The sequence below is a fragment of the Streptomyces yangpuensis genome (assembly GCF_001005295.1).
Taxonomy (GTDB): Bacteria; Actinomycetota; Actinomycetes; order Streptomycetales; family Streptomycetaceae; genus Streptomyces; species Streptomyces yangpuensis.
Genome location: NZ_LBMK01000001.1, coordinates 178,976 through 375,225 on the forward strand (window position 1 = coordinate 178,976; position 196,250 = coordinate 375,225).

The following is a 196,250-nucleotide window of genomic DNA, read 5'->3' on the forward strand; positions in this document are numbered from 1 at the left end:
ACCGCCCCACCCCCTCGCACCACCGCCCAGCAGGAACGATCGCCACCCCGGCGGGAGCCGAACCCTGCACTCCCGGCCGGCAAAATCAGCCTCGCCGGCGTTTGAGGCGCGGGGTCTGGGGCGGAGCCCCAGCACACCCCCGGCGGGAGCCGAGCCGCGCAGCGAACCGGCAACTCCGGCCGGGCCGAGGCTAAGTGGCGGCGTGGCGGGTCAGGAACGTGCTCACCCGGGGCGACCGCTGGTGGGGGACAAGGGTCGCGGCCGTCTCCGCGAGCATCGACCGGACCCGCGTCGACTGAACCTCGGCCAGCAGGTCCAGCACCCGCCCACCCGCCCACGCCGCCTCGTCGGGCGCATCGGCCCGCGCCAGGTCACCGGCCAGCTCGGCGGTGTAGAGCGCCACGTTCCGCGCGAAGTGCGGGTCCTGGAGGTCGGCCGCCCGCCGTGCGTGCCGCGCGGCCCGGGCGTGCTCGCCGAGCGCCGACCAGCACCGCGCCTCCAGCGACTCCAGCTCGGCCTCACCGAAGAAGGACATCCACTCGGGGTCGGCCTCCGCGGGTCCCCGCGAGAACTCCCGGTGGGCCCGCGCCAGCGATTCCTCGCAGGCCTTGCGGTCGTCGAGCCCCGCCCACCCGCCGGCCTCCCGCAGCGCGAGCAGCGACAGCAGCCGCGGCGAGCCGAGGGAGGCGGCGGCGCGCCGGCCCGCCTGGGCCGCCCGTACGGCCTCGCGTGCGCGGCCGGTGTCCCGGGCCAGGAAGGACATGTTGCTGAAGGCATGGGCCTCCAGGCCGGCGTCCCGTGCCACCCGGGCCGTGGCCAACGCCTCCGCGTAGTGCGAGCGGGCGTCGTCGAAACGGCCGGAGTCGTGGGCCAGCCAGCCGACGGAGACGGCCAGTTCGCCGGCGCCCGAGTGCAGCCTGTCCTCGGTGGACTGCCGCGTCGCCCCGGCGTCGAGCAGGGCGTAGGCGGTGCGCAGGGGTTCGGAGGCCCTGCGGTAGAGGGCGTCCGCCCCGTGCCGGTCGTCGAGCAGCCGGATCCGGCGTACGGCGTCCTCGACGGCGGCTGCCTCGGACTCGCCGGCGCGCGCGGGCAGACGGCGGGTGTCGCCGAGCAGGGTGAGGCTGAGCGTCGCGGCCGCCACGGTCGCGGAGCCGCCCGCCATGAACGCGCGACGCAGCACGTCGCTCTCCTTGGCACTGGAAGGGGAACAGGGGACCGGGTGCGAGCCGCGCTGCGCCGAGCGGCCGCGGACGGCCTCGCGGGGGGAGAAGCCCAGGTCGGCCAGGGTGCGGCCGGGGAACATGTGGAGGAAGACCCGCTCGTAGGCGTAGTTGGGGCAGCGGATCTCGCCGGACTCGACCCGGCCGATGTAGCGCGCGTCGCAGGAAACCGTTTCTCCGATCTCCTTCGCCGACCTGCGTACCAGGGCCGCGAATTCGGCGGGGGAGAGCTGCCCGCGCAGCCGCCTGAACGTGGAGTTGGGTGAGTGGGGGAACGCCGCCATGGACGTGACCTCTCTGGCGAGGAGCGCAGCGCCGGTGCGGGGGATGGTGCGGTAGGGCCCGGCGCGCATGAACGTACCCCCAGCGACGGGGCGTTCACGCGATGTTTAGCTACAAAACGGATATCTCACCCGCGATCCGCCATGAACTGCCATCCTTTGCGGCGTCTTGGTGCCGCACCCGTTGACGTTCCTGTGCGTTGAACCCATGCGGAGACGGATCGAGGAGGGGTTCCCTGTGGTGGAGGCCGGCATGGAGAGCACTGGAACGAGCACCGCGCCCGAGGCCGGTGTCGCGGCCCCGGATCTGGACCTGGTGACCGTGCCCGCGCGGCAGGGCCTGGAGGCGGTGGACATCATCCGCCGGGCGGCCGGCCGGTCCGGCCCGGTGGGGCCCGTCCTGCACGACGGATCGGGTGGCACCCTCGGCTTCCTCGTACCGCCCGGCACCGCCGACGCCTGGGACCTCCCGGGCAGCGCGTGTACACAGACCAACGGGCGGGGGATGCGCTTCGGCGACGCCGTCTCGCCGACCGCGGGCGCCACGGGCTGGCTGCTCCCGCCGGAGGCCGTCGGGCCGGTCACCGATCCCGAGGTGCTGCGTGCGGCGCTCGGCGAGGCGGCCCGGCTGATCGAGGCCGCGGACAACTGCCGCTGACCGTTCCCCGGCCGGCCGCCCCGCACAATGGGGTGGTGGCAGGCAAGGACAGGAACAAGGGCAGGCAGCGCGGCCGGGGCGGCGCGGAGGCGGTCGTCGGGCAGGTGGGCGGCGGCCTGGCGGAGCTGGAGCCGGACCGGGAGCGCCCGGGCGCCTGGACCCTGTTGATCGACGGTGCCCCGCAGTCGCATGTGGACCTGGGCGATCCCGCGTACCTGGACTTCGCGTACCAGCGGCGGATCGGTCACCTCATCGATCTCGCCGCGCCGGCCCGCCGGCCGCTGAACGTGGTGCACCTGGGCGGCGGCGCCTTCACCCTCGCCCGCTACACCGCGGCGTCCCGCCCCCGTTCCGCCCAGCAGGTCGTGGAGATCGACGCCGCCCTGGTGGCCTTCGTACGGGAGCACCTGCCGCTGGATCCGCAGGCGCGGGTCCGGGTGCGGGCGGCCGACGCGCGGGCCGGTCTGGCGAAGGTGCCGGACGGCTGGGCGGACCTGGTGATCGCGGACGTGTTCAGCGGGGCGCGCACTCCGGCGCACCTGACGAGCACGGAGTTCCTGGACGACGTACGCCGGGCCCTGGCGCCCACCGGGTGGTACGTCGCGAACCTCGCGGACGGGCCGCCGCTGACCCATCTGCGCGGCCAGATCGCGACGGCGGCGTCCCGGTTCACGGAGCTGGCGCTGGCCGCCGACCCGGTGGTGTGGCGAGGGAAACGTTTCGGCAATGCGGTACTGGTGGCCGCCGACCACGAGCTGCCCGTCGCGGAGTTCACCCGCCGGGTCGCGAGCGACCCGCATCCGGGCCGCGTCGAGCACGGCCGGGCGCTGGCCGACTTCGCGGGCGGCGCGACCCCGGTCGCCGACGCCTCCGCGGTGGCCTCGCCCCAGCCGCCACCGTCGGTGTTCCGGTAGGCGCGGCCGCGGCCGGCGGGCCGGATCACCCCTGCCCGGCAGGGCTCCGCAGTCCCTGCGCCACCTCCGCGAAGGCGCGCCCGATCCCGCTCCGGTACGAGGCCGTGGACCACACCCGGGAGGGCCGGGACCCGCCTCGGACCCGCCTGGGAGCCGCCCCGGGCCCGCCTCGGCGGTCGCCTCAGGGGTCGACGATCTCCACCATCGGCGGGTGGTCGTGCCAGGTGCAGAACACCGACACCTCGCGCCCGTCCCGGGTGAAGGTGACCCGGATCCAGAAGTCCTGCTTCCACACCTGCATCCGCCAGCCCGCCGCCGGTGTCGCCGTGACCAGCTCGGCCGAGGAGGCGCCGAGGGAGAAGACGACCCGGCCGCCGGAGACCGGATAGGCCTGCACCTTCCCCGAGTCCTGGCCGTCCGGCTGCTGCGGCCCGCGCGGGGAGGCCGCAGGAGTCTGCGACGGCTTGCCGGCGGAGGCGTCCGGGGCCGGCGACGTGGTCGGGCCGGGCGACGGGGAGGCCGAGGCGGACGGGGACTGCGACGGCGAGCCCGAGGGCTGCGCGCTCCGGGTCGAGGAGGAGAGCGGCTGGCCGGCCAGGGGCACCGCGAGCGGCCGGTCGTAGGCCGTGCCCGACATGACGGTGTGGACGCCCCACCAGCACAGCGTCACCGCCGCCCCGGTCGCGAGCATCCACGCCATGGCATGCACAAGTCCTCTTCGCATCAAGGCACATACTGCACCACGCGCCACAAGAGTGGCCCGACACCCCGTTCAGTCGCCCGGATGGACTACGGTGCCGCCCATGGCAAGTGTGCTCGTGGTCGAGGACGACCAGTTCGTACGTTCCGCCCTCATCCGGCACCTGACGGAGGCCTCGCACACCGTGCGGAGCGTCGGAACGGCCCTGGAGGCACTGCGCGAGGTCGCGCACCACCGCTTCGACGTGGTCATCCTCGACCTCGGCCTGCCCGACCTGGACGGGTCGGAGGCGCTCAAGATGCTGCGCGGCATCACCGACGTGCCGGTGATCATCGCCACCGCGCGCGATGACGAGGCCGAGATCGTCCGGCTGCTCAACGACGGCGCCGACGACTACCTGACCAAACCTTTCTCCGTCGAACACCTCTCCGCCCGGATGGCCGCCGTCCTGCGCCGCGCCCGGGCCGCCGCCGGAGCCGAACCGCCCTCGCGCGTCCTGCGCGTCGGCGGCCTCGCCATCGACCCGCTGCGCCGCCAGGCCGAACTCGACGGGGCGGTACTGGACCTCACCCGCCGGGAGTTCGACCTGCTGGCCTTCCTCGCCGGGCGCCCCGGAGTCGTCGTGGCCCGGCGCGAACTGCTCGCCGAGGTCTGGCAGCAGTCGTACGGCGACGACCAGACCATCGACGTCCACCTGTCCTGGCTGCGCCGCAAACTCGGCGAGACCGCAGCCCGGCCGCGGTACCTGCACACCCTGCGCGGTGTCGGCGTGAAGCTGGAGCCACCGCAGTGAGCGCCGTGACCGCAGTGATGCAGCGATGAGATGGGCCCTGGTCAAGGTGTGCCTCGCGGTCACGGCCATGGTGGTCGTGGCCTTCGCCGTACCGCTCGGGCTCGTCGTCCAGGAGATGGCCAGCGACCGCGCCTTCTCCAACGCCGAACGGCAGGCCGCCACCATCGGGCCGACGCTGTCGATCACCACCGACCCGGGGCAGCTGAGCAAGGCCGTGGAGTCCACACAGATGGGCGCCGCGCAGCGGATGGCCGTCCACGTGCCCGCGGTCGGCGGCGGCGCGCCGGTGAGCATCGGGGAGGGCCGGGCCGGGGAACGCGCCGTCGCGGAGACCCGCCGGATGGGGCGCGCCACCACGGCCTCGCTGACGGGCGGCGGCTCGGCGCTGCTCCAGCCGATCGCGCTGGGATCCGGCGACATCGCCGTGGTGGAGATCTTCGTACCGGAGAGCGAGGTCAGCAACGGCGTCGCGACCGCCTGGCTGGTGCTCGCGGGCGTCGGACTGGCCCTGATCGTCGGCTCGGTCGCGGTCGCCGACCGGCTCGGTGCCCGGCTGGTCCGGCCTGCCGAACGGCTCGCGGACGCCGCACACCAGCTGGGCGAGGGGCGGCTCGGGGCCCGCGTACCGGAGGCCGGGCCCAAGGAGCTGCGCTCGGCGGCCGTCGCGTTCAACTCCATGGCCGACCAGGTGGTCGAGCTCCTCGCCAACGAGCGGGAACTGGCCGCCGACCTGTCGCACCGGCTGCGCACCCCGCTGACCGTGCTCCGGCTCAACACCGCCTCCCTCGGCGACGGCCCCGCCGCCGAGCAGACCCGGGCGGCGGTGGAGCAGCTGGAACGCGAGGTCGACACCATCATCCGCACGGCCCGGGAACAGCGCCCGGCCGCAGGCATGGCCGGGGCGGGAGCGGGGGCGGGCTGCGACGCCTCCGAGGTGATCCGCGACCGGATGGACTTCTGGTCGGCGCTCGCGGAGGACGAAGGCCGCGAGGTACGGCTCGCGGGCGTGGACCGCACCGTACGGATCCCCGTGGCGCGGCCCGAACTCGCCGCGGCCCTCGACGCCATGCTCGGCAACGTCTTCCGGCACACCCCCGAGGGCACCCCCTTCGCGGTGGACGTCCACGACGCGGGCGACGCGGTGATCGTGCTCGTCTCGGACGCCGGCCCCGGCATCTCCGACCCGGACGCGGCTCTGCGCCGCGGCAACGACGGCGGCCGGGACGGGTCCACGGGGCTCGGCCTGGACATCGTGCGCCGGGTCGCGGAGTCGACGGGCGGCGACGTCCGGCTGGGGCGCTCGGTGCTCGGCGGCACCGAGGTCCGCGTGTGGATCTGCCTGGACGGGCGGAGCGCGGGCGGCCCGGGCGCGGGGCGGCCGGGCCGCGGCCGACGCGGCAACCGACGTAACCGGGGGCGCGCCACGCCGTGAGCGGGGGCGCGCCTAGCAGGCAGGATGACCTCGTCTCGGTACGGTCCGCGGCATGGACACCCTCATCTTCGGCGGGCTCCTCGCCACGCTGATCGCCATGTACCGGGAGACGTCCCGGATGGTCGTGCTCGGGGCGTGGTGGGTCATGCTCATCGCCGTCACCCTGCTGATGGCACACCACATCACCGGCGGCCTGGCCCTGACGCTGAGCTGGTGACCATGGCCACGATCGAGAGCCTCCTGCCGGAGAGCACGCCCGAGGCCGCGCAGCCGGGCAAGGTCCAGTACTGGTTCGCGTGCCTCTTCACCGTCGGCTGGGCGGGCGTGGCGTCCGGCGGCCTCCTCCAGCAGTTCGCGCGGGGGGAGCACCCGTGCCCGCTGTGCGTCGTGCAGCGGATGTTCATGCTGCTGGCGGCGCTGGGCGCGGCGTACATCATCCGTACGGCGCTGCTGCGCGGCTCGGTGACGGGCCGCCACTACATGACGGGCTGGGGTCTGGTGCTGGTCGCGGCGACCGGGGGCTCCTTCGCGGCCTGGCGGCAGACGACGCTGCACATCCTGCCGGGTGCCAAGGGGTACGGGGGCGAGGTGTTCGGCCTGCACCTGTACGTGTGGGCGCTGATCCTCTTCCAGGTCTCGGTGGTCGTCGTCGGAATCCTTCTGGCCTGCTCGCACGCGACGGCGGACCGCGGGGTACCGGCGACCGGGCCGGGGCCGCTGCGGGCGGCGGGGCTGTTCGCGCTGTGGTTCCTGGGCCTGGTCATCGCCGTGAGCATGGTGGCGGTCTTCCTGGACGAGGGCTTCCACTGGTTCCTGCCGGACGCCCCGGACAAGTACCGCTTCTTCCATGACGCAGGGATCCTGGACTGAGGCACGACGAGGCGGGCCGGCCGACCTGCCCGGCCCGCGCCCCTTCGCACCGACCGTAAGGAAGCACGGATGCGCTACGCAGTCCTCGGCACCGGGATCGTCGGCCGTACGGTGGCCGCCCGGCTCGAGTCCCTGGGCCACCGGGTCGTCATCGGGACCCGGGACCCCGGCGCCACCCTGGGCCGGCCCGATTACGCGGACTGGCAGGAGGTCCACCCGGGTGTGTCCCTGGCGGGCTTCGCCGAGGCGGCCCGGGACGGCGAGGTCCTGGTCAACGCCACCGGCGGGCAGTTCAGCATCGCCGCGCTGACGGAGGCGGACGCCGCACACCTGGACGGCAAGGTCCTGATCGACATCGCGAACCCGCTGGACTTCTCGGCCGGCTTCCCGCCGGGCCTGGATCCGGTGGACGACGACAGCCTGGGCGAGCTGATCCAGCGGACGTTCCCGGGGCTGCGCGTGGTCAAGACGCTGAACACGATGAACTGCCAGATCATGGTCGACCCGGCGCGGGTCGCCGGCGCGCACCACGTCTTCGTCTCGGGCGAGGACGCGGAAGCGAAGAAGCTGGTGCGCGAGCTGCTGCACTCCTTCGGCTGGCCGCCGGAGAGCGTCCTCGACCTCGGCGGCATCGAGACGGCCCGGGGCACGGAGATGCTGCTCCCGCTCTGGCTCCGGCTGATGAGCGCCCTCGGACACACGGACTTCAACGTCCACATCCAGGGCGCCTGAACCCCGGCCCGGTCGGGCGCGCACATGGTGCCGCGCCCGCCTTCGGCTCGGCGTACCGAGCTGCACGGACGTCTCCTATGCCTGACCGGGCTTGTCAGGGCACGGTTCGATCACGTCGAGGGCGAGCCTTGGCCCGAGCCGGACGGGGCGTCGAGCCGCTTCCTGCCGCGTACGGACGGGGTGGAGGCCAGGGCGAGGGCGGTGGAGGCGGTGGCCGCGGTGCAGGAAACGGCGAAGACGGCCCGGTGGCCTGGGCGGCGGCCAGAGGGCCCGCGGTGGGTCAGCCGGGCTCGCCCGAGGTCAGCCGCTCGGCCTGGGCCCGCCCCACCTCGGCGGCGCGGTGCAGGTAGTCGGCGATGACGGCGAGTTCGGAGTCGGAGTAGCTCTCCAGTACCGCACCGAAGGCGCGGCCCGGGGTCTCCCATGCCGCACCGATGCGCTCGCGGGCCTCGGGAGAGAGGGAGACGAGGGAGCGGCGGCGGTCGTTGGGGTCGGTCTGCCGCGCGACGATGCCCGCTTTGACCAGCCGGTCGACGAGGCGGGTGGCCGAGCCGGAGGTCAGGCCGGTGAGGCGGGCGATGTCGCCGGTGCTGACGGGGCCGGACTCCATGTCCAGGAGTGCGACGCACTGCATGTCGGTGGGGTGCAGGCCGACCGAGTCGGCCATGGCCTGGTTGAAGAGGGAGTAGTCGGCGTAGTGCCGCTGGCTCTCGGTGACGATGCGCGCGAGGAGTTCGGCGCGGCTCCACTCATCACCCGTACGGGGGGAATCGGTTGACATCGGATTCTCCGTGCTCCAAATTTATCTGTGTGGCGCAGAGGATGTGTAGTGCAGAATCTGTGTCGCGTATTCATCCTAGCGTCAGTTCACACCATTCAAGAATGAGGACCAGTCATGTCCATTCTCGTGACCGGCGGTCGTGGCGCCGTCGCCCGCGGTCTCGCCGGCCTCCTTGAGGCCCGCGGTATCCCGTACCGCCTCGGCTCCCGTGAGCGGGGCACCCCCGATGCCGTCCACTGCGACCTCGGCGATCCGGCGACGCTTCCCGGCGCCCTCGCCGGCATCCGCTCCGTGTTCCTCTATGCGGAGGCGTCCGGCATCGAGGCCTTCACGAAGGAGGCCGTGGCCGCCGGAGTGGAGCACGTCGTGCTCCTGTCCTCCTCCTCCTCCTCGGTGCTCGCCCCGGACGCCGCCGACAACCCGCTGTCGGCCTCGCACCTCGTGGTCGAGCAGGCTCTGTCGGCCTCCCCGCTGCGCACCACCCTGCTGCGGCCGGGGTCCTTCGCGGGCAACGCCCGGAGCTGGGCCCGGCCGCTGAGGTCGGGCCGTCCGGTCCGCCTGCCCTACCCCGGCGCCTACTGCGACCCCGTGCACGAGACCGACCTCGCCGAGGCGGCCCTCGCCGTCCTCACCGAGCCGGCCCTGGCCGGCCGCGCGTACACGCTGACCGGCCCGCAGGCGCTGACCTTCGCGGCCCAGCTCTCGATACTGGGCGATGTCCTCGGCCGGTCCATACCCTTCGAGGCCGTCTCGGCCCAGGAGTGGAAGGCCGAGGCCGAGGCCGACGGCCACGTCCCCGGCCCCTACGCCGACGCGCTCCTGGAGTACTGGGCGTCCACCGACGGTCTCCCGGTCGAGATCACGGGCGCCGTCGAGCGGCTCACCGGCCACCCGGCCCGCACCTTCCGGACCTGGGCCGAGGAGCACGCCGACGTCTTCGCGTGAGCTCCCCGGCGGGCCGGCTGCATGACCCTTCTCCATGACCGCCTTCTACATGACCCCCTTCCGGGCCAGGCGGGCGTACCAGTGGGCGCTGGAACGCGGCGTGCGGACCTGGGTGTCGTAGTCGACGTGCACGATGCCGAAACGCTTGCTGTACCCGTAGGACCACTCGAAGTTGTCCAGCAGCGACCAGAGGAAGTAGCCCCCCACCGGGGCGCCGTCCGCCAGCGCGCGGTGGATGGTGGCGAGGTGGGCCTGCAGGTAGGCGATCCGCTGCGGGTCGTGCAGGTCCGGGGCGTAGGCCGCGCCGTTCTCGGTGACCATCAGCGGCAGGCCGGGCGCCTCGCGGGTGAAGCGCATCAGCAGGTCGTACAGGCCGGTGGGGTCGATCGACCAGCCCATGTCGGTCTGTTCCCCGGGGGGCTGGTGGAAGGCCACCGTGTCCGCGGCGGGCCACGGGGAGTGGGACGCGGCGCCGTGTCCGTCGGCGCGCGGGCCGTTCCCGTCCGGGGCCGCCGACACCACCGCCGGCGTGTAGTAGTTGACGCCGAGGAAGTCCAGCGGCTGGCGGATCAGCGCCTCGTCGCCGGTGCGGACGAACGACCAGTCCGTCAGGGACGCGGTGTCCGCGAGCAGGTCCTGCGGGTAGGCGCCGTTCAGCAGCGGCCCGGTGAAGATCCGGTTGGCCAGCGCGTCGATACGGCGGGCGGCGTCCAGGTCGGCCGCCGAGCCGGTCAGCGGGCGTACCGCGCTGGGGTTGAGGGCGATGCCCGCCCGGGTCCTGGCCGGGAGGGCCGCCGCGGCCAGGCCGTGGGCCAGGTTCAGGTGGTGGGCCGCGCGCAGCGAGTCGGCGGGGGAGGTGCGGCCGGGGGCGTGCACGCCGGAGGCGTAGCCGAGGAAGGCGCTGCACCAGGGCTCGTTGAGGGTGGTCCAGAGCTCCACGCGGTCGGCGAGCACGTCCGCGACCTGCTGGGCGTACTGGGCGAAGGCGTAGGCGGTCTCCCGCTCGGGCCAGCCGCCGGCGTCCTCCAGCTCCTGCGGGAGGTCCCAGTGGTAGAGGGTCACGCAGGGCCGGATGCCTTGCGCGAGCAGCTCGTCGACGAGCTCGTCGTAGAAGCCGATCCCGCCGGCCAGGACACGCGGCCAGGACACCGAGAACCGGTAGGCTCCGAGCCCCAGTTCGGACATGAGGCCGACGTCCTCGCGCCACAGCCGGTGGTGGTCGACCGCGACGTCGCCGGTGTGGCCGCCGTACACCCTGCCCGGGGTGCGGCAGAAGGTGTCCCAGATGGACGGCCCGCGCAGGGCGGCCGCGCCCTCGATCTGGAAGGCCGCCGTGGCCGTGCCCCACAGGAACCCGTCGGGGAAGCGGAGTTCCCCGCTTGGATCCGTCGCGTTCGACGGGTGAGTCGTGTGCGTCGGGGTGTCAGTCATCCCTTTACCGCTCCCTGCATGATGCCGCCGACGATCTGGCGGCCGAAGACGAGAAACACCAGCAGCAGCGGGAGCGTGCCCAGGAGCGCACCCGCCATGATCACCGACTGGTCGGGGATGTATCCCCGGCCCAGTCCGGTCAGGGCCACCTGGACCGTCGGGCTGCCGTTCTGGGTCAGCGCGACGATCGGCCAGAAGAAGTCGTTCCAGGACATGACGAAGGTCAGCATCCCCAGCACAGCCATCGCCGGCCGGGCCGCCGGGAAGACCACGTGCCACATGACCCGCAGGGAGCTCGCCCCGTCCGTGCGGGCGGCCTCCACCAGTTCCGTCGGCAGCGCGTGCACCAGGTACTGGCGCATGAAGAACACCCCGAAGGCGCACACCAGGGAGGGCAGGACCACCGCCTGGAGCCGGTCGGTCCACGACAGCTTCGCGATCAGCATGTACAGCGGCACCACGCTCAGCTGCGGCGGGATCAGCATCGTCCCCACCACCAGGGCCATCAGCATCCGGCGCCCGCGGAAGCGCAGTTTGGCGAAGGCGAAGCCCGCCAGGGTGGAGAAGAGGACCGTCCCGACGGTGACGGTGCCCGCCACGATCACCGTGTTCAGCAGGGCCGTGCCCATGTTGGCGTCGGTCCAGGCGATTTGAAGGTTGCGTCCCAGGTTCCCCCCGAACCAGAACGGCGGCGGGGTCTGGGCCAGGCGGGTATTGGTACGGGAGGCCGCGATCGCCGTCCACACCAGAGGGAAGAGCGACCCGGCCGTGAAGAGGCCGAGCGCCAGATAGGTGAGCCGGCCCGCGCGCAGTGATCTCATCGCGCATTCCCCCGTCCGCGCAGCAGCCGCGCCGCCCCGGCGATCAGCAGCAGGATCAGGAACATCGCCCAGGCGATCGCCGAGGCCCGCCCAAGGTGCAGGTTCACCCAGCCCTGCTCGTACAGGTACAGCCCGAGCGTCTGGAACTGGTGGTCCGAGCCGCCAGTGGCGCCCGCCCCGCCGTTGAACAGCAGCGGTTCACCGAACAGCTGGGTCGCCCCGATCGTCGACACCACGCACGTGAAGAGGATCGTCGGCCGCAGCGAGGGCACCGTGACGTGGAGGAACTGCTGCCAGCGCGAGGCCCCGTCCAGCGCGGCCGACTCGTACAGCTCGCCCGGTATGGCCTGCATGGCCGCCAGGTAGATCAGCGCGTTGTAGCCGGTCCACCGCCAGATCACGATGGTGGAGACCGCAAACTGGGAGGCGAAGGTGCCGTTCTGCCAGTCCACCGCCCCGAGGCCGACCGCCGAGAGCGCCCAGTTGATCATCCCGTAGTCCCGGCCGAAGAGCAGCACGAAGACGAGCGTGGCCGCCGCCACCGAGGTGGCGTACGGGGTGAGCACGGCGACCCGGAAGAACGCCGAGCCCCGCAGCCGGTAGTTGAGCAGGTGGGCCACGCCCAGCGCGATCGCCAGCTGCGGGACCGTCGAGAGCAGCCCGATGGTGACGGTGTTGCGCAGCGCGTTCCAGAAGAACTCGTCGTCCCACAGCCGGGTGAAGTTCCGCAGGCCCACCCACGTCATGCTGTCCGGATCGGTCAGCTCCACCTGGTGCAGCGCCGCCCATCCCGTGTAGAGCAGCGGGAACAGCCCGAAGGCGGCGAAGAACAGGAAGAAGGGGGCCACGAAGGCGTACGGGCTCCAGCGCAGGTCCCAGCGGTAGCGGCGCGAGCGCCACACCTGGCCCCGCCGGCCGCGGCCGCCCCCCTCCGCCGCCGGCCGCTCGGGGGCGGCGGCGGAGGGGGACAGGAGAGCCGTCTCGTCCGTCACCGGCGCCTCACTGGTCCAGGGCGTTGTCGATGGCCTTCACCGCGGCCTCCCAGCCCTCCTGCGGGCTCCGGCCCTTCTGGTCGACCTGGAGCATCCCGATGTCCGACAGGTTCTGGGAGATCACCAGGTCCTTCGGGCCGACCGCGGCCACCGGCACCCCCTGGGCCGCCTTGGAGAAGATCTCCCCGATCGGCGCCCCGCCGAAGTACTCGTGCTTCGCCCCCGACACCGTCGGCAGCTTGTAGGCGGCGCTCGCGCTCGGGAAGCTGCCCCGCTTCTCGAAGAGCTTCGCCTGCTGCTCCGGAGCCGTCAGCCAGGCCGCCAGCTTCGCCGCCTCCTCGGCGCGCTTGCCCGCCTTCGGGACCACCAGGAAGGAGCCGCCCCAGTTGCTGGGCTTCGGAGCCTGGGCCACGTCCCACTTGTCCTTGCCCGACGGACCCGCCTTGTCCTGGATGTAGCCGAGCATCCAGGCCGGGCAGGAGACCGTCGCGAAGGCGCCGTTGGCGAAGCCCTGGTCCCAGCCCGGGGTGAACTGCTGCAGCTTGGCGCTGAGCCCCTCGGTGGCGAAGGACGCGGCCAGGTCGAAGGCCCCGCGCACCGCCGGATTGGTCTTGTAGACGACCTTGCCCTGCTCGTCGTAGAACCGCTGCGCGCTGCTGCCCGTGACCGCCGCCATGACACCGGACGCCGAGTCCACGAAGGCCTTGCCGTCGCCGGCCTTCGCCTTGTAGGTCTTGCCCGTCTCCAGGTACTTGTTCCAGTCGCCCGCCCACAGCGCGCCGACGGCCTCCCGGTCGGTCGGCAGCCCGGCCGCCTCGAACAGGTCCTTGCGGTAGCAGATGCCCTGCGGGCCGATGTCGGTGCCGAGGCCCACCGTGGCCCCGCCCTTCGCGGCGGGCGCCGTGCCCTGGGCCCACTTCCACGGCAGGTACGCGGCCTTGTCCACGCCCGCCACCTTGCCCAGGTCCACCAGCTTGTCGGCCTGGGTCGCGGTGATCTCGGCGATGTTGTTGACCTCGACGGCCTGGATGTCGGCGAGCCCGCTGCCCGTCCCCAGGTGCGTGAGGAGCTGGGGGTAGTAGTTCTCGTTCCGCTCGATGGATGTCTGCTCGATGCGGATCGAGGGGTTCTTCGCCATGTACTCGTCGTAGAGCCCGGCCTCCTGGAGGCCGAAGGCTCCGAAGACGCCCACGGTCAGGGTGGTCCGGCCCTTTCCGTCGGCCGAGGAGGAACCCGGCTCCGGGGCCGCGTCGGGGTCCTGCGCGCACCCTCCGAGCAGCAGCGCGGCGGCGCCCACCGTGGCGACCGCCGTGGCGAGGGTTCTTCGGGCTCGTGCTCGGGCCGGGGACTGGGCTCGCATGGGTTCCTCCCTGAAGGGGTGGGCGACAACGTGGGGGTGTCGTGTGACACAGTGTGGGAGCGCTCCCACAGTAGTCAAGGGGTAGATTCACAACCGGGAGGAAGCCATGAACGGGCACGGGCGCAGTGGGGGACGGCCGACGCTGGAAGAGGTGGCGGCGCGCGCCGGAGTCGGACGCGGCACGGTGTCCCGGGTGATCAACGGGTCCTCCAAGGTCAGCGAGCAGACCAAGGCCGCGGTCGAGGCGGCCGTGACCGAGCTGGGGTACGTACCCAACCGCGCGGCGCGCGCCCTCGCGGCCAACCGCAACGACGCCATCGCGCTCGTGATCCCGGAGCCCGAGGCCCGGTTCTTCGCCGAGCCGTACTTCTCCGAAGTGGTCCGCGGGGTCGGGGCCGCCCTCGCGGAGACCGACATCCAGCTCGTCCTCACCCTGGCCGGCAGCGACCGCGAGCGCCGCCGCCTCGCGCACTACCTGTCCGGGCACCGGGTCGACGGCGTGCTGCTGGTCTCCGTCCATGCCGGGGACCCGCTCCCGGAACTGCTGGTCGAGCTCGGCATCCCGACCGTGATCAGCGGCCGCCGGTCCGCCGCCGAGACGCTGCCCTGTGTGGACTCCGACAACCTGGAGGGCGCCGCCGAGGCAGTACGTCACCTGCTCGACCGGGGCCGCCGGACGATCGCCACGATCACCGGCCCGCTGGACGTGTACGGAGCCCGCTGCCGGCTCGACGGCTACCGGCAGGCCCTGGCCGCCGCGGGCCGCCCCGTGGACGAGCGGCTCGTCGCGGTCGCCGACTTCACCGAGGAGGGCGGCCGCCGGGCCATGCGCGAGCTGCTGGAGCGCAGCCCCGCGCTCGACGCGGTCTTCGCCTCCTCGGACGTCATGGCGGCGGGCGCCCGGCTGGAGCTGCGCGCGGCCGGCCGCCGGATCCCGCACGACGTGGCGCTGGTCGGCTTCGACGACTCGGTGGTGGCCCGGCACATGGACCCGCCGCTGACCAGCGTCCGCCAGCCCATCGAGGAGATGGGCCGGACCATGGCGAGGATGCTGCTGGAGCGCGTCTCGGGAGGGCGGGGGAGCGCCACCGGCACGGGCGGCGGGCCCTCGGTGGTCCTGCAGAACAGACTGGTGGTCCGGGAGTCGTCCTGACCGCCCCGGAGCCCCCGAAAGCGCGGAGCCCCCGAAAGCGCGGGGCCACCCTGCGCGGGACCACCCTGTGCGGGGACACGCAGAAGGCCCCGGTCCGCTTCCGCGTACCGGGGCCTTCCCGCAGGGTGAGTGACGGGACTTGAACCCGCGGCCACCTGGACCACAACCAGGTGCTCTACCAACTGAGCTACACCCACCATGTCCGGTCGGAGAACCGACCGGCCGAAGAAAAGGGTACAGGGTTCAGGAGGGTGCTCGCTCCACCCTTTTCCCGCACCCCCTCCGGAGGGGTCGGGCAGGACGCCTACGCGCCCGGCGCCGTGTGCTTGGCCGCGATGCTGCGGGCCGTGTCCGAGTCGGGTCCGGGCTGCGGCACGAAGACGGCCTCCCGGTAGTAGCGCAGCTCGGTGATGGAGTCCTTGATGTCGGCCAGCGCCCGGTGGTTGCCGTTCTTCGGGGGGCTGTTGAAGTACGCCCGCGGGTACCAGCGGCGCGCCAGCTCCTTGACCGAGGACACGTCCACGATCCGGTAGTGCAGGTAGCTCTCCAGCGCGGCCATGTCGCGCAGCAGGAAGCCGCGGTCGGTGCCGACCGAGTTCCCGCAGAGCGGTGCCTTGCGCGGCTCCTTCACGTGCTCCCGTACGTACGCCAGGACCTGCGCCTCGGCGTCCGCGAGGGTGGTTCCGCCGGCCAGCTCGTCCAGCAGGCCGGAGGCGGTGTGCATCTCGCGGACCACGTCGGGCATGGTCTCCAGGGCACGGTCCGGCGGGCGGATCACGATGTCCACGCCCTCGCCGAGCACGTTGAGTTCCGAGTCGGTGACCAGCGCGGCCACCTCGATAAGTGCGTCGTCCGTCAACGAGAGCCCGGTCATCTCGCAGTCGATCCACACCATGCGATCGTTCATGTGTCCCACCTTATGCGGTCCCCCGCGGAGCCGACCGCATATGCGGAAGGTCCCCCATCGGGGGTGACCGATGGAGGACCTTCGCTGTCGTACCCGTTGTGAGGGTTACGCGTGTTCCCGCAGGACCCGGTTCGGGGCGTACAGCTCCGTCACCGTGGGGCCCGCCGCGGCCAGGGCCGCCGCCGCCCGGTGGGGCTGCGGAGTGCGCTGGTGCGGCACCGGTCCCGTGGAGATCTCCGCCACCTGTGCCACGTCGGCCTGCGGCCGGCGTGCCCGGTAGGCCGAGCGGTAGGCGGCCGGGGAGGACCCCAGCTGCCGCCGGAAGTGACCGCGCAGGGCGACCGGCGAGCGGAACCCGCAGCGTCCGGCGACCTCGTCGACCGAGTAGTCGGAGGTCTCCAGCAGCCGCTGGGCCTGGAGCACCCGCTGCGTGATCAGCCACTGGAGCGGCGCGCTGCCGGTGAGCGAGCGGAACCGCCGGTCGAAGGTGCGCCTGCTCATGTAGGCGCGGGCGGCCAGCGTCTCCACGTCGAACTGCTCGTGGAGGTGTTCCAGGGCCCAGGCGACGACCTCGGCCAGCGGGTCGGCGCCGATCTCCTCCGGCAGCGACCGGTCGAGGTAGCGCTCCTGGCCGCCGGTGCGGCGCGGCGGCACGACGAGCCTGCGGGCCAGGGCCCCGGCCGCCTCGCTGCCGTGGTCGGTGCGCACGATGTGCAGGCAGAGGTCGATTCCGGCAGCCGTGCCCGCAGACGTGAGCACGTCGCCGTCGTCGACGAACAGTTCGCGCGGATCGACGTGGACGGACGGGTAGCGCTTGGCCAGCGTCGGCGCGTACATCCAGTGCGTCGTCGCGGGCCGGCCGTCCAGCAGACCGGCGGCCGCGAGCACGAACGCCCCGGTGCACAGTCCGACGATCCGGGCCCCCTCCTCGTGCGCCAGACGCAGTGCGTCGAGCGCCTCCGGAGGCGGCGGTGAAGTGATGGAACGCCAGGCGGGCACGACGACCGTGCCTGCCCGGGCGATCGCCTCCAACCCGTACGGCGCGGTCAGTTCGAGTCCGCCGGTGGTCCTGAGCGGACCGTCCTCACCGGCGCACACGAGCAGTCGGTAGCGTGGAACTCCCGCGTCCTGCCGGTCAATGCCGAACACGGATAGTGGAATGGAGCTCTCGAAGATCGGTCCGCCGCTGAAGAGCAGCACCGCGACGATCTCCCTGCGGCGACGCCCCGCGAGCTTCCGGCCGGCGTCCGCGACGACGGCGGTGGAATCCTGGCTCATGGCGCTAAGCCCCCCTTGGGTGTCGCGACTCCTTGGTCTGGTCGCACCTGCACGTTTCCCCTCGGCCTTGCACGTGGATCCCCCGCCGTAAATACATGATCGAATCTACTGCGTCCCGTGGTGTCGGCGTGACAAGTTCAGCACGCAGCGCTATGTCGACTTCTCAACTTGGCGAAAAGCATTCGATCAGGAAGGGTTCCACTCCGCTACCCGGGTGGGAAGCGCCCAACGCGGCTGTGGCCAGTACCCATAGGGCCAAAACGCCCCCCGGCGAGTGTCGTCGCTGGTGGTGAGGGGGTCGGGGGGACATTCCGGCAAGGGGGGCGCCCTGCCGGGAAGTTGGCTGAAAACGTGCGGGTGTGGGTGTGCGAATGAGTCAGTCGCGCGGGGATGCGGAGTCGGAGGTGCGGCAGCCCCGGCGGCCCGCGGGGCCGCCGCGCGGGCGCCGGCGGTGGTGCGCCGAGGCGAGCCGCTCCTGCGCCGGGGTCCGGGCCGCGACCCGCTCCGAGTGCCGCAGCAGGACCAGGCAGGCGGCCGTCACGACGAACAGGCCGAGGGTGGCGACCGCCGCCCCGCCGAAGGACGTTCCGTAGACGACGAGGACCACCGGGACGAGCAGGCAGCTGAAGGCGGCCCAGCGCACGACATCACCCGCGGGGTCGTCGTGCGCGCGTCCGGAGGACCGCACGGACGGGTGAAGCGGCTGCCGCGGCGAGGCGGTGAAGTGCGGGCTCGGGTCGGGGAAGTGGACGGACCGGGCCGGCTGGGCCGGCTGGTCGGGGTGAACCGGATGGCCGGGCACGGCGTACTCCCTGCGGGCTCTTCCTGAACGGTCGGACGCATGTCCAACGCCGCCCGGCGGGGCTCGGTCACTGCGCGCACGGGTGGCAACTCCCCGTCTCGTCACTGGCTGTAGGGGACAGCGGCCATTGCCAAGGCGCCCGCGCTCCGGCATGCTCCCTGGGACGCTCTCCAAGTGCGGCAAGCCCTGGGCAGGACAGGAGTGTCGCCGTACCCTGGTGGGTATGGGCTTGGGAAGATGCTTCCCGGACAGAGCTCCGTCACACTGCGTCGCCGATTTCGCCCCTGTTGCTTCCTCCAAGGACCTCTTCGCCGAGACACCCATGGCCGGTCACGAATTCCCCGAACCCGCGGACCGCAAGCGCAAACGGCTCGCCGACCCCGCATCGGCCGCCGAGCTGCGCGCGGTGGAACAGACACACTCCCCCTGCGACCCGGCCTTCCGGCACGGCGTCGTTGTGGGATTCGACGGATCGACGTCCAGTGAGCGCGCGCTCGCGTACGCGATCGGTATGGCCCGCCGCTCCGGATCGGGTCTGATCATCGTCCATGTCGCCAACCGGCTTCCCACCACCGTGTGGGCCGGCTGCGAGCCGCCCGTCTTCGTGGACGTGCCCGACCACCGCACCGAGGTGCTCGGACTGGAGCTGGCCTGCGCCGACTATCTGGCCGAAGTGCCTTGGATCCTGGTCGAGCGCGGCGGTGACATCTGCCATGAGCTGGAGGAGGTCGGCCGGGAGTATTCGGCCGACGCCATCGTGGTGGGCTCCACGCACGGGATCGTCGGCCGGATCTTCGGCTCGGTGGCCGGGCGGCTCGCCAAGCGCGCACAGCGACCGGTTGTTGTCATTCCGTGACCGGGTGTTAAGCCGATTGTGCGGTTGTGCCCTCGTGTAAAGGGTAGATAAATGCTGCTGGGACGCAGCAAACAACTGCAGATCGAAGGGAGCCCGCCGTGGACAATGGTGTCTCTGCGGGAAGCACGGCCTCGACTTCGACCCTCGGGAACATCGCCCTGGGTCTCACCCTTCTCGCATTCGGTATCGGCCACACCGGTGTCATCGACGGCGTGTCCGCTGCCGGCTCCGTGTCGCTCGCGATGTACGTCGGCGGCGCCGCCCTCTTCCTCCTGGGTCTCCTGGAGTACCGAGGCGGCAACGGATTCAACGGCACCGCGTTCGCGGGCCTCGGCGTCTTCTGGTTCACGTGGGCCAAGGGCGCGGGCGGCTCTGCCTCGGACGAGGCCGCCGGAACGTTTCTTGTTCTTTTCGCGATGCTCGCGCTGACCCTCACGGTCGCCGCCGCGAGCGGTCTGTTCAGCCAGGGCGTCTACGCCCTCCTGACCCTCTCCCTCCTCCTGCTGGCCGTCGCCTCCTTCGTGGACAACGGCGCGCTGGCCAAGGCGGGCGGCTGGGTCGCCGCCGTCTCCGGACTGCTGGCCTGGTACGGGGCCACCGCGGCCCTGGCGCACTGGCCGATGGCCTTCGGCCGGGCGGGGCGCAGCGGCGCGGTCGCCGCGGGCTGAGCGCGGGACGCAGGAGCCCCCGTGCGCGTGGTGCGCACGGGGGCTCCCGTATGTCCGTGACAGCCGGGGCTGCTACTCGACGGTGACCGACTTCGCCAGGTTGCGCGGCTTGTCGATGTCCCGGCCCATGGCCAGGGCGGTGTGGTACGCCAGCAGCTGGAGCGGGATGCCCATGAGGATCGGGTCCAGCTCGTCCTCGTTCTTCGGGACCACGATGGTGTGGTCCGCCTTCTCCTGCTCGCGGTGGGCGACCGCGAGGATCCGGCCGCTGCGGGCCTTGATCTCCTCCAGCGCCGCGCGGTTCTTCTCCAGCAGGTCGTCGTCCGGGACGATGGCGACGGTCGGCAGCGAGGGCTCGATCAGGGCCAGCGGGCCGTGCTTGAGCTCGGAGGCGGGGTAGGCCTCGGCGTGGATGTAGGAGATCTCCTTCAGCTTGAGGGAGGCCTCCAGCGCCACCGGGTAGCCGCGCACCCGGCCGATGAACATCATCGACTTGGCCTCGGCGAACTCGGCCGCGAGCTTCTTGATGTCCTCTTCGCCGTCGAGGATCTCCTGGATCTGAGCGGGCAGCTTGCGCAGGCCGTCGATGATCCGCTTGCCGTCGGTGACCGAGAGGTCCCGGATACGGCCCAGGTGCACGGCGAGCAGCGCGAAGGCCACGACCGTGTTGGTGAAGCACTTGGTGGAGACGACGCAGACCTCGGGGCCGGCGTGGACGTAGACGCCGCCGTCGGCCTCGCGGGCGATGGCGGAGCCGACCACGTTGACCACGCCGAGGACGCGGGCGCCCTTGCGCTTGAGCTCCTGCACGGCCGCGAGCACGTCGTAGGTCTCACCCGACTGGGAGACCGCGATGTAGAGGGTGTCGGGGTCCACGACCGGGTTGCGGTAGCGGAACTCGGACGCCGGCTCGGCGTCGGCGGGGATGCGCGCCATGCCCTCGATGAGGCCGGCGCCGATCAGGCCCGCGTGGTACGAGGTGCCGCAGCCCAGGATCTTGACCCGGCGGATGCCGCGCGCCTCGCGCGGGTCCAGGTTCAGGCCGCCCAGGTGGACCGTGTTGAAGCGGTCGTCGATCCGGCCGCGCAGCACGCGGTCGACCGCGTCGGGCTGCTCGGAGATCTCCTTGTGCATGTAGGTGTCGTGGCCGCCCATGTCGTAGGAGGCGGCCTCCCACTCCACGGTCTCCGGGGTGGAGTTCGTCGTCGTGCCGCTCGTGGTGTACGTGCGGAAGTCGTCGGCCTTCAGGGTGGCCATCTCGCCGTCGTTCAGGGTGACGACCTGGCGGGTGTGGGCGATCAGCGCGGCGACGTCGGAGGCGACCAGCATCTCCTTCTCGCCGATGCCGAGGATGACCGGCGAGCCGTTGCGGGCGACGACGATGCGGTCGGTGAAGTCGGCGTGCATCACGGCGATGCCGTAGGTGCCGTCGATCGCCTTGACGGCCTCGCGGACCTTCTCCTCCAGGGTGTCGGCCTGGGAGCGGGCGATCAGGTGGGTGATGACCTCGGTGTCGGTCTCGGAGGCGAAGACGACGCCCTCGGCCTCCAGCTTGGCGCGGAGCTCGGCGGCGTTGTCGACGATGCCGTTGTGGACGACGGCGACCTTGTTCTCCGGGTCCAGGTGCGGGTGCGAGTTGACGTCGCTCGGGGCGCCGTGCGTGGCCCAGCGGGTGTGGGCGATGCCGGTGGTGCCGGCGAAGCGCTTCGGGACCCGGGCCTCCAGGTCGCGGACGCGGCCCTTGGCCTTGACCATCTTGAGCGCGCCGGCCTTCGGGCTGTTCACGACGATGCCCGCGGAGTCGTAGCCGCGGTACTCCAGCCGCGCCAGGCCCTCCAGCAGCAGCGGTGCCACGTCACGCTTTCCGATGTATCCGACGATTCCGCACATACGGTCCTGCCCCTCCTGAAGTTCGGTTCATGTACCCGTCACCCGCCCGCGGCCGCTCCGGCGGCGGCCGGTCAGCCGTAGACGATGCGGCGCAGCTGCCGGAGCGAGAGCTCCGGAGGCGCCACGGCGCGGTGCGGCAGTTCGGCCGCGATCCGCTCGAAGATCTCCGCGTTCACGGCTCCGCCGGCCTGCAGTTCGCGGTGGCGGCGGCGGACGAAGTCCTCCGTCGTCTCGTCGAAGTAGGCGAGCACGTCGAGGACCACCCGGGCCGCTTCGCCCCGCTGCAGCGAGGTGCTGCGCACCAGGTGTTCGACGAGATCGTCATAGGACGGGCGGCGGTCGAGCACCCGTAGATACTGACGTCTCAAGCCGCCCAACGCAAAGATCCTGCCCGATTCCGGGCAGGATCTCTCTGGCCTGGACCAGCGGAATGGATGCATCCGGTCAGAATCTGCGCAAAACGGACTGCTTCGCCGCGGCGAACTCGTCGGCCGTGAGGACTCCCGTCTGGTGCAGATCCCCCAGCTCCCGCAGCCGCCGCAGCAGGGCGTCGTGGTCCTCCGCGGCGCCGGCGGCCGACGCGGGGAGCTCCTTCGGCGGGGCGTCCTCGACCCGCTCCTGCGGCGGCGCGGCCGGGTGCGGCAGCCGCAGCGCCACCGCCGCGGCGACCAGCGCCATCAGCGGGTCCTTCTTGAAGCCGAACAGCTCCACCGTGTACGGGTCGTACTTGGGAGCGGCGGGCTGCACGGCACCGGTCAGGCTGAAGCGGAGCCAGCCGTTCTCCAGTCCCTTCGCCGGCGCCCACTCCACCGTCCGCAGGTCCGTGACCCGGAACTCGCGCGGCCCGCCGGAGCGCTTGGCCTCCTCGGTCGTCCAGTTCCACTCCAGGGCGACGCGGTCGCCGTCGAAGGTGACGGTCCCGTCGCCCGCGCCCACCGCTATCGGCACGGTCGGGCCGGGCAGCAGGTAGCTCTCCGAGGGACCCGGATCCACCTGCTCCAGCAGCAGGGCGTTGCGCACCGCGTCCACGAAGTACTCCGCGACCCCCGTGCGGTCCGGCTCCACGCTCAGCCGGTACGGGTCGGAGGCCTCCGGCAGCCGCCCGCCCGTCACCTGGGTCAGCGCGTCGGCCCCCTCGCGCATCCGCAGCCGCAGCCGCCCGGCCTTGCGGCCGGGCTCGTAGGAGATCCCCGCGAGCGCGCGCAACGGCACGACCACCTCACCCAGGGTCTGCCGCAGCAGCCCCACCCCCTTGTCGCGACCGGGCACGATGCGCACCGCGTCGCCGTCGAACGTCCAGGTTCCGTCCTTCTGGATGATTTCCGCCATTCGGCGATTCTCCCACCGCGCACGGCGGGCCAGTTGGCCTATACCTGGCACATGAGAGTCCTGCGACGCGCGCTCGGCACCCTCCTCGTCCTCGGTGCCGTCTCCTGCACCGCCGCCCACGGCGACGACGCGAGCGCCGGTGACGACCCGCCCGCGGCCCTCACCCCCTTCGAACGGCTCCTGCCGGCGCCGGTCTCCGCGCGCGCCGCCGGGCCCGGCTACTCCTTCGGGCCGGGCACGGTCATCCGTACGGGGCCGGGCGCGGGCGAGGAGGTCCGCCGGGTGGGCGAGCTCCTCGCGGAGCAGCTGCGCGGCCCGAGCGGGCTGCCGCTGCCGGTGATCGGCGGGGCGCGTGGGGACGGGATCCGGCTCAGGATCGACACGGCGGCCGACGGGGCCGGGGAGGAGGGGTACCGGCTGGTGTCCGGGCCGAGCGGGGTCGACCTCGTCGCGCGGACCCCGGCCGGACTGTTCCGCGCGGGCCAGACCCTGCGTCAGCTGGTGCCCGTGGCGGGGCCCGGGACGGTTCCGGGCGGCACGGTCACCGACCGGCCGCGCTTCGCCTACCGGGGAGCCATGGTGGACATCGCCCGGCACTTCTTCACGGTGGAGCAGGTGAAGCGGTACGTGGACCAGCTCGCCCAGTACAAGATCAACACGCTGCACGTGCACCTCACCGACGACCAGGGGTGGCGCCTCGCGATCGACTCCTGGCCGCGGCTCGCCCGGTACGGGGGCGCCGGCGAGGTCGGCGGCGGGCCGGGCGGCCACTGGACCAAGGACGAGTACCGCGAGCTGGTGGCGTACGCGGGCGAGCGGTACGTGGATGTGGTCCCGGAGATCGACATGCCGGGGCACACCAACGCGGCGCTGGCCTCCTACGCCGAGCTGAACTGCGACGGGAAGGCGCCGCCCCGGTACACCGGGACCAAGGTCGGCTTCAGCTCGCTGTGCGTGGCGAAGGAGCGGACGTACGAGTTCGTCGACGACGTGCTCGGCGAACTGGCGGAGCTGACGCCCGGCCGCTACCTGCACATCGGCGGCGACGAGGCGCACGCGACGCCGGCGGCGGACTACGCGGCCTTCATGGACCGGGCCCAGGAGGTGGTGGGCCGCCACGGCAAGACGGTGGTGGCCTGGCACCAGCTGGCGGCGGCGCGGCCGGCGGCCGGGGCGGTGCTCCAGTACTGGGGCCACGACAGGACCTCCGCCGCGGACCGGTCGGCCGTGGCGGAGGCCGCGAAGGCCGGGCACCCGCTGGTCCTGTCGCCCGCGGACCGGGTGTACCTGGACATGAAGTACGAGGCGGCGACGAAGCCGGGGCTGTCGTGGGCCGGCTACGTCCCGGTCGCCCGGTCGTACTCCTGGAACCCGGGGGCCTACCTGGCCGGGGTGCCGGAGTCCGCGGTGCTCGGGGTGGAGGCCCCGCTGTGGACGGAGAACGTCGCGACGCGGGCCGAGTGGGAACTGATGGCGTTCCCGAGGGTGCTGGGCCTGGCGGAGCTGGGCTGGTCCCCGGCGGCCGCCCTCGACTGGACGGCGTACAGCCGCCGCCTCGCGGCGCAGGCGCCCCGCCTGGACGCGCAGGGCATCGGCTACCACCGGGCCCCGGACGTCCCGTGGGCGCGCTGACCGCGCGGCCGTCGCCCGGGCACGGCGAAGGCGTGACCGCGACGAGGGCCTTTTCGACGTCGCGGTCACGCCGTCACACGGTCGGCGCGGGGGAGGTGCCGAGGGACCGTATCGGCCGCCTCCCCCGCCCCGTGTCTCACCGTCGGGCGAAGGCCGCGACGGGGTTCTTGAGGCTGCCGATCAGCTGGAGCGCGGCGGACGGGTCGGAGAGGTCGACCATCTGCTTGTTGTTGCGCAGCTGGAGGCGGTTGAGGCAGGACAGCTGGAACTCCTCGGCGAAGAAGTCGTAGCGTTCGAACTTCTCCGCCAGGGCCGGCATGGACTCCTGGTAGTCGTGGGCGCAGTCGGCCACGGCCCGCCAGAAGGTCTCCTCCGTGCAGATGCCCTCCGAGACGAGGATGGAGGACAGGAAGCGGAAGAAGCAGTCGAAGACGTCCGTGAAGATCGACAGCAGCTTCATGTCCTCCGGGACGTCCGCCCGGATCCGCTCGACCGCGGGCGGCAGCACCGCGTCCGCGTCCATGATGACGATCTCCTCGGCGATGTCCTTGAAGATCGCACGCTGGACGACGCCGTCCTTGATGACCAGGATGGTGTTCTCGCCGTGCGGCATGTACGCGAGGTCGTACTGGTAGAAGCAGTGCACCAGCGGCAGCAGGTACGCGCGCAGGTAGGGCTTCAGCCACTCGGCCGGGGTGAGGCCGGACTCCTCGATGAGGGCGCCGACAAAGGACCTGCCTTCGGCGTCCACGTGGAGGAGCGAGGCCATGGTGGCCAGGCGCTCGCCGTCCCCGAGGGAGTTCACGGGGGATTCGCGCCACAGGGCCGCCAGCATCTTGCGGTACGGCGAGTAGCGGTCGGTGGCCCGCTCGTACTGCAGGTGCCGGTAGCCGATCGCCGCCCGCTCGCGGATGATCGAGAAGTCGACGGACTGAAGAACCTCGTCGGACTCGATCAGCTGGTGCAGCCAGTCGTTGATGGCGGGGGTGGCCTCCATGTAGGCGGCCGACAGGCCCCGCATGAAGCCCATGTTCAGGACGGAGATGGCCGTCTTGACGTAGTGCTTGGTGGGGGTGGTGGTGTTGAAGAAGGTACGGATCGACTGCTGCGGGAGGTAGGCGTCCTCGCCCTCGCCGAGCAGCACCAGCCGGCGGCCCGCGATCTCCGCGGCGAAGGTGATCGTGGTCTTGTTCCACCACTGCCAGGGGTGGACCGGGAAGAGCAGGTAGTCGGCCGGGTCCAGGTCCAGCGAGCGCAGCTTCGCCGCGAACAGCTCGACCGCGGCGTCGCCGAGCTCGGCGCGCATGAAGCTGTCGTGCTCCAGGCCGGCGCCGGCGGTGAAGGTGGCGACGTCCTTGTGCGCGGCGGCCCAGATCAGGTGGACCGGGTTCGCGGCCTCCGGGGCGTACGCGTGGTACTCGTGCACGCCGAAGCCGAGCCGGCCGTTGTTGGCGACGAAGCAGGGGTGACCCTCGGTCATGCCGGTCTCGATGTCCTGGAAGGAGGACTTGGCCAGCACGTCGGCGGGGATCTGCGGCTTGGTGTACTTGAAGGCCGAGCCCGCCAGGGTGGAGGAGATCTCCTCCAGGTAGACCGGCATGACCTCCGCGCTCAGCCCCAGGGTCTGCTGGAACTCGATGTGGAAGTCGAGGGCGTCCAGCGGCAGGGACGCGCCGTCCCGCAGCCGGGTGATGCTGGCCTCGTCCACCGACCAGTGGTCCAGGACCTGCCGGGCGGCGTCGAAGTGGTACTCCACCGCGCCGTCGTCGGAGACGACCGAGTAGCGGTCGCCGCCGAGGGGGGCGGGGGCCAGCAGGCGCTCGTGTGCGAACTCGGCGAGGGCCTTGCGGACCAGGGCGCGGTTGGCGCGGGCCCACAGCTCGGGGGAGAGGTGGGAGACGGCGTCGGTGAGGCTCATATCGACACCTCCTGGGTGATGCCGGTGGCGGCCTCGAACTGCGCGCGGGTGCAGAAGCTCAGCAGGGCTTCCTTCTCCGGCTTGGTCACCTGGCCCTCCGGTACGAAGCCGACGACCGCGTTCAGGGCGTGCACGGCGGTGTTGGCGACGTCCGGCTCGACGACGACGCGCACGGTGGCCGGGTCGGCGAAGATCGCGGCCATGACGGTCGTGATGACCGCGCGGGTGAAGCCGTGCAGGGGCCGGTCGCTGGGCGCGACGAGGAAATGCATGCCGACGTCGCCGGGCTGGGCGTCGTACAGGCCGGCCAGTTCCATCCGGCTCGGGTCGTAGGTCTCCATCAGGAAGGCCGGGCGGCCCTCGTGCAGGCCGATGTAGGCCTGGTGGTGCTCGTGGGCCGTGATGCGCATGTACTCGCGCTCGACGTCCGGCAGCGAGGCGTCCTGCATCATCCAGAACGAGGCCTTGGGGTGCGTGACCCAGCCGTGGAGCAGCTCCGCGTCGGCGAAGGGGTCCAGCGGGCGGATCGCGAAGTCCCCCAGGACGGAGTCGGTCCGGGAGTAGAGGGTGTCGGTGGTGCTCATGCGTGGGTGCCTTCCGGGGCGGCGAACTGCTGGAACGCGATGGACTTCTCGACCTTGTAGTACTCGCGGCCGAGCAGCTCACCGACGATGTACGCGTTGCGGTACGCGGCCATGCCCAGGTCGGGGGAGGTCAGGGAGTGGTTGTGGGTGGTGCCGTTCTGGAGGTACACCTCGCGGCCCGTGGTGTCGACGCTGTAGTTGCGGGCGGCGTCGAGGCGGCCGCGGCCGTCGAAGTTCAGGCGGCCCTGCACCGGGTTCAGGAAGTCCGGCGTGCGGTACTTGTAGCCGGTGGCCAGGACCAGGCCCTCGGTGCTGAGGGAGAAGTCCCGCTCCTGCTCCTCCTGGCGCAGCCCCAGGGTGTAGCTGCCCGTGGTGGTGTCGTACGCCGCGCTGTTCAGCGAGGTGTTGGTCAGCAGGGTCGTGGGCACGGCGCCCGGCATGGTGATCTTCTTCTGGTAGAGCAGGTCGAAGATGGCGTTGATCAGGTCGCCGTCGATGCCCTTGAAGAGGTTCTTCTGCTGGGTCTCCAGCCGGTAGCGGGTGTCCTCGGGGAGGGCGTGGAAGTAGTCCACGTACTCGGGGGAGGTCATCTCCAGCGTCAGCTTGGTGTACTCCAGCGGGAAGAAGCGCGGGGAGCGCGTGACCCAGTTGAGCTGGTAGCCGTACACGTCGATCTCGGCGAGGAGGTCGTAGTAGATCTCCGCGGCGCTCTGGCCGGAGCCGATCAGGGTGATGGACTTCTTCTTCTGCAGCTCCGCCTTGTGGGGCATGTAGGCGGCGTTGTGCAGGAAGTCGCCGCCGAGGCCGGCGCAGGCCTCCGGGACGTACGGCGTGGTGCCGGTGCCCAGGACGAGGCGGCGGGCGCGGTGGGTCTCGCCCTGGTCGGTGCGGACCTCGTAGAGGGCGGCGGCCTCGTCGTAGGTGACCTCGGTGACGGAGGTGGAGTACAGGACGTTGTCGAGGCGGTCGGCGGCCCAGCGGCAGTAGTCGTTGTACTCGGCGCGCAGCGGGTAGAAGTTCTCCCGGATGTAGAAGGAGTACAGCCGGTCCTGGTCCTTGAGGTAGTTCAGGAAGGAGAAGGGCGACGTCGGGTCGGCGAGGGTGACCAGGTCCGACATGAAGGGCGTCTGGAGGTGCGCGCCGTCCAGGAACATCCCCGCGTGCCACTCGAAGTGCGGCTTCGACTCGATGAACAGGCCGTTCAGCTCGTCGATCGGCGCAGTCAGGCAGGCCAGTCCCAGGTTGAAGGGACCGAGGCCGATGCCGATGAAGTCGTGGGGCTCAGTGGTGGACGGCAAGGGATTCTCCCAGGAACTGCTCGGCGTGTGCGGCGAGGAGGTCGAGGACGGCGGTGATGTCGGCCGTCGTGGTCTGCGGGTTGAGGAGGGTGAACTTCAGGTACTGCTTCCCGTCCACCTTGGTGCCGGCGACGACGGCCTCGCCGGAGGCGAAGAGCGCCTTGCGGGCGTGGAGCTGGGCCTCGTCGAGGAGTTCCGCCGGAACGTCCTCGCCGGGCAGGAAGCGGAAGACGAGGGTGGAGATCTGCGGTGCGACGACGACCTCGAAGCGCGGATCGGCCGTGATGAGGTCGTAGCCGGCGGCGGCGAGGTCGATGACCTCGTCGAAGAGCGAGCCGATGCCGTCGGCGCCCATGATGCGCAGCGTCATCCAGAGCTTGAGGGCGTCGAAGCGGCGCGTGGTCTGGATGGACTTGTCGACCTGGTTGGGGATGCGCTCCTCGGCCATGCGCCGCGGGTTGAGGTAGTCCGCGTGGTACGTGGCGTGCTTGAGGGTGTCGCGGTCGCGGACCAGCATCGCGCTGGAGCTGACGGGCTGGAAGAACGACTTGTGGTAGTCGACCGTGACCGAGTCGGCGTGCTCGATGCCGTCGAGGAGGTGCCGGCGGGTGGGGGAGACCAGCAGTCCGCAGCCGTAGGCGGCGTCCACGTGCATCCACGCGGAGTGCTCGGCGGTCAGGCGGGCGATCTCGGGGAGCGGGTCGATGGACCCGAAGTCGGTGGTGCCGGCGGTGGCGACGACGGCCATGGGGAAGAGGCCCTCGGCGGCGCACTCCTCCAGCTCCAGCGCGAGGACGGAGGTGTCCATGCGGCGGTTGCGGTCGACGGGTACGGAGATGACGGCCTCGTAGCCCAGACCCAGCATGGCGGCGGACTTCTGCACGCTGAAGTGACTGGCCTCGGAGGTGAAGATGCGCAGCTTCGGCAGGAGTTCGGCCTTGGTCAGGCCGATCCCGGCGTCCATGGCACGCTTCATGACGGTGCGGCAGGCCTCGTCGCGGGCCAGCAGCAGGGCGTGGAAGTTGGACTGGCTGCCACCGGAGGTGAAGATGCCGTCCGCCTTCTCCCCGAGGCCGATGCGGCGGGTGGTCCAGTCGATGAGGCGGCGCTCGATGAGCGTGCCGCCGATGGACTGGTCCCAGGTGTCGAGGGAGGAGTTGACGGCGGCCATGACGGCCTCGCCGACCACCGCGGGGATGACGACCGGGCAGTTGAGGTGGCCCAGGTAGCGCGGGTGGTGGAAGTAGACGGCGTCGCGGAGGTAGACGTCCTCCAGCTCGGCGAGCGCGGCGGAGGAGTCGCCGAGCGGGGTGTCGAGGTCGATCCCGTCGATGACCGGAGCGAGTTCGTCGACGGATATGCCGGTGTGGGGCCGTTCCGTGGTGGCGAGCTTGGCGGCGACGCGGTCGACGCCCTCGGTGACAGAACGGCGGTAGATATCCGCGGTCGTCTCGTTCAGCAGATGCTGGCGCATCAACTTTCCTCCGGGCAGGGGGGAGAAGGGGAGGGTGGGGCGTGTGATGTTTAGGTTAGCCTAACCTAAGCGGAATGGCCAAATAGCGATGGGCCCCGGTTGTGGCCAGGGCCCATCTCGAACTGCTGTGGAGCGAAGCGGAGCTGACGGCAGGACACCCCTACAACTCGGAGGCGGGGTCCTCGCTGGGAGCCTTGCCCGCGTATGCCTCGGCGAGGAGCTGCTCCTCGCTCGCGCCGAGCCTCCAGTAGCCGGTGAAGCGCACCGAGCGGCGGTCGACGGATCGTTCCTGCACGAAGTGGCGGCGCACCGCGCGAACGGTGCCGGCCTCGCCGGCCAGCCACACGTAGGGGGCCTCGGCGTCCGACGGCGGCGCCGAGCGCAGCGCGTCCAGCACCTGCCCGGTCCGCTCCCGGCCGTCGCCCTCGCGCACGATCCAGGTGATGTCCGCGTCGGCGGGCGTGCCCGGTTCGAGGCGGTCGTCCTCGTGCGGGACCTCGAACCAGGCCCGTACCCGCATGCCCGCGGGCAGCCGCTCCAGGATCGCGGCCGCGGCCGGCAGGGCGGTCTCGTCCGCGTACATCCAGACGGCGTCGGCTTCGGCCGGGGCCTGGAAGCGTACGGACTTGTTCTCGGCGACGGCCGGGCCGATCGCGAGGATCCGGCGGCCGGCGCGCGCGCGACCGGCCCAGTGGGAGGCGGGGGAGGAGTCCCCGTGGAGGACGAAGTCGATGTCGACCTCGACCGCGCCCGCCTCGTCACGGCGCTGCTCGCGCACGGTGTAGGAGCGCATGACCGGCCGCTCCTCGTCCGGCATGCCGCGCCAGGCGGCGAACCAGGTGTCCTCGTCGGTGGACGGGAGCACGGTGTGCTCCACGCCGGACGGCGGCAGGAAGAGCGACAGGCTCTGGTCGAAGCCGCCCGAACGGAAGTCCGCGAGGGACTCCCCGCCGAACGTGACCCGCAGGAACGAGTGGCCCAGGCGGCGGGTGCGGAGCACTTCGAGCGCGAAGAAGCGGAAGTGTGCCACGGCCGGGCTGCCGGACTCGGTGACGGTCATGCGGAAGTCCCCCCTGGAAGTCGGTACGGCCTCACGTCGGTACGGCCTCACGTCGGTACGGCCTCAAGACGTGCCCAGGGCGTGTCCGTGCGGACACGCCCTGGCGGCGGGCGCCCGGGGTCACCGGGCGCCGCGCATGGGTCAGGCGACCTTCTTGGCGTTCTGCACGGCCTTGGCGAGGTCTTCGAGGATCTGGGCGCACTTGTCGTACGAGAAGATCGGCTCGGTGGTGCGCGGGGCGATCTGGCCGGCCTTCACGGCGGGCATCTCGGCCCAGGTGGCCTTGGCCTTCAGCTCCTCCGGCTGCAGGGTGCCGGTGCGGTTGTCGAGCAGGATCAGGTCGGCCTTGTACTTGCCGGCGTTCTCCCAGCTCAGGCTCTCGAAGAAGCCGCCCTCGTCGAGCTTCTCGGGGGTGATGAACTCGACGCCCAGGGACTTGAAGTACTTCAGGTCGGCCGAGGTGTCCGCGGTGGAGGCGTAGAACAGGTCGGCGGAGCCGGATCCGGCCAGGACCTTGATGCCCGGGTTGGCCTTGGTGGCCTCGCGGACCTTGGCGGCCGCGGCCTCGAAGCGGGCCTTGCCGTCGACGGCGGCCTTGGCGTTCATGTCGGCGCCCAGGGACTTGGCGAGGTCCGCCGTGCGCTCCAGGGCCTTGTCCATCGAGACGTTGCCGCCGACGCCGATCGCGGCGTGCGGGGCCAGCTTCAGGATCTTGTCCTTGGAGGCCTCGGGCACGTACCAGTACGAGCCGTCCCAGGTGTTGGTGACGAGCAGGTCGGGCTGGAGGGCCGCGTACTTCTCGACGTTGAACTCGTCGTAGACGTTGCCGAGGATCTCGACCTTGGAGATGTCCATCGAACCGGCCTGGACGTCGGGCTTGCCGTCGGCGGTCCTGGTCGGGCCGAAGACGCCCTTGACCGAGACGCCGTAGTCGTGCAGCGCGGCGGCGGTGCCGGTGAACGCGACGATGTTCTTCGGCGTGGACTTGGCGCTGACGTCCTTGCCGAGGTCGTCCTTGAAGGTCCAGGCACCGGAAGACGCGGCGGCGGTGCTGCCCTTGTCGCCGTCACCCTTCGCCGAGTCGGAGCCGCCGCACGCGGCGAGCGTGGCGACGAGGCCGAGGGCACCGCCCGCGGCGATGAAGCCGCGACGGGTGAAGGAGAAGCTGCGGGACTTGGGCATAATCGATGTCCGATTTCGTGCGTACCGGGGCGGCCACCAGCGTGCCGTTCGTGGGGAAGGTTAGCCTAACCTTGGCCGAAATCGGTAAGGGGGCCCTAAGTTTTTTTGGGCCTCCCTCACCTCATCCCGCGCACGCACGGGACCGTGCGTCAGCCGGGGAAGCCCAACTCGCGGGCGATCAGCATGCGCTGGACCTCGCTGGTGCCCTCGCCGATCTCCAGGATCTTGGAGTCCCGCCACATGCGGGCCACCGGGTACTCGTTCATGAAGCCGTAGCCGCCGTGGATCTGCGTCGCGTCACGGGCGTTGTCCACGGCCACCGTCGAGGAGTACAGCTTCGCGATCGCCGCCTCCTTCTTGAACGGCTCGCCGGCCACCAGCCGGGAGGCCGCGTCGCGCCAGCCGATGCGCGCCATGTGGGCGCGCATCTCCATGTCGGCCAGCTTGAACTGGATGGCCTGGTTGTCGCCGATCGCCTTGCCGAAGGCGTGCCGCTCCCTGGCGTACTTCACCGACTCGTCCACACAGCCCTGCGCGAGGCCCGTGGCGAGCGCGGAGATGGCGATCCGGCCCTCGTCGAGGATCCGCAGGAACTGCGCGTAGCCGCGGCCCTCCTCGCCCACCAGGTTGGCGAGCGGGACCCGCACGCCGTCGAAGGAGAGCTCACGGGTGTCGGAGGAGTTCCAGCCCACCTTGGAGTAGGGGGCGGCCACCGTGAAGCCAGGGGTGCCGGACGGGACGATGATCGAGGAGATCTCCGGGCGGCCGTCCGCCTTACGGCCCGTCACGGCCGTGACCGTGACCAGACCGGTGATGTCCGTACCGGAGTTGGTGATGAAGCACTTCGAGCCGTTGATGACCCACTCGTCGCCGTCCTTGACGGCGGTCGTGCGGGTGCCGCCGGCGTCCGAGCCCGCGCCGGGCTCCGTCAGACCGAAGGCGCCCAGCACCTCGCCGGAGCACAGCTTCGGCAGCCACTGGCGCTTCTGCTCCTCGGTGCCGAAGAGGTACAGGGGCATGGCGCCCAGGGAGACCCCGGCCTCCAGGGTGATGGCGACCGAGGAGTCGACGCGGGCAAGCTCCTCCAGGGCGATGCCCAGGGCGAGGTAGTCCCCGCCCATGCCGCCGTACTCCTCCGGGAAGGGCAGGCCGAACAGGCCCATACGGCCCATCTCGGCGACGATCTCGTAGGGGAACTCGTGCCGCTCGTACAGGTCGCCGATCTTCGGGGCGACGACGTCGTGGGCGAACGCCTCGACAGTGCGGCGGAGTTCCTCGTGCTCAGGGGTGAGCCGGTGGTCGAGGGACATGGTGTGACTACTCCTTGTGGGAGAGGGCGCGGACGGTACGGGAGGGGCTGGGGCGCCCCAGCTGTTCGGCCATCCACACGCTCGTGGCGGTGAGGGCGGCCAGATCGACCCCGGTCTCGATGCCGAGACCGTCGAGCATCCACACCAGGTCCTCGGTCGCGAGGTTGCCGGTGGCGCTCTTCGCGTACGGGCACCCGCCGAGGCCGCCCGCGGAGGCGTCGACGGTGGTCACGCCGTGCTGGAGCGCGGCGAGGGTGTTGGACAGGGCCTGGCCGTAGGTGTCGTGGAAGTGCACGCCGATGCGGTCGGTGGTCACACCGGCCTCGTTCAGCGCGGAGAGCAGTGCCTGGACATGGCCCGGGGTGGCCACGCCGATCGTGTCGCCGAGGCTCAGCTCGTCGCAGCCGAGGTCGAGCAGGGCCTTGGCCACGGAGACGACCTGGTGGACGGGGACGGCGCCCTCCCAGGGATCGCCGAAGCACATGGACAGGTAGCCGCGCACGTGCGCCCCGCCCTCCCTGGCGCGCGCCACGACCGGCTCGAACATCGCGAGGGACTCGGCGACGGTGCGGTTGAGGTTGCGGGAGGCGAAGGTCTCCGTGGCCGAGCCGAACACGGCGATACGGGTGGCCCCGAGGGCGAGCGCGCGGTCGAGGCCGCGCTCGTTGGGCACCAGGACGGGCAGGGCGGCGTCCACGTCGGCGAGCAGCGGGAAGAGCTGCTCGGCATCGGCCAGCTGGGGCACCCACTTGGGGTGCACGAAGCTGGTCGCCTCGATGGTGGTCAGTCCCGCGCCGGCCAGGCGGCGGACGAACTCCGCCTTGACCTCCGTGGGGACGGCCGACTTCTCGTTCTGCAGGCCGTCGCGGGCGCCGACCTCGTGGATGCGGACCCGGGCCGGCAGGCCGGGGGCCGGGACGGTCATGGGCAGGCCGATCACGCGCCCTCCTCCTCGTCCGCCGTGACGACGGCCAGGACCTGGTCCATGGCCACGGTGGTGCCGGGCGAGACGTCCAGCTCGGTGACCGTGCCGGCGTGCGGGGCGGAGATGACGTGCTCCATCTTCATCGCCTCGACGACCAGCAGGCTCTGACCGGCCGACACCTTGTCCCCGACGGCGACCTTGACGACGGTGACGGTGCCGGGCATGGGGGCGGCGAGGGTGTCCGCCCCTGCGCTCGCCGTGCCGTGGGCGGACACCGGATCGTGGCGCTGGACGTGCCAGGAGTCGGCGTCGCGCCCGAGCCAGGTCCCCTCCGGGGAGGCGGCGTGGGTGAAGCGGTGGGTGAGGCCGTCGAGTTCGAGGGTGACCGTGTCGGGGGTGCGGCTGACGATCCGGGCGCGCGCCGGTGCGGCGCCGCTGTCGACCGCGTCCAGCAGGATGTCCTGCTCGGCGCCCACCTGCCGGGTACGGACCTCCACCGGGTCCTGGCCCGGGAGGCGGAAGTGGTGGACCGTCCAGGCGGGGGTGCCGCCGAGGCGCCAGCCGTCGGCGGCGTCGAACGGGTCGACCCACCCCGTCGCGCGCGGCTCCGGGGCGGCGCCCTCCAGCAGCGCGGCAGCCGCGTACACCTCGCCCGGGACCCCCTCCGGCAGGAGGGACGGGAGGTCGCGCTCGACCAGGCCGGTGTCGAGGTCGCCCGACACCACGTCCGGGTGGGCCAGCAGCCGCCGCAGGAAGCCGGCGTTCGTCTGGACGCCCAGGATCACCGTGTCGGCCAGCGCCGCCCGCAGCATGCGCAGGGCGGCCGGGCGGTCCGGCCCGTGCACGATGACCTTCGACAGCATCGGGTCGTACGTCGACCCCACCGGCACGCCCGCGGTCAGGCCCGAGTCCGTGCGGACCGCACCGCCCGACGGCTCGGACAGGGCCAGGACCGTACCGCCGGACGGCAGGAAGCCGCGCGCCGGGTCCTCCGCGCAGACGCGGGCCTCGATGGCGTGCCCGGTCAGCCGGATGTCGTCCTGGGTGACGGGCAGGGCCTCGCCGGAGGCGACCCGCAGCTGGAGCTCCACCAGGTCCAGGCCGGTGATCAGCTCCGTCACCGGGTGCTCGACCTGGAGACGGGTGTTCATCTCCATGAAGTAATAGGAGGACGGGTCCCCGCCCGGGACGATGAACTCCACCGTGCCCGCGCCGACGTACCCGCAGGAGCGGGCCGCGTCGACGGCCGCCGCGCCCATCGCCGCCCGGGTCTTCTCGTCGAGCAGGACCGAGGGCGCCTCCTCGATGACCTTCTGGTGGCGGCGCTGCAGCGAGCACTCGCGCTCGCCCAGGTGGACCACGTTGCCGTGGGCGTCCGCCAGCACCTGGATCTCGATGTGCCGGGGCCGGTCCACCCACCGCTCGACCAGCAGCGTGTCATCGCCGAACGAGGAACGGGCCTCGCGGCGGGCTGCCGCGATCTCCTCGGCCAGCACCGCCTCGTCCCGTACGAGCCGCATGCCCTTGCCGCCGCCGCCCGCCGAGGGCTTCAGCAGCACCGGCATGCCGATCTCCGAGGCGGCCGCGACCAGTTCGGCGTCGGTCAGGCCGCTGCCGGAGGAGCCGGGGACGACGGGCACCCCCGCCGCCTTCACCGTCTCCTTGGCGCGGATCTTGTCGCCCATCAGCGAGATCGCGGAGGCGGGCGGCCCGATGAAGGCCAGCCCGGCCTCGGTGCAGGCCTGCGCGAAGGCGGCGTTCTCCGCCAGGAAGCCGTAGCCGGGGTGCACGGCCTCGGCGCCCGTCCGCTTCGCGGCATCGAGCAGCCGCTCCACCGACAGGTAGCTCTCCGCGGCCGCCGCCGGCCCGATCCGGACGGCCGTGTCGGCCTCCCGTACGTGGCGGGCGTCGGCGTCGGCGTCGCTGAAGACGGCCACGGAGCGGATACCGAGCTCCCGCAGGGTGCGGATGACCCGGACCGCGATCTCGCCGCGGTTCGCGACCAGAACAGTGCTGAACATCAGTGAGGTCCTCACGTCACATCACGTCACATACGGAAGATGCCGAAGCCCGAGTCGCCCAGCGGGGCGTTCGCGCACGCGGTCAGGGCCAGTCCCAGCACCTGCCGGGTCTCCATGGGGTCGATGACCCCGTCGTCCCACAGCCGCGCCGTGGCGTAGTAGGCGTTGCCCTGCTCCTCGTACTGGGCGCGGACCGGGGCCTTGAAGGCCTCCTCGTCCTCGGCCGGCCACTCCTGGCCGGCGCCCTCGATCTGGTCGCGCTTGACCGTCGCGAGGACCGAGGCCGCCTGCTCGCCGCCCATCACCGAGATCTTGGCGTTGGGCCACATCCACAGGAAGCGGGGCGAGTAGGCCCGGCCGCACATCGAGTAGTTGCCGGCGCCGTACGAGCCGCCGACCACCACCGTCAGCTTCGGCACCCGGGCGCAGGCCACGGCCGTCACCATCTTGGCGCCGTGCTTGGCGATGCCGCCGGCCTCGTAGTCGCGGCCGACCATGAAGCCCGAGATGTTCTGGAGGAAGAGCAGCGGGATGCCGCGCTGGTCGCACAGCTCGATGAAGTGCGCGCCCTTCTGGGCGGACTCGGCGAACAGGATGCCGTTGTTCGCGATGATCCCGACCGGGTGGCCGTGGATCCGGGCGAAACCGGTGACCAGCGTCTGGCCGAACTCGGACTTGAACTCCTGGAAGCGGGAGCCGTCCACGACCCGCGCGATGATCTCGCGGGCGTCGTAGGGGGTGCGGGAGTCGACGGGGACCGCGCCGTACAGCCCGGCCGGGTCCACCTTCGGCTCCTCCGGGGCCTCGACCGACCAGGGCAGGTCCCCGCGGTCGGGCAGGGTCGCCACGATGTTCCGTACGATCCGCAGCGCGTGCGCGTCGTCCTCCGCGAGGTGGTCGGTCACACCGGAGACGCGGGAGTGGACCTCGCCGCCGCCGAGCTCCTCGGCGGTGACGACCTCACCCGTGGCGGCCTTCACCAGCGGCGGGCCGCCGAGGAAGATCGTGCCCTGGTTGCGGACGATGACGGCCTCGTCGCTCATCGCCGGGACGTACGCCCCGCCCGCGGTGCAGGAGCCGAGGACGGCGGCGATCTGCGGGATGCCGGCGCCCGACATGCGGGCCTGGTTGTAGAAGATGCGGCCGAAGTGCTCCCGGTCGGGGAAGACCTCGTCCTGCATGGGCAGGAAGGCGCCGCCGGAGTCGACCAGGTAGAGGCAGGGGAGACGATTCTCCAGGGCCACTTCCTGGGCGCGCAGGTGCTTCTTGACGGTCATCGGGTAGTACGTGCCGCCCTTGACGGTGGCGTCGTTCGCGACGATCACGCACTCGCGGCCGCTGACCCGGCCGATGCCCGCGATGACCCCGGCGGCGGGCGCGGCGCCCCCGTACATCCCCTCGGCGGCCAGCGGGGCCAGCTCCAGGAACGGGGAGCCCGGGTCGAGGAGGGCGTCCACGCGGTCGCGCGGGAGGAGCTTCCCGCGGGCGGTGTGGCGGGCGCGGGCCTTCTCGCCGCCGCCGAGCCGGGCCGCGTCGAGCCGGGCGCGCAGGCCCTCGGTCAGCTCGCGGTGGGCGGCCTCGTTGGTCCGCCAGGCCTCGGACGCCGGGTCCGCGGCGCTCGTCAGCACTGGTGCCTGCTGCATCGGTCGAGCTCCCTTGCTCGTTCCAGGCGGTTAATGAGCGTTAACGCTCGTGAGCTCAGGTTAACGACCGCTAACGGCCCTGTCTAGAATGGTTTCCCATGAGCATCAGAGCGGCCGCCCCCACCCGACGCGAGCAGATCCTCAGCGAGGCCGCCCGCCTCTTCGCCGCGCGCGGGTTCCACGGCGTCGGCGTGGACGAGATAGGGGCCGCCGTGGGCATCAGCGGCCCCGGCCTGTACCGGCACTTCGCGGGCAAGGACGCCATGCTCGCCGAGCTGCTCGTCGGCATCAGCGAACGGCTGCTCACCGGCGGCCGCCACCGGGTCGCGGAGGCGGCGGGTGACCCGTGCCGGGTCCTGTCCTCCCTCATCGACGGCCACATCGACTTCGCCCTCGACGACCGGGCGCTGATCACCCTGCACGACCGCGAGCTCGACCGGCTGCGGGAGGCCGACCGCAAGCTCGTGCGGCAGCTTCAGCGGCAGTACGTGGAGCTGTGGGTGGAGGTCGTACGGGAGCTGCATCCCGAGGTCGGCGAGGCGGAGGTGCGGGTCGCCGTGCACGCGGTCTTCGGCCTGCTCAACTCCACCCCGCACCTGGGCGCCCTCGGCCGCGAGGCCACCGAATCGCTGCTGCGCAGGCTCGCGCACGGGGCCTTCGGGGCGCTGTCGGCGTGACCCGGGGCGTCCGCCGACCGGAATGGACGCGCCGCCTCCGCCCCGGCGGCGGCAGAATGGCCCGTATGCCGAAGCCGATAGAGACGTCCGACCGATCTGTTGAAGCGCCGAGCCGCGCCGAGCTCATCGACCATCTGGTCCGCACGCGGATCGCGGGGCAGGTCGCGACGCCGCGCGAGAACAACCTCTCCCACTACCGCAAGCTCGCCAACGGCGACCGGCACTACTGGCTCGGCCTGGAACTGGGCGACCGCTGGGCCGACGAGCAGGACGTGCTCGCCGTGATGGCGGAGCGCTGCGGCGTCGTGGACGACCCGGAGGTCCGCCACGGCCAGGACACCATCGACCCCGAGCTGACCGTGGCCGGCCTGGACCGGCTGGCGGCCCGGCTGCGCAAGGCGGCGGCCGACCGGCAGCGCGTGCTGTTCGCGACCGGCCACCCGGGCGGCCTGCTGGACGTCCACCGCGCGACGGCGGCGGCCCTGCGCGCCGCGGGCTGCGAGATCGTGGTGATCCCGCAGGGCCTGGTGGCGGACGAGGGCTCGGTGTGGCAGTTCGCGGACGTCGCGGTGCTGGAGCGGGGCGCGACCCTGTGGCACACGCATTCGCCGGCGCCGATGGCCGCGATCCTGGACGCGCTCGCGGCCGAGGGCCGCCCGCAGCCGGACCTGGTCGTCGCCGACCACGGCTGGGCGGGCTGCGCGGCCCAGCGCGGCCTGGACGCGGTCGGCTACGCGGACTGCAACGACCCGGCCCTCTTCCTCGGCGAGGCCGAGGGCACCCTCCAGGTCGCGGTCCCCCTGGACGACCACGTCCGCGACCCGCGCTTCTACGACCCGATGGTGGACTACCTGCTGCACGCGGCGGGCCTGCTCTGACGGCGCAGCCGCGCAGACGGCGGAAAGCCCCGGCCGTGTCCACCGGCCCGGGGTCCCGCCGGCCGTTCCCGCCGTCGCCTGCTACCGGCCCCTTCCCCGACCCTGACGCTCCATGCCAGACCGGCGGTCAGGCCCGGGAACCCCGAAGCGGGGTACGGCCGTCGGCGCGGACGGCCGCGTCCGCTGTCAGTGGACGCGGTTACCGTCGCCGCATGGCGAAGCCTCCGAAGCGGCGCGATCCGCTGTGCATACTGGCCGATGATCCCCAAGGGCGTTCCCTCGGGCTGGACTTGCCGCCTGGCGGAGTCGTCCCGAGATCGGGGCGCCGCCGGTGGGGGAAGGCCCCCGAGCCACTGGTGTGGGTGTCCGACGACGCGGTGGGCGTGGGCGTGCTCGCCGCACACCGCAGCCCGCAACTCGCGGACGCCGGGCTGCAGGCGGTGCTGTTGCAGGACCGCCCCGGGCTGGAACGCTGGTGGCAGGAGAGGGAGTTCGCGCCGGAGCGGATGTCCGACCCGGACGACCACCACGTCGAGCCCGTACTGCGCGAGTTCTGGAGCAGGGTGGTTCCCGACCCCGAGGAGGGGGAGGAAGGTGAGGAGATCATCGCGCCGTTCGGCAGGGACTGGCCCGGGCTCGCGGTGGCCGGCCAGTCGGCCGGTCCGGACGCCGTGGATCCGGACACCTCGGATCCGGACGCCCCGGATCCTGAGGTCGCGGCCTGCGAGCTGGCGGACGAGCTCATCGAGCGCGGATGGCTGCCGGCCCCCCGGCTCGCGCTGGTCCCCTCCCACCGCGGAGCCGATGTACCCACCGCGCTGGGCTGGGGCGGGCCGGCCAACTACGAGAACGACACCGCCCTGATCAGCGTGGTACTCCGGTCCTGGGAGGACCGCTTCGGCGCCCGGCTCGTCGCCCTCGGATTCGACGAGCTCCATCTGTCGGTGGCGCTCCCGCCGCCCACGACCGCCCTGGCCCTGCCCGTCGCGGCGGAGCACTTCGCCCTCTCGCCCGACAACATCTGGCAGGGCTCCGGCAGCATCCGGTCCTACGCCGAAGAGGCCGTCACCGGCAGCGGCCACTGGTCGTTCTGGTGGGACTGAGCGATCCGGCCCCGCGCGGTCAGGCGCGCGGGATGCGGACCACGCCCTCCTGGATGACCGTGATCGCCAGGCGGCCGTCCTGGGTGTAGATGCGGGCCTGGCCGAGGCCCCGGCCGCCGTGGGCCGAGGGGGACTCCTGGTCGTACAGCAGCCATTCGTCCGCCCGGAAGGGCCGGTGGAACCACATCGCGTGGTCCAGTGAGGCGCCGACCACGTCGCCGACCGCCCAGCCGCCGCGTCCGTGCGCGAGCAGGACCGCGTCGAGCAGGGTCATGTCGGAGACGTAGGTGGCCAGGCAGGTGTGCAGCAGCGGGTCGTCCGCGAGCTTGCCCTGCGTGCGGAACCAGACCTGCGAGCGCGGCTCCAGCGGTTCGCCGACCGTGCCCCAGGGCGGGGTGGTCGCGTACCGCAGGTCCACCGCGCCGCGTGCTTCCAGCAGCCGCTCGACGGTGCCGGGGTCGCGGAAGATCTCGCGGTACGGGGGCAGTGCCTGGAGGGCCGTCGGCAGGGACTCGGGGTCCGGGGCGGCCGGCATCGGGACCTGGTGCTCCAGCCCCTCCTCGTACGTCTGGAAGGACGCGGAGAGGTGGAAGATCGGCTGCCCGTGCTGGACGGCGACCACGCGCCGGGTGGTGAAGGAGCGCCCGTCGCGAATCCGGTCCACGGAGTAGACGATCGGCGCGCCGGAGTCGCCGGTCCGCAGGAAGTACGAGTGCAGCGAGTGCGGCAGACGGTCCGCGGGCACCGTGCGCCCGGCGGCGACCAGGGCCTGCGCGGCCACCTGGCCGCCGAACACGCGCGGCACCAGGGAGGTGCGGCTGGTCCCGCGGAAGATGTTCTCCTCGATCTGCTCCAGGTCGAGCAGATCGAGGAGATCCGTCAGTGCCTCGTTCAAGGGGACTTACAGACCCATCGACTTGGCGATGATCGACTTCATGATCTCGCTGGTGCCGCCGTAGATGCGGTTGACGCGGTTGTCGGCGTACAGGCGGGCGATCGGGTACTCGTTCATGTAGCCGTAGCCGCCGTGCAGCTGGAGGCAGCGGTCGATGACGCGGTGCGCGACCTCGGTGCAGAACAGCTTCGCGGAGGCGGCCTCGGCCGGGGTCAGCTCGCCCGCGTCCAGGGCCTCCAGGGCGCGGTCGGCGACGGCCTGGGCGGCGTCCACCTCGGCCTGGCAGGCGGCCAGCTCGAACTTGGTGTTCTGGAAGTGCGCGACGGGCTTGCCGAAGACGGTGCGCTCGGTCACGTAACTCTGGGCGAACCGGACGGCCGCGGCTGCCTGGGCGTACGCGCCGAAGGCGATGCCCCAGCGCTCGGACGCCAGGTTGTGGCCGAGGTAGTAGAAGCCCTTGCCCTCCTCGCCGAGCAGGTCCTCGACGGGGACCTTCACGTCGACGAACGCCAGCTCGGCGGTGTCGGAGGTCTTCAGGCCCAGCTTGTCGAGCTTGCGGCCGATGGAGTAGCCCTCGGACTTGGTGTCCACGGCGAAGAGGGAGATGCCGAAGCGGCGGTCGTCCGCGCTCGGGGCGGAGGTGCGGGCGCAGACGATCACGCGGTCGGCGTGGACGCCGCCGGTGATGAAGGTCTTGGAGCCGTTGAGGACGTAGTGGGTGCCGTCCTCGGAGAGCTTGGCGGTGGTCTTCATGCCCGCAACGTCGGAGCCGGTGCCCGGCTCGGTCATGGCGAGGGCCCACATCTCCTCACCGGAGACGAACTTCGGCAGGAAGCGCTTCTTCTGCTCGTCGTCGGCGAGCATCTTGATGTAGGGGAGGGCGAGCAGCACGTGCACGCCGGAGCCGCCGAAGTTCACGCCCGCGCGGGAGGTCTCCTCGTAGAGGACGGCCTCGAACTTGTGGGTGTCCAGGCCGGCGCCGCCGAACTCCTCGGGCACGTTGATGCCAAAGACGCCCAGCTCGCCGAGCTTGTAGTAGAAGTCGCGCGGCGCCTGGCCGGCGGCGAACCACTCGTCGTAGACGGGGACGACCTCGGCCTCGATGAAGGCGCGGATGGTCTCGCGGAACGCCTCGTGGTCCTCGTTGAACACCGTACGGCGCACGGCCGGCTCCCTTCGTCGCGGCGGTCCGCCGCCTAAATTAAGCGCTTGCTCAGACTAAGTTACCGACGGGTTGGCCAGGCTGTCCAGATGTGGTCGCACGCGCGTACGTCACACCGGCGCCCCGAGGGCGGCTGGCCGGATACCTCCTTCTGTCGCCCCGGCCGTGCCGGTTGACTCGGTACGCCCGGCCCTTCCCCCGACAGGACAGGAATCCCAGATGCTCAGGAGGCTGTTCAGCCTTGCGGTGGCGACGGTGGTGGCCTTTGCGCTCGGCGCGGGCACGGTCCACGCCGAGACGCAGGAGTCGCCGCAGGCCAAGCGGGTCCACAACGCGATGCAGATCGTTTTCAACGCCTCCACCCCGGACAGCTTCTGCACCATCGGGGCCGTCGGCAGCGACGGCTACGGGCGGAACATCGCCCTCTCGGCCGGGCACTGCATCTCGGCCCCCGAATATGCCGACCGTGAGATCCACGAGGACCTCATACCCGTCTTCCACCGGCAGGACATCGGCTTCGGGCCGATCGGGTACGTCCGGTACTTCAAGGACCCGGAGGGGTCCATGACAGGCCACCTCACCAAGGACTACATGGTGATCGAGCTGGTCGCGGCCGTGACGCCGTCCTCCCAGGGCCCGCACCTGAAGCAGACCGGGGTGCTGGAGGTGCCGGGCGGGACCCCCAGCCCCAATGCCCTCAGCCCCGCCCCGAACCGGGAGCGGCTGCTCGGCGCGGCGTGGTTCAACAACAACGAGCTGGTCGTCTCCGGCCAGCTCGGCGTCTGGTACGGCCGGATCACCAACAACGACAGGGGCGTCTACCAGGCCCACCCCCAGCACAAGGCCGGTGACTCGGGCGGTCCCGCCATCTGGCACGTGCCGGGGACGGCATACCCCTCCGAGGCCAACGGGTTCAAGGCCGAGGGGCCCTGGGCGGGCATCACCAAGGGGATGATCATCTCGTACCCCTGGTACGTGTACACCAGCTCGGCCAACATCCTGGCCGACCTGCGTGCCCGCGACACCGCCGACCCCGCCGACGTCTACGGCGCCGGCTTCCAGGTGACCGCCAATCCCTGACCCGGCGCGCGGGGCCGGTGGCCCGTGAGGGGCCGGCTACCGCTTCCCGGCCCCGGGAAGGCGGCGCAGGGCGAACCAGCTCCATCCGGGTGTCCGGGTCGTCCAGGTCGCGCCCCAGCAGCACCGCCGCCCGGGCGACGCGCTGGCGGACGGTGGTGCGGTGCACGGCCAGGGCGGCGGCCGTGCGGTCCCAGCTGCCGTGTGGTGCGCGCACCACACGGCAGCGTCTCGGTGGGCCGCCCCCAGCGGCGCCGGCAGGGTCTCGGCGAGGGCGTGGGCCTCCGCCGGGTCGAGGAGGTCCGCGGCCTGCAGTGGAGGGCTTGCACATAGTGAGTCACTGCAGAGATATCCGCCCAGTCCATAAGGCCGTCGGCACGCCCCGATGCCGCCCGACGCGAGCCGCTGTCTTAGATGACCATTACCCTGGCCGCGGAGAGGGGGCAGCATGCTGCTGAGGTTCCGCACCGCGAACGTACGGTCCCTGCGCGATGAGCAGGAGCTGTCGTTCGTCGTGTCCGGGGACGACGAGGGCGAGCCGAGCGAGGCCGCCCGGCCGGTGGAGCTCGCCGGTGGGCAGACCGTGGGGGTTCTCCCCCTGATCGGCATCTTCGGTGCCAACGCCTCCGGCAAGTCGAACGTGCTCGCCGCCATGACGGACATGCGTACCGCAGTCCTGCACTCCTACGGGAGGTGGGCCTCGCACGACACCGTCCCGCGCCGTCCCTTCGCGCTCGACGCCAAGGAGGGGGGCGAGCCGAGCTTCTTCGAGGCGGACATCGTCCTCGACGGTGTGCGCTGGACCTACGGCTTCGAGCTGGGCACTGCACGCGTCGAGGCCGAATGGCTGCACTGCTACCCGCGCGGTCACCGCCAGGTGTGGCTCGACCGGGACGCCTCCCGCGCCGAGGTCTACGACTGGCCCGGCGCCCGCGTGAAGGACCGCACCCAGCTGGCGCGGCGGACCCGTCCCAACGCCCTGCTCCTGTCCACGGCGGGTACGGACAACCACCCACAGCTGTCGGCGCTCTACCACTGGTTCCGCCGCAATATGTGGCTGATCGGCCCGGAGACCGAGCGGGTGGAGCGCGAGCAGTACACGACGCGTGAGCTGGCCGGCAGCCGTGCGCGTCGCATCAACGAGCTGCTCCAGGTCGCCGACCTCGGCATCACCGGCGCCGAGGTCGTCGACGAAGGACAAGGCAAGGGCCCTGCGACGGTCCGTCTCACCCACCGGTCGGGCGGCGCAGACGTCGCCCTCGACTGGCGGCACGAGTCCTTCGGCACCCGTTCCTGGTTCGCCCTCCTCGGACCCATGCTGCTCGCACTCGATGAAGGAGCCGTCCTCCTCGTCGACGAACTGGACTCCAGCCTCCACCCGCGTTTCGCCGCCGAGGTCGTCCGGCTCTTCCACGACCCGGACGCGAACCCCCGCGGAGCCCAGCTGGTCTTCACCTCGCACGCCCCCTCGGTGCTCAGCACCCCGAGCGGCGGGCGGCTGCTGGAGCCGGGCCAGGTGTGGCTGACCGAGAAGGACAAGGACGGAGCGACCGAGCTCTACCCGCTGACCGCCGCGTCCCCGGGGAAGGACGAGGACCTCATGCGGTCCTACCTGGCGGGAGCCTTCGGCGGAGTCCCAGCCCTCTTGGAGGGCCAGATCGCGCGGCGTCTGACGGCCGCGACCGCACAGGAACGGGAGCACGGGGTGGAGCGGAGCTGATGGCGCGTACGAGGGGGAAGGACTCGCTGACGTCCGCCAAGCCGAAGGGCGGGAAGCGGCGCCGGGTGGTGCATGTCTTCACGGAAGGCAAGGTCACCGAGCCCGAATACATCAGGATCGTCCAGGCCAGGGGCGTCCTGAAAGATCCGGGCGTGCAGGTCGACGTGCACATCGCCAACGACTCGGCGGCGGGCTCCCACCGCAAGCCGATCAAGCTGGTGGAGGACGCCGTCCGGCTGATGCGCGAGGAAGTCCGCGCCGCGAAGCGCAGCAAGCTGGACCCCGAGTCGGAGTTCTGGCCGCAGGTCTGGTGCCTGTTCGACCGGGACGAGCACGAGCAGATCGAGGCGGCGAGGAAGCAGGCCAAGGAAGCGGGCGTACAGATCGCCTTCTCCCACCCCTGCTTCGAGCTGTGGCGACTGCTGCACGTCAAGACCGTGGACGCGCAGTTCGGCGGGGCCTGCAACCAGGTGACCGCGCGCCTGCCGTTCGCCAAGAACACCGACAACATCAAGCACGTGGAGTCGGACCAGATCCCGAAGAACAGCTTCAAGCTGGCCAAACAGCGCGCCCAGAAGATCAACTCTGCGTACGGTGAGCACGTGTCCTGGCTCCATCGCGATCCTTACACGGACGTCTTCGAGTTCGTTGAGAAGGGGCTGGGGATCACCGCCTACTGACGGGCCCGGCCTCGGCCGGATACACGGTTTTCGCCGGTGTCCACTGTCGCCGTACTGTTTCCTACGTCGCATCGGGGTCGTAGGGAGTCGTATTCGTGGCCAAGCTCACGCTCGCGCAACTGGAGCGGCATCTGTTCGCCGCTGCGGACATCCTCCGCGGCACCATGGATGCTTCCGAGTACAAGGACTACATCTTCGGGCTGCTCTTCCTGAAGCGGGCCAACGACGAGTTCGAGGCCGCGCGGGACCAGATCCGCGAGTACGCCGCCAAGGAGCTCGGGCTCGACGGCGAGCTGCTGGAGGGCTACCTGGAGCAGGAGTCCGCGTACAGCGACCGTGACGTGCTCTTCGTTCCGGCAGAGGCCCGCTGGAAGGGCATCTCTGCGGCCACCCACAACATCAATGAGCAAACGCTGCGCCCCGCCCTCCAAGCCCTGGAAGGCCAGAACAGCAAGCTCAAGGGCCTCTTCGACCATCTCGACTTCAACCGCATCGGCGGCTCCGGCACCTCCGGCGGCGCGGCCAAGCTCGCCGACCAGCGCCTCAAGCTGCTGATCGCGCACTTCGGGCGGGTCCGGCTGCGGACCGACGACTTCGAGTTCCCCGACCTGATCGGCGCCGCGTACGAGTACCTGATCAAGGAGTTCGCGGACTCGGCCGGCCGCAAGGGCGGCGAGTTCTACACCCCGCGCGCCGTGGTCCGGATGATGGTCGAGCTGCTCGGCCCCAAGCAGGGCATGCGGATCTACGACCCGTGTGTCGGCTCGGGCGGCATGCTGATCCACGCCAAGGAGTACGTGGAGGAGCACGGCGGGGACACCTCGGACATGTTCTTCGCCGGCCAGGACGCCAACAGCGGCTCCTGGATCATGTCCACGATGAACATGGTGCTGCACGGCGTACGCCGCTTCGACCTCACCACCGGCGACACCCTGGCCGAACCGACCCACGTTCCGAAGTCCGACGCGGACCGCTTCGACGGGGTTCTCAGTAACCCGCCGTTCTCCATGGACTACGTGGCCGCCGACCTCCAGTACGCCGCCCAGCGCACGACGTACGGCATGACCAGCGAGCGCGGCAAGGCCGACCTGATGTTCCTCCAGCACATGCTGTGGGAGACCAAGCGGGAGGGGCGCGGCGGCATGGTCATCACGGTCATGCCGCACGGTGTGCTGTTCCGGGGCGGCGGCGAGCAGGAGATCCGCACCAAGCTGCTCGACGAGGACGCGATCGAGGCCGTCATCGGCCTGGCCCCCAACCTCTTCTACGGGACCGGCATTCCGGCCTGCATCCTCCTGCTGCGCCCGCCGGGCCGCAAGGACCCGGCGCGGGCGGGCAAGGTGCTGTTCATCAACGCGGACCGCGAATACCACTCGGAGCGCGCCCAGAACGTCCTGCTGCCGGAACATGCAGAGAAGATCGTCACCACCTTCCACGGCTACACCGAGGTGCCAGGCTTCTCGCGGATCGTGACCCGCGAGGAGCTGGCGGCCAACGACGACAACCTCAACATCCGCCGTTACGTGGACAACACCCCGCCGCCGGAGCCGCAGGACGTGCGGGCCCACCTGGTGGGCGGGGTGCCGCGCGCGGAGATCGAGGCGAAGAAGGAACTGCTGGACGCTTACGGGGTGAAGCTGACCGACCTCTTCGCGGAGCGCTCCCCGGCGGACCCCGACTACGTGGACTTCCTACCGGAGGGCAGCCGCCCGGACGCGGCCCGGCTGGCGGAGCTGGCCCGCCCGCGTGAGGAAGCCCTGCGGGCGGCGTTCGGACGGTGGTGGGAGAAGGAGGCCCGCCACCTGGAGGCGGTGGCCGCAACCCCGGAGCGTCTGGCCGACCTGACCGCGTCGGAGCGCAAGGCAGGGCTGATGGCGGTACGCGGCGAGCTGATCGAGTCGTTCGTCGAGCGGCTGGGAGAGGTAGACCTCCTCGACCGTTACGCCCTCGCGGGCGCGGTGGCCGGCTGGTGGTACGAGGCCAAGTACGACCTGCTCGCGCTGTCGGAGAACGGCTTCGCGGGCGTCCTGGACGGCTGGGTCGAGAACGTGGACACCCTGCTGGCCCCGGAACAAGACCCGAAGACACGCAAGCTCCGCAAGCGCACCGCCGCCGAACGCCGCCAGGCGTACGACCACAAGGTGGTCGCGGCGATCGCCCCGGACTTCCTGGAGAAGCTGGCGGCGGCGGACGCGCGTAAGGCGGAGCTGGACGCACGGTGGAAGGAACTCAACGCGGAGCCGGAGCCGTCGGAGGACGACGAGGCGGACGAAGCGGACACGCCGACGCGCGAGGCGGTCGCCCTGAGCGTGGAGCAGCTGGCGGAACTGGCGCACGTGAAGAGGGAACGCACCAAGGCCGCCGCCCTGATCAAGCGCCTGGAGGCGGACTTCTGGTTCCCCTGGCCGAGCGACCCGCCCAAGCTGGGCGAGGACCCGCCGGGCCTGTTCGCGGCGCGGCAGAAACTGGCGCTGGACCCGGACGCCGAGCGGCGGGTGGTGCTGGAGCTCCTCCGGGACGACCTCGCGGGCAAGCTGGAGGGGCATGTGGTCCGCAGGCGGCGGGAGTTGGCCGACGCATACGGGGTGTGGTCAGACAAGTATGTGGTGTCGCTCAAGGAGATCCGCGCGGAGCGCGAGCGAGCGGCGGCCACGCTGGACGGCTTCTTGAAGGAGCTGGGCTATGCCAACTGATGCTGAAGTGCGGTGGCTCCCTGTCCGCGAGGTCGGGGAGGTTCGCATGGGGAAGCAACTTTCTCCCGCGAGCCGTGAAGGGGTGGGGCAGTTCCCCTATCTCAGGGTTGCCAATGTGTATGAAGATCGAATTGACCTCGCTGATGTGAAGACTATGAGCTTCACGCGAGCCGAGCGCCGGGTGTATGAGCTTCATCCGGGCGACATTCTCTTGAACGAAGGTCAGGAGAATCTTCGAATGGTCGGGCGAAGTGCCCTATATTCAGGCCCTGCGGGATCCTATTGCTTCCAGAACACGCTTATCAGATTTCGGCCTGGATCCCACGTTATTCCCGAATATGCGCAAGCGGTTTTCGTTCGATGGCGACTGAATGGTGTGTTCGCTGGAATCGCGGAGAAGACCAGCATTTCCCATCTAGGTGGAAACCGGTTCGGGTCCCTACTTTTTCCCTGGCGACCGCTTCGGGACCAGCGGCGGATTGTCGGGGTGGTCGATGCTGTATCGGAGCAGGAGCGCGCTATCGAAGCCTCGATCGCGAAGCTCAAGGCTATGCACTCAAGGGCACTGGATGGGCTGCTCGACGGGCTGGAGTGGGATTCCGTGCTGGCGGAAGCTTCGATCGGTGCGATCCGTAACGGATTCTCTCCGATCGAAAGCGAGGCGTGGACCGGAGTGCAAATGCTGGGGCTCGGCTGCCTCACGCGTACAGGGTTTGAGCCTGTTCAGCTGAAGAATGCCCCGTCGTCCGTTACGGCTAAGCATCCCGCCGCTCTGTGCGATGGCGACCTGCTGATGAGTCGAGCTAATACGCGAGAATTGGTTGGATTGGCTGGGGTGTATCGGGATGTTGGTGTGCCATGCATTTACCCGGACCTCATGATGAGAATTCGAGCGTCCGCTCGCTGTTCAGCGGAGTTTCTGGACGCGGTTCTGAGGTCGACTCGCTCGCGTCGCTATGTACGGTCGATGGCGCAAGGTACTTCAGAAAGCATGGTGAAGATCTCGGCGAAGACGGTTCGGGAGCTGCCCGTCCCGCTGCCAAGCCTTGAAGAACAAGCGCGAGTGCTGGCAACCCTTGGTGATCTGTCTCGACAGGTGGATGCTGAGGGCGAAGAGTTGGCCAAGCTGCGAAGCCTCAAGCGCGGGCTTATGGACGGCCTGCTGAACATTGGGGGAGGGCCCGCCCTGTCCGGTTAGGACTTCGCGAAGAGCCGACCGGCGGCGTCTGGCTCAGGCCGGGAACTTCCCGGCCTTGAGGGCCGTGACGAACATTGACCAGATGGCCGTCGGGAAGACTAGGGCCGGGCCTCGCGGGGTCTTGGAGTCGCGGACCGGGATGCCTGACGGGTGGTCGTCCAGGACCTCGACGCAGCTGCCGCCGTCGCCGCTGCTGTAGGAGGACTTGCGCCAGCCGCTCAGTGCTGCCGCGTTCGAGATGCTGCGCTCAGTCATCGTGCCCGTATTCCTTCGCCGTCGCCCTCAGTAGGGCAATCGACTCCTTGCGTGGGAGTGCGTCGCCCAAGGCGAGAGTGTATGTGTGCCGCAGCGTCTCAACCAGGTCGGGAGAGTCGTGCAGTTTGCCCATCAGTACGCCTTCGCCGTACGCGACTGGAGGCTGGTCCTCGAACGTCATCAGCGACAGCATCCCTTGGAGTAGCGGGTGGTAGCCCACTCCAAAGGGGAGGATGTACGCGCGAACGCGCCCTTCGTCCGAGAGGCGAGCGATGTGGAGGAGCTGGTTCGCCATGACCTTCGCGCCACCAACGCGACGGCGTAGCACTGCCTCGTCCAACAGCGCGCAGAATAGCGGCGAGGCCGGGTTGGTGAGGACCTTTGCGCGCTCCAGCCGTGTGACAAGGAGCCTGTCACATTCCGCTTCACCCCGAGGAGGGAACCCAGGCCGCAGAACCGCCCGCGCGTATCCGTCAGTCTGCAAGACGCCGGGTACCAGGGACAGTGCGAACTCCTGGATCATCGTCGCCTGTTGTTCGAGCTGGCGAGCCGCCTCGAAGTAGTCGGCGACCGCCGCGTCCTCCTCCGGCAGGAAGCTGCTCAGCACGTTCCCCGTGTTCAGGACCCTGTCCAGGCGTCGCGCGTCCTCCTTCGACGGCACGCGGCGGCCCGCCTCGATGTGGGAGATGTGCGAGCGGGTCATGATCGCCGCGTCGGCCAGTTGCTGCTGGGTGAGCCCGGCCGTCTCGCGCTGCGCCTTCAACCAGTCCCCATAGATGTTGCTCACGGTCAACTCCCATGTGACAGAGGCGTTGTCACACGCCACCCACTGGCGAGGCTACTCCGCTTCGTCTCACCCTGTGAGGGGATCGCTACTCAGCGATGTCCCGTGATGTCCCTGCGCCCGGCCGTTCCTGGCCGTGCACGCAAGGACCCCCGCGACCGCTCTGAACGGTCCGGGGGCGTGGACGCCAACCAACTGGAGTTGACGACGTGTTGCACTGTATCGCCCGCCTCTTCGAGGCGTTGCTGTACCTGCTCTGGGCCGACCCGGGTTCCCGGGTGGTGCCCGCCCGGCCCGGCACCCCGTACCGTCCCGCCCGCGCACGCCGCGCCCGCGCCCGCCGGCAGCGGGCCAGGCGGGTGGCGTTGTGGCTGGCCCTGCACGGGGTCGATATCGGGCCACGTGTCATCCACGGCCGGGTGGTGGCCGCGTGATGGGCCGGTGTGCCGACGAGGGGCGGTTGCTGCCCTGGGCCAGTCCGGACGGGAAGCCCTGCTACCTGATGGGCGACGGGAGCGGATACCTCTCCCGCGTCGCCGACAACGTCGAGAGCGTGCAGCTCGGCATGGCCGTCGAACTGCTCGACCACGCCCACGACATGCTCTCCGACTGCCGTGCCACCTCCGCTCAGCTGCACTACCTCGCCGCCCGCATGGCCGAGGCGCTGCGTGACGTCCACCGCATCGCCCGCAGCCGGGGTGCCCGGCTGCCCGTCCCGGTCCATGACGGGGACGAGCCGGCTCCCGGAATGTAGAGGGCGCCCCGCATGTCCTGGTACGTGACCGTCTCCACCCGCTCCCGTACGGCCTGATCCCTCCCGCTCACCCCCGCTGCCCCGCACAATGGATCACCTGAGCGGGCGGTGGGCGGAGGGCGCGGGGGCATGGTGGTTCAAATCGAGCGGGACGAGGTCGAGCGGCCCATCGTCGACCAGCTGGTGGCGATGGGCTGGACCCACATCCCCGGCAAGCAGGTCGGCGCGCTGAATGCAGGCATGCCGCTGCTCGCCGACAAGCTGAGTGACGCCCTGCGCCACATCAACGTCCGGGCCGCCGACGGCAAGCCGTGGATGAGTGACTCCGACGCGGCCCGCGCCATCGCCGAGCTCGCCGCAGGCACCGGCGGCAAGAGCGTCGCGCACGCCAACTTCGCCGCCACCGACCTGCTGCTCAGCGGGGCCGTCCTCAGCAATCCCTCCGCCGGGCACGGCGGGGCCTCCGCCACCGTGCAGTACATCGAGTGGCATGAGGAACGCGTCGACCTCAACACGTTCACGGTCGTCGACCAGTTGCGTGTCACGAACAGCTCTGGGGAGCTGTCGATACTCGACATCGTCCTCTTCGTGAACGGCATCCCGCTCGTCGCCGTCGAGTGCAAGAGCCCCGAGCTGTCCGACCCCATCCGCAGCGCCGTCCTCGACCTGCGGCACTACGCGGGGGACCCGCTCGCCGACGACGAGCGCGACGGCACCGACCTGCCGCCGCCCGCCGGCGTGCCCGAGCTGTTCCGGACCGTCCAGCTGCTGGTCGCCGCGACCGATCAGACCGCGTACCTGGGCACCATCACCTCCACCCCCGACCACTTCCACCCCTGGCGCAGCATCGAGCCGCAGACCGAGGCCACGCTCAGGGCCGGGCTGCCCAAGGGCACTGGCAAGCTCAACGAACGGCACAAGCTCGTCGGCGTCGTGCTGCGGCCCGCCGCGCTGCTCAACCTCGTACGCCACTACGTCATCCCGCTCCCCGTCGAGAGCGAGTCCGGCGGCACCCGAACCGTCAAGGCCGTCGCCCGTCACCAGCAGTACCGGGCGGCCGAGAAGGCGGTGCACAAGCTGCGGAACGGGCGCTGCCGCGGCCCCCTCGTACCGGACGACGAGCGCGGCGGGATCATCTGGCACACCCAGGGCTCCGGCAAGAGCCTGACCATGGCGTTCCTGGTGCGCCGGATCCATCTGCACCACGATCTCAGCGAGTTCACGGTGGTCGTGGTCACCGACCGGACGCAGCTCCAGACCCAGCTCTCCAAGACGCTCAGGCTCAGCGAGTCGGACGTGCAGACCGCCGAGACCCGCACCCAGATGGAGGGCCTGCTGAGGGACGGCGGGCGGCGGGTCGTCTTCGCGATGATCCAGAAGTACGGCACCGGACTCAACTTCGCTGGAGACGGGGACGGCGACGGCTCGGGTGACGGGGACGGCCGGGACCTCGCGGGGGAGTACGCGGACGCCGAGCGGGCCAGGAAGCAGCCCAAGCCGAAGTCCGAGGCTGCGCCGCCCGTGGTGGACTTCCCCGAGTGCAACAGGTCCTCCGACATCCTCGTCCTGGTCGACGAGGCCCACCGCTCGCACACCAGCGTGCTCCACGCCGCCCTGCGCAAGGCGATCCCGAACGCGGCGAAGATCGGATTCACCGGTACGCCGATCATGACCGAACGGGCGGACGACACCCGCCGGATCTTCGGCGCGTTCCTCGACACCTACCGGATGGCCGAGGCCGAACGCGACGGTGTCGTCGTCCGCATCCGCTACGAGGGCCGTACCGGCAAGGGCAAGGTCTTCGACAAGGAAGGCCTGGACCGGAACTTCGCCGACCTGGTCCGCGACCGAACGGCCCAGGAGACCCGGACACTGCTCAACCGCACGCCCTCCGAGCGCGACGTGGCCGAGTCCCAGCCGATGATCCGGGCCAAGGCCGAGGACATGCTGGAGCACTGGGTGACGTGGGTGCTGCCCGGCGGCGGCTTCAAGGCCCAGGTCGCCGCCGTCAGCCGCAGGGCGGCCGTGGAGTACCACCACGCCCTCCGGCTCGCGCGCGACACCCTGCTGGCCGACCTCGCCGCTTTTGACCCGGAGTCGCTGGCCGGGACCCCGCTGGACAAGCTGCCTCGGCGCGAGCGCTACCTCTACCAGGCCCACCAGTACCGCGCGCTGCTGCGCCGGATCGACTTCGTGCCGGTCGTCTCCCCCGGAGAGGAGAAGAAGCGGCGCCAGTGGCTTCACTGGACGGAGAAGACCCGGCAGGACGCGTACATCGAACGCTTCCACCAGGCCTTCCCGCTCCTGGAAGCGGAAGCGGACTGGCTCACCGCCGTGCCGTTCGACCCGCCCGCACAGGACCTCACGGGCCCGGACGGCGGCGTCGGCGACCACCCCTGGTCCCAGGACGCCGCCGAGGCACAGCCGACGGCCGTGCCCGACCCCGTGCACCCCGACAGCCCCATCGCCTTCCTCATCGTGAAGTCCATGCTGCTCACCGGATTCGATGCCCCTCGCGAGCAGGCGCTCTACCTGGACCGGCCGATCCGGGACGCCGAGCTGCTCCAGGCGGTGGCCCGGGTCAACCGGCCCGCGCCGGGCAAGGAGGTCGGATACGTCGTCGACTACTACGGCGTCTTCGAGCACCTGACGGGCGCGCTCGCCGCGTACGACCAGGCGGACGTCGACGACACGATGCGTGGCCTGTCCGCGGAGCTCGACGGTCTGAAGCCGGCGGCTGACGCGGTGCGCGATCTCCTGCTCGCCTATGGGCTCAGCGATGCGGACCTCGCCGACCCGGCCACGCTGGGCGGCAAGCTGGAGGCCTTCGACCCCGAGCCTGCCCGGTTCGCGTTCGACACCGCGCTGCACGAGTTCCTCGCCGTGCTGGAACGCGTACTCCCGCACGAGGACGGTCTGGAGTACGTGGCCCACGCCCGGCTCTGGGGCATGCTGCAAAAGCGCGTCCGCAGGCTCTACCGGGACGCGCCGGGCGGGACGTTCACCCTGCGCCGCTACGGCCGCAAGGTACGCGCGATGATCGCCGACCATCTGGAGGGGCCGGAGATCGACCAGGTCATCGCCCCCGTGTCGCTGGGCGCTCCCGCCTTCGACGACCACGTCCGCACGCTCCCCGCGCGCGAGGCCGCCGCGGAGATGGGGCACGCGCTCCGCTTCCACCTGGAGGAGCGGGTCAAGCGGGAGGACCCGGGGAAGTACAAGGAGCTCTCGGAGCGCCTGGAGGAGATCCTGCGGGATCTCCCCGGACGTTTCGAGGATCAGGTCCGGGAGTTCGGCGACCTGATCGACAAGGCTCGTGGGCAGGATGCGGAGGACCCTGCCACGGAGGGGCTCAGCCCACTGGAGCAGAAGGTGTACCGGCTGCTGGACAAGCTCCTGGACGAGAACCCCGGCGTCGCGCGGGGTCAGGCCGCCGCCGATGCCCGCCCGCTGGTGGAAGCGGTGTGCGATACGGCCGGGCAAGCCATGGCCAAGGCTTCCTACCAGGGCCAGCATCAGGACGTCACGGCGCTGGCGAGCAGCATTCAGAACCGGCTGCTGGGCGGCGGGCTGAAGCCGGCCGGCGGCGACTGGGCCCCCTTGCGTGCCGTCGCGGAAGGCCTCGCGGCGTACGCGGCGGCGCACAAGCAGCAGTTCCTGGCCAGAGCCCGGGGAGAATAGGGCGCGTGAGCGCCCTTGCCGAAGACAGCCGGTCCCCCTCCATGGCCGAGGGGAGCCTTCTGGCCGTCGACGGCCTGGAGCTGCGGGTGCGGGTCAGCGCGCGCCGTAGGCGCTTCGCGCTCACGGTGGAGCCGGACGCCGGTCTGACCCTCCACGCACCCGAGGGCCGGCCGGTCGCCGACGCGGAGGACTTCGTCCGTGCCCACCGCTCCTGGCTGGTGGGCAAGATCGGGCTACGCGAGGCGACCCGCCCGCTGAACCCGACGAAACGACTCGCAGAGGGGGAGGTCTTCCGCTATCTGGGCCGGACCTACCGGCTCACCCTGGCCGGGGACCAGCCCACCGGGAGAAGGGTCCGGCTGATCGCCGGCCGTCTCGTCATGGGCGAGGGGACGGCAGCCGATCCGGACCGGGGGAGAGCGGCTCTCGTCGACTGGTACTGCCGGGCGGGGCAGAAGTGGGCGTCCGGGCGGCTGCAGCCATGGGCGGCACGCATGGCCGTCGCCGAGCCGGAACTCGACGTGCGCGACCTCGGAAGCAGGTGGGGAAGCTTTCGTCACGACGGTGAGCGAGCCGGATGCGGACGGATGAGCCTCGGCTGGCCGCTCTTCCAGCTTCCGATGCACCTCGTGGACTACGTCGTCGCCCACGAACTGGCCCACGTGCGCGTGTCCGGACACCGGGCCGACTTCTGGCGGCTGCTGGGGCAGGCGCTGCCCGAGTACCAGGAGCGCAAGAACGAGCTCGACGAACTGGGCCGCCGCATGTGGATGGGCGAGATCGCCTAGTCCACCGTGCGCAGCGCGAACCACAGCTCCATCCGGACGTCCGGGTCGTCCAGGTCCCGGTCCAGCAGGGCCGCGCAGCGCGCCACCCGCTGGCGCACGGTGTTGCGGTGCACGTCCAGGGCGGCCGCCGTGCGGTCCCAGCCGCCGTGGTGCGCCAGCCAGGCCCGCAGGGTCTCGCGCAGCGCGGGGGAGAGCGGCCCGAGCAGGGCCTCGGAGTGGGCGCGGGCCTCGGCCTCCCCGACCAGGCCCGCGAAGCCGGCGTCGGCGTGCCGGGCCAGCGGGGTACGGGCCGCCTCCGCGCGCTGGAGCGCCCGTCCGGCCTGGGCGTCGGCCGCGGCCAGGGCGTCCGGCTCCGCGCCCGGCTCCGCGGGGGCGCTCACCCCCAGCCGCCAGCCGGGCTGCGCGCCGGGCTCCCGGTCGGTCAGCAGCCGTACGACCGGCCCGCCCGGGTCCAGCAGTACGGTGCCCAGCGCGTCGGCGAGGGCCCGCGGGTCGCCGCCGCCGCGGGCGTGGACGGCGTACCAGGGCCCGGCCGTCAGGGCCGCGGCGGGATCCCCGTCGAGCAGCAGCCGGGTCAGGGCCGCGGCCTCGGTCCCGGCGGGCCGCTCGGCGGTGAGCAGGGTCAGCAGTACCGCGGCCACCGAGGCCACGGTGTGGTCGCCGGGCGCGCGGGCCGGGGTCGCGGTGCCCAGCGCGGCCCGCCCGGCCAGGGCGTAGGCGGCCAGGTGGTGTCCGCCCGCCCGGTCCGTGGCCGTGGCGGGCCCGCCCTCGCGGCCGACCCGGGCCAGCAGCGCGGCCAGCGCCTCCCGGGCCGGGGCGGGCAGTTCCGGGCCCGCCGTCCGGCCGCCCGGCCACAGGGCGGCCGACCCGCCCAGGCTCGCGGCGAGCCGGGCCAGCACCGCCGGGACCGGATCGGGCCGGGCCGCGGCCGAGGCCAGGGCCTGCTGGGCCTCCGTGGTCCGGCGCAGCTCCCGGGTCCGGGCCTCCGCCGTCAGCCGCCCCACCGCGCGGGCGACCGCCGAGAACGGGGTCCGCGGCGGAACCTCCAGCAGCGGCAGCCCGTGCCGGGCGCAGGCCTGCGCCAGCGCTGCCGGGACCTCCTCGTGCACCGGGGCCACGCCGAAGCCGAGGGCGGCCGCCCCCGCCCCGGCCAGCCGGGCCACGTACCCGTCGGGGTCCTCTGCCGGGCCCGCCCCGGCGGTCAGCAGCAGCTCGCCGCCGAGCAGGTAGGGGGAGGGGTCCGGCATCTCGGAGGCGTGCACGCCGTGCACCCCGGCGGCGGCCGGCCCGGCGAGGTGGCGCAGGCCGAGCTCCCGGTCGGCGAGCAGCGAGGCGAGGAGCACCGGCGGGGTCAGCGGCTCCCCGGCCGGGCCGTTGCCGTACTCCGGATCACGGGGAGCGGCGGACATGGATACTCCATACACATCAGTGGGACCAGATGGATGAAACGTACACTCCCCACCCCCGTGCGGCCCGCTTACGCTCGAAGTACCGCACACGTCAGGCCAGAGAAAGAGGCACAGCCATGAGCACGCAGCCGCGCGGACCCGTCGACTCCTCCCGCATCCCGCGCTACGCGGGCCCGGCGACCTTCGCCCGGCTGCCCCGCCTCGACGAGGTCGGCTCCGCCGACGTCGCCGTCGTCGGCGTGCCCTTCGACTCCGGCGTCTCCTACCGCCCCGGCGCCCGCTTCGGCGGCAACGCCATCCGCGAGGCCTCCCGCCTGCTGCGCCCGTACAACCCGGCGCAGGACGCCTCCCCCTTCGCCCTCGCGCAGGTCGCGGACGCCGGTGACATCGCGGTGAACCCCTTCAACATCAACGAGGCCGTCGAGACGGTCGAGGCCGCCGCGGACGAGCTCCTCGCGGGCGGCTCCCGCCTGATGACCCTCGGCGGCGACCACACCATCGCCCTGCCGCTGCTGCGCTCCGTCGCCAAGAAGCACGGCCCGGTCGCGCTGCTGCACTTCGACGCGCACCTGGACACCTGGGACACCTACTTCGGTGCCGAGTACACCCACGGCACCCCGTTCCGCCGTGCCGTGGAGGAGGGCATCCTCGACACCGAGGCCCTCTCCCACGTCGGCACCCGCGGCCCGCTGTACGGCAAGCAGGACCTCGACGACGACGCCAAGATGGGCTTCGGCATCGTCACCTCGGCGGACGTCTACCGCCGCGGCGCCGACGAGGTCGCCGACCAGCTGCGCCAGCGCATCGGCGACCGCCCGCTCTACATCTCCATCGACATCGACGTCCTGGACCCGGCGCACGCGCCCGGCACCGGCACCCCCGAGGCGGGCGGCATGACCTCCCGCGAGCTCCTGGAGATCATCCGCGGTCTGTCCTCCTGCAACCTCGTTTCCGCCGACGTGGTCGAGGTGGCCCCGGCGTACGATCACGCGGAGATCACCTCGGTCGCGGCCTCGCACACCGCGTACGAGCTCACCACGATCATGAGCCGCCAGATCGCGGCGGCGAAGGCGAAGTAGGAAGGGCACCGTACCCCCGTGACGCACGACCACGACCTGGTACTCCGTCCCACCGAGGCCCAGACGGCCGCCGCCCTGGCCGCGCCGCCGGGGCGGACGGGCGGGGACCTGGTCGTGGAGACGCTGCGTTCGCTGGGCGCCACCACCGTGTTCGGCCTGCCGGGGCAGCACGCCCTCGGCCTCTTCGACGCGGTGGGGCGCTCCGACCTGCGGCTGGTCACCCTCCGGGTGGAGAACAACGCGGGCTTCGCGGCGGACGCGTACGGCCGCGTCACCGGTGAGGCCGCGCCCCTGCTGCTGTCCACCGGCCCCGGCGCACTCACCGCCCTGCCGGCCCTGGCCGAGGCGGCGGCGGCCTCGGCCCCCGTCCTCGCCATCTCCTCCCAGGTCCCCGTCGCGGGCCTCGGCGGCGGGCGGCGCGGCCACCTGCACGAGCTGCGCGACCAGGCCGCGTCCTTCCGGGACGTGGTCAAGTCGGTCCACGAGGCCCGCACCCCCTCCCAGATCCCCTCGGTGATCGCCGAGGCCTGGGAATCGGCGCTCACGGCCCCGCACGGCCCGGTCTGGGTGGAGATCCCGGAGGACGTCCTGCGGTCGGAGACGATCGTCCCGCAGGTCACCGGCATGGACGCGACCCCGCACGAGCTCGCCCCCCGACCCGAGCTGACGGCGGTGGCGGCCCACTGGCTGTCACGGGCCTCCCGGCCGGTGATCATCGCCGGCGGCGGGGTCGTCCGCGCGGACGCGTCCGGCAAGCTCAGGCAGCTGGCGGAGCGCCTGAACGCCCCCGTGGTCACCACCTTCGGCGGCAAGGGCGCCTTCCCCTGGACGCACCCGCTGTCCCTGCAGTCCTGGCTGGAGGACCGTCACATGACGGACTTCCTGGAGGACGCCGACGTGCTCCTCGTGGTCGGCTCGGGCCTCGGGGAACTCTCCTCGAACTACCACACGTTCTTCCCCACGGGCCGGGTCGTCCAGATCGACGCCGACCTCGGCAAGCTGGAGTCCAACCACCCCGCCCTGGGCATCCACGCGGACGCCCGCCTCGCCCTCCAGGCCCTGCTGGAGACGGTGACCGAGCGGCAGGACGACCATGCCCCCGAGCGCGTCCGCATGGTCCTGGAGGACATCGCAGCCCGCCTCGCCGACCAGGACCTGGCCCTGGAGCAGTCCCTCCTGGCCTCGATCCGGTCCGCGCTGCCGGCCCGCTCCCCGTCCTTCTGGGACATGACGATCCTGTCCTACTGGGCGTGGTCGGCCTTCGACGCCAAGCACCCCAACACCATGCACTCGGCCCAGGGCGCCGGCGGCCTCGGCTACGCCTTCCCGGCGGCCCTCGGCGCCTGCGTCGCGGAGCCGGGCACCCCCGTCCTCGCCGTCTCCGGGGACGGCGGCGCGATGTACTCGCTCGCGGAGCTGGCCACCGCCCGGCAGCACGACCTCGACGTCACCTGGCTGATCGTGGACGACGGCGGCTACGGCATCCTGCGGGAGTACATGACCGACGCCTTCGAGGGCCGCACCACGGGCACCGAGCTCACCCGCCCCGACTTCGTCGCCCTCGCGGAATCCTTCGGCGTCCCGGCCGCCACGACCACCCCGGACTCCCTGACGGCCGACCTCAAGAAGGCCCTCGCCACCCCGGGCCCCTCGGTCCTCGTCCTCCCGGCCACCCTCAGGATGTTCGCCCCGACCCACCTCTGAGCCCCGCCGCGCGCCGCCGGCCCGCGCCCCCGCCGGAGTCGCGGGCGGGGCGCGGACGACCCGGACGGCGCACAGTGCGGGGCTCCCCGCGTGCGCCGGAGGCCACCGGCGTACACGTTCGAATGGTTGCGGCGGGATGAAATCCGCCGGTCGGGGCGTTCCCGCTTCCGGCAGGACAGGACCGAACGGGGAGGCCTACGTGGCGGCGGCACAGACAGCGGCGGGGGAGAAACAGGGCTGGGCCAGGAGGCTCGCCGCCTACACCTGGCGGTACAAGGCCAACGTGCTGCTCGCGCTCGGCTCCTCGCTGGCGGGCATGGCCGTCATGGCACTCGTACCCCTGGTCACCAAGGTGATCATCGACGACGTCATCGGGGACCACAGCAGGCCCATGGGCCCCTGGGCCGGGCTGCTCATAGCCGCCGCCCTGCTCGTGTACGTCCTCACCTACATACGCCGCTACTACGGCGGACGCCTCGCCCTCGACGTGCAGCACGACCTGCGCACCGACATGTACGACACCATCTCCCGCCTCGACGGGCGCCGCCAGGACGAGCTGTCCACCGGCCAGGTCGTCGGACGCGCCACCACCGACCTCCAGCTCATCCAGGGCCTGCTCTTCATGCTCCCGATGACGATCGGGAACTTCCTGCTCTTCGGGATATCCCTGGGGATCATGCTGTGGCTCTCGCCGCTGCTGACCGTCGTCGCCCTGCTGATGGCCCCCGCGCTCTGGTTCATCGCCAAGCGCAGCCGCAAGAAGCTCTTCCCCGCCACCTGGTACGCGCAGAGCCGGGCCGCCGCCGTCGCGGGCGTCGTCGACGGGGCCGTGACCGGCGTACGCGTCGTCAAGGGCTTCGGCCAGGAGGAGCAGGAGACCGCCAAGCTCCGCGACGCCGGACGCGGGCTGTTCGCCGGACGGATGCGGGCCATCCGGCTCAACTCCCGCTACACCCCCGCCCTGCAGGCCGTGCCCGCGCTCGCCCAGGTCGCCATGCTGGCGCTCGGCGGCTGGCTGGCCACCGAGGGGCGGGTCACGCTCGGCACCTTCGTCGCCTTCTCCACCTACCTCGCCCAGCTCGTCGGGCCCGTCCGCATGCTCGCCATGGTCCTCACGGTCGCCCAGCAGGCCCGCGCCGGCGGGGAGCGGGTCTTCGAGCTCATCGACACCGAGCCCGCGATCCGCGAGGGCGCGCACGAACTGCCCGCCGACGCACCCGCCACGGTCGAGTTCGAGGACGTCCGCTTCGGCTACGACCCCGAGCGGCCCGTCCTCGACGGGTTCTCGCTGTCCGTGGCGGAGGGCGAGACCGTCGCCGTCGTCGGCGCCTCCGGCAGCGGGAAGTCCACCGTCTCGCTCCTCATGCCGCGCTTCTACGACGCCGACGGCGGCACCGTCCGCATCGGCGGCCACGACGTCCGCGAGCTGACCTACTCGTCCCTGCGTGGTGCGATCGGACTCGTCCCCGAGGACTCCTTCCTCTTCTCCGACACCATCCGCGCCAACATCGCCTACGGCCACCCCGGCGCCACCGACGAGCAGATCGAGGCCGCCGCCCGCGCCGCCCAGGCCGACGGGTTCGTCCGGGCCCTGCCCGCCGGGTACGACACCAAGGTGGGAGAGCAGGGCCTGACCCTCTCCGGCGGCCAGCGCCAGCGCATCGCCCTGGCCCGCGCGATCCTGACCGACCCCCGGCTGCTGCTCCTCGACGACGCCACCTCCGCCGTCGACGCCCGCGTCGAGCACGAGATCCACGAGGCCCTGCGCGCCGTCATGGCCGGCCGGACCACCGTGCTGATCGCCCACCGCCGCTCCACGCTCGCGCTGGCCGACCGGATCGCCGTACTCGACCGCGGGCGGCTCGCCGAGATCGGGACGCACGAGGAGCTGGAGCAGCGCTCGCCGCTCTACCGCAGGCTGCTGACCGACCCCGACGCGCTCGGCGCCGGCTCGCCGCGGACCCCGGACGCCCTCGCGATGGCCGAGTTCGAGAGCGAGCTCGACCGAGACCTCGAACGCGACATCGAGCTGGAAGCCGAGATCGACTCCGAGCCCGTCAACGCCAAGCGCAGGGTCCCCGCCGGGATCACCCCCGAGCTGTGGCGCCGCCGCGAGGAGCCCGACGGGGCCCCCGCGACGGCTCCCGCCGCCGGCGCGGGGGCCCCCGGCGCCGGCCACTCCATGGCCGGCGCGGTGGCCGGGACGCCCGCCACCCCCGAACTCCTCGCGCAGGTGGCCGCGCTGCCGCCCGCCGACGACCGGCCCGACGTGGACGAGGCGCGCGCCGCGGCCGCCGAGGACAGCTACGGGCTGCGCCGCCTCCTCAAGGGGTTCTGGGCGCCGCTCGCCATCAGCCTCGCCCTCGTCGCCGTGGACGCGGGCGCCGGACTGCTGCTGCCGGTCCTGATCCGCCACGGCATCGACCAGGGTGTGGAGCAGGCCGTGCTCGGCGCCGTCTGGGCGGCTGCCGGGCTCGCCCTCGCCGTGGTCGTCGCCCAGTGGGCCGCGCAGTTCGCCGAGACCCGGATGACGGGCCGCACCGGCGAGCGCGTCCTGTACTCCCTCCGCGTCAAGATCTTCGCCCAGCTCCAGCGGCTCGGCCTCGACTACTACGAGCGCGAACTCACCGGCAAGATCATGACCCGGATGACCACGGACGTGGACTCGCTGTCCACGTTCCTGCAGACCGGGCTGGTCACGGCCGTCGTCTCCGTCTTCACCTTCTTCGGGATCCTCGTCGCCCTGCTCGTCCTCGACGTCGAGCTCGCGCTGATCGTCTTCGCGACCCTCCCCGTCCTGGTCATCGGGACGATCGTGTTCCGCCGCAGGTCCGTCGCCGCCTACGAGCTCGCCCGCGACCGGGTCAGCCTGGTCAACGCCGACCTCCAGGAGTCCGTCTCCGGTCTGCGCATCGTCCAGGCCTTCCGACGCGAGGGCTCCGGCGCCACCCGCTTCGCCGAACGCAGCGACTCCTACCGCGAGGCCCGGGTCCGCGGCCAGTGGCTGATATCGGTCTACTTCCCGTTCGTCCAGCTGCTGTCCTCGGCGGCCGCGGCCGCCGTGCTGATCGTCGGCGCGGGCCGGGTGGAGGCCGGGACGCTCACCACCGGCGCGCTGGTCGCGTACCTGCTGTACATCGACCTGTTCTTCGCCCCGGTCCAGCAGCTCTCCCAGGTCTTCGACGGCTACCAGCAGGCCACCGTCTCCCTCGGCCGCATCCAGGACCTGCTGCGCGAGCCCACCACCACCCCGCGGCCCGAGACCCCGCGCGAGCTGCCGGAGCTGCGCGGCGAGATCGCCTTCGAGGACGTCCGCTTCCAGTACGGGACGGCCGCCGAACGCGGTGAGAAGGGCGAGGCCCTGGCGGGCATCAGCCTGCGCATACCCGCCGGTCAGACCGTCGCCTTCGTCGGCGAGACCGGAGCCGGGAAGTCCACCCTGGTCAAGATGGTGGCGCGGTTCTACGACCCGACCTCCGGCCGGATCACCGCCGACGGCACCGACCTGCGGGAGCTCGACCTGACGGCGTACCGCCACCGGCTGGGCGTGGTCCCCCAGGAGTCGTACCTCTTCCCGGGGACCGTCCGGGACGCCATCGCCTACGGGCGGCCGGAGGCGAGCGACGCCGAGGTGGAGGCCGCCGCCCGCGCGGTTGGCGCCCACGCCATGATCGCCACCCTGGACGGCGGCTACCTGCACACCGTCGCCGAGCGCGGCCGCAACCTCTCCGCGGGCCAGCGCCAGCTGATCGCGCTGGCCCGCGCCGAGCTCGTCGACCCGGACGTGCTGCTCCTCGACGAGGCCACCGCCGCCCTGGACCTGGCCACCGAGGCCCAGGTCAACCAGGCGACGGACCGGCTCTCGGGCAAGCGCACCACGCTGGTGGTGGCGCACCGGCTGACCACCGCCGCGCGCGCCGACCGGGTCGTGGTCATGGACCGGGGCCGCGTCGTCGAGGACGGCTCCCACGCCGAACTCCTGGCGCGCGGCGGCCGGTACGCCGAGCTGTGGCGCACCTTCGTCGGGGAGGACGAGCGCGCTGCGGCCTGAGCGGGAGGAGCCGCCGCCACCCGGGCCCCGGGGGTCAGAACTCGCCGAACAGCAGGTTCCCCGGGGCGTCCTCGTCGGTACCGGTGTAGTACTCGCGTACCGCGCCGAGGAGTTCGTCCACCGTCAGTGAGCCGTCCCCGTCCGCGTCGATCCGCCGGAACAGCGCCTCGGTGTGGGCGGGGCTCAGGTTCGTGTCGAAGGCCTCCTGCGCCCGGTGGAACTCCTCCGGGCTGATGAGCCCGTCGCCGTCGGTGTCCACGATCGTGAGGATCGCCCGCATCATCGGGCGGAACGAACGGTCGTAGGCCGGCCCGCCCTGCGCGTACAGCCGGGTCATGCCCTGCTTGTACTCCTCGGGGGTGACCTTGCCGTCCCGGTCCAGGTCCAGCTCGGTGAAGAGGTCCTGCCAGAAGTCGGCCAGCCCGCCCATCACCGAAGTGGCCTTGGGCGAGTCGGCCGGTTCCGCGAGGGCGGACAGCAGCCGGGAGCCGAGCGCGATGATGTCGTCGGCGTCGATCACCCCGCTCCGGTCGGCGTCCAGGTGCGTGAAGGCGCGCTCCAGCTTGCGGTCGAGCAGGTCGTTCGTCATATGAGTGCCTTTCACGGCTGCGTCTGCGGCTGCATCCGCGGCTACGTCGTGCGGACTTTGGGTCACCCAGCGTAATCTTCCGGCCGGCCGTGAACTTCCTTACTCCCGCCGGGGAGTTGTGGATGCACCCGTACGAGGGAGGCGGGTTCGCGGCGGGGGCGGCCGGGTGCTTGGCGACGGCAACCTTTCAGGGCGTCCGGGCGTCGTACGTGCGTGCGTACATCGTCCGTGCGCACGATCGATCGGGGGACTGGATGGTGAAAGGGCGGGGCGGGCCGGGCCGCCGGGCCGCAACTCTGGGAGCGCTTACAGCGGCCCTGTGGCTCTGTGTCGGCGGCCTGTTCGCCGGGCCGCCCGTCCAGGCCGCGGGCGGGAGCGGGGGCTGCACGGGCCGGCTGGCGCGGACGGTGGCGTTCGACGCGGGTGAGCTGCGCGTCTACAAGAGCCGCACCCGGGCCTGTGCCATGGCTGTGGCCCGGACCGCGGGCGAGCGGCGGCGGATGGCGGTGAGCATCCAGCCGCGCGGCGGTGCTCCGGTGCTCGATGCCGGGCGATTCACCCGGTATGCCGGGCCCGTCACCGTCGGGGCGATCAGCCGCTGTGTGTATGTAAAGGGGAGCGTGGGAGGCGGTTCGGCCGACTCCGGCTGGATCCTTTGCTGAGGGACAGTCCCAACTGGGTCTGTTCAGTGGCGTGTTGCCCCGGCTAGGTTCACGGCGACCGAAGTGAACTCAAGGGGAGGGCGAATGCGCAAGACGCTTCGATGGCTGCTGTCGCTCGTGGTGCTCATCGGCACCATGGGTGCGGCCGGCTCCACGGCACAAGCGGCCACCGCCGCGGAGCCGGCGGCGGCCGCGGACATCAAGGACCAGATCCTCGGCATTCCCGGGATGAGCCTGATCGAGGAGAAGCCGTACCCCGGCTACCGATTCTTCGTGCTGAACTACGAGCAGCCGGTCGACCACCGGCAGCCGTGGAAGGGCACCTTCAAGCAGCGCCTGACCTTGTTGCACAAGGACGTCTCGCGGCCGTCGGTGTTCTTCACCTCCGGCTACAACGTCAACACCAACCCGCGCCGCAGTGAGCCGACGACCATCATCGACGGCAACCAGGTCTCCATGGAGTATCGATTCTTCACGCCCTCCCGGCCCGACCCGGCCAACTGGGCCCACCTGGACATCTGGCAGGCGGCCAGTGACCAGCACCGCATCTTCACCGCCCTGAAGAAGATCTACAAGAAGAACTGGCTGGCCACGGGCGGCAGCAAGGGCGGCATGACGGCGACGTACTACGAGCGCTTCTACCCGCGCGACATGGACGGTGTCGTCGCGTACGTCGCGCCCAACGACGTCGCCGACAAGGAGGACTCGGCCTACGACCGCTTCTTCGCCAAGGTCGGCACCAAGGAGTGCCGCGACAGGCTGAACGCCGTGCAGCGCGAGGCGCTGGTGCGCCGCGAGCCGCTGGAGGCCAAGTACGCGGCGGCCGCCGCCGAGAACGGCTGGACCTTCACCACCGTCGGCAGCCTCGACAAGGCCTACGAGGCCGTCGTCCTCGACTACGTCTGGGCCTTCTGGCAGTACAGCCTGCTGGCCGACTGCGCCTCGATCCCGGCCGCCGCCACCGCCACCGACCAGGAGATCTGGGACTCGATCGACGCGATCTCCGGCTTCTCCGCCTACGCCGACCAGGGCCTGCAGACGTACACGCCGTACTACTACCAGGCGGGCACCCAGCTCGGCTCCCCGGACATCAAGCAGCCGCACCTGGGCAACCTGAGCCGCTACGGCTACCAGCCGCCGCGCAACTTCGTGCCCCGCGACATCCCCATGACCTTCCAGCCCGGAGCCATGGCGGACATCGACCGGTGGGTGCGCGACAACGCGAACCAGATGCTGTTCGTGTACGGCCAGAACGACCCGTGGGGCGCCGAGCCGTTCCGCATCGGGTACACGGCGCGCGACAGCTACGTGATGACCGCGCCGGGCGCCAACCACGGGGCGAACGTCGCCAAGCTCCTCGACGGCGAGAAGGCCCTCGCGACCGCCAAGATCCTCCAGTGGGCCGGCGTTGCCCCGGCGGCCACCCTCGCCGACACCGGCCGGGCGGCGCCGCTGGCGGCCCCGGACGCCGAGCTCGACCGGCGCGACCTGGAGCGTGAGCCGCAGCTGCGCCCGTAAGGCCGTAACCCCCTCGGGGTGAGGGCGTGTCCGCGTTCGGTGCGGGCACGCCCTCGGTCGTACCGGCGGCCGGTCTCAGGAGCCGTACGAGAGCCCGTGGCCCAGCGGGTAGCGGCCCGGGACCGGCACGGGCAGCCGGCCCGAGGGCCGCGCCGCCCCCGTCAGGACGCGGGCCGCCGCCCGCATCTCCGCGTCCCCCCAGGAGTACGTCGCCAGCTCCGCCGCGCAGGCCGGCAGCCTGGCCGGGTCGTAGGGGTTGCGGAGCGCCACCAGGACCACCGGGACACCGGTGGCGATCAGCTCCGTCACCAGGGTGCGCTGGGGGCCGTCCCCCTCCGGGACGTTGTACGTGCACACCAGCACCGCCGCGTGCCCGGGCGCCGCGGCCACCGCGCGCGAGGGCGGCACCGCCGTGGCCCGGCAGCCCAGTGCGGTCAGCTCCCGGGCCAGTACGACGGTGGGCGGGCCGGTCGTCCCGCTGGGGGAGACCGGGTCCGTCCCGGTGACCAGCAGCCGGGGCGCGGCCTTGGCGTCGACCGGCAGCAGCTTGCCGGGATCGGCCAGCAGGGTCGTGGTCGCGGCGGCGATCCGGTCGGCGGCGTCCAGGTGGTCGCGTGCGCCGACGACCGCGCCCACCGTCGCGGCGGAGGGGTACGCCTCGTCGAACAGGCCCCGGCGGGACTTCAGTTCCAGGATCCGCAGCACCGACTCCCCGACGCGCTCCTCGGTCAGCTCGCCCGACGCGACGGCCGCCAGCACGCTGCGGTGGGCCAGGGGCAGGTCCGGCGGGTTCAGCAGCTGGTCGCAGCCCGCCAGGAGGGCCAGTACGGGCACGCGGTCGTCCCCGTACTTCTGGCGGACCCCGGCCATGTCCAGGGCGTCGGTGACCACCACCCCCTGGAAGCCGAGGCGTTCGCGCAGGATGCCGGTGACGATCGGCCGGGAGAGGGTCGCCGGGTCGCCCGAGGGGTCGAGTGCGGGGAAGACGATGTGCGCCGTCATGATCGCGTCCACCCCGGCCTCCACCGCGGCCCGGAAGGGCGGCTCGTCGAGCTCCTCCCAGGCGGCGCGGGTGTGCCGCATGACCGGCAGGCCCACATGGCTGTCGGTCTCGGTGTCCCCGTGGCCGGGGAAGTGCTTGGCCGTGGCGGCCACCCCGGCGCCCTGGTAGCCGCGTACCTGGGCGGCGACCAGCTCCGCTGCGGCGCGCGGGTCGGAGCCGAAGGAGCGGACGCCGATGACCGGGTTGGCCGGGTTGACGTTGACGTCGGCCACCGGTGCGTAGTCCTGGCGGATGCCCATGGCCGCGAGTTCCGTGCCCGCGATGCGGGCGGCGCGCCGGGCGTCGGTGGCGGAACCGGAGGCGCCGAGGGCCATGGCCCCCGGGAACAGGGTCGCGGGCCTGCCGATCCTGGCGACGGCGCCGTGCTCCTGGTCGGTGGAGAGCAGCAGCGGGATCCGGGCGCCGGTGGTGAGGGCGGTCTGCTGCAGGCCGGCCGAGAGCGCCGCGATCTGCTGCGGGGTGCGGGTGTTGTGGGCCCAGGCGAAGTACACGATCCCGCCGAGGTGGTAGCGGGAGACCAGTTCGGCTGCGGTGCGCACGCCGAACGCCGCGTGGTTCTGCTCGGCGTCCGCCGGGTCGGGGTCGGTCGCGGAATGCCCGTACGCCCGGGAGACGAAGAGCTGTCCGACCTTCTCGGCGAGGCTCATGCGGTCGACGGCGCGGCGCAGTCGGGCCCGGTCGGGGTGGCGGCCGGGGGGACCGTCCGGGTTGAGGGCGTCGTCGGTGGTGTGTGCGGGGCCCGAGGCGGTGGCGGCCGCACCCGCGGCCGTGGCGGCGACCGCGACGGCCGCGGCGAGCAGGTTCCGGCGGGAGGCGTGGTTCGGCACGCGCCGGACCCTACCGGTGGTGTCCGGGCGGGGCCGGGCGTGTCGCTGCGTGTCGCTCGGTGGGGGTGGTGCGGGGCTCGGCCCGGCGGCCGGGTTACTGCGGGGGCCAGTGGGTCTGGAGGGTGCGGACCGTTTCGGTGATGGCCGGGCGGCGGGCGGCTCCGGTGCGCCAGAGGGCGTACAGCCGGCGGACGGGGCCCGGTTCCAGCGGTACGGCAACGGCTCCCGGCGGGAGGGTGCCGGTGCCCAGCCGGGGGACGACCGCCACCCCGAGTCCGGCCGCGACGAGGGCGACGATGGTGTGGTTCTCCTCGGCGACGTGCGCGATGTCCGGCTCGAAGCCCGCGGTGCGCAGCGTCCGCATCAGCCAGTCGTGGCAGACCCGCCCGGGCGGCTGGCACACCCAGCGCTCACCGCCGAGGTCGCAGCGCCGGACGGCGGCGCGGGTGGTGAAGGGGTGGCCGGCGGGGACCACCAGGTCGCAGAGGTCGTCCCCGATCAGGGCCTGTTCCACCCCCTCGGGCGCGGGCAGCGGGGCGATGTCCCAGTCGTGGGCCACGGCCAGGTCGGTGACGCCCCGGGCCACCAGGTCCACGGACAGGTGCGGGTCGACCTCGGTGAGGCGTACGTCCAGGGCCGGGTGGCGGTGGGCCAGGTCGGCCAGTACCCCCGGCAGCAGGCCGCGTGCGGCCGAGGCGAACGCGGCGACCGTGAGCAGCCCGCTCGGCTGCCCGCGGCGCTCCTCCAGGGTGGTCTCGGCGCGTTCGACGATCGCCAGCAACTCCTGTGCGGTGTCCGCCAGATGGCGGGCCTCCTCGGTGAGGGCGACGCCGCGCCCGCGCCGTTCCAGCAGGGTGGTACGGGTCTCCCGCTCCAGCTTGGCGATCTGCTGCGAGACCGCGGAGGGGGTGTAGCCGAGCGCGGCCGCCGCGCCCGCGACCGAGCCGTGGACGGATACGGCGTGCAGGGCGCGCAGCCGGGCGAGATCGAGCATGTCCTCATCCTATTCGGTAGCAGTGCTTCATCCATGGGTGAAGACATCCGCGCTGGTGCTACATCGTCGGGCGGCCGATGCTCGGTCCATGCGTCCCGTACACACCGCACTCGCCGTGCTCGTCGCCGCAGTGTGGGGCTTCAACTTCGTGGTCATCGAGATCGGCCTCGACCACTTCCCGCCCCTGCTGCTGTCCGCCCTGCGCTTCCTCGTCGCCGCCCTGCCCGCCGTGTTCTTCGTCGGGCGGCCCAAGGTCGCCTGGAAGTGGGTCCTCGGGGTCGGCGCCGCCCTCGGCATCGCCAAGTTCGGACTGCTCTTCACCGGCATGGACGCGGGGATGCCCGCCGGGCTGTCCTCGCTCGTCCTGCAGATCCAGGCGGTCTTCACCGCCGTTCTCGCCTCCGCCGTGCTCCGCGAGCGGCCGGGCCGGGTGCGGGTGACCGGGATGGCGGTGGCGCTGGCCGGGATCGCCGTCGCCGCCGTGGACGGGGGGACCTCCGGGCCGGTGCTCGGCTTCACCCTGGTCGTGGCGGCCGCCGCCTGCTGGGGCGTCTCCAACGTGCTGACCCGTAAGGCCGCCCCGCCCGACGCGCTGAACTTCATGGTGTGGGTGTGCACCGTGCCCGTGCTGCCGCTGCTCGGGCTGTCGCTGCTGCTGGAGGGGCCCGAGCGGGACCTGGCCGCGCTGCGGGCCCTGGACTGGTCCGGGGTGGGCGTCATCGCGTACGTCGCGTGGATCTCGACCGTGTTCGGCTTCGGTGCGTGGGGATATCTGCTGCGCCGCTACCCGGCCTCGTCGGTGGCTCCGTTCAGCCTGCTGGTGCCGGTCTTCGGGATGTCCTCGGCGGCGCTGGTGCTGGGGGAGCAGGTGTCGGGCCTGCGCTGGGTGGCGGCGGTGCTGCTGGTGGGCGGGGTGGCGCTGACGTCGCTGGCGCCCGCGCGCGCGGCCGTCAGCGCGCAGAGCCGTCCTGCAGCGGCAGGCGCCAGTCCTGCCCGATGAGGGAGACCCCGTACGAGCGGTGCGGGCGCTCGGCGACCAGGGTGAACCCGGCCCGCAGGTAGAGCTCGCGGGCGTCGGTCAGTACGTCGTTGGTCCACAGCACCAGTTCGCGGTAGCCGACCGAGCGGGCGAAGGCGACGACCGTGTCGACCAGCAGCCCGCCGACGCCGCGGCCGCGCCCCTCGGGGTCGACCAGGAGCAGCCGCAGGCGGGCGGTGCCGGGTGCGCCGTCCTCCCGTACGCACATCACCGAGCCCACCGGGCGGCCGTCCAGCTCGGCGATCCAGACCCGTTCCAGGTACGGGTCGTGGTCCTCGGCGAAGTCGGCGACGATCCGGGCCACCAGGCCCTCGAACTCGGTGTTCCAGCCGTACTCGGCGGCGTACAGCGCGCCGTGCCGCTGCACGATCCAGCCCAGGTCGCCGGGGGCCGGGTCGCGCAGGCGGACCCTCTTCGCCCCGGGGTCCGCAGGTGTCCGGGATGCCGCGGGCGTGTCCATGGCGCCCGAGGATAGCGCGCGGGCCGGGCCGGGGGGATGCCGGTCTTCTTCGAGACGGCGGCGGCCACCGGCTTGCTCGGCCCGGCTGCTGATTCGCCGGCACCTCGGGCAGGCGTTGGGTAACGGAAACGTAAATCTGCGACTCCGGATGCAACCCTCCGGGGGGACCACGGGTCGTATGGTGCGTCGGCACTTCCGGGGAGGGATCCGGGGGGATCGGGAAGTCCGGCGAGGGAGGGGTAACCGTGAGGGGGTCCGGCCGTGAGGCGGGACCCCCTTCGCGCTGTCCACAGGGCTGACGGGATGTCGGCGCCGCCCGGTAGCTTCGGGTCATGGCAACGGACGGGGTACGGGCGGCGGTGCAACTGGCGGTGGTCGAGGGCGTGCTCGAACGCATCACCTACGCCAACGAGGAGAGCGGCTACACGGTCGCCCGCGTCGACACCGGCCGCGGCAGCGGCGACCTGCTCACGGTGGTCGGCTCGCTGCTGGGGGCCCAGCCCGGCGAATCTCTGCGCATGGAGGGCCGTTGGGGCTCCCACCCGCAGTACGGCAAGCAGTTCACCGTGGAGAACTACCGCACCGTCCTGCCCGCGACCATCCAGGGCATCCGGCGGTACCTCGGCTCCGGCCTGATCAAGGGCATCGGGCCGAGGATCGCCGACCGGATCGTGGAGCACTTCGGCACCGACACCCTCGACGTGATCGAGGCCGAGCCGAAGCGGCTGGTCGAGGTGCCGGGGCTCGGCCCCAAGCGGACGAAGCTGATCGGGGCCGCCTGGGAGGAGCAGAAGGCCATCAAGGAGGTCATGGTCTTCCTCCAGGGCGTCGGCGTCTCCACCTCCATCGCGGTGCGCATCTACAAGAAGTACGGCGACGCCTCCATCTCCGTCGTCAACAACCAGCCCTACCGGCTCGCGGCCGACGTGTGGGGCATCGGCTTCCTGACCGCCGACCGCATCGCCCAGGCCGTCGGGATCCCGCACGACAGCCCCGAGCGGGTCAAGGCCGGACTGCAGTACGCCCTGTCCCAGTCCACCGACCAGGGCCACTGCTTCCTGCCCGAGGAGAAGCTCATCGCCGACGGGGTCAAACTGCTGCAGGTGGACACCGGGCTGGTGATCGAGTGCCTGGCCGAGCTCGCCGCAGACCCGGAGGGTGTCGTACGGGAGCCCGTGCCGGACCCGCAGGGCGGGCCCGATCCGCTGACCGCCGTGTACCTGGTGCCCTTCCACCGGGCCGAGCTGTCGCTGGTCGGGCAGGTGCGCCGGCTCCTGAACGCCGAGGACGACCGGATGCCCGCCTTCCAGGACGTGGACTGGGACCGGGCGCTGGGCTGGCTCGCGGGGCGTACGGGGGCCAAGCTCGCCCCCGAGCAGCGGGACGCGGTCAGGCTGGCGCTGACCCGCAAGGTCGCCGTCCTCACGGGCGGCCCGGGCTGCGGCAAGTCCTTCACCGTGCGCTCCATCGTCGAGCTGGCCCGGGCCAAGAAGGCCAAGGTGGTGCTGGCCGCGCCGACCGGCCGGGCGGCGAAGCGGCTCTCGGAGCTCACCGGGGCCGAGGCCTCCACGGTGCACCGGCTGCTGGAGCTCAAGCCGGGCGGGGACGCCGCGTACGACCGGGACCGGCCGCTGGACGCCGACCTGGTCGTGGTCGACGAGGCCTCGATGCTGGACCTGCTGCTGGCCAACAAGCTGGTCAAGGCGGTGGCGCCCGGAGCCCACCTGCTGCTCGTGGGGGATGTGGACCAGCTGCCCTCGGTCGGCGCCGGAGAGGTGCTGCGGGACCTGCTGGCGGAGGGCGGCCCGGTGCCCGCGGTGCGCCTGACCCGGATCTTCCGGCAGGCCCAGCAGTCCGGCGTGGTCACCAACGCGCACCGGATCAACACCGGGCTGCCGCCGATCACCGACGGACTGCCGGACTTCTTCCTCTTCCCCGAGGAGGACACCGAGGCGGCGGGCGTGCTGGCCGTGGACGTGGCGGCCCGCAGGATCCCGGCCCGGTTCGGCCTCGACCCGCGGCGGGACGTCCAGGTGCTCGCCCCCATGCACCGCGGTCCGGCGGGCGCCGGGAACCTCAACGGGCTGCTCCAGCAGGCGATGACGCCGGCCCGGCCGGACCTGCCGGAGAAGAGGTTCGGCGGCCGGGTCTTCCGGGTGGGCGACAAGGTCACCCAGATCCGCAACAACTACGAGAAGGGGGCGAGCGGCGTCTTCAACGGCACGGTCGGCGTCGTCATCGGCCTGGACGCGGACGAACAGCGCCTGACGGTGCGGACGGAGGAGGACGAGGAGATCGTGTACGAATTCGGTGAACTCGACGAGCTGGCCCACGCCTACGCCGTCACCATCCACCGCTCCCAGGGGAGTGAATATCCCGCTGTGGTGATCCCGGTCACCACCGGCGCTTGGATGATGCTCCAGCGAAATCTGCTCTACACGGCCGTGACCAGGGCGAAGAAACTGGTCGTGCTCGTCGGGTCCCGGAAGGCCCTCGGCCAGGCGGTGCGTACCGTTTCCGCAGGCAGAAGGTACACGGCGGTCGCGCCGAGACTCTCCGGACGGATACCGGTGGGAAACATCACCTAGATGATCGATCATTTGGGGTTCCCGCACCGGTGCGGAGGGGGCAGGATGAGCAGGTTGGCGGCACTCAGTGCCGTCGGACAGACCGAAGGCCGACCCCGAGTGCACTTTCCTGCGCCAAATGGGGGAAGGTAGAGGCAGTCAGGGCACCTCGAAGAAGAGGCACTACGTCGGTGAGGGATGACGTGAGCGACAACTCTGTAGTACTCCGGTACGCGGACGGTGAATACACCTACCCGGTGGTCGAAAGCACCGTCGGCGACCAGGGCTTCGACATCTCGAAGCTGCGGGCCCAGACCGGGCTCGTGACGTTGGACAGTGGCTACGGCAACACCGCCGCCTACAAGTCCGCGATCACCTACCTCGACGGTGAGCAGGGCATCCTGCGTTACCGCGGCTACCCGATCGAGCAGTTGGCCGAGCGTTCGTCCTTCATCGAGGTGGCCTACCTGCTCATCAACGGTGAGCTGCCGACCGTCGACGAGCTCGCGTCCTTCCGCAACGAGATCACCCAGCACACGCTGCTGCACGAGGACGTCAAGCGCTTCTACGACGGCTTCCCCCGCGACGCCCACCCGATGGCCATGCTGTCGTCCGTGGTCAGCGCGCTGTCCACGTTCTACCAGGACAGCCACAACCCGTTCGACGAGAAGCAGCGCAACCTCTCGACGATCCGCCTGCTGGCCAAGCTCCCGACGATCGCGGCCTACGCGTACAAGAAGTCGGTCGGCCACCCGGTGGTCTACCCGCGCAACGACCTCAGCTACGTCGAGAACTTCCTGCGCATGACCTTCTCGGTGCCGGCCCAGGAGTACGACCTGGACCCGGTCGTGGTCTCCGCGCTCGACAAGCTGCTGATCCTGCACGCGGACCACGAGCAGAACTGCTCCACCTCCACCGTGCGCCTGGTCGGCTCCTCGCAGGCGAACATGTTCGCCTCGATCTCCGCCGGCATCTCGGCCCTGTGGGGTCCGCTGCACGGTGGCGCCAACCAGTCCGTCCTGGAGATGCTGGAAGGCATCAAGAACGACGGCGGCGACGTCGACGCCTTCATCCGCAAGGTGAAGAACAAGGAGGACGGCGTCCGCCTGATGGGCTTCGGGCACCGCGTCTACAAGAGCTTCGACCCCCGGGCGAAGATCATCAAGGCGGCGGCGCACGACGTCCTCTCGGCGCTCGGCAAGAGCGACGAGCTGCTCGACATCGCGCTCAAGCTGGAGGAGCACGCGCTCGCCGACGAGTACTTCGTCTCGCGCAACCTCTACCCGAACGTGGACTTCTACACCGGTCTGATCTACCGGGCCATGGGCTTCCCGACCGAGATGTTCACCGTGCTCTTCGCGCTCGGCCGGCTCCCCGGCTGGATCGCCCAGTGGCAGGAAATGATCAAGGAGCCGGGTTCCCGCATCGGCCGCCCGCGCCAGATCTACACGGGCGAGGTCCTGCGCGACTTCGTCCCCGTCGAGGCCCGCTGACCCGAGGCCGCCCGGCGCCGCGTACCTGTGCGCGGCGCCGCCCCAGGCATACGAGAAGCGCCCCGCCGTCGATCCCCCCACGGGTCGACGGTCGGGGCGCTTCCCTTTTCCCCCCGAAACGGATTCCCCCCACGGGACCCGGATCGGGGCGTCCTTGAGCCGGGACCCGTTCGGGTCGGGAGGGCCGCTCAAAGCCTCCCGCGGGCACGTGTCCCGGCCGGCGGATGCCACGGAAAACCCCCAAGGTTTCCGTGGAACGTCCCCCAAGACGTTCCTGGCATCGTCCCATTAGACCTGTCGTGACCCCGGATGGTTACGTTGGGATCACTGTGATCTGCGTCTCCCGTGAAGGAAGTGTGGGAACGATGCGAAGGCGATCCGCTAGCGGAAGGACCTCAACCGCAGGCTGTTGGTCACTACGAAGACAGAGGAGAAGGCCATCGCGGCCCCCGCGATCATCGGGTTGAGCAGACCGGCCGCCGCCAGCGGGAGCGCCGCGACGTTGTAACCGAAGGCCCAGAAGAGGTTGCCCTTGATGGTGGCCAGGGTCCGGCGGGAGAGCCGGATCGCGTCCGCGGCCACCCGCAGGTCGCCCCGTACGAGGGTCAGGTCGCCGGCCTCGATGGCCGCGTCGGTGCCGGTGCCCATGGCGAGCCCCAGGTCGGCCTGGGCCAGCGCGGCCGCGTCGTTGACCCCGTCGCCGACCATGGCGACCGTACGGCCCTGCGCCTGGAGCCGGCGCACGACGTCCACCTTGTCCTGCGGGAGCACCTCGGCGATCACCTCGTCGATGCCCACCTCGCGGGCCACCGTCTCGGCGACGGCCCGGTTGTCGCCGGTCAGCAGGACCGGGGTCAGCCCCAGCTCCCGCAGCCGGCCGACCGCCTCGGCGCTGGTCTCCTTGACCGCGTCGGCCACGGTCAGGACCCCGCGCGCGGCGCCGTCCCAGGCCACCAGCACGGCGGTGCTCCCTTCGGCCTCGGCGGCGGCCTTCGCCCGCGCGAGCCTGTCGGGCAGGGTGATCGACCAGTCGGCCAGCAGCTGCTCGCGGCCCACCAGGACGGCGTGCCCGTCGACCACGCCCTGGACGCCGAGACCGGCGAGGTTCTCGAAACCCTCGGGCACCGGCAGGGCGCCCGCCCGCTCGGCGGCGGCGGTGGCGACGGCCCGGGCGATCGGGTGCTCGGAGGCGTGCTCCAGGGATCCGGCCAGGCGCAGCAGTTCCGCCTCGTCCACGCCCTCGGCGGTGACGACCCCGGCGAGGGTCATCCGGCCCGTGGTGACCGTGCCGGTCTTGTCCAGGACGACGGTGTCCACGCGGCGGGTGGACTCCAGCACCTCGGGGCCCTTGATCAGGATGCCGAGCTGCGCGCCCCGCCCGGTGCCGACCATCAGCGCGGTCGGGGTCGCCAGGCCCAGGGCGCACGGGCAGGCGATGATCAGGACGGCCACGGCGGCGGTGAAGGCGGCCGTCGCGTCGTCGGTCGCGAGCAGCCAGCCGGTCCAGGTGGCGAGCGCGAGGACCAGGACGACGGGCACGAAGATCCCGGAGATCCGGTCGGCGAGGCGCTGCACCTCGGCCTTGCCGTTCTGCGCGTCCTCCACCAGCTTGGCCATCCGGGCGAGCTGGGTGTCCGCCCCGACCCGGGAGGCCTCGACGAGCAGGCGCCCGGAGGTGTTGACGGTGGCGCCGGTGACACAGTCGCCGACGGCCACCTCGACCGGGACGGATTCGCCGGTCAGCATGGAGGCGTCCACGGCGGAGCTGCCCTCGACGACCGTGCCGTCGGTCGCGATCTTCTCGCCGGGGCGGACGACGAAGCGGTCCCCGGCCGTGAGCGCGGCCACCGGGATGCGCACCTCCTTGCCCGCGCGCAGGACGACGACGTCCTTGGCGCCCAGCTCCAGCAGGGCCTTGAGGGCGGCGCCCGCCTTGCGCTTGGAGCGGGCCTCCAGATAGCGGCCGAGGAGGATGAAGGTGACGACTCCGGCGGCGACCTCCAGATAGATGGCGGAGGAGCCGTCGGTGCGGGAAATGGTCAGGTCGAAGGCGTGGCGCATGCCGGGCATGCCCGCGTGGCCGAAGAACAGGGCCCACAGCGACCAGGCGAAGGCGGCGAGCGTACCGACCGAGACCAGGGTGTCCATGGTCGCGGCGCCGTGCCGGGCGTTGGTCCAGGCGGCGCGGTGGAAGGGAAGGCCGCCCCAGACCACGACGGGTGCGGCCAGGGTCAGCGAGAGCCACTGCCAGTTGTCGAACTGCAGGGCGGGGATCATCGCGAGCAGGACGACGGGCAGGGCGAGCGCGGCGGACACCAGCAGCCGCTGCCGCAGCGCGGAGAGCACCGGGTCGGGAGCGGCGGCGGGCTGCTCCTCGTCGGGTGCCGGGGCGGGCGGGGCGGGCTCCTCGGCGGTGTAGCCGGTCTTCACGACGGTCGCGATCAGGTCCTCGACCCGGACGCCGTCGCCGTAGGAGACGTGGGCCTTCTCGGTGGCGTAGTTCACCGTGGCCTCGACGCCATCCATCCGGTTGAGCTTCTTCTCGATGCGGGCCGCGCAGGAGGCGCAGGTCATCCCGCCGATCGAGAGTTCGACCGCCGTTATCGGTCCGTCGTGCACTGTGCTGGTCATGTTCCGGCTCCAGGAAGATGGCCGGGCCGTACGGGTCCAGTATGAGCTGGCCGGTACGGCCCGGCGTGGTGCTGCGAAGTGCCGCGGGTGCTGCCGAAGGGGGTGCGGGTGCCGCTCAGACCCGTCCGGCCAGCTCGTAGCCCGCCTCGTCGACGGCGGCGCGGACGTCCTCGTCGGCGAGCGGGGCGGCGGAGACCACGGTGACCTCGCCGGACGCGGCGACGGCCTTGACCGAGGTGACGCCCGGCAGGGCGGCGATCTCGCTGGTCACCGCGCCCTCGCAGTGGCCGCAGGTCATGCCGGTCACCCGGTAGACGGTGGTGGTCTGGGTGTCCGTCTCGGCGGTCATGTCGTTCTCCTCTTCAGGGGCGTGTGCGGTCACCGGGAGGGCGGCCTGTGACTCCACCGTCCTCCCGATGAATCGAGACTATACCCCTGGGGGGTATAAAGCGAGCATCGGCATCCGGTCTTCTTCCGCCGTCGTGGGGGTCAGTCGTCACGGCGCCCCCGGTTTCCGGGCCGCCGCGCCACCCAGGCGCGGACCGTGTCGACGTACCAGTAGGGCCTGCCGCCCTCCACATGGTCGGGCGGCGGGAGAAGTCCGTGCTTGCGGTAGGAGCGCACGGTGTCCGGCTGGACCCGGATGTGTGCAGCGATCTCCTTGTACGACCACAGCTGTCGGTCGCTCATCTGGGACACCTCCTGGTCCACGGCGCGGGGCCGGCCGGGAGGCCGTACGGGGAGCCGGCGCGTGGACGCTGACGATCACTCGGGTTGTGCCCGGGGAACGACGCGGGACCGGGGTCGGGGAGGTGCTGTGCACTCCCTGTGACGGAAGACCCGCGTAACGCGGACAAGCGTGACAAGAGAGCGACCCCTGTGACCGGAGAGTCACAGGGGTCGGATGAGGAGAGCGCCGCCAGAGGCGCCGCAGGAGCGCGGCGTAAGGGGGCGATCAGCGGTACAGGGCCGGCCGGTCCGCGAGCTCCACCACGGTCCGTACGCCGCTGCGCGCGGCTGCGAGGCCCGCCTGCGAGACGGCGGCCGCCGCGTAGCCGTCCCAGGCGTCGGGCCCCGCCACCCCGCCGCGCGCGGCCGCGGCCACCCAGCGCCGCAGCTGCCGGTCGTAGGCGTCGGCGAAGCGCACCGTGAAGTCCTGGTCGATCGCGCCGCCCCAGCGGCCCGCCGCCTGCACCACCATCGCGTGGCCGTCGCCGATCCGGGCACTGCCGGCCTCACCGACCGCCTCGCACTGCACCTGGTAGCCGAAACCGCAGTTCACGAAGATCTCCACGTCGACGACGGCCCCGCCGGAGGTCTCCAGCAGCACCATCCGGGGATCGGCCAGCCCCTCGGGCGCGGCCGACGACGGGCGCGGCGAGAGCACCGTGACCGCGGTGATCTCATGCCCCAGCAACCAGCGGGCCGCGTCCACCTCGTGCACCACGGAGTCGCTGATCAGCATGTCGCTGGTGAAGAAGGACGGCGAGGAGGCGTTGCGGTGCCGGCAGTGCAGGAAGAGCGGACGGCCGATCCCGCCCGCGTCCAGCAGCTCCTTCAGCCGCTCGTACTCCGCGTCGTGCCGCCGCATGAACCCCACCTGCACCAGGCGCCGCCCCAGCCGCTGCTCGGCCTCCATGACGCGCAGCGCGCCCGCCGGCTCCGGCGTCAGCGGCTTCTCGCACAGCACCGGCAGCTCCCGCTCCAGGGCCTGCAGGATCGCCTCCTCGTGGGCTGGTCCGGGCGACGCGACCAGCACCGCCCCGACCCCGGGCGCGGCTATCGCCGCCGCCGGATCGGTGTGCGCACTCGCGCCGTCGAGGGCGGCCGCGACCTCCTTGACCCGGTCCCCGTCCGGGTCGGCCACGGCCACCACCCGGGCCCCGCCCACGGTCCGCCCGAACCGGCGCACATGGTCCGCGCCCATCTTCCCGGTGCCGATGACGGCGATGCCGAGCGTGCTGGTCATCTCGTGTTCCCTCCTCAGTGTCAGCGGGCGCCGCAGGAGCGCAGGTAGTCACGGGTACGGCGGGCGATCGGCAGCGGCCGGTCGGGCGGGCAGGGGTACATGTCCTGCTCCACGATGGCGAAGAGATCCACCCCCAGGCGCTGCGCCGCGGCCAGTACGGGCTCCAGCGCGGGCACCCCCGACGGCGGTTCGCACATCACCCCGCGGCCCACGGCCGGCCCGAAGGGCAGCTCCTCGGCGACGACTTCGGCGAGGATCCGCGGGTCCACCTGCTTCAGGTGGAGGTAGCCGATCCGCTCGGCGAACGTCTCGACGGCCCGCACGCTGTCGCCGCCGCAGTACGCGTAGTGGCCGGTGTCCAGGCAGAGGGACACCAGGCCCGGATCGGTGGCGTCCAGGAAACGGGCCACGTTCTCCGGCGTGTCGATGTGGGTGTCGGCGTGCGGATGGACGACGATCCGCAGCCCGTACCGGTCCTGCACCTCACGGCCGAGGCGCTCGGTCTGCGAGGCCAGTTCGCGCCACTGCGCCGGGGTGAGGGTGCGGTCCTCCAGCACCTTCCCGGTCTTGTCGTCCCGCCAGAAGGAGGGGATGACGACGAGATGGGCGGCGCCCATGGCCTGCGTCAGCGCCGCGATCCGCGACACGTGCTCCCAGGTCTCCTCCCACACGGCGGGCCCGTGATGGAGTCCGGTGAAGACCGTTCCGGCCGAGACCCGCAGGCCGCGCGCCGCCGTCTCCTCGGCGAGCCGGACGGGATCCGTGGGCAGGTAGCCGTACGGGCCGAGCTCGATCCACTCGTACCCGGCGTCGGCCACCTCGTCGAGGAAACGCCCCCAGGGGGTCTGCTGCGGGTCGTCGGGAAACCAGACACCCCAGGAGTCCGGGGCCGAACCGATGCGGATACGGGTCAACGCGGGCGGGGAGGACGTCATAACGGCCACCTTAGGGTGGAGGACGAGTGGGAGGACTGACTGTGACCGGCACCGGCGATCCGTATCCGTTCGACCTGATCACGATGGGCCGGATCGGGGTGGATCTCTACCCGTTGGCGACCGGCGTACCACTGGCCGAGGCGGAGACCTTCGGCAGGTTCCTGGGCGGCTCCGCGGCCAACGTGGCCGTCGCCGCGGCCCGCCTGGGCCGGCGGGTGGCGCTGGTCAGCCGGACCGGGGCGGACCCCTTCGGCGCGTATCTGCGCACCGAGCTGCGGAGTTTCCGGGTGGACGAGCGCTGGGTGACCGAGGTCGCCGGGCTCCCCACCCCGGTCACCTTCTGCGAGATGTTCCCGCCCGACCGTTTCCCGCTGTACTTCTACCGGCTGCCGAAGGCCCCGGACCTGGAGATCGCGCAGGACGAGGTGGACCTGGAGGCGGTACGGGCGGCCCGCGTGTTCTGGATGACCGGCACGGGCCTGAGCGAGGAGCCCTCACGGGCGGCGACGCTGGCGGCGCTGGAGGCCCGCGACCGGTCGGGGACGACGGTGTTCGACCTCGACTGGCGGCCGATGCTGTGGCGGGAGAAACCGCAGCCGTACTACGAGCGGGCGCTCGCGCACGCGACGGTGGCCGTCGGCAACCCGGAGGAGTGCGAGATCGCCACGGGCGAGTCCGAGCCGTACGCGGCGGCCCGCGCGCTGCTCGCCACCGGGGTGGAACTGGCGGTGGTCAAACGGGGCCCGGAGGGAGTGCTGGCGGTCCACCGCGACGGGACGGTCGCCGAGGCGGCACCGGTCGAGGTGGACGTGGTCAACGGGCTGGGCGCGGGGGACGCGTTCGGCGGGGCGCTGTGCCACGGGCTGCTGGCGGGGTGGGAGTTGGGGCGTGTCGTGCAGTACGCGAACGCGGCGGGGGCGATCGTGGCCTCGCGGCTGGCGTGCTCCAGCGCGATGCCGTTCTCTCACGAGGTGGAGGAGGTGCTGGGGCATGCCGGTGGTGTCTGAGTGGGGGATGGAGTGGACGCGGCTGCGGGTGCTGACGCTTGAGCCGGGCGAGACGTACGGGTTCGCCTGCGGCGACGCGGAATGGATCGTGCTCCCGCTGTCGGGCGGCTGCGAGGTCCGCTGCCAGGGCTCCGCCCCGGACCCCGTGGCAGGTCAAGACGACGGGCGAGGTCGGCCACATCCAGCCCCGCCGGCGTTTGAGGCGCGGGGGTTCGGGGGCGGCGCCCCCGCAGCGGAGCCGCACGTCTTCGCACTGCGGGGGCGCAAGGGGGTCTTCGGCGGGCCCACCGACTTCGCGTACGTGCCCCGGGACTCATCCGTGGAGGTGACCTCCGCCGGCGGGGGCCGGTTCGCCCTGGCCGGTGCGCAGTGTGCGACAAGGCTGCCCGCGCGCTACGGCCCGGCCGAAGCCGTTCCCGTCGAGCTGCGCGGCGCGGGCCACTGCTCGCGCCAGGTCAACAACTTCGCCGCCGCGGGTCCCGCCGGGTTCGCATGCGACCGGCTGATCGCCGTCGAGGTCCTCACCCCCGGCGGCAACTGGTCCTCCTACCCCCCGCACAAGCACGACGAGCACCACCCCGGCGAGGAGTCCCGCCTGGAGGAGATCTACTACTACGAGATCGCCCCGCACGGGGACACCCCCGGCTACGGCTACCAGCGCGTCACGCCCTCCCCGGCCGGGAAGACCGACATCCTGGCCGAGGTGCGGACGGGCGACGCCGTCCTGATCCCGGACGGCTGGCACGGGCCGTCCATGGCCGCCCCCGGGCACGACATGTACTACCTGAACGTGATGGCCGGACCGGGCGGCGCCGGGCCGAGGGAGTGGCTGATCCGCGACCACCCCGACCACGGCTGGATCCGCGGCAGCTGGGAGGGGCAGGACGTCGATCCCCGGCTGCCCTTCCCCCGGGCAGAAGCGGAGGACCACCGATGAGGCTCACCGTCGCGCAGGCGCTCGTACGCTTCCTCGCCGCCCAGTACACCGAGCGCGACGGCCGCCGTCACCGGCTGGTCGCCGCCACCTGGGGGATCTTCGGGCACGGGAACGTGGCCGGCATCGGGCAGGCCCTGCTGGAGACCGGCGGCGCCGGACCGGACGGCATGCCCTTCCTCCAGGGCCGCAACGAGCAGGCCATGGTGCACGCCGCCGTCGGCTACGCCCGCCAGAGCGGCCGGCTCTCCACCCACGCCGTCACCACCTCGATCGGGCCCGGCGCCACCAACCTCGTCACCGGCGCCGCCCTCGCCACGATCAACCGGATCCCGGTGCTCCTGCTGCCCGGAGACACCTTCGCGACCCGGCCCGCCGACCCCGTCCTGCAGCAGCTGGAGGTCCCGTACGCCGGGGACGTCTCCGTCAACGACGCGCTGCGGCCCGTCTCCCGCCACTTCGACCGGGTCACCCGGCCCGAGGCCCTGATCCCGGCCGCCCTCCAGGCCGTACGCGTCCTCACCGACCCGGTGCAGACCGGCGCCGTCACCCTCGCGCTGCCGCAGGACGTGCAGGCGGAGGCGTACGACTGGCCCGGGGAGTTCTTCGCCGAGCGGGTCTGGCGCGTACGGCGCCCGCGGCCCGACCGCGCCGAGCTCGCCGCGGCCGCCGAGGCACTGCGGGGCTCAGCGCGCCCCCTGATCGTCGCCGGCGGCGGCATCCGGCACAGCGCGGCCCAGGCCTCACTCGCCGCCCTCGCCGAGGCCACCGGCATCCCGGTGGCCGTCACCCAGGCGGGCAAGGGCGTCCTCCCTTACGGGCATCCCGCCGACGTCGGCGGGATCGGCCACACCGGGACGGCCACCGCCGCCGGCCTCGCCCGGGAGGCCGACCTGGTCCTCGCCGCCGGGACCCGGCTCAGCGATTTCACCACCGCCTCGGCGACCCTGTTCCGGCATCCCGCCGTCCGGTTCGTCGGCCTCAACCTGGACCCGTACGACGCCCACAAGCTCGCCGCCCGCCCCCTGGTCGCCGACGCCCGCGAGGCCCTCGACGAGCTCCGCCAGGCGCTGGCCGGCCACCGCGTGGACACCGCCTACGAGACGGCGTACCGGCGGGAGGCCGCCCGCTGGGAGGCCCGCGTCGACACCGCCCACGCCGTGTCCGCGGCCGACGAAGAGCTCCCGCCCACCCAGGCCCAGGTCCTCGGGCTCCTCGACGCCCTCGTCGACGGCACCGACATCCTGGTCAACGCGGCCGGCTCCCTCCCCGGCGACCTGCACAAGCTGTGGCGCGCCCGGTCCGCGGACCAGTACCACGTGGAGTACGGCTACTCCTGCATGGGCTACGAGATCCCCGCCGCCATCGGGGTCGCGCTCGCCGCACCCGGCCGGCCCGTGTGGGCGCTGGTCGGCGACGGGACGTACCTGATGAACCCGACCGAGATCGTCACGGCCGTCCAGGAGGGCGTCCCGATCAGGGTGGTCGTCCTCGACAACCACGGCTACGCCTCCATCGGCGGCCTCTCGGGCACGGTCGGCGGCGAGGGCTTCGGCACCGCCTACCGCTTCCGGGCGCCCGACGGCTCGTACACCGGGGACCCCCTTCCGGTGGACCTCGCGGCCAACGCGGCCTCCCTCGGCATGGCCGTGATCCGCACCCGCACCGTACGTGACCTGCGGGAAGCCCTCGCCGAGGCCCGCTCGGCGACGCGTCCCACATGTGTCTACGTACGGACCCGAACGCCCGACACTGTGTCGGGCCCACCCCCGGCACAGGCGTGGTGGGATGTTCCTGTGGCCGAGACCGCGACCCGTAAGGCGGCGGCCCAGGCCCGTGAAGAGTACGACCGGCAAGCCGCGCAGCGACGTCGCCATCTGTGAAGGAGCAATAGGCATGAAGACCGTCAACCACTGGATCGGTGGCAAGACCGTCGAGGGCGCGTCGGGCAACTACGGCCCGGTCACCGACCCGGCCACCGGCGAGGTCACCACGCAGGTCGCGCTCGCGTCGGCCGAGGAGGTCGACGCCGCGGTACAGGTCGCCAAGGAGGCCTTCCTGTCCTGGGGCCAGTCCTCGCTGGCCGCCCGCACCAAGGTGCTCTTCGCCTACCGGGCGCTGCTCGACGCCAACCGCGACGCGGTCGCCGAGCTGATCACCGCCGAGCACGGCAAGGTCCACTCCGACGCGCTGGGCGAGGTCGCGCGCGGCCTGGAGATCGTCGAGCTGGCCTGCGGGATCACCACGCAGCTCAAGGGCGAGCTGTCGACGTCGGTGTCCAACCGGGTCGACGTGTCCGCGATCCGCCAGCCGCTGGGCGTCGTCGCGGGCATCACGCCCTTCAACTTCCCGGCGATGGTCCCGATGTGGATGTTCCCGCTGGCCATCGCCTGCGGCAACACCTTCGTCCTCAAGCCGAGCGAGAAGGACCCGTCGGCGTCCAACAAGCTGGCCGAGCTGATGGCCGAGGCCGGCCTGCCGGCGGGCGTGCTGAACGTGGTCCACGGCGACAAGGTGGCCGTCGACGCGCTGCTCGCCCACCCCGACATCGCGGCCGTCTCCTTCGTCGGCTCCACCCCGATCGCCCGCCACATCCACACCACCGCCTCCGCCAACGGCAAGCGCGTGCAGGCGCTCGGTGGCGCCAAGAACCACATGCTGGTGCTGCCCGACGCCGACCTGGACGCGGCCGCCGACGCCGCGGTCTCCGCCGCCTACGGCTCGGCCGGCGAGCGCTGCATGGCGATCTCCGCCGTCGTCGCCGTCGGCTCCATCGGCGACGAGCTGGTCGACAAGATCCGCGAGCGCGCCGAGAAGATCAAGATCGGCCCCGGCGACGATCCGACCTCCGAGATGGGCCCGCTGATCACGGCAGCCCACCGCGACAAGGTCGCCTCGTACGTCAAGGGCGCGGCCGCCCAGGGCGCCGACGTGGTCCTGGACGGTACCGGCTACACCGTCGAGGGCAACGAGAACGGCCACTGGATCGGCCTGTCGCTGCTCGACAACGTACGGACCGACTCCGATGCCTACCGCGACGAGATCTTCGGCCCGGTGCTGTGCGTCCTGCGCACCGAGACCTACGAGGAGGGCGTGGCCCTCATCAACGCCTCGCCGTTCGGCAACGGCACCGCGATCTTCACCCGGGACGGCGGCGCCGCCCGCCGCTTCCAGCTGGAGATCCAGGCGGGCATGGTCGGCGTCAACGTCCCGATCCCGGTGCCGGTGGGTTACCACTCCTTCGGCGGCTGGAAGGACTCCCTCTTCGGCGACCACCACATCTACGGCAACGACGGCATCCACTTCTACACCCGCGGCAAGGTCGTCACGACCCGCTGGCCGGACCCGTCGGACGCCCCCGCCGGTGTGGACCTGGGCTTCCCCCGCAACCACTGACCGGCGGCCGCCCGGTCGCCCAGCAGGCCTCGTAGGACCGGCCCGCCCCCCGCACCTCACCGCGGGGGGCGGGTTCCGTTTTCCCGGAAGGGTCACAAGCGCGACCAGACGTCAGACGCGGCCGTCCCGGCCCACACGATGTCGCCGTGGCCGTAGCCCGGGACCACGGTGAAGGAGACGCGCTCGTTGCCGCCCGCGCGGATCAGCTCCGCACCGCGCGGGTGGTCGCCGCGGCCCAGCTCGGTGTTGACCCACACCACCTCGGCGGTGATGCGGTCCCAGGCGATCCGGTACGTGTCGTCGTCACCCGCCCAGACCGCGGCGAGGTCCCGCATCAGGGCCGTCGGCAGGAGGCCGCTGCCGAGGGCCGCGGCCGCCGCGTGCCAGGTGGCCAGCGGGGTCAGGGTCAGAGCGAAGCGGTCCTCGGCGGGGGTCGCCCCGAAGCCGTAGCTTCCGGCGCTGTGCCCCTGTGCGTAGATCCAGTTGGCCGGTCCCGGGAGGGCGGCCGTGCGGACCAGCGCGAAGTGGGCGAGCCCGGCGTGGGTGAAGCGCAGCGCCCGGTCCGGCGGCCACGGCGCCGGTGAGACGCCGTCCGGATCGGCCACCGCCTTGGCGATCACGGCCGCGAGCCCCGGATCGACGACGGGGAAGCCCTGCGCGAGCCGGGTGGCGTACGCGTCCCGGGTGTCGGCCGCCCGCACCGCGAGGTCGCCCGTGTACGGACCGGTCGTGTCCAGGGCCACGACCCGGCGCAGCCGCGGCGAGGTGTCGTGCGAGGCCGCGTCCAGCCCGAGGGCGGCCCCGGCCGAGTGCCCGACGTACTGGTACGGCAGCCCCAGTACGGAGTCCAGCGCGCCCACGACCCCGGCCAGGTCCCGACGGTGGGTCTCCAGCCCCCACTCGGCGGTGATCGCGGCCGCCGTGGCGGCGTCCTCGCGCGGGGTGACCCCGACGACGAGCAGGCCCCGGCGGCGCAGCGCGTGGGCGAGGCAGTGGCCGCCCCGGCCGCCCGGAGTGAGGAACTCCGCCGCGAAGTTCAGCCCGCCGCCGGGCAGCAGGTACGCGATCCCCTCCGGCGCCCGCGCCGCGTCCGCGATCACGTCCACGGTCACGGGGGCCGGACCGCCGTCGTCGAGCGGGAGCGTGAGGCGGATCCAGCCGTCGCCGGGCAGGTAGGCGGCGGTGCCGGTGCCCAGGGCGCGCTCGATGCGGGTCAGCAGTCCGATGCCCCCGGCTGCGTCGCCGTGCTGTCGTTCCCTCACAGGTGTCCCCCCTTGAGCCGGTGATGGCCGAATACCGCCACCGGGGACACCTTTGCCGGTCAGCGCGTTCCAGCCAAGTCCATGAGGGGTTCCTCCTGTTCGCTCTCGGCGCGACGGCGCCGCCGCAGCACCCACAGGGTGACGCCCGTGCCCGTCAGCACCAGCAGCAGACCCACGGCGGGCCAGGGCACGGCGAGGAAGTCGGTCCCGGACCGGGAGACGAGATCGGGATGGGCCGCGGCGCCCGCCGTGATCCTGACGGTGACCCGGTCCGACTGGGGCGCGTCCGGCCACGGCTCGGTCAGCTCGATCCGCTGGCCCGGCAGCAGCGCCAGCTTCAGCTCACGCTCCGGCCGGTCCAGCACCCGGCGCCCGAACAGTCCCTGCGCGGAGACCGCCACCTTCGGCTCGACCACCACGTTGCCCCGGTTGACCAGCGTGTACGAGACGGTGGCGCGGGCTTCCCTGACCCAGGGCAGCAGCGGCGCGGACCGGCTGACCCGCACGTCCTCCACGCTCAGCCCCGGCGTGACGGGCCCCGGCACCCGGAAGTACAGCCGGGCGCCCACCGAACGCTTCACCCCGACCTGCACCTTGCCGTCCTGCTGCACGCCCTCCACCGCGGTGCCCAGGGCCACGATCCCGCCCACGTGGTCACCGGGCGTCGCATCCGGCGGAACCGTCACGGTGAAGGGGATGTCCTTGCGGCCCTTGGCGGGCACGGTGACGGTGCTCGCGGTCTGCGGCGCCAGGGTGATCCACGCGCCGACGTCCTTCGGCTTCGTCTCCACCGGGAGCAGGGCGAACGCGCCGCCGGCCGGGGTGTTCACGGCGTCGGTGGCGAAGACCTGGAAGGTCAGCTCCCGGTCCGAGGAGTTCAGGACCGTCACGCTGTCGGAGAGCGTGCTCCCGGCCGCGCCCTGGTGGAAGAAGTACGCGCGATCGGTCATGGCCGCACCGGCCGCGGGCGTCGGGAACACCCCCCACGTGCCGTTGTCCGCGGCCCTCGCCGGGCCGGCCGGGAGCAGGCCCGCGCCCATGAGCAGCAGGCCGAGGAGCAGACCGTACAGGGCGGTGCGGATGCGGCCGGGCGGGCTGCTGCGGATGCGCATGGGCGGTCTCCAGTCGGCGGGGCAAGGGGAAGGGGTGGTGCGGCGCCGGAGCGCCGCACCACCCTGGTGGAGCGTGCCGTGCGGGTGCGGGTGCGGATGCGGATGCGGATCAGGCGATCGAGAAGGTCACGACCGTCTGGTAGGTGTCGGCGAACATGAACGGCGGGAGCTGGATCATTCCGGCGCCGCCGACGGCGAACTCGCCACCGGTCAGCTCGTCACCCCCGGCGGCCTGGGAGGCCACCTTCATCGGGACGTCGGAGATCGCGCCGGGTGTGCCCGCGGTGCAGGTGCTCGGGCTGTCCGGGTTGGTCACCGTGCAGGACGGCTGGATGCCGATCTGCGCCTTCGGCATCGAGTGGCCGGTGGTCTGGTTCAGGAACGGCGTACGCGTCGCCGTCACGTCCCAGCCGAGCGAGCCGCCGCGGAAGTCCTGGACGGTCGCGGCGTTGAAGACGCCGACCACCGACTGGGCCTTGCCGTTGATGGTGACCGCGCCGAAGCTGACGGCCGGCTGGCCGTCCTTCGGTCCCAGGGCCAGCGGCCCGGGGAGGACCTCGACGTCGACCGGGTTCTTCACGCCCGGCTGGTCCTCCATGAACACGAAAGCCTTGTACGGGGTGATCGAGCCGTCGATCCGGATCGCGTCGGCCTTCTTGCTGACCGTGATGCTGCAGGTGGCGGCGCCGGACGCGTCCGCCGTGCCGGTACCGGTGTCACCGGTCGCCGCGCCCGCGAGCAGGGCGGAACAGGTGACGGGACCGGCCGGGAAGTTGGCGCCGTTCACGACCACGGCGGTGCCCGCCGGGCCGCTGTTGGGCGTCAGCCTCGTGGTGACCGGGTCCTTGGGCAGCGCCTCGACCGCGACCGATCCGAGCGAGGCGCTCGGGCGGGGCGCCGGGGTGCAGGTGGTGGTGAAGACCGAACCGGAGAGGTCGGCGTCGGTCACCGCCAGATCGAGGGCGACCTGGACGGTCGTGCCCTCGGTGCCGTCCGGGATCCTGACGGTTCCGGAGAACGCCTTGGGATCGAGCGGCTGCCCCGCGACGACGGACACGGTCTCCGGCGGGCTGGTGACCACCTGGGTGGTCGCGCCGACCTTGAGGGTGATCTTGGACGTGTTCACCGTGGTGACGGAGAACGAGGGGATCAGCGGGCTCGCACCCGGGTCGATCGTGATCGGGACGACGTCGCCGGCCTTGGCGCCGTCGGGCAGCGTGACCGTCCAGTTCTGGTTGCCCGAACCGTCCGGCTGCGGCGCCGGGGCGTCGCAGTTCTCGAAGACGGCCGTGGTCTTGGTCGCGGCCTGCGCGGAGCCCGCCAGGCCCGCCACCGCGCCGGTCAGGGCCAGCGACAGGGCCCCCGCCCCTGCCAGCACCTTTCGAAGATGCGTTCTCGTTCTCACTGGGTCGCGACTCCTTCGTCATGACGAACCCTCCCCCCCACCCGCTGTGTGGGGGAGGCCGAGCCGGTGCGGTGGCCGATATTGACGCGTCATGGTGATGAGAAGTCAATGACTTGCTTTCGCCCGAAGCACACAGAAATTGATGGGCCATCAGGGAGGGGCTGATGGTCCACCGGGTACCGACCGGTCGGGGTGCGCGGGACCCGGCGGCCGGTCCGGCCGTCGGTCAAGGCCATGTTTCGGCCTTGTTCTGCCCTGTTCGGGCTCGTGGGCGGCGGGCGGCGGGCCGGCGAGCGGTGGGCGGCCGGCAGCCGGTGGTCAGCGGGTGGTGGCGGGGACGTGCAGCAGCAGGTTCGGGGTGCCGGCCGGCAGACCGGTGATCCGGTCGGGTACGGCGCCGCGCACCAGCGCCTCGGACACCTGCGCCGGGGTGCGCCCCGCACCGCCGGCCAGGAGCAGCGCGGCGGCCCCCGCCACGTGCGGGGCGGCCATCGAGGTGCCGGAGGAGCGGGCCGTGGCGGTCGCCGAGTCCTTCCAGGCGGAGGTGACGGCCACGCCCGGCGCGAACAGGTCGACGCAGGCGCCGTGACCGGAGAACGGCGCCCGGCGGTCCGCGGCGTCGGTCGCGCCGACGGTGAGGGCCTGCGGGACGGAGGCGGGGGAGCCGCCGCAGGCGTCCTTGCCCCCGTTTCCGGCTGCCGCGACGAAGGTGACACCCGAGGACACGGTCCGCAGGACGGCGGCGTCGAGGGCGCGGCTGCGGCTGCCGCCCATGCTCATGTTGGCCACGGCCGGGGTTCCCGGGGCGCGGGTGGCGTCCTTCACCACCCAGTCGATCCCCTTGATCATGGCCGACAGCCTCCCGTCGCCGCGGCAGTCGGCCACCTTCACCGAGACGAGGGAGACGCCCTTGGCGACCCCGTAGGTCTGCCCGCCCACCGTCCCCGCGACGTGCGTGCCGTGTCCGTTGCAGTCGCGGGAGCTCTCCATGAACACCGCGTTGTGCCCGGCGCGGGCGCGGCCGCCGAACTCCTGGTGACGGGTGTTGATCCCGGTGTCGAGGACGTAGACGGTGACGCCCTCGGCCTTGGTGGCGTACGTGTACGAGCCGTCGAGCGGGAGTTCGCGCTGGTCGATCCGGTCCAGGGACCAGGGGGCGGGCGCCTGCGGCGCGGCCTGGGGCGTGTCGGCGGTGCCGGTGATGTGGGCGGTGTCGGTGGTGCCGGGGGTGTGGGCGGTGCCGGTGATGTGGAAGACGGTGTCCGGTTCCACGGAGGCCACCCGGGGGTCGGCGGCCAGGGCGGCGGCCCGTGCGGCCGTGGTGCGGACGGCGAAGCCGTTCAGGGCGGCCTCGTAGACGTGCCCGACCTCGTCCCCGGCGACCGCGGCCTCGGCGGCCAGGGCGCGGGTCGGGGCGCGGGAGGTGGTGTCCTTGAGGACGACGACATAAGGGGCGGTGGACCCGGAGCCGTTGCCGTTGCCGTGGCCGGGAGCCTGCGGTGGGCCCGTGACGGCGGCCGCGAGCAGGGCGGCCGCAGGGATGAGCGTGGCGAATGCGGTTGCGGTCATGCGGCCGATGCTCTGCGAGGGGCGGTGCGGGCGCGCGGAGGGTGCGCCGAGTGGGCGCACGACACGCCGCCGCCCGGGCTACGGCGCGAGGGGCCAGCCGCGCATCGCGAACACGCCCTCGTCGCGGGCGCCTGCGGCATCGTAGGTGGCCAGCGCCGCCTCGTTGTCGGTGTCGACGCCCACCCACATGCCGTAGCAGCCGCGTCCCTTCGCCTCTTCCGCGAGGGCCAGGGTCAGGGCGCGGCCGATGCCGCGGCGCCGGTAGCCCTCGTCCACGGAGAGCTCGTACAGGCACATCTCGGTGCCCTTGTCGGGGTGGACCATCTCGATGCCGGAGACCATTCCGGCGGGCACGCCGTCGACGTAGGCGATGAGCATCAGGTGCCCGGGGGTGGTGAGGAAGCGCTCGGACCATTCCTGGCGGGCGGGCCCGTCGAAGAGGGATTCGGCGGCCGAGAGCTCGGCGGGTGTGAAGGCCCGGCGGATGTCCATGGCGGTCACGATAATGCGCGCGGAGCCGGTCGCGGGGCGTAGCCGGGCACGGCGTGGCGGGCGGCCCGGAAACTCCCGGCCAGGCGGACGCGATGCCGACTAACCTGTCCGGTTCGTCGAGGACTTGAGGCCGAGGGGGAGAGCCGTGAGGAATGCCGTGGTCACGCCGGGGGGCGACCGGATCCGCTGGGTGGAGCTGCCGGGCGAGGGCCCCGCCCGCGTGTACGTGCACGGCCTGGGGGCCACCTCGCCCGCCTACTTCGCGGCGAGCGCCACGCACCCGCTGCTGGCGGGCCGGCGTTCCCTGCTGGTCGACCTGCTGGGCCACGGGCACAGCGACCGGCCCGAGGGCTTCGGCTACACCCTCGAAGAGCACGCCGACGCGCTGGCGGCCGCCCTCACCGAGGCCGGTGCGGAGGGCGCCGAGCTGATCGCCCACAGCATGGGCGGAGCCGTGGCCATCGTGCTGGCCGACCGCCACCCCCGCCTGGTGTCCCGGCTGGTGCTCGTCGACGCCAACCTCGATCCCGTGCGGCCCCGCCCCGTCGCCCCCGGGAGCAGCGGGATCGCCTCCTACACCGAGGAGGAGTTCCTCGCCGGCGGATGGGCCGAGGTGCGCGACAGGGCCGGCGCGCACTGGTGGTCCACGATGCGGCTGGCGGGCCGTACCGCCCTGTACCGCAGCGCCGTCCACCTCGCGGCGGGCACCACCCCCACCATGCGCGAGCTGCTGCTGGAGCTGAGGATCCCGCGCACCTTCCTGCTGCCCGAGGCGGACGCCCCGCTCCCGGGCGCCGACGCCCTCCGGGCCGCGGGCGTCGCCGTGGTTTCCGTCCCCGACTGCGGGCACAACATCATGCTGGACAACCCGGAAGCCTTCGCCCGGGCCGCCGCCACGGCCCTGGTCGCGGGCCACTAGGCATCGCCCTTCAGGCGTCGCCTCTAGGGCACGGCTTCCAGTAGTTCCATGTCCCCGGGCGACAGCCGCAGCGCGCCGGCGGCGATGTTCTGCGCCAGGTGACCGGGGTTCGACGTACCGGGGATGGCCAGGACGTTCGGCCCGCGGTGCAGCGTCCAGGCCAGCCGGATCTGCGCGGGTGTCACCCCGTGCGCGCGGGCGACCGCGCGCAGCGCTTCGTCGTGGGCGTCGTCCGCGGGTGCCTCGCGCCGGTGCCCCGAGATCGCGAAGAACGGCACGAAGGCGATGCCCTGCCGGCGGCAGCTGTCCATCAGGCCGGTGGCGTCGGCGCGCCGCTGTCCCAGGCCGTACGGATTCTGCACGCAGACCACGGGCGCGATGTCCTGCGCCTCGGCGAGCTGCTCGGGAGTGACGCACGACAGGCCCAGATGGCGGATGAGCCCGGCCTGCCGGAGTTCGGCCAGCGCACCGAAGTGCTCCGCGAGCGACACGACCCCGTTCAGGCGCAGGTTGACGACATCGAGGTGGTCCCGGCCGAGCTGACGCAGATTCTCCTCGACCTGTCCGCGCAGCTGCCCGGGCTCGGCCATCCCCAGCCATGCACCCGAGGGATCCCGGCCCGGTCCGACCTTCGTGACGATGACCAGGTCGTCGGGGTACGGCGCCAGGGCCCGGTTGACGAGCTCGTTGGCGGAGCGCAGCGGCGAGAAGTAGAACGAGGCGGTGTCGATGTGGTTCACCCCGTGGTCGACCGCGCTCCGCAGGATCCCGACGGCCACCCCCCGGTCGATCGGAGCGCCGTCGGAGTTGCCGCTCATCCCGTTGCCGGTCAGCCTCATCGTGCCGAACCCGAGGCGGTTCACCTCCAGGTCTCCGAGCCTCCAGGTGCCCGCCGTCGCCGCCGTGAGCGTCACTGATCCCATGGTGTCCCGCTTCCGTGCCCGTGGTCGTCGTACCGGCAGCCGCGACCGGTCGGGGCCGCCGCCGCGCTCCGGGAGTATGGGACGGGGACCGACGTGGTGAGAAGGCGTACCGGGGTAGCGAAAGATCACACCCGGGACGGGAACTCGGCTCCGGTGAAAACCCGTTGGACCTTGTGCAAGGGCTCGCGGGTGAACCGGCCGCGCGGCCCGCAGCCCGCTAGCCCTGGGCGTGCGGGGAAGGGGTGCCGTCGGTCCAGGCGTAGACACGCTTGCCGCGCACGACGACCTGGTACTGGCGGAAGTCCCGGCACTCGGAGCGGACTTCGGCCCGCAGCTCGTTCGGCCACCACCTGGCGTGCAGCTCCGGGGCGCCCTGCTGCTTCGGCGTGCCCGCCGTGCACTGCGGGCCGTCCAGCGGGGTTTTGCCCAGGTCGAACCGTATGAGCCGGGCCTCCCCGGTGGTGCGCACGCGTATACGGACGTCGGTGGCGTCCTTGGGTATCCAGGACGGCAGGGCGAAGGGTGCTTTCGCGCGCGTCGGGGCGTCGGCGGCGGTCGCGAAACGCTTGCCCTTCTCCTTGTGCACCTTGTGGTCGATGGTGTCCGTCACGGGGTTCGGCGGCAGGTTGGGCAGGGCGAAGGCGGCGGTGGCGAGCACTCCCACGGTGGCGGCGGCGATGACGAGCGGGCGGCGTTTCATGCCTTCCAGTCTCGGCGAGGAGATGCCGTTCGCGCGTCCCTCGTCAGAACGAACCGTGGCCCGGCCGAAGGTCTCACACGGCGTCATACATGGGAGGGTTGCCGGTGACGACCGCGTCACACGCAGTGACCGGGGGCCGTGCAGGAGCCGCGGGCCGCACAGTAACCGGGCGGCGCCCGGCCCCGTTGGCCGGTTGACCGTCCGCCCGGCCCCCCTCCCGAGGACCCCCCATGCGCCGTCGCCGCCTCCTGCCCGCCCTCGCGACCGCCACGGCCACCGCCGTGCTCGCCCTCTCGCCCGCTGCCTGGGCCGCACCCGAGGTCCCGGCCGACAAACCGCAGGTGCTGAGCCGCTGGACGCAGCCCAGCGCCGCCAGTTACGAGGCCTGGGCCGACGCGCGCGAGCACCGCGCCGCCTGGGCCGCGTACGGCTTCGACTGGTCGACCGACCAGTGCACGACCTCCCCGGACAACCCCTTCGGCTTCCCCTTCGCGGCGGCCTGCGCCCGCCACGACTTCGGCTACCGCAACCACCGGGCGGCCGGGCTGTTCCCGGCCGCCAAGGCCCGGCTCGACGACGCGTTCCACGCGGACATGAAGCGGGTGTGCGCCCGTTACACGGGCAGCCTCAAGCGTTCGTGCGACGGCACCGCCTGGACGTACTACCAGGCGGTCAGGCTCCTCGGTATTTCCTAGTGCTGTGACCCGGTGAACCTTTCCGGTCGCAGCACTAGCGACCGCAGGCGTTCACACACAGAGCGCGTTCGCACGCAGAGCGCGTTTACACACAGAGTGAGTTCACACCCAGAGCACGTTCACACGCAGAGCACGGGGACCCGCTGGACCAGGTTGTTGGCGAAACCGCCGCGGTTCCACGGCTGTTCGAGTGGCTGGGTGCGTCCCTGGGTGTCCGTGGCGCGGACGGTGAGCGTGTGGCGGCCCGGTACGGCCGTCCACACGCAGCTCCACGCCTGCCACGCCCACGGATGCGCCCCTGGCGCCGCGACCTCGGCCGCCGCCCAGTTCAGGCCGTCGTCGGCGCTCACCTCCACCCGGGCCACGGCCCCGTGGCCGGACCACGCCCGCCCCGCGAGACGCACCGGGCCGGGGTGCACGACACGGGTGCGCGACATGAAGTCGGGGAAGCCCGGCGGGGCCATCAGGGCACGCGGCGCGATACGGGTCACCGGTTCCCCGGGGTCGTCCGGATCGTCGGCGGACCGCCGCAAGCGGTAGGCCACGGACTGCTGGAACCCGGTGAACGGCGTGTCGACGAGGGTGATGTCCCGCAGCCACTTGACGTGCGCCATGCCGTACCAGCCCGGTACGACCAGCCGCAGCGGATACCCGTGCTGCGGCGGCAGGAGCCGGCCGTTCATGGCGTAGGCGATCAGCACACCCGAGTCCTCCCCGGTGGCGTACGGCAGCGGCAGGCTGCGCCGGTAGTCCTGCTCGACACCGCGCTCCACACCGTGGTCGGCCCCGGTGAACACCGCTTCGACGGCATCGGGCCGCACCCCCGCCCCCTCCAGTACGAGACCCAGCGGGACCCCGGTCCAGTCGGCCGTGCCCACCGCCTCGACCAGCCACGGCTGGCTGACCGGCCGGGGGGACAGGAGCGCCCGGCCGTTGCCCGCGCACTCCATCGTGACGCGGCGGGTGACGGGGGGGAACGCCCGCAGCAGGCCGAGATCCAGCGACAGCGGCGTGTCGACCAGGCCGCCCACGGTCAGCCGCCAGCCGTCCGCGTCGGCGGCGGGGATGTCGTAGTGGACCAGGACGTAGTGCAGCCCGGGCGGCGTGACCTCGTAGCGCAGGGCCTCCAGCGGCAGGCCGTGGTTGCGGGCCGCGAGCGCCAGCTCCTCCTGGCCGATGCCCTCACCGGCGGGGGCGATGCGCGCCGGGGCGCTGATGTCGCGCACGGACGCCTCTTCCATCTCCCCATGGTCGCGCGCCCCGCCCCGCAGGGCATGTCGTCGCCCGCGGGCCACCCGTCACAGGTGCCGGATGAACCAGTCGCGGGCCAGGGCGGCCACCTCGTCCAGGGCGCCCGGCTCCTCGAAGAGGTGCGTGGCTCCCGGGACGACCTCCAGCCGGGTCTCGCAGAGCAGCTCCCGCTGCGCGGCGCGGTTGAGTTCCAGCACGGTGGTGTCGCGGCCGCCGACGACGAGCAGGGTGGGCGCCCGTACGGAGGCCAGCCGGGGCCCGGCGAGGTCGGGCCGGCCGCCGCGCGAGACCACGGCGCCGATGTCGGCGTCGGCGGCGGACGCGGCCCACAGCGCGGCCGCGGCCCCGGTGCTCGCGCCGAAGTAGCCGACCGGGAGGGGCGCGCGCCGGCGGAGCCAGGCGGTGGCGGCCGCGAGCCGTCCGGCCAGCGGCTCGATGTCGAAGACGTTGGCCCGGTCGGCCTCCTCGGCGGGCGTCAGCAGGTCGAAGAGCAGGGTGCCCAGGCCCGCCCGGTTCAGGTCCGCCGCGACCGTCCGGTTGCGCGGGCTGCGACGGCTGCTGCCGGAACCGTGGGCGAACACCACGACCGCCCCGGCCCCCTCCGGCAGGGCCAGGTCCCCGGCCAGAGCGAGACCGCCGGCGTCCACCTCGACCTCGACGGCCCGGGCGGCCTCGACGGCGCCGACGCTCCCGACGGCCCGCGCGGGCCGTGGGCCGGCCGCCGCCTGCGCCAGCAGGGAGACGACCTCCTCGTCGGAGGTCTGGGAGAAGTCCCGGTACCACTCGCCGACGGCCCGGAAGGCGCGCGGCGCGGAGAGGCACACCACCTCGTCGGTCTCCTCGCGCAGCCGGGCGACCGCGTCGGGCGGGGCCACCGGGACGGCCAGCACCACACGGGCCGCGCCCTGCGCCCGTACGACCTGGCAGGCGGCGGCCGCCGTGGCTCCGGTGGCGATCCCGTCGTCGACCACGATCACCGTCCGCCCGTCGAGGGCCACCCGGGGCCGGTCGCCGCGGAACCTGCGGGCCCGCCGGGCGAGCTCCGCCTCCTCGGCGCGCTCGACCGCCTCCAGGTCCTCGCGCGTGACGCGGCTGCTGCGGACGATGTCCTCGCTGATGACCCGTACGCCGCCCTCGCCGATCGCCCCGAAGCCGAGCTCGCGGTGGTGCGGGACACCGAGCTTGCGGACCACGATCACGTCGAGCGGGGCGCCGAGGGCCCGGGCCACGGGGAAGGCCACCGGGACGCCGCCGCGGGGCAGGCCCAGTACGACGGGACGTTCCTCGTGCAGATGGCGGAGGGCTGCGGCGAGCCGCTCCCCGGCGTCCGCGCGGTCGGTGAAGAGCACGGGGGTTCACCCCCAACCCGAGGGGAGACGGGACCACGCACCCCCCTCCTTCCGACGCAACCCCACGCGGGGGATTCCCGCAAGTCGGGGAGGGCGGCGGACCGCGCCACGGACCCCCGGCGGCCTCCGGGGTCCGCCGGGCCCCGGAGGCTCCCCGGAGGCGGAGCGGCCTCTTCCGTCGACGGGTCCGCCGTGTACGGCCGGCGGGTCTTCTTCGGCCGATCTGCGTTCCGGTGCGGGCGAGTTCGGCCCGCGCGGCGGTGAAGGAAGCCGCCGCGAGCGCCCTCCCGGCGCCTCCGGAGCGGGGCCCGGCGCCCCGCCCGACCGGCCCGGCCACCCCCCGGCCGACCGCTGCGACCTGCGCGAAAGCCCTCCACGGAGGGAGGGCTTCGGGTGGTGCGGGTGATGAAGAATGTGTGCCCCCGGCAGGACTCGAACCTGCGGCCAAGTGCTTAGAAGGCACCTGCTCTATCCACTGAGCTACGGGGGCCGGAAGGTGGCCTTGGTGGGCCTGGAGCCCCTGGTGGGGGCGGGACTTCGGTCCGTTCCGGGTCAAGGATAGGGCTCCGGCCGCCTTGTCCCGGTTGCTTCACTCGCGGGCCACGATGTGGAGGTTCCGTGAAGCGGTCCCGATAATCGCAGGCAGGTGCGATTCTCGCATCGCTTTTGCGCCGCGGCGCCCTGGGTGTTGTGCACTCGTTATGCCTGCGCCCCACTCGTCCGTCGTGCCCGGAATGTCCCACTGAAGTCGCGGTCGGCGCGCAGGGGGCGTATAAGCTTCAAAAATGGTCCTAAATTGGGCATTCTTCGCATGTGGTGACCTTGGATGTTCGGCCTCAGCTGCTCGATGCCCTGTCCGCCCTGCGCGACCGGGTCGCGTCCGTACGTCTGCCGTTGCCCCTGCCCGGCACCCCACGGGCCCGCCAGACCAGATCCGAGCTGCTCGCGCAGCTCGACGACTACCTCCTACCGCGCCTGAAGGCGCCCGAGGCGCCCCTGCTCGCCGTGGTCGGCGGGTCCACCGGGGCCGGTAAGTCCACCCTCGTCAACTCCCTCGTCGGACGACAGGTCAGCGAAGCCGGCGTGCTCCGCCCGACCACCCGCACACCGGTGCTCGTCTGCCACCCCGACGACCACCACTGGTTCGCCGGCATGCGCGTGCTCCCCGACCTGATGAGGGTCTGGGTGCCCCACGAGGACGACGACACGCCCCCCAAGGCCGCCTCCCGCGGCCCGGGCCGCGGCCGCACCGGCACCGGCAGCGGCAGCGGCAGCGGTGCCCAAGGCGGCCACGAGACCCGCGAGATGCGGATCGAGACCGTCTCCAGCCTGCCGCGCGGACTCGCCATCCTCGACGCCCCCGACATCGACTCCCTCGTGGTCGAGAACCGGACACTCGCCGCCGAACTCATCTGCGCCGCCGACGTCTGGGTGATGGTCACCACCGCCTCGCGGTACGCCGACGCCGTCCCCTGGCACCTCCTGCGCACCGCCAAGCAGTACCGGGCCACCCTGATCACCGTCCTGGACCGGGTGCCGCACCAGGTCCTCGCCGAGGTCTCCCGCCAGTACGGGGCCCTGCTCACCAAGGCCGGGCTGGGCGACGTACCGCGCTTCACCGTCCCCGAACTCCCCGAGTCGACCGGCGGCGGCGGACTGCTCCCGGCCAGCGCCGTCGCCCCGCTCTTCGCCTGGCTCGCCCACCACGCGCAGGACCCCGCCGCCCGGCAGTACGCCGTCGGCCGCACCGCCCTCGGCGCCCTGGACTCCCTGCGCAGCCGGATGCCCGAACTCGCCTCCGCCGTGGCCGCCCAGCACGCCGCCGCCGTACGGCTGACCTCGGCCGTCGAGGACGCGTACCGGCGCGAGGGCAAGCGGGTCCGGGGCCGCCTCGACGGGGGCGCCGTACTGGCCGGCGACGCGCTGACCCGCTGGCGCGGCTACCCCCTCGACACCAGCGCCGGCGAACTGCTCGACTCGCTCGCCGAGTCGCTCGCCGCCCTGCTCCAGTGCGCCGTCGCCGCCGCCGACGAACGGATCGCCGAGGCCTGGCGCCGTGAACCGGCCTCCGGCGCGCTGGTCCTGCCCACGCCCGACCGGGAGGCGGGGGAACGTATCGGCTTGGCCGTACGCCGCTGGCGGCGCGTGCTGGAGGAACTCGTCGAGGAGGAGGTGGCCGGACTCGACCGGCAGCCCGCACCCGACGCCGACGGCGTCGCGGCCCTGCTCGTCGCCGCCCTGCTCGGCGGCAAACGGGCCCGGCCCGCCGGGGAGAAGCTCGCCGAGCGGATCGGCGCCCAGGCCGCCCTGCGACTGCGCGACAAGGGCGGGGAACTCGTCGGCGACCACCTCGACGAGGTGCTGCGCGGCGAACGCGACCGCCGCCTCGCCCCGTTGGAAGCACTCGAAGTGAGCCCGGAACCGCAGGCCGAACTGATCGCCGCGCTGTCCGTACTGCAGAAGGAGAGGTGACGCGGTGACCGCCCTGGCCGACCGCACCGACGACCGCTGGGACGACGGATTCATCGCGCGCTCCCGCCCCCGCCCCGCCGAAGCGGACGAGGAGGACGCCGCCGACGGGAGGGACGAGGGCGACGAGGCGCTCGTACGGGCCGTCTCCGGCGCCGGCAGCGACGGCGGCAAGTCGTCCGCTCCCCCGCTCAGCCCCGAGGCACAGGCGCTGCGCCAGCGTCTCGACGCGCTGCGGCAGTTGGTCGGGCTCTCCCGGACCCGGCTCGACGGCAAGACCCTCGCCGAGGCCGGACGGGTACTGGACGAAGCCGCCGCACGCCGAGGGCTCTCGCCCCAGCACACGGTCGTCGCGATCGCCGGAGCCACCGGAAGCGGCAAGTCCACGCTCTTCAATTCACTCGCCGGGGTGCAGATCTCCGAGACCGGGCTGCGCCGCCCGACCACCGCCGCGCCCATCGCGTGCAGCTGGTCGGACGGGGCCGCCGGGCTCCTGGACCGGCTGGAGATCCCGGGACGGCTGCGGCGCCGGCCCCGCGAGACCTCCGAGGCGGAGACCCTGCGCGGCATGGTCCTCGTCGACCTGCCGGACCTCGACTCGGCGGTCGGCGCGCACCGCGAGCACGTGGACCGCGTACTGGCGCTGGTCGACGCCGTGGTGTGGGTCGTGGACCCGGAGAAGTACGCCGACGCGGTGCTGCACGAGCGGTACCTGCGGCCGCTGGCCGGACACGCCGAGGTGACCTTCGTCGTGCTCAACCAGGTGGACCGGCTGCCCGGCGAGGCCGCCGACCTCGTACTGGACGACCTGCGCCGGCTGCTCGACGAGGACGGCATCGCGCTCGGCGAGCACGGCGAGCCCGGTGCCACGGTCCTCGGGCTGTCCGCCCTGACCGGAGACGGCGTCGGGGAGCTGCGCGAACTCCTCGGCCAGTTCACGCAGGAGAAGGGCGCCGCGACCCGGCGGATTTCGGCGGACGTGGACCGCGCGGCGATCCGCCTGCGGCCGCTCTACGTCGCCGACGGACACGCCGGCCCGGAGATCGGGGAAGCGGCCCGCACCGAGTTCGAGGACCGGCTCGCCGAGGCGGTCGGCGCCTGCGCGGCCGGACTCGCCGCCGAACGGGCCTGGCGGCGCAACGCGGGCAAGGCGTGCGGGACCCCGTGGCTGCGGCTGTGGCGCTGGTACGAGAACCGGCGTGCGCCGCGCACCCTGGCGGGCCTGGCCGCCCTGGCGGCGATCGGCGGCCGGGGCCAGACCGTCGCGCAGGCGCCGGTCGAGGAGGAGGTGACCGCCCGTCAGCGGGTGGAGCAGGCCGTACGGGTCGTCGCCGACGAAGCGGTCGCGGGCCTGCCCGACCCGTGGGCGCAGGCGGTCCGGGAGACGGCGGTGCGCGGCGCCGACCGGCTGCCGGAGGCGCTGGACGAGATCGCGGTGACGCTCGGGGCGGCGGTCGCCGTGCCGGACGCCAAGCCGCCGCGGCCCGCCTGGTGGCCGGCGGCGGTGCTGACGCAGGCCGCCATGACGCTGCTCCAGATCTTCGGCGGACTGTGGCTCGTCGGGCAGATCGTCGGGGTCCTGGAGCCCGAACTGATGCCGCCGGTGCTGCTGATGGTGGCGGGCATCATCGGCGGGCCGCTCGTGGAATGGGCCTGCTCGATCGCGGCCCGGGGCCCGGCCCGGCGGTACGGGCAGGACGCGGAGCGCAGGCTGCGGCAGGCCGCTGCCGGGTGCGGACGGGCCCGGGTGCTGGAACCGGTGGCTGCGGAGCTGCTGCGCTACCGGGAGGTGCGGGAGCAGTACGCCGCGGTCGCCGCAGGGGGGAGCCGGTTGTCCACAACCCGCCAGTAATCCACAGGCCGGAGCGGGGGACCGGCCGCCGGACGCAGCATGGTCCGTAGCCCGTACGGATGGTCCGTGCGGGCCGGACGACGGGGGAGGGTGACCGGGATGTACGACACCCAGGTGACGCTGGTGGGCCATGTGGCGACACAGGTCGACTACAAGGAGACGGTGAACGGTCCGTTGGCACGGTTCCGTTTCGCAGTGACGCCGCGGTATTACGACCGGCGCAAGGACGCCTGGACGGACGGGACCACCAGCTTCTACACGGTGTGGGCGCGGCGCACCCTCGCGGTGAACCTCGCCGGTTCCGTATCGGTGGGCGAGCCACTGGTGGTGCACGGGCGGCTGCGCGTGCGGGACGACCCGCCGGCCGGGGAGGGGGGAAACCGGTGGGTCGGTGCGGAGATCGAGGCGACCGCCATCGGGCACGACCTGAACCGGGGGACGGCGGCCTTCCGGCGAGTGGTGAGAACCGATCATCCGCTGATGGACACTCAGAAGGCGTCGGTGGGTTGAGTGTTCGAGGCGGTTAGGATTCCCCGGTACTCACGGGCACCTGGGTCTTTGGCCCGAAGGGGAAGACTGTGTCGATTGCCGTTCCCGCATCCTCCGCTCCTGATCCCGCTCCTGTTCACGCTCCAGCTCCCGCTCCTGTTCACGCTCCAGCTCCTGTTCCTGCTGCTTCGGTACCCGCTGCTGTTCCTGCTGTCCCTGCTGCTCCCGCCCCCGATTCCGGCGCGGTACGGGGGTCCGCGCGCCGGCCGCTCGCGGCCGCCCTGCTGGCCGCGGCCCTCGCAGCCGCGCCCGGTGCCCGGGCCGCCGCGGACTCCGGGCCGGGGGCGCCCCGGGTACCGGAGGGCGCGAGCGCCGTGCTGGACGGGCTGAAGACCTTCGGGCAGGCGGTCCTCCACGCCGGGGACGGATCGGTGCGGCAGATCCCCGCCGGTCTGTACGAGATGCGGGTCGACGGCGGCGGGATGCTCCAGACGTACGGGGTCGGGGTGGCGGGCAACGGTCAGCCGCAGGCCCGGTACACGGAGAGCGGCTGGAGCGGCAGCCCGCTGGCGGGCAACGGACAGGCCGGACGGATCCGCTGGGTGCTGGAGCACTCCTACCCACAGCTGAACGACCTGGCCGGGCTCGCCAAGGCGGCCGGGGCCGTGTCGCTGACCGCCGAGAGCGCGGCGGCCGGGACGCAGGTGGCGATCTGGCGGCTCGCGGACGGGGTGCGCGTCGAGGCGGCGGACCCGTCCGCGGAGAAGCTGGCCGACTACCTCCAGCGGGCGGCGGGACAGATGCCGGAGCCGCCCGCCTCGCTGGGACTCGACCCCGGCGACGTGTCGGGGCCGGTCGGCAGCCGGCTCGGCCCGGTGACCGTGCGCACCGGCGCGCGGAGCGTGTCGGTCATCCCGGACGCGGCGGCCGTCGCCATGGGGGTGCGCGTGGTGGACGCCGAGGGGAAGCCGCTGGCCACGGCGGCCAACGGTAGCCGGATCTACTTCGAGGTGCCGGCGGGCACTCCCGACGGGACGGCGTCGGTCACCGTCCAGGGGGCGACCAAGGTGCCGGTCGGGCGGGTCTTCACCAGCGGCGTCCCCGCCCAGGCGCAGATCGTGGCCGGCTCCAGCGAGTCCGCTGCGACGGCCACGGCGCGGGCGGCCTGGCCGCCGCCCGCGCCGCCCGAGGCCAGTGCGACCCCGGCCGAGGCCCCGGACCCGGGCGCCGGTTCGGGGGCGGTCGCGCTGGGCGCGCAGTCCGCGTCCCTCGCGACGGCCTCCCCGGACGAGGAGCGGCTCGCGACCAGCGGCAGCTCGGCCGCGACACCCGTCATCGCCTCCCTGGCGGTGGGCCTTGTCGTGCTGGGCGGCCTCGTCGTCCTGGTGCTGCGCAAGCGCCCCCTCGACGAGGAGGAGTAGGAAGGGAAGCGGAGCCAGGGGACGAGGGAAGCGGAACAGGAGAAGGAAGAGGGAAGCGGCCGGCGCCGAGCGCCGCGCCGGTTCCGGTACGGGATCCGGGGTAGAGGCAGAAAATGGTTGATCAAGAACTGACCTGGACCGGCGGCTTCGCGCGGTGGGACCGCCGGCTGTTCGACGCCGTGGCCCGCAGGCACTGGCCCGGCGCCGACCGCGTGCTGCCCCGCCTCGGGCGGGCCGCGAACCACGGCGTGCTGTGGGGCGGGGCCGCCGCGGCCATCGCCGTCTTCGGATCGGCCGGGGCGCGCAAGGCGGCCCTGCGCGGGGCGGCCTCCCTCGCACTGGCCTCCTCCACCATCAACACCATCGGCAAGTGGTCCGTACGCCGCCCCCGGCCGCTGCTGGAAGGCGTGCCCGCGGTACGGCAGCTGGCCGTGCAGCCGCAGACCACCTCCTTCCCGTCCGGGCACTCGGCGTCCGCCTTCGCCTTCACCGCCGGGCTGGCGCTGGAGGCCCCCGCCCTGGGCGCCGCGCTCGCCCCGGTGGCCGCTTCGGTGGCGTTCTCCCGGGTCTACACCGGCGTGCACTACCCCTCCGACGTGGTCGCGGGTGCCGCCCTGGGCGTGGCCGCCGCCTTCGTCGTACGCCGGCTCGCGCGGGACGTGCAGGAGGCCCGGGCCGTGCCGGGCGACGAGCCGAAGGCCATCGGGGTCCCGGCGCTGCCCGACGGGGCCGGGCTGACGGTGGTGGTCAACACCGGATCGGGCACGGCCGCGACCGTGCCCGACATCGTGCGCGCCAGGCTCCCCAAGGCCGAGGTGATCGAGTGCCGGGGCGCGGACCTGCTCCCCGCGCTGGCGGAGGCGGCCGCGCGCTCCACCGTCCTCGGGGTCTGCGGCGGCGACGGCACCGTCAACGCGGCCGCCACCACCGCCCTGAAGGCCGGGGTTCCCCTGGCCGTGTTCCCCGGCGGCACCCTCAACCACTTCTCGCTCGACCTCGGCCTCCTCGGACCCGAGTCCACCTGCGAAGCCCTGGAGCACGGGGAGGCCGTCCGCATCGGCGTGGGCCGCTTCTCCCCGGGCCCCGGCCCCGACGGAGCCCCCGGCTACTTCCTGAACAACTTCAGCATCGGCGCCTACCCGGAGCTGCTGCGCCACCGGCTGCGCTGGGGCCCGCGCATCGGCGGCGGCCCGGCCGCCCTGCTGGCGGCCTGGAAGGTCCTGCGCGCCGAGCGGCCCGTACGGCTGAAACTGGCCGGGCGGCCCCGGAGCGTCTGGCTGCTCTTCGCCGGCAACGGCACCTATCACGGCACCGGCCCCACCCCGGGCCGCCGCGACAGCGTCGGCGAGGGCCTGCTCGACCTGCGGGTCGTCTACGGCGGCGGGCGGCCCGGCCCCCGGCTGCTGGCCGCCGCCTTCGCCGGACCCCTGAGCCGCTCCCCGGTCCACGCGGCCACCCACCTGCGCAGCCTGCGCGTCGGTTCCGTCCCGCAGGGCACCGCCCTCGCCTACGACGGCGAATACGCCAAGGCCCCGAGCGAACTCGTCCTCGACACCCTCCCGGCCGCCCTCACGGTCTACCGCCCCCTCTGACCACCCCGCCGCGCACCCCCTGGCCCCGCAGACCGCCCACCGCCGCCCGGCCCGGGCGGCCTGCGGCCCACTGCTACACGGCCCCGGCGCCCCGCCCCGGCGCACCGGGCTCCGACCTACCCATTCGCCCGCGGGTATGGACGTACGGCAAGATGGGGTGTATCTGCCCACCATCGATCTGCCGGACGGTTTCTCTTGGCTGAGTTCATCTACACCATGCGCAAGACGCGCAAGGCACACGGCGACAAGGTCATCCTTGACGACGTCTTCCTGAACTTCCTGCCCGGCGCGAAGATCGGTGTGGTCGGCCCGAACGGCGCCGGTAAGTCCACCGTTCTGAAGATCATGGCGGGGATCGAGCAGCCGTCCAACGGTGACGCCTTCCTGTCGCCCGGCTACACCGTCGGCATCCTCATGCAGGAGCCGAAGCTCGACGAGTCCAAGACCGTCCTGGAGAACGTCGAGGACGGCGTCGGCCCGATCAAGCAGAAGCTCAACCGGTTCAACGCGATCGCCGAGGAAATGGCGACGAACTACACCGACGAGCTGATGGAGGAGATGGGCAAGCTCCAGGACGACCTGGACCACGCCAACGCGTGGGACCTCGACGCCCAGCTGGAGCAGGCCATGGACGCCCTGGGCTGCCCGCCCGGCGACTGGCCGGTCACCAACCTCTCCGGTGGTGAGAAGCGCCGCGTGGCCCTCTGCAAGCTGCTGCTGGAGGCCCCCGACCTGCTGCTCCTCGACGAGCCCACCAACCACCTCGACGCCGAGTCCGTGAACTGGCTGGAGCAGCACCTGGCCCAGTACAAGGGCGCCGTCGTGGCCGTCACCCACGACCGCTACTTCCTCGACAACGTCGCCGAGTGGATCCTCGAGCTCGACCGCGGCCGCGCCCACCCCTACGAGGGCAACTACTCCACCTACCTGGAGAAGAAGGCCGAGCGCCTCAAGGTCGAGGGCAAGAAGGACGAGAAGCGCGCCAAGCGCCTCAAGGAAGAGCTGGAGTGGGTCCGCTCCAACGCCAAGGGCCGCCAGGCCAAGTCCAAGGCCCGTCTCGCTCGCTACGAGGAGATGGCGGCCGAGGCCGACAAGATGCGCAAGCTCGACTTCGAGGAGATCCAGATCCCGCCGGGCCCGCGTCTGGGCTCGATCGTGGTCGAGGTCAACAACCTCTCCAAGGCGTTCGGCGACAAGGTCCTCATCGACGACCTGTCCTTCACGCTGCCGCGCAACGGCATCGTCGGCATCATCGGCCCGAACGGCGCCGGCAAGACCACGCTCTTCAAGATGATCCAGGGCCTGGAGAAGCCGGACTCCGGCGAGATCAAGGTCGGCGAGACCGTCAAGATCAGCTATGTGGACCAGGGCCGCGCCAACATCGACCCCAAGAAGACCCTCTGGGCGGTCGTGTCGGACGAGCTGGACTACATCAACGTCGGCAACGTCGAGATGCCGTCCCGCGCGTACGTCAGCGCCTTCGGCTTCAAGGGCCCGGACCAGCAGAAGCCGGCCGGCGTGCTCTCCGGCGGTGAGCGCAACCGCCTGAACCTCGCGCTCACCCTCAAGCAGGGCGGCAACCTGCTGCTCCTCGACGAGCCCACCAACGACCTCGACGTCGAGACCCTGGGCTCGCTGGAGAACGCGCTGCTGGAGTTCCCCGGTGCGGCCGTGGTCGTCTCCCACGACCGCTGGTTCCTGGACCGGGTGGCCACCCACATCCTCGCCTATGAGGGTGAATCCAAGTGGTTCTGGTTCGAGGGCAACTTCGAGTCCTACGAGAAGAACAAGATCGAGCGGCTCGGCCCGGACGCGACCCGTCCGCACCGCGCCACCTACAAGAAGCTCACCCGAGGCTGAGGGGAGAGCTGAGGTCACGGCCATGGCCAGACACCAATACCGTTGCCCCCTGCGCTGGGCGGACATGGATGCCTTCGGGCACGTCAACAACGTCGTCTTCCTCCGCTATCTGGAGGAGGCGCGGATCGACTTCATGTTCCGCCTCGCGCCGGGGGAGGGCAGCGAGTCCTTCACGGGCGGATCCGTCGTGGCCCGCCACGAGATCGACTACAAGCTGCCCCTCGTACACCGGCACGAGCCGGTCCTCATCGAGTCCTGGGTGACCCGGATAGGCGCCGCTTCCCTGACCATCCGCTACGAGGTCAAGGACGAGGCGACCGAGGACCGGCCCGAGACCGTCTACGTGCGCGCGGAGACCGTGGTCGTGCCCTACAACCTCGCCGCGGGGCGGCCCCGCCGCATCACGGCCGAGGAGAGGCACTTCCTGGAGGAGTACCTCGACGAGCCGCGCGCCGAGGCCATAGCGGCATGAGTGAGCAGCTGCGCTTCGCCGACTCCGGGGAGGCGGCGGACCTCGCCGCCTTCCTGGGCCGGCTGGTGCACTACGACCGGGCCGCCGCCGTCCGCCTCCAGGCGCTCGGCGGCGCGCTCGGCGTGTTCGGGCGCCCGCCCTCCTTCGAGGTCCTTGCCATCCGCACCGTGCGGCTCGCCGTACCCGTGACGACGCCGCTGGACGTCACCGTGTCCGCCGGTGAGCTGCTGGAGTCCGTGGACGAGGCCTCGGCCGGGGCCACCGTGCCCGGGCCGGTCACCGGGCCGCCCTGGACCGGGGTGCTCCCGCCCCGCGGCGGCTGGCAGCAGCTGCCCGGGCTGCCCGGCCCCGAAGCGATCGCGCAGGCCCTGGCGGCCTCCGTCGCCGAGTTCCGGGCCCGTGACGAGGCCCTGCCCGCGCAGCACCGGACCCGGTCCGAGCGCGACCGCATCGGCCGCGAGATCTGGTCCCGCACCCTGGGTGACACCGAGCTGCCGCTGCGCGTCGCGCACGCCGCGCACTCCCTGGGCTTCCTGCGGCCGGTGCGGGCCACGGTGCCCGCCACCGCGTCCGGCGCGGCCCCCGACCCGGTGGCGCTGCTGGCCTCCGGGAGCTGGCTGCGGCTGCGCACCCCGTACGGCTCCGTCGCCACCCGCCGCCCCGGCGCCACCGGCGGCCTCGGCGCCTTCCGGGTCAGCCCCGTCTGACCCGCGCCCTGAGGCCGACCGGCCCGAGGCCGACCGCCCTGAGGCCGACCGGCCCGAGGCCGACCGCCCCGAGGGCGCCTCCTCAGGAGGCCCTAGCCCGCCGTGTTGATCATCGACGCGGCGGCGTACGTGAGATACTTCCACAACTGCGCCTCGTGCTCCGGCGCCAGGCCCAGCTCGTCCAGCGCCACCCGCATGTGCTTCAGCCAGGCGTCGTGGGCCGCCGCGTCCACCTGGAACGGCGCGTGCCGCATCCGCAGCCGCGGGTGGCCGCGGTGCTGGCTGTACGTGGTCGGACCGCCCCAGTACTGCATCAGGAACAGCGCGAAACGTTCCTCGGCCGGACCGAGGTCCTCCTCCGGGTACATCGGGCGCAGCAGGGGGTCCTCCGCGACCCCTTGGTAGAAGCGCCGCACGAGGCGACGGAAGGTGTCCTCGCCGCCCACCTGCTCGTAGAAGGTCTGCTCCTGAAGGCCGCCCGGCTGAATCTCATTCACCCGACCATCGTCTCAGACGCCCGGTACCGTCCGGGGGTGCCTTCGCGCTCGCACCTGAGGGCCCGCCGCAGGACAGTGGAGGCATGGCCGCACACAGCGCACACAGCGCACGCAGCCCACGCAGCCCACGCACCGGGACGCGGGACCTGCGGGAGACCGCGCACGCCGCCCAGGTGCGGGAGCTGACCGCGGCCGGCGTACTGGAGGACCCGCGCTGGCGGGCGGCTTTCGCGGCCGTGCCCCGGCACGCCTTCGTTCCCTACTTCTGGGCCGACCGCGGCGCCGGCCACGAACGGCTCTGGGCCGAGGACCCCGACCCCGGGCAGCGCGCCCGCTGGCTGCGCGGGGTGTACGTGGATGCCCCCCTCGCCACCCGGCTGCGCGACGGCCGCCTGGTGTCCTCCAGCAGCCAGCCCTCCCTGATGGCGAAGATGCTGACCGCCCTCGACGTGCGCGACGGCGACGACGTCCTGGAGATCGGCGCGGGCACCGGCTACAACGCGGCCCTGCTCTGCCACCGCCTCGGCGACGAGCACGTCACCACCGTGGACCTGGACGAGGAGATCACCGAGTCCGCCCGGGCGCACCTGGCCCGGCTCGGCTACCACCCCACGGTGGTCACCGGTGACGGCGCCCGCGGCTGCCCCGCCCGGGCGCCGTTCGACCGGATCCTGGTGACCTGCATGCTCCCGCTGGTCCCGCACACCTGGCTCGGCCAGTGCCGGCCCGGGGCCCGCATCCTGGCCCCGCTGTCGACCGGGCTGATCGCGCTCACGGTCCGGGACGCCGACTTCGCCGAGGGCCGCTTCCTGCACACCGCGGCCTACTTCGTCCCGCTGCGCGGGGCCACGGCCGTACCGCCGCGCGACCGGACGGCGATGGTGCGCGGGCTCCCGTACGAGCTGGTGGAGAACGAGCGCTTCCAGTTCATGCTCGTGCTGACCGCCGGGGTACTGCACCCCCGCGAGGCCCTGGACCTGTGGCGCAGCGAAGGCCGCCCAGGCCGCGAACGCTTCGGCGTCTCGGTCGGCCCGGAAGGCCAGTGGTCATGGCTGGACGACCCCCAGGGCCCCTACGTCTGGCCCCTGGGGGAAGCCTGATCAGCCGCGGCGGATGGCGTGTCCCATGGCCGGACGGTCCGAGCATGTCCGTGTTGACGCCCTTTCGAACTCCGGCGCAAAGCCGATCAGTTGGCGCTAGAGTTCCCGGGGAGACAAGATCGCGTCACATCCGGGGGCATCGTTGAATATCGGTTCAGAGCCGTCCGAGCACGGGATCGCGCTCGTCCTCGTCGCCGGCTATGCCGGATCCGGGAAGTCCGAAGCCGGAAAGATGATGTCGCAGGCGACCGGCTGGCCGCTCCTGGACAAGGACACTTTGACGAGGCCGCTGACCGAGTCGCTGCTGACCCACCTCAACGGTGACCCCGACGACCGGCAGAGCAGCGTCTACACCGGAACCGTGCGCCCGCTGGAGTACGAGTCCCTCATGAAGGCCTGCTGGGAGAACCTGGAGTGCGGGGTGCCGGTCGTCGCCGTGGCGCCCTTCCTCGCCGAGGTCGTGGACGAGCAGTGGGACGCCCGTACGCGTCGCCATTGCGCACGGCTGGGTGCGGGGCTGGAAGTGGTGTGGGTGGACAGCGACGCGTCATCGATGCGCGAGCGGCTGACCTCGCGCAACGCCGCCCGGGACACGTGGAAGCTCGCGAACTGGAGGCAGTACCTCGGCGCGATCTCCCTTGAACGGCGTCCGGTCGGGGCCTTCCATCTCGTCGACAACCGGATTACGGCGATGACCCCGCTGGCGGAACAGGTCGAAACGGTGGCCGCCGCCCTGTCCGTTCGATACAGCGAGAGCTTGGGATGAGCATGCAGGAACGAGGCGCCGACGGCTTCGGCGGTGTGGTTCTCTTCGGTCCTCCGGCAGCGGGCAAGGACACCGTCAGTGCTGCGCTGACACGTCTGGACGACCGGTACGGCCAACTGACCAAGATCAAGGTCGGCTCCGGGCGGACCGCCGGCTATCGCATGGCCGATCACGCGGAGCTGGACGCTCTGCGCGCCGCTGGCCGTGTCGTCCTGGAGACCACCAGATACGGGAACACTTACGCGATCGACCGTGGCGACCTGGATGCGATGACCGAAGCGGGCCGTGTCCCGCTCGTTCATCTGGGAAGTGTCGACCACCTGCGGACTTTCAACGCCGCCGTACGGGAGCCGTGGTTGTGCGTGCTCCTGTGGGTGCCCCGTGACGTGTGTGAGCAGAGGTCGAAGGAGAGGGGCGACCGGGACACCGCGGACCGGCTCGCCGCCTGGGACGAGGCACTGGCCGATCTGAGGGCTGTGCCGGAGGGCGAGGAGCCGTTTCACCTCTCGATGCGTACCGATCACAGCGACCCGTCGGGGAGCGCCGCCCTCGTGGCGAAGGCGTATGCGGAAAACGCTCGCCGCCCCGCTCTGTCCAGCTTGGCTGCCCTGCTGCGAGGCGCGGCCTCCGACTGAGGGTGAGCCGGACGGCGCGCCTCCGGGCATCGTTCCGTAGGACTTGGTGGGGGAGGGAAGTACGTGGGGACGGTCAGGACGCTCGAAGCGCTGGCGCGTATGACGGACCTTGAATCTTCGGCAGGCCGTGACCGCGACCTCACCCTGCGGCAGAGCGACATCGACGAGCCTTTGGTCCTGGATTCCCTGACCGCCGGTCGTTTGGCGCTGCACCGGGTGAACGTTGCGGGTGCCCTCACCGTGCGGTCGTGCGTCGTCGAGGAGCTCATCGTCGACCACTGCACCGCCGATGCGGTCCTGGTCAGCAACTCCCGGATCGGGCGGCTGATCATCCGCAACACTCCGCGCAACACAGGGGTCGACGTCAGCGAATCCACCCTGGAGAGCCTGGACGTCCATTCCTGTGGGCCGACACGCTTCGAGGGCGTACGTGTCTCCGACTCGGTGCAGATCGCGGCGATGCGGGGTCCGGTCCAGCTCAGGCGTCTGCGGGCGGCGACCCTGGCCCTCCGCAGCCAGGCTGCCGTCGGCCGGCAGCGCAGGCCCGAGGTGTCCTTGGAGAGCGTGAACGTCAGCGAGATCATCACCCTAGACGACCTCTGGCTGGCTTCGCTCAGTCTCGACGAGGTGGACGTCGCCGCGTTGCTCCTGCGCCGGGTCCGTGTGGATGCCCCCTTCCGGGGCACGGGGGTGCGCTGCCGGGACGGTCTTCGCATCAACGGAATGGTCGTCCCCGGCGAGGCGAGTGCGCTGCTCGACAGTGAGGTGCGAGGCCCCGTGGAGGTACGGGGTCTGCGCCATGAGGCGACGGTGCCGGCGCAGCGCCGGCCGGTCGAGGCAGGGGCCGCGCCCGCCACGGCCACCGCCACCGGTACAGGTACAGGTACTGCGGAGCTGGTCTTCCGTTCCTCCGTCATCTCCAGCCTCACCGCCAGCGCCGACGATGTCTCTCCGGTGGTGGTGGAGCTTGCCGACACGGCCGTGCGGGCCCTCGCCGTGCCCTCCGGCCCGGCCCGGTTCCGGCTCGCGGGAACGAGCAGCGTGCAGGAGGTCGATCTCGGCGATGTGGTCTTCCGGAACGACGAACAGGTCACCGGATTCATGGATCGCGTCTTCACCCGGGTCAGTCCGGGTGCCCTGGAGGCGGTGCGCTCCACGCTGACCCGACGCCGGCGCATGTCGGAGGGCGACCAGTTGTACTACTTCACCCGCCAGCGGGAGGCGGCCGAGCGCCCACTGCTGCGACGCCTGGTGGGGCGCGCTCTGTTCGGCGGTGTCCTGGGATGGGGAGTGCGGGCACGGAATCCGGCACGAACCCTGGGCGTTGCCATGCTCTCCACAGCGACCCTCCTGCATCTCTCCGGAGCCGCACGCGGCCCACAGGGGGGTGGTCTTCTCGACGTGGTGGCTGCGGGGAAGGCGCTCGTACTGGCCTGCGCACTATGGCTGAACGTCGGTATGGGTGCTCCTTCGGAGCTGAAGACCCATGCCTGGACCGCCCTCGCGGTGTGCTGCGCCGGTGGCGGGCTGCTCTTCACGACCCTGACCGTGGGTATCGTCATCCGCAAACTGGTGCGCTGAGGCGCGAATACCACTCCGGCAAGGGGTCCTGAGGGCTCACCCGTCGTCCGGGTCGCGGCGCAGCAGCGCCAAGGCCTCCTCGACACTGAGCGGGGTGTCGCGCGCCGTGGCCCAGCGTTCCAGCGTCGCTGCCGCAGCGAGCATCAGCTCGTCGGGGAGCCCGGCGTCGCTCAGCAGAGAAGCGGCGTCGGAGAGCTCGGGACCCCAGCGCCAGGCACGGGCAGCCGTCTTGGTGATGTATCCGGTCTCGGTGAGATAGCTGCTCGTTCGCTTCCCGGCGATGGCCAGCAGCTCCTCTCCGACACCGTGTGCCTGGGCGGCGCCGTAGGCGAGGGCGGCCAGCACCCGGGACGTTTTCTGGTAGCTGGAATAGGCGAGCTTGAGCGCGGATGCCGCGCCCACTTCGGTGCCCAGGGTGCGCGTACGGATGTCCGTGCCTGTGAAGAGGCTCTCGACGGTTTCCGAGTGGGTCTGCTTTCCTGCCAGGTAGAGCGTCGCCGTCTTGCCTCCCACGGGGGGTGAGCCGACCACCGAGGCATCGATCGTCTCGGTGCCGGGGAGGAGCGCGGCGATACGTTTGACCCGCTCGGGGGAGATCGCGTTCGCCTCGACGTAGGTTCGCTCCGCGAAGCCGTGCGAGGCCACCAGGGTGGCAATCTCCGTGGCTGCGGCCGGTGGGCAGAGGGACAGCAGGATGTCCGCATGATCGAGCAGACTCGGCAGGCTGGCGGGCTTCAGGCCGGCGTGTTCGGCGCGCTTGCGGGAGGCTTCGCTGCGGCCGTCCGGACACCACAGGACCGTGATCCCGCGGGCGGTCAACTGGCTGCCGAAGGCGGCACCCATGCTGCCGGGGTGCAGTAGGCCCACAGTGGTGCCTTGCCGTGTCATCGAGGCCTCCTCAGGCAGTCATGTTCAGGAGCAGCCGGATGGCCTGGAGCGCGGTGGGGGCCGTCCGGTCGGGGGCGGGCAGGTCTGCCGGCCAGCGGAGGGGGTCGCCGATCCACAAGGTGGCGAGTCCGGCGGCGCGGCCGCCCAAGATGTCCTTGGCGGGATCGTTGCCCACCATCCAGCCCCCGTTTCCCGGCACGGCGCCGCACAGCTCGGCAGCGGCGACGAACAGCCGGGGGTCGGGTTTGCGGACTCCTACCTCGGCGGAGACACAGACCGAGTGGACGTGGAGGGCGATTCCGGTGGAGCTGAGCTTGGCCCGCTGGATGTCGGCGGAGCCGTTTGTTGCGATGCCGATCCGCCAGCCGCGCCCCTCCAGCTCGTCCATGCCCTCCAGTAAGCCTGCCGGGCAGGAGGCGAGGGCAGCCATGTCCGACCGGTAGTCCTGCCACAGCTCCTGCGCCGGGGCGGTCAGTCCGTGAAGCCTGCGGATCGCCGAGAAGTCGGAGACGGTGGCCCGTTCCTCGAGTCGCGCGAGTACGTCCGCACGTCCGTCCGGGGTGAGGCCGTGACGTGATGAGAAGCGGGCCACGCTCGCTTCGAGCGCCCGTCGCCGATCGATGAGAGTGTCGTCGAGGTCGAAAAGGACAAGGCGCTGCACGCGTTCAGACTAGTACCCGCACTTCGCCGGTCCGCCTGCCGAGATGGCGGTGGATCGCCGGACCCCGGAGGGCCCGGCGGCCGTGCACCGGGAGAGCTGATCAGCCGCGGCGGATGGTGATCGTGGTCCAGGCTCCGACGTGGACGCGGTCGCCGTCGGAGAGGGGGACCGGGACGTAGGGCTGGATCGGGTCCTCGCCGCCGTTGATGGTGGTGCCGTTGGTGGAGTTCTGGTCGACCACCGCCCAGCTCATGTCGGGCTGCTGCACCAGCACCGCGTGCTGGTGGGAGACGCCAGGGTCCTCCGGGGGCACCGACAGGTCGATGTCCGGGGACTCGCCCGTGGAGGCGCGGCGGCGTCCGATGGTGATCTGGCCGCCGGACAGCGGGAGGTGCTGCTCCGGGGAGTACGCGGGCAGGTTGAGCCCGGTCGCCTCGGGGCCGCTGCGCTGCATCATCGCCATGAAGTACGAGCGGTCGGGGCCGATCGTCGCGCTCCAGGACCCGCCCTGGGGCGGGAGGGGCTGGTACGACTGCGCCTGAGGCTGCGGCCGGCCGTAGTCCTGCTGGTACTCCTGGTACTGGGGCTGCTGCGGGGCCTGCTGGTACGCCGGCGGCGGCTCGTGCGCGGGCGGCGGCAGCAGCCAGTCGTCCTCGCGCTGGAGCGGCTCCGCCGGACGGTTGACCCGGGACGGCCGAGAGCCCTGGTACTCGAAGTGGTCCTGGCCGTACGTCCCAGGGCCCGGCACGGGCGGCGGGGGCGGGCTGCCCGGACGGGGCCCGGCAGCGGTACCGGCGACGCCGGGCGCCGGCGGCACCGGGTCCGAGACCGGAGGCGGGGTGTACGGGGTCGCCGAACGGGTCAGGAAGTTGTACCGGCACTCCTCGCAGAACGGGGCCATGGCCTCGCGAGGGGTCCGGCACTGCGGGCAGAGCTCTGCCTGGGCGGTCGGTTCACCGGCGGTCGGGGGGAAGCCGTAGCCGTAGGAAGGCACGGCGGGGGGACCCTCAGGGGTACCCATGCGGTGGCCGCAGACCTCGCACCAGTCGTCGGAGGCGGACTGGTGCCCGTTCGGGCAGGTCGGCATGGCGGCTCTTCCCCCTTCTGCTCCCTGCGTCATCGCGGGAGGCTCTCAGAACTTCTTCACTCGGACGGTCTGCGTCGAACGTGTTTCGAGAGTCATCTCGTCGGCGTCGGCAACCTTCGCTTTCAGCCGCACAGTACCCGCCACCGCGTCCACCACATCCACCACCTTCGACAGAAGTCGTGCTGTGTCGGCGTTCCCGGAGACGCTCGCCAGTTGTACGGCCCGTCCGAGTTTGGCGGTAGCGCCATCGACATCGCCCAGTTTGCGGGCTTCGAGGCCCTGCTGGATAGCCTGCGCCAGCTCCGCCTGCCCGGTGTAGTGGGCGACCTGCGGGTTGATGGCGGTGGACGCGGCCACGTCGTTGGTCCACACCGCGCGCACCAGGCCCTGGGCCAGGACGGCCTCCGGCTCGCCGCCCGTCGCCGGCCGCACCAGCGTGGCGCGGGAGGCGAGCATCTCCTGGCCGACGGCCGCGCCGGGGACCCGGACGCACACGTGGTACTCGCGGGACTCGTCGCCCCACGACCCGGTCGGATAGTCGCCCGCGCGCGGGCCCGTGTCGGTACGGCGGTCGGTCAGGTCCTGCACGGTGGGCGCGACCTGCTTGACGTACTGGATCTCCACGCCGACCGGGGTCCACAGGCGCAGCGAGACGTCCGCGACCTCCTTGCCCATGACCTGTTCCATCATGCGCGTGAAGTCCTCGGTGAGGTGGGCCGGGTCGGCCACGATGTCGGCGGAGCCGAGCAGGGCGCTCGCGATGCCGGTGACCTCCTTCACCTCCCAGTCGGTGCCCACGCCGCGGGCGTCGCAGGTGAAGCGGCCCGCGCAGGCGTCCAGGGTGGCGCGCAGGACGGCCGGTTCCTCGTGCTCGTTGCGTCCGTCGGTGAGCAGGATGCCGTGCCGGATCGCCGCGGTGGTGCCGCGCAGCAGGCCGTCGGCCAGGCGCAGCCAGGTGCCGATGGCGGTGCCGCCGCCGGCGCTGAGGCCGCGCAGGGCCTCCTTCGCCTCGGCCCGGGTGGCGGGACCGGCGACGGCGAGGCGGCCCAGGCCCGGGTAGACCTCCTTGGCCACGTGCGTGCCGGCGATCACCGCGAAGGCCGTGCCGTCGCGCAGGGTGTCGACGGCCGCGGCCGTGGCCTCGCGGGCGCCCCGCATCTTCTCCGCCGGGTACTCCATGGAGCCCGAGCAGTCGACCATGATCACGACGGCGGCCGTGCCGTCGGCGGGGGTCCCGCGGGTGACGCTGCCCCCGCCGGTGGCGGTGACGGTGACGATGGCGTGGACGTCCCGCCCGCCTTCGGGAAGGAACTCGTTCTGGTACACGTCCACGCTGAAGCGCGGTGCGCTCGGCTTGGCGAAATTCGCCATCGGCTGGACTCCTAGAGGGCTCGGGCAGGCGGGTCAGACCTGCGGGCGCGCTTCCACTTCCGGTTCCGCTGGTGCTGCCGTGCCGGTCTCCTGGGCCGCTCCCGGTTCCCGTTCCCCTTCGGGCTGCGTGGCGAACGGCACGACGGCCACGGTGATGTTGTCGTGGCCGCCGCCGTCGAGGGCGTGCCCCACGAGCACCTGTGCGCTGTGCAGCGGGCGTACCGCGGCGTCGACGGGCAGGACCTGCGCCATCTCCCGCGCGGACTCCGCGTAGTTCCACAGCCCGTCGGTGCAGACCACGACCACGCCCGGGTGGTCCGGCTTGAAGATCGCGGTGTGCGGTTCGAGCTCGTACGCGTCGGCACCCAGCCAGCCGGTGATGGCGTGCGCGCGGACGTCCGCGTAGGCCTCGGCCTCGCCCATCAGGCCGGCGGCGACCATCTGGGCGGCCCACGAGTCGTCCTCGGTGAGCCGGCGGGGCAGCGCGGCGCGGTCGTCGGGCACCCAGTAGGCGCGGCTGTCGCCCACCCAGCCGATGGTCAGCAGGCCGCCGCTGACGACGGCGCCGACCAGGGTGCAGGCGGGCGCGTTCTGCGCGCCGGCGACCTCGGGGGCCAGCGCGTCGACCGCCGCGGCGGCGGCCAGGATCGCCTCGTGCATGGCCTCCTGGGGGTGCGCCCCGCGGGGGAGGGCCTCCAGCAGGGCCTCGTTCGCGGCGGCGGCCGCGGCGGCCGACGCGTCGTCGGGGCGGCTCGCGGAGGACACCCCGTCGCAGACGACGGCCACGGTGGCGGCAGAGCCGTCGGGCAGGGCGGTGGCCGACACGGCGAACGCGTCCTCGTTGCGGTGGTGGCGCAGCCCGCGGTCGCTGACGGCGGCGACGCTGCCCAGCTCCTCCTCCACGTGGTCCCGCTCCCGGGGCTGGGCGTGCCCGCAGTGCTCGCAGTACCCGTCGGTGTCGACGTGCCCGGCCCGGCAGGCCACGCAGGTCTTCCCGCCGGGTGCCGCTGCGGCGGCCGTGCTGTCGTACGGGCTGTCGTACGGGCTCTCGTGCGGGGCCTCGCCCGGGCCCCAGGACGTTGCCCCGGCGGGCGTGCCCGGGTCGCCGCCGGGCCGGTCGTGGCGGGTATCGGAGCCGTCCGCCGGGCCCTGCGGGGCCGGGGGCGTGGGCTCGGCGCCATCCCAGGAGGTCCCCTCGGGGGGCGTGCCGGTGCCGTACGGCTTCTCGTGGCCCGGACCCGGGTACGAGACGCCGGCCGGGCTCGGCCAGGGCTCCGGTTCCGGCTCCGGCCGGTGCGGCGCCGGGGTGGCCGCCCAGTCGGCCGGGTCCCCGACGAGGGTCGGCGCGGCCGCGGCCACGCTGCCCCAGCCGGGGGCGGGTTCACCGGCGCCGGAGGCGGCGCGCGAGGCGGCCGGGGCCGGGGCCGGGATCGCGTACCCGCCCGAGGGCGGTGCCGGTCGGGCCGACGGCGCAGGTGGGGCCGCCGGCGCGGGCGGCGCGGGTGGTGCCGGTGGGATGGGAAGGGTCGGGTGGTCCGTGGACACGGCCGCGGAAGAAGGGGTCAGGGCATAGCCGCAGAGACCGCAGAAACGGTCACCCTCTTCGAGGGGTTCCGCGCAGCTGGGGCAGCCCGACAGCCGATGCATCGACATCAATCACACCCACGTCCGGGGACGGAAACGGTTGGCCCGTTCCACCAGTTTGATCCTCTCCTCGCCACGCCGTGCCAGCCGTGCGAGGACGCGGTACGAGCGCTCCAGTCCGAAGCGCAGGCCCCGCTCGTCCAGTTGACTGCCGAGCAGCGAGGTCCGGCCGGGGTCGGCACCCCGACCACCCGACAGTACCCAGTCCAGGGCCGTGCCCAGAACCTCCGTCGCCAGCAACTCCTGCCGCTCCGGGTCCAGCCCGAACCTCCGCAGGGCCTCCACCTGGTCGGCGGCGGCCGAGAGATCGGCCAGCAGAGGCTCGTCCGGTGACCGGTCGCGCAGACGTGCGCGTACGGCCGCCACCCGCGCGGCGGTGTAGTGGATGGACGCCTCCGGTACGGATTCCAGCGTGTGCACGGCTCCGGCCCGGTCACCGGTGGCCAGTTGGACCCGCGCCAGCCCGAAGGCCGCGCTGACGAATCCCGGGTCGGTGATCCAGACCAGGCGGTAGTACTCGGCGGCGTTGTCCAGTTGGCCCAGCACCTCCGCGCACAGCCCGAGGGCCAGCTTCGGTGCGGGCTCGCCCGGGAAGGCGTCGTAAATCGCGTCGAAGGACACGGCCGCCGTCTCGTCGTCACCGGTGGCCAGCGAGGCGATGCCGCGGGCCCACACCACGCGCCAGTCGTCCGGGTGACGGGCCTCCAGCTCGGCCAGGGCGTCCCCGGCCGCGGCCGGTTCGCCGAGCTCCAGCCGGGCCCGCAGCTCGCGCAGCCGCAACTCCGCCGATTCGGCGGGTGCCGAGGCCAGCGCGCCGAGCAGGTCCGCGGGCGCGGAGGCCAGCAGACCCGCCAGGAAACCGGCGTTGGGGTCGCCGGCGTCCACCAGCGGTACGGGCAGCGCGAGTGCGCTGTCGCGGGCGTCGAGCGTGGGGGCACTGCTGGTGCCGGCGCCTCCGGCGGGGGGCGCGGTCAGGGGTGCGGGCGGGGGGCCCGCCGCGGTCGCCGGAGCCTGCCGTGCCCGCGGCACGGCCGCCCCCGCCACACGCGTGGCAGTGGTCAACCCGGCCCCGCCGGACCCCGTCGCAGCGGCTGCGCCGCCGGGCCGGCCGGCGGCTGCGCCGCCGCGCGCGGCGTGCCGCGGCCCCGCCGAAGCGGCTGCCCCGGGCAGGCCGGCGCCGCCCGGCGCGGTGACCGGGCCGAAGGCGGCCGGGTTCGCCGTGCCCGGCGAGGTGCCCGCGCCCTTGGCGTGCACGCCTGCGCCGCTCGGCGGCTGAGCCGTTCCGGGCCGGCCCGGCGGCGCAGGTGTCGGGCGGGTGCGGCTCCACAGGCTGCGCAGGCCGGTGCCGCCGCGGGGGGTGATCTCGCGGCGGCCCAGACGGGAGACGACCGTGTCCGAGGTGTCCGTGCCGGTGAACAGCCGGGTGTCCGGGACCCGCAGTTCCGGGCCGAAGAGGGTGGACAGCTGCGGCCGCGGCTGCCCCGTCTGCAGCGCGACGACCTCCCGCAGCACACCCGTCAGCTGGTCGGCCATCTCCTGCGCCGAGGCGAAGCGCCGCCCCGGGTCCGGGTCGGTCGCCCGTACGAGCAACCGGTAGAAGGACTCGTACCGCCGGAACACCTCGATGTGCTCCGGATCCGGCAGCGAATCCACGAACACGTTGGTGTAGCCCTGGAAGTCGAAGGTCAGGACGGCCAGCGTCCGCGCCACCGTGTACAGGTCGGAGGCGACCGACGGCCCCAGCTCCGCGACCTCCGGGGCCTGGTAGCCCACCGTGCCGTAGATGGCCGACTCGTCGTCGTCCATCCGCCGCACCGCGCCCATGTCGATCAGCTTCAGCTGGTCCTGCTGCTGGATCGCGTTGTCGACCTTGAAGTCGCAGTACAGCAGGTTCCGGCTGTGCAGGTGGCCCAGCGCCTCCAGCGCCTCGATGCCGTACGCGCACGCCTGCTCCACCGGCAGCGGGTCGCGCCGCCCGTCCGGCCGGCGGCGTTCGTTCGCGATCTCCTTCAGCGACTTGCCGCCGACGTACTCCATGACGATGTACCCGTCCAGCGAACCGGTCCGCTGGTCCAGGTGCTCCACGAAGTTGTAGATCCGCACGATGTTGGAGTGCTCGATCTCCGCGAGGAAGCGCCGCTCCGAGATCGCGGCCTCCATCGCGTCCTGGTCGCCGGTGTCCAGCAGACCTTTGAGGACCACCCACCGGTCCGCGACGGCCCGGTCCACCGCCAGGTACACCCAGCCGAGACCGCCGTGCGCGAGGCAGCCCGCCACCTCGTACTGGCCGCGCACCACCTCACCGGCGCGCAGCTTGGGAACGAAGGAGTACGGGTGCCCGCACTTGGTGCAGAACCCTTCCGTCCGGCCCGGCCGGTCCCCACGGGCCCGGCCCACCGGGGCGCCGCAGTCCGAACGCGAGCAGAAGCGCTTGCGCTCCGGCACCTCCGGATTCTCCAGGACCGCAGCCGAGGGGTCCGGACGCGGCACCTCCGGCACGTTGACCAGTCCGGCACCGAGCCGGCTGCGGCCCGAGGACGCGGCCGAGCCCGAACTGCGCACCGACACCGACCGGGTGGACGCCTGCCCCGTCAGGGACCGCGAGAGCCGGCCCGACACCGAACGGCGCGACGAGGAGGACCGGGAGGACCGGGCCGACGCCGAGGAACGCGCCGAACCGTGGGACCCCTGGGACCCCTGCGATCCGTGGGACCCGCCCGACCCCAGGGAGCCGCGGGCCGCGCTCGTCATCCCCGTCGGCGGCGACACCAGATCCTCCGCGCCCGCCGCGATCGAGCCGAACGGGGCCAGGCCGCACGTGTCGCAGTACAGCCCGCCGCCACCCATGTCCTCGTACGTTCCCGGGCAGCCGGGGCGAACGCACGCCGCTCCGGTCATGCTCATGCGTCCTCCGTCCCCGGCTCGTCCGGCCGGATCGTCTGCTCGGGCCGGTGCCGCGGCGCCAGCGACTCCGCGGTCGCCTGCTGGTAGCGCAGCACGGCCTGCTCCGCGGCCCGCAGGTCGCAGGGCGCGCTCCACAGCATCCGCCGGGCCACGTCGTACCTCTCGATCAGCAGGGGGTCCTCCGCCAGGCCGTGCCGGGCCGCCTTCGCCTTGTAGGCGTCGAGCCGGCCGCGCAGCTCGGCCCGCACGGCCAGCGGCGCCGTCACCGCGGTCAACGACTCACGGGCCCGGCGCAGTTCCTCCTCGGCCCGCTCCTCCAGGGATTCCAGCAGCGGTGAGAGCCGGTGCCAGCGCGCATGGCGCCGGTGGTCGGCCGCCGCCGCGAGCTGCTCCTGCAGCACCGTCGGCGGACCGCTGACCACGGGCACCTCGGACGCGGCGATCTTCGCCAGCACCTCGCCGCGCGCCGTCCGTGCCTCCGCCAGGGTCCGGTCGGCCCGCGAGAGCACGTCGCGCAGGCTGATCAGCCGCTGCTCGGCGTCCTGGCGCACGTCCAGTACCGCCTCGACCTCCCGGCGTACGTCCTCCAGCGCGAGCGCGGCCCGGTCGTAGCGCGCGGTGTCCGGACGGCCGCCGCCCGGCGCGGAACTTCCCGCGGCGGGACGCCAGAAGGCCAGCGGATCCGCGATCACCAGGGCGCGCAGCTCCGTGAGCTCGGCGGTGATGTACTCCAGGTCGTCGCCCGAGGGGTGCTCACCCGGCCGCACGCCCACCGAGTGGGCCAGCGAACGGGTGCGGTGCAGCTCGGCGGCGAGCAGGTCGATCCGGGCGGGCAGCGCCGACCACACGGCGTCGGCCGCGACCACCACGTCCAGCGAACGCGCGTAGAGGTCGTTCATCCGGGACACGAGCTCGGCGAGCGAGAGCCGTTCCGCCAGCGCGGCGCCCTCCGTGGCGGCCCCGGCGATCAGGACCCCGGGCCCGCGCAGCCGCTCGGTCAGCTCGATCAAATCCTCGCGGTTCGGCCAGCGCCGCCGCTCACGGATCTCCCGGGCGGCGGTCAGCGCCCCGCTGTAGGCGTCGAAGTACGTCCACAGCCGGGTGATGTCCGCGTCGGCGCCCGCCCAGCGCTCCTTGGTGATCCCGGTCAGCTCGGCGCCCTCCAGCAGCCGGCGCCCGGCGTGGTCCTGGAGCGCGAGCAGCGAGGTCTCGACGGCCTCGTGTTCCGCGCCCAGCCGGGTCAGGGCGCGGTCGACGCCGTCCCGGTCCATCACTGCAGACCCCGTCTCCACCGGCTGTGCCTCCGCTTCCGCCGCCTCCGTGTTCGCTTCCGTGGTCCCCTCCGCGTCCGACCTCGTGCCCGGTCCCGTGCCCGAAATCGCCACCGGCCTCAGCCGTCCCGGTACTTGGGCGCGGGCGGGGCGGTCACGCCGGGCAGCACGGGCTGGAGGTGCTTGAGGTACGCCCTCATCCACGGGCTGTCATTGCCGCCCGCGCGGTAGCTCTCCAGCACCTTGTTGACCCGGCGGACCAGGTCTGAGGCGTCCTTGTTCATCGCGACACCGTAGAACTCCCGGGTGAAGGGCGAGCCCACCAGCCGCACCGACGGGTCCTGCGCGGCCTGGCCGGCGGCGAGGGCGTTGTCGGTGATGATGCCGTCGACCTCGTGCAGCTGGAGCCGGACCAGGCAGTCCAGCTGGTTCGCCACGGTGACCGGTACCGATCCGTACGACTGGCCCTTGAGCGCGCTCTCCGCCGTGGAACCGGCCGCGACGCAGATCCGCTTGCCCTTCAGCGAGGCGTCGTAGCCGGTGATCGGCGAGCCCTTGGGGGCCAGCACCTGCTGGCCGGCCTCGAAGTAGGCCGTCGAGAAGGCGACGTCCTCCAGCCGCTTGCAGTTGATGGTCATGGTCCGCACGACGATGTCGACGCGCCCCTCCTGCAGGGCGGGGACGCGCTGGCTGGTCGGGATGGCCCGGTAGATGACCGCGTTCTCGTCGCCCAGGATGTCCTTGGCGATGGCCTTGACCAGGTCGATGTCGAAGCCGTCGAGGCGGCCGCCCTCCGCGGTCTGGTTGCGGTACCCCCAGCGGAAGCTGTTCTGGTCCACGCCCGCGACGAGCTTGCCCGCCGCCTTGATCCGCGCGATGGCCGCCCCGTCCACATCGGACGGGCGCAGGCTGGCCTCGGGGTCCTGACAGGTGTCCGCGAGAACCCAGGGCGCCGCCGGAGCCGCCGCCGCGGCCTGGGCGGGCCCGCGGGCGGGGACGCCGGGTGCGGTGTCCGGTGTCGCGTGGGCGAGCGGCAGCAGCACCAGCGCGGCCGTCACGGCGCAGGCGGCGGCCATGGCGCTCACGCCGCCCCAGCCGCGCAGCCGGCCCGCGGCCCGCCGGGCCCCGGACGCCGCGCCCGGGGCCCGCCTGCGGCCCGTGCGCCTCTCGTGCCCCTCGTGCTCCGTGTACCCCTCGTGGCCCTCGGCGGCCCGCCTCGCCCGTATCCGCATCGCTCTCACCTGTACTCCGAAAGCCTGCGCCCGATACCGAGCAGGGCCGCTGCCGCGCCGATGACCACCAGGACCGCCGAGCCCGTCACCAGGCCCCCCAGCGCGCCGAGCCCGTCCCGGGCCGCCCGGGTGAACTCCTGCTGCTCGTGGGCGACGGCCTGCTCCAGGGAGGCGTCCACCGTGTCGAAGGCGGCGCCGCTGCTCTGCTTGTGCTGTTCGTCCCCGACGACCTGGGACAGCGCGGCTTCGTAGTCGCCCTTCAAGTCCGCCTCCCGGGCCGCCTGGTGCCGCTGCTTCCACTGCTCCACGCCGCCGGCGGCGCGGCTCACGGGCTCCCGGCCGGCGTCGTCGTCGGCCAGTCGCAGTGCGGTCGCGAGCCCCGCGTCCAGCTGCTTCATGTTGTGGGTGAAGTCCACGTCGTACTTGTCGGACTTGTTGTCCTCGGCCAGTACGGCGCCCCGCGCGATCAGTGTCAGGTTCTCACTCGCCCGGGCCTGGAGGGAGGCGATCCGCGCGTCGTTGAGCACCTTCATCGACTCCTGCCCGTCCGAGCGGGCTTCACTCAGTGAGGAACGCGCCACGGTATGGCCGACGGACAGCCAGAGCAGCACCACCACGGAGGCCGCGGTCGCGGCCACCAGCCCGTGGTTGAAGACCCGGTTCGTGTGCCGGTAGTTGCGCCGCTGCGCCCACACCAGGGCGGTGACGGCGAGCACGCCCAGGCCCAGCGAGCCCAGCGGCCAGGAGCGGGCGTCGTCGTCGTCGGTGTGCAGCCGCCGGGTCTCCGCCTCGTACAGCCGCTGGGCGGCGGGCAGCAGCTGGGTGGTCATCTGTTCGTTGGCGTAACGGAGGTAGGCGCCGCCCAGCGGCAGGCCCTGCCGGTTGGTGGCCCGCGCCTGCTCGATCAGGCCGGTGTAGCGCGGCAGCTGTTCACTCAACAGGGTGATCTGCTCACGGGACTCCTCGCTGCCGCCGGTGTTCGCGGCGGCGCTCACCAGCAGGCGCGAGGCGTTGGCGATGTCCTTCTCGTAGCGCCTGCGGACCTCGCGCGGCTCCTGAGCGCCGAGGAGGAACCCGCTGGAGGAGGTGGTGTCGGCGTCGGCGAGGGAACGGTAGATGCTGGCCGCGTCCGCGCTCAGCGGCTGGCTGCGGCCCACGACGTCGTCGGCGGCGGTGGCCCGGTCGGAGATCTCCCACACGCTCACCGCGCCGAACAGCATGATCAGGGCGGCCAGAACCGCCCCGATGATCCGCAGCCGGCCCGGTTCGGTGGTGGCGGCCTCACGCAGCCGCTGTACCCCCTCGGACCAGGCGGTGCGCCGGCCCGGTGGGCCCTCGGGCGGCGACGCCGGCGCGCCGGCGGGCGTCACGGGGACACCACCCCCGGGCGCGGGCGCGCGTGATGTGATCGCCACCGTGACCTCCCCCTCGGTCCTGTCGTCCCCCCAGCAGCCGCAGGGGGGTCCCCCTGCGCAGCAGCAGTATGGCCGTAGTGCCGGTGGACCACAGCACCCGGTGCTGGATCCGGGGCGATCCGCCCCCGCGGGTGCCTTTCGTCACCCCTTCACCGTCAATACGTCCTTACGGCCGTAACGGTTCCAGACCGGGCGCTTTCCGGGGCCGGTTCACCCGAAATGGGCACGGAGTTTTCCGTGGACCGGAGCCGGGGCCCCGACCGCGTCCAGGCCGAGCAGCGCGGCGCCCAGCACCGGGGGCGCCGTGACCACCGTGATCCGGGCGTGCGGGGCCCGTTCGGCGAGGCCGGACGCGATCCGCTCGTCGAGCCGGGAGTGCCGGGCCGTCAGCACCCCGCCGCCCAGCACCACCGGCACCTCCTCGTCCAGCAGACCCAGGCGGTCCAGTGCCACCACGGCCATGGCCACGACCTCGTCCGCCTGACGGTGCACCAGCGAGAGCGCCACCGGGTCCCCGGCGGCGGCCACCTCGAACAGCACCGGGGTCAGCTCGTGCCGCCGGCCGGCCGGTACCTCCCCCAGGTGCAGGGCCTCGATCAGCGAGGCCATCGAGGCGTGGCCGAGCCGTGCGGGCAGCGCCCGGGCCAGCTCCGTGTCCGCACCCCGCCCGTCCTCCGCCCGGGCGGCGCACCACAGGGCCTCCTCGGCCAGTCCGCCCCCGCCGCCCCAGTCGCCGGAGATCCGCCCGACCGCGGGGAAGCGCGCGGTCCGCCCGTCCGGGGTCATCCCGACGCAGTTGATGCCGGCCCCGCACACCACCGCCACGCCGCGCGGTGCGGCGCCCGTGGGCAGCCCGGCGCGCAGCAGCGCGAAGGTGTCGTTGTGCACCGCGGTCGCGCGCCCCCAGCCGCGCCGCCCGATCTCGTCCGCCAGCAGTCTCTCCTCGACGGGGAAGTCGGCGTTGGCGAGGCAGGCCGACACGTGCTCCGCGACGGGCCCGGCCCCGCCGCCGGCGCGCACGCCCGCCGAGGCCAGCGCCTCGGCCAGTACGTCCACGGCCGCGGCCACCCCGGTCCGGGGCGGCTGGAAGCCCCCGGCCCGCCCGGTGGCCAGTACCGACCCGTCCGGGGCGAGGAGCGCGACGTCCGTCTTGCTGTTGCCCGCGTCGATCGCGAGGACCGCAGGGAGGGTCACGCCCATGGCAGGTGCTCCTTGTTGTGCGCGAGGAGCCGGTCGGTGAGCCCTTCGGCCAGGTCGTGCTGACCGACCAGCGGGTGCGCCAGCAGCGCCCTGAACACCCGCTCGCGGCCCCCGCGCAGGGCTGCGTCCAGCGCGAGGTCCTCGTACGCCGTCACGTGCGAGATCAGCCCGGCGAACAGCGGGTCCGGGCGCGGCACCGGGAGCGGCACCGGGCCGGAGCCGTCGGCGGCGCGGACGCGCGCCTGGACCTCGACGACGGCGTCGTCGGGCAGGAAGGGCAGCGTGCCGTTGTTGTACGTGTTGACCACCTGGAACTCCGGTCCGCCGCCGCCCAGCAGCGCGGCCGCCAGGTCCACGGCCGCCTCCGAGTAGAAGGCGCCGCCCCGCTTCGCCAGCAGCGCGGGCTTCTCGTCGAGGGCCGGATCCGCGTACAGGCCGAGCAGTTCGCGCTCCATCGCGGCGACCTCGGCGGCCCGCGAGGGCCTGGCGCCCAGCTCCCGTACGACCTCGTCGTGGGAGTAGAAGTAGCGCAGGTAGTACGAGGGGACGACGCCGAGCCGGTCCAGGACCGCCCGCGGCAGCCGCAGGTCCGCGGCGAGGGTCTCCCCGTGCCCGGCGAGCAGCCCGGGCAGCAGGTCCTCGCCGTCCGGGCCGCCCCGGTGCACCCCGAGCTCCCAGGTGAGGTGGTTGAGGCCCACGTGGTCGAGGTGGACGTCGGCGGGGGCCAGGTCCAGCAGGGCCGCGAACTTCCGCTGGAGGCCGATGGCGACGTTGCACAGCCCGACGGCCCTGTGCCCGGCGCGCAGGAGGGCCCGGGTGACGATACCGACCGGATTGGTGAAGTCGATGATCCAGGCGTCGGGGCTGGCCCGCCGGACCCGCTCGGCGATGTCGAGGACCACCGGGACGGTGCGCAGGGCCTTGGCGAGCCCGCCCGCGCCGGTGGTCTCCTGCCCGACGCAGCCGCACTCCAGCGGCCAGGTCTCGTCCTGGAGCCGGGCGGCCTGTCCGCCGACGCGCAGCTGGAGGAGGACCGCGTCGGCCCCGGCGACGCCCGCGTCGAGGTCGGTGGTCGTGGTGACCAGGCCGGAGTGGTCCTGCCGGGCGAAGATCCGGCGGGCCAGGGCGCCGATCAGCTCCAGCCGTTCGGTGGCCGGGTCGATCAGCACCAGTTCCTCGACCGGCAGGGTGTCGCGCAGCCGCGCGAAGCCGTCGACGAGTTCGGGGGTGTAGGTGGAACCGCCGCCCACCACTGCGAGTTTCAACGTCGTCAGCCTTTCACGCCGGTCAGGGTGACTGCCTCGACGAACGCCTTCTGGGCGAGGAAGAAGAGGACGATCACCGGGGCCGTGACCAGCACGGTCGCGGCCATGGTCAGGTTCCAGTTGGTGTGGTGCGCCCCGTGGGGGGTCAGCGGGAGGTGTCGAAGACCTCGTCCCGGGTGGCGGCGAGCGCGCTCTCCAGCGCACCGTGCAGGACGGGCTGCTGAAGGACCTCGCCCGGGACCAGCCGGGGGCGCGAGGGGGCCAGGTCGGCGAGCTCGGCCCCCAGCAGCTCGCGCAGCGGTTCGCCGCCCGCGCCGATCGCGGCCCCGGCCAGGACCACGATCTCCGGGTCCAGGACGGCGACCAGTGAGGCGAGACCGGTGGCCAGGGCGGTGGCGTAGGCCTGGAGGAACCGCAGGTGCGCGCCCTCGGGCGCGGCGGCGGCCCGCGCGAGCAGTGCGACGGCGGCGGCGACCTCCGGGCCGTGCGGCCCGGCGTCCGGGCCGTCCGGTGAGCCGGAGACGGGCTCGACGCCCAGGTCCGCGGCGAGCCGGGGAAGTCCCTCCACGCCGGCCAGCTCCTGGTAGCCGCCGGAGTTCGCCCGGGTGACCTGCCGGACCAGGGGGCGGCCGGGCACGGGCAGGAAGCCCACCTCGCCCGCGCCGCCGGTCCAGCCGCGGTGCAGCCTGCCGCCGAACACCAGGGCGGCGCCGAGCCCCTCCTCGTTCCACAGCAGGACGAAGTCCTCGTGCCCGCGGGCGGCGCCGAGGCGCTGCTCGGCGACGGCGGCGAGGTTGACGTCGTTCTCGTACTCGACGGGCATCGGCAGGGCCGCCGCAAGGTCGTCGAGGAGGGTGGGGGAGTGCCAGCCGGGGAGATGGCTGGCGTAGCGCAGCCGGCCGGACTGCGGGTCGAAGGCGCCGGGCGTGCCGATGACCACCCGGTGCAGGTCGCCGCGGTGCAGTCCGGCGGCCTCGACCGCCCCGCCGAGCGCCTCGGTCACCTGGCCGACGGCCTGCGCGCCCTCCGTGTACGGGACCTCGTGGGAGGCGATCACGGTGCCGGTCAGGTCCGCGACGGCGGCGAGGACGCGCCCCGGGGTGACGTCGAGGCCGCCGACGTAGGCGGCCCGCGGGTTGATCGCGTACAGCTGGGCACTGGGGCCGGGGCGGCCGCCGTCGGTGCCGGTGACCACGACGAGTCCGGCGGCCTCCAGACGGGCCAGCAACTGGGAGGCGGTGGGCTTGGAGAGCCCGGTGAGGTGTCCGATGCGGGTCCGGGACAGCGGGCCGTGCGTCAGCAGGAGGTCGAGTGCGGCCCGGTCGTTCATGGCGCGCAACAGGCTGGGCGTTCCGGGCGTGGCGGCGGGCATGCGGCGGCTCTCCCTCACCGGGGTCATCTGTTAGGTAAGTTTCCTATCACCGTTCGAGCCGTGTCAATGCCGCTGCCCCGCAGGTCGTGACGGCACGGCCTGCGGGGCAGCGGGAGCGGGACGGAAGGGGCCGCTACTTGGTGATCCGCGGGCCGGCGGGCGGCGGGATCGGGGCGGTGGCCAGGGACTGCGGGGAGGCGGGGTTCGCCAGCGCGGACGGCGCGGCGACGGAGGCCGACGGGTCCGCCGGGGCCTCGCCCTCCTCGTCCGCGCCCGGCACGCCGCCGATGATGCGGATGCCCGCGGCGTCGAAGGCCTCCTTGATCCGCCAGCGCAGCTCCCGCTCCACGGCGAACTGCTGACCCGGCATCGTCTTCGCGGAGACCTTCACCGTCATCGAGGTGAGCAGCACCTCGTCCAGGCCCAGTACCTCCACCGGGCCCCACAGGCGCTCGTCCCAGGGGGACTCCTTCGCCATCGAGTCGGCGACCTGCTGGACCACCTCACGGATCCGCGACAGGCTCTCCGACGGCTTGACCTGCACGTCCACGCCCGCGGTTGCCCAGCCCTGGCTGAGGTTGCCGATCCGCTTGATCTCGCCGTTGCGCACGTACCAGATCTCGCCGTTGTCGCCGCGCAGCTTGGTCACGCGCAGGCCGACCTCGATGACCTCGCCCGAGGCCACCCCGGCGTCGATCTTGTCGCCGACGCCGTACTGGTCCTCCATGATCATGAAGACGCCGGAGAGGAAGTCCGTCACCAGGTTGCGGGCGCCGAAACCGATGGCCACACCGGCCACACCGGCACTGGCCAGCAGCGGCGCCAGGTCGATCTTCAGGGCGGCCAGGACCATCAGCGCGGCCGTGCCGAGGATCAGGAAGGACGCCACCGACCGCAGGACGGAACCGATCGCCTCCGACCGCTGGCGCCGCCGCTCGGCGTTGACGAGCAGTCCGCCGAGCGCGGTGCCCTCGACCGCCTCGGCGCTGGTGTTCATCCGGTTTATGAGCTTGGTCAGCGCCTTGCGGACCACCGAGCGGATCACGGCCGCGATCACCACGATCAGCAGGATCCGCAGACCGATGCCCAGCCAGGTGGCCCAGTTCTGCTCGATGAAGCTCGCGGCCTCGGTGACGCTCTCCTGCGCCTCCTTGACCGAAGCGGGCGCGTCCGGGACATCGGCTGCCAGCGGCAGCAGAGCGGCGGGCCAGGGCACGACAGGAACCTCCAGATGTAGCGGTCTGCCCGCCGGGGGTCCCGCCGGACGACGGCCGGGGGCGGATGCACGGGCAGACCAACCACACTAACGGGGCAATCCCTTCACTTCGGCGCCTTGTTCGAGGGAGAGACCAGACTCACCCGGGGATGACCGACTGTGGTCGAAAACACCTCGGACCCGTTACGGGCGAGTGGTGGCGCTTCGACCAGCCGTAAGGAGAGACTGGAGAACAGATCGTCCCGGCGCGAGCCACGCGCCGCCGGCGTACAAGGAGGCAGTCCGTGCCGCACGTCCTGGTCCTCAACGCGTCGTACGAGCCCCTCGGCGTCGTACCGCTCCGCCGCGCGCTCGTCCTCGTCCTGGAGAACAAAGCGGTCTCCCTGGAGGAATCCGGCGCCTATCTGCACAGCGCGACAAGGGTCGTCCCCGCGCCCAGCGTGGTACGGCTCAAGCGCTTCGTGCGGGTCCCCTACCGGGGGCCCGTTCCACTCACCCGGCGCGCCCTGTTCGCGCGGGACGGCGGCCGCTGCATGTACTGCGGTGCCGTCGCCACCAGCGTCGACCACGTCATTCCGCGCAGCCGGGGCGGACAGCACGTCTGGGACAACGTCGTCGCGGCGTGCCGGCGCTGCAACCACGTCAAGGCCGACCGGCACCTGCTGGAACTGGGCTGGCGCCTGCGTCACCAGCCTGCCCCTCCCTCGGGTCTGGCCTGGCGCATCATCGGCACCGGACACCGGGACCCGCGCTGGATGCCCTACCTCCAGCCGTTCGGGGCCGAGGACGCGCTGGAGCGGATCGGGATCGGGGTGGCCGCCTCCTGACGGCCTCCGCCGCGGCTCCGCCGGATGCACCGGGACGCAGGTCGTCGGACCTGCGTCCCGGCCTCCCGGGGGTCGGCTCACCTGATCGGCAGGACACCCTCTACGGCTTGACCGCGTAGGCCTCCACCGACCAGAGCGAGCAGCCGTAGCGCGTCGCGCGGCGCTCGCACGTCACCCGCACGAAGCGGGTGTCCGGCGCGTCCAGCCGCACCGACTCGCGCCCGCCGCGGGAGCCGGTGACGGCCGCGGCAGGCCGCCACGTCACGCCGTCGGCGGAGGTCTCCACCCGGTAGGCCGACGGGTAGGCGTCCTGCCAGTGCAGGTCCACCCGGCCGACCCGGGCCGGGGCGGGCAGCTCCGCCTGCCACCACGCGCCGTCCACCGCGGGCGACGACCAGCGGGTGCTGGGGGAGCCGTCCACGGCCGCCGAGGCCGGGAAGGAGGCGGTCTCGTTCGCCGAGGAGCTCGCCCGCGCGGTGCGCAGCAGGTCCGGTCCGCCGGTCCGGGGCACCGCACGGACCGTCAGGGTGCGGGTCTCCCCGCCGAAGGCCACCGGGATCCGGTAGCTGCCCGTCGGGGTGTTCGGCGCGACCACGACCTCCAGCGGGATCGACGCCTGACCGCCGCGCGGGACCACCGCGGTCTGCGGGAGGCGGACTTCTATGCCGGCCGGCGGCTGCGCCGACAGCGGTCCGCGGACCTCGCCGGGCCCCAGGGCGGACAGCTGGGCCGTGACCCGCTGCGGGGCGCCGCCGATCTCGGCGTCGGTGCGGCCCCCGTCCGCCAGCTCGAAGCGGGCCGTGGGGCCGTCCCCGAACCACGGCACCACCCGGTGCACCACGGGCGCGGCCCCGGCCCAGGCCAGGCGCACCGCGTCGGCACGCACCCCGGCCGTGTCGACCTGGGTCCAGCCCGACGGCGCCGCGTCGCCGACCTTGCGCCAGCCCTCGCCCGGTACGTGGACCTCCACCACGGCGCCCCGCGAGCCCGCCGGGAGCGGGTCCGTCATCACGGTCACCGCCGACACCGGGCGTGCGGAGTCCAGCCGCACCGTCCAGGCCTGTGCGTCCTTCGTGACCGTGCCGGCCGTGCGGGCGACGCCGGTCCAGGCGTCCGCCTCCGCCGCCGCCTTCTTCAGGAAGGGGTCCAGAACGGCCTTGTCCACCTGGGCGGGTCCCGGCTCGGCCAGTGCCTCGCGCGCCTCGGCGAGGGCCTGTGAGGCCTGCCACGCGGCGGCCCCGTCCCCGCGGGCCTGGGCCTGCAGGACGTCCACGGCCAGTTCGCCGGCGGTTCCGTAGCGCGAGAGGCGCTCCAGCCAGGGGCCCGCCTCGTCCGACAGGGCGGTCAGCCGCTCGGGGGCCTCGCGCAGCACCGTGAACGCCTTGCGCAGCTCGGACCCGGCAGCCGGATCACCCGCGGCCCGGGCCTTCCAGAACTGCTCGACCAGCGGCTTCAGATACGCCGACTCCTCCTGCTTGAGGCCGGACGAGGTCGTGTTCCCGGCCAGCGCCGCGATCGCCTCGCGCTCCTTCGGGTCGGAGCCCGCCAGGTCGCGCACCGCCGCCTGCCAGGACTCGCCGGCCCGGTAGTCGCGGGGGTTCCAGGCGAAGTCCGCCGCGGTGAAGAGCGGGATGCGCGACAGGATGGGCTGCTGCATCGCGTTGGCCAGCAGCGCCGCGGAGCCGCCTGCCACCGCCGGTTCGCGGCCCGCGTACGGGCCGAGGAAGATCCGGCCCGGGTCCCAGTCGTTCACCGGGTAGTTGTCCATGGTGATCAGGGGCTGCTGCCCCATGGCGGAGCGCGCCCCGGCCAGTTCCCGGCCCGTGATCGTGCGCGGCACCACGCCGACGCCCGTCCAGGCGACCTCCACCCGCGCGTCCAGCGCGCGGGCCAGGGCCGTCCGGTAGGTGGTGGCGCCCTCCTGGTAGTACTCGGTGGGCAGCAGCGACAGCGCGGGCGCCCCCGGATACCGGGCGGCCAGGTGCGCGGCCAGCTCGTTCGCGACCTCCGCGTGCGCCTTCGCTGCCGCCGCCGGGCCCCGGCCGTACTGCTGCCGGTCCGCGCGGCAGCCCCATTCGGTGTAGCTGACATCCTGGAACTGCACCTGGAAGGCGCGGAAGCCCAGGTCCCACATCGCGTCCACCTTGCGCGCGAGCGCCGCCCGGTCGGCCGCCGACGACAGGCACATGGACTGTCCCGGGGTGACCGCCCAGGCCAGTACGACCCGGTTGGCACGGGCCCGTTCGGCCAGCGCGCGGAACTCCTCCTGCCGCTCCCGCGGGTAGGCCTCGCGCCAGCCCGTCGTGCGGAAGGTGTCGTCGCCGGACGCGATCAGCAGCCTGTTCTGCTTGGTGCGGCCCATGAAGTCCAGCTGGGCCAGGCGCTGCTCCTGGGTCCACGGCTGTCCGTAGAACCCCTCGGTGATCCCGCGCACCGGCGCGGCCGGCCAGTCCCGCACCAGGACGCCGGGCACCTTTCCGCGGCCCGCGGCGAGCAGCTGACGCAGCGTCTGCGCCGCGTGGAAGAGCCCTTCCCCGCCGACCCCGGCCAGCGCGACCGTGTCCCGGCCGCCGGGCCGGCCCACGGCCAGCCGGTAGCCGCCGGCCGGCAGGTCCGTGGCAGCGGTCGCGCCCATCGCCAGCAGGGCCTCCTGCGCGCCCGCGTCCTGGAGCCGTACGAGTGTGCCCCGCTCGGGCAGCGGCTCCCCGGGGGCCGGCTCGTGCAGGGTCTTCACGCCCGCCTTGCGCAGGGCCTCGCGCACGACCCGGAGGGCGTACGGATCGGCGTCCGCCGGGGCCACCAGCACGGCCTCCCGGCCCAGCGGGACCTCGCGCGCGGGATCGGCGGCCATCGACTGCGGCCGGGGCCACACGGCCGGGCCCTCGGAGGCGCTCCGGGGGGTGTCGGCACCCGGGTCGAGCACGGGGCCGACGGCGCCGTTGGCGCCGACGCCCGAGGCGCCGGCTGCGCCCGGCGCGGTGGTCGGCCCGTCCGGCAGGGAGGGGCTGGCGAGGAACCCGAGCGGCGCGGAGGCCACGGCGCCGCCGAGCAGCGACCCGATCACCGCGATGGCGGCCGCCGTCGACCGTTTCCTGCCTCTGAGCTGCACAGAGCCTCCTCGTCGCGAGACGTCCCCCACTCGTACGAATGAGCCCGAGCCCACCACCCGTGCGGCTGGAGTGTCAATGCGGGTGGGTGATCTGCCCCGGATGCGACAGGAATGCGACCCCTCCCAGTGGGTATGGCTGCGGTGTTCCCCGGCGGCGTCCCGCTTTTGTGCTCCACGCTTCTGACCCACCCTCACCTCCGCCTGCCCGCACGCACGAAGGAGCGCCCGTCCATGGACGACCTGGCCCGACTCGCCGCCCTGCACGGCATCGCCACCTCCTACCGGCCCGCCCCCGACGTCACCGTCGAGGTCCCCGAGGCCACCATCACAACGATCCTCGGGCTGCTCGGCGTCGTGACCGACGATGCCGAGAGCATTCGGGTGTCCGCCCGGTCGGCCGCCGAGTCGGCCGCCGGCCGGCTGCTGCCGCCCACGGTGGTGCTCTGGCAGGGGGAGCCCGTTCCGCCACTCCCGGCCGGGCTCCCGCCGGGCAGCCGGGTCGTGGTGGTGGCGGAGGAGTCGGGCGAGGAGCTCGCCTGGGGTCCCGGACTCCCCCTCGGGGTCCACCGGATCACCGCCGAGGCCCCCGACGGGCGGACCGCCGGGGCGACCCTGGTCGTGGCCCCCGAACGGGCCCCCGCCGCGCCGGAGCGGGCCCACGGGCTGCTCGTCCAGCTCTACTCCCTGCTCTCCGAGCGCTCCTGGGGCATGGGCGACCTCGGGGACCTCGCCGAACTCGCCCGCTGGGCGGCCCGGACCCACGGCGCGGACTTCATCCAGGTCAACCCGCTGCACGCGGCCCTGCCGGGAACCCCGACCGACCCCTCGCCGTACCGCCCGTCCTCGCGCCGCTTCCCCGACCCCGTCCACCTGCGGATCGAGGACGTCCCCGAGTACGCCGACTGCCCCGAGCGTCAGGCCCTGGCCGAACTGGCCTCCCGGGGCGCCGCGCTGCGTCACGAGGTGCTGGAGAAGGGCGCCCTGATCGACCGGGACGCCGTCTGGGCGCTCAAGCGACAGGCCCTGGAGCTGCTGTACGCCGTCCCGCGGACCCCCGAACGGGAAGCGGACTACCGGGCGTTCTGCGCACAGGGAGGCGCCTCGCTGGACCTCCACGCGGGCCGGCAGGCCTCCCGCACGGGCGAGGACCCGAAGGCGCGCACCGACTTCCACCGCTGGCTGGTCTGGCTGACGGACGGCCAGCTTGTCGCCGCCCAGTGCGCCGCCCTCGGAGCCGGCATGACCGTCGGCATCGTGCATGATCTGGCGGTCGGGGTGCACCCGGACGGTTCGGACGCCGCCGAGCCCGCCCTCCACGCCCGCCACATCTCGGTGGGGGCCCCGCCGGACGCCTTCAACGCGCGCGGGCAGGACTGGGGGCTGCCGCCCTGGCGCCCGGACGTGCTGGCCGGCACCGGCTACGCCGCCTTCCGGGCGCTGCTGCGCGGGGTGTTCCGGTATGCCGGCGCCCTGCGCATCGACCATGTCATGGGCCTCTTCCGGCTCTGGTGGATCCCCGAGGGGACCCCGCCCGCCGAGGGCACCTACGTCTGCCACGACGGCGAGGCGATGCTGGCGGTCCTGGTCCTGGAGGCGCACCGGGCCGGGGCCCCGGTCATCGGCGAGGACCTCGGGACGGTGGAGCCGCGCGTGCGCCGGGAGCTGGCCCGCCGCGGGGTGCTCGGCACCTCGGTGCTGTGGTTCGAACGGGACTGGGCGGGCGACGGCGGCCCGCTCGCCCCGGAGGCCTGGCGGGCGGACTGCCTGGCCACCGTCACCACCCACGACCTGCCGCCCACGGCCGCCAAGCTCGCCGGCGGCCATGTGGAACTGCGTGACCGGCTCGGCCTGCTGACCCGTCCGGCCGACCTGGAGCGGGCCGAGGACGCCGCCGACACCGCCGAATGGCTGGCCCTGCTGGACGGGCTGGGGCTCGACACCAAGGGTGAGGAGGCCGCCGTACAGGCCCTGTACGCCTTCCTGCTGCGCACCCCCGCGCGCCTGGTCGGCGTATGGCTCCCGGACGCGGTGGGGGACCGGCGGCCGCAGAACCTGCCGGGCACCTGGGACCAGTACCCCAACTGGCGGCTGCCGGTCGCCGATGCCTCGGGCCGGCCTCTGACGCTTGAGGAGCTGATGGCCTCGCCCCGGGCGAACGCGCTGCTCAGCGCGGTGCGGGAGGGAGCGGTTCCCCGTACGGCACCCCCGGGCGCGCGCGGCGTTTAGGTGTTCGCTACGTTTGCACCGTGGACAAGAAGAACGCTCTGCGCGCCGGCGCCGTCTCGGCCGGAACGACGCTGATGATGCTGCTGATGACGTCTCCTGCTCTCGCGCTGACCCGCGACGACGGCGACGACCCGGGCCCGGGCCTGAGCATCGGTGAGACGCTCGGTCTGTACGTGGTCCTGCCGATCGTCATCTTCCTCGTCATCGTGGGCCTCGTGATGGTCCTCGACAAGTCGGACAGGCCGCAGAAGAAGCAGGCCTGACCCGCTGCGGCCCCGTGCGGGCCGCGGCCGTATGACCTTCCCGGGCGCCGGGGGTCCGCACCGCCGATCCGTTTCGGCCGTGCGTCGACCCCCGGCGCCTCGGCGTGTCCTCAGATGCCGGCCAGCAGCTTGCGGAGCAGGCCGGTGAGCTGGGCCACCTCCTCGTCGGACAGCCCGGTGAGCGCGGCGCGCTGCACCTCCAGACCGGCGGTGACGGCCTCGTCGACGAGTTCGAGGCCGCGGTCGGTGATCGTCACCTGGAGCCCCCGCCGGTCGTGCGGATCGGGCTTGCGGCACAGCAGTCCGGCCTTCTCCAGCTTGTCCAGCCGCCCGGTCATGCCGCCCGTGGTGAGCATGAGGGTCGCCGAGAGCTGACGGGGCGAGAGCGTGTACGGGGCGCCCGAACGGCGCAGCGTGGCGACGACGTCGAACTCCCCGCGCGAGATGCCGAAGCGCTGGTAGCGCTCCTCCATCGCGTCGCCCATGGCCTTGGCGATCCGGTAGATGCGTCCGAAGACGGCCATGGGGGCCGTGTCCAGCTCGGGGCGCACGGCGAACCACTGGGCCGTTATCGCGTCGACCGCGTCCTTTTCCTCACTCATGAGCGCAGTATTCCGGTTCCCTCGGATCGTTCGCAAGAAAGTTGCTTGACCATAAGTAGCTTAGCGGTAAGCTATTTATCGGCAACCGAATCGGGGGAGGGGCCGTCATGGCAGTGTTCAGGAGCGGGACGTCGAAGGCCGGGGAGGCGAAGGTCGCGGGGGAGCGGTCGCTGCTCCTCGGCATCGGAGTCAGCGCGATCGGGATCGGCATGTACATCCCCTTCTCGCTCGTCTTCTTCCACCACGTCACCGGCCTCTCCTTCACCCTCGTCGGCCTGGTCATGACGGTCACCGGGGTGGCCGGGCTGGCCTTCATGCCGCTGGCGGGCTCGGCCGTCGACCGGTTCGGCGCCAAGCGGGTCAACCTGGTGCTCTACGGGATCAGGGCGCTCGGCTTCGCCCTCTATCCCCTCGCGAGCTCCCTGCCCGCCTTCGCGGCCGTCGCCCTCGTCACCGCGCTCGCCGACCGCTCCTTCTCCGTCGTGCAGCAGTCCCTGATCGGGGAAGTGGCGCGGGGCGCCGCCCGCGACCGGCTCCAGGCGTCCACCCGGGCCCTGCAGAACGCCGGGATGGGCGCGGGCGCCCTCCTCGTCTCCGGCGTACTGGCGCTGTGGGGCACCGGCGGCTTCACCCACACCGCCTGGGCCAACTCCCTCGCCTTCGCTCTCGCCGGACTGCTCGTCAGCAGGGTCCGCCCGGTCCCGGCCGAGCCGGACGCCGCCGGCGCCGGGCGGCCGGCCGCCGGCTACCGGATGGTCCTGCGCGACCGCCCCTTCCTCGGGCTCACCGCCGCCAACTTCCTCACCGCGCTGGGCTACGCCGCCCTCTCCGTCCTCTTCCCGCTCTACCTCTCCACCTGGCTGACGGCGCCCGACTCCCTCACCGGAGCGGCCTTCACCCTCAACACCGCCCTGTGCGCCGGGGTCGGCGTGCTGGTCGCGGGCCGTGTCCGCCGCTCCGGCGCCCGCCGCACCCGCTCCGCCGCCCTCGGCGCCCTGCTCTTCGCCGCCGCCTTCGCCGGGCAGATCGTCCTCGGCACCCTGCGTCCCGGCCAGGGCGCGACCCTGGCCGCCCTGCTCGTCATCGTCGTCGTCTACACCCTCGGCGAACTGGTGCACAGCCCCTCCGGCGGCGCCCTGTCCGTCTCCGCGGCCCCCGAGCCGGTGCGCGGCCGCTACCTGGCCACCTACCAGCTGTCCTACTCGCTGGCCACCGCCCTCGCCCCCTCCCTCTTCACCGCCCTGCTCGCCGTGGACGGCCGGCTGCCCTGGGCCGTCCTGACCGCCGCCGCGCTCGGCGCCGCCCTGGCGCTGCTGCGGCTGGAGCGGCACCTGCCGGCCGAGGCCGTGCACGCCGAGCCCCCGGCCGCGGTCGCCGGCGCCGCTGCCACCACGGCCGCGTCCGACCGCCGTCCGGCCTCCGCGGCCGCCTGAACCGCACCCCCCGGTCCCGCCTTCCTCTTATCCGCACGAGGAGCCACCCGCCATGAAGCGTCTCGCCACCGTCGCCCTGACCGCCCTCGCCCCCATCTCCTGGGGCTCGACCTACGCCGTCGCGTCCGAACTGCTGCCGCCCGACCGGCCGCTGTTCACCGGCGTCATGCGGGCCCTGCCCGCGGGCCTGCTGCTGACCGCGCTGGCCCGCACCCTGCCCCAGGGCGCGTGGTGGTGGAAGTCCGCCGTCCTCGGCACCCTCAACATCGGCGCTTTCTTCCCGCTGCTGTTCCTCTCCGCCTACCGGCTGCCCGGCGGGGTCGCGGCCGTGCTCGGCTCCGCCGGCCCGCTGTTCGTCGTGGGCCTGGCCGCACTCGTCCTCGGGGAGCGCGCGAGCCTGCGTACGGTGCTGGCCGCCGTCGCGGGGGCGCTCGGCGTGAGCATGGTCGTCCTCAGGGCCGAGGCGGCACTCGACCTGACCGGTGTCGTCGCCGGTGTGGTGTCCTCCGCCTCCATGGCGGCGGGCACCGTGATGACCAAGCGCTGGGGCCGGCCCGAGGGCGTCGGACCGCTGGCCATGACCGGCTGGCAGCTGACCGCCGGCGGGCTGGTCCTCATCCCGGTGGCCGCCTTCGTCGAGGGCGCACCGCCCGCCCTCGACGGCAAGGCCCTCCTCGGTTACGGCTACATGATGCTGATCAACACCGGCATTGCCTACTGGCTCTGGTTCCGCGGCATCGGGCAGCTCGGCGCCACCTCGGTCACCCTCCTCGGACCGCTCTCCCCGCTGACCGCGGCCGCCATCGGCTGGGCGGCCCTCGGGCAGGCGCTCACCCCCGTGCAGCTCGTGGGCATGGCCATCGCCTTCGGGGCCACCGTCGCCGGACAGCCGGCTGCCGCCCGCACCCCCCAACCGTTCAGTTCTGCTGAAAAGAACGATCGGAACTTTTCGATGGACCTGACTGATGGGCGGGTGCGACGGTAGGTCCCTCGACATCCGACCGACCCGAGGGGGAGACGCACAGTGGCCGTCATGGACCGCGTCCGCACCGTTTCGCACGCCGAACCCGGCAGCACGGGCAGGAAGGGTGCCGCCGGGCTCGGCGTACTCCTCGCCCTGCTCGCGACGGTCGTCTGGTCCGGCAGCTTCGTCGCCACCCGGGGCATGGCCGAGACCGTCCCGCCCGTCCAGGCGGTCTTCTGGCGCTGGATCATCGCCCTGCTGGCCGTCGCCCCCTTCGCCGCCCGCCAGGCCTGGCAGCAGCGGGCCCTGATCCGGCGCCACCTCGGCTTCATCGCCCTCGCGTCGCTGTTCGGCGTCGCCCTCTACAACACGCTCGTGCACCAGGCCGGACTGACCACCTCGGCCTCCAACATGGGCATGATCATGGCCGCCTCGCCCGTCGTCATGGCGCTGTACGCCCGCCTCGGCGGCGAACGGCTCGGCGCCCGCCGCACCTTCGGCATGCTGCTCGCCGCCTTCGGAGTACTGCTGCTCGTCGGCGACGGCTCGATCGGCTTCGACTTCGGCGCGGGCGACCTGTGGATGTTCGCCGCGGCCCTCTCCTTCGCCACGTACAGCGCCCTGCTCAAGCGCAAGCCCGCCGAACTCGGCGGACTCGCCTTCCTGATCACCACCTTCGTCCTCGGCGCGCTGATGCTGGCCCCGGCCTACGCCGTCTCCCTCCACGTCCAGGGCGGCTTCGAGACGACGGCCGACACGGTCGGACCGCTGCTCTACGTCGGCGTGTTCTCCTCAGCCGTCGCCTTCTTCGCCTGGAACAAGGCCGTCTCGGTCATCGGAGCGGCCCGCGCGGGAGTCGTCTACTACCTCCAGCCGGTGTGCGCGGCGGGGCTCGGCCTGCTGCTCCTGGGCGAGCCGACCGGACCGGCCCAGCTGCTCTGCATGGCGCTGATCCTCGGCGGGGTCGGGCTGGGAAGTGCCCGGCGGTAGGTTCGGGCCCATGACCGAGTGGGACATCAAGAAGCTGCGGATCCTGCGGACCCTCGCCGAACAGGGCACCGTGACCCGGGCGGCCGAGGCGCTCCACATGACGCCCTCGGCCGTGTCGCAGCAGCTGACGAACCTCGCCCGGCAGCTGGGGGTGGTGCTGCTGGAGGCGCAGGGCCGCCGGGTCCGCCTCACCGACGCCGCCCACCTCGTGCTCCGGCACGCGGAGGCGGTGTTCGCGCAGCTGGAGCAGGCCGACGCGGAACTGGCCGGCTACCTCGCCGGGGACGCGGGAGAGGTACGGCTCGGCGCGTTCTCCACCGCCGTGCCCGCTCTGGTGGTCCCGGCGGTGGCGGAACTGCGCAGGGCCCACCCGGGCGTGGAGGTACGGGTCCGGGAGACCGAGGCCGCGGAGTCCTACGAGCTCCTGTCGGCCGGAGGTGTGGACCTGGCGCTGTCGCTGGCCGCCCACGCACCGACCGCCCGGGACCGGAGGTTCACCCGGGTCACGCTGATGGAGGACCCGCTGGACGTGGCCCTCCCGCCCGGGCACCCCCTGCGGGACGCGGCGGACCTGCGGCTGGCGGACCTGTCCGGGGACCCGTGGATCTACGGGGGCAGCGGGCCGTGGTCGGAGATCGCCCGCGGCGCGTGCGAGGCCGCGGGCTTCGTGCCCGAACAGGCCCACTCGGCTTCGGGCTGGACGGCCATCCTGGCCATGGTCGAGGCGGGCATGGGCGTCGCCCTGGTCCCCCGGATGGTGTCGAGCCGGGCCTCGGGGGTGGCGGTCCGGGTGCTGTCGCGGGACCGGCCGACGCGGCACGTGATCGCGGCGGTGCGGCGCGGAGCCGAATCCGCTCCCGCGGTGGCGCACGTCCTCACGGCCCTGCGGACCGTCGCCGCCGGGCCCTGACGGTACGCTCCCGGGGCTCCGCCCCGGACCCCGTACGTGCGCTCCGCGCCCGTGCCCTCAAACGCCGGGCGGGCTGAAATTCAGCTCTGCCGGCGTTTGAGGGCACGGGGTCCGGGGCGGAGCCCCGGCTACGGCGCGAGCCGTCAGGCCTGAGCGGCAGCGGCAGCCGCGTCGGCCGCCTGGGCCTTCAGGGCGCGCTCGACGCCCGCCCGGGACTCCGACACCAGCCGCCGCAGCGCGGCGTTCGGCTCGGCCGAGGCCAGCCAGGCGTCCGTCGCGTCCAGGGTCTCCTGCGAGACCTGGAGCGCCGGGTACAGGCCCACCGCGATCTGCTGGGCGATCTCGTGGCTGCGGGTGTCCCAGACCTCCTTGACGGAGGCGAAGAACTTCGCGGTGTACGGGGCCAGCAGCTCGCGCTGGTCGGTCTGGACGAAGCCGCCGATCACCGCCTCCTGCACCGCGTTCGGCAGATCGCCGGACTCCACCACCGAGGCCCACGCCGCGGCCTTGGCCTCCGCCGTCGGGCGGGCCGCCCGCGCCGTCGCCGCGTGCCGCTCGCCGGCCGCCGTCGCGTCCCGCTCCAGCTCCGCCGCGATGGCTGCCTCGTCGGCCACGCCCGTCGCGGCGAGCCGCTCCAGGAACGCCCACCGCAGCTCGGTGTCGACGGCCAGGCCCTCGATCTGCGCCGAGCCGTCCAGCAGCGCCGACAGGTACGCCAGCTGCTCCTCGGTGCGGGCGGTGGCCGCGAAGGCCCGCGCCCACGCCAGCTGGTGGTCGCCGGCCGGCTCCGCCGCACGCAGGTGCTCCAGGGTGGCCTCGGTCCAGGCCGCCAGGCCCTCCTCCCGCCACGCCGGGTCGGCGTACAGGTCGACGGCCAGCTTCACCTGGCGGTGCAGCGACTGGACGACGCCGATGTCGGACTCCTTGCCGATGCCCGAGAGCACCAGCGAGAGGTAGTCGCGGGTGGCGAGCTCGCCGTCACGCGTCATGTCCCACGCCGAGGCCCAGCACAGGGCACGCGGCAGGGACTCCGCGAAGTCGCCGATGTGCGAGGTGACCGCGGCGAGGGAGGCCTCGTCCAGGCGGACCTTCGCGTACGACAGGTCGTCGTCGTTCAGCAGGACCACCGCCGGGCGGGTGCGGCCCACCAGCTCCGGCACCGTGGTCAGCGCGCCGTCGATGTCCAGTTCGATCCGGTCGGTGCGCACGAGCGCGCCGTCCTGGAGCTCGTACAGGCCCACCGCGATGCGGTGCGGGCGCAGGGTGGACTCGCCCTGGGCGCCGGCGGGCAGCGCGGGCGCCTCCTGGCGGATGCCGAAGGCGGTGATCACGCCGTCGGCGTCGGTGCTGATCTCGGGGCGCAGGACGTTGATGCCGGCCGTCTCCAGCCACGCCTTCGACCAGGCGGTCAGGTCGCGGCCCGAGGTCTCCTCCAGGGCGCCCAGCAGGTCCGACAGGCGGGTGTTGCCGAAGGCGTGCGTCTTGAAGTAGGCCTGCACGCCCTTGAAGAAGGCGTCCGTGCCGACGTAGGCGACGAGCTGCTTGAGCACCGAGGCGCCCTTGGCGTACGTGATGCCGTCGAAGTTGACCATGACGTCGTCGAGGTCACGGATGTCGGCCATGATCGGGTGCGTGGACGGCAGCTGGTCCTGCCGGTACGCCCACGTCTTCATGGAGTTGGCGAAGGTGGTCCACGCGTGCGGCCACTTCGAGCCCTCCGCGTACGCCTGGCACGCGATCGAGGTGTAGGTGGCGAACGACTCGTTCAGCCACAGGTCGTTCCACCACTCCATGGTGACGAGGTCGCCGAACCACATGTGGGCGAGCTCGTGGAGGATGGTCTCCGCGCGGACCTCGTACGCCGCGTCCGTCACCTTCGAGCGGAAGACGTACTGGTCGCGGATGGTGACCGCGCCCGCGTTCTCCATCGCGCCCGCGTTGAACTCCGGCACGAAGAGCTGGTCGTACTTGGCGAACGGGTAGTCGTAGGCGAACTTCTCCTGGAACCAGTCGAAGCCCTGCCGGGTCACGTCGAAGATCTCGTCCGCGTCGAGGAACTCGGCGAGCGAGGGCCGGCAGTAGATGCCGAGCGGTACGGACTGGCCGTCCGGGCCCTCGTAGGAGCTGTGCACCGAGTGGTACGGGCCGACGATCAGCGCCGTGATGTACGAGGAGATGCGCGGGGTCGGCTCGAAGCGCCAGACGTTGTCCTTGACGTCGGCGGGCGCCGGCGTCGGGGAGTTCGAGATGACCGTCCAGCCCTCGGGGGCCGTCACGGTGAACTGGAACGTGGCCTTCAGGTCGGGCTGCTCGAAGCTGGCGAAGACCCGCCGCGCGTCCGGCACCTCGAACTGGGTGTAGAGGTAGGCCTGCTGGTCGACCGGGTCGACGAAACGGTGGAGGCCCTCACCGGTGTTGGTGTACGCGCAGTCCGCGACGACCCGCAGCTCGTTGGCCCCGGCCGCGAGGTGCGCCAGGGCGATCCGGGAGTCGCGGAAGACGGCGGCGACGTCGAGCGACTTCCCGTTGAGGACGACCTCGTGGACCGCCGGGGCGACCAGGTCGATGAAGGTCTCCGCCCCGGCCTCGGCCGACTGGAAGCGCACGGTGGTCACGGACGGGTAGGTGCCGCCCTCCTGCGCACCGCTGAGATCGAGTTCGATCTCGTAGGAGTCGACGGTGAGCAGCTTCGCACGCTGCTGAGCCTCTTCACGGGTGAGGTTCGTGCCTGGCACGCGGTCATCTCCTTCGATGGTGACGTTGCCCGGACATCCTTCCACGGGGTGAGGGTGTCCTGCTCTCGGATTACTTTCGACCGACCTGCCCGAACTGTCACCCGGTGGGGTGAGGTTTCAGCCGCACCCACCTGTGGGTATAAGTTCAGCCTTAAGTTCGCGGAATGTGGGACATCATCCTGTTGTAGCCCGTGGAGGCATGGTTGCTGCGTCTCTGCGAGGACGGGCCGGAAACGGCGAACCGGATCGTGGACGCTCTGGACCACCTGGCCGCGGAAGGGCCCGGCCTGGGCAGGCCCATGGTGGACCGGATCCACCGGAGTGCGCTGCACAACCTCAAGGAGCTGAGGCCGGGCTCGGCCGGCCGGTCCGAAGTGCGCATGCTCCTCGTCTTCGACGCGGACCGCGAAGCGGTCATCCTGGTGGCGGGTGACAAGGCGGGTCGCTGGAGTCGCTGGTACGAGGAGAACATCCCGGCCGCCGAGCGGCGCTACGAGCAGTACGTGGCCGACAAGGAAAGAGGAGGCACAGGGTGAAGGGACGTTCGTGGCGGGAGGTGCGCGCCGAGGCGCTGCAACGGCAGCCGCTCCTCGGGACCGCCGACGCCGAAGAGCAGAGGGCTCAGGTGAGGGCCGAGAACACCGCGCGGATCCGGGGGTACGAGCTCGCCGGGCTCCGGCGCTCCGCCGGGCTCACCCAGGCCGACGTCGCGGCCGCTCTGGGCCTCAGTCAGGCGCGCGTCTCGCAGATCGAGCACGGCCAGGTGGACAGCCTCGACGTCCTGCGGGCGTACGCGGCTGTACTCGGCGGTGAGGTGTCCGTCACCGTCCAACGCGGCGACGTCACCGTGAAGGTCGCCTGACCCCGGGAAACGCCGGAGGGCGGACGCCGTGCGGCGCCCGCCCTCCCTTCGTGCCCGCGGCGGGGTCAGCCGCGGAGTTCCTCGGCGACCAGCTCCGCGATCTGGACCGCGTTCAGCGCGGCGCCCTTGCGGAGGTTGTCGTTCGACACGAACAGCGCCAGGCCGTTGTCCACCGTCTCGTCGACGCGGATGCGGCCCACGTACGAGGCGTCCTTGCCGGCCGCCTGGAGCGGGGTCGGGATCTCGGAGAGCTCCACGCCGTCCGCGTCCTTCAGCAGCTCGTAGGCGCGCTCGACGCTGATCGGGCGGTCGAAGCGGGCGTTGATCTGCAGGGAGTGGCCGGAGAAGACCGGCACGCGCACGCAGGTGCCCGAGACCTTCAGCTCCGGGATCTCCAGGATCTTGCGGGACTCGTTGCGGAGCTTCTGCTCCTCGTCGGTCTCGAAGGAGCCGTCGTCGACGATCGAGCCCGCGAGCGGGAGGACGTTGAAGGCGATCGGACGCTTGTAGACGCCCGGCTCGGGGAAGTCGACGGCACCGCCGTCGTGGACCAGCCCGGTCGCGCCCTCGGAGACGGCCTTGACCTGGCCGTCGAGCTCGGCCACACCGGCCAGGCCGGAGCCGGAGACGGCCTGGTAGGTGGTGGCGACCAGCGCGGTCAGGCCGGCCTCGTCGTGCAGCGGGCGCAGCACCGGCATGGCCGCCATGGTGGTGCAGTTCGGGTTCGCGATGATGCCCTTGGGGCGGTTCCTGATCGCGTGCGGGTTGACCTCGGAGACGACGAGGGGGACCTCGGGGTCCTTGCGCCAGGCGGAGGAGTTGTCGATGACGACGGCGCCCTGCGAGGCGACCTTCTCGGCCAGGGCCTTCGAGGTGGCGCCGCCCGCGGAGAAGAGCACGATGTCCAGGCCGGAGTAGTCGGCCGCAGAGGCGTCCTCGATCGTGATCTCGCGGCCCTCCCACTCGATCGTCGAGCCGGCGGACCGGGCCGAGGCGAACAGGCGCAGCTCGTCCACCGGGAACTTGCGCTCGGCGAGGATGCTGCGCATGACTGCGCCGACCTGACCGGTGGCTCCGACGATTCCGACCCTCACGGTGACTCCTTCTGGTCCGTACGACGCGGGCGCGCGTGAGGCCATCATGCGTTCGACCCCACGCGCCTTGTCCAATCCATTGTCCGAGGACCGGACGGTGTCCTGCATGTGAACACCCGTGGTGGGTGCGTGGCGGCCGTGTTTCATGCCCTCCGAACGGCCGTTTTGCCTGATCGGGACCGGTTGGCGTCCGGTCCGCCGTGCCCGCTGTCCGGACGTGATCGGCTCCAGGGCGAACCGTGGACCCGGGGAGATCCACCGTGCCCGCCGTCCGCAGCCACCGGGAACGGCCCGAGGGGGCGGCGCTCGTCGGAGCGCCGCCCCCTCGGGTTTCACGCGGGAGGAACGGAAGGTGCTACGGGAGGACCTTCTCGATCTGCACGCTGCCGGTGCCGGCGGCGGTGCCGCGGGCGTTGAGCAGCTCGACCTGGCCGAAGAACTGACGGCCCTCGGGGGCCGCACTGGTGACCAGGACGTTCGCCGAGACCTGCGCGGTGGCACCGGTGGCGAGGTTCACCGTGGCGGCCTCGTCGACCTGGACGGAGCCCAGGGCGGCCGAGAAGAACACGTCGCGGTAGTCGTACGTGGTGGAACCGGACGGGACGGCGTATCCGATCACCTTGACGGTGTAGGTGCCCGCGGCCGGGTTCTTCAGGCTCACGGCCTCCTCGGAGTCGCCGTCGGCGGCGGAGCCGACCTTGACGCCGTCCTTGTAGACCTCGAGGTCGAGGTCGGCGCCGGTGTCGGACACCTTGCCGATCGCGACGTCGAGGCGGGAGGTGCCGGCGGGGACGGCGATCTCGGTGGTGTGGGTCTCACCGTTCGCGATGGTCGGCTTGGCGACCTTCGCGGAGCCGAGCGGGCCGCCCTTGAGCTTGCCGTCGCCGATGGCCGCGCCGGCGTTCTTGACGCTCCACTGGACCGGGGCGGGGGTGCCCTGCTTCACCTCGGGCAGGACCTTGACCGCGGGGTCGAAGGCCGCGCCGAGCACGGAGACATCCAGCTTGAACGGGTTGTCGAGCACCGGCGACGTACGACGGGCCTCGACCTCGATCTCCCAGACGCCCGGCGTCGGCTCGGGGTACGAGCGCACGTCGGGGCGGCAGGTGTTCGCCGGGTTGTCGTAGTTCGGGTAGCAGTTGGTCGTGGCCGTCGGGTCGACCGGCACGCCGTACGGGTGGATCGCGATGAAGCGCGTCTGGGCTCCGGCCGCGAGACCGCTGAGGGCGACCTCCAGGCTCTTGGCGCCCGGCGGCACGGTCACGAAGTACGACTTGTGCGTGTTGCGCTGCACGGTGGAGGACTCGGACAGGGAGAACGCCGGCGCGGCCAGGGGGGCGGAAGCCACGACGGTGGTCAGGATCTGCTTGTCGATGCCCTCGGTGGTCTCGTCGTCCAGCTGCAGGATGCCGCTGTGGACGCCGGCCGTCTTGGCGTTGGCCTCGACCTTGATGGTGACGGGCTTGTTCAGCGGCAGCGTGACGTAGTCGTAGCCGCCGATGATCTTGAAGGTGCCGTCGTTGTTGCGCCAGCTCAGGTCGTGCCGGGTGCCGTACTTGACGCCCGTGGTGCGGGTGACGACGACGTTGTAGACCTTCTTCTGGCCGACCTTGAGGCCGCCCTCGCGGTCGTACAGGCCGGTGCCGAAGCCCGGGGTCTTCAGGAACTGGTCGATCGCGGTGTCGACCGGGGCCTTGACCGTGAACTCGTTGGCCTTGGCGTCGCGCTGGACGGACTCCCACGCGCCCTCGACGTCGATCAGACCGGAGCCCTGCGCGTGCGCCGGGACACCGTCGATCTTCTTCGCGGAGCTGGTGAGCGCGACCCGCAGGGAGGCCGGGGTCAGCTTGATGCCCTGCTGCTTCGCGGCCGAGATCAGCAGCGCGCTCGCGCCCGCCGCCTGCGGCGAGGCCATCGAGGTGCCCTGGAGCATGCCGTAACCGGCCGGCAGGCTGTAGCCGGCCTCCTTCACCGGCGCGCCGGGCAGCCAGGTCTGGATGGTGTTGATGGCCGCGCCGGGGGCGCTGATGGTCGGCGTGAAGCCGCCGTCCTCACGCGGACCGCGCGAGGAGAAGGGGAACATGTTGTACTTCGTGCTCACGCCGGAGCCGTAGTTGGCGGCCCACGTCTCCTTGGAGACCGAGGCGCCCACGGAGATGACCTTGTCCGCGAGGGCCGGGTCGCCGATGGTGTTCACACCCGGACCGGAGTTGCCGGCCGAGATGACCAGCTGGACGCCGTAGGTGTCGACGAGGTTGCGGTAGAGCTCGGCGCGCGCGTTGTTGCCGTCGTTCAGCGCAGGCAGGCCGCCGATCGACATGTTGACGATGTCCACGCCGCGGTTGACGACGAGGTCGATCATGCCCTCGGTCAGCGCGATGTTGGTGCAGCCGCCGGACCAGGAGCAGGCGCGCGAGGAGACGAGCTTGGCGCCGGGCGCCTCACCGTTCATCTTGCCGCCGAAGAGGCTGTTGGCGGCGGTGATGCCGGCGACGTGCGTGCCGTGCTCGGACTCGATGATGCCGATGTTGACGAAGTCGGCCTTCTTGCCGACCCAGTCCCCGCCCAGCGGGTCCATCGGGACGTCCTTGCGGATCTCGATCACGAACGGGATCCGCTCGGCGACCTCGGTCGCCGGGTTGTCCGTGCCGAAGTAGCCGATCTGGTAGCCGTCCTTGTACGGCTTCATCGGCTCGTTGTTCGTGAAGTCGCCGTCCTGGTCGGTGTCGACGCGGACGGTGCCGGCGGCGGCGTCGTAGAGCATGCCGAACCGGTCGGTGGTGTCCCCGTCGCGGTTGACGTCGCCCGCCATGTCACCGGTGGCGGTGATCGACTCGCTGAAGCGGCTCCACTGGAAGCTGCCCTCGGGCGCCTTCCAGCTCTGGCCGCCCGCGGTGAAGGTGCCGCCGGCCGCGGTCACCGGGGTGATCTGGGCGCGCCAGGTGCCGTCGTTGTCGGTGATCGGGTCGGTGGCCGTCACCCAGTCGACGATCTTGCGCTCGCCGGTGGTGGTCTTCTGCAGGGCCGGGTGGCCGAGGTCGACACCCGAGTCCATGATGCCGATGGTCACGCCGCGGCCGTCGGCCTGCGGGTTCTTCTCGACGAACTCGACCGCGCCGGTCTCGAAGGACGGGTTGTACGGGTTCTTCGCCGGCGTGTTCTTGTCCGGCGCCGCGTACGTCTCGGCCGCGGTCTTCTTGACCGCGCCGCTCTCCCGGCCGGCGTCGGGGCGCGGGTCCGGCAGCTGGATCTCGTGACGCAGGTCGATGCCGTGCACCGAGGACAGCTTGGCGGCCGCCTTCAGCGCGGCCTCGGCCTGGCCCGTCGGCAGGGTGGCGCGCACGTAGCCGAGGTTGTCGTACGTCCGGCCGACCGAGGCGCCCTGGACGGCGTCCAGCTGGTCGGCGACCTGCTTGGTCTGGCCGGGGGCGGTCGCGACCATGACGGTGACGTTCGCGTCACCCTTGGCCTTGGCCTCCTGGAGCAGTTCGACGTCGGCCGAACCGAGCTTCTGGTCGGCGGACTTGACCGCGGGCGAGGTGCCCGGGGTGTCCGCGCCGGTCGCCGCGAACACGGGCCCGGCGCCGGTCGCCGCGAGGGCGGCGACCAGGCCGGCCGCGGCCGCGACGCGTGCGACGCGTCTTGCCCCGGGTATGGAGCTGGGGGATTCGAGGGTCATCAGCATCCCTGGTAAGTGAAAGATACGGTCCGGATTTCGGTGCCGGATGACCGGTCAGCTTTCCTCAACCGACAGGTCTTTGGGGAGGGATGTCATCGACCGAGATCTGTCGTGGCGGACATCCGCCAGCGCGGCACTTCCGCCAGTGGGGCCGTATCCGGGCACAGTGGTGCGAACCACAGGGGCTGAAGAGTTGATTTATCGACTTAGTGGCTCCAAGTCGGCACCGGGGCACAGTCGTTCCCCGGCGCGGGTGTGACAGATTTCGAGCGGTCAGCGCTCGCGCGTGCGCGCGTAATGACGCGAGGCCTTCGCCCGGTTTCCGCAGGCGGACATGGAGCACCAGCGCCGGGTTCCGTTGCGCGAGGTGTCGTGGAAGTGCAGGACGCAGGTCTCGGAGGCGCACTTGCGGATCCGGTCGGGCGCGGAGCCCAGCAGTTCCAGGTAGTTACGGGCGGCCGTCCAGGCCGGACCCCAGGTGCGGTCGTCGAACTCGGCGCGCTCGCCAGGGCCTTCGGCGGTCAGCGTGGCGCGGATGCGCCCGTGCTCCAGTACCGCGTCCACCAGGGCGCGCGCGCTCTCGTCGGCGGGGTCCGCGACCGCCCGGGCGAGTGCCTCGCGGGCGGTCATCAGGTGGACGAGGGTCGAGGCGTCGGCCCGGAAGCGGCCGGCCAGCCCGGCGGACTCCAGCCAGACCGAGAGCCCTTCGACCCGGCTCAGTCCGAAGGCCCCGGCGAAGAGGTCGACGGGCTCGCCCTCCTGCATCCAGCGGGTGTTCAGCAGGTCGAGGGCGATCGGCTCCCCGGTCAGGGGCCGCGGGTCCGCCGTCGTCATGTCCGTCTCCTTGTTCGCTAACCCCTCAAGAGTACGTGAGTGGTTGACACCCTTCCATCTAACCTTTAAATTGAATTTAGAAGGTTAGAACTCGTCGCACGGCCTCTGGGGAAGGACCCGTCATGACCACCGCCATCAGCAAGCTCCGCACCGGACACGTCGGCCTGAACGTCACCGACCTGGAGCGCTCGCTCGCCTTCTACCGGGACGCCCTCGACTTCCAGGTGCTGGGGGAGGGCAAGGAGGAGGACCGCCGCTACGCCTTCCTCGGCCGGGACGGCGAGCTCGTCCTCACGCTCTGGCAGCAGGCCGACAGCGCCTTCGCACCTGCCGCGGCCGGACTGCACCACCTGGCCTTCTCGGCCGGAGCCATCGAGGAGGTGCGTGCGTACGAGGAGCGGCTGCGCGTCCTCGGCGTCGACTTCGCCCACGAGGGCGTCGTCGCGCACGGCGAGGGCGCGGCCTCCGGCGGCATCTTCTTCCACGACCCCGACGGCACCCGGCTGGAGATCTCCGTACCGACCGGCGCCGAGGATGCCCCCGCTCCCACCGCGGGGGCGCCGACCTGCGGGTTCTTCTAATGGGCGGCGTCTACCACTGGGGGTCGCTGGCGGTGCAGGAGCGGGTCGGCGTACGCGGGCCGGCCGAGCACGTCGGCCGCTCGATCGGTACGGGCATCCGCGACGTCGCCGCGGCCTTCCTGGGGCTCCAGCCGCACCTGGTCGTCGGGGCCGCCGACGACGCCGGCCGGATGTGGGCCTCCCTGCTCACCGGGCCGCCCGGCTTCGTCCGGGCCACCGGGGCGCACCGGGTCGCCGTCACGGGCGGTCCGCCCGCCGGCGACCCGCTCGCCGGGGCGCTGGCCACGGCCGGCACCCGGGTCGGGACCATCGCGCTCGACCCGCGCACCCGGCGCCGGATGCGGCTGAACGGAACCCTCACGGCCACCACGCGGGGCTTCGCCGTCGAGGCCGAGCAGGTCTTCGCCAACTGCCCGAAGTACCTGCAGCAGCGGCAGCCGCTGGAGCTGGTCGAGGACGGGGCCGGCGTGGTGCACCGCGGGGACGCGCTCACCCCCGGCCAGGTGCGGACCGTCGGGGACGCCGACACCTTCTTCGTCGCCACCACGGCGGAGGCGGACGGTGTCGACGCCAGCCATCGCGGCGGCCTGCCGGGCTTCGTGGAGGTCCTCTCCCCGGTCGAGCTGGCCTGGCCGGACTACGCCGGGAACGCGATGTTCCTGACCCTGGGGAACCTGATGACCGACCCGCGGGCCGGGCTGCTCTTCCCGGACTGGGAGAGCGGGGCCGTCCTCCAGCTCAGCGGCCGGGCACGGACGGAGTTCGCGCCCGACGGCGGCCGCCGCACCCGCTTCCGCGTGGAGTCGGTGGTGGAGGCCGTCCATCCGGGGCGGCTGCTGTGGAGCACCCCGGAGTACTCCCCTCACCTGGGGAGCACCACCAGGTAGGCGGCGGGCTCATGGTCGTCCGAAGCCGCCAGCGCGGTCCGGATGACCGCGGCCTGCTGCTCGGGCCAGTCGCGGAGCTTGCGCGGGGTGATGTGGAGGACGGTCACCCCGAGCCGCTCCAGCGTCTCGCGCTTGCGCACGCACTCGGACCACGCCTCGTCCTCGCCCTGGCGCGGGGCGCGGGTGTCGATCTCCACGGCCACCGAGTGCTCGGGCCAGTACGCGTCGACCCCGCCCAGGTGCGGACCGCCGGGGATCCGCAGGTCCACGTTCCAGACAGGGTCGGGGAGTTCGCAGCCGCGCACGAGGTGGTACAGCCGGTCCTCGGCGATGGCCCGGCCCTCCGCCAGGAGGGACTCGACGGCGTCGACCACGTGCGGCCGGTTCAGCAGCCGGGCCACCGTCAGCTCGCGTACGACGGCACTCGGTTCGCAGTGCCCGCTGCGGACGGCCTCGCTCAGCAGCCGGCGTACGGTGCCCGCGTCGGACAGCTGTGCGACGGCGTCGGCGACCGCCCGGGCGGCGGGAGCGACGGGCAGCCCGGTGACCTCCTGGGACCGGGGCGCGGTGTGCGCGCGCACGATCCGTACGTCACCGGTGGACCGGAGCCGCCGGATGCCCGGCACCAGCACGTCGATGTGCGGGACGGCGGTCAGCGGGGGCGCGGAGGCGAAGCGGTACAGGGCCAGCGCCGCCAGCCCGGTGATCATGGCCTCGCCCCCGCCGCGCCGGCCCGCGTACAGCAGCGCGGCGTGCAGCCGTTCCTCGCTCGTCGCCGGCCCGGAGTGGAGCAGGAACACGCCGGGCAGGATCTGCTGCCAGGGCCGCTCGGCGGCCTCGGAGGCACTCACGCCGTGCTCACGCAGCTGTGCGAGGGTCAGCACGCGGGGGCGGTTGCCGGTGAGGTGGGCGAGGGGGAGGGGTGCGTTGTGGTTCATGACGCGGTGATTCCCTCAGGCCATGGCCTTGCTAACCCCTGTTACACGCCCGTCGACAAATCCGGACAAGCCGGGGCTAAAGTACGGGCGTTCGACTGCCGATGGGGTGCGCCCGTCCGGGGGACCGGTTTCCCGGCCTCCGCCCCGGACCCCGGTCCTCACACTCCCCGGGCTACCGCTGGGAGGTGCCCCCTGGACCGGCTGGAGAATCCAGCCTCGCCGGCGGGTGAGGTGCAAGGTCCGGGGCGGAGCCCCGGCAGCGGCGCCGCTGCCTGGTGCTGTGACCGGCAAGGTTCACCGGGTCGCGACGCCCGGCACGGCACCTCGCCGCGTTGTCAGACCGCGCACGTACGTCCGGTACGAGCCGCGGCCCTCCGCCTTGCGATGCACCGCACCGGACGCCGCGCCCCGGCAAACCTTTCCGGCCACAGCACTAGGCGCCCGCCGCCGCGTCACACCGCTGCGCGGCAAGGGCCCTGGCCAGGTCGTCGCGGGACTCCAGCACCAGGCGGCGCAGCGCCGGGGCGGCGTCCTCGTGCCCGGCCAGCCACGCGTCCGTGGCGTCCAGCGTGGCGGCGTCACCCTGCAGCGAGGGGTAGAGCCCCTTCACGATGTGCATCGCGATCTGGATCGACCGGTCCGCCCACACCCGCTCGATCACCTCGAAGTAGCGCCCCGCGTGCGCGGCCAGCAGGCCCCGCTGCGAGGGCTGCTGCATGCCCGCGATCGTCGACTCCACCAGCGCGTTGGACAGCGCGTCCGACTCGACCACCGCCGCCCACGCCTGGTCCTTGACCGCCTGCGAGGGGCGCGCCGCCAGGCACCGGACCTGGTGCCGCTTGCCCGACGCGGTGTCGTCCCGGGCCAGTTCGGCGGCGATGACGGCCTCGTCCACCACCCCGTGCGCGGCCAGCGTCAGCAGGAAGTCCCAGCGCAGCTCCTGGTCCACGTCGAGCCCGTCGATCCGCGCCGACCCCTCCAGCAGCCCCAGCAGCAGCTGGAAGTCGCCCTCCGTCGCCGCGCTCGCCGCGAAGAAGCGCGCCCAGGTCAGCTGGCCCTCCGACCCCGGCTCGGCCACCCGCAGCTCGTGCAGCGCGCCCGCCGCCAGGTCCCGGCCGCCCTGCTCGCGCCGGTCCGGCGCCGTGTAGTGGGTGACCGCGGTCTGCGCCTGTGCGTGCAGCTGCTGCAGGACGCCGACGTCCGTCTCCCGGCCCGCGTGCGCCAGGACCAGCGAGACGAAGTCGCGCGCCGGCATCAGGCCGTCCCGGGTCAGGTTCCACAGCGCCGACCAGCCGAGTGCCCGCGCCAGCGGATCCGTCAGATCGCCCAGGTGCGCCCGCAGCGTGGCCAGCGAACCCTCGTCCAGCCGGATCTTGCAGTACGTGAGGTCCTCGTCGTTGACCAGGACCAGGTCGGGCCGGTCCTGCCCGGCCAGCTCCGCGATCACCGAACGGGCGCCGGAGACGTCCGCCTCGGCCCGCGCGTAGCGGACCAGCGCACCGTCCGACCCCAGGCGGTACAGGCCGACGCCGACCCGGTGCGGCCGCAGCTCGTCGCCCTCCTGGACGACCGCGAGCTCGGTGATCCGCCCCTCCGCGTCGTAGCTCACCACCGGGGTCAGCGCGTTCACGCCCGCCGTCTGGAGCCAGGCCCGCGACCACTCGGTCATGTCCCGCCCGGACACCTCGCCGAGCACCGACAGCAGGTCGTCCAGCGTGGTGTTCCCGTACGCGTTGGCCTTGAAGTAGCGGCGCGCGCCCTCCAGGAACGCGTCCCGGCCGACGTAGGCGACCAGCTGCTTGAGCACCGCCGCGCCCTTGGCGTAGGTGATGCCGTCGAAGTTCAGCTTCGCGGCCTCCAGGTCACGGATGTCGGCCGTGATCGGGTGCGTGGACGGCAGCTGGTCGGCGCGGTAGGCCCACGCCTTGCGGTTGTTGGCGAAGGTCACCCACGCCTGGTCGAAGCGGGTGGCCTCGACGAGTCCGAAGGAGCCCATGAAGTCCGCGAAGGACTCCTTCAGCCACAGGTCGTCCCACCACTTCATGGTGACCAGGTCACCGAACCACATGTGTGCCATCTCGTGCAGGATCGTGTTCGAGCGCCGCTCGTACGAGGCCTGCGTGACCTTGCCGCGGAAGATGTACTCCTCCCGGAAGGTCACCATCCCCGGGTTCTCCATGGCGCCCAGGTTGTACTCCGGCACGAAGGCCTGGTCGTACTTCCCGAAGGGGTAGGGGTAGTCGAAGATCTCGTGGAAGAGGTCGAAGCCCTGCTTGGTGACGAGGAAGATGTCGTCCGCGTCGAAGTGCCTGGCCAGCCCCTTACGGCACATCGCGCCCAGCGGGATGGTCAGGTCCCCGCGGGTGTAGGTGTCCGTCACGTAGTGGTAGGGGCCCGCCACCACGCAGGTGATGTACGTGGAGATCGGCGCGGTCTCGGCGAACCGCCACACCGAGCCCTCGCGGGACTCCTCGGCGCCGTTGCTCCACACCCGCCAGCCCTCGGGCGCGGTCACCTCGAAGCGGTAGGGCGCCTTCAGGTCCGGCTGCTCGAAGTTCGCGTACACGCGCCGGGCGTCGGCCGGCTCGTACTGCGTGTACAGGTAGACCTCGCCGTCCTCCGGGTCCACGAAGCGGTGCAGGCCCTCACCCGTCCGGCTGTACGCGCAGTTCGCGTCGACCACCAGGATGTTCTCGGAGGCCAGGCCGGCCAGGGCGATCCGCGAACCGTCGAAGACGGCGGCCACGTCCAGCGCCCGCCCGTTGAGGGTGACGGAGTTGACCGAAGGGGCGATCAGGTCCGCGAAGGTGGCGCCGCCGGGGACCGCGGCCCGGAAGCGGACCGTCGTCACCGAGCGGAAGGTCCGCGGGCCCTCTGCCGGCTCGGCCTCGTCGACCGCCGACCGGATGTCGAGGACGACCTCGTACCCGTCGACGGACAGCAGCCCGGCCCGCTCGCGGGCCTCCTCGCGGGACAGATTCTCTCCGGGCACCTGCACTCCTTCGTGCGTGATCGCGTTCTTGGGTCGAATCCTCGCACGAGGGGAATGCGCGCGACGGCCACCTGGTTGGCGACGGAGGACATGCGCCGCTGATGCCTTTTTCCCGCCTGAGACCGACACCGAGGAGAGACATGACCGAGACCCAGGTGCGCGAGAAGACCCCGGTCGACTTCTGGTTCGACCCGCTCTGCCCTTGGGCCTGGATGACGTCCCGTTGGATGCTGGAGGTCGAGAAGGTCCGCGACGTCGAGGTGCGCTGGCACGTGATGAGCCTCGCCGTCCTCAACGAGAACAAGCTCGACGAACTGCCCGAGGTCTACCGCGAGCTGCTCGGCCCCAAGGGCTGGGCGCCCGTGCGCGTCGTCATAGCGGCCCAGCAGAAGCACGGCGACGAGATCACCGGCAAGCTCTACACCGCGCTCGGCACCCGCATCCACAACGAGGACAAGGGCCCGACCCGCGAGGTGATCGCCGAGGCGCTGGCCGAGGTCGGCCTGCCGGCCGAGCTGCTCGCGTACGCCGACTCCGACGAGTACGACGAGGTGCTGCGGGCCTCGCACAACAACGGCATCGACCGCGTGGGCCAGGAGGTCGGCACCCCGGTGATCTCCGTTCCGGGCGCCGACGGCGAGGGCGACGTCGCCTTCTTCGGTCCGGTGGTCACCCCGACCCCGCGCGGCGAGGCCGCGGCCCGGCTGTGGGACGGCACCCTGCTCGTCGCCTCCACGCCCGGCTTCTACGAGATCAAGCGCACCCGTACCAAGGGCCCGATCTTCGAGTAGCCCACACGGCGAAGACACGGAAACACGCAGACACAGAGACACAGAAGACCCCCGTGAGTCACGTCCTCACGGGGGTCTTCTGCTGGACACGCCCGCCGGTGAAGGTTGAGAAGACGATCACGAGGCGGGCGGGCTCGGGGGTGCGATCAGCCCTTGACGGGGATCAGCAGCGGGGTGTTGGCCTTGGCGTCGGCGTAGCGCCGGGAGACGTCCTGCCAGTTGACGACATTCCACATCGCTTCGATGAAGTCCACCTTCTGGTTCTTGTACTGCAGGTAGAAGGCGTGCTCCCAGGCGTCGAAGACCAGGATCGGGGTGCTGGCGACACCCACGTTGCCCTGGTGGTCGTAGACCTGCTCGACGACCAGGCGGCCGCTGACGGGCTCGTAGGCGAGCACGCCCCAGCCGGAGCCCTGGGTCGCGGAGGACGCGAAGGTCAGCTGCTTCTTGAACTTCGCGAAGGATCCGAAGGACTCGGTGATCGCGTCGGCCAGGTCGCCCAGGCCGTCGGCGGCGGTGGGCTCGCCGCCGCCCTCGCCGGTCTTCGGGCTGGCCATGTTGTGCCAGTAGATGCTGTGCAGGATGTGGCCGGAGAGGTGGAACGCGAGGTTCTTCTCGAGGCCGTTGAGCGCGCCCCAGTTCTCCTTGTCGCGCGCCTCCGCCAGCTGCTCCAGCGTGTTGTTGGCGCCCGTGACGTAGGCCGCGTGGTGCTTGTCGTGGTGCAGCTCGATGATCTGCGGGTTGATCACCGGCTCCAGCGCCGCGTAGTCGTACGGAAGCTCAGGAAGCGTGTAGATGGCCATGCGTGTTATCCGGTCCCCTCGGCGTGCCAATCGCTTATTGCAATCAATGCGCAACTGCACGCTAGCAGCATCTATTCCGCCCCACACGTAAGGGTCACCTCTGTAAACGCAGGTGGGCCCCGTGCGTTCGCACGGGGCCCACCTGCGGTAGAGGGGTGTCAGCGGGCGGCGGGCGCCCGGCGCTGCAGCAGATATCCGGTCACGGCGAGGGCGACGGTGAGCCCGCCCGTGAAGATCACCTGGACCCGGGTGTCCTCGCCCAGCGCCATCAGCACCAGGACCCCGGCCACCCCGGCCAGCGCAACCCAGGTCAGGTACGGGAAGCCCCACATTCGCACGACGAGCTTCCCGGGGGCCTCGCGCTCCAGCCGGCGCCGCAGCACGAACTGCGAGACGGCGATGAAGCCCCAGACGACGAGGATGACCCCGCCGACCATGTTCAGCAGCCAGGCGAACAGGGTGTCCGGGTACCAGTAGGACAGCAGCACGGTGACGAAGCCGAAGCCGGAGGAGGCGAGCACCGCCCGGCGCGGCACGCTGCCGGTGACCTTGCCCAGCGCCTTGGGGCCCTGGCCGCGGGAGACGAGGGAGTAGGCCATGCGGGAGGCGCCGTAGATGTTGGCGTTCATCGCGGACAGCAGGGCGATCAGGATGACCACGTTCATGATCTCCCCGGCCGCCGGGATGCCCAGGTGGTCCAGGGTGGCCGCGTAGGGGCCCTGCTCGGTGACCTTCGGGTCGTTCCACGGCAGCAGGGTCACGATGACCAGCATCGAGCCGACGTAGACGACGGCGATGCGCCACATGGTGGTCCGCACGGCCTTGGCCACGCCCTGGACCGGGTCCTCCGACTCGGCGGCGGCGATGGTGACCGTCTCCAGTCCGCCGTAGGCGACGACCGAGGCCAGCAGGCCGACCAGCAGGCCGCCGACCCCGTTGGGCAGGAAGCCGCCGTCGTGCAGCAGGTTGGCCGTGCCGGGGGCGGAGGTGCCGGGCAGCAGACCGAGGACCGCCAGCACGCCGAGGCCGAGGAAGAGGCCGATGGCGCCGATCTTGAGGGCGGAGAACCAGAACTCGAACTCGCCGAAGTTCGAGACGGCGGCCAGGTTGGAGCCGCAGAACAGCGCCATGAAGACCAGCACCCACATCCACGACGGGGTGCCCGGGAACCAGCCCGTCATGATGTGCGCCGCGCCGATGGCCTCGATGGCCACGCCCACGCACAGCAGCGTCCAGAACATCCAGCCGGCGGTGAACCCGGCCCACGGACCGATCGCCCGCTCCGCGTGCACCGAGAAGGAGCCGGAGGCGGGGTTGGCGGCGGACATCTCGCCGAGCATCCGCATCACGAACATGACGAGCAGTCCGGACGCGGCGTAGGCGAGCACGATCGAGGGGCCCGCCGCGGCGATGCCGGCTCCGGAGCCGACGAAGAGTCCGGCGCCGATGACACCGCCGAGGGCGATCATCGAGAGGTGGCGCTGCTTGAGTCCGTTGCCGAGCGGGGATCCGGAGTCGGTCCGCGGCGGCTCGGGAGGTGCGACGGTGCTGCTGTGGCTCATGGGGTGCGTGCCTGTCCGGTGCGGGGGTGGAGCGCGCCCAGTGTGCCGAGTGTCCGATCACCGGACGCTTCGCGTCCGATATCCGGACGATCGCTTCACGGATCGTGATCATGTCCGTACGGCCCGGGAAAGGCAGGACCCCCGTGCCGCGGCACGGGGGTCCTGTGGTGCGTCGGGTGCGTCGGGTGCGCAGCGGGTCAGCCGGCCCGCCGCTCCCGCAGCTCACGGACGCCCGCCACGGCGAGGACCAGCAGGGCGGCGCCCGTCGACCACAGCAACTGCGGGCGCGCGGAGTCGTCGAACAGCATCAGCACCAGGACCGCCGCCATCCCGGCCAGCGCGGCCCAGGTCGCGTACGGGAACAGCCACATCGGCAGGATCAGCCGCTCGGGCATGTCCCGCTCGATCCGGCGGCGCAGCTTCAGCTGCGAGACCGCGATCAGCGCCCACACGAACAGCAGGACGGCGCCGACCGCGTTGAGCATGTAGAGGAAGATCGTGTCTGGCCACAGCAGGTTGAGGACCACCGAGACGAAGCCGAAGGCCACCGACGCGAACACGGCCCGGCGCGGCACGCCGCCGCCCGAGACCTGCAGCAGCGACTTCGGCGCCTCCTCGCGCTCGGCCAGCGAGAAGATCATGCGCGAGGACCCGTACAGGTTCGCGTTCAGCGCCGACAGCAGGGCCACGAACACCACGATGTTCATGATCTGGCCGGCGCCGGGGATGCCGATGGAGTCGAGGACGGCGACGTACGGACTCTGCCCCGGCTCCAGCGAGTCCCACGGCAGCAGGGTCACGATGACGACCATCGAGCCGACGTAGAAGAAGAGGATGCGCCACACCGCGCTGCGCACCGCGCGGGAGACGGAGCGGGCCGGGTCGTCGGACTCGGCGGCCGCGATGGTGACGACCTCCAGGCCGCCGAAGGCGAAGATGACGGCCAGCATGCCCGCGACCACGCCGCCGAAGCCCTGGGGGAAGAAGCCGCCGTGGCCGGTCAGGTTGGTCATGCCGACCGGATCCGTGTCCGGGAGCACGCCGAAGATCGCCAGGGTGCCGAGGATCAGGAAGAGCACGATCGCGCCGACCTTGAGGGCGGCGAACCAGAACTCGAACTCGCCGAAGTTCTTCACCGCGGCCAGGTTGCTCACGGTGAAGACCACCATGAAGAGCAGCACCCAGACCCACTGGTCGACCGAGGGCACCCAGCCGTTCGCGATCTTCGCGGCGCCGGTGGCCTCCACGGCCAGCACCACGACCAGCAGGAACCAGTACAGCCAGCCCGCCGAGAAACCGGCCCAGCGGCCGAGCGCCCGCTCCGCGTAGACGGAGAACGAGCCGGAGGCCGGCATCGCGGCCGACATCTCGCCCAGCGCGCGCATCACCAGCATCGCGAGGACGCCGGCGAGGAGGTAGGAGCAGATGATCGCGGGGCCGGCGATGCCGATGCCGGCGCCGGAGCCGACGAAGAGGCCGGCGCCGATCACGCCGCCGAGCCCCAGCATGGTCAGGTGGCGCTGCTTGAGGCTGTGGCTGAGGGGTTCCGGGGGCAGGTCGCCCGTCGTGGGAGGTGCGTCTGGCAAACGCTCACGCATGAGGAGTGCTCGTACTCTCGTTCGGCCCAGCGGTGGTGGGGACTCCGCCATTGGCTTGGCAGGATCCAACAGTCTCGCTGAGCGGCGGTCGTCCGTGCAAAACGGACGTGTTGTCGGATGTTGCTCGTGACGAGGATCACGCCGCGCTGATCAGGGGGGTGGGCTTTGTCCGGTCCCCACCAACGGGGGGAGCGGGGCTTTGTCCCGGGCGGCGGTGGGGCGGCTCCGGACCCCGCACTAACGTCGGTGATCGTCCCGACCCCCACCACTGTGCGGAGCCCCTCATGAGCACTGCTTCCGTCTCCCTCCGGCCCGGCGCCGTCCTCGCCGACCTGCTGCCCGCGAGCCGCGTGCGCGACATCGCGCTCGTCGTCGGCGGCGCCGCCCTGACCGGTATCGCCGCGCAGATCGCGGTGCCGGTCCCCGGCTCCCCGGTGCCCGTCACGGGCCAGACCTTCGCCGCGCTGCTCGTCGGCACCGCCTTCGGCGCCCGCCGCGGCTTCCTCTCGCTGGCGCTGTACGCCCTCGTCGGCATGGCGGGCGTGCCGTGGTTCGCGGGCGGGACCTCCGGGGCCGGCGGCGCCTCCTTCGGCTACGTGCTCGGCATGATGCTCGCCGCCACCGTCGTCGGAGCCCTCGCGCGGCGCGGCGCCGACCGCTCGGTCCTGCGGACGGCGGGCACGATGGCGCTCGGCTCCGCGGTGATCTACGCGGTCGGCGTGCCGTACCTGATGGCCGCCACCGGGATGTCCCTGGGCGCGGCCGTCGCGGCGGGCCTGACCCCGTTCCTGATCGGCGACGCCCTCAAGGCCGCCCTCGCGATGGGCGCCCTGCCGGCCGCCTGGAAGCTGGCCGGCCGCCGCGGCTGACGAGGATCCCTGCTACGGCCGGAGCCCGGCCCGCCTGACGAGGCGGGCCGGGCTCCGGCGTGTGTACGGGACGCGACCGGGCGGTCAGCCCTGGACGGCGGCGCGCTTGCGGCGCAGGTCCAGGACCACACCGACGGCCACGACCAGGCCGGCGACGAGGGTGGACAGGGTGACCACCTCGCGGTTGGCGTCGTCCACGAACATGTAGCCGATCACGAACATGATCAGTGCGGCGGTGGCCCAGGTCAGCCACGGGAAGAGCCACATCTTCACGGTCAGCTTCTCCGGGGCCTCGCGGACCAGGATCCCGCGCATCTTCAGCTGGGTGAAGCAGATCACCAGCCACACGAAGAGCGCGATGGCACCCGAGGAGTTCAGGAGGAAGTTGAAGACCGTGTCCTTGAAGGCGTAGTTGAAGTAGACGGCGACGAAGCCGAAGACCGTGGAGCCCAGGATCGCGGCGACCGGGACACCGTTCTTGTTGACCTTGGCGAACGCCTTGGGGGCGTCGCCGCGCTCACCGAGCGAGAAGGCCATGCGGGAGGCGGTGTAGAGGCCGGAGTTCAGGCAGGACAGCACGGCGGTCAGGACGATGACCTCCATGATCGTGCCGGCGTTCGCGATGCCGATCGAGTCGAGGGCGGCGACGTACGAGCCCTTCTCGGTGATCGACTTGTCGTTCCAGGGGAGCAGCGTCAGCACGACGAAGATCGAGCCGAGGTAGAAGACGCCGATACGCCAGATGACGGAGTTGGTGGCCTGCGTGACCGCCTTGCGGGGGTTCTCCGACTCGCCGGCGGCGAGCGTGACGATCTCGCTGCCCATGAAGGAGAAGACGACCATCAGCACACCGGTCAGGACGGCGCCGTACCCGTTGGGGAAGAAACCGCCGGTGTCGGTCAGGTGCGCGAAGCCCGCGCCGGGGTTCTCGGAGCCGGGCAGGATGCCGAAGACGGCCAGCATGCCGATGACCACGAAGGCGCCGATGGCGACGACCTTGATGCCCGCGAACCAGAACTCGAACTCACCGTAGGAGGCGACCGAGCCGAGGTTGGTGACGGTCAGCACCGCCATCACGATCAGGGCCCAGGCCCACTGCGGGACGGCCGGGATCCAGTTCTCCAGGATGGCGGCACCGGCGGTGGCCTCCACCGCGAGGACGACGACCCAGAAGAACCAGTAGAGCCAGCCGATGGAGAAGCCGGCCCAGCGGCCGAGCGCCCGGTCGGCGTAGGCGGAGAAGGAGCCCGAGTTCGGGCTGGCAGCGGCCATCTCGCCGAGCATCCGCATCACGAAGACCACCATGGCGCCGACGAGGGCGTAGGAGATCAGGATGGCGGGACCGGCCTTGGCGATGCCGCCACCGGAGCCGACGAAGAGACCGGCGCCGATGACGCCGCCGATGGCGATCATGGACAGGTGGCGGTTCTTGAGACCGGCCTTCAGACCGTCGGAGGACAGGCCGCCGTCACCGGGGTTTCCGGTGGGGTCGCCTGCCTTCTGAAGGGTCGTCGTGGAGCTCATGGACGAATCCTTAGGTTCTCGGGTTGCGAGCCCCGGCATTCAAACCTGAGATGAAGCAGGACGGAAGACCTCAATCCGGATCGTTGCGTGGGGGCGGACGTCCGGGACCGGCGTCCTGCCGTGTCCCATCTGCGTCCTTTGGGTTTACTTGAGCTTTAGAAGTGACTTACGCGACACCCGCTGCGGGCCGTCGGGGCTCCTCGTGCCACACTCGACCCATGCGCGTGTACCTCGGATCCGACCATGCCGGCTTTGAGCTCAAGAACCACCTCGTGGACTGGCTCAAGAACAACGGCCACGAGCCCGTCGACTGTGGCCCCCACATCTACGACGCCGTGGACGACTACCCGCCCTTCTGCCTCCGCGCCGCGGAGAAGACCGCCGCCGACGAGGGCAGCCTGGGCATCGTGATCGGCGGCTCCGGCAACGGGGAGCAGATCGCCGCGAACAAGGTCAAGGGCGTCCGCGCCATCCTGGCCTGGAGCGTCCAGACCGCCCAGCTCGGCCGCGAGCACAACAACGCCAACGTCATCTCCGTCGGCGGCCGCATGCACACGCAGGACGAGGCCGTCAGCTTCATCGAGGCCTTCCTGGCGACCCCGTACTCCGGCGAGGAGCGCCACACCCGCCGCATCGAGATGCTCTCCGCCTACGAGCAGACCGGCGAGCTTCCCCCGATCCCGGCCCACCACCCGCAGGGCTGATCCCGCTTCCGGCCGTGCCGCTCCCGCCGGGGGTGGCACGGCCGTTCCATTCCTCCGATCCTCCGAGGAGCCCGCCGTGCCCGAGGGGCATACGATCCACCGCCTCGCTCAGGACCACGACGAGAGGTTCGCCGGACGGCCGGTCGCGGTCAGCAGTCCACAGGGACGCTTCGCCGAGAGCGCGGCCCTGCTCGACGGACGGACGCTGGACGGTGCCGACGCCCACGGCAAGCACCTCTTCCTCGGGTTCGAGGGTGACGAGTGGATCCATGTCCACCTCGGCCTCTTCGGCAAGCTCGGCTTCGGCCCGGCCCCCGCCCCGCCCGCGACCGACACGGTCCGGCTGCGCCTGCTGAACGCGGACCACTACGCCGACCTGCGCGGCCCGACGGCCTGCGCGCTGATCGGCGAGGGCGAGAAGAAGGCGATACACGACCGGCTCGGCCCGGACCCGCTGCGGCCGGGCGACGACCCCGACCGCGCCTGGGCCCGCATCTCCCGCTCCCGCACCACCATCGCCGCGCTGCTCATGGACCAGAAGGTGGTCGCGGGCGTCGGCAACGTCTACCGCGCCGAGGTCCTCTTCCGGCACGGCATCGACCCGTACCGGCTGGGCAGGGACCTGCGGCGCCCGGAGTGGGACGCGATGTGGGCGGACCTGGTCGCCCTGATGCGCGAGGGCGTGCGCAACAACCGGATCGACACCGTGCGCGACGAGCACCTGCCCGAGGCGATGGGACGTCCGCCGCGCGTGGACGACCACGGCGGGGAGGTGTACGTGTACCGCAGGGCGAACATGGCCTGCCACATCTGCACCACCGAGATCCGCACGGCGGACCTGGCGGCCCGCAACCTCTTCTGGTGCCCGGGCTGCCAGGGGGCCTGAGGCGGGGGAGTGGCGGCAGGGCGTCGCGGGGGTCGTAGGACCGACGCGGTGGATCCCAGGGCGGGCGTACGGGGCATCCCGCCCATCGGCTGGCAAGGGGCGCGTCTCCAGAGCCATGCGCCCATCCCTACCAGGGCATTCCGCATCACCGGGTAGGTTTTCGGGCACCCCTCGGCTTCCTGTCCGGGGGTACCCCTGCGCATTCACAGCCAGGATGGATAGGGTCCCGAAGCAATGGCCGGAGCACGCGTGGAGTCCCTTCTGGCCCGGATGCGCATGCGGTCGCACCGGGGCCGCACCGCCCTGCGCAAATCCGCCGTCGACTACTTCCGCGGCGACGCCTCCGACTGGCTCGCCTTCGGCGGACTGCTGCTCACCGTCCCCGCCATAGCCTGCGGCACGCTGATGCTGCCCGTCTGGTTCTCGCCGGCGGCGCTCGTCCTGCCGATCGTGGCCGGGGGGCTGCTGCTGCGCCCCGCCAGCCTCCTCGCCCTGTACGCGGCCTCCGCGGCCGCACTGATCGTCGAGGCCCTCGTGCTCGGCCCCTACACCCAGGGCCCGGCACGGGTCACCCCCGGCACCGTCCTGGTCGTCGCGGCCTGCGGGTTCTTCGGACTGGTCATCGCGCAGTTCCGCAGCCGCGTCGGCGTGCCCTGGCGGCGCGGCGGCACCATGCTCTTCGACCTGCGCGAACGCATCCGCGTACAGAGCAAGCTGCCCGCCCTGCCCCGCGGCTGGCACCGCGAGATGGCCCTGCGCCCCGCCGGCGGCCAGTCCTTCTCCGGCGACTTCGTGGTCGCGGCCCGCACCAACGGCGGCCGGACCCTGGAGATCGTCCTGACCGACGTCTCCGGCAAGGGCATGGAGGCGGGCTCCCGGGCCCTGCTGCTGTCCGGCGCCTTCGGCGGACTGCTCGGCGCGCTGCCGCCCCACGGCTTCCTGCCCGCCGCCAACGGCTACCTGCTGCGCCAGGACTGGGACGAGGGCTTCGCCACCTCCATCCACCTCGTCCTGGACCTCGACACCGGCGACTACGAACTCCTCTCGGCCGGCCACCTCCCCGCCCTCCAGCTCTGCGCGGGCACCGGCCGCTGGCAGGAGAAGACCGGCGAGGGCCCGCTGCTCGGCGTCTACGACGGCGCCGAGTTCACCCCCGTCCGCGGCAACCTCCGCCGCGGCGACGTCCTGATGCTCTTCACCGACGGCCTCGTCGAAACCGCAGACCGAGAGATCAGCGAGGGCATCGACCGCCTCACCGGCGAAGCCGACCGCTACGTCTCCGCCGGCTGGGAGGGCGCGGCCTGGCACCTGATCGAGAAGGTCGCCAAGGACGTCAACGACGACCGGGCCCTGCTGCTCATCCGCCGCTCCCCCTGAGCGGTGCGGGGGCCACTCGCCCGGGATTGGCCCGCCTGCGCGGGCCCGCGCAGGCCCTACCGTGCCCCCATGGACCGCACGCTCGCCGCCGACCTCGCCCGGCTCCCCGACCTCCTCGACGCCACCCGCCGCGCCGCCGCCGAAGCGCTCGCCACCCTGGACGAGCGCGCCGTCGTACCCGCCGCCCCCAAGCCGGCCGACCCCGAACCGCTCCCGGAGCAGGGGGACGGCACCGAGACCGCCCTCGCGGCCTTCCGCGCCCGCTGGGAGCCGCGGCTCTCGGCCTCCGCCGGCCCCCGCTACCTCGGCTTCGTCACCGGCGGCGCCACCCCCGCGGCGCTCGCCGGGGACTGGCTCACCGCCGCCCACGACCAGAACTCCAACTCCTCCATGGACGGCGCCGGCCAGGACCTCGAACGCGAGACCGTGGGCTGGCTGCGCGAACTCTTCGGCCTCTCCGACGCCCACACCGGCACCTTCGTCAGCGGCGCCACCATGTCCAACACCACCGGCCTCGCCATCGCCCGCGAATGGCTCGGCGAACGCCTCGGCGTCTCCCCGGCCGAGGACGGCGCCGCGGCCCTCGGCCCGGTCCGCGTCCTCTCCGGCGCCCCCCACTCCTCCATCGCCAAGGCCCTCTCCTTCCTCGGCCTCGGCCGCAGCTCCCTCGTCCGCGTCCCGACCCTGCCCGGCCGCGAGGCCGTGGACCCCGCCGCCCTGGCCCGGGCGCTGGCCGACACCCCCGGACCGGCGGTCGTCGTCGCCAACGCGGGCACCGTCAACACCGTCGACTTCGACGACCTCCCCGCCATCGCCGCCCTCCGCGCACGGCACGACTTCTGGCTCCACACCGACGCCGCCTTCGGCGCCTTCGCCGCGCTCTCCCCGGACCACGCACACCTCACCGAAGGCCTCGACGCCGCCGACTCCGTCTGCGTCGACCTGCACAAGTGGCTCAACGTCCCCTACGACAGCGCCGTCCAGTTCACCCGCCGCCGCGACCTCCAGGCCCGCGTCTTCCAGAACGCCGCCGCCTACCTCGGCCCCCTCGGCGAACACCCCGACCTCGTCCACCTCACCCCGGAGAACTCCCACCGGCTGCGCGCCCTCGCCGCCTGGTTCACGCTGCGCGCCTACGGCCGCCAGGGGCACCGGGAGATCGTGGAACGCAACATCGCCGGCGCCCGCGCCCTGGGCGCGGCCCTGGAGGAGGACCCCGCCTTCACCCTCCTCGCGCCCGTCCGCCTCAACGTCGTCTGCTTCACCCTCGCCGACACCCCCGATCCGCGCCTCGGCGCCCGGCTGACCGCCCTGCGCGAGGCCGTGTCCACCGAGGTGTTCGTCACCCCGACGGTCCACGAGGGAACTGCCGGGCTGCGCGCCGCGTTCTCCAACTGGCGTACGACGCAGGCAGATGTCCGCAGGGCCGCCCATGCCCTGCGCACGGCAGCGAGGGAGATCACATGACCGGCAGTCCCCTGACCCTCCTGGAGGTCGAGGCCCTGGCGCGCGAGGCGCACGAGGGCCGGACCGACAAGGCCGGCCGGCCGTATGCCGAGCACCTCGCGGCCGTCGCCGAGGGCGTGCGCGTGCGCGGAGGCAGCTCCGAACAGCAGGCGGCGGCCTGGCTGCACGACGCGATCGAGGACGAGGCGCTCAGCCTCACCTGGCTGGATTCCGCCGCTCTCCCGCAGTCCGTCAAGGACATGGTCCTCGCCGTCACCAAGCGCCCCGGCGAGCCGGTCGAGCGTTACGCCGCCCGCATCCTGGCCACCCCGGGCGCCCTGCTGGTGAAGGAGGCCGACCTCGCGCACAACGCCGACCCCGTACGTCTCTCCGTACTGGACGCCCCCACCCGCGAGCGACTGTCCGCGAAGTATGCCTATGTCCGGTCCCTCCTCGGTCTCACCGCACCCTGAAACCCCCTCGGCCGCGGCGGTTGGTGAAACCGGAACCATGGCCTTTCGTCACGGGGCGTATGACCGTGGCCGGTTGGTGGGAGGATGGTCCATGTGGGGGCATTCCCGGCCGTGCGCCCCCGGCCGACCAGGGGACGACCGAAGGTGTGATCAGTAGTGGCCATTTCGCTCTCAGTTGTGGTTCTGTTGGGCGTCATCCTGGTGGTGCTGATCCGCGGCAACCACATCAAGGCGGGCCCCGCCATCGTCGCGGCCCTCTTCGGCTTCTTCCTGGCGTCCAGCTCGATCGCGGACGACGTGAACCGTTTCCTCAACTCGCTGGCGACGATGATCGCCAACATCAAGCTCTGACGGTTACACCCGCCGCGAGACCCTCCGCTTCGAGGGACGGCTGGTCGAGCTGTTCCTCCGCACCCGGGCCGGCCTCGACGAGCTCTTCGCCGCCGGCACGGCATCCCGCCGCGGCGTCATGCAGCGCATGTACGCCGAGGGTCTGGTCCTCACCGAACGGGACGGGGCGGGCACCGGCCTCAAACACCGGGCCGCGGCCGCACTCGGCGAGGGCCCGGGCGCTCTGGCGCCCGCGACGGTCGAGGACCGCCGCTACGCGCTCACCGACGCGCTGGACGACCTCTCCGACGCCACGGACCCCGTCGAACGCCTCACCGTGGCCGGCGTCGTCCTCGATGTCGCCGCCCACCTCCTCTTCGACCACCACCGGGCCTGGAAGGGTGGCGGAAAGTGGCTGCCCCGCCGCCTCCTCAAGGCCGACCCCGACCACGGCGCAGCCCTCCTCGACGGCTACCGCCGCCTCTGCGAAACCGCCGCCCCGCCCCTCACGGCCGCCGCGGCGAACATCCTCACCCTCACAGGCGGCCCCCTCCGCGAAGGCCACACCCGCACCTGGCCGGTCTCGCACGATCCAGCGCCGGTCCCCGGTGCCTGCACACGCGGCGATACCCGCCTGACAACGTGCGCCCGTGAGGATGACACGGGGTCGACTCCTGGGCACTGATCGGCACGCTGAACGGCGAGGCCACCCAGGCGGGCTGGCGACGCCGCGCCGAGGAACTGGGGCGTCATGCCGAGGCTCTTCACCGCCTGGACCAGGAAAGGTTCGGCACCCTCCCGGTCGTGGACCTGACCGACAGGGACGGGAGCCCGTTTCCCCAGCCGGCCGACCAGCTCCTGTACGCCGGCTGTGCGGCCGTGCCCGCATCTGCGCAGTCGGGGAACGACGAAGGGCCAGGTGGAGGAAGTATCCTCTGACCTGGCCCTTCGTGCTTCAGAGCGGGCGACGGGAATCGAACCCGCGTAGCTAGTTTGGAAGACTAGGGCTCTACCATTGAGCTACGCCCGCAGGGGTTGCGCCGCAGGTCCGGGACCTTGGCACGGACAGCATCCTAGCGGGTCGTTCCGGCGGATCGCACACCACATTCCGTGCCCGCGCCGTCGCCTGTCCGAAACGGCTCCTGAAACACCGCGCATCAGAGGGTCTCCGGGCATGTACCCTACGTGTCGCACCGACGGGGTGTGGCGCAGCTTGGTAGCGCGTCCGCTTTGGGAGCGGAAGGTCGTCGGTTCGAATCCGGCCACCCCGACCACCGCAAGATCGCGTTGTGGGCTGATTGCCGCTTGCGGCTACTATGCAAGCTGCGTGCCCGTGTGTCTGATGTACCGGGCCGAAGTCCGCCGGGCCGCTGATTCCAGCGAGACGGCAGATCCCCCAGCAGTCAGCCACAAGGAGACCGAACCGTGAAGAGCGCCGTTGAGACCCTGAACCCGACGCGGGTTCGGCTCACTGTTGAGGTGCCCTTCGAGGAGCTCAAGGACAGCCTCGACGCGGCGTACAAGAAGATCAACCAGCAGGTCACGGTGAAGGGCTTCCGCAAGGGCAAGATCCCGGCCCGCGTCATCGACCAGCGCTTCGGCCGCGGTGCGGTGCTGGAGGAGGCCGTCAACGACGCCCTCCCGAAGTTCTACACCGAGGCCGTCAACGAGGCCGACCTGAACCCGCTGGGCCAGCCCGAGGTCGACATCACCGAGCTGAAGGACGGCGAGCTGCTGGCCTTCACCGCCGAGGTCGACGTGCGTCCCGAGATCGAGATCCCGGACTACTCCGGCATCGAGGTCGAGGTCGACGCCATCGAGGTCTCCGACGAGGACGTCGAGAAGTCCGTCGAGCAGCTGCGGGGCCGCTTCGCGTCCACCAAGGACGTCGAGCGCGCCGCCGCCGAGGGTGACGTCGTCACCATCGACCTGGAGGCCAAGGTCGACGGCGAGGTGCTGCCCGACGGCGTCGCCTCCGACGTCTCCTACACCATCGGTTCGGGCGAGCTGCTCGAGGGCATCGACGAGGCCGTCACCGGCCTCGAGGCCGGCGGCGAGGCCACCTTCACCTCGCAGCTGAAGGGCGGCTCCGCCGAGGGCAAGGACGCCGAGGTCACCGTCAAGGTCACCAAGGTCTCCGCCAAGGAGCTCCCGGAGCTGGACGACGAGTTCGCCCAGATGGCGAGCGAGTTCGACACCCTCGAGGACCTCAAGGCCGACAGCCGCACGCGCCTTGAGAACATGAAGCAGTACGACCAGGCCACGCAGGCCCAGGAGCGCGTCCTGGAGAAGCTGCTGGAGCTCGTCGAGGTGCCGATCCCCGAGAAGCTGCTCGAGGACGAGGTCAACACCCGCAAGCACAACCTGGAGCACCACCAGCTCGGCCAGATGGGCCTGGACCTGGCGAAGTACCTGGAGTTCCAGGGCAAGACGGTCGAGGAGTTCGACGCCGAGACCAAGGAGCAGGCGATCAAGGGCATCAAGACCCAGTTCGTCCTCGACGCCCTGGTCAACAAGGAGAAGCTGGGCGTGAACCAGGAGGAGCTCACCGAGCACCTCATGCGCCGTGCGCAGTCCTCCGGCATGTCCCCCGACCAGTTCGCCCAGGCCGTCGTCGAGGGCGGCCAGGTCCCGATGCTGGTCGGCGAGGTCGCCCGCGGCAAGGCCCTCGCGGTCGTCGTCGAGGCCGCCAAGGTCGTCGACACCAACGGTGACGTGGTCGACCTCTCCGACGACGAGGACGAGGTCGAGACGGCCGCCGAGACCGTCGAGGCCGCCGTCGACGGCGACGACGAGGTCAAGGCCGACGAGGCCAAGTAACACTCCGGGCGAAGCCCGCTGAGCAGTGCCCCGAAGGGCCCGGACGCAGCCGCGTCCGGGCCCTTCCGCATGGCCGCGGGGCGGTCCCCGCAAGGCCGCCGGAGCTTGCGCTCCGAGCGAACAGTTCGGGAAGCGGGATGGCGTTGTCCGACCTGCGCGTTAGGGTCCATGAATACGAGGGCACGTGAGTACCCGGGCGCCGGCGGACCCGTCCGCTCCGGCTCGACCGCGCCCCAGAACGAGACGCTGAGACGGCACATGGCCGTCGGAGACGAGCAGGTGGATACGTGACGAATCTGAAGCCTTACGCCGCGGGTGAGCCGTCCATCGGTGGCGGCCTCGGCGACCATGTCTACAACCGGCTGCTCGGCGAGCGCATCATCTTCCTCGGCCAGCAGGTCGACGACGAGATCGCGAACAAGATCACCGCGCAGCTCCTCCTCCTGGCCGCCGAGCCGGAGAAGGACATCTACCTCTACATCAACAGCCCCGGTGGCTCCGTCACGGCCGGCATGGCCGTCTACGACACCATGCAGTACATCCCCAATGACGTCGTGACCATCGGTATGGGCATGGCGGCCTCGATGGGCCAGTTCCTGCTCACCGGCGGCGCCAAGGGCAAGCGCTTCGCCCTGCCGAACACCGACATCCTGATGCACCAGGGCTCCGCCGGCATCGGCGGTACCGCGTCGGACATCAAGATCCAGGCCCAGTACCTGCTGCGCACCAAGCAGCGGATGGCCGAGATCACCGCGTTCCACTCGGGCCAGACCGTCGAGGCGATCATCCGCGACGGTGACCGCGACCGCTGGTTCACCTCCGAGGAGGCCAAGGAGTACGGCCTCATCGACGAGATCATCTCGGCCGCGTCCAACGTTCCGGGCGGCGGCGGCACCGGGGCCTGATCCCGGCCCCACCGCAGCAACCCCGCAGCCGACAGCCCGCAGAACGCCACCAGGATGGTGAACACCCAGATGCAGAACAACTTCTCCGCGAGCTCCGCGAGCGGCCTCTACTCCGGCCCGCAGGTGGACAACCGCTACGTCATCCCGCGCTTCGTCGAGCGCACCTCGCAGGGCGTGCGCGAGTACGACCCGTACGCGAAGCTCTTCGAGGAGCGCGTGATCTTCCTCGGCGTGCAGATCGACGACGCCTCGGCCAATGACGTCATGGCGCAGCTGCTGTGCCTGGAGTCGATGGACCCGGACCGCGACATCTCGATCTACATCAACAGCCCCGGCGGCTCCTTCACCGCGCTGACGGCGATCTACGACACGATGCAGTTCGTGAAGCCCGACATCCAGACGGTCTGCATGGGCCAGGCGGCCTCCGCCGCCGCGGTCCTGCTCGCCGCCGGCACCCCCGGCAAGCGCATGGCCCTGCCGAACGCCCGCGTGCTGATCCACCAGCCCTCCGGCGGCACCGGCCGTGAGCAGCTCTCGGACCTCGAGATCGCGGCCAACGAGATCCTGCGCATGCGCGACCAGCTGGAGACCATGCTGGCCAAGCACTCGACGACGCCGATCGAGAAGATCCGCGACGACATCGAGCGCGACAAGATCCTGACGGCCGAGGACGCCCTCGCGTACGGCCTGATCGACCAGATCATCTCCACCCGCAAGAGCACCAAGCTCTGACCCTTGCCGTCAGTTGGCGCGGGCACACCACCGGATTCGGCGATGTGAACCACGTCAAGGGGGCCCCGCACGGGGCCCCCGGCAAGGTACCGTCGGATATGAGGCACCAGGAGCGCTGAACCAGGCGTCTCCCAGGCGAAGGGGAAGCACCTCGTGGCACGCATCGGTGACGGCGGCGATCTGCTCAAGTGCTCGTTCTGCGGAAAGAGCCAGAAGCAGGTGAAGAAGCTCATCGCAGGACCCGGTGTGTACATCTGCGACGAGTGCATCGACCTCTGCAACGAGATCATCGAAGAGGAACTCGCGGAGACCTCCGAGGTCCGGTGGGAGGAGCTCCCCAAGCCCCGTGAGATCTACGAGTTCCTGGAGAGCTACGTCGTCGGCCAGGAGCCGGCGAAGAAGGCGCTCTCGGTAGCGGTCTACAACCACTACAAGCGGGTCCAGGCCGGCGAGAACGGCGGCGCGCAGGGCCGTGAGGACGCGATCGAGCTCGCGAAGTCCAACATCCTGCTGCTGGGCCCCACGGGCTCCGGCAAGACGCTCCTCGCGCAGACGCTCGCCCGCATGCTGAACGTCCCGTTCGCCATCGCCGACGCGACGGCGCTGACGGAGGCCGGGTACGTCGGCGAGGACGTCGAGAACATCCTGCTGAAGCTGATCCAGGCCGCCGACTACGACGTCAAGAAGGCCGAGACCGGGATCATCTACATCGACGAGATCGACAAGGTCGCCCGCAAGAGCGAAAACCCGTCGATCACGCGCGACGTGAGCGGTGAGGGCGTCCAGCAGGCCCTGCTGAAGATCCTTGAGGGCACGACGGCCTCCGTGCCGCCGCAGGGCGGACGCAAGCACCCGCACCAGGAGTTCATCCAGATCGACACGACGAACGTGCTCTTCATCGTGGGCGGCGCCTTCGCCGGCCTGGAGAAGATCATCGAGTCGCGTGCGGGGGCCAAGGGCATCGGTTTCGGGGCGACGATCCGCTCGAAGCGCGAGATCGAGGCCAGCGACCAGTTCCAGGAGGTCATGCCGGAGGACCTGGTGAAGTTCGGGATGATCCCCGAGTTCATCGGCCGTCTCCCCGTCATCACCTCGGTCCACAACCTGGACCGCGAGGCCCTGCTCCAGATCCTCATCGAGCCGCGCAACGCGCTGGTGAAGCAGTACCAGCGGCTGTTCGAACTCGACGGTGTCGAGCTGGACTTCGAGCGCGAGGCGCTGGAGGCCATCGCGGACCAGGCGATCCTCCGCCAGACGGGCGCGCGCGGCCTGCGCGCCATCATGGAAGAGGTCCTGATGTCGGTGATGTACGAGGTCCCGTCCCGCAAGGACGTGGCCCGGGTCGTCATCACCGCCGACGTGGTCCGCTCCAACGTCAACCCGACGCTGGTCCCGCGCATCGTCCCGAAGGACCAGGGCCCGCACGAGAAGTCGGCCTAGCCGCAGGGCAGTAGAGCGGCAGCAGACCGGTACGCGAAAGGGGCGCCCCCACCGGGGGCGCCCCTTTCGCGGGTTGCACGGTCCGCTACTTCTTGACGCGGGCGGTGTTGTAGAGCTTCGCGGCGAGTTCCGCGGCCTGCTCCTGGGTGTAACCCTGCTTGCCGGCCAGGATCGACGCCACGTCGGAGGCGCTGATCATGGCGATGGTGCTGTAGTCGCCCCAGACGCAGAAGGGCAGCGTGGCCTCCTTGGGCCCCTTGGCGGACGGGTCCTTCGATGTGAACTTGATGTCCTGGCACTTCATGACCGCGCCCTTGAAGTTGGGCGGGGACATCGTCTTCGGGCTGCCGAGCAGCTGCACTTCGGACTTGCCGTCCTTGGCGGCGTCCAACCTGGCCTTGGCGAAGTACCCGTCCACCGCCTTCTCAGGGTCGGCGATCTCGCCGTAGAGGCCGGAGAACTTGAGGCCCTTCGCCGTCAGCGGGTTCTTCGGATCGCCGGCCAGGTAGTCCATGCCCACCTGGGTCGGGTTCTTGACTCCCGCCGCCTCGGCCTCCTTCTTGTCCGCGTCGTCGAATTCGGCCTCCTTGTACTTGGCGTCCTTCTTGAAGTCGTCGACCGTGTCCGGCGCGGCCAGCTTGTAGCCCTTGGTGTCGTCCGAGATGGCGCTGCCGCTGCCCAGGAGGTACCAGCCGCCGCCTGCGATCACCGCTACGGCCACGACCACGCCGATGATCAGGCCCGCCTTGGACTTCTTCGGGGGCTCGCCGCCGTACGGGGCCTGCTGCGGGTAGCCGTAGGGCGGGGCCGGCGGCTGCTGGGGGTAGCCCTGCGGGGGGACGCCCGGCTGCTGCGGGTAGCCGTAGCCCGGCTGCGGGGGCGCGGGCTGGCCGTACGGGCCGGGCTGGGCCGGCTGGCCGTACGGGCCGGGCGGCGGGGGCTGCTGACCGTACGGTCCAGGCTGCTGCGGCTGCCCGTACGGCCCCGGCTGGTTGTGGCTCATCCCGCGTCCCCCTATGAGGTAGATCTTTATGCGACCCTGACATCCTCGCGGAAAGCGGCGCCGGGCAGTGCGCCGGGCCCCGGGATTACCGGTTTCATGACTGGACTGTTACCGCCTTAAACTGTGGCCCGTGACCGAGAACACGCAGACACCCAGCAGCCCCGACTCCGAACTGCCGACCGCCTACAAGCCGGCCGACGTAGAGGGGAAGCTCTACGAGCGCTGGGTAGAGCGTGGGTACTTCACGGCCGATGCCGCGAGTGAGAAGCCCCCGTACACCATCGTCATCCCGCCGCCGAACGTCACCGGCTCCCTCCACCTGGGCCATGCCTTCCAGCACACGCTCATGGACGCCCTGACCCGCCGCAAGCGCATGCAGGGCCACGAGTCGCTGTGGCTGCCCGGCATGGACCACGCGGGCATCGCCACCCAGAACAAGGTCGAGCAGCAGCTCGCCGAGGAGGGCAAGTCCCGCCACGACCTGGGCCGCGAGGAGTTCGTCGAGCGCGTCTGGCAGTGGAAGGAGGAGTACGGCGGCAAGATCCTCGGCCAGATGCGCCGTCTCGGCGACGGCGTCGACTGGTCCCGCGAGCGCTTCACCATGGACGAGGGCCTGTCCAAGGCCGTCCAGACCATCTTCAAGAAGCTCTTCGACGACGGTCTGATCTACCGCGCCGAGCGCATCATCAACTGGTGCCCCCGCTGTCTGACGGCCATCTCCGACATCGAGGTGGAGTACCAGGAGGACGCGGGCGAGCTCGTCTCCATCCAGTACGGGGAGGGCGAGGACACCCTCGTCGTCGCCACCACCCGCGCCGAGACGATGCTCGGTGACACCGCCGTCGCCGTCCACCCGGACGACGAGCGCTACAAGCACCTCGTCGGCAGGCAGATCAAGCTGCCGCTGACCGACCGCACCATCCCGGTCGTCGCGGACACGCACGTCGACCCGGAGTTCGGCACCGGCTGCGTCAAGGTGACGCCCGCCCACGACCCGAACGACTTCGCCATCGGGCAGCGCCACAACCTGCCCAACATGACGATCATGGACGAGCACGGTGTCATCACCGTCCACGGCCCGTTCCTCGGCCTGGACCGCTACGAGGCCCGCTCCGCGGTCGTCGGCGCGCTGCGCCAGCAGGGCCGCATCGTCGCGGAGAAGCGGCCGTACCTGCACTCCGTCGGACACTGCTCGCGCTGCAACACCACCGTCGAGCCGCGCCTGTCCCTCCAGTGGTGGGTCAAGGTCGAGACGCTCGCCAAGGCGGCGGGCGACGCGGGCCGCGACGGCCGCGTCGCGATCCACCCGCAGGAGATGGAGAAGCGCTACTTCGACTGGGTCGACAACCTCAACGACTGGTGCATCTCGCGCCAGCTGTGGTGGGGCCACCGCATTCCGGTCTGGTACGGCCCGGAGGGCGAGGTCGTCTGCCTCGGCCCCGACGACGAGGTGCCCACCGGCGAGGGCTGGACGCAGGACACCGACGTCCTGGACACCTGGTTCTCCTCCGGCCTGTGGCCGTTCTCCACGCTCGGCTGGCCGGAGAAGACCCCGGACCTGGAGAAGTTCTACTCCACCGACGTCCTGCTCACCGGCCACGACATCATCTTCTTCTGGGTCGCCCGGATGATGATGTTCGGCCTCTACGCCATGGACGGCCAGGCGCCGTTCAAGACGATCGCGCTGACCGGCCTGGTCCGCGACGAGCGCGGCAAGAAGATGTCGAAGTCCTTCGGCAACGTCGTCGACCCGCTGGACTGGATGGACAAGTACGGCTCCGACGCCGTCCGGTTCACCCTGGCCAAGGGCGCCAACCCCGGCACCGACGTCCCGATCGGCGAGGACTGGGTCCAGGCGTCCAGCAAGTTCGCCAACAAGATCTGGAACGCCACGCGCTTCGCGCTGATGAACGGCGCCACGATCGAGGGCGAGCTGCCGCCCGCCGAGCAGCTGTCGGCGACCGACCGCTGGATCCTCTCCCGCCTCAACAAGACGGTCGCGCAGGTCGACGCCTACTACGAGGACTTCCAGTTCTCGAAGCTCAGCGAGGCGCTCTACCACTTCGCGTGGGACGAGGTCTTCGACTGGTACGTCGAGCTGTCGAAGACGACCTTCTTCGCGGGCGGAGAGCAGGCCAAGGTCTCCAGCCGGGTCCTCGGCGAGGTCATCGACGTCATGCTGCGCCTGCTGCACCCGGTGGTCCCCTTCGTCACCGAGACGCTGTGGACCACGCTGACCGGCGGCGAGTCCCTCGTGATCGCCGACTGGCCGAAGGACAGTGGCTTCCGCGACGAGGCCGCCGAGACCGAGATCGGGAACGTGCAGAACCTCGTCCGTGAGGTCCGCCGCTTCCGCAAGGAGCAGGGCCTCGACGACAAGCAGAAGGTCCCGGCGCGTCTCGACCTGTCCGGTACGGGGCTGGCCGCGCACGAGGCGGCCATCCGCCAGGTGCTGCGCCTCCAGCCGGAGGGCGACGGCTTCAGCGCCTCCGCGACCCTCCCGGTCGGCGGCGCCACGGTCGCGCTCGACCTGTCGGGCACCATCGACGTGGACGCCGAGCGCAAGCGCCTCACCAAGGACCTCGGCGCCGCCGAGAAGGAGAAGCAGCAGGCCGAGGCGAAGCTCGGGAACGAGGCCTTCCTGTCCAAGGCCCCCGACCACGTCGTGGACAAGATCAAGGGCCGGCTGGCCAAGGCCGAGGCGGACATCGCCCGGATCCAGGCCCAGCTGGAGACGCTGCCCGCCGCGTAGCCCCTCGTACAACGGCCCCGTACGACGGCCTCGTACGAGGTGAAGGCCCCCGCACCGGATCGCCGGTGGCGGGGGCCGTCGCCGTACGCGGGGCCTCACAGCAGCCGGTCGCCGAACTCCGCGGCCACCAGCCCCGTCACCACCGCGTACGCCGCCAGCGGGGACCTCCAGCCCTGTCCGAAGTGTCCTGAATCACTGCGTTGACCTGTCTGCCGGATCTCATCCGCCGCACCGACCACGGATGATGGAGGGCATGCACGTCAAGCCCCTCGCCCCGGTGTTCCACCGATGCGTGGCCGCCGGCCGTCGGCTGACCGGCACCTGGGCCGGTACCCCGCGGGCCGTCGACGTGCTCACCGCGCTCGGCTGCCTCGGGCTGATGGCCCTCGACCTGCCTGGCCTCGCCACCGCCGACAACTCCCTGAGCGGGCCCGCCGCGGCCGTCGTGCTCGCCCTGGGCTGCACGACCCTGCTTCTGCGCCGCCGGCTGCCCTGGATCTCGTACCTGGCCGCGCTGCTCTTCATCGGATGGCTCCACGAGCTGACCCTGATCCAGTTCGCGCTCTACTCGGTCGGCCGCTTCCGCGGGCGCCGCGCGGGGATCCTGGCGACGCTCGGGTACATCGCCTTCGCGCTGGTCATGTTCTGGGTGCCGGGCTGGCCCGAACCCCCGGGGCGGACGCTCAGCGGGTTCCTCGGCATCGTCGTACCGATCGGCGCGCTGGCCTCCGCGGTGGGGATCGCCGCCTACCGGCACGACCTGGTGCGGGAGCTCACCGTCCGGCGGGCCGAGTCCGCCGTGCTCCAGGCCGTCCAGCAGGAACGCACCTCCGTCGCCCGCGACGTGCACGACTTCGTCGGGCGGGAGCTGACCCTGCTGACCGTGCGGTCCGAGGTGCTGTCGGTACGGGCGCGCGAGAGCGCGCACGCCAAGGACTTCGAGGAACTGGCCGACACCGCGCGCCGGGCCCATCTGGCGCTCAACGAGATCATCGTGCAGCGGGGCGAGCGGCCCTCGACCCCTGGGGTGGACGGTCTGGCGGCGCTCGCGGAGGAGAGCGCCCGGGCCGGTTCGCCCGTCCGGCTGGCCATGGACGAGGACGTGCACGCACTGTCGCCACTGCGGCAGGCGGCGGTCTACCGGGTGGTGCAGGAGTGCCTGACCAACGCCGCCAAGCACGCGCACGGCGCGACCGTCGACGTGTCGATCGCGGCGGACGGCCCGCGGCTGCGGATCGCCGTGAGCAACGCCGTGCCGGCCCGCACCCCGGGCCGGGCCCCCGTCTCGGCGGGCTCCGGCACGGCGAGCATGTCCGAGCGCGTCCGCAGCCTCGGCGGCTCCCTGACGGCGACCCGCACGGACGACACCTACGAGGTCGTCGCCACGCTTCCGAGAGGTTGAAAGGCCGTCCAGCCGTGCGCCGGGGTCGGCAGGCCGTAGTCGCAGATCACGCCGCCCTTGAGGGGGCGGACCGCGGTGATCGACCCGGGGGTGCGGCCGATGGCTCCTTGGCATCCACCCCGACGGCCAGGGCGCTGGTGGTGCCCGCCCTGACGGCGACCACGGACGGCTCATTGAGGACGATCCCCTGCCCCCGGGCGCAGACGAGGGTGTTCGCGGTCCGCAGGTCGATCCCTGTGTCGCGGCAGGAAGCTGTCTTTTTGGTGCTGGCCTGCGGCATTTGCTCCCCTATCTGCTGCTCGCAAGGCTTGCACGACGATCAGGTCGCTCCCGGCGTCGGAGGTCCCGAAACGGCCGGGCCGAAAGTCCTCCGGGCCGCCGTCCGTAGACTGGCCCTGTGAGTGACCAGCAGCCCGAGAACCCCGACCGACACGACCACGACGACCTCGCAGGCGCCTTCGACGAGTTCGACCAGATCGTGGCGGAAGAGTCCGACCGCGACCCCGACCTGGCGGTGATCGAGGCCGGCAGCCGCACCCTGCGCGCCCACGCCGGACCGCCCCAGGGCGACCCGGTGCCCGCCCGGCCCGTCGACCCCGAGGTCGCCGAGGCGCTGCTGGAGGTGGAGCAGGAGCTCTCGACCCGCTGGGGCGAGACCAAGCTGGAGCCCTCGGTGTCGCGGATCGCGGCGCTGATGGACGTACTGGGCGAGCCGCAGCGCGCGTACCCCTCCATCCACGTCACCGGGACCAACGGCAAGACCAGCACGGCCCGCATGATCGAGGCCCTGCTGAACGCCTTCGAGCTGCGCACCGGCCGCTACACGAGCCCGCACGTGCAGTCGATCACCGAGCGGATCAGCCTCGACGGGGCGCCGATCGAGGCCGAGCGCTTCGTGGAGACGTACCACGACATCAAGCCGTACGTGGAGATGGTCGACGCCGCCGAGGAGTTCCGGCTGTCCTTCTTCGAGGTGCTCACCGGGATGGCCTACGCGGCCTTCGCGGACGCCCCGGTGGACGTGGCCGTGGTCGAGGTCGGCATGGGCGGCAGCTGGGACGCGACCAACGTCATCGACGGCTCCGTCGCCGTGGTCACCCCGATCAGCCTGGACCACACCGACCGGCTCGGCTCCACGCCCGGTGAGATCGCCGTGGAGAAGGGCGGCATCATCAAGCAGGACGCCACCGTGATCTTGGCGCAGCAGCCGGTCGACGCGGCCCAGGTACTGCTGAAGAAGGCCGTCGAGGTCGATGCGACGGTGGCCCGCGAGGGCATGGAGTTCGGCGTCGTCTCGCGCGAGGTCGCGGTCGGCGGGCAGCAGCTGACGCTGCGCGGCGTGGGCGGCGAGTACGACGGCATCTTCCTGCCGCTGTACGGCGCCCACATGGCGCACAACGCGGCGGTGGCGCTCGCCGCGGTCGAGGCCTTCTTCGGGGTGGGCGGGCAGCACGCCCGGGTGCTGGACGTGGACACCGTGCGGAAGGCCTTCGCGTCGGTGACCTCGCCGGGCCGCATGGAGGTCGTGCGGCGCAGCCCGACGGTGATCCTGGACGCGGCGCACAACCCGGCGGGCGCGGCGGTCACCGCGGAGGCGGTCACCGAGGCGTTCGGTTTCAGCCGGCTCGTCGGCGTCGTGGCGGCGAGCGAGGACAAGGACGTGCGCGGGGTGCTGGAGGCCTTCGAGCCGATCTTCGCGGAGGTCGTGGTCACGCAGAACTCCAGCCACCGGTCGATGGGCGCCGACGATCTGGCGGCCGTCGCCGTCGAGGTCTTCGGCGTGGACCGGGTGCAGGTGGAGCCGCGGCTGGACGACGCCCTGGAGGCGGCGATCACCCTGGCCGAGGAAGAGGCCGAGTACGGAGGGGCCGGGGTCCTGGTGACCGGTTCCGTGATCACGGTGGGCGAGGCCCGCCTGCTGCTGAAGAGGGGCTGAGGATGCGCACGCTGTGTGCGAGCACGCTGATCGGTGAGTTCTTCGTGATCGGTTTCGCGGGACTCGTCGCCATGAAGGACCCGGACCTGACCCAGGCCACGGTCTGGACGGTGTGCGGGATCGCGATGCTGCTGTCGGTGCTGCTGTGCGGGATGCTGTCGCGTCCCGGGGCCGTCCAGCTGGGCTGGGCCCTGCAGATCGGTCTCGTCGCGAGCGGTTTCGTCGTCCCCACGATGTTCTTCCTCGGCGCGGTCTTCGCCGGCCTGTGGTGGTGCTCCGTGCACTACGGCCGGAAGATCGACTCGATCAAGGAGCGCTGGGCCGCCGCGCAGGAGGCTCCCGTGGCGTCCGGAGCGCCCGACACGGCCTGAGGGATCCCCGGGCCGCCCCGTGCCGCCCGGAACCCCGTGCCACCCGGAACCCCGTGCCACCCGTACCGGGGCCGTCCGTACCGCCGGGGCACCCGGACTGCCGGACCGACCCGGACGGCCCTGTAGATTCGCCCTACCGCACCCGTATGCCGCAAGGAGCCGCAACATGACCCAGCGCACCCTCGTCCTGCTCAAGCCCGACGCCGTCCGTCGTGGCCTGGTCGGCGAGATCATCGGCCGCATCGAGCGGAAGGCCGGCTGGACCATTCCCGCACTGGAGCTGCGTACGCTCGACCAGGAGACCCTGGAGGCGCACTACGGCGAGCACAAGGGCAAGCCCTTCTACGAGCCGCTGATGGGCTTCATGTCCAGCGGTCCGATCGTGGCCCTGGTCGTCGAAGGGGAACGCGTGATCGAGGGTGTCCGCCAGCTGGCCGGACCCACCGACCCGATCGCGGCGGCGCCCGGCTCCATCCGGGGCGACTTCGGCACCATCACCCGTGAGAACCTGATCCACGCCTCGGACTCCGAGGAGTCCGCCGAGCGCGAGCTGAAGCTCTTCTTCCCCGCGCTCTGATCATTCTTTCCTGACGAGACATCAGCCGAATAGCGCTCATGACCTGGGGCGACCGAAGTAATTTCGGTCGCCCCGCGGTAATTCCGGAGCCGGGCGGGAACGCCTGGGCAGGACACGTCGTCACCACTGAGGGGGCGGGTATCCATTCCGGCGGGATTGCCGGAGTCCCGTCGCGCGGTGTCCGCACCCCGGCACTACGATGGGGCCTCCACCCACACACCCACCTCGCCGACCTGACAGCAGCCGCTATCAACTGGAAGGCCAGACGCTCCTCATGGGGAACAAGGGGAACAACATGTCGTTCATCGGCCGTGACATGGCGATCGACCTCGGGACCGCCAACACGCTGGTGTACGTGAGGGGCCGGGGGATCGTCCTGAACGAGCCGTCCGTGGTCGCCATCAACACGAACACCGGTGGCATCCTGGCGGTCGGCTCCGAGGCGAAGAAGATGATCGGGCGCACACCCGGCAACATCGTCGCCGTTCGGCCCCTCAAGGACGGCGTGATCGCCGACTTCGAGATCACCGAGCGTATGCTCCGGTACTTCATCCTCAAGATCCACAAGCGCCGCTACCTGGCCCGTCCGCGCGTCGTGGTCTGCGTTCCCTCCGGCATCACGGGAGTCGAGCGCCGCGCGGTCATCGAGGCGTCCACGCAGGCCGGCGCCCGCCAGGTGCACATCATCGAAGAGCCCATGGCCGCCGCCATCGGCTCGGGCCTGCCCGTCCACGAGGCCACCGGCAACATGGTCGTGGACATCGGTGGCGGTACGACCGAGGTTGCCGTCATCTCCCTCGGCGGAATCGTCACGGCGCAGTCCATCCGGGTGGCCGGTGACGAGCTCGACAACGCGATCATCCAGCACATCAAGAAGGAGTACTCGCTCCTCCTCGGTGAGCGGACGGCCGAACAGATCAAGATCACCATCGGCTCGGCGTACGACCTCGACAAGGACGAGCACACCGAGATCCGCGGCCGGGACCTGGTCTCGGGCCTGCCCAAGACGGTCGTCATCTCGGCCGCCGAGGTCCGCAAGGCCATTGAGGAGCCCGTCAACTCCATCGTCGACGCGGTCAAGACCACGCTCGACAAGTGCCCGCCGGAGCTCTCCGGCGACATCATGGACCGCGGCATCGTCCTGACCGGCGGCGGCGCCCTGCTCCGCGGCCTCGACGAGCGGCTGCGCCGGGAGACCGGCATGCCGATCCACATCGCCGAGGACCCCCTCGACTCCGTCGCCCTCGGCTCCGGCAAGTGCGTCGAGGAGTTCGAGGCCCTCCAGCAGGTCCTGGACGCGCAGCCCCGTCGCTGACAACACCCCTCCCGGCCGGGGAGGGGCCAAGCGGAACACAAGGATCCGCCGTACGGGTGCTACCGGGCCCGTGCGGCGGATCGTTGATATACAGGCAAAAGAGAATTCCGACGAGGAAGGCACGGCCGCCGCACGTGAGGGACACACGAGAAAGCCGGCTGCTCCTGGTGCTTCTGATCGCCATCGCGTTCGCGTTGATCACGGTGGACATCAGGGCAGGCGAGGAGTCACCGGTCGACGGTGCCCGGCAGGCCGCCGCAGCGGTCTTCGGGCCGGTCGAGGAAGGTGTGGCGACCGCGGTCGATCCGGTCGCCAACGCCATAGGGGCCGTACGGGACTCCGGGGAGCGCCACAACCGCATCGCCACGCTGGAGCGCGAGAACGCCGCCCTCAAGGCCAAGCTCGGCAGCGAGGACCAGACCCGCAGCCGCATCCACGAACTCGACGAGATGCTCAAGCGGGCCGGCGCCGGACAGTACGGCATCAAGGGCGCCGAGGTCATCGCGATAGGAGCGGCGCAGGGCTTCTCCTGGACCGTCACCATCGACGCCGGCAGCAAGGACGGCATCGAGCGCGACATGACCGTCCTCAACGGCGACGGGCTCGTCGGCCGGGTCACCACCGTCGGCCCCGACACCTCCACCGTCGTCCTCGCCAACGACCCCGACTTCACCGTCGGCACCCGCCTGGAGAAGACCGGCGAACTCGGCTTCGCCACCGGCCAGGGTGACCGCGCCCTGTCCGTCCAGATGCTCAACGGCAAGGCCAAGGTCAGCCCCGGCGACCGGCTCGTCACCTTCGGCTCGCGCGGCAACAAGCCCTTCGTGCCCGGCGTCCCGATCGGCGAGGTGGTCAAGGTCGACCCCTCGCGCGGCGACCTGACCCGCACCGTCTGGGTGCGTCCGTTCGTCGGCTTCTCGCGCCTGGACATCGTCGGCGTCGTGGTGATGCCGCCGCGCGAGGACCCGCGCGACGCCGTCCTGCCGCCCAAGCCCGAGGCCCCCAAGCCCACCCCGACGGTCACCGTCACGGTCACCCCGTCCGGGTCCGCCAGCCTGCCCGCCCAGCCGGCCGACGACTAGGAGCCGACCCCGCATGCGCTTCAACCGGATCCTGCTCTCGGCCACGCTCGTCGTGGTCGCCCTCGTCATCCAGGTCACCGTCCTGGGCCGGCTCCAACTGCCCGGCGCCGTACCCGACCTCCTGCTCCTCACCGTCGTATCCCTCGCACTCGTGTACGGGCACGTCAGCGGTGCGCTCATCGGCTTCGGCGCCGGACTCCTCGCCGACCTGGCACCGCCCGCCGACCACGCGGCCGGACGGTACGCACTCGTCCTGTGCGTCATCGGCTACGTCGCAGGCCTGGTCCGCCCCGACGGCGGGCGGTTCCGCTCCGCCTGGGGCCCCATGCTGACCGTCGTCGCCGCCGCGATCGGCTCCACCCTGCTCTACGCGGGCGTCGGCGCCCTCGTCGGCGACACCGCCGCCCGCCACGTGGGCCTGACCGGGCTGGTGTTCACCGCCACCCTCTACGACCTGCTGCTCGCGCCCTTCACCGTGCCGTGGATCATGGCGCTGGCCCGGCGCGCCGAGAACGACCCGATGGCCGTCGAGGCCGGCGGCGGCCCCGCGGGCAAGGCCGCCGACGTCTCCGCCGGCTGGCTGGCCGGCGGCACCGGACTGCGCATCGGCAGCCAGCGCGGCGGCCTGCGCCTGAAGACCGCGCGGTCCCGCGCCAACAAGGCCGTCCGCATAAAGGGCATCAAGCCCGCCAAGGGTGTGAAGAGCGTCAAGAAACTGTGAGGGAGGAGCAGACGTGACCAACGTCCCGGAGACCGGCCGCACCTCCCGGGTGCAGATCAGGCTCGTCATCATGCAGGTTCTCGTCTTCTCGATGCTCATCACCCTCGGCGGCCGGCTCTGGTTCCTCCAGATCCGCAACGGCGCCGAGTACTACCACGAGGCCAAGAGCAACCACGTCCAGCGGGTCGTCCAGCCCGCCGTGCGCGGCTCGATCCTCGACGCCCGCGGCGTACCCCTCGCCGACAACGAGACCCGCCTCGTCGTCTCCGCCAGCCGCACCGCGCTGATGAAGATGAAGGACAAGGGCAAGGGCGTCATGACCCGCCTCGCCGGCGTCCTGGACATGACCCCCAAGGAGGTCATGGACAAGGTCCGGCTCTGCGACTCCCAGACGCCCAAGCCCTGCTGGAACGGCTCCCCCTACCAGCCGATCCCGGTCACCCTCGAAGCCACCACCCAGCAGGCGCTGCAACTGCGCGAACGCCCCGAGGAGTACCCGGGCATCACCGCCGAGCCCACCGCCGTCCGCCGCTACCCGGCCCCCGGCGGAGCCCGCACCGCGCAGGTGCTCGGCTACCTCTCGCCCGTCACCGACGACGAGATCCAGAAGGCCAAGGACACCGACTCCCCGCACCTGCGCTCCGACCAGGTCGGCCGCTCCGGGATCGAGCGCACCTACGACCGGCAGCTGCGCGGCAAGGCGCAGGTCACCTCGTACGAGGTCGACAACCTCGGCCGGGTCATGGGGCAGACCAAGTCCGACCCGGGCGTCGCCGGGTCCACCCTCGTCACCAGCATCGACGCCCGGGTCCAGGCCGTCGCGGAGTTCGAGCTCCAGCAGGCGATGAAGGTCGTCCGCAACGAGACCGACAACATCACCGGCCGCAAGTACGAGGCCGACTCGGGCGCCGTCGTCGTCATGGAGGCCCGGACCGGCCGCATCGTCGCGATGGCCTCCCAGCCCGACTACGACCCCAACACCTGGGTCGGCGGCATCTCCGGCGCGGACTACGCCAAGCTCACCAGCAAGAGCTCCAACTACCCGCTGCTCAACCGCGGCATCCAGGGCATGGCCCCCGCCGGCTCCATCTTCAAGGTGGTCTCCGCGAGCGCCGCCGTCCGCGCCGGATACAAGTTCAACGACAAGTACAACTGCAGCAGCTCCTACAGCCTCGGCGGCCGCAGCTTCGCGAACTTCGAGTCCAAGGGGCACGGCCCCATCACCCTCGGCGAGGCCCTCAAGTTCTCCTGCAACACCGTCTTCTACGCCCTCGGGCACAAGGAGTGGCAGCGCGACGGCGGCCTCAGCCCCAAGAAGGACGCCCACGACTGGTTCTACCGGACCGCCCGGGAGTTCGGGCTCGGCTCCGAGACCGGGATCGACCTGCCGAACGAGGTCAAGGGCCGCATCCCCGACCGCCAGTGGAAGCAGAGCTTCTGGGCGGCCAACAAGAACTCCTGGTGCAAACAGGGCAAGCGGGGCGGCACCTACGTCGAGCAGATCGCCTACGAGAGCTGCCTCGAAGGCAACCAGCTGAAGGCCTACGACAGCATCAACTTCGCCATCGGCCAGGGCGACGTCCTGGTCACCCCCATCCAGATGGCCACCGCCTACTCCGCCATCAGCAACGGCGGCACCCTCTACAACCCCACCGTCGGCAAGGCCGTGATCAGCCCCGACGGCAAGCACGTCGAGATGGTCGCGCCCCAGTCCCACGGCAGGCTGCCGATCAGCGCCCAGACCATCGCGGACCTCGACAAGGGCCTGCGGACGGTCGTCGAGCCCGGCGGCACCGCCGCGTGGCGCTTCGGCGGCTGGCCCCAGGACAAGATCCCGATGCACGCGAAGACCGGTACCGCCCAGGTCTACGGCAAGCAGACCACCTCGTGGCTCGCGACCTACACCAAGGACTTCACGATCGTCATGACGATCTCCCAGGGCGGCACCGGCTCCGGCGCCTCCGGCCCCGCCGTGCGCAACCTCTACAACGCCATCTACGGTCTGACCATGGACGGGAAGCAGGACCTGAAGAGGGCCCTGCTGCCGGCCCCGGAGACGAAACTGCCCAGGATCAACCCCGACGGCTCCATCGATTCCCCCGAGATCCGGCCGTACGTACCGCCGTCCCCGGAGGAACTGGAACCGCCGGCGCTCGCCGGGCCTCCCCCGACACGGCACGACTGAGGACCCCATACCGACATGCCAACCGCCAACAAGTTCTCCGTCTCCCGGTATGCGCCCGAGCGCGGCCCGATGGCCAGGCTCACCGCCCGCGACTCGGTGCTGCGCCGGCTCGACTGGCCGATCCTGCTCTCCTCGCTCGCCCTGTCCTTCCTCGGCGCCCTGCTCGTGTGGTCGGCGACCCGCAACAGGACCACCCTGAACCAGGGCGACCCCTACTACTTCCTCGCCCGGCACGCCCTGAACACCGGCATCGGCCTGGTGCTCATGATCGGCACCATCTGGCTCGGCCACCGCACCCTGCGCGGAGCCGTGCCGGTGCTGTACGGGCTCTCGCTCGTGCTCATCCTCGCCGTGCTCACCCCGCTCGGCGCCACCATCAACGGCGCCCACGCGTGGATCGTCATCGGCGGCGGATTCTCGCTCCAGCCGTCCGAGTTCGTGAAGATCACGATCATCCTGGTCATGGCGATGCTGCTCGCCACCCGCGTGGACGCGGGCGACCTCGCCCATCCCGACCACCGCACGGTCGTCAAGTCGCTCTGCCTGGCCGCAGCCCCGATGGGCATCGTCATGCTGATGCCCGACCTCGGCTCCGTCATGGTCATGGTCGTCATCGTGCTCGGCGTACTGCTCGCCTCCGGGGCCTCCAACCGCTGGGTCATCGGCCTGCTCGCCTCCGGCGTGGGCGGAGCCGTCCTGATATGGCAGCTCGGCGTCCTCGACGAGTACCAGATCAACCGCTTCGCGGCCTTCGCCAACCCCGAGCTCGACCCCGCCGGCGTCGGCTACAACACCAATCAGGCGCGTATCGCGATCGGCTCCGGCGGCCTGACCGGCTCCGGGCTCTTCAAGGGCTCGCAGACCACCGGCCAGTTCGTGCCCGAGCAGCAGACCGACTTCGTCTTCACCGTGGCCGGCGAGGAGCTCGGCTTCGTCGGCGCCGGACTGATCCTCGTCCTGCTGGGTGTCATCCTCTGGCGGGCCTGCGTGATCGCCCGCGAGACCACCGAGCTCTACGGGACCATCGTGTGCGCCGGCATCATCGCCTGGTTCGCCTTCCAGTCCTTCGAGAACATCGGGATGACCCTCGGCATCATGCCCGTGGCCGGACTGCCGCTGCCGTTCGTGTCCTACGGAGGCTCGTCGATGTTCGCCGTGTGGATAGCGGTAGGACTCCTCCAGTCGATCAAGGTCCAGCGGCCATTGTCAGCCTGAAGTCCCGTTCATCCTGCAGAGGTGTTCCGTTCAGGACTAAGTTCGGTACATGGCGGACACAAAGCGCGAGATCGAGCGGAAATTCGAGTTCTCCAAGGCCAAATCTGCCCGGCGCGGGGTGCCGGACCTGACGGGGACGGCCGCGATCGCGGCCGTCACCGACCAGGGCACCGTCGACCTCGACGCCGTCTACTACGACACCCCCGACCAGCGGCTCGCCGCCGACGGTCTCACCCTCCGGCGCAGAACGGGCGGCGCCGACGAGGGCTGGCACCTCAAACTGCCCGTCTCCCCGGGAGTGCGCGACGAGGTCGGGGCTGAACTCAGCGACACCGTCCCGCCCGCCCTCGCCGCCCTCGTCCGCTCCCGCGTCCGTGACGCCGCACTCGCGCCGCAGGTCAGGCTGGTCTCCTCGCGCCGCGTCAGCCACCTGCTGGACGCCGACGGAGCGCTCCTCGCCGAACTGAGCACCGACGAGGTCCTGGCCGAGCGCGGCGACACCACCGCCGGCTGGACCGAGGTCGAGGTGGAACTCGCCGAGGGCGTCGGCCCCGACCTGCTCGACGCCGTCGAGAAGACCTTCCGCAAGGCCGGGCTCAAGGTCTCCGGCGCCCCCTCGAAACTCGCCCGCGCCCTCGCCGAGACCGACGCCGAGCCCCCGGCCCGGCCCTCCGGCGGCGGACCCGAGGGCACCGCCGGCGCGCACGTCGTCGCATACCTGACCGAGCAGCGCGACGCCCTCGTCGCCCAGGACCCCGCCGTACGCCGCAACCTGCCGGACTCCGTCCACCAGATGCGGGTCGCCACCCGCCGGCTGCGCAGCGCCTTCAAGACGTACCGCAAGGTCCTGGACCGCGAGGTCACCGACCCGATCGGCGAGGAGCTGCGCTGGCTGGCCGCCGAACTCGGCGTCGACCGCGACCAGGAGGTCCTGATGGAGCGCCTCCAGGCCCACCTCGCCGGACTGCCGCGCACCCTGGTGACCGGCCCGGTCCGCACCCGGCTGCGGACGTGGAACACCGCCCGGCGCACCGGATCGCGCCGCAGGGCGCTGGCCGCACTCGACAGCGACCGCTACGTCACCCTGCTGAACAGCCTCGACGCCCTGCTGGACGAGCCCCCGCTGCTGGACGGCGCCGCGAAGTCCCCGAAGAAGGTCCTGGCCAAGGCCGTGCTCCGCGACTACGCGCGCCTCGCCACCCGCATCGACAGCGCCCTCGCCCTCGACGAGGGCAAGGAACGGGACCTGGCCCTGCACGAGGCCCGCAAGGCGGCCAAGCGCGTCCGGTACGCGGCGGAGTCGGCCGAGCCCGAACTCGGCAAGCCGGCGAAACACCTGGCCAAGGCCGTGAAGAAGGTCCAGACCCTGCTCGGTGACCACCAGGACAGCGTGGTGGCCCGCGACGCCCTGCGCGGCCTCGCGGCCCAGGCCGCCGACGTGGGGGAGCCGGCCTTCACCTGGGGTGTGCTCTACGGCCGCGAGGAGGCACTGGCCGAGCGGCGCGAACGGGAGCTTCCGGACATCTGGGCGAAGGCGTCGGCCCCGGCCCTGCGGACGGCCCTGTAGTGATCATGCGGGTGGGGGCGGCCGAGCCGTCGGGGTACGCTAGATAGCTGCCCCCTGCCCGCTTCACGAAAGTCGCGTGATGACCGAGTCGGTCTTCCCTCAGCTTGAGGCCCTGCTTCCGCACGTGCAGAAGCCCATCCAGTACGTCGGCGGTGAACTCAACTCCACGGTGAAGCCGTGGGAGAGCTGCGACGTCCGCTGGGCGCTCATGTACCCGGACGCATACGAAGTCGGGCTGCCCAACCAGGGCGTCATGATCCTGTACGAGGTGCTCAACGAGCGCGAGGGCGTCCTCGCCGAGCGCACCTACAGCGTGTGGCCGGACCTCGAAGAGCTGATGCGCGAGCACAACGTGCCCCAGTTCACCGTGGACAGCCACCGCCCCGTCTCCGCCTTCGACGTGTTCGGCCTGTCCTTCTCCACGGAGCTGGGCTACACCAACATGCTCACGGCCCTGGACCTGGCGGGCATCCCGCTGGAGGCCAGGAACCGCACGGTGGACCACCCGATCGTCCTCGCGGGCGGCCACGCGGCCTTCAACCCGGAGCCGATCGCGGAGTTCATCGACTGCGCGGTCATCGGCGACGGCGAGCAGGCCGTCCTCGACATGACCGAGATCATCCGGACCTGGAAGGCCGAGGGCAGGCCGGGCGGGCGCGAAGAGGTCCTCCTGCGTCTCGCCAAGACCGGCAACGTCTACGTGCCGGGCTTCTACGACGTCGAGTACCTGCCGGACGGCCGCATCGGCCGCGTCGTCCCCAACCGCTCCGGCGTGCCGTGGCGCGTGTCCAAGCACACCGTCATGGACCTCGACGAGTGGCCGTACCCCAAGCAGCCCCTGGTCCCGCTCGCCGAGACCGTCCACGAGCGCATGTCCGTGGAGATCTTCCGCGGCTGCACCCGCGGCTGCCGTTTCTGCCAGGCCGGCATGATCACGCGCCCCGTGCGGGAGCGAAGCATCACCGGCATCGGCGAAATGGTGGAGAAGGGTCTCAAGGCGACCGGTTTCGAGGAGGTCGGCCTGCTCTCGCTGTCCTCCGCGGACCACACCGAGATCGCCGACATCGCCAAGGGCCTCGCGGACCGCTACTCGGACGACAAGGTGGGCCTGTCCCTCCCGTCGACCCGTGTGGACGCCTTCAACGTGGACCTGGCCAACGAGCTGACCCGCAACGGCCGCCGCTCCGGCCTGACCTTCGCTCCCGAGGGCGGCTCCGAGCGCATGCGCAAGGTCATCAACAAGATGGTCTCGGAGGAGGACCTGATCCGGACCGTCGCCACTGCCTACGGCAACGGCTGGCGCCAGGTGAAGCTGTACTTCATGTGCGGCCTGCCCACCGAGACCGACGAGGACGTCCTCCAGATCGGCGACATGGCCGTCAACGTCATCGCCAAGGGCCGCGAGGTCTCCGGCCAGAACGACATCCGCTGCACGGTGTCGATCGGCGGCTTCGTGCCCAAGCCGCACACCCCGTTCCAGTGGGCGCCGCAGCTGTCGGCCGAGGAGACGGACGCCCGCCTGGGCAAGCTCCGCGACAAGATCCGCGGCGACAAGAAGTACGGCCGCTCCATCGGCTTCCGCTACCACGACGGCAAGCCCGGCATCGTCGAGGGCCTCCTCTCCCGCGGTGACCGCCGCATCGGCGACGTGATCCGCGCCGTCTACGAGGACGGCGGCCGCTTCGACGGCTGGCGCGAGCACTTCAGCTACGACCGCTGGATGCAGGCCGCGGAGAAGACGCTGCCCGCCTACGGCGTGGACGTGGCCTGGTACACCACGCGCGAGCGCACCTACGAGGAGGTCCTGCCCTGGGACCACCTGGACTCCGGTCTGGACAAGGACTGGCTCTGGGAGGACTGGCAGGACGCCCTCGACGAGACCGAGGTCGACGACTGCCGCTGGACCCCGTGCTTCGACTGCGGGGTGTGTCCTCAGATGCAGACCGAGATCCAGATCGGCCCGACCGGCAAGAAGCTGCTGCCGCTGTCGGTCGTGAAGTAACCGGCCGGCCGGGTCACGTAACCCTTGGGTCACGAGAGGCCCCCGCCCGCAACGGGTGGGGGCCTCCGTCGTGTCCTTCACGGCATGGACATGGACCAACGGCCTCCCGCCGACGGCGGCGACGGGTGCCTGGTGGGCGTCATCAGGATCCCCGTGAAGATCGTCGCCGTACTCGTCGTACTGCCCGTACGAGTGGTGTGGGAACTGCTGGTCGCCGCGGGCCGGGCCGTGCACCGGCACGTGCTCGGGCCGCTGTACGTCCATGTCGTCGAGCCGCTGCTCCGTGCGCTGGGATGGCTGCTGACCACCCTGTTCAAGCTCGTCTTCGTCTGGCCGTGGGCCGGCCTGTGGCGGTACGTGCTCGCCCCTGTGGGGCAGGGACTGGCCTGGCTGGCGCGCGGGCTGTACGGGCAGGTGCTGGCGCCGGCCGGCCGGTTCCTGACCGCCTACCTGCTGAGTCCCCTCGGGGCGGGGCTCGCCTGGCTCGGCCGGGGCGGTATGCGCTACCTGCTCGCGCCCCTCGCCAAGGGCGTCACCCGGATCGTCTGGGCCCTCGGCATGACGCTGTTCGTCTGGCCGTGGGTCGCGCTGTGGCGGTACGTGCTCACGCCCGTCGGCCACGGGATCGCCTGGCTGGCCGCGGAGGTGTACCGGTACGTGCTCACCCCCGTCGGGCACGGCCTCGTATGGCTCGCGGTCGCGGTGTTCCGGTATCTGCTGCGGCCCGTCGGGCTGGGCCTCGCATGGCTCGTCGTCGCCCTGTACCGGTATCTGCTGAAGCCCGTCGGGCTGGGGATCGCCTGGCTGGCCGCCGGTCTGTACCGGTACGTGCTCACCCCGGCCGGGCAGGTCCTGCTCTGGGCCTGGCACGTGGCCGGGCGGATCGTCGCCGCCCTGTGGCGCGGGCTCAAGCTGGTCGGCTGGGTGCTGGTCGGCCTGCCCGCCTCCCGGGTGTACCGGCACGTGCTCACCCCCGTCGGACACGCCGTGCGCGAGGTCTGGCGGACCGGCCGCGCCGCGGTCCGCGAGGCACGCGCCACCGTACGCCGTGCGCTCTTCGGTACTCCTCCCGGGGAACCGGCGAGGTCACGGGCGCGTACTCTGGGTAGTACGACAGCCGCCGACGCGGCACCCGCTGACGAGATCTCCCTGCCCCGACGGCAGGGGTGAGCCGGAGCGGGTCGACAGACCTCAGGGCGATGCGCGAGCCGCAGAGCCCCGCACAAGGAGAAGAACCACTGGGCAAGCGACAGCCCGAAGGCCCGCCTCCCGCACCGGTGGTGCAGCGCATCCGACTGCGCTACACCAAGCGCGGCCGCCTCCGGTTCACCAGCCACCGAGACTTCCAGCGCGCCTTCGAGCGGGCCCTGCGCCGCGCCGAGGTGCCCATGGCGTACTCGGCGGGCTTCACCCCGCACCCGCGCGTCAGCTACGCGAACGCCGCCCCGACCGGGACCGGCAGCGAGGCCGAATACCTGGAGATCGGCCTCGCCGCGCCGCGCGATCCCGAGAAGCTCCGCGAGCTGCTCGACGAGTCGATGCCGGTCGGACTCGACATCATCGACGCCGTCGAGGCCCGCACCCCGGGCCTGGCCGACCGGCTGACCGCCTCCGTGTGGGAGCTGCGCCTGGACGGCGTGGAGCTCGCCGAGGCCGAGCGGGCCGTGGCGGTCTTCCTCGCCGCCGAGACCGTCGAGGTGCAGCGCAAGACCAAGAACGGCATCCGCACCTTCGACACCCGCGGCGCGGTCGTCAGCCTCGAAGCGCTTCCCGCGCCGGCTGATAGGCCGCTGGACAATGCTTGTGCGATACTGCGGCTGGTTGTTCGGCATCTGACACCTGCCGTGCGACCCGACGACGTCCTGTCCGGTCTCCGAGCTGTGGCCGACCTGGCGCCGCCGGTCCCCTCTGCGGTGACCAGGCTGGCGCAGGGGCTCTTCGACGAGGAGTCCGGCACGGTGACCGACCCGCTCGCGCCCGACCGCGAGGCAGACACGGCCGCCCCACCCACGGCCGCCGTGACCGCCGACGCGAAGGCGCCGGAAGGTCCCGCCGCGTAGGGAATCGTCGTCGTCGCGCAGCCCTGGCACTCGGGAGCCACCTGGGTCGGGCCGCGTACAGACCTGAAGACTTCCGCCAGGCCGTACGAACAAACACGTACGGAACCGGCGGCCATGGACTACAGCTCCCGTGTGGCGAACGCGCCCCGGAGGCCGGCTCCGCGTTCCGCGCGGAGCCGTGCCGGACCGGAAGTCAGCCGCGGCGCCCGGGGGCGTGACGGGAGAACCGCCCGCAATGCTCAACAACGAGAACGACACCACCCCCGCCGGCGCCGACAGCGGCAGCCCCAGCGACAACCTGCCCCCGCGCAGGCGTCGCCGCGCCGCTTCCCGGCCGGCCGGTCCGCCCGGTGGCGCCACCGCTGCCGCTGCTTCCGCCGAGCCGACGCCGGTGGCGGAGCCCGCCCCTGTCGAGGAGGCCGCTCCGGCCGCCGCCCCCGCCCGTCCCCGCCGCCGCGCGACCCGCGCCGTGGCCGCCCCGAAGACCCAGGCCGCGGAGGCCGCCGTCGTCGAGCCCGCCGCCGTGACTCCGGCCGTGGAGGCCGCTGCGGCTCCGGTGGCCGAGGAGGCTGCGGCTGCTCCGGCGCCGCGTGCACGTCGTCGTGCGACCCGTGCTGCGACGGCTCCGGTCGCTGAGGTCGCCGGGGTTCCGGTTGCCGAGGCTCCGGCCGCCGTGGAGGCTGCTGCGGCTCCGGTGGCC

The 196,250-nt window shown here is 72.1% G+C and carries 160 protein-coding genes, 4 tRNA genes and 5 pseudogenes; 90 read left to right on the top strand and 79 right to left on the bottom strand.

Annotation, left to right across the window (positions count from 1 at the left end; all coding sequences use genetic code 11):
* Positions 1-190 precede the first annotated feature (190 nt).
* Positions 191-1,504 (bottom strand): hypothetical protein, encoded by a 1,314-nt coding sequence (locus AAT21_RS00830; RefSeq protein WP_046775491.1) that lies wholly within the window; start codon positions 1,502-1,504, stop codon positions 191-193.
* A gap of 250 nt (positions 1,505-1,754) precedes the next feature.
* On the opposite strand from AAT21_RS00830, the gene AAT21_RS00835 reads away from it, so the two are divergent.
* Together AAT21_RS00835 and AAT21_RS00840 are read left to right on the top strand one after the other, a co-directional pair.
* Positions 1,755-2,159: a hypothetical protein gene (locus tag AAT21_RS00835; RefSeq protein WP_046775492.1), complete on the top strand. Its 405-nt coding sequence runs from the start codon at positions 1,755-1,757 to the stop codon at positions 2,157-2,159.
* A gap of 35 nt (positions 2,160-2,194) precedes the next feature.
* Positions 2,195-3,073 carry a spermidine synthase gene (locus AAT21_RS00840; RefSeq protein WP_046775493.1) on the top strand — a complete coding sequence of 293 codons (879 nt, stop codon included), beginning with the start codon at positions 2,195-2,197 and terminating at the stop codon, positions 3,071-3,073.
* 181 nt (positions 3,074-3,254) lie between these two features.
* On the opposite strand, the gene AAT21_RS00845 is transcribed toward AAT21_RS00840, so the two are convergent.
* Entirely contained in the window at positions 3,255-3,773 is a 519-nt protein-coding gene (locus tag AAT21_RS00845) for a hypothetical protein (RefSeq protein WP_235438638.1), read from the bottom strand.
* 103 nt (positions 3,774-3,876) lie between these two features.
* Here AAT21_RS00845 and AAT21_RS00850 point away from each other — a divergent pair, with 103 nt between their 5' ends.
* From AAT21_RS00850 to AAT21_RS00865, 5 genes are all read left to right on the top strand, one after another.
* Complete coding sequence (locus AAT21_RS00850) at positions 3,877-4,566, top strand: response regulator transcription factor (RefSeq protein WP_030655573.1); 690 nt, start codon at positions 3,877-3,879, stop codon at positions 4,564-4,566.
* Positions 4,567-4,591: 25 nt separating this feature from the next.
* Positions 4,592-5,998, top strand: coding sequence for a sensor histidine kinase (locus AAT21_RS00855; RefSeq protein WP_046774797.1), 1,407 nt, complete (start codon positions 4,592-4,594; stop codon positions 5,996-5,998).
* Between the two features lie 52 nt (positions 5,999-6,050).
* Positions 6,051-6,215 (top strand): DUF5993 family protein, encoded by a 165-nt coding sequence (locus tag AAT21_RS37865; RefSeq protein WP_167350552.1) that lies wholly within the window; start codon positions 6,051-6,053, stop codon positions 6,213-6,215.
* A gap of 2 nt (positions 6,216-6,217) precedes the next feature.
* Positions 6,218-6,868: a disulfide bond formation protein B gene (locus AAT21_RS00860; protein ID WP_046774798.1), complete on the top strand. Its 651-nt coding sequence runs from the start codon at positions 6,218-6,220 to the stop codon at positions 6,866-6,868.
* A gap of 69 nt (positions 6,869-6,937) precedes the next feature.
* A complete protein-coding gene (locus AAT21_RS00865) occupies positions 6,938-7,600 on the top strand; it encodes an NADPH-dependent F420 reductase (RefSeq protein ID WP_046774799.1) in 663 nt (220 codons plus the stop codon).
* 280 nt (positions 7,601-7,880) lie between these two features.
* On the opposite strand, the gene AAT21_RS00870 is transcribed toward AAT21_RS00865, so the two are convergent.
* Positions 7,881-8,381: a MarR family winged helix-turn-helix transcriptional regulator gene (locus tag AAT21_RS00870; protein ID WP_046774800.1), complete on the bottom strand. Its 501-nt coding sequence runs from the start codon at positions 8,379-8,381 to the stop codon at positions 7,881-7,883.
* 114 nt (positions 8,382-8,495) lie between these two features.
* Here AAT21_RS00870 and AAT21_RS00875 point away from each other — a divergent pair, with 114 nt between their 5' ends.
* Positions 8,496-9,326 carry an NAD(P)H-binding protein gene (locus AAT21_RS00875; protein WP_046774801.1) on the top strand — a complete coding sequence of 277 codons (831 nt, stop codon included), beginning with the start codon at positions 8,496-8,498 and terminating at the stop codon, positions 9,324-9,326.
* Between the two features lie 45 nt (positions 9,327-9,371).
* On the opposite strand, the gene AAT21_RS00880 is transcribed toward AAT21_RS00875, so the two are convergent.
* From AAT21_RS00880 to AAT21_RS00895, 4 genes are read right to left on the bottom strand one after another with little or no spacing between them, the layout of a single operon-like run.
* Positions 9,372-10,757 carry a GH1 family beta-glucosidase gene (locus AAT21_RS00880; RefSeq protein ID WP_046774802.1) on the bottom strand — a complete coding sequence of 462 codons (1,386 nt, stop codon included), beginning with the start codon at positions 10,755-10,757 and terminating at the stop codon, positions 9,372-9,374.
* Positions 10,754-11,578 carry a carbohydrate ABC transporter permease gene (locus AAT21_RS00885; protein ID WP_079025375.1) on the bottom strand — a complete coding sequence of 275 codons (825 nt, stop codon included), beginning with the start codon at positions 11,576-11,578 and terminating at the stop codon, positions 10,754-10,756. The genes AAT21_RS00880 and AAT21_RS00885 overlap by 4 nt, the downstream gene beginning before the upstream one ends.
* Positions 11,575-12,570, bottom strand: a complete 996-nt coding sequence (locus tag AAT21_RS00890) for a carbohydrate ABC transporter permease (protein WP_107081171.1) — start codon at positions 12,568-12,570, stop codon at positions 11,575-11,577. Before AAT21_RS00890 ends, AAT21_RS00885 begins: the two co-directional genes overlap by 4 nt.
* Positions 12,571-12,577: 7 nt before the next feature.
* Positions 12,578-13,930, bottom strand: coding sequence for an ABC transporter substrate-binding protein (locus tag AAT21_RS00895; protein ID WP_046774804.1), 1,353 nt, complete (start codon positions 13,928-13,930; stop codon positions 12,578-12,580).
* Between the two features lie 106 nt (positions 13,931-14,036).
* Here AAT21_RS00895 and AAT21_RS00900 point away from each other — a divergent pair, with 106 nt between their 5' ends.
* A complete protein-coding gene (locus AAT21_RS00900) occupies positions 14,037-15,083 on the top strand; it encodes a LacI family DNA-binding transcriptional regulator (RefSeq protein ID WP_046774805.1) in 1,047 nt (348 codons plus the stop codon).
* Between the two features lie 124 nt (positions 15,084-15,207).
* Here AAT21_RS00900 and AAT21_RS00905 read toward each other — a convergent pair.
* The 4 genes from AAT21_RS00905 to AAT21_RS00920 form a co-directional block, all read right to left on the bottom strand.
* Positions 15,208-15,280 (bottom strand) — tRNA-His (locus AAT21_RS00905).
* 107 nt (positions 15,281-15,387) lie between these two features.
* Positions 15,388-15,990: an oligoribonuclease gene (gene orn, locus AAT21_RS00910; protein ID WP_046774806.1), complete on the bottom strand. Its 603-nt coding sequence runs from the start codon at positions 15,988-15,990 to the stop codon at positions 15,388-15,390.
* Between the two features lie 105 nt (positions 15,991-16,095).
* A complete protein-coding gene (locus tag AAT21_RS00915; RefSeq protein ID WP_031145357.1) occupies positions 16,096-17,268 on the bottom strand; it encodes a helix-turn-helix domain-containing protein in 1,173 nt (390 codons plus the stop codon).
* A 376-nt stretch (positions 17,269-17,644) separates the two neighbouring features.
* On the bottom strand, positions 17,645-18,070 hold the full coding sequence (locus AAT21_RS00920) for a hypothetical protein (RefSeq protein ID WP_327152707.1): 426 nt from the start codon (positions 18,068-18,070) through the stop codon (positions 17,645-17,647).
* Positions 18,071-18,392: 322 nt separating this feature from the next.
* Between AAT21_RS00920 and AAT21_RS00925 the strand changes: the two genes are divergently transcribed.
* Entirely contained in the window at positions 18,393-18,926 is a 534-nt protein-coding gene (locus AAT21_RS00925) for a universal stress protein (RefSeq protein ID WP_046774807.1), read from the top strand.
* Between the two features lie 98 nt (positions 18,927-19,024).
* Entirely contained in the window at positions 19,025-19,594 is a 570-nt protein-coding gene (locus AAT21_RS00930) for an acetate uptake transporter (RefSeq protein WP_046774808.1), read from the top strand.
* A 72-nt stretch (positions 19,595-19,666) separates the two neighbouring features.
* Here AAT21_RS00930 and glmS read toward each other — a convergent pair whose 3' ends face one another.
* The 3 genes from glmS to AAT21_RS00945 all read right to left on the bottom strand — a co-directional run bounded on the left by glmS (position 19,667) and on the right by AAT21_RS00945 (position 22,813).
* Positions 19,667-21,484 carry a glutamine--fructose-6-phosphate transaminase (isomerizing) gene (glmS, locus tag AAT21_RS00935; RefSeq protein WP_046774809.1) on the bottom strand — a complete coding sequence of 606 codons (1,818 nt, stop codon included), beginning with the start codon at positions 21,482-21,484 and terminating at the stop codon, positions 19,667-19,669.
* A 71-nt stretch (positions 21,485-21,555) separates the two neighbouring features.
* The gene (locus AAT21_RS00940; protein WP_030025937.1) at positions 21,556-21,831 is read right to left on the bottom strand and encodes a hypothetical protein; all 276 of its coding nucleotides are present in this window, start codon (positions 21,829-21,831) and stop codon (positions 21,556-21,558) included.
* A gap of 97 nt (positions 21,832-21,928) precedes the next feature.
* On the bottom strand, positions 21,929-22,813 hold the full coding sequence (locus AAT21_RS00945) for a DUF4429 domain-containing protein (RefSeq protein ID WP_046774810.1): 885 nt from the start codon (positions 22,811-22,813) through the stop codon (positions 21,929-21,931).
* A 51-nt stretch (positions 22,814-22,864) separates the two neighbouring features.
* Between AAT21_RS00945 and AAT21_RS00950 the strand changes: the two genes are divergently transcribed.
* A complete protein-coding gene (locus AAT21_RS00950; RefSeq protein WP_046774811.1) occupies positions 22,865-24,445 on the top strand; it encodes a beta-N-acetylhexosaminidase in 1,581 nt (526 codons plus the stop codon).
* A gap of 136 nt (positions 24,446-24,581) precedes the next feature.
* Here AAT21_RS00950 and AAT21_RS00955 read toward each other — a convergent pair whose 3' ends face one another.
* The 10 genes from AAT21_RS00955 to AAT21_RS01000 form a co-directional block, all read right to left on the bottom strand.
* Complete coding sequence (locus AAT21_RS00955; RefSeq protein WP_046774812.1) at positions 24,582-26,363, bottom strand: IucA/IucC family protein; 1,782 nt, start codon at positions 26,361-26,363, stop codon at positions 24,582-24,584.
* Positions 26,360-26,947, bottom strand: coding sequence for a GNAT family N-acetyltransferase (locus AAT21_RS00960; RefSeq protein WP_046774813.1), 588 nt, complete (start codon positions 26,945-26,947; stop codon positions 26,360-26,362). Before AAT21_RS00960 ends, AAT21_RS00955 begins: the two co-directional genes overlap by 4 nt.
* Positions 26,944-28,245, bottom strand: coding sequence for a lysine N(6)-hydroxylase/L-ornithine N(5)-oxygenase family protein (locus AAT21_RS00965; RefSeq protein ID WP_046774814.1), 1,302 nt, complete (start codon positions 28,243-28,245; stop codon positions 26,944-26,946). Before AAT21_RS00965 ends, AAT21_RS00960 begins: the two co-directional genes overlap by 4 nt.
* The gene (locus tag AAT21_RS00970) at positions 28,229-29,719 is read right to left on the bottom strand and encodes a pyridoxal phosphate-dependent decarboxylase family protein (protein WP_046774815.1); all 1,491 of its coding nucleotides are present in this window, start codon (positions 29,717-29,719) and stop codon (positions 28,229-28,231) included. Before AAT21_RS00970 ends, AAT21_RS00965 begins: the two co-directional genes overlap by 17 nt.
* A gap of 160 nt (positions 29,720-29,879) precedes the next feature.
* Positions 29,880-30,779, bottom strand: a complete 900-nt coding sequence (locus AAT21_RS00975) for a siderophore-interacting protein (RefSeq protein ID WP_046774816.1) — start codon at positions 30,777-30,779, stop codon at positions 29,880-29,882.
* A gap of 141 nt (positions 30,780-30,920) precedes the next feature.
* Positions 30,921-31,961, bottom strand: coding sequence for an ABC transporter substrate-binding protein (locus tag AAT21_RS00980; RefSeq protein ID WP_046774817.1), 1,041 nt, complete (start codon positions 31,959-31,961; stop codon positions 30,921-30,923).
* A gap of 149 nt (positions 31,962-32,110) precedes the next feature.
* Positions 32,111-33,271, bottom strand: a complete 1,161-nt coding sequence (locus tag AAT21_RS00985; protein WP_046774818.1) for an acyl-CoA dehydrogenase family protein — start codon at positions 33,269-33,271, stop codon at positions 32,111-32,113.
* Positions 33,272-33,278: 7 nt separating this feature from the next.
* Positions 33,279-34,196, bottom strand: a complete 918-nt coding sequence (locus AAT21_RS00990) for a hydroxymethylglutaryl-CoA lyase (RefSeq protein ID WP_046775496.1) — start codon at positions 34,194-34,196, stop codon at positions 33,279-33,281.
* 11 nt (positions 34,197-34,207) lie between these two features.
* Positions 34,208-36,217 (bottom strand): acetyl/propionyl/methylcrotonyl-CoA carboxylase subunit alpha, encoded by a 2,010-nt coding sequence (locus AAT21_RS00995; RefSeq protein ID WP_046774819.1) that lies wholly within the window; start codon positions 36,215-36,217, stop codon positions 34,208-34,210.
* A gap of 26 nt (positions 36,218-36,243) precedes the next feature.
* A complete protein-coding gene (locus AAT21_RS01000; protein WP_046774820.1) occupies positions 36,244-37,860 on the bottom strand; it encodes a carboxyl transferase domain-containing protein in 1,617 nt (538 codons plus the stop codon).
* Between the two features lie 98 nt (positions 37,861-37,958).
* Here AAT21_RS01000 and AAT21_RS01005 point away from each other — a divergent pair, with 98 nt between their 5' ends.
* The 3 genes from AAT21_RS01005 (at position 37,959) to AAT21_RS01015 (ending at position 40,518) form a co-directional block, all read left to right on the top strand.
* A complete protein-coding gene (locus AAT21_RS01005) occupies positions 37,959-38,537 on the top strand; it encodes an SACE_7040 family transcriptional regulator (protein ID WP_046774821.1) in 579 nt (192 codons plus the stop codon).
* Between the two features lie 56 nt (positions 38,538-38,593).
* Positions 38,594-39,415, top strand: a complete 822-nt coding sequence (locus tag AAT21_RS01010; RefSeq protein WP_046774822.1) for a phosphatase — start codon at positions 38,594-38,596, stop codon at positions 39,413-39,415.
* A 362-nt stretch (positions 39,416-39,777) separates the two neighbouring features.
* The gene (locus tag AAT21_RS01015) at positions 39,778-40,518 is read left to right on the top strand and encodes a DUF4253 domain-containing protein (protein ID WP_327152708.1); all 741 of its coding nucleotides are present in this window, start codon (positions 39,778-39,780) and stop codon (positions 40,516-40,518) included.
* 19 nt (positions 40,519-40,537) lie between these two features.
* Here AAT21_RS01015 and tesB read toward each other — a convergent pair whose 3' ends face one another.
* Both tesB and AAT21_RS01025 read right to left on the bottom strand, forming a co-directional pair.
* Positions 40,538-41,413 (bottom strand): acyl-CoA thioesterase II, encoded by an 876-nt coding sequence (gene tesB / locus AAT21_RS01020; protein ID WP_046774824.1) that lies wholly within the window; start codon positions 41,411-41,413, stop codon positions 40,538-40,540.
* 6 nt (positions 41,414-41,419) lie between these two features.
* Positions 41,420-42,577 (bottom strand): acyl-CoA dehydrogenase family protein, encoded by a 1,158-nt coding sequence (locus AAT21_RS01025; RefSeq protein WP_046774825.1) that lies wholly within the window; start codon positions 42,575-42,577, stop codon positions 41,420-41,422.
* 217 nt (positions 42,578-42,794) lie between these two features.
* On the opposite strand from AAT21_RS01025, the gene AAT21_RS01030 reads away from it, so the two are divergent.
* Positions 42,795-43,655, top strand: a complete 861-nt coding sequence (locus tag AAT21_RS01030) for a hypothetical protein (protein ID WP_046774826.1) — start codon at positions 42,795-42,797, stop codon at positions 43,653-43,655.
* A gap of 136 nt (positions 43,656-43,791) precedes the next feature.
* Here the strand turns inward: AAT21_RS01030 and AAT21_RS38525 are convergent.
* Positions 43,792-43,983 (bottom strand): annotated as a pseudogene (locus AAT21_RS38525) (hypothetical protein); the annotation flags it as partial.
* A 117-nt stretch (positions 43,984-44,100) separates the two neighbouring features.
* On the opposite strand from AAT21_RS38525, the gene AAT21_RS01035 reads away from it, so the two are divergent.
* The 4 genes from AAT21_RS01035 to AAT21_RS37305 all read left to right on the top strand — a co-directional run bounded on the left by AAT21_RS01035 (position 44,101) and on the right by AAT21_RS37305 (position 49,943).
* Positions 44,101-45,372 carry an AAA family ATPase gene (locus tag AAT21_RS01035; protein WP_037879012.1) on the top strand — a complete coding sequence of 424 codons (1,272 nt, stop codon included), beginning with the start codon at positions 44,101-44,103 and terminating at the stop codon, positions 45,370-45,372.
* Positions 45,372-46,052 carry an RloB family protein gene (locus AAT21_RS01040; protein WP_030958306.1) on the top strand — a complete coding sequence of 227 codons (681 nt, stop codon included), beginning with the start codon at positions 45,372-45,374 and terminating at the stop codon, positions 46,050-46,052. Before AAT21_RS01035 ends, AAT21_RS01040 begins: the two co-directional genes overlap by 1 nt.
* 95 nt (positions 46,053-46,147) lie before the next feature.
* Complete coding sequence (locus AAT21_RS01045; protein WP_046774827.1) at positions 46,148-48,745, top strand: type I restriction-modification system subunit M; 2,598 nt, start codon at positions 46,148-46,150, stop codon at positions 48,743-48,745.
* 46 nt (positions 48,746-48,791) lie between these two features.
* Positions 48,792-49,943 (top strand): restriction endonuclease subunit S domain-containing protein, encoded by a 1,152-nt coding sequence (locus tag AAT21_RS37305; RefSeq protein WP_157879607.1) that lies wholly within the window; start codon positions 48,792-48,794, stop codon positions 49,941-49,943.
* 33 nt (positions 49,944-49,976) lie between these two features.
* On the opposite strand, the gene AAT21_RS01050 is transcribed toward AAT21_RS37305, so the two are convergent.
* Positions 49,977-50,198 (bottom strand): DUF397 domain-containing protein, encoded by a 222-nt coding sequence (locus AAT21_RS01050; RefSeq protein ID WP_046774828.1) that lies wholly within the window; start codon positions 50,196-50,198, stop codon positions 49,977-49,979.
* Positions 50,191-50,985, bottom strand: coding sequence for a helix-turn-helix domain-containing protein (locus AAT21_RS01055; protein WP_046775497.1), 795 nt, complete (start codon positions 50,983-50,985; stop codon positions 50,191-50,193). Before AAT21_RS01055 ends, AAT21_RS01050 begins: the two co-directional genes overlap by 8 nt.
* 206 nt (positions 50,986-51,191) lie before the next feature.
* Between AAT21_RS01055 and AAT21_RS01060 the strand changes: the two genes are divergently transcribed.
* The 4 genes from AAT21_RS01060 to AAT21_RS01075 all read left to right on the top strand — a co-directional run bounded on the left by AAT21_RS01060 (position 51,192) and on the right by AAT21_RS01075 (position 56,205).
* A complete protein-coding gene (locus AAT21_RS01060) occupies positions 51,192-51,416 on the top strand; it encodes a hypothetical protein (protein WP_046774829.1) in 225 nt (74 codons plus the stop codon).
* Positions 51,416-51,736 carry a hypothetical protein gene (locus tag AAT21_RS01065; protein WP_030958314.1) on the top strand — a complete coding sequence of 107 codons (321 nt, stop codon included), beginning with the start codon at positions 51,416-51,418 and terminating at the stop codon, positions 51,734-51,736. The genes AAT21_RS01060 and AAT21_RS01065 overlap by 1 nt, the downstream gene beginning before the upstream one ends.
* 129 nt (positions 51,737-51,865) lie before the next feature.
* Positions 51,866-55,417: a type I restriction endonuclease subunit R gene (locus AAT21_RS01070; protein WP_046774830.1), complete on the top strand. Its 3,552-nt coding sequence runs from the start codon at positions 51,866-51,868 to the stop codon at positions 55,415-55,417.
* A gap of 5 nt (positions 55,418-55,422) precedes the next feature.
* The gene (locus tag AAT21_RS01075) at positions 55,423-56,205 is read left to right on the top strand and encodes a M48 family metallopeptidase (RefSeq protein ID WP_235438639.1); all 783 of its coding nucleotides are present in this window, start codon (positions 55,423-55,425) and stop codon (positions 56,203-56,205) included.
* On the opposite strand, the gene AAT21_RS01080 is transcribed toward AAT21_RS01075, so the two are convergent.
* Positions 56,202-57,614, bottom strand: coding sequence for a PucR family transcriptional regulator (locus tag AAT21_RS01080; RefSeq protein WP_046774832.1), 1,413 nt, complete (start codon positions 57,612-57,614; stop codon positions 56,202-56,204). The genes AAT21_RS01075 and AAT21_RS01080 overlap by 4 nt on opposite strands.
* A gap of 116 nt (positions 57,615-57,730) precedes the next feature.
* Between AAT21_RS01080 and speB the strand changes: the two genes are divergently transcribed.
* From speB to AAT21_RS01095, 3 genes are all read left to right on the top strand, one after another.
* Positions 57,731-58,693 (top strand): agmatinase, encoded by a 963-nt coding sequence (gene speB / locus AAT21_RS01085; RefSeq protein WP_030032703.1) that lies wholly within the window; start codon positions 57,731-57,733, stop codon positions 58,691-58,693.
* A gap of 18 nt (positions 58,694-58,711) precedes the next feature.
* Positions 58,712-60,397, top strand: a complete 1,686-nt coding sequence (locus AAT21_RS01090) for a thiamine pyrophosphate-binding protein (protein ID WP_046774833.1) — start codon at positions 58,712-58,714, stop codon at positions 60,395-60,397.
* 199 nt (positions 60,398-60,596) lie between these two features.
* The gene (locus tag AAT21_RS01095; RefSeq protein ID WP_046774834.1) at positions 60,597-64,448 is read left to right on the top strand and encodes an ABC transporter ATP-binding protein; all 3,852 of its coding nucleotides are present in this window, start codon (positions 60,597-60,599) and stop codon (positions 64,446-64,448) included.
* A gap of 34 nt (positions 64,449-64,482) precedes the next feature.
* Here the strand turns inward: AAT21_RS01095 and AAT21_RS01100 are convergent, their stop codons facing one another.
* Positions 64,483-65,037, bottom strand: coding sequence for an EF-hand domain-containing protein (locus AAT21_RS01100; RefSeq protein WP_046774835.1), 555 nt, complete (start codon positions 65,035-65,037; stop codon positions 64,483-64,485).
* A 407-nt stretch (positions 65,038-65,444) separates the two neighbouring features.
* On the opposite strand from AAT21_RS01100, the gene AAT21_RS39805 reads away from it, so the two are divergent.
* Together AAT21_RS39805 and AAT21_RS01110 are read left to right on the top strand one after the other, a co-directional pair.
* Positions 65,445-65,699, top strand: a complete 255-nt coding sequence (locus AAT21_RS39805) for a hypothetical protein (protein ID WP_327152709.1) — start codon at positions 65,445-65,447, stop codon at positions 65,697-65,699.
* Positions 65,700-65,783: 84 nt separating this feature from the next.
* Positions 65,784-67,217, top strand: a complete 1,434-nt coding sequence (locus AAT21_RS01110) for a S28 family serine protease (protein WP_046774836.1) — start codon at positions 65,784-65,786, stop codon at positions 67,215-67,217.
* 75 nt (positions 67,218-67,292) lie between these two features.
* Here AAT21_RS01110 and AAT21_RS01115 read toward each other — a convergent pair whose 3' ends face one another.
* Together AAT21_RS01115 and AAT21_RS01120 are read right to left on the bottom strand one after the other, a co-directional pair.
* On the bottom strand, positions 67,293-69,107 hold the full coding sequence (locus AAT21_RS01115) for a glycoside hydrolase family 3 protein (protein WP_046774837.1): 1,815 nt from the start codon (positions 69,105-69,107) through the stop codon (positions 67,293-67,295).
* Positions 69,108-69,201: 94 nt separating this feature from the next.
* On the bottom strand, positions 69,202-70,101 hold the full coding sequence (locus AAT21_RS01120) for a LysR family transcriptional regulator (RefSeq protein WP_046774838.1): 900 nt from the start codon (positions 70,099-70,101) through the stop codon (positions 69,202-69,204).
* A gap of 88 nt (positions 70,102-70,189) precedes the next feature.
* On the opposite strand from AAT21_RS01120, the gene AAT21_RS01125 reads away from it, so the two are divergent.
* Entirely contained in the window at positions 70,190-71,101 is a 912-nt protein-coding gene (locus AAT21_RS01125; protein ID WP_046774839.1) for an EamA family transporter, read from the top strand.
* On the opposite strand, the pseudogene AAT21_RS01130 reads toward AAT21_RS01125, so the two are convergent.
* A pseudogene (locus tag AAT21_RS01130) lies at positions 71,052-71,549 on the bottom strand (GNAT family N-acetyltransferase); the annotation flags it as partial. The gene AAT21_RS01125 and the pseudogene AAT21_RS01130 overlap by 50 nt on opposite strands.
* A gap of 383 nt (positions 71,550-71,932) precedes the next feature.
* Between AAT21_RS01130 and recD2 the strand changes: the two are divergent.
* Together recD2 and AAT21_RS01140 are read left to right on the top strand one after the other, a co-directional pair.
* The gene (gene recD2, locus AAT21_RS01135; protein WP_046774841.1) at positions 71,933-74,188 is read left to right on the top strand and encodes an SF1B family DNA helicase RecD2; all 2,256 of its coding nucleotides are present in this window, start codon (positions 71,933-71,935) and stop codon (positions 74,186-74,188) included.
* 182 nt (positions 74,189-74,370) lie between these two features.
* Complete coding sequence (locus AAT21_RS01140; RefSeq protein ID WP_046774842.1) at positions 74,371-75,660, top strand: citrate synthase; 1,290 nt, start codon at positions 74,371-74,373, stop codon at positions 75,658-75,660.
* A gap of 381 nt (positions 75,661-76,041) precedes the next feature.
* Here AAT21_RS01140 and AAT21_RS01145 read toward each other — a convergent pair whose 3' ends face one another.
* The 5 genes from AAT21_RS01145 to AAT21_RS01165 all read right to left on the bottom strand — a co-directional run bounded on the left by AAT21_RS01145 (position 76,042) and on the right by AAT21_RS01165 (position 81,195).
* Positions 76,042-78,291: a heavy metal translocating P-type ATPase gene (locus AAT21_RS01145; RefSeq protein ID WP_046774843.1), complete on the bottom strand. Its 2,250-nt coding sequence runs from the start codon at positions 78,289-78,291 to the stop codon at positions 76,042-76,044.
* Between the two features lie 115 nt (positions 78,292-78,406).
* On the bottom strand, positions 78,407-78,640 hold the full coding sequence (locus AAT21_RS01150) for a heavy-metal-associated domain-containing protein (protein ID WP_030958338.1): 234 nt from the start codon (positions 78,638-78,640) through the stop codon (positions 78,407-78,409).
* 140 nt (positions 78,641-78,780) lie between these two features.
* The gene (locus tag AAT21_RS01155) at positions 78,781-78,981 is read right to left on the bottom strand and encodes a helix-turn-helix transcriptional regulator (RefSeq protein WP_046774844.1); all 201 of its coding nucleotides are present in this window, start codon (positions 78,979-78,981) and stop codon (positions 78,781-78,783) included.
* Between the two features lie 265 nt (positions 78,982-79,246).
* Positions 79,247-80,260, bottom strand: a complete 1,014-nt coding sequence (locus AAT21_RS01160; protein ID WP_046774845.1) for a Gfo/Idh/MocA family protein — start codon at positions 80,258-80,260, stop codon at positions 79,247-79,249.
* Between the two features lie 20 nt (positions 80,261-80,280).
* On the bottom strand, positions 80,281-81,195 hold the full coding sequence (locus tag AAT21_RS01165; RefSeq protein ID WP_046774846.1) for a sugar phosphate isomerase/epimerase family protein: 915 nt from the start codon (positions 81,193-81,195) through the stop codon (positions 80,281-80,283).
* A gap of 26 nt (positions 81,196-81,221) precedes the next feature.
* Here AAT21_RS01165 and iolC point away from each other — a divergent pair, with 26 nt between their 5' ends.
* The 4 genes from iolC to AAT21_RS01185 are packed head-to-tail and all read left to right on the top strand — an operon-like array spanning position 81,222 to position 86,532.
* A complete protein-coding gene (iolC, locus tag AAT21_RS01170; RefSeq protein WP_268768160.1) occupies positions 81,222-82,202 on the top strand; it encodes a 5-dehydro-2-deoxygluconokinase in 981 nt (326 codons plus the stop codon).
* Entirely contained in the window at positions 82,186-83,139 is a 954-nt protein-coding gene (gene iolB, locus AAT21_RS01175; protein ID WP_046774847.1) for a 5-deoxy-glucuronate isomerase, read from the top strand. Before iolC ends, iolB begins: the two co-directional genes overlap by 17 nt.
* Positions 83,136-85,019 carry a 3D-(3,5/4)-trihydroxycyclohexane-1,2-dione acylhydrolase (decyclizing) gene (gene iolD / locus AAT21_RS01180; protein WP_046774848.1) on the top strand — a complete coding sequence of 628 codons (1,884 nt, stop codon included), beginning with the start codon at positions 83,136-83,138 and terminating at the stop codon, positions 85,017-85,019. The genes iolB and iolD overlap by 4 nt, the downstream gene beginning before the upstream one ends.
* Positions 85,020-85,032: 13 nt before the next feature.
* Positions 85,033-86,532, top strand: a complete 1,500-nt coding sequence (locus AAT21_RS01185) for a CoA-acylating methylmalonate-semialdehyde dehydrogenase (protein ID WP_046774849.1) — start codon at positions 85,033-85,035, stop codon at positions 86,530-86,532.
* A 92-nt stretch (positions 86,533-86,624) separates the two neighbouring features.
* On the opposite strand, the gene AAT21_RS01190 is transcribed toward AAT21_RS01185, so the two are convergent.
* From AAT21_RS01190 to AAT21_RS01210, 5 genes are all read right to left on the bottom strand, one after another.
* A complete protein-coding gene (locus AAT21_RS01190) occupies positions 86,625-87,794 on the bottom strand; it encodes a hypothetical protein (protein ID WP_046774850.1) in 1,170 nt (389 codons plus the stop codon).
* 59 nt (positions 87,795-87,853) lie between these two features.
* On the bottom strand, positions 87,854-88,906 hold the full coding sequence (locus AAT21_RS01195) for a WxL protein peptidoglycan domain-containing protein (RefSeq protein WP_052757608.1): 1,053 nt from the start codon (positions 88,904-88,906) through the stop codon (positions 87,854-87,856).
* Positions 88,907-89,015: 109 nt separating this feature from the next.
* Positions 89,016-90,311 carry a hypothetical protein gene (locus AAT21_RS01200; RefSeq protein WP_235438640.1) on the bottom strand — a complete coding sequence of 432 codons (1,296 nt, stop codon included), beginning with the start codon at positions 90,309-90,311 and terminating at the stop codon, positions 89,016-89,018.
* A gap of 318 nt (positions 90,312-90,629) precedes the next feature.
* Positions 90,630-91,880 carry a S8 family peptidase gene (locus AAT21_RS01205; protein WP_046774851.1) on the bottom strand — a complete coding sequence of 417 codons (1,251 nt, stop codon included), beginning with the start codon at positions 91,878-91,880 and terminating at the stop codon, positions 90,630-90,632.
* A gap of 78 nt (positions 91,881-91,958) precedes the next feature.
* The gene (locus tag AAT21_RS01210; protein ID WP_046774852.1) at positions 91,959-92,372 is read right to left on the bottom strand and encodes a GNAT family N-acetyltransferase; all 414 of its coding nucleotides are present in this window, start codon (positions 92,370-92,372) and stop codon (positions 91,959-91,961) included.
* A 145-nt stretch (positions 92,373-92,517) separates the two neighbouring features.
* Here AAT21_RS01210 and AAT21_RS01215 point away from each other — a divergent pair, with 145 nt between their 5' ends.
* Positions 92,518-93,291, top strand: coding sequence for an alpha/beta fold hydrolase (locus AAT21_RS01215; RefSeq protein WP_046774853.1), 774 nt, complete (start codon positions 92,518-92,520; stop codon positions 93,289-93,291).
* A gap of 23 nt (positions 93,292-93,314) precedes the next feature.
* Here the strand turns inward: AAT21_RS01215 and AAT21_RS01220 are convergent, their stop codons facing one another.
* A complete protein-coding gene (locus AAT21_RS01220) occupies positions 93,315-94,214 on the bottom strand; it encodes an oxidoreductase (protein WP_046774854.1) in 900 nt (299 codons plus the stop codon).
* Between the two features lie 217 nt (positions 94,215-94,431).
* On the bottom strand, positions 94,432-94,914 hold the full coding sequence (locus AAT21_RS01225) for a hypothetical protein (protein ID WP_046774855.1): 483 nt from the start codon (positions 94,912-94,914) through the stop codon (positions 94,432-94,434).
* A 230-nt stretch (positions 94,915-95,144) separates the two neighbouring features.
* Here AAT21_RS01225 and AAT21_RS01230 point away from each other — a divergent pair, with 230 nt between their 5' ends.
* Entirely contained in the window at positions 95,145-95,609 is a 465-nt protein-coding gene (locus AAT21_RS01230; RefSeq protein WP_046774856.1) for a phospholipase, read from the top strand.
* Between the two features lie 119 nt (positions 95,610-95,728).
* Here AAT21_RS01230 and AAT21_RS01235 read toward each other — a convergent pair whose 3' ends face one another.
* The 3 genes from AAT21_RS01235 to AAT21_RS01245 all read right to left on the bottom strand — a co-directional run bounded on the left by AAT21_RS01235 (position 95,729) and on the right by AAT21_RS01245 (position 98,699).
* Positions 95,729-96,850 (bottom strand): sulfite oxidase, encoded by a 1,122-nt coding sequence (locus tag AAT21_RS01235; protein ID WP_046774857.1) that lies wholly within the window; start codon positions 96,848-96,850, stop codon positions 95,729-95,731.
* Positions 96,851-96,907: 57 nt separating this feature from the next.
* Complete coding sequence (locus AAT21_RS01240) at positions 96,908-98,209, bottom strand: phosphoribosyltransferase family protein (protein ID WP_046774858.1); 1,302 nt, start codon at positions 98,207-98,209, stop codon at positions 96,908-96,910.
* Positions 98,210-98,626: 417 nt separating this feature from the next.
* Positions 98,627-98,699, bottom strand: a tRNA-Arg gene (locus tag AAT21_RS01245).
* A gap of 323 nt (positions 98,700-99,022) precedes the next feature.
* On the opposite strand from AAT21_RS01245, the gene AAT21_RS01250 reads away from it, so the two are divergent.
* From AAT21_RS01250 to AAT21_RS01285, 8 genes are all read left to right on the top strand, one after another.
* Positions 99,023-100,681, top strand: a complete 1,659-nt coding sequence (locus tag AAT21_RS01250; protein ID WP_412180287.1) for a dynamin family protein — start codon at positions 99,023-99,025, stop codon at positions 100,679-100,681.
* A 4-nt stretch (positions 100,682-100,685) separates the two neighbouring features.
* The gene (locus AAT21_RS01255) at positions 100,686-102,530 is read left to right on the top strand and encodes a GTPase (RefSeq protein ID WP_046774860.1); all 1,845 of its coding nucleotides are present in this window, start codon (positions 100,686-100,688) and stop codon (positions 102,528-102,530) included.
* Positions 102,531-102,629: 99 nt separating this feature from the next.
* Positions 102,630-103,040 carry a single-stranded DNA-binding protein gene (locus AAT21_RS01260; protein ID WP_046774861.1) on the top strand — a complete coding sequence of 137 codons (411 nt, stop codon included), beginning with the start codon at positions 102,630-102,632 and terminating at the stop codon, positions 103,038-103,040.
* A gap of 353 nt (positions 103,041-103,393) precedes the next feature.
* Positions 103,394-104,440, top strand: coding sequence for a thioester domain-containing protein (locus tag AAT21_RS01265; RefSeq protein ID WP_052757611.1), 1,047 nt, complete (start codon positions 103,394-103,396; stop codon positions 104,438-104,440).
* 113 nt (positions 104,441-104,553) lie between these two features.
* Positions 104,554-106,032 carry a bifunctional phosphatase PAP2/diacylglycerol kinase family protein gene (locus tag AAT21_RS01270; protein ID WP_046774862.1) on the top strand — a complete coding sequence of 493 codons (1,479 nt, stop codon included), beginning with the start codon at positions 104,554-104,556 and terminating at the stop codon, positions 106,030-106,032.
* A 195-nt stretch (positions 106,033-106,227) separates the two neighbouring features.
* A complete protein-coding gene (gene ettA / locus AAT21_RS01275) occupies positions 106,228-107,892 on the top strand; it encodes an energy-dependent translational throttle protein EttA (protein ID WP_078906349.1) in 1,665 nt (554 codons plus the stop codon).
* A gap of 22 nt (positions 107,893-107,914) precedes the next feature.
* On the top strand, positions 107,915-108,364 hold the full coding sequence (locus AAT21_RS01280; RefSeq protein WP_030958380.1) for an acyl-CoA thioesterase: 450 nt from the start codon (positions 107,915-107,917) through the stop codon (positions 108,362-108,364).
* Complete coding sequence (locus AAT21_RS01285) at positions 108,361-109,071, top strand: hypothetical protein (RefSeq protein WP_046774863.1); 711 nt, start codon at positions 108,361-108,363, stop codon at positions 109,069-109,071. The genes AAT21_RS01280 and AAT21_RS01285 overlap by 4 nt, the downstream gene beginning before the upstream one ends.
* A gap of 92 nt (positions 109,072-109,163) precedes the next feature.
* Here the strand turns inward: AAT21_RS01285 and AAT21_RS01290 are convergent, their stop codons facing one another.
* A complete protein-coding gene (locus AAT21_RS01290) occupies positions 109,164-109,568 on the bottom strand; it encodes a globin (RefSeq protein ID WP_046774864.1) in 405 nt (134 codons plus the stop codon).
* Between the two features lie 83 nt (positions 109,569-109,651).
* Here AAT21_RS01290 and AAT21_RS01295 point away from each other — a divergent pair, with 83 nt between their 5' ends.
* The 4 genes from AAT21_RS01295 to AAT21_RS01310 all read left to right on the top strand — a co-directional run bounded on the left by AAT21_RS01295 (position 109,652) and on the right by AAT21_RS01310 (position 113,650).
* Entirely contained in the window at positions 109,652-110,668 is a 1,017-nt protein-coding gene (locus tag AAT21_RS01295; RefSeq protein ID WP_079025377.1) for a methyltransferase domain-containing protein, read from the top strand.
* A gap of 142 nt (positions 110,669-110,810) precedes the next feature.
* Positions 110,811-111,434, top strand: coding sequence for an AAA family ATPase (locus AAT21_RS01300; RefSeq protein ID WP_235438641.1), 624 nt, complete (start codon positions 110,811-110,813; stop codon positions 111,432-111,434).
* Positions 111,431-112,069 (top strand): ATP-binding protein, encoded by a 639-nt coding sequence (locus tag AAT21_RS01305; protein ID WP_235438642.1) that lies wholly within the window; start codon positions 111,431-111,433, stop codon positions 112,067-112,069. Before AAT21_RS01300 ends, AAT21_RS01305 begins: the two co-directional genes overlap by 4 nt.
* A 99-nt stretch (positions 112,070-112,168) precedes the next feature.
* The gene (locus AAT21_RS01310) at positions 112,169-113,650 is read left to right on the top strand and encodes a hypothetical protein (RefSeq protein ID WP_235438643.1); all 1,482 of its coding nucleotides are present in this window, start codon (positions 112,169-112,171) and stop codon (positions 113,648-113,650) included.
* 36 nt (positions 113,651-113,686) lie between these two features.
* Here AAT21_RS01310 and AAT21_RS01315 read toward each other — a convergent pair whose 3' ends face one another.
* The 14 genes and pseudogenes from AAT21_RS01315 to AAT21_RS01375 all read right to left on the bottom strand — a co-directional run bounded on the left by AAT21_RS01315 (position 113,687) and on the right by AAT21_RS01375 (position 131,176).
* The gene (locus tag AAT21_RS01315; RefSeq protein ID WP_046774866.1) at positions 113,687-114,538 is read right to left on the bottom strand and encodes an NAD(P)-dependent oxidoreductase; all 852 of its coding nucleotides are present in this window, start codon (positions 114,536-114,538) and stop codon (positions 113,687-113,689) included.
* 10 nt (positions 114,539-114,548) lie between these two features.
* A complete protein-coding gene (locus AAT21_RS01320) occupies positions 114,549-115,199 on the bottom strand; it encodes an HAD family hydrolase (RefSeq protein ID WP_046774867.1) in 651 nt (216 codons plus the stop codon).
* Positions 115,200-115,299: 100 nt separating this feature from the next.
* A complete protein-coding gene (locus AAT21_RS01325; RefSeq protein WP_046774868.1) occupies positions 115,300-116,286 on the bottom strand; it encodes an FHA domain-containing protein in 987 nt (328 codons plus the stop codon).
* A gap of 45 nt (positions 116,287-116,331) precedes the next feature.
* Positions 116,332-117,657, bottom strand: coding sequence for a VWA domain-containing protein (locus AAT21_RS01330; RefSeq protein ID WP_046774869.1), 1,326 nt, complete (start codon positions 117,655-117,657; stop codon positions 116,332-116,334).
* 33 nt (positions 117,658-117,690) lie between these two features.
* Positions 117,691-119,016 (bottom strand): PP2C family protein-serine/threonine phosphatase, encoded by a 1,326-nt coding sequence (locus AAT21_RS01335; RefSeq protein ID WP_412180288.1) that lies wholly within the window; start codon positions 119,014-119,016, stop codon positions 117,691-117,693.
* Positions 119,017-119,313: 297 nt separating this feature from the next.
* Entirely contained in the window at positions 119,314-122,205 is a 2,892-nt protein-coding gene (locus AAT21_RS01340) for a serine/threonine-protein kinase (protein WP_046774871.1), read from the bottom strand.
* A complete protein-coding gene (locus AAT21_RS01345; RefSeq protein ID WP_046774872.1) occupies positions 122,202-123,476 on the bottom strand; it encodes a hypothetical protein in 1,275 nt (424 codons plus the stop codon). Before AAT21_RS01345 ends, AAT21_RS01340 begins: the two co-directional genes overlap by 4 nt.
* 119 nt (positions 123,477-123,595) lie before the next feature.
* Entirely contained in the window at positions 123,596-124,708 is a 1,113-nt protein-coding gene (locus AAT21_RS01350) for a glutamate ABC transporter substrate-binding protein (protein WP_079025379.1), read from the bottom strand.
* Positions 124,709-124,713: 5 nt separating this feature from the next.
* On the bottom strand, positions 124,714-126,123 hold the full coding sequence (locus AAT21_RS01355) for a hypothetical protein (RefSeq protein WP_079025380.1): 1,410 nt from the start codon (positions 126,121-126,123) through the stop codon (positions 124,714-124,716).
* Positions 126,124-126,333: 210 nt separating this feature from the next.
* Positions 126,334-127,323, bottom strand: coding sequence for an N-acetylglucosamine kinase (locus AAT21_RS01360; RefSeq protein WP_046774873.1), 990 nt, complete (start codon positions 127,321-127,323; stop codon positions 126,334-126,336).
* Complete coding sequence (locus AAT21_RS01365; RefSeq protein ID WP_046774874.1) at positions 127,314-128,588, bottom strand: 6-phospho-beta-glucosidase; 1,275 nt, start codon at positions 128,586-128,588, stop codon at positions 127,314-127,316. Before AAT21_RS01365 ends, AAT21_RS01360 begins: the two co-directional genes overlap by 10 nt.
* Before the next feature lie 5 nt (positions 128,589-128,593).
* A pseudogene (locus AAT21_RS37870) lies at positions 128,594-128,725 on the bottom strand (carbohydrate ABC transporter permease); the annotation flags it as partial.
* 8 nt (positions 128,726-128,733) lie between these two features.
* Positions 128,734-129,960 (bottom strand): ROK family transcriptional regulator, encoded by a 1,227-nt coding sequence (locus tag AAT21_RS01370; protein ID WP_046774875.1) that lies wholly within the window; start codon positions 129,958-129,960, stop codon positions 128,734-128,736.
* A 133-nt stretch (positions 129,961-130,093) separates the two neighbouring features.
* A complete protein-coding gene (locus tag AAT21_RS01375; RefSeq protein WP_412180289.1) occupies positions 130,094-131,176 on the bottom strand; it encodes a mechanosensitive ion channel family protein in 1,083 nt (360 codons plus the stop codon).
* 284 nt (positions 131,177-131,460) lie between these two features.
* Here AAT21_RS01375 and AAT21_RS01380 point away from each other — a divergent pair, with 284 nt between their 5' ends.
* Positions 131,461-132,003 carry an HNH endonuclease gene (locus AAT21_RS01380; RefSeq protein ID WP_046774876.1) on the top strand — a complete coding sequence of 181 codons (543 nt, stop codon included), beginning with the start codon at positions 131,461-131,463 and terminating at the stop codon, positions 132,001-132,003.
* A gap of 100 nt (positions 132,004-132,103) precedes the next feature.
* Here AAT21_RS01380 and AAT21_RS01385 read toward each other — a convergent pair whose 3' ends face one another.
* Positions 132,104-135,112 (bottom strand): beta-N-acetylglucosaminidase domain-containing protein, encoded by a 3,009-nt coding sequence (locus AAT21_RS01385; protein ID WP_046774877.1) that lies wholly within the window; start codon positions 135,110-135,112, stop codon positions 132,104-132,106.
* A 231-nt stretch (positions 135,113-135,343) separates the two neighbouring features.
* Here AAT21_RS01385 and AAT21_RS01390 point away from each other — a divergent pair, with 231 nt between their 5' ends.
* Positions 135,344-137,338 (top strand): 4-alpha-glucanotransferase, encoded by a 1,995-nt coding sequence (locus tag AAT21_RS01390; protein ID WP_046774878.1) that lies wholly within the window; start codon positions 135,344-135,346, stop codon positions 137,336-137,338.
* 20 nt (positions 137,339-137,358) lie between these two features.
* Positions 137,359-137,601, top strand: a complete 243-nt coding sequence (locus AAT21_RS01395; RefSeq protein WP_046774879.1) for a hypothetical protein — start codon at positions 137,359-137,361, stop codon at positions 137,599-137,601.
* 110 nt (positions 137,602-137,711) lie between these two features.
* Here the strand turns inward: AAT21_RS01395 and AAT21_RS01400 are convergent, their stop codons facing one another.
* Positions 137,712-138,203, bottom strand: a complete 492-nt coding sequence (locus AAT21_RS01400; protein WP_046774880.1) for a MarR family winged helix-turn-helix transcriptional regulator — start codon at positions 138,201-138,203, stop codon at positions 137,712-137,714.
* A gap of 107 nt (positions 138,204-138,310) precedes the next feature.
* Here AAT21_RS01400 and AAT21_RS01405 point away from each other — a divergent pair, with 107 nt between their 5' ends.
* The 4 genes from AAT21_RS01405 to AAT21_RS01420 are packed head-to-tail and all read left to right on the top strand — an operon-like array spanning position 138,311 to position 142,500.
* On the top strand, positions 138,311-139,636 hold the full coding sequence (locus tag AAT21_RS01405) for an MFS transporter (RefSeq protein ID WP_046774881.1): 1,326 nt from the start codon (positions 138,311-138,313) through the stop codon (positions 139,634-139,636).
* A gap of 52 nt (positions 139,637-139,688) precedes the next feature.
* Positions 139,689-140,621 carry an EamA family transporter gene (locus AAT21_RS01410; protein ID WP_046774882.1) on the top strand — a complete coding sequence of 311 codons (933 nt, stop codon included), beginning with the start codon at positions 139,689-139,691 and terminating at the stop codon, positions 140,619-140,621.
* A 48-nt stretch (positions 140,622-140,669) separates the two neighbouring features.
* Entirely contained in the window at positions 140,670-141,590 is a 921-nt protein-coding gene (locus AAT21_RS01415) for a DMT family transporter (RefSeq protein WP_046775509.1), read from the top strand.
* Between the two features lie 10 nt (positions 141,591-141,600).
* Positions 141,601-142,500: a LysR family transcriptional regulator gene (locus AAT21_RS01420; RefSeq protein ID WP_046774883.1), complete on the top strand. Its 900-nt coding sequence runs from the start codon at positions 141,601-141,603 to the stop codon at positions 142,498-142,500.
* Between the two features lie 143 nt (positions 142,501-142,643).
* Here AAT21_RS01420 and pepN (AAT21_RS01425) read toward each other — a convergent pair whose 3' ends face one another.
* Entirely contained in the window at positions 142,644-145,235 is a 2,592-nt protein-coding gene (gene pepN / locus AAT21_RS01425) for an aminopeptidase N (protein WP_046774884.1), read from the bottom strand.
* Positions 145,236-145,426: 191 nt separating this feature from the next.
* Here pepN (AAT21_RS01425) and AAT21_RS01430 point away from each other — a divergent pair, with 191 nt between their 5' ends.
* Both AAT21_RS01430 and AAT21_RS01435 read left to right on the top strand, forming a co-directional pair.
* Positions 145,427-145,771 (top strand): type II toxin-antitoxin system RelE/ParE family toxin, encoded by a 345-nt coding sequence (locus AAT21_RS01430; RefSeq protein WP_200904318.1) that lies wholly within the window; start codon positions 145,427-145,429, stop codon positions 145,769-145,771.
* Positions 145,768-146,097 (top strand): helix-turn-helix domain-containing protein, encoded by a 330-nt coding sequence (locus AAT21_RS01435; RefSeq protein ID WP_046774885.1) that lies wholly within the window; start codon positions 145,768-145,770, stop codon positions 146,095-146,097. Before AAT21_RS01430 ends, AAT21_RS01435 begins: the two co-directional genes overlap by 4 nt.
* 65 nt (positions 146,098-146,162) lie before the next feature.
* On the opposite strand, the gene AAT21_RS01440 is transcribed toward AAT21_RS01435, so the two are convergent.
* From AAT21_RS01440 to AAT21_RS01450, 3 genes are all read right to left on the bottom strand, one after another.
* A complete protein-coding gene (locus AAT21_RS01440; protein WP_046774886.1) occupies positions 146,163-147,191 on the bottom strand; it encodes an aspartate-semialdehyde dehydrogenase in 1,029 nt (342 codons plus the stop codon).
* Positions 147,192-147,546: 355 nt separating this feature from the next.
* Entirely contained in the window at positions 147,547-150,870 is a 3,324-nt protein-coding gene (locus AAT21_RS01445) for a S8 family serine peptidase (protein WP_046775510.1), read from the bottom strand.
* Positions 150,871-151,143: 273 nt separating this feature from the next.
* Entirely contained in the window at positions 151,144-151,704 is a 561-nt protein-coding gene (locus AAT21_RS01450) for a CGNR zinc finger domain-containing protein (protein ID WP_046774887.1), read from the bottom strand.
* Between the two features lie 122 nt (positions 151,705-151,826).
* On the opposite strand from AAT21_RS01450, the gene AAT21_RS01455 reads away from it, so the two are divergent.
* Both AAT21_RS01455 and AAT21_RS01460 read left to right on the top strand, forming a co-directional pair.
* Positions 151,827-152,285 carry a VOC family protein gene (locus AAT21_RS01455; RefSeq protein WP_046774888.1) on the top strand — a complete coding sequence of 153 codons (459 nt, stop codon included), beginning with the start codon at positions 151,827-151,829 and terminating at the stop codon, positions 152,283-152,285.
* Positions 152,285-153,172: a pyridoxamine 5'-phosphate oxidase family protein gene (locus tag AAT21_RS01460; RefSeq protein WP_046774889.1), complete on the top strand. Its 888-nt coding sequence runs from the start codon at positions 152,285-152,287 to the stop codon at positions 153,170-153,172. Before AAT21_RS01455 ends, AAT21_RS01460 begins: the two co-directional genes overlap by 1 nt.
* Here AAT21_RS01460 and AAT21_RS01465 read toward each other — a convergent pair.
* Both AAT21_RS01465 and pepN (AAT21_RS01470) read right to left on the bottom strand, forming a co-directional pair.
* On the bottom strand, positions 153,148-154,110 hold the full coding sequence (locus AAT21_RS01465) for a hypothetical protein (RefSeq protein ID WP_046774890.1): 963 nt from the start codon (positions 154,108-154,110) through the stop codon (positions 153,148-153,150). The two genes, AAT21_RS01460 and AAT21_RS01465, sit on opposite strands and share 25 nt — an antisense overlap.
* 433 nt (positions 154,111-154,543) lie before the next feature.
* Complete coding sequence (gene pepN / locus AAT21_RS01470) at positions 154,544-157,102, bottom strand: aminopeptidase N (protein WP_046774891.1); 2,559 nt, start codon at positions 157,100-157,102, stop codon at positions 154,544-154,546.
* Positions 157,103-157,242: 140 nt separating this feature from the next.
* On the opposite strand from pepN (AAT21_RS01470), the gene AAT21_RS01475 reads away from it, so the two are divergent.
* On the top strand, positions 157,243-157,893 hold the full coding sequence (locus AAT21_RS01475; RefSeq protein WP_046774892.1) for a mycothiol-dependent nitroreductase Rv2466c family protein: 651 nt from the start codon (positions 157,243-157,245) through the stop codon (positions 157,891-157,893).
* Positions 157,894-158,039: 146 nt separating this feature from the next.
* On the opposite strand, the gene AAT21_RS01480 is transcribed toward AAT21_RS01475, so the two are convergent.
* From AAT21_RS01480 to AAT21_RS01490, 3 genes are all read right to left on the bottom strand, one after another.
* Positions 158,040-158,696 (bottom strand): superoxide dismutase, encoded by a 657-nt coding sequence (locus tag AAT21_RS01480; protein ID WP_030036236.1) that lies wholly within the window; start codon positions 158,694-158,696, stop codon positions 158,040-158,042.
* A gap of 158 nt (positions 158,697-158,854) precedes the next feature.
* The gene (locus AAT21_RS01485) at positions 158,855-160,258 is read right to left on the bottom strand and encodes an amino acid permease (RefSeq protein WP_046774893.1); all 1,404 of its coding nucleotides are present in this window, start codon (positions 160,256-160,258) and stop codon (positions 158,855-158,857) included.
* A 197-nt stretch (positions 160,259-160,455) separates the two neighbouring features.
* On the bottom strand, positions 160,456-161,856 hold the full coding sequence (locus AAT21_RS01490) for an amino acid permease (RefSeq protein ID WP_046774894.1): 1,401 nt from the start codon (positions 161,854-161,856) through the stop codon (positions 160,456-160,458).
* A gap of 284 nt (positions 161,857-162,140) precedes the next feature.
* Here AAT21_RS01490 and AAT21_RS01495 point away from each other — a divergent pair, with 284 nt between their 5' ends.
* Positions 162,141-162,725, top strand: coding sequence for a biotin transporter BioY (locus AAT21_RS01495; RefSeq protein WP_046774895.1), 585 nt, complete (start codon positions 162,141-162,143; stop codon positions 162,723-162,725).
* An 84-nt stretch (positions 162,726-162,809) separates the two neighbouring features.
* Here the strand turns inward: AAT21_RS01495 and AAT21_RS01500 are convergent, their stop codons facing one another.
* A complete protein-coding gene (locus AAT21_RS01500) occupies positions 162,810-164,249 on the bottom strand; it encodes an amino acid permease (RefSeq protein WP_046774896.1) in 1,440 nt (479 codons plus the stop codon).
* A 218-nt stretch (positions 164,250-164,467) separates the two neighbouring features.
* On the opposite strand from AAT21_RS01500, the gene AAT21_RS01505 reads away from it, so the two are divergent.
* The 7 genes from AAT21_RS01505 to AAT21_RS01535 all read left to right on the top strand — a co-directional run bounded on the left by AAT21_RS01505 (position 164,468) and on the right by AAT21_RS01535 (position 170,150).
* Positions 164,468-164,953 (top strand): ribose-5-phosphate isomerase, encoded by a 486-nt coding sequence (locus AAT21_RS01505; RefSeq protein ID WP_046774897.1) that lies wholly within the window; start codon positions 164,468-164,470, stop codon positions 164,951-164,953.
* 76 nt (positions 164,954-165,029) lie between these two features.
* Positions 165,030-165,839 carry an Fpg/Nei family DNA glycosylase gene (locus tag AAT21_RS01510; protein WP_046774898.1) on the top strand — a complete coding sequence of 270 codons (810 nt, stop codon included), beginning with the start codon at positions 165,030-165,032 and terminating at the stop codon, positions 165,837-165,839.
* 234 nt (positions 165,840-166,073) lie between these two features.
* Complete coding sequence (locus AAT21_RS01515) at positions 166,074-167,216, top strand: PP2C family protein-serine/threonine phosphatase (RefSeq protein ID WP_046774899.1); 1,143 nt, start codon at positions 166,074-166,076, stop codon at positions 167,214-167,216.
* Between the two features lie 69 nt (positions 167,217-167,285).
* Positions 167,286-168,683, top strand: coding sequence for a pyridoxal phosphate-dependent decarboxylase family protein (locus tag AAT21_RS01520; RefSeq protein ID WP_046774900.1), 1,398 nt, complete (start codon positions 167,286-167,288; stop codon positions 168,681-168,683).
* Positions 168,680-169,135, top strand: a complete 456-nt coding sequence (locus AAT21_RS01525) for an HD domain-containing protein (RefSeq protein ID WP_046774901.1) — start codon at positions 168,680-168,682, stop codon at positions 169,133-169,135. The genes AAT21_RS01520 and AAT21_RS01525 overlap by 4 nt, the downstream gene beginning before the upstream one ends.
* 156 nt (positions 169,136-169,291) lie before the next feature.
* Positions 169,292-169,486 (top strand): hypothetical protein, encoded by a 195-nt coding sequence (locus AAT21_RS01530; protein ID WP_031145493.1) that lies wholly within the window; start codon positions 169,292-169,294, stop codon positions 169,484-169,486.
* A 127-nt stretch (positions 169,487-169,613) separates the two neighbouring features.
* The gene (locus tag AAT21_RS01535; RefSeq protein ID WP_063838058.1) at positions 169,614-170,150 is read left to right on the top strand and encodes a hypothetical protein; all 537 of its coding nucleotides are present in this window, start codon (positions 169,614-169,616) and stop codon (positions 170,148-170,150) included.
* Positions 170,151-170,424: 274 nt separating this feature from the next.
* Here the strand turns inward: AAT21_RS01535 and AAT21_RS01540 are convergent.
* Positions 170,425-170,495: transfer RNA gene (locus tag AAT21_RS01540), tRNA-Gly, on the bottom strand.
* Positions 170,496-170,662: 167 nt separating this feature from the next.
* Here AAT21_RS01540 and AAT21_RS01545 point away from each other — a divergent pair.
* The 5 genes from AAT21_RS01545 to clpX all read left to right on the top strand — a co-directional run bounded on the left by AAT21_RS01545 (position 170,663) and on the right by clpX (position 175,362).
* Positions 170,663-170,739 (top strand) — tRNA-Pro (locus tag AAT21_RS01545).
* A gap of 151 nt (positions 170,740-170,890) precedes the next feature.
* Positions 170,891-172,285: a trigger factor gene (gene tig, locus AAT21_RS01550; protein ID WP_046774902.1), complete on the top strand. Its 1,395-nt coding sequence runs from the start codon at positions 170,891-170,893 to the stop codon at positions 172,283-172,285.
* Between the two features lie 287 nt (positions 172,286-172,572).
* On the top strand, positions 172,573-173,190 hold the full coding sequence (locus AAT21_RS01555) for an ATP-dependent Clp protease proteolytic subunit (RefSeq protein ID WP_030760907.1): 618 nt from the start codon (positions 172,573-172,575) through the stop codon (positions 173,188-173,190).
* A gap of 54 nt (positions 173,191-173,244) precedes the next feature.
* Positions 173,245-173,922 carry an ATP-dependent Clp protease proteolytic subunit gene (locus AAT21_RS01560; protein WP_030760910.1) on the top strand — a complete coding sequence of 226 codons (678 nt, stop codon included), beginning with the start codon at positions 173,245-173,247 and terminating at the stop codon, positions 173,920-173,922.
* 153 nt (positions 173,923-174,075) lie between these two features.
* The gene (gene clpX / locus AAT21_RS01565) at positions 174,076-175,362 is read left to right on the top strand and encodes an ATP-dependent Clp protease ATP-binding subunit ClpX (RefSeq protein WP_030840753.1); all 1,287 of its coding nucleotides are present in this window, start codon (positions 174,076-174,078) and stop codon (positions 175,360-175,362) included.
* Positions 175,363-175,447: 85 nt separating this feature from the next.
* On the opposite strand, the gene AAT21_RS01570 is transcribed toward clpX, so the two are convergent.
* Complete coding sequence (locus tag AAT21_RS01570; RefSeq protein ID WP_046774903.1) at positions 175,448-176,365, bottom strand: hypothetical protein; 918 nt, start codon at positions 176,363-176,365, stop codon at positions 175,448-175,450.
* Positions 176,366-176,495: 130 nt separating this feature from the next.
* Between AAT21_RS01570 and AAT21_RS01575 the strand changes: the two genes are divergently transcribed.
* On the top strand, positions 176,496-179,117 hold the full coding sequence (locus AAT21_RS01575) for a valine--tRNA ligase (RefSeq protein WP_046774904.1): 2,622 nt from the start codon (positions 176,496-176,498) through the stop codon (positions 179,115-179,117).
* Positions 179,118-179,370: 253 nt separating this feature from the next.
* Positions 179,371-180,519 (top strand): sensor histidine kinase, encoded by a 1,149-nt coding sequence (locus AAT21_RS01580; RefSeq protein WP_046775512.1) that lies wholly within the window; start codon positions 179,371-179,373, stop codon positions 180,517-180,519.
* A 35-nt stretch (positions 180,520-180,554) separates the two neighbouring features.
* Here AAT21_RS01580 and AAT21_RS35080 read toward each other — a convergent pair.
* Positions 180,555-180,799, bottom strand: a pseudogene (locus AAT21_RS35080) (rod shape-determining protein); the annotation flags it as partial.
* A gap of 117 nt (positions 180,800-180,916) precedes the next feature.
* Here AAT21_RS35080 and folC point away from each other — a divergent pair.
* From folC to AAT21_RS38530, 13 genes and pseudogenes are all read left to right on the top strand, one after another.
* Positions 180,917-182,455: a bifunctional tetrahydrofolate synthase/dihydrofolate synthase gene (gene folC, locus AAT21_RS01585; protein ID WP_079025381.1), complete on the top strand. Its 1,539-nt coding sequence runs from the start codon at positions 180,917-180,919 to the stop codon at positions 182,453-182,455.
* Between the two features lie 2 nt (positions 182,456-182,457).
* Positions 182,458-182,826 (top strand): DUF4233 domain-containing protein, encoded by a 369-nt coding sequence (locus AAT21_RS01590; protein WP_046774905.1) that lies wholly within the window; start codon positions 182,458-182,460, stop codon positions 182,824-182,826.
* A 166-nt stretch (positions 182,827-182,992) separates the two neighbouring features.
* The gene (ndk, locus tag AAT21_RS01595; RefSeq protein ID WP_046774906.1) at positions 182,993-183,403 is read left to right on the top strand and encodes a nucleoside-diphosphate kinase; all 411 of its coding nucleotides are present in this window, start codon (positions 182,993-182,995) and stop codon (positions 183,401-183,403) included.
* 295 nt (positions 183,404-183,698) lie between these two features.
* On the top strand, positions 183,699-184,718 hold the full coding sequence (locus AAT21_RS01600; RefSeq protein ID WP_030008578.1) for a rod shape-determining protein: 1,020 nt from the start codon (positions 183,699-183,701) through the stop codon (positions 184,716-184,718).
* Between the two features lie 134 nt (positions 184,719-184,852).
* Positions 184,853-185,800, top strand: a complete 948-nt coding sequence (gene mreC, locus AAT21_RS01605; RefSeq protein WP_046774907.1) for a rod shape-determining protein MreC — start codon at positions 184,853-184,855, stop codon at positions 185,798-185,800.
* A 13-nt stretch (positions 185,801-185,813) separates the two neighbouring features.
* A complete protein-coding gene (gene mreD / locus AAT21_RS01610) occupies positions 185,814-186,521 on the top strand; it encodes a rod shape-determining protein MreD (protein ID WP_046774908.1) in 708 nt (235 codons plus the stop codon).
* Positions 186,522-186,534: 13 nt separating this feature from the next.
* Positions 186,535-188,706, top strand: a complete 2,172-nt coding sequence (gene mrdA, locus AAT21_RS01615) for a penicillin-binding protein 2 (RefSeq protein WP_046774909.1) — start codon at positions 186,535-186,537, stop codon at positions 188,704-188,706.
* Between the two features lie 15 nt (positions 188,707-188,721).
* Entirely contained in the window at positions 188,722-189,921 is a 1,200-nt protein-coding gene (gene rodA, locus AAT21_RS01620) for a rod shape-determining protein RodA (protein ID WP_046774910.1), read from the top strand.
* Between the two features lie 49 nt (positions 189,922-189,970).
* Positions 189,971-191,488: a CYTH and CHAD domain-containing protein gene (locus tag AAT21_RS01625; RefSeq protein ID WP_046774911.1), complete on the top strand. Its 1,518-nt coding sequence runs from the start codon at positions 189,971-189,973 to the stop codon at positions 191,486-191,488.
* A gap of 76 nt (positions 191,489-191,564) precedes the next feature.
* Positions 191,565-193,490 (top strand): TIGR03960 family B12-binding radical SAM protein, encoded by a 1,926-nt coding sequence (locus tag AAT21_RS01630; protein ID WP_200904319.1) that lies wholly within the window; start codon positions 191,565-191,567, stop codon positions 193,488-193,490.
* A gap of 84 nt (positions 193,491-193,574) precedes the next feature.
* Positions 193,575-194,660: a hypothetical protein gene (locus AAT21_RS01635; RefSeq protein ID WP_046774913.1), complete on the top strand. Its 1,086-nt coding sequence runs from the start codon at positions 193,575-193,577 to the stop codon at positions 194,658-194,660.
* A gap of 110 nt (positions 194,661-194,770) precedes the next feature.
* Complete coding sequence (locus tag AAT21_RS01640) at positions 194,771-195,550, top strand: TIGR03936 family radical SAM-associated protein (RefSeq protein ID WP_046775514.1); 780 nt, start codon at positions 194,771-194,773, stop codon at positions 195,548-195,550.
* 235 nt (positions 195,551-195,785) lie between these two features.
* A pseudogene (locus AAT21_RS38530) lies at positions 195,786-196,250 on the top strand (ribonuclease E/G); the annotation flags it as partial.

Bases quoted from the DNA above. Each gene is read 5' to 3' on its own strand.
- AAT21_RS00955 (WP_046774812.1), bottom strand. From the start codon at position 26,363: ATGAGCCTCACCGACGCCGTCTCCCACCTCTCCCCCGAGCTGTGGGCC.
- iolD (WP_046774848.1), top strand. From the start codon at position 83,136: ATGAGGCTCACCGTCGCGCAGGCGCTCGTACGCTTCCTCGCCGCCCAG.
- AAT21_RS00835 (WP_046775492.1), top strand. From the start codon at position 1,755: ATGGAGAGCACTGGAACGAGCACCGCGCCCGAGGCCGGTGTCGCGGCC.
- AAT21_RS01070 (WP_046774830.1), top strand. From the start codon at position 51,866: ATGGTGGTTCAAATCGAGCGGGACGAGGTCGAGCGGCCCATCGTCGAC.
- AAT21_RS01495 (WP_046774895.1), top strand. From the start codon at position 162,141: ATGAGCACTGCTTCCGTCTCCCTCCGGCCCGGCGCCGTCCTCGCCGAC.
- AAT21_RS01340 (WP_046774871.1), bottom strand. From the start codon at position 122,205: ATGAGCATGACCGGAGCGGCGTGCGTTCGCCCCGGCTGCCCGGGAACG.
- AAT21_RS00975 (WP_046774816.1), bottom strand. From the start codon at position 30,779: ATGACCGTCACCGAGTCCGGCAGCCCGGCCGTGGCACACTTCCGCTTC.
- AAT21_RS00925 (WP_046774807.1), top strand. From the start codon at position 18,393: ATGGCCGGTCACGAATTCCCCGAACCCGCGGACCGCAAGCGCAAACGG.
- AAT21_RS01150 (WP_030958338.1), bottom strand. From the start codon at position 78,640: ATGACCGCCGAGACGGACACCCAGACCACCACCGTCTACCGGGTGACC.
- AAT21_RS01040 (WP_030958306.1), top strand. From the start codon at position 45,372: ATGGCGCGTACGAGGGGGAAGGACTCGCTGACGTCCGCCAAGCCGAAG.
- AAT21_RS01625 (WP_046774911.1), top strand. From the start codon at position 189,971: ATGGCGGACACAAAGCGCGAGATCGAGCGGAAATTCGAGTTCTCCAAG.
- AAT21_RS01600 (WP_030008578.1), top strand. From the start codon at position 183,699: ATGTCGTTCATCGGCCGTGACATGGCGATCGACCTCGGGACCGCCAAC.
- AAT21_RS00885 (WP_079025375.1), bottom strand. From the start codon at position 11,578: ATGAGATCACTGCGCGCGGGCCGGCTCACCTATCTGGCGCTCGGCCTC.
- AAT21_RS01400 (WP_046774880.1), bottom strand. From the start codon at position 138,203: ATGAGTGAGGAAAAGGACGCGGTCGACGCGATAACGGCCCAGTGGTTC.
- AAT21_RS01110 (WP_046774836.1), top strand. From the start codon at position 65,784: ATGCGCAAGACGCTTCGATGGCTGCTGTCGCTCGTGGTGCTCATCGGC.
- AAT21_RS01405 (WP_046774881.1), top strand. From the start codon at position 138,311: ATGGCAGTGTTCAGGAGCGGGACGTCGAAGGCCGGGGAGGCGAAGGTC.
- AAT21_RS01185 (WP_046774849.1), top strand. From the start codon at position 85,033: ATGAAGACCGTCAACCACTGGATCGGTGGCAAGACCGTCGAGGGCGCG.
- AAT21_RS01120 (WP_046774838.1), bottom strand. From the start codon at position 70,101: ATGCTCGATCTCGCCCGGCTGCGCGCCCTGCACGCCGTATCCGTCCAC.
- AAT21_RS01005 (WP_046774821.1), top strand. From the start codon at position 37,959: ATGAGCATCAGAGCGGCCGCCCCCACCCGACGCGAGCAGATCCTCAGC.
- AAT21_RS01225 (WP_046774855.1), bottom strand. From the start codon at position 94,914: ATGAAACGCCGCCCGCTCGTCATCGCCGCCGCCACCGTGGGAGTGCTC.
- AAT21_RS00900 (WP_046774805.1), top strand. From the start codon at position 14,037: ATGAACGGGCACGGGCGCAGTGGGGGACGGCCGACGCTGGAAGAGGTG.
- AAT21_RS01520 (WP_046774900.1), top strand. From the start codon at position 167,286: ATGGACCGCACGCTCGCCGCCGACCTCGCCCGGCTCCCCGACCTCCTC.
- AAT21_RS01160 (WP_046774845.1), bottom strand. From the start codon at position 80,260: ATGACCAGCACGCTCGGCATCGCCGTCATCGGCACCGGGAAGATGGGC.
- iolB (WP_046774847.1), top strand. From the start codon at position 82,186: ATGCCGGTGGTGTCTGAGTGGGGGATGGAGTGGACGCGGCTGCGGGTG.
- speB (WP_030032703.1), top strand. From the start codon at position 57,731: ATGAGCACGCAGCCGCGCGGACCCGTCGACTCCTCCCGCATCCCGCGC.
- AAT21_RS01485 (WP_046774893.1), bottom strand. From the start codon at position 160,258: ATGAGCCACAGCAGCACCGTCGCACCTCCCGAGCCGCCGCGGACCGAC.
- AAT21_RS01035 (WP_037879012.1), top strand. From the start codon at position 44,101: ATGCTGCTGAGGTTCCGCACCGCGAACGTACGGTCCCTGCGCGATGAG.
- AAT21_RS01590 (WP_046774905.1), top strand. From the start codon at position 182,458: ATGCGCACGCTGTGTGCGAGCACGCTGATCGGTGAGTTCTTCGTGATC.
- AAT21_RS00860 (WP_046774798.1), top strand. From the start codon at position 6,218: ATGGCCACGATCGAGAGCCTCCTGCCGGAGAGCACGCCCGAGGCCGCG.
- AAT21_RS01155 (WP_046774844.1), bottom strand. From the start codon at position 78,981: ATGAGCGACCGACAGCTGTGGTCGTACAAGGAGATCGCTGCACACATC.
- AAT21_RS01210 (WP_046774852.1), bottom strand. From the start codon at position 92,372: ATGGACATCCGCCGGGCCTTCACACCCGCCGAGCTCTCGGCCGCCGAA.
- AAT21_RS01505 (WP_046774897.1), top strand. From the start codon at position 164,468: ATGCGCGTGTACCTCGGATCCGACCATGCCGGCTTTGAGCTCAAGAAC.
- AAT21_RS01030 (WP_046774826.1), top strand. From the start codon at position 42,795: ATGCTCAGGAGGCTGTTCAGCCTTGCGGTGGCGACGGTGGTGGCCTTT.
- AAT21_RS00875 (WP_046774801.1), top strand. From the start codon at position 8,496: ATGTCCATTCTCGTGACCGGCGGTCGTGGCGCCGTCGCCCGCGGTCTC.
- AAT21_RS01560 (WP_030760910.1), top strand. From the start codon at position 173,245: ATGGTGAACACCCAGATGCAGAACAACTTCTCCGCGAGCTCCGCGAGC.
- AAT21_RS01295 (WP_079025377.1), top strand. From the start codon at position 109,652: ATGGCCGCACACAGCGCACACAGCGCACGCAGCCCACGCAGCCCACGC.
- AAT21_RS01235 (WP_046774857.1), bottom strand. From the start codon at position 96,850: ATGGAAGAGGCGTCCGTGCGCGACATCAGCGCCCCGGCGCGCATCGCC.
- AAT21_RS01315 (WP_046774866.1), bottom strand. From the start codon at position 114,538: ATGACACGGCAAGGCACCACTGTGGGCCTACTGCACCCCGGCAGCATG.
- AAT21_RS01390 (WP_046774878.1), top strand. From the start codon at position 135,344: ATGGACGACCTGGCCCGACTCGCCGCCCTGCACGGCATCGCCACCTCC.
- AAT21_RS01515 (WP_046774899.1), top strand. From the start codon at position 166,074: ATGGCCGGAGCACGCGTGGAGTCCCTTCTGGCCCGGATGCGCATGCGG.
- AAT21_RS01445 (WP_046775510.1), bottom strand. From the start codon at position 150,870: ATGACCCTCGAATCCCCCAGCTCCATACCCGGGGCAAGACGCGTCGCA.
- AAT21_RS01125 (WP_046774839.1), top strand. From the start codon at position 70,190: ATGCGTCCCGTACACACCGCACTCGCCGTGCTCGTCGCCGCAGTGTGG.
- AAT21_RS00980 (WP_046774817.1), bottom strand. From the start codon at position 31,961: ATGCCCAAGTCCCGCAGCTTCTCCTTCACCCGTCGCGGCTTCATCGCC.
- AAT21_RS01220 (WP_046774854.1), bottom strand. From the start codon at position 94,214: ATGGGATCAGTGACGCTCACGGCGGCGACGGCGGGCACCTGGAGGCTC.
- AAT21_RS01635 (WP_046774913.1), top strand. From the start codon at position 193,575: ATGGACATGGACCAACGGCCTCCCGCCGACGGCGGCGACGGGTGCCTG.
- AAT21_RS01370 (WP_046774875.1), bottom strand. From the start codon at position 129,960: ATGCCCGCCGCCACGCCCGGAACGCCCAGCCTGTTGCGCGCCATGAAC.
- AAT21_RS01525 (WP_046774901.1), top strand. From the start codon at position 168,680: ATGACCGGCAGTCCCCTGACCCTCCTGGAGGTCGAGGCCCTGGCGCGC.
- AAT21_RS00970 (WP_046774815.1), bottom strand. From the start codon at position 29,719: ATGCGCCAGCATCTGCTGAACGAGACGACCGCGGATATCTACCGCCGT.
- mreD (WP_046774908.1), top strand. From the start codon at position 185,814: ATGCGCTTCAACCGGATCCTGCTCTCGGCCACGCTCGTCGTGGTCGCC.
- AAT21_RS00995 (WP_046774819.1), bottom strand. From the start codon at position 36,217: ATGTTCAGCACTGTTCTGGTCGCGAACCGCGGCGAGATCGCGGTCCGG.
- recD2 (WP_046774841.1), top strand. From the start codon at position 71,933: ATGGCAACGGACGGGGTACGGGCGGCGGTGCAACTGGCGGTGGTCGAG.
- AAT21_RS01010 (WP_046774822.1), top strand. From the start codon at position 38,594: ATGGCCCGTATGCCGAAGCCGATAGAGACGTCCGACCGATCTGTTGAA.
- AAT21_RS00985 (WP_046774818.1), bottom strand. From the start codon at position 33,271: ATGTCCCTCGACCACCGGCTCACCCCTGAGCACGAGGAACTCCGCCGC.
- AAT21_RS00880 (WP_046774802.1), bottom strand. From the start codon at position 10,757: ATGACTGACACCCCGACGCACACGACTCACCCGTCGAACGCGACGGAT.
- AAT21_RS01310 (WP_235438643.1), top strand. From the start codon at position 112,169: ATGACGGACCTTGAATCTTCGGCAGGCCGTGACCGCGACCTCACCCTG.
- AAT21_RS01450 (WP_046774887.1), bottom strand. From the start codon at position 151,704: ATGACGACGGCGGACCCGCGGCCCCTGACCGGGGAGCCGATCGCCCTC.
- AAT21_RS01195 (WP_052757608.1), bottom strand. From the start codon at position 88,906: ATGCGCATCCGCAGCAGCCCGCCCGGCCGCATCCGCACCGCCCTGTAC.
- AAT21_RS01580 (WP_046775512.1), top strand. From the start codon at position 179,371: ATGCACGTCAAGCCCCTCGCCCCGGTGTTCCACCGATGCGTGGCCGCC.
- AAT21_RS01205 (WP_046774851.1), bottom strand. From the start codon at position 91,880: ATGACCGCAACCGCATTCGCCACGCTCATCCCTGCGGCCGCCCTGCTC.
- AAT21_RS00855 (WP_046774797.1), top strand. From the start codon at position 4,592: ATGAGATGGGCCCTGGTCAAGGTGTGCCTCGCGGTCACGGCCATGGTG.
- AAT21_RS01165 (WP_046774846.1), bottom strand. From the start codon at position 81,195: ATGACGTCCTCCCCGCCCGCGTTGACCCGTATCCGCATCGGTTCGGCC.
- AAT21_RS00960 (WP_046774813.1), bottom strand. From the start codon at position 26,947: ATGAGCACCACCGACACCCTCTACTCCCGGACCGACTCCGTCCTGGGG.
- AAT21_RS00845 (WP_235438638.1), bottom strand. From the start codon at position 3,773: ATGGCGTGGATGCTCGCGACCGGGGCGGCGGTGACGCTGTGCTGGTGG.
- AAT21_RS01455 (WP_046774888.1), top strand. From the start codon at position 151,827: ATGACCACCGCCATCAGCAAGCTCCGCACCGGACACGTCGGCCTGAAC.
- AAT21_RS01360 (WP_046774873.1), bottom strand. From the start codon at position 127,323: ATGGGCGTGACCCTCCCTGCGGTCCTCGCGATCGACGCGGGCAACAGC.
- AAT21_RS01145 (WP_046774843.1), bottom strand. From the start codon at position 78,291: ATGACCAGCACAGTGCACGACGGACCGATAACGGCGGTCGAACTCTCG.
- AAT21_RS37865 (WP_167350552.1), top strand. From the start codon at position 6,051: ATGGACACCCTCATCTTCGGCGGGCTCCTCGCCACGCTGATCGCCATG.
- AAT21_RS01270 (WP_046774862.1), top strand. From the start codon at position 104,554: ATGGTTGATCAAGAACTGACCTGGACCGGCGGCTTCGCGCGGTGGGAC.
- AAT21_RS01050 (WP_046774828.1), bottom strand. From the start codon at position 50,198: ATGACTGAGCGCAGCATCTCGAACGCGGCAGCACTGAGCGGCTGGCGC.
- AAT21_RS01280 (WP_030958380.1), top strand. From the start codon at position 107,915: ATGGCCAGACACCAATACCGTTGCCCCCTGCGCTGGGCGGACATGGAT.
- AAT21_RS01260 (WP_046774861.1), top strand. From the start codon at position 102,630: ATGTACGACACCCAGGTGACGCTGGTGGGCCATGTGGCGACACAGGTC.
- AAT21_RS01460 (WP_046774889.1), top strand. From the start codon at position 152,285: ATGGGCGGCGTCTACCACTGGGGGTCGCTGGCGGTGCAGGAGCGGGTC.
- AAT21_RS00865 (WP_046774799.1), top strand. From the start codon at position 6,938: ATGCGCTACGCAGTCCTCGGCACCGGGATCGTCGGCCGTACGGTGGCC.
- AAT21_RS01080 (WP_046774832.1), bottom strand. From the start codon at position 57,614: ATGTCCGCCGCTCCCCGTGATCCGGAGTACGGCAACGGCCCGGCCGGG.
- AAT21_RS37305 (WP_157879607.1), top strand. From the start codon at position 48,792: ATGGGGAAGCAACTTTCTCCCGCGAGCCGTGAAGGGGTGGGGCAGTTC.
- ndk (WP_046774906.1), top strand. From the start codon at position 182,993: ATGACCCAGCGCACCCTCGTCCTGCTCAAGCCCGACGCCGTCCGTCGT.
- AAT21_RS01500 (WP_046774896.1), bottom strand. From the start codon at position 164,249: ATGAGCTCCACGACGACCCTTCAGAAGGCAGGCGACCCCACCGGAAAC.
- AAT21_RS01325 (WP_046774868.1), bottom strand. From the start codon at position 116,286: ATGCCGACCTGCCCGAACGGGCACCAGTCCGCCTCCGACGACTGGTGC.
- AAT21_RS01420 (WP_046774883.1), top strand. From the start codon at position 141,601: ATGACCGAGTGGGACATCAAGAAGCTGCGGATCCTGCGGACCCTCGCC.
- AAT21_RS00915 (WP_031145357.1), bottom strand. From the start codon at position 17,268: ATGAGCCAGGATTCCACCGCCGTCGTCGCGGACGCCGGCCGGAAGCTC.
- AAT21_RS01285 (WP_046774863.1), top strand. From the start codon at position 108,361: ATGAGTGAGCAGCTGCGCTTCGCCGACTCCGGGGAGGCGGCGGACCTC.
- AAT21_RS00945 (WP_046774810.1), bottom strand. From the start codon at position 22,813: ATGGCGGAAATCATCCAGAAGGACGGAACCTGGACGTTCGACGGCGAC.
- AAT21_RS01535 (WP_063838058.1), top strand. From the start codon at position 169,614: ATGTACGCCGAGGGTCTGGTCCTCACCGAACGGGACGGGGCGGGCACC.
- AAT21_RS01480 (WP_030036236.1), bottom strand. From the start codon at position 158,696: ATGGCCATCTACACGCTTCCTGAGCTTCCGTACGACTACGCGGCGCTG.
- AAT21_RS00830 (WP_046775491.1), bottom strand. From the start codon at position 1,504: ATGGCGGCGTTCCCCCACTCACCCAACTCCACGTTCAGGCGGCTGCGC.
- AAT21_RS01415 (WP_046775509.1), top strand. From the start codon at position 140,670: ATGGACCGCGTCCGCACCGTTTCGCACGCCGAACCCGGCAGCACGGGC.
- AAT21_RS00990 (WP_046775496.1), bottom strand. From the start codon at position 34,196: ATGACCGTCCCGGCCCCCGGCCTGCCGGCCCGGGTCCGCATCCACGAG.
- AAT21_RS01475 (WP_046774892.1), top strand. From the start codon at position 157,243: ATGACCGAGACCCAGGTGCGCGAGAAGACCCCGGTCGACTTCTGGTTC.
- AAT21_RS00895 (WP_046774804.1), bottom strand. From the start codon at position 13,930: ATGCGAGCCCAGTCCCCGGCCCGAGCACGAGCCCGAAGAACCCTCGCC.
- AAT21_RS01000 (WP_046774820.1), bottom strand. From the start codon at position 37,860: ATGCAGCAGGCACCAGTGCTGACGAGCGCCGCGGACCCGGCGTCCGAG.
- rodA (WP_046774910.1), top strand. From the start codon at position 188,722: ATGCCAACCGCCAACAAGTTCTCCGTCTCCCGGTATGCGCCCGAGCGC.
- AAT21_RS01330 (WP_046774869.1), bottom strand. From the start codon at position 117,657: ATGGCGAATTTCGCCAAGCCGAGCGCACCGCGCTTCAGCGTGGACGTG.
- orn (WP_046774806.1), bottom strand. From the start codon at position 15,990: ATGAACGATCGCATGGTGTGGATCGACTGCGAGATGACCGGGCTCTCG.
- AAT21_RS01465 (WP_046774890.1), bottom strand. From the start codon at position 154,110: ATGAACCACAACGCACCCCTCCCCCTCGCCCACCTCACCGGCAACCGC.
- AAT21_RS01570 (WP_046774903.1), bottom strand. From the start codon at position 176,365: ATGAGCCACAACCAGCCGGGGCCGTACGGGCAGCCGCAGCAGCCTGGA.
- glmS (WP_046774809.1), bottom strand. From the start codon at position 21,484: ATGTGCGGAATCGTCGGATACATCGGAAAGCGTGACGTGGCACCGCTG.
- AAT21_RS01490 (WP_046774894.1), bottom strand. From the start codon at position 161,856: ATGCGTGAGCGTTTGCCAGACGCACCTCCCACGACGGGCGACCTGCCC.
- AAT21_RS01065 (WP_030958314.1), top strand. From the start codon at position 51,416: ATGGGCCGGTGTGCCGACGAGGGGCGGTTGCTGCCCTGGGCCAGTCCG.
- AAT21_RS00870 (WP_046774800.1), bottom strand. From the start codon at position 8,381: ATGTCAACCGATTCCCCCCGTACGGGTGATGAGTGGAGCCGCGCCGAA.
- AAT21_RS00850 (WP_030655573.1), top strand. From the start codon at position 3,877: ATGGCAAGTGTGCTCGTGGTCGAGGACGACCAGTTCGTACGTTCCGCC.
- AAT21_RS01305 (WP_235438642.1), top strand. From the start codon at position 111,431: ATGAGCATGCAGGAACGAGGCGCCGACGGCTTCGGCGGTGTGGTTCTC.
- AAT21_RS01230 (WP_046774856.1), top strand. From the start codon at position 95,145: ATGCGCCGTCGCCGCCTCCTGCCCGCCCTCGCGACCGCCACGGCCACC.
- AAT21_RS00950 (WP_046774811.1), top strand. From the start codon at position 22,865: ATGAGAGTCCTGCGACGCGCGCTCGGCACCCTCCTCGTCCTCGGTGCC.
- AAT21_RS01100 (WP_046774835.1), bottom strand. From the start codon at position 65,037: ATGACGAACGACCTGCTCGACCGCAAGCTGGAGCGCGCCTTCACGCAC.
- AAT21_RS01410 (WP_046774882.1), top strand. From the start codon at position 139,689: ATGAAGCGTCTCGCCACCGTCGCCCTGACCGCCCTCGCCCCCATCTCC.
- AAT21_RS01345 (WP_046774872.1), bottom strand. From the start codon at position 123,476: ATGGACCGGGACGGCGTCGACCGCGCCCTGACCCGGCTGGGCGCGGAA.
- AAT21_RS01350 (WP_079025379.1), bottom strand. From the start codon at position 124,708: ATGCGGATACGGGCGAGGCGGGCCGCCGAGGGCCACGAGGGGTACACG.